Raw genomic sequence first — 230,686 nt, forward strand, 5'->3', positions numbered from 1 at the left:
TCGCCGACGTAATAAGCCGCTTCGAACAGCGGTGACTGCTCCGGCGTCAGGGTGATGTCCAGGCTGCGCCCCATGATGCCCAGCGGAATCGAGTTGGACGCCGAGGCTGCCTTGACGCCGGGCAGCGCGCGCAAGGCCGCCAGGTCGGTTTCGGTGAGCGCCGCGGCGCCCTCGACGGCCGCGGTCTTGTTCATCTGCAGGCGAACGACCTCGTTCTCCGCCAGCCCGGTCGGACGGTCCATCAGTTCGATGCGGGTGCGGATGAGGAAGACCGCGTTGCACAGGATCGCGCAGCTCAGTGCGATCTCGAGGACGATCAGTGACGCCGCGGTCTTGTGGCGACGCAGTGCGGAAAGAATGGGGCGAATGTCCATGGCGATCTCCGGGATTCTCGCGTCGGGCCCGCGGGGGCGCCCGCGATGACGTTGCGTCCGTGCGTGGTGGTGGGAAGGCGCGGACGGCGATGGCCATCCGCTGCCTCCGGGCAGCTGTGCGTTATTGCGACTTGAGCTGGATCGCCGGCGTGACCTGGCACGCGCGCCAGGCCGGCAGCATGCCCGCGACCAGCGTGGCGACGACGGCCAGCACGAAGGTGATCACCAGCATCGCCGGGTCCAGCTGCGCCAGGTCGGCGTAGCCGGCCGACCGCTGCCGTATCGCCCACAGGCCCAGCAGCGCGATGCCCAGTCCAAGCGCACCCCCGACGAAGCCGATGACGCCGGCTTCGACCAGGTGCTGGGTGAAGATCGCGCGCCGCGATGCGCCCAGTGCCCGGCGCACGCCAATCTCGCTGGAGCGGCGCAGGAACTTGGCGAGCAGCAGGCCACTGGTGTTGAGCAGGCAGACCACCAGGAAGCCGAAGGCCAGCCACATCTGCAGGCGCACGTCGCCGGGCACCACCTTGTTGTGGTCCAGCCACTCCATCAGGCCGCGCAGACGCACGTTGGTCGGACGCTGGAAACGTCCCGCGGCGCGCTGCTGGTCGGAATAGTTGGTCAGGTACTGCCGGTAGGCCTCGACCTTGGCCGGGGAATCCAGCTGCACCCAGTACTGCAGCCAGGCGCAGGGACTGTTGACGCTGGTCGGGCCTTCCGGGTCGTCCTCGAAATCGTTCTCGCCCCAGCAGTGCATGCGGCCGGCCACGTCGAGCTTGAGGTCGCGCGATGTCGAGAACGGAATGAACACCTGTTCCACCTCGCCGTACAGGCCGCCATAGAGGTCGTAGAACTTGGGCGTCGGCCGCCAGTCGTCGAGCACGCCGACGATGCGCAGGTCGTTCTGGTTGACCTGGACGGTCTTGCCGACGCTGTCCTGTCCGCCGAACAGCTTGTCGTTGAGGGTGCTGGAGATGACGGCGATGCGGCTGCGGGCATCGTCCTCGGCGGCGTCCCAGCCGTTGCCGTACTTGAAGGGAGCTGCGAACATCGGGAAGAAATCACTGGACGTATAGCGTGCATCGGCCGAGAACGCGCCCAGTTCGGCGCTCTGCGGCTTCACCAGCACGTTGCCGCGCTTCATGACGGCCTGCCGGTCGGCGCGCTTCTGCCGGAGCAGTTCCTCGGCGTCGTGCCGCGTCATCTGGTCCTCGGGTTCCTCGCCCGGCGTGAACTCCTCCATGTCGGCCGAGTCCAGCTGCGGGTAGAACAGCAACTGGCTTCGACCGGGTAGCGGGTCGCCGGACAGGATGTGGAACACGGTCAGCGTGGTCATGCTGGCGCCGATGCCCAGCGCGATGGCGATCACCATCAGCGCCGTGAGCATGCGGTTGCGCCGGAAGCTGCGCACCGCAAGGTTCAAATAGTATCCGTACATGATGGCTCTCTTTTCGCGTGGTCCGCGGCAGTAAGGACTGGCTTGCCGCACGGCGCCCGACGGGCACCGGCTGCGGCTGGGTCCGCCAGGGCTGCCTCAGGGTTCGGCGTGGGCCGGAGTGGGCGGCGCCACGGGCGCACGGCCCGTGATTTCGGTCAGGTCCGTCGCGACGCCGTCCACGATGTGCACGTTGCGGCGTGCGCGCGCGGCCAGTTCGGGATCGTGCGTCACCATCACGATGGTGGTGCCCTGTGCGTTGATCTCCTCGATCAGCTCCAGCACGCTGCGCGCCATCTGCGAATCCAGGTTGCCGGTCGGTTCGTCCGCCAGCAACAGGCGGGGGCTGCCCGCCAGGGCGCGTGCGATCGCGGCGCGCTGCTGCTGTCCGCCGGACAGTTCGGCCGGGTAATGGCGCATGCGCGACGCCAGGCCGACGCGGCCCAGCGCGTCCTCGATGCGCTGCTTGCGCTCGGCCGCCGGCATGCCGCGGTAGCGAAGGGGCACGTCGACGTTGTCGAACAGGTTGAGGTCCGGGATCAGGTTGAAGCCCTGGAAGATGAAACCGATCTTCAGGTTGCGCAGGCGCGAGCGGGCGTCGTCGGACAGGTTGCTGACGTCCTGGCCATCGAGGATGAACTGGCCGCCGGTGAAGGTCTCCAGCAGGCCCGCGATGTTGAGCAGGGTGGTCTTGCCCGAGCCCGACGGGCCGGTGATGGCGACGAACTCGCCTTCCCTGACGTGCAGGTCGAGCGAGCGCAGCGCGTGCGTCTCGACCAGTTCGGTGCGGTACACCTTGGCGATCTGGCGCATCTCTAGCATGGGAATGATCCTGCGATGGTGTGGAAGTTCGGGTGGCGGGCGATGCCGGCGGCACGTCGCCGCAGGCCCGGGAGGAAGGCCGGATGCGCAGGGCAGGAACGCGTCCGTGCGCGACGGGATGTCACTTGCGGTTGTGGCATGGAGCGGCGACCGGAATTCATGGGCGGGACCTTCAGTTGACGCGCACGCGCGGCGCGTTCTCGAACAGCTGCGTGCCCGAGACCACGATGCGGTCGCCCGCCTCCAGGCCACTGACGATCTCCACCGAATTCAGGCTGGTGGCGCCGGTGCGGATCGGCCGGCGCACCGCACTGCCGCCATCCATGACATAGGCCATGTTGCCGCCGTCCTGCTCCAGGAACGGGCCGCGTTCGACCATCAGGACGTTGCGGCGCGTGTCCATCACGATGCGTGCCGACAGGCGCTGGTTCTGGCGCAGTCCCGGCGGCTGCTTGCCCTGCGCGAAGCGCAGGCGGGAATTGACCTCGCCGTTGACCACCTCGGGCGACACCGCCGAGACTTCGGCGCCATACGGCTTGGCGTTGCTGGTGATCTGCGCCGGCATGCCGATGGCCAAGTCACGGGCAAAGCTTTCGGGCACCTTGATCTCGACCTCGAACACCGACAGGTCGACCACGCTCAGGATCGGCGCCTGCGCCACGACGTTGGTGCCCTGCGCGATCTGCACCTGGCCCACCTGGCCGTCGAAGGGCGCGCGCAGCGTCAATGCGTCGACCTGGCGGCGGATCTCGTCGGTGAGCGCGCGCTGCCGCTGTGCCTGCAGGCGCTTGTTGCGCGTATCCAGTCCCGCGCCCTGGGATTGCAGCGCGAATTCGCGGCGGGCGGCGCCAAGACCGAGGTCGGCCTTCTTGAGTTCGTCCTGTGCGCGGGCCAGGTCGACCTGCGGTACCGCGCCGCCATCGAAGGCGCGCTGGAAGCGCTGCAGGTCGCGATCGGCGGCGACGCGGGCGATCTGCGCCTGTTCCATCTGCTTGCGGGCCTCGGAGCGGGCCAGTTGTGCGTCGAGGGCGGCGCGATCGGCGTCGGCTTCCATGCTGGCCAGCGTGGATTCCTCCTGCACCAGCGTGCTGCGCAGTTCGGGGCTGTCGACCACCGCCAGCACCTGGCCCTTCTTCACCGGGTCGCCGGCGACCACCTTCAGCGCGACGGTGCCGGCCGCGATGGCGTACAGCGTCGGGCTGTTGGCGGCGATGACACGACCGTCGGCGCTGAGGTCGCGCACCAGGTCGCCGCGACGGACCTCGGCGATGCGTACGCGCGAAGCGTCGTAGGAACGCCCGCCGCCGGTCCAGCCGGCGATGACCCAGGCGGCCAGCCCGATCACGGCTGCACCGCCGACCGCGCCGATGATCCAGCTGCGCTGGCGACGCGCGCGCGCCGCGGGGGCGCCCAGCGTGGTGTCCTGGCCGGAGGTGTCCCGGATGGCAATGCGGACGTGTTCGTTCATGCGGATGTCGAGGCTTCGGAAGCAGTGGCGGAGATCAAGACAACGCAAGCGGCGTGCCAACGCCAAGTGCCTGATTTCGTGGATGGAACGAGGTGCCGGAGTGTCCGCCCGGACGGTGCCGGTGTCCGCGCGGACACCGGCGGACGCGGGCGCCGGGCAGGCGGCCCAGGGGCCTACAGCGCTTCCAGGACGGGCTCGTCGAAGATGTCGGCATCGCGCGGGTCGGACATCCACGTGCCATGCGCGATCGTCGCGTCGACACGGTCGGGGCGTTCGATGCGCGACACCAGCCCGTCGCCCAGCACGATGACCTGGTCGGCCAGATCGAAATAGCGGTCGTCATGGGTGATCACCACGACCGCCTTGCCCCTGGCGCGCAGGCCCGGAAGGATCTGGTTGTAGAACACGGCCTTGAAGGTCGGGTCCTGGTCGGCCGCCCATTCGTCGAACAGGTAAAGCTGCTTGTCGTCGATCATCGACGCCAGCAGCGCCAGCCGGCGGCGCTGGCCGTCGGACAGCGCGAGCGTGGAGAACCGGCCGTCGCGGAACTGCACTTTGGAGTCGAGCTGCAGGGCGCGCAGGTAATGGTCCACCATGGTCGACAGGCCCTCGTCCGCCACGCCGAGCAGCTGGTCGAACAGGTGGTAGTCGGAATAGATGGCGCTGATCGCCTGGCGGTAGGTGCCGATCGATTCGTCGGTGATGGCGTGGTCGCCGAAGTACACCGTGCCGCCGTGCGCGCGGTAGTGCAGGGTAAGCAGCTTGCCGAGGGTGGATTTCCCCGACCCGTTGCCACCCACGATGAAGGTGATTTCGCCCTTGTCGAAACGCAGGTCCAGCGGTCCCACATGGAAACCGCTGCCGCCGGCGTCGTAGCGGTAACCCACCGCCTCGAATCGGATGTGGTCCCACTCGCGGGCCGGCTCCTGCCGCGGCGCGATGGCCTCGGCCGGAATCTCCTGGAACAACGTGGCCACGCGCTGCATCGACACGCGCGAGATGGACAGCTGCGGAATGAAATTCAGGATCACGGCCACCGGTCCGGTGACGTAGAGCAGTGCCATGACCACGCCCACCAGCTCCTGGTTGCTGATCACCCGGTAGTTGACGAAGATGAAGATGATCGAGCCGATCACGAAGAAGCTCAGCAGGTCGCCGTAGTTGCTGGCCGAGCGGACGATCGTGTTGCCGGTCTTTTCCTGCCGCCGGACCTCGTTCTCGTGCGCCATGAGCACCGAGTCGAAGAAGGCTTGGCGCTTGGTGTCGTTGAGCTTGAGCTCCTTGATGCCGCGGATCAGGCCGTGGATCGACCCCTGCAGGCTGTCGAAGCTGCGGCGGGCGCCGATGAAGTAGCGCCGGCCGATCATCATCGGTACCTGGTAGCTCAGCGCGCCGAAGGCGATGCAGCCGAGCACGAACCAGAACACGTCGGAGTTGAGCACCAGCAGGAAGCCGAGCATGCCCACCAGCGTGACCATGCTGATGAGGATGTCTGGGAGCAGGCGGGCGCCCATCACGATGCGCGGCACGTCGGTGGTCAGCGCGGTGATCAGCCGGGCCTCGCCGATGGACTCCAGCGCCGACAGCGGCGCCGATGCGATCTGCTGGTACAGCCGTTCGCGGAACTGGGAGGCCACGTTGATCGCGACCCGGGTCAGCATCACCTGCGACAACGTCCGGCTGACAAGGATGAAGAGGCAGACGGCGATGAACACCATCGCGAACGGCGCGTTCGAGACCTCGAGGGACGCGATGCGCGTAGGCGCCTGGGCGATCTCGTCGAAGCGCATGTCGCCCGGCTTGAGCACGCTGAGGATCAGCGGGATCAGCAGCGAATAGCACACCCCCGAGACGCCTCCGAGCAGGATCGACAGGAACACCCGGTTGGGCGCCTTGCGGGAGAATTCAGCAAACATGTTCATGCCGCGGTTCCTGATGTGGCCTGCGTCCCTGCACCGGCGCCGGGCTAGTGGGCAGCGGGTTTCCCGGACGCAGCGGGTGCGTCGTCCAGGGTGAGAAAGCGGGCGTCGCGGAAGGGCACGACCATGTCGTCGTAGTGCGGACTCATGAAGTTCCCGGACTGCCCCGTCGAGTTCATGTAGTAGTGCGACGTGCGCGCGCCGCGCAGGGCGATGATCTGGCGGAAGCCCGGGCCGAACTTCTGCAGATAGCCGTCAGCGCCCTTGAAGTCCGAGGCGGCGACATTGATCGAACCGGCGGAGCCGCCGTTGCCGATGCGCCGCTGGAAGATCCGGTCGAGGGGCTTGAAGTCGCTGAAGGGCGTGTGGTCATAGGCGGTGCGCTGGACGCCGTCCCAGCGCCAGCTGGCCATGCTCCAGTCGCCCTTGAGCTTGTACAGCTCCCACAGCGCGCTCTTCTGCGAATCCGCCAGGGCTTCCTCGCAGGTCTCGGGCGCGGGCGTGCCGGCGTCGTCGCACCACGTCGATCCACCGTTCCTGGCCGAGGATTCACCGGCCAGTGTGCGCAGATAGTCCAGCGGCACGTCTTCCTGCAGGCCCCGCAGGATGCGGTTGGCGGGTTGCTGTTCCCAGGAGCCCTGCAGCGCTGCTCCGAACACGCGCTGACGGAAGTGCCGCATCCAGACGCTGAAGATCGCCGCGGCCTGGCTGTCGGCGCGCATGTCGCCATTCCAGTCCTTCAGGTACTCGGCGGCCTGCGAGGCGTGTTCGCCCCTGGGCAGGCGCTTGCGCAGCACGGACATCATCGCTGCGGCGTCCATGTCGACCGTGTCGGCCTGGATGTGCTGCATGTCCTGCGCCGTCAACCCCTTGCCCGATGCGATGCGCTGCCGGAGCAGGTACTCGATGCGACGCGCGCGCGACGTGGGCGCCCAGTCGTGCGAGATGAAGTAGGGATCGTCGTGGTTGGCGACCGGGTTGTTCGCGTTGACGATGAAGCCAGAGGGCGGGTTGTAGCTCTGCGGCCATTGCGAGGGCGACACCTGGCCCGACCAGCCCCAGGCGTCATCCCAGCCGGGCGAGGGCAGCGTGCCTTCGCCCTGCCTGCGCACCGGGATGCGCCCGGCGCCCAGGTAGCCGATGTTGCCCGCGCGATCGATGAAAAGCAGGTTCATCGCCGGGGCGACATGGCGTGCCAGCGCTGCCTTGAAGCCTTCCCAGTCGCGCGCCTGGTTGAGGCGGAAGAAGGCTTCATAGCTGGTGTCCCCGGCTTCCAGTGCCGTCCAGCGCAGGGTGACGGGCTGGCGGAAGACGCCGTGGTAATCGCTGATGACCGGCCCATTGCGGGTGGACCGGACCTTGAGCGTGACCGGAGCGTATCGGCGGCGCAGCTGCTCGGGAAAATCGGCACGCACGTCGATCGTCTCCACGCGCGTACTGAACGGCAGCCACTGGCCCTGCGCGAGATAGCGCTCCCCGGATGCATCGGTGCGCTCGAAAAACAGGTCCTGGACGTCGGCCATCATGTTGGTGCCGCCCCACGCGATGTGCGCGTTGCGCCCCAGCACCACGACCGGCAGGCCGACCAGACTCATGCCGGAGACCTTGAATGCCGGCGCATCCACGTTCATCGCGTACCACAGCGAAGGAATCTGCAGCCCCAGGTGCGGGTCGTTCGAAAGCAGGGCCGCGCCGTCGCGGGTGTGGCGCCCGGACACCACCCAGGCATTGCTGCCGACGTTGGTGCCGCCGATGGCATGCTCGGTTTCCAGTTGCTGCTGCAGTTGCGCCAAGGCTTCAAGCGGTGCGGACGGTCGCCCTGAAATCGCCGCGACGGTCGCCGGCGCATCGGCCGGATAGTTGGGGAAGAACGCCGTCAGCTGCGGTTCGCTCAATGCCTGCCGCGCCACGTAACGGTCGATCTCGCGACGGAAATTGCCGCCCAGGTCCAGCGCGAATACCTTCACCCACGCCAGCGAATCGAGCTCGGTCCAGGGCTCGGGCTTGATCCCGAGCACGCGGAACTCCGCGGGCAGGCTGTGCCCTTCGGCGATCCACGCATTGATGCCTGCCGCGTAGGCGGTGAGCGAGCGCTGCGCCTGCGGACTCAGTGCCGGCCACGCCGATCTGGCCGATTCGTAAAGGCCGAGCGTGCGGAACCAGACGTCGGTATCGATGCTCTTCTTTCCGAAGACCTCGCTCAGGCGACCGCTGGCGAGGCGACGCTGGAGTTCCAACTGCCACAACCGGTCCTGCGCATGCGCATACCCGACCGCATGGAAGGCGTCGATATCGGTGGTGGCGCGGATGTGCGGCACCCCGTTTTCGTCGCGGGTGATCGACACCGGCGCCGAGACTTCACGCGTGAGCTGGAAGGTGCCTTCCGGCGGAAGGCTGGCGCGCAACGAGTGGTGCAGCCATGCGGCGCCGCCAATCACGGGCAGCAGCACCAGCACGGCCAGGCGGGTGGCCAATGGATAAGGAATGGATTTCATTGCTGGTCAGCCGACGGCTGCAGGCCGGATGCATTCGCCGTGCGACCCGATGACGGGAGAGGCGATGCGGAAGGAAGAAATAGCTGGAAACAAGCCGTTTCGCGCGGTGTGCGCACGGGTATCGGGGACGGGCTTGGATCGCTTCAGAGCGGGCCGGAAGGGTTCCGGGCAGGTGCGTGACGGCACCGGTGCACGCATCCCGCGAGCGGTCAGACAGGGGGAGCAGGCGCGTCCCATGATTCCTTCATCCTTGAAATCCGGCCCGGAATATACATCACGGGCCGCACTTGACCAACGCCCCTGTCGGTGGAAGACTGCGCCGCGTCGAATAGTATTCGACACGCTGGCAGGGGGAAAACATCTTTTTGTCATCAGGGCGAAACCTCGGACGAGGTTGATTGCCCTGGATGAAGATGTCTGTCGGCACGGGTCGCGAATGGAAGTGCGCACTTGCAGTTTGCTAGGGGATTGGCGTGGAAAGTTTTCCTGAGATCGCGCTTCATCGCGCGCAATTGCAGCCCGATGGCATTGCATGCCGCTTCTTCAAAGGGGCCGGGCTGGCCCAGGAAGTGCTGACCTTCGCGTCGCTGTTCGAGCACGCCTCCGGCCTGGCCCGGCATCTGCAGGCGCAGGGGTTGTCGGGCCAGCGTGCCGTGCTGGTCTGCAAGTCGCAGAAGAATTTCGTCATCACCTTCTATGCCTGCCTGTTCGCGGGCGTGGTTGCGGTACCGGCCTCGCCGCCGAGGCGGCAGGCCCTGCAAAGCCGGCTCCAGCACATCGTCCGCGATGCGGACGCGCGGGCGATCCTTTTCGATTCCGACGACCTGGCCAACCCGGAGCTCGCCTTCGAGGACGACGCCCTGGTCGGCATCGACGTGCGTGACATCGCGCAGGACACGGGGCTCGCCTACGCTTCGTGGCGGCCGGTCATTCCCCAAGAATCCGCGCCCGCGTTCCTGCAGTACACCTCGGGCTCCACCGGGGATCCGAAGGGTGTCGTGGTGACCCACGGCAACCTCGTGCACAACTGCGCGACGATCCAGGACGCGATGGAGCTCTCGCCGGACTCCCGGCTGTTCACGGCGCTGCCGCTGTTCCATGACATGGGCCTGGTCGGCGGCGTGCTTCAGTTCATGTACTCGGGCTGCTCTGCCGGCTTCATGTCGCCGGCCGAATTCGTGCAGTACCCGGAGCGCTGGCTGCAGATCATTTCCAGGTTCGGCATCACCGTCAGCGGCGGGCCGAATTTCATGTACGACCTGGCTGCGCGCACGATCCAGCCCGGGTCGATCGAAGGCGTCGACCTGTCGACGTGGCGAGTGGCGTTCTGCGGCGCCGAACCCATACGCGCCGCGGTGATCGCCCGTTTCACCGAGCGTTTCGCCAGCCACGGTTTCAACGCGGGCGCGTTCTATCCCTGCTATGGCATGGCCGAATCGACGCTGCTGATCACCGGCGCGCGGGTCGGCATGGTGCCGTCGCTCCATCCGCACGAAGGCACCGACGTGGTCGGCTGCGGCCTGCCGCGCCGCGATGCGCGCGTGGAGATCGTGGACCCCGACACGTGCACGCGCATGCCGCCGGGCGGCTGCGGGGAGATCTGGGTCAGCGGACGCAGCGTCGCCGATGGTTACTGGATGCGGCCGGAACTCAACGAGCAGGTGTTCCGCGCACGGATCGCCGGCGTCGGGGATGGCGCGCCGTGGTTGCGCACGGGTGACCTGGGCTTCATGCAGGACGGACAGCTCTATGTCACCGGCCGTCTCAAGGACCTGATCATCGTCAACGGCCGCAAATACGTGCCGCAGGACATCGAAGACCGCTGCGAGCGCAGCCACGATGCCCTGCGTCAATCCGGTGGCGCGGCCTTCGGTGTGCGCGACGGCAACGGCGAGCGCCTCGTCGTGGTGTTCGAGCTCAAGCGTGAGTGGCTGCGGCGCCATCCGGAGTGGCCGGTCGTGCTCAGCGCGATGCGCACCTGCGTGAGCGCTGAATACGGCCTGCCGGTCTCGGACATCGTCCTGCTCCGACCTGGCGCGCTGCCACGGACGTCGAGCGGGAAGGTGCGCCGCAGGCAATGCGCGACGGATTACCTGACGGGAGCGCTCGAGCGCGTCGCGGCGGCCTGACCGCAAGAGGCAGCCGCGGTACCCGTTATTCGTGGTGAGTGCACGAGCCGCGCCTTATGGCGCGGCATCGCAATGGAATTGGTGTGGTCAGGGAGGAAGTGCGATGAGCAGGCACGAGCAGTGGCTGAGGGATGCGTTGTCGGAGCTGATGGAGGTCGACCGATCGCAGATCTGCGTGACGCAGCCATTCGCCGAACAGGGTGTGGACTCCCTGATCGGATTGCGGCTGACGCGCAAGCTGGAAGAGTTGCTCGGTGTCGAGGTCGAACTGGAATGGCTGTTCGACAACCCCAGCATCCGTGAGCTGTCGCAGTTCCTGGGTGAGCGGTTCGGCGAACTCGAAAGCAGCCAGTCCGTCCAACTCGAACTCGACTCCAGGATCCCCGCATGACGCACCCGATCCAGGCCGGCGAGTGGATGCCGTTGTCCGCCGCACAGCGCAGCCGCGGCTTTCTTTACCGCTTCGACCCGGCGGCCCAGGGCAGCCACAACAACGTCTTCACCGCGGTGGTCCACGGGGACCTCGCCCGCGGGACGCTGGCACGCGCCCTGCGCCAGTTGGCCGATCGTCATCCGATGCTGCGCGCCCGTTTGCGCGATCGAGATGGCGAGTTCGAGCAGTGCATCGGACCCTGCGTCGACGTGCCGTTGGCGTGGGTCGATGCGTCCACCATGGGCGAGAACGCCCTGCTGGAGCTGGTCCGGCGCGATGGCGCGCAGGCATTCGACCTGGATCGCGGGATGTTGATGCGCGCTGCCGTGTACGCGCGTGGAGCGGGCGAACATGTGTTGATGCTGGCTTTCGACCATATCGTGGTCGACGGCTGGTCGTACTGGCAGCTGCTGGAGGAACTGGGTGGCCTGCTTGCGCGCGACGACAGTCCGGGCAACCCTGTCGCCGACGGCCCCGGCTATCACGACTACGTGCGCTGGCAGCAGGACTGGCTCGCCAGCCCGGCCGCCGCCGCCCAGCGTTCGTACTGGGAGCGTTGCATCGGTGACGGCCCGCAGGTCCTGCAGCTGCCTACCGATCGTGCGCTGACCGCGGGCACGGGTGATCGCGATGAAGTCACGCTGACGATCGAGCCGGAACTCACCGCCCGACTGCACGCGCTCGCCCGCCGTCACTCGGGGACGCTGTTCACCACGCTGCTGGCGGCCTACCAGATGCTGCTGCACAGGCACGCCGGGCAGGACGACATCTGCGTGGGTGCGCCCATGCCGGGGCGCAGCCGCGCCGAATGGGACCGCGTGGTCGGCGATTTCGTCAATCCCATCGTGCTGCGGACGCAGTTCGATGCCGGCCTGCGCGTTGCGGACGTGCTGCGCAGCGTGCGTGGCACTGCACTGCGCGGCATGAGCAACCAGGACTATCCGTTCTCCCGCCTCGTCGAGGAACTGTCGTGGGACCGCGCGTCGTGCCAGCACGCCTTCTTCCAGACGATGTTCGTGTTCCAGAACGCGCGCCAGGGCGGCGGTCTGCCCGCCTTGTGGAATGACGGGGATGCAACCTGCCGGGTCCGCTGGGGCGGCATCGAACTCACGCCATACGCGGCCTGCCGCAGTGGCGGCGACGAGGGCATGGGGCTGATGCTGGAGACGATCGAACTGGAGGGCGGCATACGCTGCGCCTTCAAGTTCGACACCGCGCTGTACGACCGCGCCACCATCGACCGCCTGGCCGGGCACTGGTTGATGCTGGTCGAGGGCATGGTCGCCGATGACACGCAACTGGTCTCGCACCTGCCATTGCTCTCGCATGACGAGCGAACGCAGCTGCTGCTTGGATTCAACGACACGCACCTGGAGTACGCGCGGGACGGGCTGATCCATGGCCTGTTCGAGGCGCAGACCGCGGCGCGTCCCGATGCCATCGCACTGGAGCATGCGGGCCGGCACCTGAGCTATCGCGAGCTCAACGAACGAGCCAACCAGCTGGCCCATCATCTGATCGAACGCGGTGTCCGGCCGGACGACCGGGTGGCGATCTGCGCACAGCGCACGGTCGACTTGGTCGTGGGCATGCTGGGCATCCTCAAGGCCGGCGGCGCGTACCTGCCGCTGGATCCGAATTATCCGGCCGACCGCCTGGCCTACATGCTCGCCGATGGTGCGCCGCGCATCGTGCTGACGCAGACGGCGCTGCGCGACAGCCTGCCGATGCTCGGCACGGCCGGCGCGCCGCTGTTGTTGCTGGACCAGGAACTGACAGGCGGATCGAAATCCAACCCGCAGGTGCCGGGCCTGAGCGCGCGCCACCTGGCCTACATCATCTACACCTCGGGTTCGACCGGTCAGCCCAAGGGCGTGATGATCGAACACGTCAACACGGTCAATCTGCTGGCCTGGGCAAGGACCTGTTTCGACGACTCCCAGCTGGCGACCACGCTGCTGTCGACGTCGATCAACTTCGACCTGGCCGTGTTCGAGTTGTTCCTGCCGCTGAGCACCGGCGCCACCGTGCGCCTGGTGCAGGACCTGGTCGCGTCCGCGACGACGCTGGCGGGCACCACGCTGGTCAACACCGTGCCCTCCGCGATGGCCGCGATCATCGGCGAACCCGGGCTGGCGTCGACCGTGGGCACGGTCAACCTGGCCGGCGAGCCGCTGAAGCGCGAACTGGTGGAGCGGATCTTCGCGTCCAGCCACGCGCAGCGCGTGGTGAACCTGTATGGCCCGTCGGAGACGACGACCTATTCGACGTGGGTCGAGATGCCGCGCGCTGAAGGGTTCGCCGCGCACATCGGCCGTCCGATCGGCAACACGCAGGTCTACATCCTGGGCCGTGCGGGCGAGCCGGTGCCGGTGGGCGTGACGGGCGAGCTGTTCATCGGCGGCCATGGCGTGGCGCGCGGCTATCTCAACCGGCCCGACCTCACCGCCGAACGCTTCCTGCCCGATCCGTTCAGCGATGAGGTCGAGGCGCGCATGTACCGCACCGGCGACCTGGGTCGCTGGCGCGCGGACGGCACCATCGAGTATCTGGGCCGCAACGACTTCCAGGTCAAGATCCGCGGCTTCCGCATCGAACTGGGCGAGATCGAGTCGCGCTTGGCCGCCTGCGAGGGGGTGCGCGAAGCGGTCGTGGTCGCGCGCGAGGACGGCGCCGGCGACAAGCGGCTGGTGGCCTACGTCGTCGCCCACGACGATCAGGAGCTGCCGGTGGCGCCGCTGCGCGACCAGCTGGCGCGCGACCTGCCCGAGTACATGATTCCGGCGGCGTTTGTCCGCCTGGCGGCCCTGCCGCTGACCCCCAACGGCAAGCTCGATCGCCAGGCGCTGCCGGCGCCGGACGCGTCGGCCGTCATCACCCGCGCGTACGAGGCGCCGGTGGGCGAGCTGGAGACGCGCATCGCCGGCATCTGGCAGGACCTGCTGGGCCTGGCCCAGGGTCGGCCGCCACGATCACTTCTTCGAACTGGGCGGCCACTCGCTGCTCGCCGTGCGCCTGGTGACGCGCCTGCGCACCGTGCTGGGCGTGGAGGTCGCATTGCGCGACGTGTTCGCGCAGCCGACGCTGGCGCAGCTGGCCCAGCTGGCGGCCACCGCGTCGACCGCCGCGCAGGACGTGATCCTGCCCGTGGACCGCACGCAGCCCCTGCCGCTGTCGTGGGCGCAGCAGCGCCTGTGGTTCCTCGACCAGCTCGATCATGCCGCCGGCGCCGCGTATCACATCCCGGCCGCGCTGAACCTGCGCGGTGAACTGGACCAGGCCGCGCTGCGCGCGAGCCTGGACCGGATCGTGGCGCGCCACGAGAACCTGCGCACCACGTTTGTCAGCCACGACGACACACCGCAGCAGGTGATCGCACCGGCCGACATCGGCTTCATGCTGGTCGAGCACGACCTGCGCGGCCTGGACGCCGCCACGCAGCAGGCGCAACTGGCCGAACTGGGCGCCGCCGAAGCCGCCGCGCCGTTCGACCTGGCCACCGGCCCACTGATCCGTGGCCGGCTGCTGCGCCTTGGGCGAACACGAACACGTGCTGCTGGTGACCCAGCACCACATCGTCTCGGACGGCTGGTCCATCGGCGTGCTGGTGCGCGAAGTCAGCGCGCTGTACGCGGCCTTCTGCCAGGGTCACGCCGATCCGCTGCCGCCGCTGCCGATCCAGTACGCCGACTACGCGGCCTGGCAGCGCCAGTGGCTGCACGGCGAAGTGCTGGAAGAGCAGACCCACTACTGGCACCAGCAACTGGCCGGCGCGCCGGCGCTGCTGGAGCTGCCCACCGACCGCCCACGTCCGGCGGTGCAGAGCTATCGCGGCGACACGGTGTCGCTGACCCTGCCGCGCGCCCTGCGCGATGGCCTGCAGGCGCTGTCGCAGCGCCATGGCACGACGCTGTTCATGACCCTGCTGGCCGGCTGGTCGGCCCTGCTGTCGCGCGTGAGCGGGCAGGACGACATCGTGATCGGCAGCCCGGTGGCCAATCGCCAGCGCGCCGAGATCGAGCCGTTGATCGGCTTCTTCGTCAACACGCTGGCGCTGCGCGTGGACCTGGCGGGCGATCCGACCGTGGCCGACCTGCTCGCGCAGGTGAAGGCCACCACGCTGGGCGCCTGGCAGCACCAGGACCTGCCGTTCGAACAGGTCGTCGAAGCACTGCAGCCCTCCCGCAGCCTCAGCCACAGCCCGCTGTTCCAGGTGATGTTCGCGCTCGACAGCGCGCCGGCCGCAGCCGAGTTGCGTCTGCCGGGGCTCTCGCTGACGGCGAGCGAATCGGGCGAGCCGACGGCGAAGTTCGACCTGTTCGTATCGCTGACCGATACCGATGATGGCATCACTGGCCAGTTGGTGTTCGCGCAGGACCTGTTCGACCGCAGCACCATCGAACGCCTCGCGGGCCACTGGCTGACCCTGCTCGACGGCATGCTCGCCGATGACGCGCGGCGCATCGCGCGCGTGCCGCTGTTGTCGCGCGCGGAGCGCGACCAGCTCTTGCGCGACTTCAACCAGACGCAGGCGCAGTACCCGCACGACGGCCTGATCCACGAGCGTTTCGAGGCGTTCGCGGCCATGCAGCCGGACGTGACCGCGCTGGAGTGCGACGGCCAGACCCTGAGCTATGGCGAGCTCAATCGCCGCGCCAACCAGGTTGCGCATCGGCTGATCGCCCTGGGCGTCAAGGCCGATGACCGCGTGGCGATCTGCATGGAGCGCAGCGCCGGAATGATCGTCGGCGTGCTGGGTATCCTCAAGGCCGGCGGCGCCTACGTGCCGCTGGATCCGGCTTGTCCCGCCGAGCGCCTGGCGTACATGCTCGCCGACAGCGCGCCCCGGGTGGTGCTGACGCAGGCCGCATTGCGCGATCGATTGCCGGTCGCCGATGCATCGTCCGCGCCCACGCTGGCGCTGGACGAGGAGGTCTTCGACGGGCCGACCGCGAATCCGCGGGTGCCCGGCCTGGCCTCGCGCCACCTGGCTTACGTGCTTTACACCTCGGGCTCGACCGGCCAGCCCAAGGGCGTGATGGTCGAGCATCGCAGCGTGCTGCGGTTGGCCATCAACAGCGGATTCGCGTCGATCGGTCCGTCCGACTGCGTCGCCCACTGCGCCAATCCGGCCTTCGATGCCTCGACCTGGGAAATCTGGGCTGGCCTGCTCAATGGCGGCCGCGTGCTGGTAGTTCCGCAGGCGGCCGTGATGGATCCGGCTGCGCTGAACGAAACACTGCTGCGGGGCGGCGTCACCGCGCTGTGGCTGACCGCAGGCCTGTTCAACGAATACGCGGACGCATTGGCGCCGGCCTTCCGGCGACTGTCATTCCTGCTCAGCGGCGGCGACGTGATGGACCCGCGCACCGCGACGCGTGTGCTGCGCGGGGCGACGCCCCCGCGCGAGCTGATCAACGGCTACGGCCCCACGGAAACCACCACGTTCGCTGCGACCTTCCGGCTCACGCCGGCGGATGCGGCGCTGCGCGCCATTCCGATCGGCCGTCCGATCGGCAACACGCAGGTCTACATCCTGGGCCGTGCGGGCGAGCCGGTGCCGGTGGGCGTGACGGGCGAGCTGTTCATCGGCGGCCATGGCGTGGCGCGCGGCTATCTCAACCGTCCCGACCTCACCGCCGAGCGCTTCCTCCCCGATCCGTTCAGCGATGAGGTCGAGGCGCGCATGTACCGCACCGGCGACCTGGGTCGCTGGCGCGCGGACGGCACCATCGAGTACCTGGGCCGCAACGACTTCCAGGTCAAGATCCGCGGCTTCCGCATCGAACTGGGCGAGATCGAGTCGCGCCTGGCCGCCTGCGAGGGGGTGCGCGAAGCGGTCGTGGTCGCGCGCGAGGACGGCGCCGGCGACAAGCGGCTGGTGGCCTACGTCGTCGCCCACGACGATCAGGAGCTGCCGGGGGCGCCGCTGCGCGACCAGCTGGCCCGCGACCTGCCCGAGTACATGATTCCGGCGGCGTTCGTCCGCCTGGCGGCCCTGCCGCTGACCCCCAACGGCAAGCTCGATCGCCAGGCGCTGCCGGCGCCGGACGCGTCGGCCGTCATCACCCGCGCGTACGAGGCGCCGGTGGGCGAGCTGGAGACGCGCATCGCCGGCATCTGGCAGGACCTGCTGGGCCTGGACCAGGTCGGCCGCCACGATCACTTCTTCGAACTGGGCGGCCACTCGCTGCTCGCCGTGCGCCTGGTGACGCGCCTGCGCACCGTGCTGGGTGTGGAGGTCGCATTGCGCGACGTGTTCGCGCGGCCGACGCTGGCGCAGCTGGCCCAGCTGGCGGCCACCGCGTCGACCGCCGCGCAGGACGTGATCCTGCCCGTCGACCGCACGCAGCCCCTGCCGCTGTCGTGGGCGCAGCAGCGCCTGTGGTTCCTCGACCAGCTCGATCATGCCGCCGGCGCCGCGTATCACATCCCGGCCGCGCTGAACCTGCGCGGTGAACTGGGCCAGGCCGCGCTGCGCGCGAGCCTGGACCGGATCGTGGCGCGCCACGAGAACCTGCGCACCACGTTTGTCAGCCACGACGACACACCGCAGCAGGTGATCGCACCGGCCGACATCGGCTTCATGCTGGTCGAGCACGACCTGCGCGGCCTGGACGCCGCCACGCAGCAGGCGCAACTGGCCGAACTGGGCGCCGCCGAAGCCGCCGCGCCGTTCGACCTGGCCACCGGCCCACTGATCCGTGGCCGGCTGCTGCGCCTGGGCGAACACGAACACGTGCTGCTGGTGACCCAGCACCACATCGTCTCGGACGGCTGGTCCATCGGCGTGCTGGTGCGCGAAGTCAGCGCGCTGTACGCGGCCTTCTGCCAGGGTCACGCCGATCCGCTGCCGCCGCTGCCGATCCAGTACGCCGACTACGCGGCCTGGCAGCGCCAGTGGCTGCACGGCGAAGTGCTGGAAGAGCAGACCCACTACTGGCACCAGCAACTGGCCGGCGCGCCGGCGCTGCTGGAGCTGCCCACCGACCGCCCACGTCCGGCGGTGCAGAGCTATCGCGGCGACACGGTGTCGCTGACCCTGCCGCGCGCCCTGCGCGATGGCCTGCAGGCGCTGTCGCAGCGCCATGGCACGACGCTGTTCATGACCCTGCTGGCCGGCTGGTCGGCCCTGCTGTCGCGCGTGAGCGGGCAGGACGACATCGTGATCGGCAGCCCGGTGGCCAATCGCCAGCGCGCCGAGATCGAGCCGTTGATCGGCTTCTTCGTCAACACGCTGGCGCTGCGCGTGGACCTGGCGGGCGATCCGACCGTGGCCGACCTGCTCGCGCAGGTGAAGGCCACCACGCTGGGCGCCTGGCAGCACCAGGACCTGCCGTTCGAACAGGTCGTCGAAGCACTGCAGCCCTCCCGCAGCCTCAGCCACAGCCCGCTGTTCCAGGTGATGCTGGCGATGCATGACCTGGGCGACGACGCGCTCGCGTTGCCGGGCCTGGACCTTTCCCAGGCGCGCCCCGCGCAGCGGCACGCGCAGTTCGACGTGTCCCTGTCCATCTCCGATACGCGCGACGGTCTGGCCGTGGACCTGGTGTATGCGACCGACCTGTTCGACCACGCCACGATGGAGCGCGTGCTCGGGCACTGGGCCACCCTGCTGCAGGGCATGACGGCGGACGACGCACGGCGTGTCAGTCGACTGCCGCTGTTGTCGCCGGCGCAGCGCGAGCTGCTGCTCACGGGCTTCAACCCGGCGCCCAGCCACTTCCCCCAGGATCGCCTGGTCCACGAACTGTTCGAGGCACAGGCGGCGGCCTCGCCTGACGCGACCGCAGTGCAGTTCCATGGGGACGCACTCACCTACGACGCGCTGAACCGCCGTGCGAACCAGCTGGCTCACCATCTGGTCGCGATCGGTGTCGGCGCGGACGACCGTGTCGCCATCTGCATGGAGCGCGGCCTCGACATGATCGTGGCGGTGCTGGGCATCCTCAAGGCCGGCGGCGCCTACGTGCCGCTGGATCCGGCGTATCCCGCCGATCGCCTGGCGCACATGCTGGAGGACAGCGCACCGCTCGCGGTGCTGACGCAGGCGTCGCTGGAGCCGGTGCTGGCATCCCTGGCCGGAGTGCGCAGGATCCTGGTCGACGGCGAGACCGATGTCGCGCAGATCGCGCAGCATCCCGAGAGCCAGCCCGACCTGGCCACTCGAGGAGTGCGGCCGCAGCACCTGGCCTACGTCATCTACACCTCGGGGTCGACCGGGCGTCCGAAGGGCGTGATGGTCGAGCACAGGCACCTGGTGTCGTCCACGCTGGCGCGGATCGGGGAGTACGGCCGCTGCGAGAGCTTCCTGCTGCTGTCGTCGATCGCATTCGACAGCTCGGTCGCGGGCATCTTCGGCACCCTGTGCACCGGCGGCACGCTGCATGTGCTGGAGAAGCAGTCCACGCAGGACCTGGACGCGATCTGCGATGGCATCGCGACCGGCCGCGTCACCACGCTGCTGTGCGTGCCGACCCTGGCGCGACTGATCCTGGAGCAGCTGGCAGCGCAGCCCCGGACCGACGCGGGTCCGACGCACCTGAGGGAAGTGATCGTCGCGGGCGAAGCATGCCCGCCGGCCCTTCGCGAGATGGCCGCCGCATGCGAACCGCCGCTGGTGCTCTACAACGAATACGGCCCGACCGAGGGCACGGTGTGGGCCACGGTCTATCGTGCCGGCGATGCCCACCCGGGCACGCTTCCGATCGGGCGGCCGGTCGCGAACACGCGCACCTACATTCTGGACGGGGCCGGCGAGCCGGTGCCGATGGGCGTGGCCGGCGAAATCTTCGTCGGCGGCCAGGGCGTGGCGCGCGGCTATCTCAACCGGCCCGACCTCACCGCCGAGCGCTTCCTGCCCGATCCGTTCGGCGCTGGCGACGATGCGCGCATGTACCGCACCGGCGACCTGGCGCGCTGGCTGCCGGACGGCAATATCGAATACCTGGGCCGCAACGACTTCCAGGTGAAGATCCGCGGGTTCCGCATCGAACCGGGTGAAATCGAGGCCCGGCTGGCCGCGTGCCGCGGGGTGCGCGAGGCGGCCGTGATCGTTGGCGAAGATGCGGCGGGCGACCGTCGCCTGGTGGCGTATGTCGCCGGCCACGACGAGGCGCCGCTGTCGGTGGCGGACCTGCGCGACGAGCTGGCGCGTGAACTGCCCGACTACATGATCCCGAGCGCGTTCGTGCGCCTGGGGGCACTGCCGCTGACCCCGAATGGCAAGCTGGACCGCAAGGCACTGCCGGCTCCCGACCAGTCCGCCGTCGCCACGCGCGCGTATGAAGAGCCCGCCGACGAGACGGAACGCACGATCGCCGGCATCTGGCAGCAACTGCTCGGCCTGGACAGGGTCGGGCGCAACGACCACTTCTTCGAACTGGGCGGGCACTCGCTGCTGGCGGTGCGCCTGGTGACGCGCCTGCGGGCAGTGCTGTCCGTGGAAGTCGCGCTGCGCGACGTGTTCGCGCAGCCGACGCTGGCCCAGCTTGCGCGCGTGGTCGACGGTGCCGCTGGCACCACGCAGTCCCGGATCCTGCCGGTCGATCGCAGCCAGCCGTTGCCGCTGTCCTGGGCGCAGCAGCGCCTGTGGTTCCTGGATCAGCTGGACGACGCCGCGGGTGCGGCGTATCACATCCCCGCCGCGCTGAACCTGAGCGGCGACCTCGACCGTGACGCGCTGCGCGCCAGCCTGGACCGCATCGTGGCGCGCCACGAGAACCTGCGTACCAGCTTCGTCAACGTCGCCGGCGAGCCCCGGCAGCTGATCGCGCCGGAAGATATCGGCTTCGCGCTGGTCGAAGTCGACCTGCGCGGCCTCGATCCGGCCGCGCAACAGCAGCGCGTGCAAGCGCTCGGCGAGGCCGAGGCGCGGGCATCGTTCGATCTGTCGACTGGCCCGCTGATACGCGGCCAGCTGTTGCGACTGGCCGAGCGCGAACACGTGCTGCTGGTAACCCAGCACCACATCGTCTCCGATGGCTGGTCGACCGAGGTGCTGGTGGGCGAAGTCGGCGCCCTGTACGCGGCCTTCTGCCAGGCCGGCGCCGATCCGCTGCCGCCGCTGCCGATCCAGTACGCCGACTACGCGGCCTGGCAACGCCAGTGGCTGCAGGGCGAGGCGTTGCAGGCGCAGGTCGATTTCTGGCGCCAGCAACTCACCGGCGCGCCGGCGTTGCTGGAATTGCCGACCGATCGTCCGCGCCCGCCCGTGCAGAGCTACCGGGGTGACCGCGTCGAGGTGCGCCTGGACGCCGCGCTCAGTGCTTCCCTGCGCTGCCTGGCCCAGCGCCACGGTGTCACGCTGTTCATGACTTTGCTGGCGAGCTGGTCCGTCCTGCTCTCGCGCATGAGCGGGCAGGATGACATCGTGATCGGCAGCCCGGTGGCCAATCGCCAGCGTGCCGAAATCGAGCCGCTGATCGGCTTCTTCGTCAACACCCTGCCGCTGCGCGTCGACCTGGCTGCCGACCCTACGGTCGCCGGGCTGCTTGCGCAGATCAAGGCCACCACGCTGGGTGCCTACGCACACCAGGACCTGCCGTTCGAGCAGGTGGTCGAAGCGCTGCAGCCCACGCGCAGCCTGAGCCACGGCGCGGTGTTCCAGGTGATGCTGGCGCTCAACAACGCGTCTTCGGACGCGTCGCTGAGCCTGCCGGGCCTGGCGTTGTCCGTCGTCGAAACGCGGCAGCAGACCGCGCAGTTCGACCTCACGCTGTCCCTGGCCGAGGGTGCCGGGGGCCTGACCGGCAGCCTCAACTACGCAACCGACCTGTTCGATCGCAGCACCGTCGAACGGATGCTGGACCATTGGCGCACGCTCCTCGACGCGATGGTGAAGGACGACGCCATCCAGGTGAGCCGACTGCCGCTGCTGTCCCCGTCACAACGCGAGCAGATGCTCGTCGAATGTCGCGGTGCGTGCACCAGCTTCGCGCAGGACCGCCTGCTGCATGCCGGCTTCGAAGCGCAGGCACAGGAGCGCCCCGACGCCACCGCGGTCGTGTTCGATGGCCAGAGCCTCACTTACGGCGAGCTCAACCGGCGTGCGAACCAGGTGGCGCATCGCCTGATCGCGCTGGGTGTGAAGCCCGACGACCGTGTCGCGATCTGCGTTGAGCGCGGCCTGGGGATGCTGGTTGGCCTGCTGGGCGTCCTGAAGGCAGGTGGCGCGTACGTTCCGATGGATCCGGTGTATCCGGCCGATCGCCTGGCGTACATGCTCGAGGATGCCGCACCGCGCGTAGTGCTGACCCAGGCCTGCCTGCGCGAGCGGCTGCCGATGCTGGCTTCGGAGGGTCGGACCCTGTTGGTCCTGGATGAGCCGGCCGCGCAGGCCGGTCCAACGGCCAATCCGCAGGTCGACGGCCTGACGCCGCGCCACCTGGCGTACGTGATCTATACCTCCGGTTCCACCGGACGTCCCAAGGGCGTCATGGTCGAGCACGCGCACGTGACGCGCCTGTTCGACGCCACGCAGGGCTGGTTCGCGTTCGATCACCACGACGTGTGGACGCTGTTCCACTCGTTCGCCTTCGATTTCTCGGTCTGGGAGATCTGGGGTGCGCTGCTGCACGGCGGGCGGCTGGTAGTGGTGCCCGAACTGTGCGCGCGTGCGCCGGCAGAGTTCTACGGCCTGCTGGCACGCGAAGGCGTGACCGTGCTGAACCAGACCCCCAGCGCGTTCCGTTCGCTCATCGCGGCCCAGGCCGACAGTGAGGCTCCGCACGTGCTGCGCACCGTCATCTTCGGCGGCGAGGCGCTGGAACTGCACACGCTGGCACCGTGGATCGAGCGCAACGATGCCGAACGCACCCGCCTGATCAACATGTACGGCATCACCGAGATCACGGTGCATGCCACCTACCGTCGCATCACCGCAGCCGACGTGTACGAGGCACGCGGCAGCCTGATCGGCACGGCGATCCCGGACCTGGCCCTGTACGTGCTGGATGCCCACGGCGAACTGCTGCCGCCGGGCATCACCGGCGAGCTGTATGTCGGCGGACACGGCGTGGCGCGCGGGTACCTCAACCGCCCGGACCTGACCACCGAGCGTTTCATCGATGATGCGTTCTCCGGCGAAGCCGGCGCGCGGCTCTACCGGACCGGTGACCTCGGTCGCTGGCTGCCGGATGGCGAACTCGAATACCTGGGGCGCAACGATTTCCAGGTCAAGATCCGCGGCTTCCGCATCGAACTGGGCGAGATCGAGGCCAAGCTGTCGGCTTGCGCCGGCGTGCGCGAGGCCGTGGTCGTCGCGCGCGAGGACACGGCCGGCGACAAGCGCCTGGTGGCCTATGTGGTGCCACACGCGGATACCGTGCCATCGGCGACGGAGCTGCGCGCGCAACTACTCGAGCACCTGCCCGAATACATGGTCCCCAGCGCGTTCGTGCGCCTGGACGTCCTGCCGCTGACGCCCAACGGCAAGCTGGACCGCAAGGGCCTGCCCGCTCCGGACCTGGCGTCGGTGGCAAGCCGCGCCTACGACGCGCCGCAGGGCCCGGTGGAAGTCGCGATCGCCGAGGTCTGGCAGGAACTGCTGGGCCTGGACCGCGTCGGCCGCAACGACCACTTCTTCGAACTGGGCGGGCATTCGTCGCTCGTCATCCGTCTGATCGATCGCCTGCGCCAGCGCGGCCTGGTCGCGACCGTGCGCATGGTGTTCATGACGCCGGTGCTGAGCGCCCTGGCGACCCAGCTGGTGGAAGACACGGCGGCCAGCGCACACGCGCAGGTCGCGCCGAACCCGATCACCACCGCCACGACGGCCATCACTCCGGACCTGCTGCCGCTGGTGCAGCTGACCCAGGCCCAGATCGACGCCATCGTCGACCAGGTCCCCGGTGGCGTGGCGAACATCCAGGACATCTACCCGCTGTCGCCGATGCAGGAAGGCATCCTGTTCCACCACCTGCTGGGCGGCGAGGGCGATGCCTACCTGGTGCGCACCGTGGTGGCGCTGGAGGACCGCGACCGCCTCGACCGCTTCCTGGAGGCGATGCAGATCGTCATCGGGCGTCACGACATCCTGCGCACGGGCGTGTACTGGCAGGGCCTGGGCAAGCCGGTACAGGTGGTGCATCGCCACGCGCCGCTGCCGGTCCACGAGATCACGCTGTCGACCGCCGAGGCGGCGCTGCCGCAACTGATGGCGTGCACCGATCCGCGCCGGATGCGGCTGGACCTGCAGCGTGCACCGCTGCTGGCCGCGCACGTCGCCGCCGATCCCCAGTCGGGTGAATGGCTGCTGGCGCTGCTCAGCCACCACATCATCGACGACAACTACACCATGCAGCTGCTGCTGCAGGAGATCCAGCTGCTGGTCCAGGGCCGGGAAGCCGAATTGCCGACGCCGGTGGCGTATCGCACGTTCATCGCGCAGACGCTGGCGGTGACCGACGAGGAGCACGAGGCCTACTTCCGCCGGCAGCTGGGCGACGTGGACGAACCCACCGCGCCCTATGAACTGCTGAATGTCCAGGGCGATGGCGGTCACATCGACGAAGCCCGCGTCGCAATCGCCGACGCCCTGTCGCAACGCCTGCGCGAGAGCGCACGGCAGCATGGCGTGACCCCGGCGGTGCTGTTCCACCTGGCCTGGGCGCAGGTCCTGGGACGGTGCAGCAACCGCGACGACGTGGTCTTCGGCACGGTGCTGTCCGGCCGCATGCAGTCCACGGAGGGTGTGGGCCAGGTGATGGGTGTATTCATCAATACCCTGCCGATCCGCATCCGCCTGGGCACGGTCGGCGTAGCCGACGCGGTGCGCGATGCGCATCGCGGCCTGAGCGAACTGCTTGACCACGAGCAGGCCTCGCTGGCGCTGGCGCAGCGCTGCAGCGGCGTGCAAGCCCCGCTGCCGCTGTTCACGGCGCTGATGAACTATCGCCTGAGCGGTGCCGTGGCGCCGGTGGAAAGCGCGTCCTCGTCGACGCCTTTCGAAGGCATGCGGGTGATCGGCGTCGAGGAGCGGACGAACTATCCGCTCTCGATGTCCGTCGACGATCTTGGCCAGGCCTTCGCGCTGACCGCCCATTGCGTGGCGGGCGTGGATCCCAGGCGCCTGGTCGGCTACATGGAAATGGCGCTGGACGGACTGGTGGCGGCCCTCGAGCACGCGCCTACGCAGCCGGTCGGCCACCTGCCCGTGGTGCCGGACGCCGAACGCCAGCACCTGCTCGTCGGCCTGAACGACACGGACGTGGCCTATCCGCATGATCAACTGCTCCACGGGCTGTTCGAGGCGCAGGTCCTCCGGCAGCCCGATGCGACGGCGGTGGTCTGCGAGGGCCAACGCCTGAGCTATGACGAACTCAACCGCCGCGCCAACCAGGTCGCACACCGCCTGATCGCGCTGGGCGTGAAGCCGGACGATCCGGTGGCCCTGTGCGCCGAGCGCAACGCGGGCATGGTGGCCGGCCTGCTGGGCATCCTGAAGGCCGGCGGTGCGTGCGTGCCGCTGGACCCTGCGTACCCCGCCGACCGCCTTGGCCTACATGGTGGAGGACAGCCGCCCGGTCGCACTGCTGACGCAGTCGCTGCTGGCCGATGCCGTACCGCCGGCCTCGCTGATGCCCGGCGCCGGAAACGCCGTGCTGGTGCTGGATGCCGACACCTCGCTCGCCACGCTGCCGGATCACAACCCGGACGTTGCGGGCCTGACCTCGGCGCACCTGGCCTACCTGATCTACACCTCGGGTTCGACCGGCCAGCCCAAGGGCGTGATGGTCGAACACCGCGGCCTGGTCAACTACGTCATAGACGCCGCGCGCCTGTTCGGACTGGTGCCGGGCGACCTCGTGCTGCAGCAGAATTCGCTGAATTTCGACGTGTCGATCGAGGAGATGTTCCCGGCCTTCTGCGCCGGGGCAAGCGTGGCGCCCACCGGCGGCTTGTTTGGTACACCCAGCGCCGACGAAACGCTGCCACTGACCGTCGTGCACATCACCGCCGCGCATTGGCACACCCTGGTCACGCAATGGCAGCGGGATCCGGAGCAGGCCCACCGCCAGCTCGCGGGCATCCGGCTGTTCAACGTCACCGGCGACGCCGTCTCGACGCAGAAGCTGCAGGCCTGGGACGCGGTGCGTCCGCCGGCGCTGAAGCTGATCAACACCTATGGCCCCACTGAAACCACGGTGACCTGCACGGCCGCGTACGTCCAGCACGATGCGCTCAACCAGTCGATGTCCAGCGCCACCATCGGCCGGCCGCTGGCCAACACGCAGATCTACATCCTCGACGAGAACCTGCAGCCCACGCCGCTGGGCGTGGCGGGCGAGATCTACATTGGCGGCGACGGCGTCGCGCGTGGCTACCTCAATCGGGAGGACCTGACCGCTCATCGCTTCGTGCCTGATCCGTTCAGCGCGCGGCCGCACGCGCGCATGTATCGCAGCGGCGACCGCGCCCGCTATCGCCCGGACGGCAACATCGAGTTCCTTGGCCGCAACGATTTCCAGGTCAAGGTGCGCGGCTTCCGCATCGAGCTGGGCGAAATCGAGGCGAAGCTGGCCGCGTGCGAGCAGGTGCGCGAGGCCGTCGTGATCGCCTACACGGCGGCGCCCGGAGAGAAGCGGCTCGTGGCCTACGTGGTGCCGGAGGCGGGCGAGGAGCTCTCGGTGGCCAGTCTGCGCGACCGGTTGGCGCAGGAACTGCCCGAGTACATGATCCCCGGTGCGTTCGTGAGCTTGACCGCATTCCCGCTCACGCCCAACGGCAAGCTCGATCGCAAGGCGCTGCCCGTGCCCGACCAGGCAGCGGTAGCCAGCCGCGCGTACGAAGCGCCCGTCGGCAGCGTCGAGAAGGCCCTCGCGCAGATCTGGCAGCAGGTTCTGGGCCTGGAACGGGTGGGGCGACATGACCACTTCTTCGAACTGGGCGGCCACTCGCTGCTGATGATCAGCCTGATCGAACACCTGCGTCAGCGCGGTCTCAGTGCCGACGTGCGCACGGTATTCCAGGCACCGACCCTGAGCGCACTGGCGGCGCAGCTCGTGTGCGGGCCGAAGGCGGCACGCCGCCACGAAGTCCCGCCCAACCTGCTTGCGCCGGACACCGGCGCCATCACGCCGGAGCTGCTGCCGCTGGTGCGGTTGAGCCAGGACGAGATCGACCGGATCGTGGCGGAGGTCCCGGGTGGCGTGTCCAACGTGCAGGACATCTACCCGCTGGCGCCGCTGCAGGAAGGCATCCTGTTCCACCACCTGCTGGAAGCCGAAACAGGGGGTGACACCTACCTGTTGTGCACAGCGACGGCGTTCGACAACCGTCAGCGCCTGGACGGTTTCCTCCAGGCCCTGCAGCAGGTGGTCAACCGGCACGACATCCTGCGCAGTTCGATCCACTGGCAGGACCTCATCCGGCCCGTGCAGGTGGTCCACCGCCGCGTGACGATGCCGGTCACCGAACTGGCGCTGTCGGCGGACGCACCCGCGCTGCCGCAACTGATGGCCCGCACCGACCCGCGCTTCATGCGCATGGACCTGCGACGTGCACCGAACCTGGCGGCCTACATCGCGCCGGAGCCGGAAACCGGCCGCTGGCTGCTGGCGCTGATGAATCACCACATCGTCTGCGACCACATGGCCCAGGAACAGATCCTGGCCGAAATCCAGGCTTTGCTGCAGGGACACGGGGCGACGCTGCCACCGGCCACGCCCTACCGCGACTTCATCTCGCGGACCCTGGCGGTGCCCGAAGGCGAGCACGAGGCCTACTTCCGTGCGCAGCTGGGCGACCTGGACGAACCCACGGCGCCGTTCGGGATCCTGGACGTGCAGGCCGACAGCGCCGGCGAAGTGCGGGAAACGCGCATCCGCCTGGACGAGGCCCTGTCGCGGCGCATCCGCGAATGCGCACGCAGGCAGGCCGTCAATCCGGCCGTCCTCTTCCACGTGGCCTGGGCCCAGGTGCTGGCGCAGTGCAGCGGCCGCGACGACGTCGTGTTCGGCACCGTGCTGTCGGGTCGCCTGCAGGAGACGGAGAGTACCGTCCGCGTCGTCGGCATGTTCATCAACACGTTGCCGCTACGCATCCCGCTGGCGAACGTGGGCGTGCGCGACGCAGTGCGCGACACCTACCTGCGCATGAGCGAGCTGCTTTCGCACGAACAGACCCCGCTCGCCGTCGCGCAGCGGTGCAGCGGCATCCAGCCGCCGTTGCCGCTGTTCACCGCGCTGCTCAACTACCGCCACAACCCCGACGAATCGAGCACGCCGTCGCATGTCTGGGACGGCATCGAGGTGCTCAGCGACGCGGTGCGGACCAACTATCCGGTGACCATGTCGGTCGACGACTTCGACGTGGCCTTTGGCCTGGTCGTGCAGTGCGGGGCGGGGATCGAACCCGACCGGATGGTCGGCTACCTCGCCACCGCGGTCGGTGAACTGGTGGTCGCGCTCGACGAGCGGCCGGAACTGCCGGTGCGTCACCTCGCCACGATGCCCGCCAGCGAACGCGACGAGGTCGTGCACGGCTTCAACGCGACGCAGTCGCCGTACCCGCAGGACGCGCTGATCCACACGCTGTTCGAGGCGCAGGCCGCGCAGCAGCCGCAGGCCGATGCCGTCGAGTACGACGGCGTGCGCCTGTCCTATGACGAGCTCAACCGCCGCGCCAACCAGGTCGCCCATCGCCTGATCGCGCTGGGCGTCAAGCCCGACGACCGGGTGGCGATCTGCACCGAGCGCAGCCTGGACATGGTCGTGGGCCTGCTGGGCATCCTCAAGGCCGGCGGCGCCTACGTGCCGCTGGATCCGGCCTATCCCGTCGACCGCCTGGCCTACATGCTGGCCGACAGCGCGCCGATGGCGGTGCTGACCCAGGCCGTGCTGCGCGACGAGCTGCCGATGCTCACCGCAGCCGGATGCCCGCTGCTGGTGCTGGACCGCGACTTCGCCGACGCCGCCGAACCGGCGAACAACCCGGCGCTGCCGCTGAGCCCGCGCCAGCTGGCCTACGTGATCTACACCTCCGGTTCGACCGGCCAGCCCAAGGGCGTGATGGTCGAACACCGCAGCGCGGTGAACTTCTGGCAGGTGATGGGCCGCACCACGCACCGGACCTGCGCGCCGAACTCGCGGGTGGCGCTCAACGCCGCGTTCTCCTTCGACATGTCGCTCAAGGGCCTGCTGCAGCTGCTGTCCGGGCATTGCCTGGTGCTGATCCCGCAGGCGATCCGCGCCAGCGGCCCGGCGCTGCTGGGCTTCCTGGAACAGCAGCGCATCGATGCGCTGGACAGCACGCCCTCGCAGCTGGAAGGCCTGCTGGCCGCCGGCCTGCTGGAGCCGACCGGCTACCGGCCGCGCAACGTGCTGCTGGGCGGCGAGCCGATCGGACCGGCGATGTGGGAACGGCTGAAGGCCTCGCCGGTGGTGTGCTTCCACAACATGTACGGCCCGACCGAAGCGACGGTGGATGCGACGATCCAGTGCATCGCCGACAGCCGCGGCGGCCCGGTGATCGGCAAGCCGCTGGGCAACGCCCGCATCTACCTGCTCGACGGGCAGGGCCAGCCGGTGCCGGTGGGCGTGGCGGGCGAGATCCACATCGGGGGCGTGGGCGTGGCCCGCGGTTACCTGCATCGTGCCGAACTGACGGCCGAGCGCTTCCTGGCCGATCCGTTCGCCGGTACGCCGGACGCGCGTATGTACAAGACGGGCGACCTGGGTCGCTGGCTGCCCGATGGCAACCTGGAATACCTGGGCCGCAACGACTTCCAGGTGAAGATCCGCGGCTTCCGGATCGAGCTGGGCGAGATCGAGGCCAAGCTGCGGGCCTGCGCGGGGGTGCGCGAGGCGGTGGTGATCGCGCGCGAGGACACGCCGGGCGACCAGCGTCTGGTGGCCTACGCGGTGGCCGACGACGGCGTGGAGCTGTCGGTGCCGCAGCTGCGCGAGGCGCTCGCGCAGGAGCTGCCCGAGCACATGATCCCGAGCGCGTTCGTGAGCCTGGCGGCGATGCCGCTGACGCCGAACGGGAAGCTGGACCGGCGCGCGTTGCCGTCGCCGGACCAGAACGCGGTGGCCAGCCGTGCGTACGAAGCCCCGCTGGGCGAGGTCGAACAGGCGATGGCCGCGATCTGGCAGGAACTGCTGGGTCTGGACCGCGTCGGCCGCCACGACCACTTCTTCGAACTGGGCGGGCACTCGCTGCTGGTGATGCAGCTGGTGATCCGCATCCGCGAGCAGTTCCAGGTGGACATCGCGTTGCGGACCCTGTTCGAACGGCCCGGTTTGCTGGAGCTGTCCGAATCCATCCAGGCGCTGCAGGAAGAAAGCTTCCTCGGCGAGGACCTGGCAAGCATGCAGAGCGAGCTGGACTCGCTCTCCGAAGAAGAGTTGCGCCAGATGTTGGAGCGAGAGTCGATCAATGAGTGACAGGAACGAGGCGCTGGACGCGCTGAAGCGGACCATCCTGCAGAACCGGATGAAGCAGCGCATGGCGCAGCGCGCGGGCGAGGGATCGGGCCAGGGCATTCCGCTCGCGGACCGCAGCGCACCGATCCCGCTGTCGTGGGCGCAACAGCGCCTGTGGTTCCTGGACCAGCTTGACCAGGCCGCGGGCGCGGCCTACCACGTCTCGGCCGCGCTGCGGCTTTCGGGCAAGCTCGACCGCGCCGCGCTGCAGGCCAGCCTGGACCGCATCGTCGCGCGCCACGAAAACCTGCGCACGTGCTTCGCCAGCGTCGACGGCACGCCGCGCCAGGTGATCGCACCGGAAAACGTCGGTTTCACCATGGTCGAACAGGACGTGAGTGCACTCGATGCGCGCGCGCAGGCGGAGGCCCTGGCGGACATCACCGCGCGTGAGGCCGGCGCGCCTTTTGACCTGGCGACCGGACCGTTGATCCGCGGCCGTCTGCTGCGCCTGTCCGAACAAGAGCACGTGATGCTGGTGACCCAGCACCACATCATTTCCGATGGCTGGTCCAACGGCGTGCTGGTGCGTGAAGTCAGTGCGCTGTACACGGCTTTCAGCCAGGGCCAGCCGGATCCCTTGCCGCCGCTGCAGATCCAGTACGCCGACTATGCGGCCTGGCAGCGCCAGTGGCTGCAGGGCGACGTGCTGCGCAGGCAGCTGGATTTCTGGCGTGATCACCTCGGCGGCGCCCCGGCGCTGCTGGAACTGCCGATCGACCGGCCCCGGCCGCCGGTGCAGGGCTATGCGGGCGATTTCGTGGAAGTGGACCTGAGCGACGAGCTCAGCGCCGGGCTGCGCGCCCTGTCGCAGCGGCACGGCGTGACGATGTTCATGACCCTGCTGGCGGCCTGGTCGGTGCTGCTGTCGCGCCTGAGTGGACAGGACGACATCGTCGTCGGCAGTCCGGTCTCCAATCGCCCGCGCTCGGAAGTCGAGCCGCTGATCGGCTTCTTCGTCAACACGCTGGCGCTGCGTGTGGACCTGTCCGACCAGCCGACCGTGGCGGGACTGCTGGCGCGGATCAAAGCGACGCTGGTGGCCGCGTATGCGCACCAGGACCTGCCGTTCGAGCAGGTCGTCGAAGCGCTGCAGCCCGAGCGCAACCTCAGCTACAGCCCGGTGTTCCAGGTGTTGCTGAGCATGAACAGCACGGTCGGCGCCGATGCGCTCAAGCTGCCCGGTCTGGAACTGGCGCCGATTGCCACGCCGCAGGTGAGTTCCCATTTCGACCTCGACCTGGGCTTCGCCGATTCGGGCACCGGCCTGATCGGCAAGCTGACCTATTCGACCGAACTGTTCGATCGCGCGTCGGTGGTCCGCTTCACCGAATATCTCGTCGCCGTACTGCGGGAAATGGTCAGCGACGACACGCAACACGTCAGCCGCCTGTCGCTGTTGTCGACGGCCGAACGCGACCAGGTCGTGCACGGCTTCAACGCGACGCAGTCGCCGTACCCGCAGGACGCGCTGATCCACACGCTGTTCGAGGCGCAGGCCGCGCAGCAGCCGCAGGCCGATGCCGTCGAGTACGACGGCGTGCGCCTGTCCTATGGCGAACTCAACCGCCGCGCCAACCAGGTCGCCCATCGCCTGATCGCGCTGGGCGTCAAGCCCGATGACCGCGTGGCGATCTGCACCGAGCGCAGCCTGGACATGGTCGTGGGCCTGCTGGGTATCCTCAAGGCCGGCGGCGCCTACGTGCCGCTGGATCCGGCTTATCCGGTGGACCGCCTGGCCTACATGCTGGCCGACAGCGCGCCGATGGCGGTGCTGACCCAGGCCGTGCTGCGCGACGAGCTGCCGATGCTCACCGCGGCCGGATGCCCGCTGCTGGTGCTGGACCGCGACTTCGCCGACGCCGCCGAGCCGGCGAGCAACCCGGCGCTGCCGCTGAGCCCGCGCCAGCTGGCCTACGTGATCTACACCTCCGGTTCGACCGGCCAGCCCAAGGGCGTGATGGTCGAACACGGCAGCGCGGTGAACTTCTGGCAGGTGATGGGCCGCACCACGCACCGGACCTGCGCGCCGAACTCGCGGGTGGCGCTCAACGCCGCGTTCTCCTTCGACATGTCGCTCAAGGGCCTGCTGCAGCTGCTGTCCGGGCATTGCCTGGTGCTGATCCCGCAGGCGATCCGCGCCAGCGGCCCGGCGCTGCTGGGCTTCCTGGAACAGCAGCGCATCGATGCGCTGGACAGCACGCCCTCGCAGCTGGAGGGCCTGCTGGCCGCCGGGCTGCTGGAGCCGACCGGCTACCGGCCGCGCAACGTGCTGCTGGGCGGCGAGCCGATCGGCCCGGTGATGTGGGAACGGCTGAAGGCCTCGCCGGTGGTGTGCTTCCACAACATGTACGGCCCGACCGAAGCGACGGTGGATGCGACGATCCAGTGCATCGCCGACAGCCGCGGCGGCCCGGTGATCGGCAAGCCGCTGGGCAACGCCCGCATCTACCTGCTCGACGGGCAGGGCCAGCCGGTGCCGGTGGGCGTGGCGGGCGAGATCCACATCGGGGGCGTGGGCGTGGCCCGCGGTTACCTGCATCGTGCCGAACTGACGGCCGAGCGCTTCCTGGCCGATCCGTTCGCCGGTACGCCGGACGCGCGTATGTACAAGACGGGCGACCTGGGTCGCTGGCTGCCCGATGGCAACCTGGAATACCTGGGCCGCAACGACTTCCAGGTGAAGATCCGCGGCTTCCGGATCGAGCTGGGCGAGATCGAGGCCAAGCTGCGGGCCTGCGCGGGGGTGCGCGAGGCGGTGGTGATCGCGCGCGAGGACACGCCGGGCGACCAGCGTCTGGTGGCCTACGCGGTGGCCGACGACGGCGTGGAGCTGTCGGTGCCGCAGCTGCGCGAGGCGCTCGCGCAGGAGCTGCCCGAGCACATGATCCCGAGCGCGTTCGTGAGCCTGGCGGCGATGCCGCTGACGCCGAACGGGAAGCTGGACCGGCGCGCGTTGCCGTCGCCGGACCAGAACGCGGTGGCCAGCCGTGCGTACGAAGCCCCGCTGGGCGAGGTCGAACAGGCGATGGCCGCGATCTGGCAGGAACTGCTCGGCCTGGACCGCGTCGGCCGCCACGACCACTTCTTCGAACTGGGTGGGCACTCGCTGCTGGTGATCAGCCTGATCGAGCGCATGCGCCAACGCGACCTCGCGGTGGATGCGCGCACGGTGTTCATGACGCCCGTCCTGAGCGCGATCGCTGCCCAGCTGACGCCTGCGGGCCCGTCGGTCGCGCATGAGGTCGTGGTACCCAATCCGATCACACCCGACACCACCACCCTGACACCGGACATGCTCCCGCTGGTGAGGCTCACCCAGGGCGAGATCGACCGCATCGTCGCCGGCGTGCCCGGCGGCGTGGCCAATGTCCAGGACATCTACCCGCTGGCCCCGCTGCAGGAAGGCATCCTGTTCCACCACCTGCTCGATGGCGACAGCGAAGGCGACACCTACCTGCTGTCGTCGGTGCTGGCGTTCGACGAACGCCATCGCCTCGACGGCTTCCTCGCCGCCCTCCAGCAGGTGATCGACCGCCACGACCTGCTGCGCACCGCCGTGCACTGGCAGGACGTCGGCACGCCGGTGCAGGTGGTGTACCGCGATGCCGTGCTGCCCGTCACCGAACTGGCGCTGTCGGCGCAGGAGCCGGCGCTGCCGCAGCTGCTGGCGCGGACCAGTCCACGCCGCCTGCGCCTGGACCTGCAGCGCGCGCCGATCCTGGCCGCGTACACCGCGCAGGATCCGGATTCCGGGCAGTGGTTGCTGGCGCTGCTCAACCACCACATGGTCTGCGACCACATCGCGCAGGAAGTCCTGCTGTCGGAGATCCGCACGCTGTTGCAGGGGCAGGGCGCGACCCTGGGCGCGCCCGTGCCGTACCGCAACTTCGTCGCCCGCGGGCTGCAGGTTCCGCAAGCGGACCACGAGACCTACTTCCGCGAACAGCTGGGTGATGTCGACGAACCCACGGCCCCGTTCGGCTTGCTGGACGTACAGGGCGACGGCGGCGAGCTCGACGAGGCGCGCGTGCGCCTGGATGACCTACTTGCCCAGCGCATCCGCGACAGCGCGCGCCAGCACGGCGTCACTCCGGCAGTGCTGTTCCACGTGGCCTGGGCGCAGGTGCTGGCGCAGTGCAGCGGCCGCGACGACGTCGTTTTCGGCACGGTGCTGACCGGCCGCCTTCAGGATGCGGGATCGACCGACCAGGTCGTCGGCATGTTCATCAATACCCTGCCGATCCGCATTCCCCTGGCGCAGGTCCGGGTTGCCGACGCGGTGCGCGATACCGGCCGCCGCCTCGGCGAGCTGCTGGCGCACGAGCAGGCGCCGTTGGCGCTGGCGCAGCGCTGCAGCGGCATCCGGGCGCCGCTCCCGCTGTTCACCTCGCTGCTCAACTACCGACACAGCCACGAAGCCAGCAGCGCCGAAGAACGGGCGTACCTGCTCAGTGCCTGGGAGGGCGTGCAACTGCTGAGCGGGCAGGCGCGGAGCAACTTCCCGATCTCGGTGTCCATCGACGATCTGGGGCAGGGATTCGGCCTGAGCATCAGCGCGTTACCGGGTCCCGGTGCGGTGCGCCTGGCCGGCTACATGGAGCGCGTGCTGCGCGGGCTGGCAGACGACCTGCAGGGTCAGGGGCGACGCCAGCTGCGCAGCCTCGCGATGCTGCCGCACGCCGAGCGTGACCAGCTGCTGCGGGAATTCAACAGCGACCCTGTGGACTTCCCGCAGCAGGCCCTGCTGCAGGAAGTATTCGAGGCACTGGCGGCGCGGCAGCCCGAAGCGCCCGCGGTGGAGTCCGGTGGACAGTGCCTGGACTACGGCACGCTCAACCGCCATGCCAACGCCTTGGCGCATCGACTCATCGAGTGCGGCGTGAGGCCGCGCGACCGCGTCGCGATCTGCGCCGGACGCAGCCTGGACATGGTCGTCGCCATGCTCGCCACGCTGAAGGCCGGCGCGGCCTACGTGCCGATCGATCCGGAATATCCCGCCGAGCGCGTCGCCTGCATGCTGACCGACAGCGAGCCCGCGGTGTTGCTGGCGCCGCGCGACCTGCATGAACGGCTTGCGGTGCTGGCCTCGTCGTCGTGTCCCGTGCTCGCGCTGGACGAAGCCGACATGTCGTCGCAGACGACCTCCAACCCGCAGGTGGCGGGCCTGTGTTCGCGCGACCCGGCCTGCGTCATCTACACCTCCGGCTCGACCGGACAGCCCAAGGGCGTGCTGGTCGAGCACCGCGGCATCCTGCGGCTGGTCATCAACGGAACGGCGCAACTGCAATCGGGCGATGTCCTGGCCCATTGCTCCAATCCATCCTTCGACGCATCGACGTGGGAGATCTGGGGCGCACTGCTCAACGGTGCGCGTCTGGTGATCGTGCCGTCCGCGGTGGTGATGGACCCGGTGGCCTTCAACCGTGCGCTGGTCGAGGCGCGGGTGAACGTCGCGTTCCTGACGGTCGGCCTGTTCAACGAGTACGCCGACGCGCTGGTCGAGGCCTTCGCCGGCCTGCGCATGCTCCTCACCGGCGGCGACGTGATGGATCCGCGCAGTGCGCTCCGCGTGCTCGGACTGATGCAGCCAGCCGCGCGACTGCTCAACGTGTACGGCCCCACCGAAGCCACGACGTACGCAACCAGCTTCGACGTGGACACCGCCGTGGATCCGATTCGTCCCGTTCCGATCGGCCGCCCGGTGCCCAACACCCGCGTCTACATCCTCGGCAGCGGCGGTGAGCCGGTACCGGTGGGCGTGCCGGGTGAGATCCATATCGGTGGCCCTGGCGTGGCCGGCGGTTACCTGCATCGTCCTGTCCTGACGGCAGAGCGGTTCGTCATCGATCCGTTCACCGACGTGGCCGATGCCACGATGTACCGCACCGGTGACCTGGGGCGGTGGCGCACCGACGGCCAGATCGAGTTCATCGGCCGCAACGACGCCCAGGTGAAGATCCGGGGATTCCGCGTCGAACCGGGCGAGATCGAGGCCCTCGTGAGGACCTGCGAGGGCGTTCGCGAAGCGGTGGTCATCGCCTTGCCGGACGCCGGCGGCGACAAGCGCCTGGTCGGCTACGTGGTGTGGGAGGCCGATGCGGCCGAAAAGTCCACGTCACGGCTGCGCGAGCAGGTGGCGAAGATCCTGCCGGGCCACATGGTGCCCGCGGCTTTCGTCAGCCTCGCCGCCCTGCCGCTGACGCCGAACGGCAAGCTGGACCGCAAGGCCTTGCCGGCGCCCGACCAGGACAGCCTCGCCGACGGCGCATATGAAGCGCCGCGGGACGGCATCGAACAGGTCGTGGCCGGCATCTGGCAGGACCTGCTCGGGCTGGAGCGGGTGGGCCGCCACGACAACTTCTTCGAACTGGGCGGGCACTCGCTGCTGGCCGTGCGGCTGGTGACGCGCCTGCGCGCCACGCTGGGTGTCGAGATCACGCTGCGGGACCTGTTCGCGCGCCCATCGCTGTCGAGCCTGGCACTGGCCGTGGCACGCGCCTGCCCAAGCTCGCATGCGGCAATCGTGCCGGTCGATCGCGGCCAGCCGTTGCCGCTGTCGTGGGCGCAGCAGCGCCTGTGGTTCGTCGACCAGCTGGATCATGCTGCCGGTGGGACCTACCACATACCCGCGGCCCTTCGCTTGAGCGGTTCGCTTGACCGCGCCGCGTTGCAGGCCAGCCTGGACCGCATCGTCGCGCGGCACGAAAGCCTGCGCACGACCTTTGTCGCCGGGCTGGACGGTGAGCCGCAACAGGTCATCGCGCCGGCGGCCATGGGATTCACGCTGCTGGAACACGACCTGCGCGGGATCGACCACGCCACGCAGGACGTGGCGATCGCCGAGCTGACCGTCAGCGAATCGCGCGCGCCCTTCGACCTGGCAACGGGGCCGCTGATCCGCGGCCGCCTGCTGCGCCTGGCCGAACACGAGCACATCCTGCTCGTCACCCAGCACCACATCATTTCGGACGGGTGGTCGGTCAGCGTGATGGTGCGGGAACTCAGCACCCTCTACGCAGCATTCCAGCGAGGACAGCCAGACCCGCTAGCGCCCCTGCCCATCCAGTACGCCGACTTCGCCGCCTGGCAACGCGGCTGGCTGCAGGGCGAGCGGCTGCAGGCCCAGATCGACTTCTGGCGAGACCACCTGTCCGGCGCGCCGGCGCTGCTCGAGCTGCCCACCGATCGGCCTCGGCCGCCGGTGCAGAGCTATCGCGGCGACCGCGTCGACGTCTGCATCCCGCCGGACCTGGCGCAGGCCATGCGCGGGTTGGCGCAGCGTCATGGCGTCACGCTGTTCCTGGTCGTGCAGGCGGCGTGGGCGATATTGCTGTCGCGCCTGAGCGGCCAGAGCGAGGTCGTCATCGGCAGTCCGATGGCCAACCGCCAGCGCGCCGAACTCGAGCCCCTGATCGGCTTCTTCGTCAACACGCTGGCGCTACGCGTGGACGTCCCGGGAGACACCAGCGTCGGCCAGCTGCTGGCGCGCAGCAAGGCGGCGTTGCTGGGCGCCTTCGCCCACCAGGATCTGCCGTTCGAGCAGGTCGTCGAAGCGCTGCAGCCCGAGCGCAATCTCAGCCACAGCCCGGTTTTCCAGGTGTGGTTGAACCTCAATGCCGCGGCCGCCGCGGGTGACGGTCAATTGCATCTGCCCGGGTTGACGCTGTCGCCGGTCGACATCGAACAGCAGACCGCGCGCGTTGACCTGTCGCTGGCGCTGACGGACCTGGCGGGCGATGGCCTGGCGGGCAGCCTCGTCTATGCGGTCGACCTGTTCGACCGCACGACCGCGGAGCGCATCGCGGGACACCTGACGACCCTGCTGCAGGCGATGGTCAGCGACGACACGCAGCGGGTCAGCCGTTTGCCGCTGCTGTCGACGGCCGAACGCGACCAGGTCGTGCACGGCTTCAACGCGACGCAGTCGCCGTACCCGCAGGACGCGCTGATCCACACGCTGTTCGAGGCGCAGGCCGCGCAGCAGCCGCAGGCCGATGCCGTCGAGTACGACGGCGTGCGCCTGTCCTATGGCGAACTCAACCGCCGCGCCAACCAGGTCGCCCATCGCCTGATCGCGCTGGGCGTCAAGCCCGATGACCGCGTGGCGATCTGCACCGAGCGCAGCCTGGACATGGTCGTGGGCCTGCTGGGCATCCTCAAGGCCGGCGGCGCCTACGTGCCGCTGGATCCGGCCTATCCCGTCGACCGCCTGGCCTACATGCTGGCCGACAGCGCGCCGATGGCGGTGCTGACCCAGGCCGTGCTGCGCGACGAGCTGCCGATGCTCACCGCGGCCGGATGCCCGCTGCTGGTGCTGGACCGCGACTTCGCCGACGCCGCCGAGCCGGCGAGCAACCCGGCGCTGCCGCTGAGCCCGCGCCAGCTGGCCTACGTGATCTACACCTCCGGTTCGACCGGCCAGCCCAAGGGCGTGATGGTCGAACACCGCAGCGCGGTGAACTTCTGGCAGGTGATGGGCCGCACCACGCACCGGACCTGCGCGCCGAACTCGCGGGTGGCGCTCAACGCCGCGTTCTCCTTCGACATGTCGCTCAAGGGCCTGCTGCAGTTGCTGTCCGGCCATTGCCTGGTGCTGATCCCGCAGGCGATCCGCGCCAGCGGTCCGGCGCTGCTGGGCTTCCTGGAACAGCAGCGCATCGATGCGCTGGACAGCACGCCCTCGCAGCTGGAGGGCCTGCTGGCCGCCGGGCTGCTAGAGCCGACCGGCTACCGGCCGCGCAACGTGCTGCTGGGCGGCGAGCCGATCGGCCCGGTGATGTGGGAACGGCTGAAGGCCTCGCCGGTGGTGTGCTTCCACAACATGTACGGCCCGACCGAAGCGACGGTGGATGCGACGATCCAGTGCATCGCCGACAGCCGCGGCGGCCCGGTGATCGGCAAGCCGCTGGGCAACGCCCGCATCTACCTGCTCGACGGGCAGGGCCAGCCGGTGCCGGTGGGCGTGGCGGGCGAGATCCACATCGGCGGCGTGGGCGTGGCCCGCGGCTACCTGCATCGTGCCGAACTGACGGCCGAGCGCTTCCTGGCCGATCCGTTCGCCGGTACGCCGGACGCGCGTATGTACAAGACGGGCGACCTGGGTCGCTGGCTGCCCGATGGCAACCTGGAATACCTGGGCCGCAACGACTTCCAGGTGAAGATCCGCGGCTTCCGCATCGAGCTGGGCGAGATCGAGGCCAAGCTGCGGTCCTGCGCGGGGGTGCGCGAGGCGGTGGTGATCGCGCGCGAGGACACGCCGGGCGACCAGCGTCTGGTGGCCTACGCGGTGGCCGACGACGGCGTGGAGCTGTCGGTGCCGCAGCTGCGCGAAGCGCTGGCGCAGGAGCTGCCCGAGCACATGATCCCGAGCGCGTTCGTGAGCCTGGCGGCGATGCCGCTGACGCCGAACGGGAAGCTGGACCGGCGCGCGTTGCCGTCGCCGGACCAGAACGCGGTGGCCAGCCGCGCGTACGAAGCGCCGCTGGGCGAAGTCGAACAGGCGATGGCCGCGATCTGGCAGGAACTGCTCGGCCTGGACCGCGTCGGCCGCCACGACCACTTCTTCGAACTGGGTGGGCACTCGCTGCTGGTGATGCAGCTGGTGATCCGCATCCGCGAGCAGCTGCAGGTCGACGTGCCGCTGCGCGCCCTGTTCGAACAACCGGTGTTCAGCGCCCTGTGCGAAAGCGTCGTCGCCGAACAGCTGAAGCGGTTCGCGACATCGGACGTCGCCGCCGTCGAGGACGAATTGAGCGATCTAACTGAAGAGGAACTCCTCGCAATGCTTTCGGGTGCATCACATGAGCGCTGACCAGAACCAGGCCCTGCAGCAACTGCGTCGCGCCGTCGCGCTCCAGCGGCTGCAACAGCGCGGCGGCCCCCAGCAGGATGTGGCGATCGTGCCGACCATCCCGACGGTCGATCGTTCCGCTCCGCTGCCCGTGTCATGGGCGCAGCAGCGCCTGTGGTTCCTGGATCAGCTCGATCACGCCGCCGGCGCCGCCTATCACGTGTCGTCTGCGCTGCGGCTGACGGGCGAGCTCAACCGCGACGCACTGCAGGCCAGCCTGGACCGCATCGTCGCGCGCCACGAAACCCTACGTACGCGTTTCGTCATCGTCGATGGCGCGCCGCGGCAGGTGATCGGCGCCGAGGACAGCGGCTTCCTCCTGCTCGACCAGGACCTGCGTAGCCTCGATGCATCGGCGCAGGCCGCCGAGATGGCGGAGCTGAGCGCCAGCGAAGCCTGTGCACCCTTTGACCTTTCGACCGGTCCGCTGATCCGCGGCCGCCTGCTGCAGTTGGCACCGCGCGAACATGTCCTGCTCGTCACCCAGCATCACATCGTCTCCGACGGCTGGTCGACCGGCCTGCTGGTGAAGGAAGTCAGTGCGTTGTACACCGCGTACTGCAAAGGCCAGGACGATCCCCTGCCGCCGCTGCAGATCCAGTACGCCGACTATGCGGCGTGGCAGCGTCAGTGGCTGCAGGGCGACGTCCTGCAGGGACAGATCGACTTCTGGCGCACGCACCTGCAGGGCGCGCCGGCGCTGCTGGAGCTGCCGACCGACCGGCCGCGTCCGCCAGTGCAGAGCTACAACGGCGCGCGCGCCGAGGTGAGCCTGTCGGTCGAACTCAGCGCCGCGCTGCGCGCACTCTCGCAGCGTCATGGCGTCACCCTGTACATGACGCTCCTCGCCGGCTGGTCGACGCTGCTGTCGCGCCTGAGCGGCCAGTCCGACGTGGTGATCGGCAGTCCGGTCGCCAACCGGCAGCGCTCGGAAGTCGAGCCGTTGATCGGCTTCTTCGTCAACACCCTGGCCCTGCGGGTGGACCTGACCGGCGAGCCGACCGTCGCCGAGCTGCTGGCGCAGGTGAAGGCCACCACGCTGGGCGCGTACGCACACCAGGACCTGCCGTTCGAGCAGGTGGTGGAAGTCCTGCAGCCGGCACGCAGCCTGGCGCACAGCCCGGTCTTCCAGGTGTTGCTGGGCCTCAACAACACGCCCGGCGGCGGCGAACTGACCTTGCCGGGCCTCACGCTCGCGCAACTGCAGACGGCGCGGCACTCCGCGCAGTTCGACCTGGCCATGTCGCTGTCCGACAGCCCGGAAGGTCTCGCCGGCAGCGTGATCTACGCCAGCGACCTGTTCGATGCCGCCACGATCACCACGATGCTGCAGCGCTGGACCCGGCTGCTGGAGGCGATGGTGGCCGACGACACGCAGCGGGTCAGCCGCTTGCCGCTGCTGTCGGCGCCCGAACGCGAGCAGGTGCTGGGCGCGTTCAACGCCACCGACACCGCCTATCCCGATGCCACGCTGATCCATTCGCTGATCCAGGCGCAGGTGGCCCGCCAGCCCGACGCGATCGCGCTGGAGTTCGACGGCCAGCGGCTGGACTACGCCACCCTCAACCGCCGCGCCAACCGCCTCGCCCATCGCCTCATCGCTATGGGCGTGCAGCCCGACGACCGCGTGGCGATCTGTGTGGAGCGCGGCATCGGCATGGTGGTGGGCCTGCTGGGCGTGCTCAAGGCCGGCGGCGCCTATGTGCCGCTGGATCCGGCCTATCCGGACGACCGCCTGGCCTGGATGCTCGGCGACAGCGCGCCGGTGGCGCTGCTGACCCAGTCCAGCCTGCGCGATCGCCTGGCGGCGTGGGCGGCGGTACCGACGCTGGAGCTGGATGCGCCCGACGACGCGTCCGACGTCTCCGATCACAACCCCGAGCCGGCCGGGCACCACCCCGGCCAGCTGGCCTACGTCATCTACACCTCCGGTTCGACCGGCCGGCCCAAGGGCGTGATGGTCGAACACCGCGGCCTGTGCAACCTGGCCACGGCGCAGGTGCGCCTGTTCGATGTGCGGCCGGGCAGCCACGTGCTGCAGTTCGCCTCCTTCAGCTTCGACGCCAGCATCTCCGAGATCGTGATGGCCCTGTGCGCCGGCGCGTGCCTGCACCTGGCCCCGCGCGAGGCCCTGCGCCCGGGCGCGCCGCTGCTGGCGACCCTGCGCGAGCGGCACATCACCCACGTCACCCTGCCGTCCTCGGCGCTGCAGGGCTTCGCGGTCGAGGATCTGGCCGACACCGGCCTGACCCTGATCCTGGCCGGCGAGGCGCTGCCGCCGACCGCCCGCAAGTGGGCGCGCGGCCATCGCCTGATCAACGCCTACGGCCCGACCGAGACCACCGTGTGCGCGAGCGCGTACGTCGTGCCGGAACAAGACAGTGGCGTGATCCCGGCAGGCACGATCCCGCACAGCACCATCCCGCACAGCACGATCCCGATCGGCGCGCCGATCGCGAACACGCGCATCTACATCCTGGACCCCGCCGGCGAGCCGGTGCCCGTCGGCGTGGCGGGTGAGCTGTACATCGGCGGCGTGGGCGTGGCCCGTGGCTATCTCAACCGGCCGGAACTGACCGCCGAGCGCTTCGTGCGCGACCCGTTCGCGCGCGGGAATGCGCGCATGTACCGCACCGGCGACCTGGGTCGCTGGCGGGCGGACGGCAGCATCGAGTACCTGGGCCGCAACGACTTCCAGGTCAAGCTGCGCGGGTTCCGCATCGAACTGGGCGAGATCGAGGCGCAGCTGCTGGCCTGCGAAGGCGTCCGCGAGGCGGCCGTGATCGCACGCGAGGATGGCGGCGACCGCCGCCTGGTCGCGTACCTCGTTGCCGGGGGCGATGTCGAATTATCGGTGCCGATCTTGCGCGACCGCTTGGCGAGCGCGCTGCCCGAACACATGGTGCCCAGCGCGATCGTGCGCCTGGAGGCGCTGCCGCTCACGCCCAACGGCAAGCTGGACCGCCGGGCGCTGCCCGCGCCGGACCACGCCGCGGTCGCCAGCCGCCCGTACGAAGCACCGGTCGGTGCGACCGAACAGGCCATCGCCGCGATCTGGCAGGACCTGCTCGGCCTGGAACGCGTCGGCCGCCACGACCACTTCTTCGAACTGGGCGGGCACTCGCTGCTGGTCATCAGCCTGATCGAACGCATGCGCAACGCCGGCATGGACGTCGACGTGCGCGCGGTGTTTGCCGCGCCGGCGCTGAGCGCGCTGGCTGATCGCCTGCACAGCGGCGCAGCCACTGCCGCCCGCGCGCCGGTCCCGCCGAACCTGATCACCACCGATACCACCCATCTGACCCCCGACCTGCTGCCGCTGGTGCGGCTCACGCAGGAAGAAATCGACCGCATCGTGGCCGGCGTACCCACCGGGGCATCCGGCATCCAGGACATCTATCCGCTGGCGCCGCTCCAGGAAGGCATCCTGTTCCATCACCTGATGGGCGGGGAGGGCGACACCTACCTGCTGCGCATGGTGGTTGCGTTCGACAGCGGCGCGCGGATGCACGACTTCGTGAAGCTGGTGCAGACCGTGGTCGACCGCCACGACATCCTGCGCAGCACGGTGCACTGGGAAGACCTGCCGCAACCGGTGCAGGTCGTGCATCGCCAGGTCACACTGCCTTTGCACCAGATCACGGTGGCGTCCGGCGAAGCCGTGCTGCCGCAGTTCCTCGCCGCCACCGATCCCCGGCGCCTGCGCCTGGACCTCCGGCAGGCGCCCATGCTGGCGGCTTACACGGCCTTCGATCCGGACAGCGGTGAATCGCTGCTGGCCTTGCTGAGCCACCACATGGTCTGCGACCACGTCGCGATGGACCTGATCCTGTCGGAAATCCAGCTGCTGCTGGAAGGGCAGGGCGACCTGCTGCCGGAGCCGGTCCCGTACCGCAACTTCATCGCGCAGGCGCACGCGGTGCCCGACGCCGAGCACGAAGCCTATTTCCGCCAGCAACTGGCCGACATCGACGAGCCGACGGCGCCATTCGGCGTGCTGGCGCAGGAACATGGCACCTCGCACGAGGAAAGCAGGATCCAGTTCAGTGACACGCTGGCGCAGCAGATCCGCGACGCCGCACGCCAGCACGGCGTGAGCACGGCCGTGCTGTTCCACGTGGGCTGGGCGCAGGTGCTGGCGCAATGCAGTGGGCGCGACGACGTGGTGTTTGGCACCGTGCTCTCGGGGCGCATGCAGAGCTCGGATGCCGCCGACAAGATCGTCGGCATGTTCATCAACTCGCTGCCGATCCGGATGCCGCTGGCCGGCATGACCGTGACCGATGCGGTGCGTGAAGCCTATGCCCGCCTGGGCGAGCTGCTCGCCCACGAGCAGGCCCCGCTGGCGCTCGCGCAGCGCTGCAGTGGCGTACCGGCCGGCCTGCCGCTGTTCACGGCTTTGCTGAACTACCGGTTCAACAACGAACCGGGCCAGACCTCGGACGCGGCCGCGACGCAGGCGGCCTGGCAAGGCGTGCGCGTGCTGTCCCGCGGCCGCACGCACGGCAGCTATCCGATGACCATGTCGGTCGAGGACTGGGGCCAGGCCCTGGGCCTGTCCGTGCTGCACATGCCGGGGATCGATGGCGAACGCCTCGTGCGTTACCTGGAACAGGCGATGCAGTCTTTGGTGGACGCGCTGGCACATACGCCGGCGCTGCCCATGCGACAGCTGGCGGTGCTGCCGCCGCAGGAACGCGAACACCTGCTGCGCCTGTCCGGTGGCGACGAGCGTGCGTGGCGGGAAGACGTCCTGGTACACGAACTGTTTGAAGCACAGGCGCGGGACAATCCCGACGCGGTGGCGCTGGTGTGTGCCGGGCAGACACTGACCTACGGCGAACTGGACGGTCGCGCCAACCAGTTGGCCCGCTTCCTGCGGACGCTGGGCGTCAAGCCCGACCAGCGCGTCGCCATCTGCATGGAGCGCGGCATTGAAATGGTGGTCGCGCTGTTGGGCGTCATGAAGGCTGGTGGCGCCTACGTGCCGCTGGATCCGCATGCGCCCGCCGAACGCCTGGCGGGCATCCTGCGCACCGATCCTCCGCTGGCCCTGCTGACGGTGCTGGCGGTCGAGGAATCGCTGCCCGCGCTCAGCCTGCTGCGCGTGGTGGTCGTGGACGACGAGCCGGCCATCGCACGCCAATCCGCCCAGGCGCTGGATCGCGCCGATGGCCTGACGCCGGCGCACCTGGCGTACGTGATCTACACCTCGGGTTCGACCGGCATGCCCAAGGGCGTGATGGTGCCGCACCAGGGCGTGGTGAATTACCTGATGCATGCCAGCACCGGCTATCTGCGCGACGACATCCGCGGCGCGCTGGTCGCCACGCCGCTCGGCTTCGATGCCACGGTGACGACGCTGCTGGCGCCATGGCTGGCCGGCAAGCCGGTCGTCCTGCTGGCAGAAGAAAGCGAGCAATGCCTGGTGCAGCTGCTGGAATACTGCCGCCGGCCGGAACCGTGGTTGTTCAAGCTGACGCCCGCGCACCTGGATGTGCTGTCCAACCTCGCGCACGCCGCCCCGGTCGCCACCGCGCACCGCCTGGTCGTGGGTGGCGAGCAGCTGACCGCCCGCACCCTCCGGCGCTTCCGCGAAAACGTGCTGCCGCACGCGATTGTCGTCAACGAGTACGGCCCGACCGAGGCGGTGGTGGGTTGCACGACGTTCGTGAGCGACGGACGCGAGCCTGCCCTCGCCGGTGACATCGTTCCGATCGGCCGGCCCATCGCCAACACCCGCCTGCACATTCTGGGCAGCGCCGGCGAGCCGGTGCCCGTCGGCGTGGTGGGCGAGATCTTCATCGGCGGCGCTGGCGTCGTGCGCGGTTACCTCAACCGGCCGGCGCTGACGGAAGAGCGCTTCGTGCCTGATCCGTTCGCCGCGGACCCGGGCGCACGCTTGTACCGGACGGGCGATCTCGCCCGCTGGCGGCCGGACGGCAACATCGAATACCTGGGACGCAATGACTTCCAGGTCAAGATTCGTGGCTTCCGCATCGAGCTGGGCGAGATCGAGGCGCGCCTGGCGTCCTGCGCGGGCGTGCGCGACGCGGTCGTGCTGGCGCGTGACGACGCGGCGGGAGACCAGCGCCTGGTGGCCTATGTCGTGCCCGAAGACGAGCAGACCGCAGTGTCTGTCGTCGCGCTGCGCGATCGCATGCTGCGCGAGCTGCCCGACTACATGGTGCCCAATGCGTTCGTCACCCTGGCGGCATTGCCCCTGACTTCCAACGGCAAGGTCGATCGCAAGGCGCTGCCGGCGCCGGACCAGTCCGCCGTGGCGGCCCGCGAGTACGAGGCACCGACAGGCGAGCTGGAGTGCGTGATCGCCGGAATCTGGCAGGACCTGCTGAGCCTGGAACGCGTCGGCCGCCACGACCACTTCTTTGAACTGGGCGGCCATTCGCTGCTGGCGGTGCGCCTGGTGACACGCCTGCGCGCGGTGCTGGGCGTGGAAGTGCCCCTGAGCGAGATCTTCGCCCAACCGACCCTGGCGCAACTGGCGGCTTGCGTGTCCGGCGCGGCGGCATCGGCCCAGGGCGCGATCGTGCCCGTCGACCGCAGCCGGGCGCTGCCCCTGTCCTGGGCGCAGCAGCGCTTGTGGTTCCTCGACCAGCTCGACCACTCGGCCGGGGCGGCGTACCACATCCCGGCCGCGTTGCGCCTGAGCGGCGAACTGGACCGCGCGGCACTGCGTGCGAGCCTGGACCGGATCGTGGCCCGCCACGAAAGTCTGCGCACCCGGTTCGTCAGCGTCGACGGTTCTCCGCAACAGCTGATCGCCCCGGACGACGCCGGATTCGCGCTGTTCGAGCACGACCTGCGCAGCCTGGACGATGCCGCCCAGGAAGCGGCCGTCGCCGAACTCGGGGCAAGCGAGTCCCGTGCACTCTTCGACCTGGCCACGGGCCCGCTGATCCGCGGACGCCTGCTGCGCTTGGCCGAGCACGAACACGTGCTCCTGGTCACGCAGCACCACATCATCTCCGATGGCTGGTCGATCGGCGTCCTGGTGCGTGAGGTCTGCACGCTCTACACCGCCTTCAGTCAGGGCCAGCCGGACCCGCTGCTGCCCCTGCCGGTGCAGTACGCCGACTACGCCGCCTGGCAGCGGCAATGGCTGCAGGGTGACGTGCTTCAGCAGCAGATCGATTTCTGGCGCAACCACCTCACCGGTGCCCCGGAACTTCTGGAGCTGCCGACCGACCGGCCGCGGCCCGCGGCGATGAGCTACGCCGGCGCCAGCGTGCCCGTGCGTTTCTCCCGCGAACTCAGCGACGCGCTGCACGCACTGTCGCGCCGCCACGGCGCCACGCTCTTCATGACGCTGATGGCGGGCTGGTCTGCCCTGCTGTCGCGCTTGAGCGGGCAGGACGACATCGTGATCGGCAGCCCGGTCGCCAATCGCCAGCGCACCGAAATCGAGCCGTTGATCGGCTTCTTCGTCAACACGCTGGCCTTCCGGGTCAAGCTGGACTCCGACCCGAGCGTCGCGCAGCTGCTCGCCCAGGTGCGGGCCACCACGTTGAGCGGTTACGCCCACCAGGACCTGCCGATCGAGCAGGTCGTCGAAGCTCTGCAACCGGCGCGCAGCCTGAGCCACAACGCGCTCTTCCAGGTGTCGTTGAGCCTGAACAACACGCCGGGCGACGACGGCCTCTCGCGCCTGCCGGGCCTGACGCTCTCGGGCATCGATGGCCACCAGAAAACCACCCGCTTCGATCTGTCGCTGTCGATGGTCGACTCGGCCGACGGCCTGGTCGGCGCGGCGATCTACGCCACCGATCTGTTCGATCGGGACACGATGGAACGGATGCTGGGGCACTGGGTGTCGTTGCTGGCGGCCATGGCGGCCGATGACACGCAGGCCGTCAGCCGGCTGCCCCTGCTGACGCCGGAGGAGCGCGAACACCTGCTGGTCGGATTGAATGGTCCCGCGGTGGACTACCCCCGCGACGGGCTGGTGCATGCGATGTTCGAAGCGCAGGCGGCACGTCAACCCGAAGCCGTCGCGCTCGAGTTCGCCGGCCGGCAACTGAGTTACGGCGAACTCAACCACCGTGCCAACCAGGTCGCCCACAGGCTGATCGCGTCGGGCGTCAGGCCCGATGACCGCGTCGCGGTCTGTGCCGATCGCGGGCTGGCCATGATCGTGGGCGTGCTGGGCATTCTGAAAGCCGGCGGCGCATACGTCCCGCTGGATCCGCTGTATCCCGCCGATCGCCTGGCCTGGATGGTGGCCGACAGCGCGCCGGCCGTGGTGCTCGCGCCATCGGCGTTGCGCGAACGGCTGCCGATGCTCGCCGCAGCGGGCTGTCCGGTGCTGTCGCTCGAGGACATCGCGGCTTCCGCGCCGGACACGCCGCTCGCCAACCCCCATGTGCCCGGGCTCACCTCGCGCCACCTGGCCTACGTGATCTACACGTCGGGATCTACGGGTCAGCCGAAGGGCGTGATGGTCGAGCATGCGTCCGTGATGAACCTGCACACGGAGCTGGAGCGCACCATCTTCGGCGCGCTGGGCGCACACGACCGGGTGGGGCTCAACGCCGCACTGTCGTTCGACAGCTCGATCAAGTCGCTGCTGCAGTTGTTGTCCGGCCGCTGCGTCGTGGTCGTTCCGCAGGCGGCGCGTGCGGAAGGGACGGCATTGCTGGAGTTCCTGCGCTCGGGACGGATCGACGCGATCGACTGCACGCCGGCGCAGCTGGAATCGCTGCTGGCCGCGGGCCTGCTGCAGGAATCCACGAGCCACGCGCCCAAGGCCGTGCTCATCGGCGGCGAGGCCATCCCGGCGCCCACCTGGCAGCGGCTGGCGCGTTGCACTTCGACGCGGTTCTTCAACGTGTACGGCCCGACCGAATGCACGGTGGACAGTTCGATCGCGCTGATCAACGGCGCGGGCGAGCGCCCGCAGATCGGCCGGCCGATCGCCAATGCGCGGATCTACATCCTCGACGCACAGCGGCAGGCGGTGCCGATGGGCGCGTTCGGCGAGCTGTACATCGCCGGCGCCGGCGTGGCGCGCGGCTATCTCGGCCGCCCGGACCTGACCGCCGAACGCTTCGTCGAGGATCCCTTTGTCGATGGACCCATTGATGCGCGCATGTACCGAACGGGCGACGTCGGCCGATGGCTGCCGGACGGCACGATCGAGTTCACGGGCCGCAATGACTTCCAGGTCAAGATCCGCGGCTTCCGCATCGAGCTGGGCGAGATCGAAAGCCGGTTGCGCGCCTGCGCGGGCGTCCGCGAGGCGGTAGTGATCGCCCGCGAGGACGCGACCGGCGACAAGCGCCTGGTGTCCTACCTGGTGCCTCACGAGGGGGCGGCGCTGTCGGCCGCCGCACTGCGCGAGCAGCTGCTGCTGGAACTGCCTGACTACATGGTGCCGGGCGCCTTCGTCACGCTGGCGGCGCTGCCGCTGACGCCGAACGGAAAGCTGGACCGCAAGGCGTTGCCGGCCCCGGACCAGGCGGCGGTGGCCAGCCGCGCCTTCGAAGCACCGGTAGGCGAGGCCGAGGAAGCCATCGCCGCGATCTGGCAGGAACTGCTGGGCCTGGACCGCGTCGGGCGCCACGACCACTTCTTCGAACTGGGCGGCCATTCGCTGCTGGCGGTTCGCGTCGTGGTCCGGCTCAAGGACGTACTGCAGGTCCAGGTGGACCTGCGCGATGTATTCACCTCGCCGCAGCTGTCCACCCTGGCCGAGCTCATCGTCGAGCGGCAGATCGCGCAGTTCGATCCGGCCGAGCTGATGGCCGTGCTGGATTCGATGGAGGAAGCCGCGCCGGCGCAGTAAGGGTAAAGGCGGCGAACGGATCGGGAGACATCCCGGGCATCACGCGCCGGGCGCTGCGAGCGCACGCGGGATGGTGCAGGGGCGGCAGGCGGGTGCGACAGGAAATGGGCAGTACTGGCGCGGCAAGCGACTGGACTCGGATAGGACTGGCGGCGGTTACACGGAAGGCAGGCAAGGATGGAACACAAGGCGCTCAATACGCTCTCGATCGCGGACAAGCAGCGACTGCTTGCGCTGGCCCGGGCGAAGCTCACCCGGCAAGCGGCAACGGGAAATGTCATCCCGCGCGCCGACCGCACCGCGCCGTTGCCCTTGTCGTGGGCGCAGCAGCGACTGTGGTTCCTCGACCAGCTCGACCCCGCGGCAGGCGCGGCGCACCACATCCCGGCGGCGATGCGGCTGAGGGGTCCGCTGGATCGTGCCGCGCTGCGCGCCAGCCTGGACCGCATCGTGGCGCGCCACGAGAACCTGCGTACGCGATTCACCAGCGTCGACGGGGCGCCGCAGCAGGTGATCGCCGCGGAAGACACCGGATTCGCGCTGGTCGAACACGACCTGCGGGCGCTGGACGACGCGGCCCGGGCCGCCGCCGTCGCCGAGCTCAGCGTGCTTGAAGCGCGCGCCCCCTTCGATCTCGCGGCCGGACCGCTGGTCCGCGGCCGGCTGCTGTGGCTGTCCGAACACGAGCACGTGCTGCTGGCGACCCAGCACCACATCATTTCCGATGGCTGGTCGACCGGCGTGCTGGTGAAGGAAGTTGCCGCCCTGTACGCCGCCTTCAGTGAAGGGCGCGCCGACCCGCTGCCGCCGCTGCCGATCCAGTACGTGGACTACGCAGCCTGGCAGCGGCAGATGCTGCAGGGTGACGTGCTCGCGGCGCACCTGGATTTCTGGCGATCGCATCTGCAAGGTGCGCCGGCATTGCTGGAGGTTCCGACCGATCGGCCGCGTCCGCCAACGCAGAGCCATCGCGGCGCGCGCGAGGAAGTCCGGCTGTCGTCCGAGTTCGCTGCGGCGCTGCGGGCATTTTCGCAGCGCCATGGCGTGACCGTGTTCATGACGCTGCTGGCGAGCTGGTCGACGCTCCTGTCGCGGCTGAGCGGCCAGGGTGACGTGGTCATCGGCACCCCCGTCGCCAACCGGCAGAGTTCGCAGATCGAGCCGTTGATCGGCTTCTTCGTCAACACGCTCGCCCTGCGCGTGGGCTTTGACGCCGATCCCACCGTCGCCGAACTTCTGGCGCAGGTGAAGGCCACGACGCTGGGCGCGTACGCACACCAGGAGCTGCCGTTCGACCAGGTCGTCGACGCGTTGCAGCCGGTGCGCAGCCTGAGCCACAACGTCCTGTTCCAGGCGATGCTGGTGCTGAACAACACGCCCGATGACGGCGCGCTGGGCCAGTTGGCCGGCCTGTCGCTGTCGACCATCCAGGTCGAGAACTCGAGCGCGCAGTTCGACTTGTGCCTGTCGTTGGCCGAGGGCGCCAACGGGCTGAGCGGCGTGCTCATCTACGCCAGCGACCTGTTCGATGCCGCCACGATCACCACGATGCTGCAGCGCTGGACCCGGCTGCTGGAGGCGATGGTGGCCGACGACACGCAGCGGGTCAGCCGCTTGCCGCTGCTGTCGGCGCCCGAACGCGAGCAGGTGCTGGGCGCGTTCAACGCCACCGACACCACCTATCCCGATGCGACGCTGATCCATTCGCTGATCCAGGCGCAGGTGGCCCGGCAGCCCGACGCGATCGCGCTGGAGTTCGACGGCCAGCGGCTGGACTACGCCACCCTCAACCGCCGCGCCAACCGCCTGGCCCATCGCCTCATCGCTATGGGCGTGCAGCCCGACGACCGCGTCGCGATCTGCGTGGAGCGCGGCATCGGCATGGTGGTGGGCCTGCTGGGCGTGCTCAAGGCCGGCGGCGCCTATGTGCCGCTGGATCCGGCCTATCCGGACGACCGCCTGGCCTGGATGCTCGGCGACAGCGCGCCGGTGGCGCTGCTGACCCAGTCCAGCCTGCGCGATCGCCTGGCGGCGTGGGCCGCGGTGCCCACGCTGGAACTGGATGGGCCCGACGACGCGTCCGACGCCCCCGATCACAACCCCGAGCCGGCCGGGCACCATCCCGGCCAGCTGGCCTACGTCATCTACACCTCCGGTTCGACCGGCCGGCCCAAGGGCGTGATGGTCGAACACCGCGGCCTGTGCAACCTGGCCACGGCGCAGGTGCGCCTGTTCGAGGTGCGGCCGGGCAGCCACGTGCTGCAGTTCGCCTCCTTCAGCTTCGACGCCAGCATCTCCGAGATCGTGATGGCCCTGTGCGCCGGCGCGTGCCTGCACCTGGCCCCGCGCGAGGCCCTGCGCCCGGGCGCGCCGCTGCTGGCGACCCTGCGCGAGCGGCACATCACCCACGTCACCCTGCCGTCCTCGGCGCTGCAGGGCTTCGCGGTCGAGGATCTGGCCGACACCGGCCTGACCCTGATCCTGGCCGGCGAGGCGCTGCCGCCGACCGCCCGCAAGTGGGCGCGCGGCCACCGCCTGTTCAACGCCTACGGCCCGACCGAGGCCACCGTGTGCGCCACCGCGTACGTCGTGCCGGAAGAAGACACCGGCGCGATGTCTACAAGCACGATCCCGATCGGCGCGCCGATCGCGAACACGCGCATCTACATCCTGGACCCCGCCGGCGAGCCGGTGCCCGTAGGCGTGGCGGGTGAGCTGTACATCGGCGGCGCGGGCGTGGCCCGCGGCTATCTCAACCGGCCGGAACTGACCGCCGAGCGCTTCGTGCGCGACCCGTTCGCGCCCGGGAATGCGCGCATGTACCGCACCGGCGACCTGGGTCGCTGGCGGGCGGACGGCAGCATCGAGTACCTGGGCCGCAACGACTTCCAGGTCAAGCTGCGCGGGTTCCGCATCGAACTGGGGGAGATCGAGGCGCAGCTGCTGGCCTGCGAAGGCGTCCGCGAGGCGGCCGTGATCGCACGCGAGGATGGCGGCGACCGCCGCCTGGTCGCGTACCTCGTTGCCGGGGGCGATGTCGAACTATCGGTGCCGATCTTGCGCGACCGCTTGGCGAGCGCGCTGCCCGAACACATGGTGCCCAGCGCGTTCGTGCGCCTGGAGGCGCTGCCGCTCACGCCCAACGGCAAGCTGGACCGCCGGGCACTGCCCGCGCCGGACCACGCCGCGGTCGCCAGCCGTGCCTACGAAGCGCCGGTCGGCGCGATCGAGCAGGCCATCGCCGCGATCTGGCAGGACCTGCTCGGCCTGGACCGCGTCGGCCGCCATGACCACTTCTTCGAACTGGGCGGGCACTCGCTGCTGGTGGTGCGCCTGGTGACGCGCCTGCGCGCCACGCTGGGTGTCGAGATCGCGTTGCGCGACGTATTCGCGCAACCCGAACTGGCAGTGCTGGCACGCATGGTTTCCGACGCGCGCGTGGTATGCGAAAGCGCGATCGTACCGGTGGACCGGAGCCAGCCGCTGCCCCTTTCGTGGGCCCAGCAGCGCCTGTGGTTCCTGGACCAGCTCGACCACGCGGCCAGCGCCGCGTACCACATCCCGGCCGCGCTGCGCCTGCGCGGCACACTGGATCGCGTCGCGCTCGGGAAGAGCCTCGACCGGATCGTCGCGCGGCATGAAAACCTGCGCACGAGCTTCACCAGCGTCGAGGGCGAGCCGCGGCAGCTGATCGCACCGGCGGACTGCGGATTCACCCTGATCGAGCACGACTTGCGCGGGCTCGACGAGACACGTCAGCCGGCTGCTGTCGCCGAAATGGCGGCCAGTGAAGCGCGGGCGCCGTTCGACCTGTCGACGGGGCCGCTGTTCCGCGGCCGGCTGCTGCGCCTGGCCGAGCACGAACACGTGCTGCTGGTGACCCAGCACCACATCATTTCCGACGGCTGGTCGATCGGCGTGCTGACGCAGGAAGTCGGGGCGCTGTATTCCGCTTTCTGCCAGGGCCAGGACGATCCGCTTCCGCCGCTGCCGGTCCAGTACGCCGACTACGCCGCCTGGCAACGCCAGTGGCTGCAGGGCGACACGCTGCAGGGACAGATCGACTACTGGCGCGATCACCTGGAGGGTGCGCCCGCGCTGCTGGAACTGCCCACCGACCGGCCGCGACCCGCCGCGCGCAGCTACCGCGGCGACGGCGTGCCGATCCGCCTGTCGCGCGAACTCAGCGCCGGCCTGCAAGGGCTGTCGCAGCGTCATGGCACCACGCTCTTCATGACCCTGCTCGCCGGCTGGTCCACCCTGCTGTCGCGGCTGAGCGGACAGCACGATGTGGTCATCGGCAGCCCCGTGGCCAACCGCCAGCGTGCGGAGATCGAGCCGCTGATCGGCTTCTTCGTCAACACCCTGGCGCTGCGTGTCGACCTCGCCGACGACCCCACGGTTGGCGGGCTGCTGGCACAGGTCCGGGAGACGACCCTGGGCGCCTATGCGCACCAGGACCTGCCGTTCGAACAGGTCGTCGAGGCGCTGCAGCCTGAACGCAGCCTCAGCCACAGCCCGCTGTTCCAGGTGATGTTGACGCTCAACCACCTCACCGCCGCCGGCGAATCCAGCCTGCCGGACCTGTCGCTGTCGCCGATCGAGAACGCCAAGCACAGCGCGCAGTTCGATCTGTCGCTGTCGATGACCGAAACGCCCGACGGCCTCGTCGGCGGCCTGGTGTTCGCCACCGACCTGTTCGACCGCAGCACGGTCGAACGCATGGCGGGGCACTGGATGACCCTGCTCGCCGCCATGGTCGCGGACGACTCCCAGCAGCTGAGCCGACTGCCGCTGCTGTGCGCGGCGCAACGCGAGCAGGTCCTGCATGGCTTCAATGCGACGCAAACCGAGTTCGAACGCGACAGCACCCTGCACGCGCTGTTCGAGCGGCAGGTCGAACGCACGCCCGATGCAATCGCGCTGGAGTGCGACGGCCAACGCGTGCCCTACGGCGAACTCAACACCCGCGCCAACCAGGTCGCGCATCGACTGGTCGAGCTGGGCGTTCGCCCCGACGACCGCGTCGCAATCTGCGCCACCCGCGGCGTCGACATGGTCGTGGGCATGCTCGCCATCCTCAAGGCGGGCGGAGGCTACGTGCCGCTGGACCCGGGCTACCCGCTCGACCGGCTCGCCTACATGCTTGCCGACTGCACGCCGGTGGTGGTGCTGACGCAGGCCGCACTGCGCTCGGAGATGCCGATGCTCGGCGCGCTTTCCGTGCCCGTCGTCCTGCTCGACGCGGAATTCCCGTGCCGGGACGGCGAGGCCACGTCGAGCGCGGACGCGTCGATGAATCCCTGCATCGATGGCCTCACGTCGCGTCACCTGGCTTACGTGATCTACACGTCCGGTTCCACCGGCCAGCCCAAGGGCGTGATGATCGAGCACTTCAATGCGGCGAACCTGCTGGCGTGGGCGCACGCCAGCTTCACCCCGGAGCAGTTGGCGACGACCGTGATGGCGACGTCGATCAATTTCGACCTGGCCGTCTACGAACTGTTCGTCCCGCTGGCCATCGGTGCGACGGTGCGGCTGGTCAAGGACCTGGTCAGCGCGGGTCCCGCACTGGCCGGCGCGACGCTGGTGAACACCGTGCCCTCGGCGATCGCGGCGGTCCTCGCCACCGACGGAGTGCCGGCGTCGGTGAACACGGTCAACCTGGCGGGAGAACCGCTCAAGCGCGAGCTGGTGGAGCGCGTGTTCGCTTCCAGCCAGGCGCAGGCAGTTGTGAATCTGTACGGGCCGTCGGAAACGACGACCTACTCGACCTGGGTGTCGATGCCGCGTGCGCAGGGCTTCGTGCCGCACATCGGTCGGCCGATCGCCAACACGCAGGTCTACATCCTGGATGGCGCGGGCGCGCCGGTGCCGGTGGGCGTCGCCGGCGAGATCCACATCGGCGGCGCCGGCGTGGCCCGCGGCTATCTCAATCGTGCGGACCTGACCGCGCAGCGTTTCCTCGCCGACCCGTTCGCTGACGACGCGAACGCGCGCATGTACCGCACCGGCGACCTGGGCCGCTGGTTGGTCGACGGCAACATCGAGTACCTGGGACGCAACGATTTCCAGGTCAAGATCCGCGGCTTCCGCATCGAGCCGGGCGAGATCGAGGCACGCCTGGCGCGCTGCACCGACGTCGGTGAAGCGGTGGTCATCGCCCGCGACGACGCCAACGGCGACAAGCGCCTGGTGGCCTACGTCGTGCCCACGCCGGGTGCGGCCATGTCCGTCCCGGCGCTGCGCGGCGAACTGCTGCAGGTGCTTCCCGAATACATGGTGCCCAGCGCGTTCGTCAGCCTCGCGTCGCTGCCGCTGACCCCGAACGGCAAGCTGGATCGCAAGGCGCTGCCCGCGCCGGACCAGGACGCGGTGGTGAGCCGCGCGTACGAAGCGCCCGAGGGCCACGTCGAGCAGGCCCTTGCCGGAATCTGGCAGGAACTGCTTGGCCTGGAGCGCGTCGGCCGCCACGACCACTTCTTCGAACTCGGCGGCCACTCGCTGCTCGCCGTGCGCCTGGTGACGCGCGTGCGCAGCGCGCTTGGCGTCGACCTCGCCCTGCGCGATGTTTTCGCACAGCCGACGCTGGCCGCCCTCGCCCACGCCATCGTGGCCGGCGAGGCCAGCGTGCAGCAGGCGATCCCGACGGCGGATCGCAGCCAGCCGCTGCCCCTGTCCTCGGCGCAGCAGCGCCTGTGGTTCCTGGACCAGCTCGATCACGGCGCCGGCGCGGCGTACCACATCCCCGCGGCGCTGCGGCTGCGTGGCGTCCTGGATCGCCAGGCGCTGCAGGCGAGCCTGGACCGGATCGTGGCGCGGCACGAAAACCTTCGCACGCGCTTCGTCGGCATCGAAGGCGCGCCGCACCAGGTGATCGCGCCGGAGGATGCCGGATTCACGCTGCTGGAACACGACCTGCGCGGCCTCGACGATGTCGCACGGTCGGCGGCCGTCGCCGAGCTGGGTGCCAGCGAGTCCCGGGCGCCCTTCGACCTGGCCACCGGCCCGCTGGTCCGCGGCCGCCTGCTGCGCCTGGCCGAAGACGAGCACGTGCTGATGGTGACCCAGCATCACATCGTGTCCGATGGCTGGTCGACGAAGCTGCTGGTGCAGGAAGTCAGCGCGCTCTACACCGCTTTCAGCCAGGGGCGGGACGACCCGCTGCCGCCGCTGCCGATCCAGTACGCCGACTACGCGGCATGGCAGCGCCAGTGGGTGCAGGGCGACGTGCTCGGCGCGCAGCTCGAGTTCTGGCGCCGGCACCTGTCCGGCGCGCCGGCGCTGCTGGAGCTGCCCTCCGACCGTGCGCGGCCGCCGGTGCAGTCGCATCGTGGCGCGCGCGCGGAACTGCACGTGCCCACCGCACTCGCGCGCGGGCTGCGCGCACTATCGCAGCGCCATGGCGCCACCTTGTTCATGACCCTGCTCGCCGGCTGGTCCGCGCTGCTGTCACGGCTCAGCGGCCAGCTGGACGTCGTGATCGGCAGCCCGGTGGCCAACCGCCAGCGGGCGGAGATCGAGCCGCTGATCGGCCTGTTCGTCAACACGCTCGCACTGCGCGTCGACCTGCGCGATTCGCCGACCGTGGCCGAGCTGCTGGCACAGGTCAGGGCCACCACGCTGGCCGGCCAGGCCCACCAGGACGTGCCGTTCGAACAGGTGGTCGAAGCCCTGCAGCCACCTCGCAGCCTCAGCCACACGCCGGTGTTCCAGGTGATGCTGGCGGTCAACCATGGCGCGGCGGGCGCGGCGCTCGATCTTCCAGGCCTGGCGATGTCCGCCATCGAAAGCCCTGGCGTGTCGGCCAAGTTCGACCTTTCGCTGACCATGACCGACACCGGCGAAGACCTGGTCGGTGGCCTGGTCTACGCCACCGACCTGTTCGACCACGCGTCGGTGCAACGCATGCTGGGCCACTGGCTCGCGCTGCTGCAGGGCATGGTCGACGACGACACCCGCGCCGTCGCACGCCTGCCGCTACTGTCGGTTGCCGAACGCGGACAGCTGCTGGCGGATTTCAACGCCACGCATCTCGACGTGCCGCACGACGCGCTCATCCACGCGCGCTTCGAAGCCCAGGCCGCGCGAACGCCCGAAGCGATCGCCGTGGAGTACGCAGGGCAGCGGGTGAGCTATTGCGAGCTCAACCGGCGCGCCAATCGCGTCGCGCACCGCCTGATCGCCCTGGGCGTGAAGCCCGACGACCGCGTGGCGCTGTGCGTGGACCGCAGCATCGAGATGATCGTCGGCGTGATCGGCATCCTCAAGGCCGGCGGCGCGTACGTGCCGCTCGATCCCGCCTATCCGCTCAACCGTCTGGCCTACATGCTGGGCGACAGCCAGCCGGTCGCGATGCTGACCCGCGCGCACATGGGGCCGCTGGTGCAGCAGCTCCAGGACGCGGGGTCCGCTTCGCTGCCGGTGCTGGACCTGGACGAGGACGTCCTGCTCGCCGCGCACCCGGATACCGATCCCAACGTAGCGGCACTGACCGCGCACCACCTGGCGTACGTGATCTACACGTCCGGATCGACCGGTCAGCCCAAGGGCGTGATGGTCGAACACGCTTCGGTGCTGAACCTTTGGGCCGAACTGGAGCGATCCGTGTTCGGTGCGCTGGACGCGTCCGCGCGGATCGGTCTGAACGCATCGCTGGCCTTCGACGCCTCGGTGCAGTCGCTCACCCAGTTGCTGTCCGGACGGACCGTCGTGATCGTTCCCCAGGACGTGCGCGCCGACGCCGCCGCCTTCGTGGCGCTGGTGGCGCGCGCAGGCCTCGCCGCGCTCGACTGCACGCCCGCGCAACTGGCGCTGCTGCTGGCCGAAGGCCTGGCGGAACGCACGCCGGCGCTGAAGGCCGTCCTCGTCGGCGGCGAAGCCATCGCTCCCAGCCTGTGGCAGCGGCTGGCGGGCTCGCATTCGCCCGCCTTCTTCAACGTGTACGGTCCCACCGAATGCACGGTCGACAGCACGATCGCGGACCTGCGTGACGCGCGGCCGTCCGATCCGCCGCACATCGGGCGGCCGGTCGCCAACGCACGCGTGCACGTGCTCGATGTCGCCGGCGAGCCGGTGCCGATCGGCGTCACCGGCGAGATCCATATCGGCGGCGCCGGCCTGGCCCGCGGGTATCTCGGCCGTCCGGACCTGACCGCGGAGCGCTTCGTGCAGGATCCGTTCGGCACACGCCGCGATGCACGCATGTACCGGACGGGCGACCTGGCGCGCTGGCGTCCGGATGGCACGCTCGAGTACCTCGGCCGCAACGACTTCCAGGTGAAGATCCGCGGTTTCCGCATCGAGCTGGGGGAAATCGAGGCGAAGCTGGCGGCGTGTTCCGGCGTGGGCGAGGTAGCCGTCGTCGCGCGCGAAGACGCTGCAGGGGGCACGAGGCTGGTGGCGTACTTCACCACCGACGATGCCGATGCTGAGCCTTCCGTGGCGGCGCTGCGCGCGCACCTGCTGCGCGAACTTCCCGAGCACATGGTGCCGGGGGCGTTCGTGCGCCTGGAGAAGCTGCCGCTCACCGCCAATGCCAAGATCGACCGCAAGGCACTGCCCGCTCCCGACGAATCATCGGTGGCCAGCCGCGCCTACGAGGCCCCGGCGGGCGAAGTCGAGCAGGCCATCGCCGCGATCTGGCAGGACCTGCTGGGCCTGGAACGCATCGGCCGGCATGACGTGTTCTTCGAACTGGGCGGGCATTCGCTGCTCGCCATCAAGGTCATTCATGCGATCGGCACTCGACTGGGGGTTACGGTGCCCCTGTCGGCGCTGTTCTCCTCGCCCACCGTCGCCGGCCTGGCGACGGCGATCTCGGCCGACGACCGACGTGCTTCGCTGATCGTTCCGCTGCAGACGATGCCGCTGCAGGCACTGCCGACGGGCACGCCCTTGTTCTGCCTGCACCCGGTGGGTGGACAGGTCAACTTCTACAGGCCCCTGGCGCGACGCCTGGCCGGGTCGATGCCGGTCTACGGCGTGCAGGCACGCGAGGCCATGGGGGCTGCGGACGGCCTTACGGATCTCCAGGCCATGGCACTGGCCTACGCCGCCGCGATACGTGCCACCCAGCCGGAGGGGCCGTACCGGCTGCTGGGCTGGTCCACGGGCGGGCTGTTCGCCGCCGCCGTGGCGAACGTGCTGCGCGAGCAAGGCGAAGCCGTGCAGTACCTCGGGCTGGTGGACACGCGATCCAGCTTCGTCCAGATCCCGCCGACGGACGAGCAGGCCCTGCTCCGCGCGGCGATCGTGGAACTGCACGGCGCGGGCTTCAGCCTGCGCGACGGTGCGAGTCCCGCGGCGCCGGAGTTCGCGCCGCTGCTGCGCATGGACTTCGAGGAGGCATCGCCTCACCTGGCCCGCTGGCTGCAGCCGGCGCCCGACGCCGCGGCCTTCGAGCACCTCAAGCAGCAGTTGCCGGTCACCCGCCGGCACATGGGTGTGCTGGAGCGGTACGCGCCACAGCCAATGGACGTCCCGGTGCAGGTGTTCTGGGCCGGCGTGCGTCCTTCCGGTGGGCAGCCCGCGCGCGACGCTGCGGCCGATGGCTTTACCCCGGCCGCGGCCACCCACGTCATCCAGGCCGACCATTTCGGAATGCTCGCCGAGCCCCACGTGGGCGAGGTGGCGGCACTGATCGAGGTGTTCCTGCAGTCGGCGCACGCGCAGCCACCCGTGGCCGCGCGGCACGCGCCCGCCGGACATGCACGCCCACCGCAGGCAAGCCCGGAGCAGGCGGGCCTGGAACCCGCACACACGGAGGTGATCTGGTGAACCACGCCACCCAGCAGTGGAATCCCTGGCTGATCCGGGCGCCAGCCCCACACGCGCGCATGCGCCTGTTCTGCTTTCCCTACGCCGGAGGCAGCGCGTTCAATTTCAGTGCCTGGCGCGGCCGGCTCGATCCGGGCGTGGAGATCTGCGCCGTGCAACTGCCCGGTCGCGGAGCGCGCATCGGCGAGGCGCCGATCGCGACGATGCCGGCGTTGCTGCGGGCGATGGCGCCGGCGATCACGCAGCTCAATTCCCTGCCGTTCGCATTCTTCGGACACAGCGTCGGCGCGCTCATCGCGTTCGAGTTGGCCCGCTACCTGCGCCTGCATGGCGTGCAGGGACCGGAGCACCTGTTCATGTCGGGCTGCCAGGCGCCGCAGTTCCGCAGCCCCTCGGCCGGCCTGCACCGGCTGCCGGACGCGGCTTTCATCGAGGAACTGCGCGACTACAACGGCACGCCCGAGGAAGTGCTGGACAACCGCGAACTGATGGCGCTGATGCTGCCGACGATCCGCGCCGACTTCGCGCTGGCTGAGGAGTACAGCTATCGCTCCGGCCCGCTCCTGCAGGTGCCCGTCAGCGTCTATGCCGGTACCCAGGAAGACATCCGCGCGCCGGGCCAGGTGGACGGCTGGCAGAAGGAAACGACGGGGCCATGCGCGGTCACTTGGTTCGACGGCGGCCACTTCTTCATCAACTCCCAGCGCGACGCCGTGATCGGCCAGCTCAACGCCGACCTGGCGCCTGCGCCCGATGCGGCGAAGGAAGGCACGTCCTGACGCCGCGGCCGCGACACGGCTGGGCGGCGCCGCCCGTTCGGCCTTCGATTTCCTTCCCACCATCCACACCGTTTGAACCCTTGGCACGCACGCAATGGAGGCATCCGCCATGAAGATGAACCCGCTGTTCTCGACCTCGACCCACCATCCGGTCGTCATCACGCCAGGCGCCGACAGCAGCCTGGGCGCGCTCCATGAATACGTGTCCCAGAACCAGCCCGAGATCCAGCGCCTGCTGCTGCAGCACGGCGGCCTGCTGTTCCGCGGTTTCGGGCTCAACGGGGCGGAGGATTTCCACGCCTGCTCGCAGAGCCTGGGCGCGAGGCCGTTCGGCTACGTCGGCGGCGACTCGCCACGCAACCGCGTCGTGGCCGACGTGTTCACTTCGACCGAATACCCCGCCACCGAAGTGATCTCGCTGCACAACGAAATGTCCTACCTGCCCAGTTGGCCGACGCGCCTGTTCTTCTACAGCCACATTCCGGCCAGCACGGGCGGGCAGACCTCGCTGGCCAACAGCGGCGACGTGCTGCGCGCGCTTCCGCAGGAGATCGTCGACAAGTTCCGCGCGAAGAAGGTCAACTACATCCGCAACTTCCAGTCGAAGATCCCCTTCGGCAAGAGCTGGCAGGCGACCTACCAGACGCAGGACCGCGCCGAGGTCGAGCAGATCGCCGCCGAGCAGGGTTCGGTCTGCACCTGGACCGACGACGGCACGCTGCGCGTGAGCACGCGCTGCGACGCATTCGCGACGCACCCGCAGACCGGCGAGGAAGTCTGGTTCAACCAGGCCGAGCAGTGGCACGCCTCGTCGCTCAACCCCGCGATCCGCGGGATGTTCGAGCAGATGGTCGGCAAGGGCAACCTGCCGCACGAATGCGAGTACGGCGACGGCGAGCCGATGGACGAGCAGACCCTGGCGGAGGTCCGACGGATCCTCGACAGCAACAAACTGCTGTTCGACTGGCAGCGCGGCGACCTGCTGGTGATCGACAACATCCTGATGATGCACGGCCGCGAATCGTTCAAGGGCGAACGCAAGACGCTGGCCTATCTGTCGTCGACCTGACGAACCCGCGATCCGCCGGTGGCGTCGACCGCGGCCGGCATACCGCATTGCTGCATACCCACGGCCCCACGGCCTCCAAAGTCCCAATCCCGGAAATTCCCATGCATTCGAACAACGCGGTGTACCTCAAACCCCAGGCCAAGCTCGAGCCCCTGTCCTGCGGGTGGTACGCGTGGCCGTACCTCATCGCGCCCGCGCAGCTGGCGATGAACCTCAACTTCCGGCTCCTCCCGTTGCTGGAGTCGTTCGTTTCCAATCCCGCCACGCACGTGGCCGCCAACGCGGATCCGAAGATGTACGGCGGCCCCTTCGTGAGCCTGGCGATGGAGGACGTGGGCCGGGTCGAGCAGCTGATGGCCGACACGCGCCGGCGGTGCGCCCCGCTGCTGACCTTCGCGCAGGACTACAAGGAATTCTCCAGTCAGCTGGAGACCGAGGCGGGCGGCTACTCGCTCAATGGCTTCTACGCCAAGCTGCCGCCGTCGCTGCGCGGCCTGGTGGAATGCCTTTACGACACCAACGACCACGCGCACGTGCGCCTGTTCGAGGACCTGGTCTACGACGAAGCGATGACGGCCGGCACGCAGGAGATCCTCCTGCAGCTCACCGGCGAGCAGGACCGCCACTTCTTCATGAGCACGCCGCGCCTGGATGGTCCCGACAGCCTGCGGCTGCCGCTGGCCTTCGCCGATGGCCGCCTGGACGCCCTCGCCCGGATGCGCACGCAGCCGCGGCCGTTCCAGGAGATCGTCGACCTGCTTGGCGTGGCCGCGGAGGACGTCGCCACCTTCGCGCAGTTCTTCACCCCCGACGCGCCGGCGCGCAGCGGCGTGCCGCGCTACACGGGCGAAGGCGTGCGCATGCGCTACTTCGGCCATGCCTGCGTGCTGCTGGAAACGAAGGAGACGGCGGTGCTGTTCGACCCGATGGTCGCCTTCGAGACGAAGAACGATGGCCGCTACACCTTCTGCGACCTGCCCGAGTTCATCGACCATGTCGTGCTGACCCATTCGCACCAGGACCACTTCTGCGCGGAGATGCTGATCCAGCTGCGCCATCGCATCGGCCAGGTGATCGTCCCCTCCAACAACAGCGGCAATATCGCCGACCCGTCGATGAAGCTGCAGCTGCAGGCGCTCGGATTCGACGACATCCAGGTGCTGGATGCGTTCGAGCGCGTGGAGATTCCCGGCGGTGAGATCCTCAGCCTGCCATTTACCGGTGAACACGCCGACCTGAGCATCTTCAGCAAGCAGGCCATCGCGCTGACGCTCAAGGGCCGCAAGATCGCCTTCCTGATCGACTCCGACGGCGTCGACGGCATGCTTTACGAGCGGCTGATGCGCCGGATCGGGCCGGTGGATGCGCTGTTCCTGGGCATGGAATGCCACGGCGCGCCTTTGGCGTGGCTGTACGAGCCGTTGCTGGGCAAGCCGGTGAGCCGCCGCAACAACGAATCGCGCCGCCTGTCCGGCGCCGACTGCGAGCGCGCCTCGAACGTGCTCAGCCAGGTCAAGCCGCCGCGAGTGTTCGTGTATGCGATGGGGCAGGAGCCCTGGCTGCAATACATGATGGGACTGAAGTACGAGCCCGACAGCATCCAGCTCATCGAGTCCGACAAGCTGCTCGCCCAATGCCGGCAGTCGGGGATCGAAGCCGAGCGCCTGTACCTGAGCCGCGAGGTGGAGTTCGAGGCGGCGCAAGCGCCGCCGCGCGCGCGCGTGGTCGATCCGGTTGCAGGCAGCGCGGCCGCTTCGGCGCAGCTGGCGCCGGCCTGAGGAAACCAAACCATGCGACTGCGTCCCGGCACGGCGGCGCGGTCGCCGGTGCCGCGTGGCCTGACGGGGTGTTGAGCCCGCGAACTTCAATGCAATTCAAAAGGGGGAGCAGTGATGCGTAACGAGAACGGAATCCAGAAGAACGGCCAGCCTGACGACGCCTTCCAGGTGTTCCAGGACATCGAGTCGGCGGTTCGCAGCTACTGCCGGCGTTTCCCGGCGGTCTTCGCCACGGCACGCAACGCCGTGATCGAGGACGAGCAGGGCCGCCAGTACATCGACTTCCTGGCTGGCGCCGGCGCGTTGAACTACGGGCACAACAATCCCAAGGTCCGCGACCGGCTCGTCGAGTACCTGATGAGCGACGGGATCGCGCAGTCCCTGGACCTGCACACGTCGGCCAAGAAGGATTTCCTGCGCGCGTTCCAGGACGTGATCCTGGCCCCGCGCGGCTTCGACTATCGGGTGCAGTTCACCGGACCGACCGGCACCAACGCGGTCGAGGCGGCGCTCAAGCTCGCCCGCAAGGTGACCGGACGCCGCAACGTGGTGGCCTTCACCAACGCCTTCCACGGCATGACGCTGGCCTCGCTCGCCGCCACGGCGCGTGCGTCCAAGCGCGCGGCGGCCGGCGTGTCGCTGCACGACGTCATCCGCATGCCTTACGACGGCTTCCTTGGCGAGGACATGGACTCGATGGACGTGCTCGAGGCCATGCTGTTCGGCCCCGGTTCCGGCGTCGACCTGCCCGCGGCCATCATCCTCGAGACGGTGCAGGCCGAAGGCGGCATCAACGTCGCATCGCCGCAGTGGCTCGCCCGCGTCGCCGCGCTGGCGAGGAAGCACGAGGTGCTGCTGATCGTCGACGACATCCAGGCCGGGTGCGGCCGCACGGGCGCCTTCTTCAGCTTCGAACGGGCGGGCATCCAACCGGACCTCGTGTGCCTGTCCAAGTCGATCTCCGGCTACGGCCTGCCGATGTCGCTGGTGCTGATCCGTCCGCACCTGGACTGCTGGGAGCCGGGCGAGCACAACGGCACGTTCCGCGGCAACAACCTCGCCTTCGTCGCCGCCACCTCGGTGCTCGACTACTGGCGCGACCAGGCGTTCTCCGAGTCGATCGCGCGCAAGTCGCGGCTGGTCGGCGAGCGACTGAGGGCCATCCGTGACACGGCCCCGGCCCAGATCAGCGCCGTGCGCGGCCTGGGCCTGCTGCAGGGCCTGGTGTTCAACGATCCGCAACTGGCCAACGCGGTGTCCAAGGCGGCGTTCGAGCGCGGCCTGATCGTCGAGCTGTGCGGGCCGGCGGAGAATGTCGTCAAGCTGATGCCGCCGCTGCTCATCGAGGACGACGTGCTGGCAGACGGCCTGTCGCGCCTGGCCGAGGCGGTGCGGGCCTGCATGAATGCGGCGGCCGACCTGACCCTGCGCCTGGACCCCTTGCAGCCGGTCATGGGCTGAGTTCCCGCGGACGGACGGGCAACATCGGGCCCGGGGAAACATCGGAGCGGTCACCCGGGTGACCGCTCCGGCGCGGCGAGTGGATGCCCGCGACCGCGGCAGCGACGCTCATGCGCAGTCATCATGAGCCCGCCAGGAACCGTGTTCTATAGTGCCGGGCCGCCCTGGCCGAGGCAGCTGCCCGCATGGCGGGCCCGCGAACGGACCCAGCCGTCGCTGTGGGGTGGAAGCCCCCAGCGGGGTCCCGCACAATGGCGCTCCGCCGCCGGCCGGGGACCGTGGGTCCACGCACGGGCGCCGGTGCCCCCTGCGTGAATCGCGCCCCGGTGTGATGCAGGTGCTCAGGAAATCTACGGGTCGCGCTCCATGCTGCTGATGATCGACAACTACGACAGCTTCACCTTCAACCTCGTGCAGTACCTGCAGACGTTGGGGGCGGAGGTCGAGGTGGTGCGCAACGACGCGCTCAGCGTCGAGGAGATCCGGGCCATGGCGCCCGCGCAGATCATGATCTCGCCCGGCCCGGGCACGCCCGACCAGGCCGGCGTCTGCCTGGACGTGATCCGCGAACTGGGGCCGACCATTCCCCTGTTCGGCGTCTGCCTGGGCCACCAGGCGCTGGGCCAAGTGTATGGCGGCGATGTCGTCCGCGCGCGGACCATCATGCATGGCAAGACCTCTCGCATCCGCCACGAAGGGCAGGGCGTGTTCACCGGTTTGCCCGATGGCTACGAGGCCACGCGCTACCACTCGCTGGTAGTCGCCCGCGACACGCTGCCCGGGTGCCTGGAAGTCACCGCATGGACGGAGAACGAGGATGGGTCCTTCGAGGAGATCATGGGCCTGCGCCATCGCGAATTCCCCGTCGAAGGCGTGCAGTTCCATCCCGAATCGATCCTCACCGAGCACGGGCATGCCCTGCTGAAGAATTTCCTGGAACGGTGAGCCGGACATGAGGAGCGGGCAGGGGGCAGGGGGAACGACACGCGTTCGCCGCCTGGCTGCCGAGGCAGCCCCAAGGCTCCGCCCGGACTGCACGGCCGATGCCACCTGTGTGCGCTATTCCCGCGGCTCATTCCCGCTTTCCATCCCCGCAGCCGCCGCATCCCCATGCCCCTGACTCCCCAAGAAGCCCTCCAGCGCACCATCGAGCATCGCGAGATCTTCCACGACGAGATGGTCGACCTGATGCGGCAGATCATGCGCGGCGAGGTCTCGCCGACGATGGCCGCGGCGATCCTCACCGGCCTGCGGGTGAAGAAGGAAACCGTGGGCGAGATCGCCGGCGCGGCCACCGTGCTGCGCGAGTTCGCGCGCCCCGTGCACGTCGCCGACCGCACGCACCTGGTGGACATCGTCGGCACCGGCGGTGACGGCGCGCACACGTTCAACATCTCCACGGCGTCGATGTTCGTCGTCGCCGCGGCGGGCGCGAAGGTGGCCAAGCATGGCAACCGCAGCGTGTCGTCGAAGTCGGGCAGCGCCGACGTGCTCGAGGCGCTGGGCGCCAACATCGAGCTCGGGCCGGAGCAGGTGGCCACCTGCATCGAGCGTTGCGGCATCGGTTTCATGTTCGCGCCGGTCCACCATCCGGCGATGAAGGCGGTCGCCCCGGTCCGCCGCGAGATGGGCGTGCGCACCATCTTCAACATCCTCGGGCCGCTGACCAATCCCGCCGGCGCGCCGAGCATCCTGATGGGCGTGTTCCATCCCGACCTGGTGGGCATCCAGGTCCGTGTCCTGCAGGAACTGGGCGCGCAGCGTGCACTGGTGGTGTGGGGCCGCGACGGAATGGACGAGATCTCGCTGGGCGCCGCCACCCTGGTGGGAGAACTGCGCGACGGCGTGGTCCGCGAGTACGAGGTGCATCCGGAGGACTTCGGCATCGCGATGGCCGCCTCGCGCAACCTGCGCGTGGCCGACGCGCTCGAATCCCGGCAGATGCTGCTGCACGCGCTCGACAACACGCCCGGCCTGCCGCTGGAGATCGTGGCGCTCAACGCCGGCGCCGCGTTGTACGTGGCCGGCGTCGCCGACTCGATCGCGGACGGCATCGCCCGCGCGCGCCAGGCCGTGGCCTCCGGCGCCGCACGGGCGAAGCTGGACGAATTCGTCCGCACCACCCAGGCCCTGGCCGGCGCCTGACGCCAGCCTCGCCCCGAATTTTCCAGACGGTTCCCGATGACCAGTCCCTTCGCCCAGTTGCCCGAACCGCCGTACTACGCGGTGATCTTCTCGTCACTGCGCAACGGCGACGACGACGCCGGCTACCAGGCCGCCGCCGAGCGCATGGTGGCCCTGGCCTCGCAGCAGCCGGGATTTCTCGGCGTGGAAACCGTGCGCGGCGCCGACGGCTTCGGCATCACCGTGTCGTACTGGGAAAGCGAAGCCGCCATCCTGGCCTGGAAGCACCAGGCCGACCACGCCGCCACCCGCGCGCACGGCCGCAGGCACTGGTACGAGTACTACGAGTTGCGGGTGTCGAAGGTGACCCGGGCGTACGGAAAGCCCGCCCCCCGCGAAAATGAAGCCGTGTGAATGAAGAATGCCGCGCGTGCGGCCCGCGCAAATGAAGCCTCGACTTGAAGAATGCCGCGCAGGCGGCGCGTCCCCGCGGAAATGAAACCCCCTGATGGCAATGCCGCGCGGGCGGCCTGCGTCGACAAGCAGCGACGCTCGAAAAAATTCCCCGCCGCCGACCCAAACGAAGCCTCTCCACAGAACAATCCCGCACGGGCGGCCAACGCCGGCAAACAGCAGCGCTTCCCGCTTTCTCCGCAGATCGCGGCGACACCCGCTGCACCGGCCGCCGTCCGCCCCTAAAATCCCCACCATGACCGACATCCTCACCACCATCCTCGCGCGCAAGGCCGAGGAAATCGAACAGCGAAGCCGCGTGCGGCCCCTGTCGGAACTGCGTGACCGTGCGCGCAACCAGCCGGCCACGCGCGGGTTCGTGCGGTCGATGCGCGACCGGCTGGCTGCCGACCTGCCCGCGGTCATCGCCGAAGTGAAGAAGGCCAGCCCCTCCAAGGGCGTGATCCGGGCGGATTTCCGTCCCGCCGACATCGCCCGCAGCTACCAGGCCGGCGGCGCCGCCTGCCTGTCGGTGCTGACCGACGTCGACTTCTTCCAGGGCAGCAACCTGTTCCTCAGCGAGGCGCGCAACGCCTGCACGCTGCCGGTGATCCGCAAGGACTTCATCGTCGACCCCTACCAGGTCTACGAGGCGCGCATGATCGGCGCCGACTGCATCCTGCTCATCGTCGCGGCGCTGGAGGATGCCCAGATGATCGACCTGGCCAACCTGGCCGGCGAGCTGGGCATGGACGTGCTGGTCGAGGTCCACGACATCGACGAGCTCGAGCGCGCGCTGCAGACCGACTGCGAGCTGATCGGCATCAACAACCGCAACCTGCGCACGTTCCAGGTGTCGCTCGACACCACGCTGGAGATGCGCCAGGCCGTCCCGCCCGACCGCATTCTGGTAACCGAGAGCGGGATCACCTCGCGGCAGGACGTCATCCGCATGCGCGAGGCCGGCGTGCACGCCTTCCTCGTCGGCGAGAGCTTCATGCGCGAGCCCGACCCGGGCGCGGCCCTGCAGCGGATGTTCGGCGCGTGAGCGTCAAGGGCCGGCAGTATCCGAAGGCGCAGGCGGGCGCGCCGCTGGTCGTGTTCGATTTCGACCACACGCTGTACGACGGCGATTCGGGCTCGCACCTGTTCGCCTGGCTGATCCGGCGCTCCTGGTGGCGCCGCCTGCTGGCGCTGCTGATCGCCCCGGTGTTCGGGCCGATGGTGGCGTTCCTGCCGACCCGGCGCTTCGGCATCCGCGGCTTCATCTGGGTCGGCACGGTCGGTTTCCACCGTCCGCGCGACCTGGACGCACTGATCGACCGCTACGTCGCCCTGCACACCGAACAGATCCGCCAGCGCCTGCTGCCGCAGGCCATCGAGGTCCTGCACCGCCATCGCGAAGCCGGCGACCGCGTCGTCGTGGCCACCGGCGCGCCGCCGGAACTGGCGCGCGCGATCCTCGCCTTCGTCGCCCACGAGGACATGCCGGTGGTCGGCACGCAGGTCGGCCCCAGCCTGTTCGGCATCGGCGCCAAGCGCCACTGCCACCATGCGATGAAGATGACGATGCTGCGCGAGGCCGGCTTCTCCGACGAGATCGCCGTGGCCTATTCGGACAGCACCGCCGACCTGCCGCTGCTGCTGGCGGCACGGCGTGCGGTGGTCGTCAACCCGCAGCACCGCAACATCGAGATCTTCCGCCGCCGACTGCCGGCGGACACGGTGTACCTCAACTGGGGCTGCGCGAAGCGCGCCGGCGAGCCGGTCACCTGAGCGTCAGCGCCGTCGGCGCGGATCGCGGACACCATCACCGGAGACATTCATGCGGGTCAGTCGTGCATTGGCGGTGCTGTTGGCCGGCTCCGTCCTGGCGTTGGCGGGCGCCAACGCCGCTGCGCGGGACGTGGACGTTCGCCACGAGGCCTACGACGCCACGGCCAGGCCGCCCGTTGCGGACCCTGCCGTGGTGGCCCTCTTCGAGCCTGCCACGTTCGTGGGGTCGGAGGGCGTGCGACTGCCCTACCGCCTGATGGCGCCGGCGTCGGTGGCTCCGGGCCGGCGCTACCCGCTGGTGGTGCTGCTGCATGGCTCAGGTGCCATCGGCCAGGACAACGAACAGCAACTGGGCGCGGTCGCACGCGCGTGGGGCGAGCCGGCCCTGCGCAGGCGCTTTCCTGCCTACGTGCTCGCGCCCCAGGTGCCCGTGCGCAGTGCCGATTACCGCCCCGACCGCGACGGCTTGCCGGCGTCGATGCCCGGGGCATCGCTGCCGGCGGTGCTCGCGCTGATCGACCAGGTGGGCCAGCGCGCGGACGTCGACCCCGACCGAATCTACCTCGTCGGATTCTCCATGGGCGCCTCGGCCGCACTCGCTGCGCTGGTGGAAAGGCCGCGGCAGTTCGCCGCGGTGGTCGGCTTCGCGCCGGTGCCGCCGGCGCGCGAGCTCGCCGCGAGCGTGTCGCCGGTGCCGATGCTGCTGGTCCACGGCAGCGCCGACGAGGAAAACCCCTTCGCGGCCGACGAGGCGTGGGTGCGGGCCGTCACCGCCGCCGGCGGCCGCCCGCGGTTCATCGTGATCGACGGCATGGCGCACGAGTTTCCGCAGCAGATGCTGAGCAGGCGCGACTGGCGCACGTGGCTGTTTGGGCGGCGCAGGGCCGGTTCGCGCTAGGGCGGGGTGGTCGCGACGGAGCCCCCGCTGCTGGCATCGACCCGCCTAGGGGTTCGTAGCCCGGGGCTTTCAACAACGAAGCTGGTCAAGCGAAGCGCACCCGCGGGGTCTTGCGGGGCTACTGAATCTGGTCTCGTGGGCAAACCCGATTGTTTGCCATGCGCGGCGCGCGGCGGCGCGTTTGAGGGCTGCGCGGGAATTGCGTTCGCCCTGGCGCCCCTCAGTCGCCCAGCAGCTTGATGAAATGCCGCGAGCCTTCGATATACCCGCAGTCCAGGTAGAAGGCGTGGGCGCCTTCACGGCGCAGGTTGCTGGTCACTTCCAGGCGCACCGCGTGCGCCTTGCGCGCCACCGACTCGATCTCGCGCAGCAGCTGCCGGCCGATGCCGCGGCGCGCACAGTCGGGCGAGACCACCAGCGCCGTGATGCGGGCCAGGTCGGCGCCGCGGGTGATGGAGTAGCGCGAGTCCATGGCCACCAGGCCGCAGACCTTGCCGTCGATCTCGCCCAGCAGGAGCGAGGTGCGGGGGTCGTGCAGCACCCGGGAGATCCGCTCGGCCGCTTCCTCGCGCGTGCAGGGATAGCCCAGTTCGCCGAGCAGGGCGCCCACGTCGCTGGCGTCGCCCAGCTGCGCCGGGCGGATGCGCAGCGGCGTTTCGGGCGAACCGGCCAGCTGGGCCATGGGTCGGCTGGACCCTAGCGGGTGCCGTACAGGACGACGGTCTTGCCGCGGGCGTGCAGCTTGCCGTCCACCTGCAGCTTCTTCAGCACCCGGCCGGCCATTTCACGCGAGCAGCCCACCAGGCGCGAGAGCTCCTGGCGGGAGACGCGGATCTGCGTGCCCTGCGGATGGCTCATGGCCTCGGGTTCCTTCGCCAGGTCGTGCAGGGCGCGGACGATGCGGTCGGTGACGTCGAGGAAGGCCAGGCGGCCGGCCTTGCGGCTGGTGTCCAGCAGGCGGCGGGAGATCTGCGCGCCGATCTGGTACAGCAGCTTGGGGGCGTCGACCGACAGCCGGGTCAGCAGCAGGTCGTAGAAGCGCTCGTGGCCGATTTCCGCCAGTTCGCACGGGGTGCGGGTGCGCAGGACCACCTCGCGGTGGTCGCTTTCCACGAACAGGCCCAGCTCACCGATGAACTCGCCCGGGCCCAGGTAGCCCAGCACCAGCTCACGACCGTCGTCTTCCTCGGTGATGATGCTCACCGAACCGGAGATCAGGTAATAAATGGTGTTGGCCGGATCGCCGGGGCGGAAGACGTCGGTGCGCGAGGGGTAGCGGCGGCGGTGGCAATGCGCCAGGAAACGCTCGATGGTCGCGTTGTCGGGCATCAACGGGCTGTGGGTCTTGCGTAGTGCGATCACAGGGTCTACCAGGGATGCGGTCATCGACGGGACGGAAGTGCGGCAGGCGGCAGCATAGGGTCAAAGCCCGCGCATGGGCAAATAGTGCCGGATATTGCCCCGGTTCGTCAGGCGCTGACCTCCAGCGGCCAGCCGCGCCGCTTCACGGGGCCCTTCCCCGACCGCCCGCAGACTGGCCAGCGGGCCCCGGGGCCTGCGTTTGGCCCCCGGGGTCGATTGCCGCATAATCGCGGCCCTCCCGCCGCCCCACCTGGACACCGAAGTGGTCAAGCCGCTGCCGCGCCTGAAGCTCCAAGGTTTCAACAACCTCACCAAGGCGCTCTCGTTCAACATCTACGACGTGTGCTTCGCCGCCTCCGAGGATGAGCGCAAGCGCTACATCGAGTACATCGACGAGGCCTACAACGCTGATCGCCTGACCCAGATCCTGACCGATGTGGCGGACATCATCGGGGCGAACATCCTCAACATCGCCCGCCAGGACTACGACCCCCAGGGCGCCTCGGTGACGATCCTCATCTCCGAGCAGCCGGTGATCGACAAGGCCGACGCCAAGGGCGTGATCGCCGACGCGGTCGTGGCCCACATGGACAAGTCGCACATCACCGTCCACACCTACCCGGAAACCCATCCGGACAGCGGCATCGCCACCTTCCGCGCCGACATCGACGTGGCCACCTGCGGCGTGATTTCCCCGCTGAAGGCCCTGAACTACCTGATCGAGAGCCTGGAATCGGACATCGTGGTGATGGACTACCGGGTGCGCGGCTTCACCCGCGACATCAAGGGCCGCAAGCACTACATCGACCACAAGATCAACTCGATCCAGGACTACCTGGCCAAGAACATCAAGTCGCGCTACGAGATGCTCGACGTGAACGTCTACCAGGAAAACATCTTCCACACGAAGATGCACCTGAAGGAGTTCGACCTCGACACCTACCTGTTCGAGGAAAAGGCCAAGAACCTGTCGTTCAAGGAGCGCATGAAGATCGAAGCGCGCCTGAAGCGGGAGATCGAGGAGCTGTACCACGGGCGGAACCTGGTCGACTGACGCGCGCCAGGTGTATCGATGGCAGCCGCAGGCGTTCAACGCGCCGCGCTCTGATCGACCCCAAGGAAAAAGGCCGGCATAAGCCGGCCTTTTTTATGGCCGTCCCTCCGCCGCTTCCCGGGGCAGGGCAGGGCTGGGGTGGGGTGGGGTGGGGGAAGGAGGTCGCCCGGATTCCAATGTCCCTGCTACCTCCCCCGCTTCGCGGGGGGAGGGGCCAGATGCAGGCGGGGGAAGGATCCGGTCCGCCAAAAAGAGCCGCGGGCGCATGGCGACTGGTGCAACGGTTCGCCAAAAAGGCGCAACGGTTCGCCAAAAAGACCCGCGCGCGCATGCCGACTGGTGCAACGGTTCGCCAAAAAGACCCACGCGCGCATGCCGACGGGGGCGACGGTTCACCAAAAAGACCCACGCGAGGGTGCCGGCGGTGCGGCGGTCCACCAAAAGACCCAAGCGAGGTTGCCCACTGGTGCGGCGGTTCACCAAAAAGACCCGCGCGAGGGTGCCCACTGGTGCTGTAGTTCGCCAAAAAGACCCGGCGGAGGGCCGCGCGGGCGAACTGGAGGGCGCGCAATGCAGCCTGGCGAACGTGGATCCGGAAATCGCTGCGCGCTGCGGCGCGCTTGAATTTCGCCGCTACTACATCGTTGGCGGTGGCCTAGACCCGGTACGCCACCGTCTTCATCAGTTTCGACGCCAGGGCCATCACGGTCGGCACCGGCGGCGGCAGGCGGCGCGCGCCGCGGGCCCGGGCATGCTCGGCATGGCGGGCCTCGTCGGCCTTCATCACGCCCAGGATCGCGCGGCTGCGCATGTCGGCGGGGGGCAGGGTCTGCAGGTGCTCGTCCAGGTGCGCCTCGACCTGGCGCTCGGTCTCGACCACGAAACCCAGGTTCCAGCCGTCGCCGCGCAGTCCGGCGGCGAGGCCGATCGCGTAGCTGCCGGCGTACCACAGCGGGTTGAGCAGGCTGGGCCGGCTGTCGAGTTCGGCCAGGCGCTGCGCGCACCAGGCCAGGTGGTCGGTCTCTTCCTGCGCCGCCGCCATCAGGTGGGCACGGGTCTGCTCGTCGCGGGCCACGGCGGCCTGGCCGACGTAGAGCGCCTGGGCGCAGACCTCGCCGACATGGTTGATCCGCATCAGGCCCGCCGCGTGGCGACGCTCGGCGTCGTCGAGCACCACGTCGGGGGCGTCCGCGCCGGGGTTCGGGCGTTCCGCATGCGGTGCGCCGAAGACCGTGTCGAGGGCGTTCTGGATATCGGAGAGCCAGCGGTCGAGCGGGGTGAGGGTGCGGTTCGCGGTCATGGGGGGCAGTGTACGGAAGGGGTCGTTGCGGCGCGTCAGTGCGACGCGCCGGCGGCCAGCGCCGAGGCCAGGAATTCCAGCGGATGCAGCACGGGCGCAGCGCCTCCCCCGGCCAAGTGCAGGCGGCAGCCGATGTTCGCGCTGAGCAGCAACTGCGCGCCGCTGCGCGCGAACTGGTCCAGTAGCGGCGCCCGGTACTCCGCGGCGGTGGCCGGGTCGCGCAGCATCTGCAGGCCGGCGGCGCCGCAGCAGCCCAGGCCGGCGTCGAGTTCGACCACTTCCAGCTGCGGCACGTTCCGCAGCAGCCGGCGCAGGTCGTCGACCGAACCCACCACGTTGCGCTGCGTGCAGGGCAGGTGCAGCGCCACGCGCAGCGGGGTCGGCTGGAAGTCCAGGCGGTCCGCGCGGGCGGCAATCCAGGCGCTGGCGTCATGCACGCGCGGCGTCCCCGGCGTCGCCAGCGCCTGGGCGACCGCCTCGTGGCAGCCCGTCGCCAGGCTGAGGACCGTGGCCACGCCGTCGAAGGCCGCCCGGTTCGTTGCCTGCAGTGCCTGCGACGCGGGCACGTCGCCGGCATGCGCGTGCAGGCTGCCGCAGCAGGCCTGGCGGGGCACGCTGACCACGGCGACGTCCAGCGCCGCGCACAGCCGAGTGACCGCGCGCCGCAGGGGCGCTTCGTAGACGTCGGCGACGCAGCCGCTGAACAGGGCGACGCGCTCGCCGCCAGCCGGCGTCGGGTGCTGGTTCGAGGCCGGGGCGCGGTCCGCAGCCGGCGAACCGGGAGCCGGGGGCGGCCGGGCCAACAGGTGCAGCCGGGCCGGGAGCACGCCGTACAGCCGCTGGTAGGTCCGGAGCAGGCGGCGCAGCCACGCCGGCCGGGCAGCCAGGGCCAGGACGACGCGCTCGAGCCACCCCGGCGGCCGCCGGTCCCGCTGGCGCTGGCGCGCCAGGACCAGCAGGTGCCCGTATTCGACCCCGGCCGGGCAGACGGCCTCACAGCGGCGGCAGCCCAGGCACTGGTCCAGGTGGGTTTCGCCGGCGGGCGAGGGGGGGATGGTCTCCAGCGCCCAGGCCCGGGCCAAGGCGATCCGGCCCCGCGGGGACTCCGATTCCAGGGCGCTGCGGCCGTAGGTAGGGCAGCTGGGCAGGCATAATCCGCACTGCACGCAGCGGTCCGCCAGAGCCAGCAGGGCGTCCGGACGGCCCCCGTCGCGCGGTCCGGTGGAGCCGGCAGGGGCGGCGAGGGCGACCGGGGGCGACATGGCCGGCGATGCTAGCACGCGGGTTTTCCGGGCTTGCGCCGCTGAACGCAGCTGGCTATCATCCCGCTTCTTTCGTTCCACCTCCACAACGCGAGGCGAAGTTCCGCGGGCCGCCGGCCTGTGCAATCAGCCCGACCAGGTAACCCCAAGAACTCCGTCATGAATACTTTTACCGCCAAGAACGAGACCGTCCAGCGCGACTGGTACATCGTTGACGCCGAAGGCAAGACCCTCGGCCGCCTGTGCACCGAACTCGCGCGCCGTCTGCGCGGCAAGCACAAGCCCGTCTACACCCCTCACGTCGACACCGGCGATTACCTGGTGGTGATCAATGCCGAGAAGATCGTGGTCACCGGCAAGAAGCTGACGGACAAGATGTACTACCGGTTCACCGGTTACATCGGCAACCTGAAGTCCGAAACCCTGGGCCAGGCGCTTGAGCGCCACCCCGAGCGCGTCATCGAGATCGCCGTGAAGGGCATGCTGCCCAAGAACACGCTGGGTCGCGCGATGTACCGCAAGCTCAAGGTCTACAAGGGCTCCGAACATCCGCACGCCGCGCAGCAGCCGCAGCCGCTCGACTTCTAAGGCATCCAGCACATGGCACTCCAGCAGAATTACGGCACCGGCCGTCGCAAGTCCTCCACCGCCCGCGTGTTCCTGCGCAAGGGCGATGGCAAGATCACCATCAACCAGCGTCCGATCGACGAGTTCTTCGGTCGCGAGACCGCGCGCATGATCGTGCGCCAGCCGCTCGAGCTGACCAAGTCGACCGACAAGTTCGACGTCGTCGTCACCGTCGCCGGCGGCGGCATCACCGGCCAGGCCGGTGCGATCCGCCTGGGCATCTCGCGCGCGCTGGTCGAGTATGATGAAAGCCTGAAGAACGAGCTTCGCAAGGCCGGCTTCATGACCCGCGACGCCCGCGAAGTCGAGCGCAAGAAGGTCGGTCTGCACAAGGCACGTCGTGCCACCCAGTTCTCGAAGCGCTAATATTCGAGACTGTAGTTTCAAGCCAGTTTCCACAGCCCCGTCGCCAAGCGGTAAGGCACCTGACTCTGACTCAGGCATTCGGTGGTTCGAATCCATCCGGGGCTGCCAGCTTCAACAAGAAACCCGCCGAAAGGCGGGTTTTTTGTTGCCAGCGCCACGGCCGCGGCTGTGCGCCGGCGAGCCGGGCTGGGGGCGGCCGGTCGCGGCGGGCCCGACGCAAAGCCGTTCCGCGGCAGGTCCGCAACGCACCCCGACGCCGCGTCCCTTACATTTCCCCTTCCGCGACGGCGCCGCCGTTCCCCGTCTCCCTGCAATTAATTACAATTGCAACTATCGCGCCCCGGCGCTGGATCCCCTGGAGTTCCCATGAAGCTCGGTTCCCTGAAGGAAGGCGGCCGCGACGGCACCCTGATCGTGGTGTCGCGCGACCTGACCCGCGCGGTGCGGGCGACCGGCATCGCCGATACCCTGCAGCGCGCGCTGGAGGACTGGTCGAACGTCGCGCCCCGGCTCAACGCCCTGTCCGAATCGCTCAATGCCGGCCAGGCCGCCGATGCGTTCGACGTCGACATGGCCGCGCTCGCCGCGCCGCTGCCGCGCGCCTATGAGTTCGTCGACGGCAGCGCCTACCTGCCGCACGTCGAGCGAGTGCGCCGCGCCCGTGGCGCGGAAGTGCCCGAGAGCTTCTATGTCGATCCGCTGATGTACCAGGCGGTGAGCGCCGGCTTCTACGGCCCGCGCGACCCGGTGCGCGTGGTCAGCGAGGACTACGGCATCGACCTGGAGGCCGAAGTCGTCATCGTCACCGACGACGTGCCCATGGCCGTCACGCCCGAGGCCGCGGCCGCGCATATCCAGCTGGTCGGCCTGGTCAACGACGTGTCGCTGCGCAACCTGATCCCCAACGAGCTGGCCAAGGGCTTCGGCTTCCTGCAGTCCAAGCCGCGTTCGGCGCTCAGCCCGGTCTTCGTCACCCCCGACGAGCTGGGCGAGGCCTGGCAGGACAGCAAGGTGCACCTGCCGCTGGTGACGCACATCAACGGCGCCTGGTTCGGCGCGCCGGAGGCGGGCGTGGACATGCAGTTCAGCTTCGCCGACCTGGTCGCGCACGCGGCCAAGACCCGTCCGTTGTCGGCCGGCACGATCGTGGGATCGGGCACGGTGGCCAACGAGGACACCTCGCTCGGTGCTTCCTGCTTCGCCGAGCGCCGCACCGTGGAGACCCTGGAGACGGGCAAGCCGGTCACGCCCTTCATGTCCTTCGGCGACACCGTGCGCATCGAAATGCGGACCCGCGAGGGCCAGGACATCTTCGGCGCCATCGAGCAGCGCATCGTCCGCGAGGCCGCCGGCGCCTGACCGGCGGCGGCGCCACGCCGGCGAAGGGGATTCCCCCCGGAGCCCGCGGCCCGCTAAGGTGCGAGCAGCGCAATGCGGACCTGCCGCCGGCAGGTCCGGGAATGTTCGGTGGGGCACCATGACCGATCAAATCACGCTGTACTCCTACTGGCGGTCCAGCGCCGCCTACCGCGTGCGCATCGGCCTGAACCTGAAAGGCCTGCGCTACGAGATCCAGCCCGTGCACCTGCTGCGCGACGGCGGCGAGCAGCACACCCCGGCCTTCCGCAAGACCAACCCGCAGGGGCTGGTGCCGGTGCTGGAGCACGGCAACCGCCAGCTGCGGCAGTCCCTGGCGATCCTGGAATACCTCGACGAGACCTGGCCCGACCGGCCGCTGTTGCCGGCCACCGCGCGCGCACGCCAGCGCGCCCGCGCCATCGCGCAGGCGATCGCCTGCGACGTGCATCCGCTCAACAACCTGCGCGTGCTGAAGTACTTCGAGCACGAGTGGCACGTGCCCCAGCCCGAACGCGACACCTGGGTGAAGCACTGGATCAATGAAGGCTTCGCCGCGATCGAGGAAATGCTCGGCGGCCACCTGTCCACCGGCCAGTACTGCGAAGGCGAGGCCCCGACCATCGCCGACTGCTGCCTGGTGCCGCAGGTCTACAACGCACGCCGCTTCGGCGTGGACATCGCGGCCTATCCGACCATCGCGCGCATCGAGCAGGCCTGCCTGGCACTGGCGGCCTTCGACCTGGCGCGCCCGGAACGCCAGCCGGACCGGCCGGAGTAGACAGCTCCTTCCCCCGCTGGGCGGGGGAAGGTTGGGATGGGGGCCGACGGTCGCCGCGTCCTCAACCCAGCCACGGCCTGCTTGTTGGCCGCTGCACAAGATCAAATGCACTTGCCCGGGGAAGGTTGGGGGGCGGCACGCCAAGTCCCTCCCGCGACGCAGGCCAGGAAGCGGATGTCCAGAAAGCAGAACGCCCGGGTTTCCCCGGGCGTTCCCATAAGCAGGCTGCGAGATGCGCGGCGCTTCAGCCGCCCGAGCTGGCGAACACGTCCGCGTAGGGATCGTGCTCGCCGGTACCGCCCTCGGACAGGCGGAACTTGAGGTCCAGGCCGTCGCGCGAATCGGCCGCGCGCAGTGCTTCCTCGCGCTCGATGCGGCCTTCCTTGTACAGGCGGAACAGGCACTGGTCGAAGCTCTCCATGCCTTCCTGCAGCGAGCCTTCCATCGCCGGCTTGATCTCGTGGACCTGGCCGCGGCGCATGAGGTCGCGGATCATCGGCGTGTTGATCAGCACTTCGGTCGCCGGCAGGCGGCGGCCGTCGACGCCCACGACCAGGCGCTGGGAGATCACCGCGCGCAGGTTCAGCGCGAGGTTCATCAGCACGTTCTTGTGCGCCGACTCGTGGAAGAAGTTGAGGATGCGCTCGAGCGTCTGGTCGGCGTTGTTGGAGTGCAGCGTCGCCAGGCACAGGTGGCCGGTCTCGGCGAAGGCGATGGCTGCCTCCATCGTGGTGGCGTCGAGGATTTCGCCGATCAGGATGACGTCCGGCGCCTCGCGCATCGCGTTCTTGAGCGCGTTGTGGAAGGCGTGGGTATCCAGGCCGACTTCGCGCTGGTTGACGATCGACTTCTTGTGCTTGTGCAGGTACTCGATCGGATCCTCGATGGTGAGGATGTGGCCCGAGGTGTTCGAGTTGCGGTGGTCGATCATCGAGGCCAGCGTGGTCGACTTGCCCGAACCGGTGGAGCCGACGATCAGCACCAGGCCGCGCGGGGCCATGATGATGTCCTTGAGCACCTGCGGCAGCTGCAGCTCTTCGATGGACGGGATCACGCTGCGGATCGCGCGGATCACCATGCCCACTTCGCCGCGCTGCTTGAACACGTTGACGCGGAACCGGCCGGCCTCGGCCAGCGCCAGGGCCATGTTGAGCTCCAGGTCGCGTTCGAAGATCGGGACCTGGCCCTCGTCCATCAGCGAATAGGCGATCTTCTTGACCATGCCGGCCGGCAGGCCGGTGTTGCCCAGCGGATAAAGCTTGCCTTCCACCTTGATGTATACCGGCGCGCCCGTCGTCAGGAACATGTCCGACGCGTTCTTTTCCGTCATCAGCTTCAGAAAGTAGCCGATGTCCATATGCACAACCCCTTCATTCGACTTGGGCGCACCGTTGCAAGGGCGCCGCGAGCATGACGACAATGGCCGCGGACGAAGTTACACCCAACCCCGTCACCACGGCATCCCCCTAATGAATGCAAGCTTCGCACACTTCAGATACCTGTCGGTGGCACTGGTTCTCTGTTCGGCCCTGAGCGGCTGTGCGAGCCTGCCGCCTCCCACCGGCGAGATGGCGGCCGCCCAGCAGGCCGTCAGCCGCGCCGACAACGCCGACGCGGACCAGTACGCCCCGCAGCAACTGCAGGCCGCGCGCAACGAACTGGCCCAGGCCCAGGCGGCCATGGCGGCCGGGGACGACGACGAGGCGCGGCGGCTTGCCGCGCTTGCATCGGCCGATGCCGACCTGGCCCTCGCCCGCAGCCGCGCGGCGCAGACCCGTTCGGAGGCGGACCAGCGCCTGGACGAGATCGACCGGCTTCGCCAGCGCCTGCGGATGGAGGCCGAACCGCACCGTCCGATCGCCCTGGAGGCCGGCGCGGCCGGGGGCGACTACGCCGCCCGGCTGGCCGCCATCGGTGCCGACCCGCAACTGGCGAGCCATGCGGCCTACGAGCGCCTGCAGGCCCAGCAGGCCGTCGACGCCCTGGCCGTCGCCCGCAGCCGGCAACGCGCGGACGCCGACGCGCTGGCCGCCCGCCGGGTCGAGATCGCCGAACTGAGCGCCCGGGTGGAGGCGTCCCGGCGGGCGATCGACCAGCTCGATCGCGAGCGTTCCGAGCTGCTGGTCGAGGCGAGCCGGCGTGATGCCGAAGCGGCCCGCGCCGAGGCCGAGCGGCTGCGCGTCGAAGCGCAGATCCAGGCCGAGGAGGCGCAGCGCCTGCGCGAGCAGGCCGCCATGGATGCCGCCGCGATGCAGGACGTGGAAGCGGCCATCGCCGGTGCCAGCGACGCCCAGACGTCCAAGCTGCGCGCCGCCCGCGAACGCGAGGCCAAGCTGGCCCGCGAGGAAGCCGAGCTCGTCGCCGGCGGCAAGCTGCCGCCCTCGCGCTGGGACAACCGCGGCGAAGTCTTCACCCTGAGCGCGGACGCCTTCGCCGCAGGCACGGCCACGCTGAGCCAGCGCGGCCAGGCGAGCCTGCGCACGCTGGCGGCCTACCTGGCGGCCGGCGCCGGCAGCGCCGTCCGGATCGAGGGGGGTCGACAGCAGCGCCAGCCTGGCCCAGAAGCGCGTGGAGGCCGTGCGCGACGCCCTCGTGGCGGCCGGTGCGCAGCGCCAGCAGGTCCGCGCCGCGGTCGGCGCGGCCGGCAAATCCAAGCCGCGGGTCGAGGTCGTCCTTTCGGCGAAATAGGTTCATGAATCAATGAGTTACGGCTGGCTTCGCGGCCATCCGTGACGCACTTGCCACTTGTCTGCTGCCGCTTGTGATGCCCGGTAGGGAGGAGTAGGGTCAAATGACCGGCGGCCCGACCGCCCGGCCATGAGACCGGCCCATGACGTTGAGCGTCCCGTCCCAGGATCCCGCCGCCGCAAGCCAGGTTGCAGCGGGCCTGCGCGAAGCGGGTCCGCTGACGGTATCGCCGGTTGCATCCACCGCACACGCAACGCCCCGGTCTCGCGGCCGGGGCGTTTTTTGCGTCCGGGCCCACCCCAAGGGGCCCAACGTAGGTCGTAGGCAACACCCGCAGAAGACCCGCGGTACCAAGGCAATCGCTGAGGAGGCACACATGTTCGAAGAACAACCGCAGCAGCAGATCGAGGCGCTGATCCGTTCCAACCCGGAATTCCGTCAGCTCTATCAGCGCCACCGCGATCTGGACAAGAGGGTGATGGACGCAGAACTGGGCGTACTGCCGATCGACGATATGACCCTCGGCCAGATGAAGCGCGAGAAGCTTGCAGCGAAGGACCGTCTGATCCGCCTGTACGACTCGGAAACCCATTGATGCTGACCCGATGCGGGCGCGGCTGGCGGCATTGGCCGCGCCGCCCCGCAGCCCCGGGGCCGCTCCAGTAGAGCGGACCCGTCGCGCCGCCGCCGCAGGGCGGGGCGCTCCCGCCTCCTCGACGCGGGCGGCGGCGGCCTTCCTCGTCGGAACGCCGCCGCCCGCGCTGGAGGTTTTCCGCGGTCCCTGCCGCCGCGCCGGGTGCGACCGGGGCTTCGCGCCCGCCGTCAAGCCTGCCGCCACCCCGCGGCCCCCCGCTAGAATCCGGCGACCGCCACGACTGCGTGGCCCGAAGCCGATCCCATGCCCATCCATGACTCCGTACTGGAACTGATCGGCGCCACGCCGATCATCAAGGCCCGCCGACTCGATACCGGCCCCTGCGAGCTGTACTTCAAGCTCGAATCGCAGAACCCCGGCGGCTCGGTCAAGGACCGCATCGGGCTGTCGATGATCGAGGGCGCGGAGCGGGCCGGGAAGATCAAGCCGGGCGACACGCTGGTGGAAGGCACCGCCGGCAACACCGGCATCGGCCTGGCGCTGGTCGCGCAGCAGAAGGGTTACAAGCTGATCCTGGTGGTCCCGGACAAGATGAGCCGGGAAAAGATCTTCAACCTCAAGGCGATGGGCGCCCGCGTCGTGCTGACCCGGTCGGACGTGGCCAAGGGCCATCCGGACTACTACCAGGACATGGCCGAGCGCATCGCCCGCGAAACCCCGGGCGCGTACTTCATCAACCAGTTCGGCAATCCCGACAACCCGGCCGCCCACGAGTTCGGCACCGGGCCGGAGATCCTGGAGCAGATGGCGCAGGTCGGCGGCCTGGACGCGCTGGTGTTCGGCTGCGGCAGTTCCGGGACGATGACGGGCCTGTCGCGCTGCTTCGAGCAGCACTCGCCGCACACCGAACTGATCCTGGCCGACCCGGTCGGCTCGATCCTCGAGGAATACATCAACCGCGGCACGTTGAGCGACAAGTCGGCCAGCTGGATGGTCGAGGGCATCGGTGAGGACTTCCTGCCGCCGATCTCCGATTTCAGCCGGGTGAAGAAGGCCTACGCCATCCCGGACAAGGAGAGCTTCCTCACCGCGCGCCAGCTGCTGGAGAAGGAAGGCATCCTGGGCGGTTCTTCCACCGGCACGCTGCTGGCGGCCGCGCTGCGCTACTGCCGCGAGCAGACCACGCCGAAGAAGGTGCTGACGCTGGTGTGCGATACCGGCAACAAGTACATGTCCAAGATGTACAACGACTTCTGGATGCTGGACAACGGCTTCCTGGAGCGCGAACCCACCGGCGACCTGCGCGACCTGATCCTGCGCCCGTTCTCCAAGCGCGACACGGTGGTGGTGGGCCCGGCGGACCTGCTGATCACCGCCTGGCAGCGCATGAAGCTGTACGACGTCAGCCAGCTGCCGGTGATGGACGGCGAGCACATCGTCGGCATCGTCGACGAGAGCGACGTGCTGCTGCATGTCTACGGCGACGAGGCGCGCTTCCGCGACCCGGTGTCCACCGCCATGGTCAGCAAACTCGACAAGCTCGATGTGCACGCCCCGATCGAATCGCTGCTGCCCGTGTTCGACCGCGGCCACGTGGCGATCGTGATGGAAGCCGACCGGTTCGTGGGGCTGATCACCCGGATCGACCTGCTGAACTTCCTGCGCCGCCGCGTGCAGTAGGGCGGGCGGCCCCCGGGGCGCGGCCCCTCACACTCCTCCAACAGGCGCCCGGCGGGCGGGTGGTAGACTCCGCCGCCGTGCGTGAAATCAACCGGATGCAGGCAATGAGCGACGAAAAGATGGGCGCGAAGCCCGGACTGGGCACCCTGGCCATCCACGGCGGGCAGTCGCCCGATCCCAGCACCGGCGCGGTGATGACCCCCATCTACGCGACCTCGACCTACGCCCAGTCCAGCCCGGGCGAGCACCAGGGCTTCGAGTATTCGCGCAGCCACAACCCGACCCGGTTCGCCTACGAGCGCTGCGTCGCCGCGCTGGAAGGCGGCACGCAGGGCTACGCGTTCGCCTCCGGCCTGGCGGCCACCTCCACCGTGCTGGAGATGCTGGACAGCGGCAGCCACGTCATCGCGATGGACGACGTGTACGGCGGCACCTACCGCTTGTTCGAGCGCGTGCGCCGGCGTTCGGCGGGGCTGGACTTCAGCTGGGTCGACCTGAGCGACGAGGCCGCCTTCGAGGCCGCCATCCGGCCGAACACGAAGCTCGTCTGGATCGAAACCCCGACCAACCCGCTGCTCAAGCTGGTGGACATCGAAAAGATCGCGCAGATCGCCCGCAGGCATGGCCTGATCGTCGCGGTCGACAACACCTTCAGCTCGCCGATCCTGCAGCGCCCGCTGGAACTGGGTGCACACCTGGTGATGCACTCGGCGACCAAGTACCTCAACGGCCACTCCGACATGGTGGGCGGCATGGTGGTGGTGGGCGAGGACGCGCACATCGCCGAACAGATGACCTTCCTGCAGAACGCGATCGGCGGCGTGCAGGGCCCGTTCGACAGCTTCCTGGCCCTGCGCGGCCTGAAGACGCTGCACCTGCGCATGAAGGCGCACTGCGAGAACGCGCTGGCGCTGGCGCAGTGGCTGGAAAAGCACCCCTCGATCGAGAAGGTCATCTACCCCGGCCTCGCCTCGCATCCGCAGTACCAGCTCGCCCAGCGGCAGATGAGCGGCGGCGGCGGCATGATCAGCATCTTCGTCAAGGGCGGCCTGGAAGGCGCACGCCGGATGATGGAGCGCTGCCACCTGTTCACCATCGCCGAATCGCTCGGCGGCGTGGAGAGCCTGGTGAACCACCCCGCGATCATGACCCACGCCTCGATCCCGGCCGAGCGCCGCGCGCAGCTGGGCGTCACCGACAACCTGGTGCGCCTGAGCGTGGGCGTGGAAGCCCTGGACGACCTGCAGGCGGAACTGGCCGAGGCGCTGGCTTGATGCCCAGCGCCCGGCGCGGCCAGGCGACGGAGACCGACCGGTGAGATCGCTGCTGGCCGACCTGGTGGGCAGCCTGCGCAACCCGGAATTCTGGGCGCTGTCGACCTGGCTCGACATCGTCGTGCGCTACCGCCAGTCGCGCCTGGGCGTGGCCTGGCTGCTGGCGCCGCCGGCCATCTACGTCTGGGGCCTGGGCGCGTTCTTCGCCACCATGCAGGGCGCGCAGCTGAACCGTTTCGCCGCGCACGTGGGCCTGGGCTACGCGATGTTCCGCACCATCAACAGCGTCATCGTCGAATCGACGGTGGCCTTCGCCGCGTCCAGTGCGTTCATCCTGGACGGCCACCTGCGGCTGACCGACTTCGCCCTGCGCGTGGTGGCCAAGGCGCTGTTCTATTTCTGCATGGCGCTGCCGATCATCGGCATCGCGCTGGCGATCTTCCCCGACCTGCACTGGGACGGCATGGCGATGGCCCTGCTCTGGTTCCCGGTGATCGTGCTCAATGCGATGTGGATCGCGGTGGTGTTCGGGATGATCGGCGCGCGCTTCCCCGACCTCAGCCAGTTCATCAACAACATCTTCATCTTCGCGTTCCTGTTCACACCGATCATCTGGTACGCCGACTCCATGCCGGCCGGCAGCCTGCGCGGGGCGGTCATGCGCCTGAACCCGCTGTTCCACATGGTCGAAGTGGTGCGCGCGCCGATCCTGGGCGAGATGATCGAGCCGTTCACCTACTACTACCTGATCGCGATGACGGTCGCGGGCTGGGCGGTCGCCGCGCTGCTGTACCGCCGTTACGCGCGCTTCGTGCCGCTGTGGATCTGACCGGGACGGCATCGGCATGAACATCGATTCCAAGAGCTCCGCGTCCGGCGACATCGAGTCCACGACCCCCGCGTCGGGCGTCGTCCATTCCAGGAGCGGCGTCGGGTCCACCGGCCCGGTCTCGATCAAGGTCGAGCGGCTGGCGCTGTCGGTGCCCATCTACCTGCAGCGCGAGCGCAAGGCCCGTGGTTGGGCCGGCATGTTCCTGGGAGCGGCCCTCGACCCGCCCCGCCGCGAACTGGTGAAGCTGCTCGACAACGTCACCTTCCACGCCCACGAGGGCGACCGCGTCGCCATCCTGGGGCGCAACGGCGCCGGCAAGTCCACCCTGCTGCGCGTGCTCAACGGCGTCTACGCCCCCACCAGCGGCACGGTGCAGGTGCGCGGCAGCTGCCAGGCCCTGCTGAACATGTCGCTGGGGTTCAACGGCGAGGCGACGGTGCGCGAGAACATCTTCCTGCGCGGCACCGCGATGGGGATGAAGGGGGTCGACCTGCGCGACCACATCGACCCGATCCTGGAGTTCTCCGGCCTGCGCGAGAAGTCCAACCACCGCCTGCGCACGCTCTCCGCCGGCCAGAAGATGCGCCTGGGTTTCGCCATTTCCACCTCGTTCCAGCACGACGTGATCCTGATGGACGAATGGGTCGGCGCGGGCGACGCGGACTTCATGACCAAGGCCACCGAGCGCATGCAGAGCCGGGTGAACGGCAGCAAGATCGTGATGCTGGCCAGCCACAGCGCGCAGCTGCTGCGCGAGGTCTGCAACAAGGGCATCGTGCTCGAGCGCGGGCGGCTGGTGTACGGCGGCGACATCGTGTCGGCGCTGAAGTACTACCACGAGCTGCTGGCCGGACTGCGCGTGGCGCCGGAGGAGACGCCGGTCGAACTGGGCGAGGTCTCGGGCAACGCCTACGGGTTCGTCGACGAGATCCGGGTCGAGGACGGCGCCGTCCACGTGCGGGGCTGGAGCGTGAGCGCCATCGGCGAGCCGCTGACCGGCCTGGTGATGCTGGTCGCCGGCGCGCGCCACCCGGTCGCCGCGGTGGAACGTTACCGCCGGCCGGACGTGGTCGACCACATGGGCCTGACCGACGACGAGTGCGGGTTCCGGGCCCGCTTCGACCTGCCGCTGGTGCGCAGCCTGGCCGACCTCGGGCCGGACGTGCAGCTGATGGTGGGCGAGAACGTCCACCAGGCCTACGATCCCCTGCGGCTGGCCGACGATGTCATCGCCGCTTTACAGACCGCAGGCTAGTCTCCGGCGGTTTTGCCACGCCGCCGGACCGGTCGGGCTGACGGGCGCCCCGGCCCCGTGGCAAAGTCACCCATTGTCCCGCCTGCCTTTTTCCGCCCGACCCACCGCCAGAAGCCGCATGCCCCTCGCCTCCATCGCCATCGCCCTGGTCAGAACCGTCGAGGTCCACCGATGCAGTTGATCGTCCTGGGCATGCATCGTTCCGGCACCTCGGTGCTGGCCAGGCTGCTGAACCTGATGGGGGTGTACTTCGGTCCGGAGGGCATCAGTACCGGCGCGAACGAGGAAAACCCGAAGGGCTTCTGGGAGCGCAAGGACGTCCGGCAGCTCAATGACAACGTCCTGCATGCGGTCGGCTGCGACTGGAACCGGGTACTGGAGCTGGACGTGGCCGCCCTGCCCAAGGCGGTGTTGGACGATTTCAACAAGCGGGCTTCCAAGCTGGTCCTGGAGCTGGACGGGCACCGCCCATGGCTGCTGAAGGAACCGCGCCTGTGCCTGCTGCTGCCGCTGTGGCGCCGCTTCCTCGAAGTGCCCGTGGGCATCCACATCTACCGCAATCCGGTCGAAGTCGCCTCCAGCCTGCACAAGCGCAACAAGATCCCGGTCCCGGCCGGACTGGGCCTGTGGGAACGTTATGTCCGTTCGGCGCTGGACGCTTCGGCGGACATGCCCAGGGTCGTCGTGTCGCATCGGCAGCTGATGCAGGAGCCGCTCGACGCCGTCACCCGGCTGGCGCAGGACCTCGAGCTCGCCGGCGTGCCCGGACTGCGCATGCCCTCGCCGCGCGAGATCGAAGCGTTCGTGCAGACCGACCTGTACCGCGAACGCGATTCGCGACAGGACCTGCAGGTGTACGCCAAGGCGCCCCAGCTGGCGCTGTTCAGGACACTGGAAGCGGGCAAGCTGCCGGGTCCACGCAACAAGCCGGGCGCCTACACGGCGCTGGCCGAATACGAAGCGGCATTGCCGCCGCTGCAACCGCCATCCAACGAGGTCAAGGTGACGGAAACATCCCAGGGGACACTGCAGGGCCAACTGGCGCTGCGTGAGCAGGAAATCAAGTTCGTCCGCGAACTGTCGAGCAAGTACGAAGCCGACCTCAAGCAGCGCGATGCGTGGCTGGTGCGGATGGAGGAAAGCCAGAAGCAGGCGCAGCAGGAATTCCAGCAGGCGCGCGAGCGCATCAGCAGCCTGGAGCCGGGCATCCGCGCGCGCGACGAGCGGATCAAGGTGCTGGAGGCCGCCCACACCGCCGACCGCGATGAAGTCGCGAAGCTCCAGGCAGGCATCCGCGCGCGCGACGAGCGGATCAAGGTGCTGGAGGCCGCGCACAGCGCCGACCGCGAACAGATCGGCAAGCTCGAGCCCGGCATCCGCGCGCGCGACGAGCGGATCAAGGTGCTGGAGGCCGCGCACAGCGCCGACCGCGAACAGATCGGCAAGCTCGAGCCCGGCATCCGTGCGCGCGACGAGCGCATCAAGGTCCTGGAGGCGGCCCACGAACAGGACCGTGCCGAAGTCGCGCGCCTTACCGGTGAACTGCGCAGCGGCACCGCCGCGCTGGAGCGCGCGACCGGCGAACTGGCCGCCGCGCGGGCCGCGGCGCTGGAGCTTGAAGCAGAGATCCACAAGCGCGACGAACGCATCCACGCCGCGGGCTTCCAGGCCGAGGCCGCGCGCGAATCCGTGGCGCGGCTGGAGCTGGGGGTACAGAAGCGCACCGCACAGCTGGAAATCCTGGAGAAGGAAGCCACCGTCCTGCGCGCCCAGTACGCCAAGAGCGAACAGGCCGCCGCCGCCGCCCGCGTGCAGGCCGAACAGGCGCTCGAAGCCGCCCGCGTGCAGGCCGAACAGACGCTCGAAGCTGCCCGCGTGCAGGCCGAGCAGACGCTGCAAGCCGCCAAGCTCCGGCTCAAGGAAAAGAACGAGGCGCTCACGCGCCAGATCCAGGCCATCACCGGCGAACTGGGCGGCCTGCGCACCCAGCTCAAGGCCAAGGACACCGCGATGCGCGAGCTTCGCGAGCTGCTGCGCACCCGTGAGCACGAGAACGGCCTGGTGGCCGCCGCCCGCCTCAAGGTGGAACGCACGCTGGAAACGCGTTACGCCGAGATCGCCAAGCTCAGCGAGCTGGTGATCGCCCGCGACCAGGAGCTGGCGCGCAGCGCGCAGGAGCTGGAAGCATCGGAGCGCAAGCTGCAGAAGCAGCACCAGGTCAGCGTGCAGCTGGAGAACGAACTGGCCGGCATCCGGCGCAGCCGCGCCTTCCGTGTGCTCAACCGCGTCCAGTCGATGTCCGGACGCCTGGGCCTGTCGCGCAAGCCGCTCGCCCTGCTGTCGCATGACGCCACCCTGCTGCGCCAGTCGGACGTGTTCGATTCCGCGTGGTACCTGGCGCAGTACCGAGATGTCGCCGACAGCGGCATCGATCCGATCGAGCATTTCCTCCGCTTCGGCGCCTCCGAACTGCGCAATCCCGGCCCCGGTTTCGATACCGCCGGCTACCTCAAGCGCAATCCCGATGTGTCGGACTCCGGCCTGAACCCGCTCCTGCACTACATCACCCACGGCAAGTCCGAAGGCCGCAGTCCGAAATGAATGAGATGGAAGACAACGTCAAGCTGATCCGCGACTCGGGCATCTTCGACGAGCAGTGGTACCTGACCGAATACCCGGACGTGCTGGCGCTGGGCCTGAGCCCCGCGCAGCACTACCTCACCATCGGCGCGCAGCTGGGCCGCCATCCCGGGCCGGCGTTCGACGCCGCCTGGTACCTGTCGCACCACAAGGACGTCGCCCAGGCGCGGATGAATCCGCTGCTGCACTACCTGACCTACGGGCGTTTCGAAGGACGCGAGATCCGTGGCCTGGTTGTGGAAGGCAAGCCCGCGGCCCCGGCGAAGGCCGTCGTGGCGCAGGACGCCGCGGCATCCGACCCGGATGCCAGCTTCACCCTGCTGCCGGCCGCGGCCGGCCGCATGCCCGACCTGTTCCGCCTGCGCGCGATGGCGCCCGCCGCGCGCATCGCGATCGTGACCTACACCGCGTCGGCCGCCGCCGCCGCGAGCGTCGACGCGTTCCTGCAGCAGCAGGCCGAGCCGTTCGACCACATCGACATGTGCCCGACCAGCATGCCGCTGCGCAGCCGCCCGCCGGTGGCCGCGCGCTGCAAGCGCAAGGTCACCCTGGTGTATCCGGACCGGCATGGCCCGGCCGCACCGTTCGTGCACCTGGTGGACTCGGGCGTGCTGTCGCAGTACGACGCCGTGTGCTGGCTGGTCCGTCCGACCGCCGGCGAGCCCATCGTCATCCAGGGCGCCGACCGCATCGCCGGCCTGGTGCGCGACCAGGGCGACATCGGACTGGTCAGCGACCACATCTGGGCGCGCTCGGACTGGGGCGGACCGGAGGCCAGGCGCCTGCTGAGCACCTTCCTGCCGCGCCTGGGCCGCAAGCTGCCGGCGCAGGTCGTCAGCGGTCCGATCGGCGACGTCATCTGGATCAACCCGCTGCTGCTGCGCCAGCTGCGCGCGGTGCCGGTGCGCCCGGAGGAACTGCTCAACAAGGAGGGCAACGCCTCCGAAGCGGGCCGCCACGCCCTGCAGGCGCTGCTGGCCGTGTTCGCGGCCGAAGGCGACATGGCCGTGATCAACTGCGACGCCGCCGCCAAGCGCCTGCCGCCGGCCGCCGGCGCCGTGGTGCCCGCTCGCACGGCGGCAAAGCAGCGCAAGGTCAAGGCAATCGCCTTCTACCTGCCGCAGTACCACCCGATCCCGCAGAACGACCTGTGGTGGGGCAAGGGTTTCACCGAGTGGAACAACGTCGTGCGCGCGCGCCCGATGTTCCGCGGCCACTACCAGCCGCGCGTGCCCGCCGACCTGGGTTATTACGATCTGCGCCTGGATGCCGTCCGCGAGCACCAGGCCCGCCTGGCCCAAGCCAATGGCGTGCACGGCCTCTGCTATTACTACTACTGGTTCAACGGCCAGAAGCTGCTCAACCAGCCCATCGAACAGATGCTGGCCTCGGGCACGCCCAACCTGCCGTTCTGCGTGTGCTGGGCCAACGAGAACTGGTCGCGCAACTGGGACGGCCAGAACCGCCACGTGCTGCTGGAACAGCAGTACTCCATGGAAAGCAACCGCGCCTTCATCCGGGAAATGATCCCGATGATGAAGGACCCGCGCTACATCCGGCACCACGGCAAGCCGGTGCTCGTGGTCTACCGCATCCGCGTGATCCCCAACTGGCTGGAAACGGTGCAGATGTGGCGCGAGGAATGCCGCCGCGCCGGCATCGGCGAGATCCACCTGTGCGCCGTGCGCTTCGGCCTGGAACCGCTGGAGGGCCCGCCGGCGCAGTTCGGCGTGGATTCCTACGTGCTGTTCCCGCCTCACGAGACGCGCCGCGAGGACGTGCGCTCCGAGCAGGTCGACATGGCCCGCCACTTCAACGGCGAGCTCTTCAGCTACGACGCCGTGGTCGACGGCGACATCACCCGCTTCGCCGACGGCTACCCGTGGCCGGTGCACCGCGGCGCGATGATGGGCTGGGACAACACCGCCCGCCGCCTCAACGACTCGCGCATCTTCGCCGGCTCCACGCCGACGCGCTTCCGCTACTGGTTGAAGAACATCATCGACCAGGAGAACCAGCACAACCGCGACGACGAGAGCCTGCTGTTCATCAACGCCTGGAACGAATGGGCCGAGGGCACCTACCTGGAGCCCGACCAGCGCTTCGGCACCGGCTATCTCAGCGCAGTGAAGTCGGCGCTGGCTGGCTGCGACACCGGCCCGGTCACGGTCGCGCCCGAGGCCCCGGTGAAGGTGTCCGTGCCGGCGCCCAAGGCCGCGGTGCTGCAGCAGGTCGCGCCGCTTCCCGGCAACGTGAAGAAGGGCGTGGCGGTGAAGCCGGCCTGGCACGCTGGCGACAAGTCCCGCATCCCGGGCGCGCCGACCGTGCTGCTGTGCGCCCACATTTCCGGCCACCAGCTGTTCGGCGGCGAGCGCAGCTTCCTCGACGTGCTCGACGCGATGGGCCGCATGCAGCTCAACGTCGTGGTCACGCTGCCCAGTGGCAACAACACCGCCTACGTGGAGGAAGTGCGCAAGCGCAGCCTGGGCGTGCACGTCTTCGCCTACCCGCAGTGGGTCGCCGACCGTCCGGTCGACGAGGCGCTGACGCTGGTGTTCGCCGACATCATCGCCCGCCACGACGTCGACATCGTCCACGCCAACACCATCGTCCTGCTCGAACCGCTCGCCGCGGCGCGGCGGATGGGCCGCAAGGGCCTGGTGCACTCGCGCGAACTGATCACCCTGGACGAATCGCTGCGTGAGCGCATCGGCCTGTCCTCGCAGGAGATCATCCGCCGTGTGTTCGCGATCAGCGACTACGTGATCGGCAACTCGCTGGCCACCGTCGCCGCCTTCCGCCGTGAAGGCCGCACCTTCTACGTCAACAACGCCGTCCGTCCGGACGACCTGGACCTGGCCAACAAGGTCGGCAAGACGGTCCGGTTCGCCGTGGTGAGCAGCAACATCCCGAAGAAGGGCGTCGCCGATTTCCTGGAAGTCGCGCGCCTGTGCGAAGGCCGCGTCGACAACGCCCAGTTCCTGGTGATCGGCCCGGAAAACAAGCAGATCGAGGAGTGGCGCGAAGCGCAGCAGCGTGGCGAGATCCCGGCCAGCGTGAAGTTCATGGGCTACCGCGACACGCCGCGCCAGGCGATGGTCGAGGCGCACGTGGTGCTCAACCTGTCCAGCTTCGCCGAATCCTTCGGCCGCACCGTGGCCGAAGCGCTCGCCGCGCGCCGTCCGGTGATCGCCTACGAATGGGGCGCGCTGCCCGAACTGATCGAACACGGCGTCATCGGCTACCTCGCGCCGTACCGCGACACCCAGGCCGTCGCCGACCACGTGGTCGAGCTGTGCCGCGATCCCGCCCGCATCGTCGAAATGGGCGAGAAGGGCCGCGCGGCGATGCAGGCCGGCTTCACGCCCGACGCGCTGCACGACCGCCTGCTCGATGCGTACCAGTCGATCTTCGCCCGCCCGCTGGAAGGGGCGGCCGCGGCCGCCGCTCCGACGGACGCCGCGTCGACCGCCACCGTGGCCAGGGCGCGCAACACCACCATCGTCGTGCCGGTGTACAACGCCTGCGACGAAGTGCGCGCCTGCCTGGACTCGCTGGTCCGCAACACCGATCTCTCGCGCAACCGCGTCATCGTCATCAACGACGGCAGCACCGACCCGCGCGTGGCGCAGATGCTCGAGGAGTTCAACGGCAAGCCGGGCATCACCCTGCGCCCGAACCCGGGCAACCTCGGCTACACCCGCACGGTCAACATCGGCCTGCGCGAGGCGGGGGACGACGACGTGGTGCTGCTCAACAGCGACACCGTCGTGACCCCGCAGTGGCTCGAAGGCCTGCGCTCCACCGCCTACGCCGATGCCCACGCCGGCACCGTCACCGCGATGAGCGACAACGCCGGCGCGTTTTCCTTCCCGGTCATGGGCAAGGCCAACCCGAAGCCGGCGCAGGTCAGCCACGACGACTACGCGGCCACGATCGTGCAGAAGGCGGCGGCATGCGAACCGGTGGAGGTCCCGACCGGATCGGGCTTCTGCATGTTCATCCGCCGCGACCTGGTGGCGCAGATCGGCGAGTTCGACGAGCAGGCGTTCCCGCGCGGTTATGGCGAGGAGAACGATTTCTGCATGCGGGCGATGAAGGCCGGCTGGCGCAACCTGATCACGCCGCGGTCCTTCGTCTTCCACGTCCGCAGCGCGAGCTTCGGCGACGAGAAGGCCAAGCTGGTGCAGGCCGGCGTGGACGTGGTCACGCGCCGTTATCCCGAGTACTCCAGGCTCACCCGCGAAGCCTTTGCCTCGCCGCAGATCCGCGCGCTGCACAACGCCGTGGCCTCGGCCGTGGCCGCGATCGGCGATGGCGCCGAAACGGCCACCGCTTCCGCGCCGGCGGCCCAGTCCAGCACCGCGCCGCCGCCGCCCACCGCCGTGATGCGCGCGGCCGCGCAGGAGGAACGCTGGCTGAAGATCCTCACCGGCGAGCTGGTGACCGACGACGCTCCGGTGATGCCCGACGAGAAGTACCAGCGCATCACCTCCGGACGCGATGGGCGCCGGATCATGACCGACGCGCTGATGTTCCGGAACTTCATGAAGTCGCTGCTGGCCGAGCACGCCCGTCCCCTGGCCGCCGACACCCGGATCCTCGAGTTCGGCTGCGGCTGGGGTCGCATCCTGCGTACCTTCCTCGACGAGGTGTCACCGGAATACCTGGTCGGCATCGACGCGCAGGAATGGATGCTCGACGTCGCGCGCCAGACCACCCGCCGGCCCGGCTACGACATGTACTGGCGTACCGAGGCCCTGCCGCAGGGCGACCTGCCGGCCGAAAGCTTCGACCTGATCTACGCCTACTCGGTGTTCTCGCACCTGTCGGAGAAGGCGGCCAACGCCTGGATCGCCGAATTCGCCCGCATCCTCGCGCCAGGCGGCCTCGTCTGCGTGACCACCCGGCCGCGCAAGCACATGCAGGTGTGGGAGAACGCGCACGAGCACACCGAACACACCGACGGCTATGCCAAGGTGTTCGCCAACGCGCAGCGCGACCTGGAGCGCTATGACCGCGGCGAGTTCATCTTCCACCCCGGCGGCAGCCACGAGCTCAAGGATGAACTCTACGGCGAGGCGGTGGTGCCCGAGGCGTATGCCCGCAAGCACTGGACGAAGGACCTCGAATTCGTCGGCTACTTCGAGGACTACGCCAAGAGCTATCTGCAGCCGGCGATCGTGCTGCGGAAGAAGCGCTGAGATTCGGCGCTTAACGGACTGGAGACGAGATGTTCGGACTGCTGAAGCGCAAGCTTGAACCGGTGACGTCCCCCTCGCTCGAGGGGCCTGTCACCGTGGCCTGCAACATCTGTGGTTCGGTCGAGTTCGCCGACGTCAACGGCCGCAAGGGCGTGCTGTGCGCGCGCTGCGGCTCCTACGAGCGCACGCGGCTGATGAAGCTGTTCATCGAGGCGCTGCGGCTGGGCCCGAAGACCCGCGTGCTGCACCTGGCGCCCGAGCGTGGGCTGTCGGTGTGGTTGAGCCAGCAGTTCCGCGACTACGTGCCGGCCGACTACGACCTGCCGCGGTATTCGCACATCCCGGGCATCGTGAAGGTCGACCTGTGCCAGCGCGACTACGGACTGTCGGGCAAGTTCGACCTCATCCTGCATTCGCACGTCATCGAGCACCTGCCGATCAACTACGCGGTCGTGCTCATCCGGCTGCACAAGATGCTGGCGCGCGACGGCCGGCACATGTTCTCCGTGCCGATCTACGGCAAGAGCTACGAGGAATCGCTGGCCACGCTCAGTGCCGAGGAAGCGACCCGCCGGTTCGGGCAGTTCGACCACGTCCGGCGGTTCTCGCCGGTCGACATCGGATCCACGATCGGTTCGGTGTTCGACATCCCCGAGCAGTACGACCTGCTCGAGCACTTCAGCGAAGCCCAGCTGCGCGCCGCGTCGGTGCCCGAGGATGCCTGGAAGACCTACACCGGCAACTCGGTGTTCTGCCTCAAGCCAGGCGACCTGCTCGTGTGACTCCGGCGCGCCGGGCGTACGCCCGGTCCGCGCGACCCCAGATAACCCGATCCCGGAAACGCGATCCCAGCAACAGGCAGTTCGGAGCACGTCTTGAATACCCAAGCACCCGCCAGGCCGGAAGAAAAGTACCTGCTGGAGATCGACGGCTACTGCCCGATCTGCGAGCACGCGGCCCGGTTCGTGGCCAAGGACAAGTGGCTGCGCGGCGCGCTCTCCTGCGCCACCTGCGAGAACGGCTCGGTGCCGCGCGAGCGCGCGCTGGCGCACATGCTCAACCGCGTCGCGCCGGACTGGCGCAACCTGCGCATCCATGAGTCCTCGCCGGCCACCCGCGGCATCTCGGCCAAGATCCGCCGCCAGTGCGCGGGCTACATCGGCAGCCATTTCTTCCCCGACCAGCCGATGGGCACGATCGTCCAGGGCTACCGCAACGAGAACCTGGAAGCGCAGACCTTCGGCGACAACCAGTTCGACATCGTGATCTCGCTGGACGTGTTCGAGCACGTCTTCCAGCCGGGCCGGATGATCCAGGAGATCCACCGCACGCTGAAGCCGGGCGGGATGTACATCTGCACCTTCCCGATCCGCAAGCACCAGGTGGACTCGCACGTCCAGCGCGCGCGGCTCAACGCGGACGGCACGGTGGAGCACCTGGTGGAAAAGCCCGAGTACCACGGCAACCCGATCAACAGCGAAGGCGCCCTGGTGACCTTCGACTACGGCTACGCCATCCACCAGATGATCTCCACCTGGGCGGACTTCGACGTCGAGATCTCGCGCTTCTCCAAGCAGGACATGGGGGTGCTGGGTGAGTACACGGAAGTGATCGTCTGCACCAAGCGGCGGACCGCCAACGCCTTCCAGCGGCGCTGAACCGCCCCCCCGGCCCGGCCTGCCGCCAGGTGCGGTGAGCGTGGCGCCGACGGGCCCCCTGCTACAATTTTCCCAATTCATCGACACACTTCCCCAGGATCTACCCAATGCAAATCAAGCTGGGCAAGGCCGTTCTGCCGGCCGCTCTCCTCGTCACCGCGCTGACCGCCTGCAACCAGAAGGCCGACACCCCCGCCACCCCGTCGGCGACCCCCGGCCCCGTGGCGGTGGAACCGGCCCCCGTCGCCGCCAAGCCGATGTCCATGCGCGCCACCGACGTGCGCATCACCACCGGCGCCCACCAGAACAAGAGCTGCAACATCGAGCGCTCCAACGGCACGCTGTTCTGGCCGGACCAGCCCCGCGCCAGCCGCAGCCAGACCATCGAGATCGGTGGCTGGGTCGTGGACGAGGACACCAAGTCGGTCCCGCAGGGCGTCAAGCTGCGCCTGCAGACGGCCAATGGCATCTCGGCCTGGGAACAGGACATCAGCGAGCGCGTCGAGCGCAAGGACGTGGCCAACAACCTGAAGGAAGAGGCCTACCTGAAGGCCGGCTTCAAGGTGAGCCTCGACGTGCCGGACCTGGCGCCGGGCGACTACGTGGTCTACCTGGCCTTCGACGACGGCGGCACCGAAGCGATCTGCGGCATCGGTCGCCGTCTCACCCTGACGCCGTAACCGGCGCCGGAGAACGACGATGCGGCCTGCCCCCAACGCACGCCGCATCGATGTGGTCCGCCCGGCGACGCCGCGGTGTCGCGGGCGGGACCGCACCGTTCCTGACCGGTGCGACAGGGCTGCCGCCCTGACCGCCCGCCGGTCGTTCCAACCCCCGAGTCTCCTGCGTCCGTCCGGCCCCGATCGCGGGGCGCCGACGCTCCCCCGCATGCCCACGCCGCAATTCCCCCCCACCGCCGGCCTGCCGAGTCCGCCCGCAAGGGTCCGGGCAGGCGACGCCGTGCGCGCCGGCTGCGGGAGTCGCGCATGAACGGCCCGGCCCTGCTCGCGGCGCCCGAGGGCGGATGGGCCCCGGGCTGGTACCTGATCGAAGTCCGGCCGGCCGCGGCCCAGTCCGGGCAGCTACTGCAATGGCGGGCACTCAGCGCCGGCACGGACCTCGCGCTCCCGCTGGCCGCGCCCGACCCCGCGGGCCTCTCGCGCACCGTGCTGATGCTGCCGCAGGCGGCTTCCGGCGCGGTGGTCACGCCCGAGGCTGCGGACACGGCTCCCGTCGCGGGGCAGGGACAGGGCGTGGATGACGTGCGCGTGCGGCGGCTGGGTCGCCTGGCCGCGATGGCCCACATGCTGGGTGCGCTGCGCACGCCGCGTGGCGCGCTCGACTGGCGACGCGTGCTGGGCACCTTGTCCGACTTCCTGGCCTGGCCCGGCGACACGCGGGGCGCGGACCTGCTCTGGGCCCGCTACCAGCGCACCCTGAGGCAGGCCGACAGCAGCTTCGCGCCAGCCGTCCTGCGCCAGGGCTGGTGGTCGCGCCCGCGCCCGCTGGAACTGCAGCCCGCCGGCCAGCTGGAACCATTGGCGGCCGGCGAAGGCACGTCGGCCTGGCTGGCCACCGGGGAGGATCCCTGGTTCCGCCTCGGCCGCGAGGGCACGGTCGCGCGTCTGGCCGCAGGCTGGTACCGCGTGCGCATCGCGGTCGATCCCGACGATGGCCCGATCGCCAGTCCGTGCCTGTATCCCGACTTCGGCCACGGCTCGATGCAGAGCGAGATGATCCCGCTGCCCGAGCCCGCGGCCGACGGCACGATCGACGTACTGGTGATGCTCAAGCAGCGCGTGCGCATGCTGCGCTTCGACCCCAGCCTGCGGCGCGGCCGCTTCGGCCTGCGGCGTTTCGAGCTGCACCGCGTCGGCCGCTGCGCCGCCTTCCTGCGCATGCTCGCGGGACGTCGCCGTCCCGACGGCAGCCTCGACCTGGGCGGCGCGCTGGCCGACGTCGCCCGCTTCGTGCGCGTGTCCGGCCAGCGCGGCCTGTCCAACGCCGGGGCCGATCTGTTCGCCCGCTATTCGCGCGAGCTGCAGGGACGCACCAACGGCTACGCGGACTGGGTCAGCCGCTTCGACTCGATCGGCGCCGCCGACCTGCAGGCCATGGCCGCACGGGCGCAGCAGCTGCGCGACGGCCCGCTGATCTCGCTGATCGTGCCGGTGTACGAGACGCCGGAGCGCTGGCTGCGCCACTGCATCGAAAGCGTGCTGGCCCAGGCCTACCCGCGCTGGGAACTGTGCATCGCCGACGACGCCTCGCCTTCGCAGCGGGTGCGCGACGTGCTGGCCGAGTACCAGCGCCGCGACAGCCGCATCAAGGTCGCGCTGCGCACCACCAACGGCCACATCGCGCAGGCCTCCAACACCGCGCTCAAGCTGGCCACGGGCGACTACATCGGGCTGCTGGACCACGACGACGAACTGCGCCCGCACGCCCTGCTGGAAATGGCCGAGGCGATCGTCGCCCAGCCGGCGCTGCAGCTGCTGTATTCGGACGAGGACAAGATCGACGAGGAAGGCGCGCGCTTCCACCCGTATTTCAAGCCGGACTGGAACCCGGACCTGCTGCTGTCGCAGAACTACGTATGCCACTTCACCGTGATCGACACCGCGCTAGCGCGCGAGGTGGGCGGCTTCCGCGTCGGTTTCGAGGGCAGCCAGGACCACGACCTGATCCTGCGCTGCAGCGAGCGGCTGGACCCGTCGCGGATCCACCACGTGCCCAAGGTGCTCTACCACTGGCGCGCGATCGAAGGTTCCACCGCGCTGGAGCGCGACGCCAAGGACTACGCCGCCGACGCCGGCCTGCGCGCGGTCGACGAACACCTGCAGCGCATCGGCGCCGACGCCGCGGCCGAGCCGATGCCGCACGGCCACTACCGCGTGCGCTGGAACGTGCCGGAGCCGGCGCCGCGCGTGGCGATCCTCATCCCCACCCGCGACCGGGTCGAACTGCTGCGCACCTGCGTGGAAAGCGTGCTCGAACGCACGCGCTATCCGGCGCTGGAACTGATCGTGGTCGACAACCGGTCCAGCGACCCGGAAGCGCTGGCCTACCTGGACGAGCTGCGTGCGCGCGAAGGCGTGCGCGTGCTGGTCCACGACGCGCCGTTCAACTATTCGGCGATCAACAACATGGCCGCGGCGGCGACCGACGCGCCGGTGCTGTGCCTGCTCAACAACGACATCGAAGTCATCGGCGAGGGCTGGCTGGCCGAGATGGTGGGCCACGCCATGCGCGCCGACGTCGGTGCGGTCGGGGCGATGCTCTACTACCCCGACAACAGCATCCAGCACGCCGGCGTGATCCTGGGCGTGGGCGGCGTGGCGAACCACGCCTACGTCGGCCAGCAGCGCGGACACGCGGGCCACGGCGCGCGCGCGAAAGTCACCCAGAACCTGTCGGCCGTTACCGGCGCGTGCCTAGTGGTGCGTCGCGCGGTGTACGAACAGGTCGGCGGCCTGGACGAACAGCTGCAGGTGGCCTTCAATGACATCGACTTCTGCCTGCGCGTGCGCGAGGCGGGCTACCGCAATGTCTGGACGCCCTTCGCCGAGCTCTACCACCACGAATCGGCCTCGCGCGGCACGGACGCATCGCCGGAACAGGCTCAGCGGTTCCTGGGCGAGGTCCGGCACATGGAGACCCGCTGGCGCGCGCTGCTGCAGCGCGACCCGGCCTACAACCTCAACCTGAGCCTGGACGACCTCAATTTCGGCCTGGCCTTCCCGCCGCGCACCTCGACCACCGATGGCCGGCAGTGGCCCGCCGACATCGCCTGATCGCGGCGACGCGGGCGACCGCGAGCCCGTGGCCACGCGCTCCCCGCTGCGCGATGTTCCCTTTTCTGCCGGCCATGAGCCGGGCCGGCCATGACGCACGGTAGGACGGACACCCTGGCCCGTCGTCGGCTGCCGGCCATCGTCGCGCGCGTGGCGCTCGCCGTCGTGGCGATCGTGCTGCTCGCGCTGGCCCTGCCGCGGCGCAGCGTCGAGCTGACCTTCCAGGCGCAGGCGTCCACCGCCGGCCGGCTGCAGCTGTTCCATGACGCCGACGGCGCCTACTCGGAATACGCCTCGCAGTGGTTCGCGCTGTCGCCTGGCGCGCCCCGGCCGCAGGCGCTGGCCATCGCGGGCGACGACGCGCGCCACCTGCGCGTGGATCCGCCCGCCACCGCCGCCACGCGCCTGTGCGCCCTGCGCGTGGACGGGCAGGCGGCGCAGTTCACCCAGGTCCATGCGGGCGAACTCGATGTGCGTCGCGAGGGCGACTGCCTGGTGCTGGCGCCGCACGCGCAGGCGCGCGATCCGCAACTGATCCTGCGCCTGGAGGGCGCCAGCGCGGCGCAGGTGAAGCGGGCCGCGCGCTGGCAGCGCATCTTCGTCGCGGGCAGCCTGCTGCTCGTGCTGGCCGTCGTGTTCGCGCTCTGGCGTCGCCGCGCCGCCCTGGGTGCACGCCTGCGCGCGTGGCCGGCCGTGCCCGCGCTCGCCGTGCTCGACCGCCGGGCGCACTGGCTGTGCGCCGCGCTCATGCTGGCCTTCGGCCTGGGCCATGCGGTGCTCACGCCGCCCGGCGCGGTCGCCGACGAGGAAGCGCACCTGGCCAAGGTGATCCGCATCGCCGGGGGCTTTGCCTTTGGCGATTCGGGCGATGCCCCGATGCCCGATCCGCGGCGCATGTACGGACCGTTCAAGGACTACACGGTCAACAAGGCGCCGTTCACCGCGGCGCAGCTCGCGGCGCAGCGTGCGCAGCCGCTGCAATGCACGGCTGTCGCGGGCACGCGTTTGGCCAAGGGCGCCAACGGCTATTTCCCCCACCACTACGCGCTGCCGACGCTCGCCTGGGTCGGCGGCTGCGCGGCGGGCCTGTCCTTCGGCGGTTTCCTGCTGCTCGCGCGCCTGCTCAACCTGTTGCTGGCGGTCGCGCTGGTGGCCTGGGGCGTGGCGCGCGCACGGCGCGGCAAGTGGGCGCTGGTGCTGGTGGCGCTGCTGCCGATGTCGCTGTTCCAGATGGCCTCGCTGTCGGCCGACGCGCTGACCCTGTCGCTGACCCTGGCGTGGCTGGGGCTGGTGTCGGGGCTCGCCGGCGGCGGCATCAGCGTGGCGCGCGCGCAGGGCCCGCTGTGGCTGCTCAGCCTGTCGATCGCGCTGCTCAAGCCCGGCGCCGCCTGGATCCTGGCGGCGCTGCTGTTCTGCCGGCCCGCGTACGCGCGCGAGCCGCGTGCGTTCGCCCTCGACCTGGTCAAGTTCGTCGCGTTGCCCTGGGTGATCCACGCAGCCTGGATCCTGGCGGCGGTGGGCGATGCGCCGGTGCTGGCGGGCGTGGATCCGAAGGCCAATCTCGCCCTGTTGACCGCGCACCCGTTCGCGTTCCCGCGCCAGCTTCTGAACGCCTTCAGCGGCGGCGAGGGCCTGCTGCTGTGGCAGCGCCTGATCGGCGTGCTGGGCTGGCTGGACGTGCGTCTGTCCCCTTGGGCCTACTGGGCCGGCACCGGCGCGGTGCTGGCCGCCGTGTGGTCGCATCCGGCCGACGCTCCGCCGCGCCCGCGCGAGGTGGCGCCGCTGGCCTGCTTGTTCGCGCTGGGCGCCACCGCGGTGCTGGCGCTGCCGCTGTTCCTGTACTGGACGCCGACCGGCGCACCGGCCGTGCTCGGCCTGCAGGGCCGCTACTTCCTGCCGACGCTCGCCTTCCTGCTGACCTGGTGCGGCCTGCGTTCGCCCGACCGGCTGCGTGCGGCCTGCATCGCGCTGATCCTGCTCGCGGTGGTGGCGCTCAACGTGGACGCGCTGCTGCGCCTGCACGACGCCTATTTCGTGACCGGTCGCGTGCCCTAGCGGCGAGTCGCCGCGCTAACCGAAGAGCCGGCGCTGCAGCGGGCGCCGTGCCGGCGCGGCCATGTCGTAGGCGAGGAAGGCCAGCAGCAGCTGCAGGCCCGCCAGCAGCGACAAAGCGGCGATGATGATCGTGCCCAGCGGATTGGCCACGCCGGTGCTCACCGAACGCCACCAGTGGTAGCCGCCGTGCACCGCGCCGAAGCCCAGCAGCGCCACGCCGAGCACCAGCTGCAGCGAGGCCAGCGAGAAATCGCGCAGGAAATAGTTGTAGACGATCCGCTTGCCCAGGTTGCGCAGGTGGCCGGCCAGGAACGGCCCGATGATGCGGCCGATGCGCAGGTTGCTGGATTCATCGCCGTAGACGGCCGGCATCGGCACGTCCTCGACCACCGCGCCGACCGTGTTGAGGCGGAACAGCAGGTCGGTCTCGAAGAAATAGCGCGGGCTGAGCTTGTCCAGCGGCAGCCGGCGCAGCGCGGCGGCGTGGATGGCGGTGTAGCCGTTGGTGGGGTCGAACAGGGTCCAGTAACCGCTGGACGCCTTGCTCATGAACGACAGGATCGCGTTGCCGACCAGCCGCTGCACCGGCATGCGGCCGACGACTTCGACGTCGAAGAAGCGGTTGCCCTTGGTGTAGTCGGCTTCGCCCTGCAGCAAGGGGGCGAGCAGGTCCGGCAGCAGCGACGGGTCCATCTGGCCATCGCCGTCGAGCTTGACCACGATCGTCGCGCCACGGGCCAGCGCTTCGCGATAGCCGGTGACCACCGCCGCGCCGACGCCGGCATTGCGGTCGTGGCGCAGCACCACCACGCGCGGGTCGTGGCAATGCTGGCGGACCTGGTCGCCGGACCCTTCCGGGCAGGCGTCGTCGACCACCAGCACCAGGTCGACGGGCGCGCCCTCGACCTGCGCCGGCAGGCCCGCGATGACCTCCAGGATGTGGCGGCGCACCCGGAAGCACGGGATCACGATCGCGACCGAATCCAACCCGGGGCTGCGCCCCGTGGTCGTCACGCCCGCGGTCTGGACCTGCATGCCTGCCGTCCTGCTGCCGCCGCGTGGCCGGTCAGGCCAGCGCCTGGTGCAGCTCGGGCAGGATGGTGAACAGGTCGCCCACCAGACCGATGTCCGCGATCTCGAAGATCGGCGCGTCGCCGTCCTTGTTGATCGCCACGATCGTGCCCGCGTCCTTGATGCCGGTCAGGTGCTGGATCGCGCCGGAGATGCCGACGGCGACGTAGAGCTCGGGCGCGATGATCTTGCCGGTCTGGCCGACCTGCAGTTCATTGGGCACATAGCCGGCATCGACCGCGGCGCGCGATGCGCCCACCGCCGCGCCGAGCTTGTCGGCGAACTCGTAGATGACCTTGAAGTTCTCGGCCGAACCCACGCCGCGGCCGCCGGACACCACGCGACGCGCGCTCTGCAGGTCGGGACGGTCGGACTTGCCGGCCGCCAGGCCGACGAAGCGGGTGTGCGTGGGCAGGGTCGCGGTGACGCTGGCCGCTTCCACCGCGGCGCTGCCGCCGCGCGCGGCTTCCGGCCACGAGGCCGTGCGCACCGTGGCGACGACCGTCTGCCCGGCGGGCGCCTCGACGGTGATGATCGCGTTGCCCGCATAGATCGGACGCTTGAAGACGTGGCTGGCTTCCACCGCCATGACGTCGGAGACCTGCGGCACGCCCAGCAGCGCGGCCACGCAGGGCATCAGGTCCTTGCCGAATGTGGTGGAGGGGCCGAACACGTGCGTGTACCCGGCGGCCAGCGCGGCCACCTGCGGGGCCAGCACCTGCGCGATGGCGTGCGCGTTGGCCTCGTTGGCCACGGTGAGCACGCGGGCGACGCCGGCGATCTGCGCGGCCTGCGCGGCGACGGCGGCCGGGTCGGCGGCCAGCACCGCGATGTCGATCGCGTCGGGCTTGAGGGCCTGCGCGGCGGACACGCACTTGGCGGTGGCGGCGTTGAGCTTGCCGTCGAGGTGTTCGGCGATGATCAGGACTTTGGACATGTTCGTTTCCTTGTTCCGTCGTTCCCGGGGGCTTCAACTGAGGAGCGGGCGGGAACCCAGTGTCTTTGGTGGTTGCGACAAAGTCGCTGGCCCCCCGCGTGCGCGGGGGTGACGAGCGTCAGAGCAGACCCTTGGCCTTGAGCGCGGCAACCAGTTCGGCCGCGTCCTTCACCATCACGCCCTTGCCGCGCTTGGTCGGCGCGGCGTGGTGCGTGGTCTTGAGGCCTTCGGCGGCATCGACGGCCAGGTCGGCCAGCGCGATGGTCTCCATCGGCTTGCTCTTGGCCTTCATGATGTCGGGCAGCTTGATGAAGCGCGGCTCGTTCAGGCGCAGGTCGGTGGTGATCACCGCGGGCAGGTCGACTTCCAGCGTTTCCAGGCCGGCGTCGACTTCGCGCGTCACCGTAGCCTTGCCGCCGGCAACTTCCAGCTTGCTGGCGAAGGTCGCCTGCGGGCGGCCCCACAGCGTGGCCAGCATCTGGCCCGTCTGGCTGGCGTCGTCGTCGATCGCCTGCTTGCCCAGGATCACCAGGTCGGGCTGTTCCTTCTCGATCAGCTTGAGCAGGATGCGCGCCGCGGTCAGCGACTGTACCGGCTGGTCGCTGACCACGTGGATGGCGCGGTTGGCGCCCATCGCCAGGCCGTTGCGCAGGTGGGCCTGGGCGTCGGCCGGGGCGATCGTGGCCACGATCACTTCGGTCGCGATGCCCTTGTCGCGCAGGCGCAGGGCCTCTTCCAGCGCGATCTCGTCGAAGGGGTTGGCCGACAGCTTGACGCCATCGGTGATCACGCCGGAACCGTCGGGCTTGACCTGGATGCGGACGTTGTAGTCCACCACGCGCTTGTAACCGACGAGGATCTTCATCGTGCGGGAATTCCTGTGGGATTGGCCCTGTGGGGGAGCCCGGTGGGAGTGGGACGCGACCTGCCGGTCGAGCCCGCGATTCTATCAGGGCCGCCCACCGGCACCGCTAACGACACCGCCCGGGCGCCGGCCCCGGGGCGGCGGGGAAGGGGTCCCGGTCCGGCGGCCGCGCTTGGCCGCGCGCGGGCACTGTGGTAACCAGCAGGACCGGCATCGAAGGAGGCGAGGGTGGGCATCGGGTCATTGAGCGACACGCTGGCGCAGGACGCGGAGGGCATCTGGCGCACGGGGGCCACCCACCAGGTCTCCTATGCGCAGCACGGCCATGGCGAGTGCTTCCAGGTCGAGGACCGCTCGTTCTGGTTCCGCCACCGCAACGACTGCATCGCCAGCCTGGTCGCGAACCACCCGTTCCGCGGCGCATTGCTCGACATCGGCGGCGGCAACGGCTACGTGGCCCGCCGGCTGGCCGACGAGGGCCACGAGGTGGTGCTGGTCGAGCCGGGCGAAGTCGGCGCCCGCAACGCGCGCAAGGGCCGGGGGCTGGAGCACGTGGTCTGCGCGACGGTCCAGGACGCCGCCTTTCGGCCGGGCAGCTTCGGTGCGCTCGGCCTGTTCGACGTGATCGAACACATCGAGGACGACCGCGGCTTCCTGCAGGCCAGCACGCCGCTGCTGGCCCCGGGCGGGCGCCTGTACCTGACCGTGCCCTGCCATGCCTGGCTGTGGTCGGGGGCGGACGTCGAGGCCGGGCATTTCCGCCGCCACACGCGCGCCAGCCTGGAGCGGCTGCTCGACGGGCTGTACCGCATCGACTACCTGGGCGGCTTCTTCCGCCCGCTGGTGGCCCCGCAGTACCTGCTGCGCGCGCTGCCGTACCGGCTCGGCCTGGGCCGACGGCAGAGCCTGCTGTCGGCGGAGGCCGAACACGGCGCCGGCGACGGCCTGGCCACGCGCGCCATCACCGCCCTGCTGCACCGCGAACACGCGCGCATCGCGCGCAACCAGGTGCTGGGCATGGCGCTGGCGCCCAGCGCGCTGGTGGCCGCCACCCGGCGCTAGCGTTCAAGGGCCGGCCGGTCGCGGTCGGCTATGCTTTGCGGCCCTGTCAGCGGCGAGACGGCGATGCTCCATCCGGTGGTCCTGAGCGGCGGCAGCGGCACCCGGCTGTGGCCCCTGTCCAGGCAGAACCAGCCCAAACAGTTCCTCTCGCTGATCGGCGACCACTCGCTGTTCCAGGAGACCGTCCTGCGCGCCAGCCGGCTGCCCGGCGTGCAGCCGCCGGTGACGGTGTGCAGCGACGACCACCGCTTCATGGTGGGCGAGCAGCTGCAGGGCGTGGGCATCGGCAACGGCGGCATCCTGCTCGAACCCATGGCCCGCAACACCGCGCCCGCCATCGCGCTGGCCGCCCTGCACGTGGCCGCCGGCGACCCCGACGGCCTGATGCTGGTGATGCCGGCCGACCACCTCATCGAGGACGAGGCCGCCTTCCGCGAGGCCGTGGCCAGCGCACGCCGTTTGGCCGAGGCCGGCTGGCTGGTCACCTTCGGCATCCGCCCCGACTACGCCGAGACCGGCTACGGCTACATCCTGCGTGGCGAACCGCTGGACGAGGCCGGCTTCCGCGTCGCCCGCTTCGTCGAGAAGCCCGACCTGCCCACCGCGGAGCGCTACCTGGCCGAAGGCACCTACGCCTGGAATTCGGGCATGTTCCTGTTCCAGGCCCGCCGTTACCTGGAAGAACTGGCCACGCACGCCCCGGCGATCGCCGCCGCCGCGCGCGAGGCCCATGCCCGCGCGCACACCGACCTGGACTTCACCCGCGTCGATGCGCAGGCCTTCGCCGCCAGCCCCAGCGACTCGATCGACTACGCGGTGATGGAGAAAACCGACCGCGCCGCGGTCGTGCCCGTCAGTTGCGGCTGGAGCGACATCGGCTCGTGGTCCTCGCTGTGGTCGGTCGCGCAACGCGACGAGGACGGCAACCGCCACGAGGGCGACGTCATCTCCGTCGACACGCGCGGCAGCCTGGTGCGCGCCTCCGAGCGCCGCATGATCGCCACCATCGGCGTCGAGGACCTGGTCATCATCGACACCGCCGACGCCACGCTGGTCGCGCGCAAGGACCGCGTGCAGGACGTCAAGACGATCGTCGACCGCCTCAAGGCCGACGGCCGCACCGAGCACCTGTTCCACCGCAAGGTCTACCGCCCGTGGGGCAGCTACGACTCCATCGGCGTGGGCGAGCGCTTCCAGGTCAAGAAGATCGTGGTCAAGCCCGGCGCCGCCCTGAGCCTGCAGAAGCACGCGCACCGCGCCGAACACTGGATCGTGGTCTCCGGCGTCGCCGAGGTGACCTGCGACGAGCGCGTGTTCGACCTGCACGAGAACGAAAGCACCTACATCCCGCAGGGCAGCACCCACCGCCTGCGCAACAACGGCGCCGACCCGGTGGTGCTGATCGAAGTGCAGTCCGGCGGCTACCTGGGCGAGGACGACATCGTCCGGCTGGAGGATGTTTACGGGCGGTCGTGAGCAGTCTGGTGGCCTGATGCGCGTCATTCCCGCGCCACTTCCCGTCATCCCCGCGAACGCGGGGATCCAGGGCCTTTCGCGGGTTGAGCTCGTCATCCCCGCGAAGGCGGGGATCCATGGACGTTGACGCCATCAACCAACGACGCTGGATCGCCCGCTTCGCTGTTGACCTACTCACTTGCGCGGTTTCGCCACGCCACCTTCAAGTCGTCATCCCCGCGAAGGCGGGGATCCAGGGACTTTGGCTCGCCCCGCCACCAGCAGCTCGTCATCCCCGCGAAGGCGGGGATCCATGGACGTTGGCGCCCCATCAGCTCGCCATCATCCCCACGAACGCGCGAAGTGCCCTTCAACAGCGCAACTGGTCATCCATGTTCGTCGATGACGCAAAAGTCCATGGATCCCCGCCTTCGCGGGGATGACGAGCCGGGGAAGCCCGGAACGGAATGTTGACCCGCGGATCGCCCTACCGCCCCAACGCCACCAACCGCCCCGCAAACCGCTCCACACTCCCCGGCGCCTGGTCGAAGAACAACGACGGCTCGCACAACTCCAGCTCCAGCAGGCACGGCGCGCCCGCATCGTCGCGCACCACGTCGACGCGTGCGTAAAGCAGTGGTTCCTTCAATCTCAACTGTTCCGCCGCGGCCACCAGCACCTGCTGCGCGAGCGCGCGTTCGTCATCGGCAGGCACGCGCGCGGTGACCGCCTCCGGCTCGAATTCCCCGGCGTCGTGCGCGGGCAGCCGCAGGCCCTTGCCGATGGCATGGCTGAACTCGCCGCCGAAATACAGCAGCCCGGTCTCGCCGTCGCGCTCGACCGACGGCAGGAAGGGTTGCAGCATCGCGCTGCGGCCGGACTCGAGCAGCCGCGCCAGGTGGTTGGACGCCGCGAACTCCTGCGCCGCCGTATAGCGCTGTGCATCACGCGAGCCCGCGCCGACGGCGGGCTTGATCACGAACTGTGCGGCGTCGACGCCTGCCTCCAGTCCGTGGTCGCCGAGGAACGCCTGCAACGCCGGCAGCGGCTCCTCATCCGGCTCGACGAAGCGCGTCGGCACCACCGGCACGCCCCGCGCCGCGAGGTCGCGCAGGTAGTGCTTGTCGGTATTCCACGCCAGCACGTCCAGCGGATTGAGCAGCCGCGCGACCGCGTCGACGCGCCGGCACCAGCGCAGGAACTCCGGCAGGCGCCGGGTGTAATCCCAGGTCGAACGCACCAGCACCACGTCGAAGCGCGCCCAGTCGACACTGGCGTCGTCCCACGCCCGCGCCACCACGTCGATGCCGGCGGCGGCGCACGCATCCAGCAGCGGCGCGAGGTCCGCATCCCGGCGGACGTGGTCGATGGCGGTGGCCAGGGCGAGTCGCATGCGGGCGGGGAGGGGAACGTGGAAACCGGAGTATGTCGCGGTCCCGGAAGAATTGGTGGGCGGATCGGCCCGCTCCCCCGCTATGCGGGGGAGGGTTGGGGTTGGGGCGGCAGATCGCGGTGAAACCCGAAGCCAGATTGCTACTGCATTTCAAACTCGAGACAAAGGGCTCTGATCTCGCTCCTCCCGGCACCCCTTCTTCGAAAAAAGAAGGCCCCGCAACGCGAGGCCTCCATGCCGCACCCGCCGCCGTGGCGATCAGGCCTCGCGCGGCTCCGGCTCCTCATCCCGCGCACGCCGCCCCTTCGGTCCGAAGCGCTTGCCCAGCTCATTGTTCGTGCCGTCCAGGCCCTGTCCCTTGCCCGCCAGGCGCAACACCTGGAAGCCCAGCACCGCGGCCACCATCACGTCGCTGCCCAAAGCCGTGTCGGTATCGCGCATGCGCTCGACCAGCTGGAGCGCGCGGGTCAGGCGCGCGTTGAGGGCGTCATGGTCGGCCAGGTCGCGCGCCATCTCCTCCAGGTCCAGATTGTCCGGCAGCAGGCCCCTGTTCTCGCGCATCGCATCGAGCGCCTTGCGGCAGAACGCCTCGGACCCGTCGCCCATCTTCAACAGCTTCCGCCGCCCCCGCGCGCCATCCAGGCTGACCAGGATCGGTGCGCTGGCCTGCTCGAGCGCGGTCAGGGCCTGGTCCATGGCGGCCCACTGGGTGTCGTCGAAGTGCACCGCGGCAATGTTCTGACTCATATCCATTTCTCCATGTCGTTGAGGAACTTCCCTTGCACCGGCCCTCATGGCCGACTAACCGAATTCTCACGCACAACGCGGGCGGGTCCGGCCACGTCGGGCGGTGCGGGGCAGATGATCTGATGGCATGAGGCGGGTGGCCGCGGAGGGGCCGCCGTATGCGGGCAGGTAACGGAAGCGATCGCAGAACCCTGCGGAGTCATGCGGCCATGCGCCGGGCGCGCTTCCGGAAGTGTCGGGCCATATGCGGCCATATGTCCGGAGAGTCTCCGGGAGTGTCGCGACATATGCGGGCATATGTCCGGACAGTCTCTGGGAGTGTCGCGATATATGCGGGCATATGTGCGGAGAGTTTCCGGGAGTGTCGGGACATATGCGGCCATATGTCCGGACAGTCTCCGCAAGTGTCGCGACATATGCGGGCATATGTCCGGACAGTTTCCGCGAGTGTCGCGACATATGCGGGCATATGTCCGGGGAGTTTTTCGGAGTGTCGCGACATATGCGGGCATATGTCCGGACAGTTTTCCGGAGTGTCGCGACATATGCGGGCATATGTCCGGAGAGACTCCGGGTGTGTCTCGATATAGCGGGCATATGCCGGGAGGGGTTGCGGGAACTGTCCGGATGTATGCGCGGGTGTGGCGGACACTCCTGGGAACAGTCCGGAGACAGGCGGACATGTCCGCCCGTCGCACCTGCTCCCTCCCCCGCTTGCGGGGGAGGGTTGGGGTTGGGGCCGCCGGTCGCGGGGATCTCACCTAATCTAGGGCTTGGCTGCTTCGGCGCACGCCGCATCGACTGCAACAACCGGCCTGGAGCCCTGATGCCACGAGTCCTTGCAAAGATTGGGGTCGGGTTTGCCCTCGCTTGCTCGGCGGGATGCGCGACTGGAGCTCAAACCCAGGTCGTCACTCGTAGAGGCTCGCAAGAGTTTCTCGCGGCTGCCTTGGTGACTCGCCGCGCAATATTCGGCAGCTTCGCCGTGCTGGCAATGTGCCTCGCCAGTTCGTGCAAGACGCAGGAGCCGCTAAGCAGCTTGCCTCCATCGATAGCATCGCAGGCGGATTGCGCCCGGCTCTGGGGTGGGCTTTTCGCCGAGTGGACGGAGGCCGGAGGCGGGCTGAAGGCATCAGTTCGCGCAACACGCGCACAGATCCAAGCCGATAAGCGCTCAAGGCTTGCACAGATCGTGAGGGTGACGTGGCAGCTTCAAATGGAAACACCCCATCCAGCTTTCGGCTCCTGGCCAGTGGGCCGAGCCGAGATCACGGGAGTAGCATTTGCCTTTGGCGATGCCATTCACCAGGACCAGGCGCTGGTCGCAGATGCTCCCGAAGGTTGCCTTAGCGTTGCATGGTTCCAAAAGGCACTAGCAAAGGAACTAGAGAATGAAGGCCTTGGCGAACCGGGCCTTAGGCGGCTGGAAGAAGCCCCCGCTTCGTTGGATTGGACACGTCCGGACGCAATAGTGTGGGCCAGGCACTGGCTCCTGGTTCGATCTGCAAGCCCAGACGGCCAATGAGAAAGCTGGCGCTGTCGTGGTGGCCGGCCAACGTCTCGGCACTGCCGCAATCAAGTCGAATCTTGTCGGTGGCTTTGAGTGGTCGCCGTGGAAGTCGGCTGCCGCGCGCAGGCTCGACGGGCAAAGTCCATGGATCCCCGCCTTCGCGGGGATGACGAAACGATGGTGTGGCTCGATGGGTTGCCAGTTGTTGCGCGCTTCACGCCGGACGACAAGTCACTGGATCCCCGCGTTCGCGGGGATGACGAGGGTGGGTTATGCGCGTCCGGCTCCGAGTGCAACGTCCATGGATCCCCGCCTTCGCGGGGATGACGGACTGTTGAGATGGCGTCCTTGGTGACGCCCCCGGGTACAGCGTCGGCAGCCGTCCCTCAAACCCCCGCCAACACCTCATCCGCCTTCTGCAGCACCTCGTCCATGTGCTCCTCCAGCCCCGCCCACAGCGGCATCCGCACCAGCCGGTCGCTGACCGAATCGGTCACCGGGAGCGCGTCGCCGTGGGTGCGCGCGTAGCGCTGGCCGGCGGGGGACGAGTGCAGCGGGATGTAGTGGAACACGCTGCCGACGCCGCGGGCCTTGAGCTGGGCGATGTAGTCCGTGCGCGCTTCCAGCGAGGGCAGCAGCAGGTAGTACATGTGGGCGTTGTGGGTGCAGTGGGCCGGCACGATGGGGCGGCGCAGGCGGCCGGCGGTTTCGTGGGGGGCGGCCCAGGCGTGGTAGCGGTCCCACAGGGCCAGGCGGCGGTCGGTGATTTCCTGGGCGGCGTCGGTCTGCGCGGCCAGGAAGGCGGCGGTGACTTCGCCGGGGAGGAAGGAGGAGCCCACGTCGACCCAGGTGTACTTGTCGACCTGGCCGCGGAAGAAACGGCTGCGGTTGGTGCCTTTCTCGCGGATGATCTCGGCCCGTTCGCCCATCTCCGCGTCGCGGCACAGCAGGGCGCCGCCTTCGCCGGAGATGATGTTCTTGGTCTCGTGGAAGCTCAGCGCGCCCAGTTCGCCGATCGCGCCCAGCGGGCGGCCGCGATAGGTGGACATGATCGCCTGCGCGGCGTCCTCGATCACGGCCAGGCCGTGGCGGCGCGCGATGTCGCAGATGGCGTCCATCTCGCAGCCCACGCCGGCGTAATGCACGACGCAGATCGCCTTCGTGCGCGGCGTGATCGCGGCCTCGATGAGGGTCTCGTCGATGTTGAGCGTGTCGGGACGGATGTCGACGAACACCGGCACCGCGCCGCGCAGCACGAACGCGTTGGCGGTGGAGACGAAGGTGTACGAGGGCATGATCACTTCATCGCCCGGCGCCATGTCCAGCAGCAGCGCCGACATCTCCAGCGCCGCGGTGCAGCTGTGCGTGAGCAGCGCGCGGCTGGCGCCGGTGTTGGCTTCCAGCCAGGCGTGGCAGCGCTTGGTGAACGGGCCGTCGCCCGACAGGTGGCCGTTGGCGTGGGCCTGGGCGATGAGGGTGAGTTCCTGGCCGGTCATGTACGGCCGGTTGAACGGGATCACTTGGTGCACTCCAGGATGACGTGCGAATACGGCACCAGCAGCAGGTCCTCGCGGCGGATGACTTCGACCCGCGAGAAACGGGCGTCGACGAGCGCGGCGTAGCCTTCGGCGGTGCGCACGTGCTGGCCGCGGTCGCGGCGGGCCAGGGCGCGGCCAATGCGCGACTGGCCGGGCCAGTAGCCGCCGTCGAGGGTGACCAGGCGGCCACCCGGCGCCAGCCGCTCGTACAGGCTGCTGATCAGGCCCATGGCGGCGGGGTCGTCCAGGTGGTGGAGCAGGCCGATGGCGATGGCGAGCTGGCAGGGCGGCAGGGCTTCGCCGACCAGGTCCTGCACGTCGGCGCAGTGGAAGATGCCGCGGTCGCCGTAGCGGTCGCGCGCGGCGTCGATGTAACGCTGCGACAGGTCGAAGCCGTGGTACTCGATGTCGCGTGGCAGGCATTCCAGGATGTCGGCCGGGCCGCAGCCGACGTCGACCACGACGTCGCCCGGCTGCACGCGCAGGTGCTCCTGGCTCAGCTTCCGGCGCGAGCGCTCGGCGCCCAGCAGCTTCTGGAAACCGCTGTAGACGGCCGGGTGCGAGAGGATCGCGCGCAGCCCGTCGGTGACCTGGGCCGGCCCGCTCACGCGGTCACCGCCAGGACGGTGATGCCGCCGACGATCATGACCGTGCCCACGATCTTGCCCATGCTCAGCGGCTCGTGCAGCACCAGCGTGGCGAACAGCAGGATCAGCAGGAAGCTGGTGGCGGTGAGCGGGTAGGCGGTGCTCAGCGGCAGCTTCTTCAGCGCGAGCATCCAGAACAGCGAGGCGGCGAACGCGGCCGCCAGGCCGCTGATCACCCAGGGGTTGACCAGCATGTGGAACAGGAACGACAGCTTGGGCGCCACGCCGTGCGGCAGCGGCCCCGAAAGCGAGGCCTGCCATTTCAGGACCAGTTGCCCGTAGACCGACAGCAGCACGGTCAGGGCGATGAATGCGTAACCCGTCATGGAGGCGATGGTTTCCAGCAGTGAGGGCGCCGGAGTCGGCCGGCACGGCCGTGCGCGGAACGGTCCGGCGCGGGATGAAAGCGGGCCCGCGAAAAGGGCCTGGATCGGCGCCCGCTCAACGGCGCCGCAGGATATCCGATCGGGCCAGCATGCACGTTTGCCCGTCTTCATCCAGGACCTGGGCCACCGCCTGCATGGGTCCGGACTCGCGCAGGCCGCCGGGAATGCGCACGACCAGCCGGTAGGCGACGTCCGCCAGCAGGGGCCGCAGGAAGGCCTGCTCGAGGTGGCGGATGATCGTGCCGGGGCCGGGCGCGTCCGTGCCCAGCACGCGCGACAGTTCGGTCGCCGCCAGCACGCCATGGGCGATGCAGCCGGGGAAACCGGCCGCGCGGGCGGCCGCGGCGTCCACGTGCAGCGGGTTGGCGTCGCCGGAGACCTCGGCGAAGCGGCGGATCTGCTCGGCGCTGAAGGTGAGCGGGCGGTCGACGATGGTCTGGCCGGCGCTGAGCAGCGCGTTCACGTGCCAGGTGTCGAGCGCCTCGAACAGGTGGAAGCCCTCGCGCGCCCAGACCTTCTGCACGGCGTAGTTGTGCACCTGGGTGGAGACCTTCATCTCGCGCGCGCCCCGCGAGCGGGCGACCGCCTGCGTGTGGCGGATCAGGTCGCCGTAAAGCCCGCCGCCGGCGGCATCGGGCGCGACGCCGTAGAGCACGCCTTCGAACACCGGCGCGGCGTCGTGACCTTCGCCGGCGTGCTCGTGGCCGGCGTGCTCGTGACAAGCGGCGAACGCGACGATGCGGCCTTCGCGCCGCGCGACCCACAGCGTGGAGCCCGCGTCGGTGACGTGGTTCTCCGCCCACTGCTGGTAGCCGGCCAGGATCTGCTCGCGGCCGAACAGCGGGTTGGCGTGATAGTGCGCAACGTACTGGCTGAAGGTGTGCGCGATCAGCACGCGCAGTTCGGGCAGGTCGTCCGGCGTGCCCAGCGAGAACGCGAGGTCGGCGTTGCGCAGCGGCGCGGGCGCGTATCGATCGAGATCGCATCGGTAGTACACGAGCGTGTCGGCGTGCAGCACCGGCAGCGCCCAGCGGGCCAGGCCGGCGATGCCGGAGGCCGCGCCCGCCGGCGTGCGCAGGATCGCCACGTCGCAGCGCGCCTGCAGGATCTGCGCGGCCAGGGTCTTGGCGTCGACCTGCGGCGCGCGGCCGCGCCACACCTGGAGGTCGAAGCGCGCCGAGTCCAGCGGCGAGGGCTGCAGCACCGGCGGCGCCTCGCTCATGCCTGGACTCCGTGCGCGGGCTCGCGCGGCGCGGCGGGCGTGCGGTCGGCGACCAGGTAGTAGGGGCGCGCCTTGGCATCGACGAACAGCCGGCCCAGGTAGAGCCCGATGATGCCGATGCAGAAGATGGCCATGCCGCCGACCAGCCAGATCGAGGCGATCACGCTGGTGAAGCCGGCCACCTGCACGTCGCCCTTCAGATAGCGCAGCACGCTCCAGGCCACCATCGCGAAGGCGATCGCGGCGAAGGCCAGGCCCAGCCGCACCACCAGCCGCAGCGGCTTGTCGGAGTAGGACAGGATGATGCCGGTGGCCAGGCGGCGCAGGCGCTTGAAGGTGTAGGTGCTGCGGCCCTCGTTGCGGCTGGCGTGTTCGACCGGCAGGGCAAGGTGGTGGTAGCCCGTCCACTTCACCATCAGCGGGAAGCAGCGCTCGCGCTCGGGCATGGCGTTCACCGCGTCGATGACCTTGCGCGAATAGGCGCCGAAGTTGGCGGTGGTGTGGTCCTGCGCCACGCCCGTCATCCACGACAGCAGGCGGAAGAACAGCCAGGACATCAGGCGCTTGAACGCGCCATCCTGGCGCTGCGTGCGCTGGGCGAACACCACTTCGACCTCGCCCTGCAGCGCTTCGAGCAGGCGCGGGATCTCCTCGGGCACGTCCTGCAGGTCGCAGTCCATGACCACCACCTTGCCGCCGCGGGCGTGTTCGATGCCCGCGCTGATCGCGTAGTGCTGGCCGAAGTTGCGCGCCAGCCGCAGGCCGCGCAGCCATGGGCGCGTGGCGGCCAGTTCGACGATGCGGGCCCAGGCGCCATCGGGGCTGCGGTCATCGACGAGGATCACCTCGAAGGCCTCGCCACGCGGCGCCAGGCTGGCCGCGATGCGGTCGACCAGATCCTCCAGGCACCCCTTGCAGCCGTATACGGGCGAGACGACTGAGATGGCGGGATGCGGAGTTTCGGGCATGGGCTCGGGCAGGGGGAGGGGAGGGAGGTTCGGCAAGGCGACGGCGTGGGGCGCGTGGCGGGGTGCGCTGTACGGGTTCGCGGGCACGGGCGCGTCCCATGGTGCGCGGCGACGGGCCCTTGGGCCCAAGGATAGACTGTAGCCGTCATGGGATCGATCCGGTACGGTCGGCGCCCTTCGATCCCGCAACCGCCAGGCCCCGTGCAGATGCAGCCCACCGACCGCGACACACGCCCCCTTCGTGCCGCCGATCCGGCCGTGGCCGATGGCCCGGTGGCCGATGGCGCGTTCTCCCGCTGGACCGGGCTGCTGGCCGCCCTGGCCGCGGTGCTCGCGGGTGCGGTGCTGATCTTCGGTGGCCTGGGCGGCGATCGCCTCAACGGCGACGAGCACAACGCGATCGTGTTCCTCACCGACGGCCTGTGGGAGTACCTGCGCAGCTTCCATTACGGGCACGTGATCAAGCTGCACGTGTGGCTGCTGCACGAAGCCTTCGGCAACTCCTTCTTCTGGTACCGCATGCCGGCCGCGCTTGCGGCGACGGCCGTGCTGGTCTGGCTGGCGCTGTACCGCGCGCCGGGGCTGGCGGGGCGCGGGATCGGCCAGGCGCTGGTGGTGCTGCTGCTCGGGGCCAATGCCTCGTTCCTGAATTTCGCGCGCTGGGGCATGCCGGGCTACGCCGAGACGCTGCTGGCCGGGTCGGTGCTGCTCGGCCTGGTGCTGGCGGATGTGATGAGCGCGAATGTGATGAGCGCGAATGTGATGAGCGCGAATGTGATGCGTCCGGCCGTCGCCTCGGCGGACGGCCTCCCGCGCTGGACCTGGCCGCGCCTGCTGCTCATCGCGCTGCTGCCGTGGCTGTACCCGGCGGCGGTCATCCTGCTGGGTGGCATCACCGCGTACCTGGTGCTCGACCTGATGCTGCGCTACGCGCGCGGCGTGCGTACCGGCGCGCTGCGCGCGCTGGCGCACGCCCTCGTGCCGGTCGTGCTGGGCCTGCTGTCGTTCGTGGCCTACCGGCTGAGCGTGCCCGACGCGCACTGGGAGCGCGCCCGCGCGCACCACAAGGCGTTCTCCTCGTGGCAGGCGCAGGGCGGTGACGGCGCGGCCGGGTTCGTGTGGGAATCGCTGCGGGCGGTCGGGCGCGACCTGGCGCGCATGACCACGCTGTCGAGCGACTCGCCCTTCGCCGCGCTGACGCCGCTGTACGCGCAGCTGGTGATGCTGGTCGGGGCGCTGTGCGTGCTCGCACTCGCGCTTGCGCTGTGGCGGGCCTGGCGCCTGCGCGCGGCCCGGCCGGCCGCGGACGTCGCCTTCCTGCGCGGGGCCGCGCTGCTGTGGACGGTGCTGCTGTCGGGGCTGGCCGTCACCAACGCCGCGGCCCTGGTCGACGCCTTCCCGGTCGGCAGCCTGCGTCACCTGTTCTTCCTGCTCGGCGTCCCGGCCCTGCTGGCCGTGCTGTCGCTGGGTTACCTCGGCCAGCGCCTGGGCGCCGTCGCCCGCGCCGTCGCGGGCCCGTGGCCGGTGCGGGCCGCCCGCGTGGCCGGCCTGCTCGCGCTGGTCGCGCTGGGTGTCGGCCTGGCCCAGGCCGGCTCGACGCAGCGCCGGGTGGAGGCCGACAAATACGCGCGCCTGCTGGAGATCCTGCATGCGCCGGACAACAACGTCGTCTATGTCTGGTCGCCGGGCTTCTACTTCGCCGGCGCCACGCTGCCCGGCCAGGCGCGCTTCCTCGACCTGGGCCGCGGTGGGTCGCAGGACCAGCTGCGGCAGGCCCTCAAGGCGCTGCAGGACCAGGGCGGCGGACGGCTGGCGGTCTTCACCAGCGAGGCCACGGTCGGCGATCCCGCGCTGGCGCGCCTGGTGGGGGACTTCGGCCTGCGGATCGAGCGCCAGGCCGACTACGGCAGCTACGAGGCGATTTCCTTCCGGGTCCCCGATCGCGCGCAGCGCGCGGCCACGGTCTCGCGCACCGTCGAACTGACCGTCCCGCTGCCCGCCAGCCCGATCGTGTCGGTCCGGCTGGATCCCTCGCAGCGCACCCAGGCCTCGGTGACCATCGAGCAGCTCGTCTTCACCGACGCCAGCGGCCCGCACCCCGTCGACGTCTGCGGCGACCGCGGCATGGCCTCGATGCGCACCACGCGCCTGGGCAGCGGCCCCGGCTGCACCTTCGTCTTCGGCAACGGGGCCAACGCCGGCTGGATCGGGCCCAGCGCCCTGAAGAACCTTGGGCACCTCGACCGCCCCGCGCTCGCTGCGGGTGCGCCTGACCGGCGAACTCACCGATGAGGTCCATGTCTACCTGGACCAAGGTACGGGGTACAGCTCGCCGATCCGGCTGAAGGTCCAGCCCGCGGTTACGCGATAATCACGCCGGTCGGCCGTCCTGGTTTCCACCGGGACGGCCGCACCCCCACACGCACAGTCGAAGGAATCCCTGCATGGCCGTGAGCCCCCCCTCCGCGCGACGCGACGCGGGCAAGCTGTACCCCAGTGCGCAGGCAGCGCTGCAAGGCCTGGTGGCCGATGGCCAGACCCTGGCCGTGGGCGGTTTCGGCCTGTGCGGCATCCCCGAGGCGCTGATCGCCGCGCTGCGCGACTCGGGCGTGACCGGCCTGACCGCGATCTCCAACAACGCCGGCGTCGACGGCTTCGGCCTGGGCCAGCTGCTGGCCACGCGCCAGATCAAGAAGATGATTTCGTCCTACGTGGGCGAGAACAAGGAATTCGAGCGCCAGTACCTGGCCGGCGAGCTGGAGCTGGAGTTCAACCCGCAGGGCACGCTGGCCGAGCGCCTGCGCGCCGGCGGCGCGGGCATTCCCGGCTTCTACACACGCACCGGCTACGGCACGATCGTGGCCGAGGGCAAGGAGACGCGGCAGTTCGACGATGGCCACTGGTACGTGCTGGAAACCGCGCTGAAGGCCGACGTGTCGCTGGTCAAGGCCTGGAAGGCCGACCGCGCCGGCAACCTGGTCTTCCGCAAGACCGCGCGCAACTTCAATCCCGCCTGCGCGATGGCCGGCAAGGTCTGCGTGGCCGAGGTGGAGGAAGTGGTGGAGGTCGGCCAGATCGACCCCGACCACGTGCACCTGCCCGGCATCTACGTGGACCGCATCGTCCACAACCCCACGCCGGAAAAGCGCATCGAACAGCGCACCGTGCGCGCCTGACCGAACCTGCAGACAAAGGAACCCACCATGGCCTGGACCCGTGACCAGATGGCGCAACGCGCCGCGCAGGAACTCACCGACGGCGCTTACGTCAACCTTGGCATCGGCCTGCCCACGCTGGTGGCCAACTTCATCCCGGAAGGCATGGATGTCTGGCTGCAGAGCGAGAACGGCCTGCTGGGCATCGGCCCGTTCCCGAGCGAGGCCGAGGTCGACGCCGACCTGATCAACGCCGGCAAGCAGACCGTCACCGCGCGCGAAGGCGCGAGCTACTTCGGCAGCCACGACTCCTTCGCGATGATCCGCGGCGGCCACATCGACCTGGCGATCCTCGGCGCGATGCAGGTGACCGACCGCGGCGACCTGGCCAACTGGATGGTCCCGGGCAAGATGGTCAAGGGCATGGGCGGGGCCATGGACCTGGTCGCGGGCGTCAAGCGCGTGGTGGTCCTGATGGAGCACAGCGCCAAGAGCGGCGAGCACAAGATCCTGCCGGAATGCACCCTGCCGCTGACCGGCGTGGGCGTGGTCAACCGCATCATCACCGAGCTGGGCGTGATGGACGTCACGCAGGACGGCCTGGTGCTGCGGGAACTGGCCCCGGGCGTCAGCGAAGCTGAACTAGTCGAAAAAACGGGTGTGCCGGTCAAGGCCGCTTAGCCCGGGTTTCTGGATTCCCGGACCGCTTGCCGGTCCAATCGGGGTGCCTGTCGCGCGCGTGTCCATGAATGGGCCGCGCGTGCGCGATCGCGCGCGGCGGGTGTGGTATTCATGGCGGGCGATGAGGGGGTCGTCGCCGGCATTGGCCGTCAGTTCTGTGGGGCATATTCCATGCGTATTGGTCTTCCCGTAATTCTCCTGGCCGGCCTGGTGGCCGGCTGCACCGCGGAGCGTGCTCCGCAGCAGGCGGCCAACGAGGCCGCTGCGTCGGCCACGTCGGCCATCGCCGCGATGAGTGGTGGCGTGTCGCTGATGGCGCCGCGCGTGGACCGCGTCGCCGGCAGCTTCGCGTCGCTGCCCGATCACGGCGCGCTGCTGGCCTACGACGGCAAGCGCAAGGTCACCCGCTCCGGCGCCTACACCTGGCACCCGGTCAAGCTGAGCGAGACGCACGCGCTCCATGCCATCGGCCCCGGGCACGAGCTGGCGCTCACCGCGCCCAATGGCCAGCCGATCCGACTGCAATACCTGCGCCATGTGGAGCACGAGAACGGCAACTGGAGCTGGGTCGGCCGCGCGGAAGGCGCGCAGCCCGGCAGCGAGGCGATCCTGACCTTCGGCGACAAGGCCGCGTTCGGCGTCATCCCGCAACGCCAGGGCGGCACGCTCCGCCTGAACATCGGCGGCGGCCAGGCCTGGATGATCGAGGCCGACCCGACGATGCTCGCCAGCCTGGAGAGCGCGCGCACCGGTCCGCGCGCGCCCGATCATCTGGTCCCGCCGCGTGAGCTGCTGCGCAAGCGCATGGGCAACGCTGGTATCGCGGATGCACTCGCGGCCAAGCTCGAAGCCGCCCCGCTGTCCACCAAGGCCGACGCCACCAACACGGTCGACGTCCTGCTGGGCTATACCAACGGCTTCGCCGCCCGGCTGGGGGGCCAGTCGCAGGCCAACACCCGGCTGACCTTCATGGTGCAGGTCGCCAACGAAGCCATGGCCGCCAGCCTGATGCCCGGCCGCATCCGCCTGGTGCACACGCTGCAGGTGACCTACCCGGACAACACCAGCAACCAGGACGCGCTGTACGCCCTGAGCGGCGTGTCGTGCACCGAGAACTCCAACGGCAGCCTCACCTGTACCGATGTCGCGGTGCCGGCCGCCCTGCAACCGCTGCACACGGCCCGCAACACCTACGGCGCCGACCTGGTCTCGCTGGTACGCGTGTTCAACGAGCCGGAGAACCAGAGCTGCGGCATTGCCTGGCTCAATGGCGCCGGCCGCACCCCGATCACGTCCTCGGACGCGCCCGGCGGCATGTCGGTGGTGAGCGATTCGAGCGGTTATATCTTCCCGGACAACCAGCGCTATTGCCGCGAGGCCACCCTCGCCCATGAGCTGGGCCACAACATGGGCTCGGCGCACGACCGCGACACCTCCGACGGCGACGACAACATCCTGCAGAGCAACGAATACGGTCGCTACGACTATTCGTTCGGGTACCGGACGTCGGCGGCGGGCAACTTCTTCACCGTCATGGCCTACGGCGACACCGGCCAGGATGAACTGAACAAGTTCTCCAATCCGCGCCTCAACAACTGCAAGGGCTCCTACGCCTGCGGCGTGACCAACCAGGCCGACAACGCGCAGAGCCTGACCAACACGATGCCGATCATCGTCACCTTCCGCTCGGCGGTGCAGGAAGCCAACGTGGCCCTGATGCCGCAGGTCGACGCCAACGCCGACGGGCGCTCGGACCTGTTCTGGCACAACCCGACGGCGGAGCGGATCCAGCCCTGGCTGATGAATGGCACCACCTTCGCCTACGGCGTGGCCAGCACGATCGGCAACATCTACCGCGTGGCCGCGGTGGGCGACTTCAACGGCGACGGCCGCGCCGACCTCATCTGGCGCGACATCAACCGCACCGTGCTGTGGGAGTGGCAGGCCAAGGCGACCGGTGGCTACAACGTCGTGCAGCTGCGCACGTTCCCGGCCGGCTGGGATATCGGCGGCGTGGGCGACGTGAACCGCGACGGGCGCAGCGACCTGATCTGGCACAGCCCCACCCAGGAGAAGTTCCAGGCCTTGGCTGATGAACGGCACCACGTGGACGTATGGCGCGGTGCAGTCGCGTCCGGGCGCGTTCGTGATGATCGGCGCGGGTGACTTCAACGGCGACGGCTACGCCGACCTGCTGTGGCGCGACGGAGCCCGCACCGCGGTCTCGGCCTCGATCGGCACGGCCAGCGGCACCTTCGGGTCGGCGGTGACCATCCGCTCCTATCCCACCGGCTACGAGGTCGTGGGCCTGCGCCGGGCCAATGCCGACGCCCGCAGCGACATCTACTGGCACAGCACGACGGCCGGCAAGATGCAGGCGTGGCTGATGAACGGCACCGCCTTGACCTACGGCGTCGCCAATACGGTCGGCAGCATCTACCGCGTGACCAGCATGGGCGACTACAACGGCGACGGCCTGTCCGACGTGATCTGGCACGACACCGCCAAGACGCGCCTGTACGAATGGCAGGCCAAGCCGGACGGCACCTACACGGTGGTGTCGCTGCGCACCTATCCGGCGGGCTGGACGGTGGTGCACTGACGCCCACCGTCGCGATTGGCAACAAGAAGACAGCCGCCGAAAGGCGGCTGTCTTCATTGGGCGGGTAGAAGAACAGCCGCCGAAAGGCGGCCGTCTTCATTGGGCGGTAAAAACAGCCGCCGAAGGGCGGCCGTCTTTATTGGGCGGAAAAAACAGCCGTCGAAGGGCGGCCGTCTTTATCGGGCGGCAAAAAACGGCTGCCGAAGGGCGGCCGTCTTTATTGGGCGGTAAAAAAACAGCCGCCGAAAGGCGGCTGTTTCATTTGGGAAAGCGCGACGTCATCCGCGACGGGCCTGCATGCCCCTGGCGCATCCGCCCGACCGACTAGAGGTTCTGGTAGTTCGGTCCCGCGCCACCCTCGGGCGTGACCCAGGTGATGATCTCGTACGGGTCCTTGATGTCGCAGGTCTTGCAGTGCACGCAGTTGGCGGCATTGATCTGCAGGCGCTTGGCGCTGCCGCCGCCGGCCTGCGCTTCCTCGACGATCTCGTAGACGCCGGCGGGGCAGAAGCGGGTGCAGGGATTGTTGTATTCCTCCACGCAGCGCGTCACGCAGATGCTGGTGTCGGCCACCTTGAGGTGCACCGGCTGGTCTTCGTCGTGTTCGGTGGCGGCGTAGTACACGCCGGCCAGGCGATCGCGCGGCTCGAGCGTGCGGTCGGTGTAGTCGCGCCGGGGCGATTCGTGCTCGCCGACCTTGTCCAGCGAGGACCAGTCGGGCTTGTTCTTCAGCGTCCAGGGCGAGTGGCCGCCGGTGAGCGTTTCCCATGCGGCGTTCAACATGCCCCACCACAGCCCGCGCTTGAAGCCGGGCTTGATGTTGCGGACCTTCTTCAGTTCGGCCATCGCGTCCGACGCGCGCAGTTTCGCGTCGAAACCGGCGGGCGACAGCTGCGCGGCGTGCAGGTGTTCGGCGGCGAGCATGCCCGAGCGGATGGCCTGGTGGGTGCCCTTGATCTTGGGCACGTTGAGCAGGCCGGCGGTGTCGCCGATCAGCAGGGCGCCGGGCATTTCCACCTTCGGCAGCGACTGCCAGCCGCCGGTCACGATGGCGCGCGCGCCCGCGGACACGATGGTGCCGCCTTCGAGCAGCGGCTTGACCAGCGGGTGGTTCTTCCACTGCTGGAAGGCCTCCCACGGCTTGTACTGCGGGTCGCGGTAGTCCAGGCCACTGACGTAGCCCAGCGCGATGCGGCCCTTGTCCAGGTGGTAGAGGAAACTGCCGCCGTAGGTGTGGGTGTCCGCCGGCCAGCCGAAGCTGTGGACGATCTTGCCGGGCTGCACGCGCTCGGCGGGCACCTGCCACAGTTCCTTGATGCCGATCGAGTAGCCCTGCGGGTCGCTGCCGGCGTCCAACTGGAAACGCTTGACCAGGCGCTTGGTGAGATGGCCGCGCGCGCCTTCGGCGAGCACGGTGACCTTGGCGCGGATGTCGATGCCGGCGGTGTAGCCGGGCTTGTGGCTGCCGTCCTTCGCCACGCCCATGTCGCCGATGCGCACGCCGATGACGGTCCCGTCGTCGGCGTGCAGCGTTTCGGACGCGGCGAAGCCCGGATAGATCTCCACGCCCAGCGCCTCGGCCTGCGGGGCGAGCCAGGCGCACATCGCGCCCAGGCTGACGATGACGTTGCCGTGGTTGTTCATGCCCGGCGGCACCGGCAGCTTGCGGCCGCCGTCGCGGGTGAGCAGCCAGAATTCGTCTTCCGTGGCGGGCACGCAGATCGGCGGCGGGTTGTCGCGCCACTGCGGCAGCAGGGCGTCGAGCGGACCGGTTTCGATCACCGCGCCCGACAGGATGTGCGCGCCGATGGTCGAGGCCTTCTCGATCACGCAGACCGAGAGCTCGGGGTTGAGCTGCTTGAGCCGGATCGCGAAGGAAAGCCCGGCCGGGCCCGCGCCGACGGTGACGACGTCGTACTCCATCACGTCGCGTTCGATATCGGGGGCGGTTCCGGGTACGTCGGTCATTGCGTGGCTCCGCTGGCGCTGCGTGGCTGGTGGTGGGAGGACCTGGGAGGACCTGGTCAGCGATTTTCGCGGCTTGGGGCAGCCCGGGGCAAATCGCGGGCGCCGGGCCGCGCGGCACGGACCCCGCGTTCCGGCGAAAATCGCCCCATGACCGCGCCTTTGCAGCCGCTGGCCCTGGAAGACGCAGAGGTCGCCCTGGCCCAGGGCTGGCTGGCGCCCGCGGCCGCCGACGCCCTGTTGGGTGCGTTGCGCGCGCAGGTGCCCTGGGAAGTCCACCGCATCCGCCTGTTCGGGCGCGAGCATGCCTCGCCACGGCTGAGCTGCTGGATTGGCGACCCCGAGGCGGTCTACCGGTATTCGGGCACGGTGTTTGTCCCGCATGCGTGGCCGCCGGTGCTCGACGCACTGCGGCGGGCGTTGCAGGACGACCTGGGCAGCCCGTTCAACAGCGTGCTGGCCAACCGCTACCGCGACGGGCGCGATGCGATGGGCTGGCACAGCGACAATGAGCCCGAACTGGGGCCGGTGCCCGTCATCGCCTCGGTGAGCCTGGGAGCGACGCGCCGCTTCCTGCTGCGCCATCGGGTGCGGCGCGACCAGCGCTGCGCGCTGGAGCTGCCGCATGGCAGCCTGCTGGTGATGCGCGGGGGCACCCAGCGCCACTGGCAGCACGCCCTGCCACGCACGGCGCGACCGGTGGGCGAACGGATCAACCTGACGTTCCGCTGGGTGCTGCCTGCAGGCGGGTGATCGCCCGGCGGAGACGGTCGTCAGCAGTCAGCGGTTGCCTGCAGCTGCGGTTGTGGCCGCGCTACGTGGCCGCGCTGCAGGCGCCGTGGCGGTGCGAGACACCGCGCTGCGGGCCGACGCGCTCAGCGCGCGTCGGCGGATGCGCCCCGGCCGCTGCGCTCGAAGGCTTCGCCGGTGGTCAGCGTCCAGCCCGCCAGGTCGTTGCTGATCTGCGACAGCGACCGTTCGAACGCGTCGACGACATCGGGTACCGCCGTCGAGCCGGCGGGTTGTGCCTGCAGGAACGTCTGCGACCCGGCCAGCTGCAGGCTTTTCACGTGCAGCAGCTTGGCGGTGACTTCGACGGTGGCCGACGGCACGGCGGCGCCGGCGTAGTCGGCCTCGAAGCGACGCACGTCCAGCAGCAGCCGGTAGTGGGCGCCCACGCCGCTGCCCTGGCGCGTGACGCCGGGGAGGCGGCCGGAATCCTCCAGCGCGTGCAGCACCGCGTCCTCGATCATCTCGCTGGGTGTCTTCGCCCACTCGGCGCCCTTGTAGACCTGCAGCTCGTTGGGCGTGGGCCGTACGGCGATGCGCAGGCTGTCGGCATTGCGCGCGCCAAGGGCGCGGCCGATCGACAGCTGCCAGCGCACCTGCGGCCAGCTCTGCGTTTGAGCCGCGCGCACGACCGGCGCATAGCTGGTCGAGGGCTCCTTCTTGCCGCCCAGCAGCGAGCCGCAGCCGGCCAGCGACGCGGCCACGAGCGCCAGGGCGCTCCACCGCACCAGGGGCGCCGCCACGGCGGCGCGTACGAGGGTTGCCATGCTCATTCGGGTTCGAACTCCTTGGGTGCGTCTTTGCCCAGCAGGTATTGCGCGGGACCGCCATCGAGGCGGTCGCTGATGCGGCGCAGGTCGCGGACCAGGGCGCGCAGTTCGCCCAGCGTCGGACCGAGCTGGCCCAGGCCGTCATTGGCGAAGCTGGTGATCGCGGCGCGGTTGTCGTTGACCAGGCCATCGACGCCACCGGCCGCGGAATCCAGCTTGCCCAGCGTGCTGTCGAGACGGTTCACCAGCCCCGGCAGTTTCTTGACCAGTTCGCGGTCGATATCGCTCACGGCCTTGTCGGTGGTGGCCAGGGTCTTCTCCAGCTGCTCGCTGGAGCGGCGCGCGGAGACGATCATGGTGCGCAGGTCCTCGCGCTGGTCGCCGATCGCGCCGGTCATGGCTTCGATGCTGGCCAGCGAATTGGAAATGCGCTTCACGTTCTCGTCGCTGAGCAGTTCGTCGACGCGGGCGACCAGCTTGTTGGCTGTGTCGGCGATGTTCTGCAGGGCGGAGGCCTCGGTCTGGATGACCGGGATCTCGTTGGGGTCGACGTCGGCCAGGCGCGGCGCGTTGGGGCTGCCGCCGGTGAGCTGGATGACGGGCGGCGCGGTCAGGCTGGGCGTGGAGATCTTCGCGCGGGTATCGGTCTTGACCGGGGTGCTGGCCTGGATGCGGATCGTGGCCAGCACGCGCCGCGGGTCGTCCGGGGCCAGGCGCAGGGCGTCGATCGTGCCCACCGAGATGCCGTTGTAGAGCACCGGGCTGCCTTCGGTGAGCCCGGTGACCGGCTCGTTGAACACCACCGCGTAATGGCGCCAGTCCTTCTCCGAGGAGTACTTGGCCGCCCACAACGCGAACAACAGCAGGAAGAGCGTCACCACGAGGGTGAACACACCGATGAGGACGTAGTTGGCCTTGGTTTCCATATGTCAGTTGCTCTCGCCGGGGGCGGTCTGGAGGGAGGTTCCTTCCAGGGTCCGCCTGGCCGCGCGCGCACGCGGGCCGTGGAAATATTCCTGCACCCAGGGGTGGTCGAAGGTTTCGATCTGCGCCATCGGCGCGCAGGCGACCACCTTGCGGTCGGCCAGCACGGCGATGCGGTCGCAGATCGCGTACAGCGTGTCCAGATCGTGCGTGATCAGGAACACGGTCAGGCCCAGGGCCTGCTGCAGCGTCCGGATCAGGTTGTCGAAGGCGGCCGCCCCGATCGGGTCCAGGCCGGCAGTCGGCTCGTCCAGGAACAGCAGCGGCGGGTCCAGCGCCAGCGCGCGCGCCAGGCCGGCGCGCTTGCGCATGCCGCCCGACAGCTGCGAGGGCAGCTTGTTGATCGCATCGGCCGGCAGGCCCGCCAGTTTCACCTTCAGCAGCGCCAGTTCGTAGCGCAGCGAGTCCGGCAGGTTGCGGTGGTACTCCTTCAGCGGCACCTGCACGTTCTCGCCGACGGTGAGCGAGGAAAACAGCGCGCCGTCCTGGAACAGCACGCCGGTGTTCTGCTCGATCAGCCGGCGGTTGTTCTGGTCCTCGCTGCGCGCGTCCACGCCCAGCACTTCGATCTCGCCGGCGTCGGGCCGGCGCAGGCCCAGGATCGAACGCATCAGCACCGACTTGCCGGTGCCCGAGCCGCCGACCACGCCGATGATCTCGCCGGGGCGCACGTCCAGGTCCAGGCCTTCGTGCACGACCTGTTCCCCGAAGCGGTTTACCAGACCCCGGACGCGGATGATCGGCGCGGTCTGATCCACGTCGGGGGGCATGTTGCTGGCCAGGACTGCGCCCATCAGTACCCCATCTTCATGAACCAGATCGCGGCGGCGGCGTCGAGGATGATCACCAGCGAGATCGCCTGCACCACGGACGAAGTGGTGCGCTCACCGACCGACTCGGCGGTGCCTTCCACCTGCAGGCCTTCCAGGCAGCCGATCAGCGAGATGATCAGCGCGAAGAACGGCGCCTTGATCAGCCCCACCACGAAATGCCGGAGTTCCATCGTGTCGTGCATGCGCGCCAGGTACTGCGTGGGCGGGATGTCCAGGCCATAGGCGCCGACCGTCAGGCCACCCAGCAGGCCGAACACCATCGCGACGAAGGACAGCAGCGGCAGCATCACCAGCAGGGCCAGCACGCGGGGGATGACCAGCAGATCGATCGGATCCAGGCCCAGCGTGCGGATCGCGTCGACCTCCTCGCGCGCCTTCATCGCGCCGATCTGCGCGGTGAATGCGCTGGCGGTGCGGCCGGCCAGGATGATCGCGGTCAGCAGGACGCCGAATTCGCGCAGGAACGCGATGCTGACCAGCTCCACCACGTAGATCACCGCGCCGAAGTCGCGCAGGATGTTCGCGCCCAGGAAAGCCACCACCGCACCGACCAGGAAGCACAGCAGCGCGACCAGCGGGACGGCGTCCAGGCCGACCTGTTCCATGTGGTGCACGGTGGCGATCGGACGGAACCGGCTGGGTTCCTTGAAGGTGCGCGCCAGCTTGACCAGGGTCTCGCCGAAGAAGCCGACCAGCGCGCGCACTTCCTTGAAGTTGTCCGCCATCGCGAAGCCCAGGCGGGCCAGCGCCGCGGCGACGCCGTACTCGCGCTTCCTGCGCGGACGATCGTCGGCGATGTCCTCGATGGCGCTGACCAGGGCCCGGTGGTCGTCGTGGAACTGGATCTCGCCGAAGTCCAGGTCGCGCCGGCGCGCGAATCGCAGCAGCTGCAGGACACCCAGCGTGTCGAGTCGCTCGATGCCGGTGGCGTCGACGGCGGTGGCCTCGCGGGGGGCGAGCGACAGCGCCTGGCTGATGTGTTCGGCGTTGGCCAGCGTCCATTGGCCACTCAGCCGCAGGCGCAGCGGAGTGCCTTCGGAGACCAGCTGTGGGAGGGACACGGTAGGCGCAGTCATCTTGTCGGTGCAGGATACAGGCGCGGACGTGGATGTGGTTCACACGGCGGGCACGGACGCGGCGGGCGCGCGATGGACCGACCGCGTCTATGGGGCCGGCGGCGGGCCATGCGATGCTGTGCGGCATGGCTCCCTTGCCCTACGCCCCCCGCCCCCCCGTCATCGGCGCGGACGTCCCCCCGAATGACGTCAGCGGAGTGTCGGCGAGTTTCACCGAGCGCGTCGCCTTCCTGGTCGAACTGGCCGGTCGCCTGCATACCTACGGCACGACCGCACAGCGCCTGGAAGGGGCGGTCACCGCGGTGGCCCACCGGCTGAAGCTGGCCTGCGAACCCTGGTCCAATCCCACCGGCCTGATCCTGACCTTCAGCGAACCAGACCGCAGGGAAGGCGAGGTCGATGTCACCCGCGTGCTGCGGCTGCCGCCCGGCGACACCGACCTGCACCGGCTGAGCGAAACCGACCGCATCGCCGACGACGTCCTCGTCGGCACGCTGAACCTGGAGCAGGCGCACGCCGCGATGGCGGCGCTCGATCGCCCCCGCAGCTCGCGCACGCGGGCGGTGGAAGTAGTCGCCTTCGGCCTGGCGGCGATGGGCATCGCCGGCCTGCTGCGGCTGCCCTGGCTGGATATCGGCGTGGCCGGGGTCAACGGCCTGCTGATCGGCCTGCTGATCGAACTGGCCGCGTCGCGCCCGCGCCTGAAGGAAGCGTCGGACGCGATCGCCGGCATGCTCGCGGCCTTCGCCACCGTGCTGGTGGCCAGCGTGACGCCGCTCAACCAGAACACGGTGATCATCGCCTCGCTGATCGTGCTGTTGCCCGGCCTGGGCCTGACCAACGCGATCAACGAGCTCACCAGCCAGCATCTGGTCTCCGGCACCGCGCGCTTCGCCGGGGCGGTGACGACGGTGGCCAAGCTGACGGTCGGGGCGGTGATCGCGCTGTACATCGCCCAGATCATCGGGCTGACGCCCCAGGTGCGGGCGCTGCGCCCGCAGCCGGCCTGGGTCGAAGGATGTTCGCTGGTGGTGGCGACATTCGCCTTCGCCGTGCTGTTCCGCGCCAGCCGCCGCGACTACCTGCGGGTGATGCTGGCCGCGGCCAGCGGCTACCTGATCGCGCGCTTCGCCGGCGAGGCCTTCGGCCCGACGGCGGGCATCTTCCTGGCGGCGCTGGTGCTGACCGCCGCCGGCAACGGCTTCGCGCGCTGGTGCCACCGGCCGGGCGCGATCATCCGGGTCCCCGGCATCATCACCCTGGTCCCCGGCAGCAACAGCCTGCGGGGCCTGCTGACGCTGGTGCAGCAGCAGGACGTGGTGGTCGGACAGGACGCGCTGCTGGGCGTGATGAATGTCCTGCTCGCGCTGCTGGCCGGCCTGCTGTTCGGCAACCTGCTGCTGCCGCCGACGCGGAACCTTTAGCTGGCGCATTGTCGGCACGTCAGCGTCGTCAGCACCGGCCCGTCCGCGCTGGCGCCGGCGAAGCGACGGACGCGAAAGGGCGACGGCCAGGCGCACCAGCAAAAACGCCGGGCGCGGCCCGGCGTTCGTGGAGCGTGGCGACCAGGATCGGCGACCAGGATCGGCGCGGCCAGGATCAGCCGACGACGATCAGCCGATCAGGTAATCCTCGATCCGGCCGCCCTGTTCGAGCTTGATGGCCAGCCAGCGCGGCGGCTTGCCGCGGCCGGCCCAGGTCTCGGCGGTGTTGTCGGGATTGCGGTACTTCGGCGCCACCTTGCCCAGCTTGTAACCCTTGGTGCTCTTGCGGCCCTTCGGCGCTGCGGTGACGGCGGCCGGCGTGCGGGCCGCGCGCGCGGAGCCGGTGCCGAACAGTTCGGCGATCGTGTAGCCCTCGGCCTTGGCCAGTGCGGTCAGGCGGCTGCGCACGGTGGCCAGTGGCTTGCGCTTGGCCAGCGTCGTCTTGCGCTTCTTCGCCTGGTTGATCAGCAGGTCGAGTTCCTTGGCCGACAGGCCATTGATGTCGATGGACATGGAAGCTCCGGATGGCAGGGGATGAGAGCGGCGCGCGGCCGATGCATCGATGGTAGCAGGCCGCGTCCGCGCACCGGGCCGCCCGATCGGCGTGCCGCGGCGGCGCGGACGGGCCGCGCCTCAGGCGACGCCCAGGCGGGCCAGCAACGCGGCGCGGTCCAGGTTTTCCGCTTCGCTCGCGCGCCGGTGGCGGTACTCGAAACTGCCCGACGCCAATCCACGCTCGGACACGACCACGCGGTGCGGGATGCCGATCAGCTCGATGTCGGCGAACATCGCGCCCGGGCGCAGTCCCCGGTCGTCGAGCACGGCCTCGATGCCGGCGGCGTTGAGCTCGTCGTACAGCGCCTGGGCGGCGTCGCTGACGGCCGGGTCGTTCTTCGGATTGATCATGCACACGGCGACGTGCCACGGCGCCATGGCTTCGGGCCAGACGATGCCGTTGGCGTCGAAGTTCTGCTCGATCGCGGCGGCCACGATCCGCGACACGCCGATGCCGTAGCAGCCCATCAGCGGGACCGAAGCGCGGCCGGTCTCGTCCAGCACCGTGCACTGCATGGCCTCGGCGTATTTGCGACCCAGCTGGAAGACATGGCCGACCTCGATGCCGCGGGCGATGGACAGCGTGCCCTGGCCATCGGGCGAGGCGTCGCCTTCGACGACGTTGCGGATGTCGGCGACCTCGTCCGGCTCGGGCAGGTCGCGGCCCCAGTTAACGCCGGCCAGGTGGAAGCCCTTTTCGTTGGCGCCGACCACGAAGTCGGCCATCGCCGCGACGCTGCGGTCGGCCACCACGCGGATCGGCGCGCGCGGCGCGACCGGTCCCAGGAAGCCGGGCTCGCTGCCCAGGTGCGCGTCGATCTCGCCCTCCGTGGCCAGCCGGTAGTTGCCCAGGCCGGCCAGCTTGGCCAGCTTGATCTCGTTGACGACGTGGTCGCCGCGCACCAGCGCCAGCACGAACTGCGGCTGGCCATCGGCGTCCTCGCCCGTCAGCGCGACCGACTTGACCGTACGCGCCAGGTCGATGCCCATCAGCGCCGCGACGTCCTCGCAGGTCTTCTGCACCGGCGTGTCGATGCGGCGCATCTGCTCGCTGGCCGCCGCGCGCGCGCCCGGCGCGAGGGCCTGCGCCAGTTCGACGTTGGCCGCGTAGTCCGAGCCGCTGGAGAACGCGATCGCGTCCTCGCCCGAATCGGCCAGCACGTGGAATTCGTGCGACGCGCTGCCGCCGATCGCGCCGGTGTCGGCGAACACCGCGCGGAACTTCAGGCCCAGGCGCTGGAAGATGCGTCCGTAGGTGTCGTACATGTTGCGGTATTCGCGGCCGAGGTCTTCCTCGGTCAGGTGGAACGAATAGGCATCCTTCATCAGGAATTCGCGCGCGCGCATCACGCCGAAGCGCGGGCGGATCTCGTCGCGGAACTTGGTCTGGATGTTGTAGAAATTGACCGGCAGCTGCTTGTAGCTGGCCAGTTCGCTGCGGGCGAAGTCGGTGATGACTTCCTCGGCGGTGGGGCCGTAGCAGTAGCCGGCCTCCTTGCGGTCCTTGATCTTGAGCAGCTGGCCGCCGAACTTCTCCCAGCGCCCGGTTTCCTCCCACAGCTCCTGCGGCTGGATGGTCGGCATCAGCAGTTCGATCGCGCCGGCCGCGTCCATTTCCTCGCGCACCGCGCGCTCGACCTTGCGCAACACGCGCAGGCCCAGCGGCGACCAGGTGTACAGGCCGGCGGCGAGCTTGCGGATCATGCCGGCCTTGAGCATCAGCTTGTGGCTGATGATCTCGGCTTCGGCGGGGGTTTCCTTGCTGGTATGGAGGTGGAACCGCGACAGGCGCATCGGGAGACTTCGGACGAGGGGAAGCGGCATTTTGCCATCGATTCCGCCACGTACCGCCCGATGGAGGCCGTCCTGCGCGGCCCCGCCGGGCTCAGTCGACCTCGGGCAGGTCCGCGTCGCGGTTGCCGTGGACCTCGATGCCGGCCCTGGGTTCCATGTCGACCCGCTCGTACTTGCGCCCCTTGGGCGGCTGCGCACTCACCTGCAGGTGGCCCTGCGCGTCACGCCAGCGGTACAGCACCGGGCGCGCGGCTTCCGCGGCGGCGGCCGCCTGCCGTTCCTGTTCGATGCGCTCGAGCTCACGCTCCTCGCGTGTACTCCACCACCACCCGCCCACGCCCAGTCCGGCACCGAGCAGGAGGGCCACCGACAGGCGCACGCGCGGGCCTCAGGTGGCGCCGGCGGCGCAGGTGTTCTTGAGCGTGGTCTCGGCCAGGTGGACCTGCGCGGCCGTTTCCTCGGCCGTCATTTCCTTGTCCGGCTTGCCATCGCCGTCGGCATCCAGGCCCACGGGCCCCTTGGCGTCCTTGAGGCGCTGCAGGTTCATCCGGGCGATGGCGCAGCGCGGATCCTCCGTCTTCGCCGCGGCGGCGGCGGGCGGGGCATCGTCGACGTTGCGGTTCTTGTAGGCCGTTTCCGGGGGCGGAGAGTCGGAGTAGTGGGTCACGCCCTTGGCGTCCTTCCACTGGTAGACCTGCCCCGCCAGGACGGGCAGGGCGGCGAGCAGGGCCACCAGGCCCAGACCGATGCGGATCGTGCGAACAGACATGGGGCACTCCGGAACGCGGTGGCGAGGGTCCGATTGCAGCACCGTGGGCGCGGCCAGGCAAGCGACGGGGCCGGTTCTGTTGACGGTGCGCGCGGTTTCAGGCCCCTAGGGCTGTCGGGTTCAGCTGGCCGGACCGGGTGGACCGGGGTCCCCGGGGGAGGGCGGCGCAGTTCGGGGCGGATACACTGGCGCGATGGAATCACCGCCCTCTGCCCGACCCCGCAACCGCGGCATCTACCTGCTGCCGAACCTGTTCACCAGCGGCGGGCTGTTCGCGGGCTTCTACGCCATCATCGCCGCCACCCAGGGGCAGTTCGAGAATGCCTGCGTGGCCATCTTCATCGCGGCGATCCTGGACGGCGTGGACGGGCGCGTGGCGCGCCTGACCAACACGCAGAGCGAGTTCGGCATGCAGTACGACTCGCTCGCCGACCTGATCAGCTTCGGGCTCGCGCCGGCGCTGGTGATGTACCACTGGGCGCTGTCGGCCACCCGCATGGACGGCGTCGTGCCGGGCAAGATCGGCTGGATCGGCGCCTTCCTGTACGCCGCCTGCGCGGCGGTGCGGCTGGCGCGCTTCAATGCGCAGGTCGGCCAGGTCGACAAGCGCTGGTTCATCGGCCTCGCCAGCCCGGCGGCGGCGGGACTGGTCGCCGCGTTCGTATGGACCTGCGTGGATTTCGGGTTCGTCGGCGAAGAACTGCGCTATCTCGCGCTGGCGGTGACGGTCACCGCGGCGGTGCTGATGGTGAGCCGCCTGCGTTATTTCAGTTTCAAGGGCAGCGGCCCACGCAGTGACCGCGTGCCGTTCGGCTCGATCGTCGTGGTGCTGGCCGCGGTGGTGGCCATCGCGATCGATCCGCCCTCGGTGCTGCTCACCATCGGCGTGGCGTATGCATTGTCGGGCCCCGGCTACTGGCTGTGGCGCAAGCTGCGGCGCGTGCCCTCCGACGCAGTGCCTCCGGACGCGCCGCGATGACCGCAGCCGCCGCGCCCATGCCGTGGGACGCGCAGCAGCGCGAGTGGCTGCAGGCGCTGGGGTACGACGTGTTGGGCCTGGCGTCGTCGGCCGCGGCGGCCGAGCCGGCGCCGGAGCGCGACCTGGCCGGGCCCGCGTCGCAGCCGCGGGCTACGCGCGAGATGCCGGAGGCCAGGGCCGCCGAGGCGTCGCGTTCGCACCATCCCGTGTCCGCCGCCCGCGTGCCGGCCGACGCCGCCCTGCTGCGTGCCCTGGCGCGCGCGGCAGGGCGCGCCCCCGATGACGGCGAACTGCTGCGAGCGCTGCCGACCCTGTCCAGCCTGCGGGGCAGCCCGGCGGCGCGTCGCGCCCTGTGGCCGCGGCTGCGTGCGCTGAGGCGCGGAGCGCCCCGGTGAACGCCTGGAGCAAGCAGACCCCCGCGATGGGCCTGCGCCCGATGCGCGAGGACGACCTCGTCGCGGTGCACGCGATCGAAGCGCGGGCCTACGAGTTTCCCTGGTCGGTCGGGATCTTCCGCGACTGCCTGCGCGCGGATTACCCGTGCTGGGTCATGCACGACCAGGGCCGGATCGAAGGCTATTTCCTGATGTCCATCGCGGCCGGCGAGGCGCACGTGCTCAACGTGTGCGTGGCGCCGGAACTGCAGGGCCAGGGCCACGGTCGCCGCCTGCTGCAGGCGCTGGTGCAGATCGCCCGCGGCCGCGGCGCGGCGCGCATCTTCCTGGAAGTGCGCCCGTCCAACATCGGCGCGATCGGCCTGTACCACCGCGAGGGTTTCAACGAAATCGGCCGCCGTCCGCGCTATTACCCGGCCCGCGACGGACGCGAGGACGCGCTGGTGATGGCGATGGAGCTGTTCCCCGAGGACTGAGGCACGTCCCCCGGTTTCGCCGGGAACGCGGCAACCCACGCCCCCACCCCAATCCTCCCCCGCTGGCGGGGGAGGGTGTGGTCAACCCAGCTTGGCGCGCTGCTGCTGCAAGGCTTCCCGCTGCGTGCGCCAGTCGACCAGGCGCTGGCGCTCCTGTTCCACCACGGCTGCGGGTGCGTTGTTGACGAAGGTCTCGCTGGCCAGCTTGCCCTGGCACTTGGCGATCTCGCCCTCCACGCGCTTGATCTCCTTGTCCAGGCGCGTGCGTTCGGCCGACAGGTCCACCAGACCTTCCAGCGGCACCAGCAGCTTCATGTCACCCACCACGGCGGTGGCCGAGGCCGGTGCGTCGGCGACATCGGCCAGCAGTTCGATGCCCTGCAGTTTGTTGAGGAAGCGCAGCTGGGAGTCGAAGCGCGCCAGGCGTTCGCGGTCGGCCGGGTTGGCGTCGGCGACCAGCAGCGGCACCGCCGCCGACGGCTTCACGTTCAGTTCGCTGCGCACGCGGCGCAGTTCCGAGACCATGGTCTTGAGCCACTCGACGTCGGCTTCGGCCTGCGCGAAGGCGGCGGTGTCGAGGTCGCCGGCCTGCGGATAGGGCTGGTGCATGATCGTCGTGCCGGTGATGCCCAGGCGCGGGGCCACCGCCTGCCACAGCTCTTCGGTCACGAAGGGCACCAGCGGATGCAGCAGCGCCAGCAGGCGTTCCAGGACATGGAGCAGGGTGTGGCGCGTGCTCTGCGCCGCGTCGGCGTCATCGCCGTTGAGGGCCGGCTTGGCCAGCTCGACGAACCAGTCGCAGAAGTTGTTCCAGGCGAATTCGTACAGTGTCTGCGCCAGCAGGTCGAAGCGGTAGGCGGCGAAATGCTCGGCGGCCTGCGCGGCGGCGCGATCGAGCTGGGTGAGGATCCAGCGCTCGGCATCGGTGCGCGGCTGCGGTGCGCCGGCAAACTGCGCGCCCTCGGTGTTCATCAGCACGAAGCGGGTGGCGTTCCACAGCTTGTTGCAGAAATTCTTGTAGCCCTCGGCGCGGCCCATGTCGAACTTGATGTCGCGCCCATGGCCGGCCAGTGCGGCGATGGTGAAGCGCAGCGCGTCAGCGCCGAAGGCGGGAATGCCCTCGGGGAACTCCTTGCGCGTGGCCTTCTCGATCTTCGGCGCGTCGGTCGGCTTCATCAGGCCGGTGGTGCGCTTGGCCACCAGGTCCTCGATGGTGATGCCATCGACGATGTCGATCGGATCGAGCACGTTGCCCTTCGACTTGGACATCTTCTGCCCGTGCGAATCGCGGATCAGGCCGGTGATGTAGACGTCCTTGAACGGCACGCGGCCGGTGAAGTGGTCGGTCATGAAGATCATGCGCGCCACCCAGAAGAAGATGATGTCGAAGCCGGTGACCAGCACCGAGGACGGCACGTAGCGGTCGAACCCGCGCGCATCCATGGCGGTCGCGTCGGGCCAGCCCATCGTGCTGAAGGGCCACAGCGCGGAGGAGAACCAGGTCTCGAGCACGTCGTTGTCCTGGCGCAGCACGGGCGCCTGCCCGCCGTGGGCCGCCGCGGCCTTGCCCCGGGCTTCCTGCTCGTCGCGCCCGACGTAGATGTTGCCGGCCTCGTCGTACCACGCCGGAATGCGGTGGCCCCACCAGAGCTGGCGGCTGATGCACCAGTCCTGGATGTTCTCCATCCAGTGGCGGTAGGTGCTGATCCAGTTGGGCGGCACGAACTGGATCTTGCCGGTCTCGACCAGCTCCAGGCCGCGCTGTGCGAAGCCGTCCATCTTCACGAACCACTGGTCGGTCAGGTAGGGCTCGATCACCTGGCCGGTGCGGTCGCCGCGCGGCACCTGCAGCTTGTGCGGCTTGGTTTCGACCAGCAGGCCGGCCGCTTCCAGGTCGGCGAGCACCGCCTTGCGCGCGACATAGCGGTCCAGGCCGCGGTAGCGCTCGGGCACCGAATCGTTCGTCACCGCGTCGGGGGTGAAGATGTTGATCATCGGCAGCTTGTGGCGCTGGCCGACCTGGTAGTCGTTGAAGTCATGCGCCGGCGTCACCTTGACCACGCCGGTGCCGAACTCGCGGTCGACATAGGCATCGGCGATCACCGGGATCTCGCGATCGGTCAGCGGCAGCTTCACCGTCCTGCCGATCAGGTGCGCGTAGCGCTCGTCGTCGGGGTGGACCATGACCGCGGTGTCGCCCAGCATGGTTTCCGGACGCGTGGTGGCGACGGTGAGGAACGCACTGCCGTCGGCGAGCGCGCCGTCGACCAGTGGATAGGAAATCGACCACAGGTGGCCGTCTTCTTCCTCGTTGACGACCTCCAGGTCGGAGATCGCGGTCTTCAGGACCGGATCCCAGTTGACCAGGCGCTGGCCGCGGTAGATCAGGCCCTGTTCGTGCAGCTTCACGAAGGCCTCGATGACGGCCTGCGCCGCCATCGGGTCCATCGTGAACACGCTGCGGCTCCAGTCGCCCGACGTGCCCAGGCGGCGCATCTGGCGTTCGATGGTGTCGCCGGACTGCTGCTTCCACTCCCAGACCTTGCCGATGAAGCCCTCGCGCCCCAAGCCGTCGCGGGTCAGGCCTTCCTGGCCGAGGTTGCGCGCCACCACCATTTCGGTCGCGATGCCGGCGTGGTCGGTGCCCATCTGCCAGAGCGCATCGAAACCGCGCATGCGGTGGTAGCGGACCAGCGCGTCCTGCAGGGTGTGCTGGAAGGCGTGGCCCATGTGCAGCGTGCCGGTGACGTTCGGCGGCGGCAGCAGGATGGTGTACGGCTCGCCCTCGCCGCGCGGCTTGAACGCGCCGCTGCTCTCCCACTGCTGGTACAGGCGGGTTTCGAACTGGGTGGGGTCGTAGCTGGAGGACAGGCTGGTCATGGGATGCAGTTGCTCGTGCTCGTCATCCCCGCGTGCGCGGGGATCCGGTGACTTTTGGCGGACGCGACCGCGACCGCTTCGATGGATACGACGCCGGTAGCGCGGGTCGCGCCTGGCGCCGGGTGCGGGCCGCGCGGCTTGCGCTGCGCGGTCGCGGGTTCAGGCTGCAGGCTTGAGTCCGCTGTACAGCGTCCACGCGCCGATGATCAGGAAGCCGGCCCCGGCCACGATCTTCAGCGCCGTCGGGCTGACGAACTTCGCCAGCGCCTGGCCGGCGATCACGCCGATCGCGGTGGCGACCAGCAGCGCCGCGCCTGCCGCGAAGAACACCTTCCACGGGCTGACCTTGCCTTCGGCGGAGAACAGCAGCGTCGCCAGCTGCGTCTTGTCGCCGAGTTCGGCCAGGGAACACCACGGCGAAGATGCCGGCGAGTACCTTCAGTTCCTGCATTGCGCACCTCGTCTTGCCGGCAGTCTGCCTGCCGCGCCTACATGTCGTGCTTGTTCACGTCCAGGCCGCGGGCCTGGTACTGCTTCCAGCGTTCGCGCAGCGGGCCGCGCGCCTCCGGATCGGCCGGGACCACTTCCAGCACGCGCTCGAAGCTGCCTTCGACCGCCGCGTCGCGCAGGTTGATCACCAGTGGCCGCAGCGGTGCGTCGACGTCCGGTGCCGCGATCAGCACGGCCGCTTCTTCCTCGTCGATGTCCGCGCCGGCGATCTGGTGCGGGATGTAGACCTCGTCGCCCATGTCCCACAGCAGGTCGTCGATCTGCTCGGCCTGCGCGGCGTCGCGCGCCAGCACCAGCGTCCACAACCCGGCGTCGTGCGCCTTGCGCGCGAGTTCGCACACCAGGCGCAGCGGCTGCGCGCGGAAGCGATCCTTGGCGATCAGGTAGAAGTCGGCGCGAGGCATGGGTTGGGAATCGGGAAGCGGGAAATGGGGGGCATGGAATGGGGAACGGGGGAAGCAGCAGGTCGGGCTGCGAGGCCCGGCGGGGAGCGCTGTGGCTCCCCTGTTTCCCGTTACCCGTTCAAGGATTGCCGTCAGACGCGATCCAGCAGCCACTGGCTCAGCATGCCTACCGGCCGGCCCGTGGCCAGTCCGCGCTTGCCTTCGTCATTGGCGACGCCGGCGATGTCCAAGTGCGCCCAGCGCTGGCCTTCGGTGAAACGGGCCAGGAAGCAGCCGGCGGTGATGGCGCCGGCCCAGCGGCCGCCGATGTTGTAGACGTCGGCGAAGGTCGAATCCAGCAGCGACTGGTACTCGTCCCACAGCGGCAGGCGCCAGCCGCGATCGAACACGTGCTCGCCGGCGGCGATCAGTTCGGCGGCCAGGTCGTCGTCCTTGGTCATCAGGCCGCTGGCGTACTTGCCCAGCGCGATGACGCAGGCGCCGGTCAGGGTGGCCACGTCGACCAGTGCGGCCGGCTCGAAGCGCTGCGCATAGGTGAGCGCGTCGCACAGGATCAGGCGGCCTTCGGCGTCGGTGTTGCCCACTTCGATCGTCTTGCCCGACATCGAGGTGATCACGTCGGACGGACGGTAGCTGTCGGCGTCGGGCATGTTCTCCACGGCCGGCACGATCACCACCAGGTTGATCGGCAACTGCATGCCGACCGCGGCGACGAAAGCGCCCATCACGCTGGCGGCGCCGCACATGTCGTACTTCATTTCCTCGATGCCGCCCTGGGTCTTCAGGTTGATGCCGCCGGTATCGAAGGTGATGCCCTTGCCGACCAGGACATAGGGCTTGGCGTCGCCGCCGTTGTTCCACTTGAGGACCACCAGCTTGGGCGGATTGGCCGAGCCGCGGGCGACGGCCAGCAGCGAGCCCATGCCCAGTTCCTGCATCTGGGCGCGATCGAGCACCTCGCATTCGGCCTTGTCGAAGCGGCCGGCGAACTCCTGCGCCTGCTGGGCCAGGTAGGCCGGATTGCAGATGTTGGGCGGCAGGTTGCCCAGCTCGCGGGTGAAGGCCACGCCGGCGGCGATGGCCTTGCCATGGGCCAGGGCGGCGGCGTCGTGGCCGAGCACGGTGACCGACTTCAGCCCGGTCTCGTCGCGCTTCTTGTTCTTTGCCCCGAGCGTGGCGACGTAGGCATAGCAGGCGTGGTCGGACACGATCACCGCCTGGCGCACATTCCACGCCTGGTCGCGGCCCTTGACCTCGACCTCGCTCAGTGTGAGCAGCGCGTGAGTGACCGGCCCCACCTTCAGCGCGCGCGCGGCGTCACCGATGGCCTTGATGTACTGCGGCACGCCGAACTTGGCCGAATCCCCCAGTCCGACCACCAGCACGCGCGGCGCGGTGACCCCGGCCAGATCGTGCAGCAGGGCCGTCTTGCCGGTCTTCCCGCTGACGTCGCCGCGTTCCAGCAGCGCGGTGAGGCGGCCACCGGAGGCGGTGTCCAGGGCCTGCGCGGAGGGCGTGAGGCTGCGGTCGGCGAAGGCGCCGACGATGATGCAATCGGTCTGGGCGGTCGCGGGCGCAAGGTGGTTCAGGTCGAATTCGAGGGACATCCAACAGATTCCGGGGGCAGGGTTAGGGAGGTCCGTACGGAATGACGCACGGAACTCCGTACAATCATCCGGCTCCGGGCGCTGGCACTTCCGCGGCCGGACCAAACTCCAAGTCTAGCAAAGCCCCCCGATGCCCAAGCTTGATCGGTACCTGTTCGGCGAATTTCTCCAGGCCACCATCGCCGCGGGCGTGGTCCTGATGATCGTGGCCTTCGGTGGGGTCTTCACCAAGGTCCTGGGCGACATGGCATCGGGCCGGGTCCCGGTGGGCATGCTGGTGCCCCAGCTGGGCCTGGTGATGCTCAACTGGCTGCCCCTGATCCTCCCCCTGGCGCTGATGATCGGGCTGATGCTCGCCATGGGGCGCCTGTACCGGGATTCGGAAATGCCGGTCATCGCGGCCGTGGGCGTGGGCCCGCGCCGCCTGCTCAAGCCCCTGATGCTGCTGGTCCTGCCCCTGGTGGCGGTCGTCGCCGCCTGCTCGCTGTGGCTGGGGCCGCTGGCCGAGCGGGTCTCCAAGGAGATGGTGAATTCGGCCAGCCGCAACCTGATCGTGGCCGGGCTGCAGCCGGGCGCCTTCACCGAGATCCCCGGCGGCGGCGGCGTGATCTTCGTCGGCAACATGTCGCCCGACGGCAGCAAGTTCAGCCGGATCTTCGTTTACCGGCAGAAGAAGGACCGCCTGGACGTCACCACCTCCAACGACGGCGAGGTCTCGGTGGACGCCAAGGGCGAGCGCTACCTCACCCTCAACAACGGATTCGAGGTCGAAGGCCCGCTCGACGGCGGCCTGGCCTACCGCCTGATGAGCTACAAGCGCAACGAGATCGCCATGCCGGCGGGCGGGCGCAAGTACGACCCCAACGACCCGGAGATGCTCTCCACCCTGCGCCTGATCGGGGACAAGCGCATCGACGCCAACGCGCAGCTGCACCGCCGCATCGCACCGCCGCTGCTCACGCTCGCCTTCGCACTGATGGCCATCCCGCTGGCGCGCAGCACGCCCCGGCAGGCGCGCTACGGGCGTGTCATGACCGGCTTCCTGGGCTACATGATCGGCATGAACCTGATGCTGCTGGGCACCAAGTGGCTCGAGCAGGGCAAGATCGCCGCTCCGCTCGGCCTGTGGTGGCTGGTGCTGCCGCTGCTGGCCGTGGCGCTGTGGCTGTATTTCACCGACGGCCGCATGCGCCGTCCGCGCGCGGCGCGCGCCTGAGGCACGACGGATGAGACCTTTCCCCAAGATCCACGATCTCTACGTCGGTCGCATCGTCTTCGGCACCGTCGTGCTGACCTGGGCGGTGCTGCTGGGCCTGGACCTGATGCTGAGCTTCATCGAGGAGTTCAGCGACGTCGGCAAGGGCACCTACGGCACCGTGCAGGCGATGTCCTACATGGCCTTCACGCTGCCGCGGCGCGCCTATGAGCTGTTTCCGTACGCCGCGGTGGTCGGCGCCCTGATGGCGCTGGGCCAGCTGGCTGCGTCGTCCGAACTCACCGCGCTGCGTGCCGTCGGCCTGTCGCGCCGGCGCCTGAGCATCGCCGTGGCGGGGTCGCTGGCGGTGCTGACCCTGCTCATGGTCGTCAGCGGCGAAACCGCCGGCCCCTAGGGCGAGCGCCGCGCCAACGCGCTCAAGGCCAGTTCCAAGAGCCGCGACATGATCGTCGCCCAGTACTCGGGCCTGTGGGCCCGCGAAGGCGACATCATCCTCAACGCCAATGGCGGCGAGGAGCGCGACAACGGCACCGACCGCTGGCTCGAGCTGCGCGATGTGCGCCTCTATGAATTCCAGGAGGACGGCCGGCTGAAGTCGATGGCCGTGGTGAAGCGCGCCGAGCACCGGCCCGGCGGCTGGCTGCTGCGCGACGTCACGCGCACGAATTTCTCGGCCCGTTCGGTGACCCAGACCAAGATCCCCGAGGAGCGCTGGGCCTCCAAGCTCGACGCCGTCGCCCTGACCGCCGGCACCGACAAGCCCCGCTACCTGGCCGGCCGCGAGCTGAGCAGCGCCATCGACTACCGCAAGCGCAACGACCTGGATGCCAGCGAGTTCGAGGTCATCTACTGGGGCCGCTGGTTCTACCCGCTCAACGTGCTGGCCTTGTGCCTGGCCGCGGTCCCGTTTGCCTTCGGCACGCTGCGCAGCGGCGGCGCGGGCAAGCGCCTGTTCATTGGCATCGTCTTTTCGCTGGGTTTCTGGCTGCTGCAGCAGCAGAGCGTGCGGCTGGCGCAGGTCTACCACTTCGATTACCGCGTGGCCTATCTGCTGCCGACCATCGTCATGCTCGGCGTATCGGCCATGCTGTTCCGGCGGCGCTCGGGCTGACCGCCCGCCGGGCGATACCCGTCAGCTCGCCACGCGACGGGTATCGCGGGATCACGGGACTACGCGTTGGCCGGCGGCTTGATCTTGACGTCGGGATCGCACTGGATCGTGCAGTTGCCGTTGACGGTGTCGGTGACCAGGATGCTGTACTCCGCGTCTTCGACCTGCACGTTGGCATCGACGATCGTGCCGGACCGGTTGCCGCCGTTCCAGCTGAGCTGGTTCTGCGTGTCGTTGCTGAAGGTGCAGCTGGTGATCTGGTAGCGCTGGTCCGCAATCAGCTGGAGCGGCGCGGTGTCCCGACCCTCGCCCGCGGTGGAAATCAGTCCGCCGACACTGTCATCGCCGCCGGTATAGCAATAGCTGTAAGGCTGGCCATTGGACGCGTTGACGTTGTGCCAGCCCGGATCGCCGGACGAGAAATTGCGCACGTCGAGATTGATGTTGGGGGTGTTGTTGGGCATGGTCGTGTTCCTTTCGAGGGCAGGCCCTGCGGGGCCGGGGGGAGGCGGGCGCTAGGCCCGTCGTGCACGTCCGATGCGGGCTGCCGTTCATTGCGCGGCGACGCGCGCCGCCGGTGGAAACGGTTGCATCGGGATGTAGCCGGCGGCGTCGAGGCGTTGCCGGTGTGGCGTGGCCTCGACGTCCTCGCCCAGGTGATGCAGGACGCGCACCAGCGGATCGAGCCGGCTGAAGGGAACCCCGGTGGCGGCATCGTCTTCAAGCAGTTTCCTGGCGCGGGTCCACCTGGCCGCGGCGTCGGCGCCCTGGCGCTGCTGCTGCGCCACCTCGCCCTCCAGCAGCCAGGTCCGGGCCAGCCACAGGCGCAGCGCTTCGTTGTGCCCGGCCCGCCATGCCGGGTCGATCAGCGTGCGCGCGGCGGCCAAGTGCCTGCCGGCCGAGGCGGCGTCGCCCTGGGCCAGCGCAAGCTGGGCCTGCAGGTTGCGCGCGCGCACCAGCCAGCTGAGCACGCGTTCGTTCCTGGGTTCGGCACGGTGCGCGCGGGTGAGGATCGCGGTGGCTTCCGTCGCGAGTGTTCCGGCCGCCGGTGCATCCGCCGTCATCGCCAGCTGCGCTTGCCACCAGCGGCAGATCGCGGGTGACACCTGCCAGCCGTTGTTGGCCGGATCCTGCCGTGCCAGGGCAAACGCCAGCGGCGTCGCGGTTGCGATGCTGGCGCGCGCCTGGTCCAGGCGACCGCGCTGGGCCTGCACATCCGTGAGCAGGATCAGCGCATCGATCCGCACTTCCTTCCACTCGGCATTGGCCGGATCCTCGGCGGCGTTGCGGCTCATGCCGGCCACCTGCTGCGCATAGAAGCCCTCCGCGTCCGCGAGCTTTCCCTGTCTTGCCGACATCAGGCCCAGCCACGCCGCGGTATTGGCGTCCTCGTAGCGCAGCTTCAGGTCGCGCGGGCGCTGCCGCAGCCATTTGCGGTACAGCTCGCGCTTGGCGCGCATCTCGCGTTCGGCGTCCGCGAACCGGCCCAGGCGCTCGTCGAGCACGGCCAGGTTGTGGTGGCCATAGGCCACTTCGCGTTGCCAGTCGAAGTTGTCCGGATCCATCGCCGCCAGCTTCAGCGCGCTGTCCTTGTACTTGCGGAACCAGACGCCGGTGTCGTCGTGGCGGCCCTGCTCCAGGGCCACGAAGCCGATCCAGTATTCGGCCTGCGCCAGGTCGAACAGGCGCTGCCCGTTGTCCGGCGCGCGCTGGTACAGCGCGGTGCTGCGTGCGTGCGCCTCGCGGAAGGCGGACATGGCGGCGTCGTGGTTGCCTTCTCCCAGCCGCACTTCGCCGATGCCGGTGAGCGAACGGGCCTGCTCTTCCAGCGCGCGGTCGCTGAGGTCGCGGGGATCGAGCGTGGCGAAGTAGCCGGTGGCCTTGTCATCGACCGAACGCATGAGGTCGAGCCGGCCCACGGTCGTCAACTTCTCGCGCAGGTCGCCCAGCATGAAACCCAGGATGTCCTCGGCCTGCGCCTGCCGGCGCTGGGCGTCGTTGCGCGCGACCCAGGCCGTGGCGGCCAGGGCCAGGGCCATGGCCATGCCCGCCAGGGACGCGGCGGCGACCATCGACCACTTGCGCTGCCGCCGTTGCGCCTCGCGACGGGCAAGGCTGTCGTAGCCGATGCCGAGCAGGCCGGCGACGAGCTTGAGGAAGGCGCGTTCGCGGCCGTCGCCCTCGCGGCGGGCATCGGCGGCCAGCGGTTCGACCGGACGACCATCGCTGCCGGGCGCCAGCGCCGCGGGCGGGAAGCACTGCTGCGCGGGGTCGGCGCTGCCGGGTTCACCGGCCACGACGAAGCACAGCACGCGATCGTCGCGGCCGCCGGCGCGGAAGGCTTCGACCTCCGCGTTGACCCAGCGCGATTGCGCCGCCGAGGGCGAACACACGACGATCAGCGCCGCCGAATCGTCCAGCGCGCCGCGGATGCTGCTGCCCAGGTCGCCGGAGCTGGGCAGCTCGTCGCGATCGCGGAAGAAGGTGCCCAGCCGGGCCGTGATCTGGCCGTGCGCGCCTTGCGTGCCCACCAGCCGCGATGGCACGCGATAGGTTTCCAGCCGGCGCAGCAGCCAGCGCGCCCATTCGGCATCGGCGTGGCTGTAGCTGAGGAAGGCGCGGAAACGCGTGGGCATGTGAGCTCCGGTCCATCCGGAACAACGCCCGCGGGTCCGGGGGGCGGTCAGGCGAAGGCCACACCCGGATGGGGGTCGGAGCGATTCGTCCGTGCAGAACGGCCGAGCCGGTCGATCAGGGCCGGTCTATCAAAGCCGGTCGATCAAGGCCGATCGATCAAGGCCGACCGATCAAGGCCGTCGTCCACAGCGGATCGGTCAAAGCCGCGAATGTTCCAGCGGCCGCTCGCGGTGCATGAGCGTCCATTCGGCGTGTTCGGCCAGCGCCGCCTCGCCGAGGGTGCGCAGGACCTGCTGCTGCTCGCCCACCCCCCGACTGCTGTTGAGCCGGCGCCGGGCCGCGCCGAAGATGCGCAGCATGTAGCGGTACTGCTTGATCAGTTCCTTGTCCGCCTTCTTGTAGGCATAGGCCTCGTGCACCGCCGCCGCCACCGACACGATGCCCATGGTCGACACCAGGATGTGCTGCAGGTGCGGGTCGAACCAGCGCGAGAAGAACGCCAGCACGGCGCTGAGGCCCACGCCGATCCACAGGCACCACAGGCCGGCGAGCTCCGCCCGGCGATGCAGTCCGGCGCGCCGCGCCGCCGCGACCTCGAAGTAGCGCAGCTGGCCATCGGATTGCGTGGTGCCGATCCACTCGCGCACCACGGCCGCCACCTCGGGTTCGCCCGCGGGTCGCAGGAGGCCTTCGAGGCTGCCGCTGCGCATGACGTTGCGGATCCAGCCCAGCTCCGCGTCCTGCTTGTGCATGAAGTTGTCGTGCGCGAAGGACGGCGAATGCAGGTCGGCGATGCCCGCGCGCCGCCAGAACGACTGCACGCGCAGCCCTTCGGCCAATGCGCGGTAGTCCAGGTACTTGCGCTGCCATTCGCGGCGCCGCGACACCGACACCACGCCCATGCCCGCCAGGAAGAAGACCAGGAACAGGTTGATGATCAGCTGGTGCGTCGCGACGTGCGTGTACAGGAAGAACGCGAAGCCCATCGCCGCGGCCAGCAGGTAGACGACCTTCAGCACCCGGTTGACGCGGCGCTGGTAGGTACGCGCCAGCCAGTCGGCGGTGACGAACATCGCGTGGATCGGGCAGTCCGGGCCATCGGCCACGCCGGGGCGTTCCGCGGCAATCGCGTCGGCGTATTTGCGGCAATCGGCATTGAAGGCGGCCTGGCGGCTGTACATCCGGTCGAACGTCGCCGGCATGGCCGCCTGCGCCACCACGGCGTCCTCGGCGGTGAGCCACAGCCCCTGGGTGGACGCGGGTTCGACGTCCCCGTCGCGTCGCGTGGGCAGGTGGTAGACCACGGTTTCCTCGTCCAGCCCAAGCAGGGCCAGGGTGGTCCCGCGCCGACGCTCGATCGCGCCCGGCAGTTCGCCGTGCAGGTGGAAGCGCACGATCTGCGCGGTGCCGCCGAGACGGTCGGATTCCAGGCCATCCCAGAGCGCGAGCAGCACGTGGCAATGGCTGGAGATGAAGATGCCGGCCTGTGCGTACTGGCGGTCCCGCGCCGGACCGCGCACCGCCACGTCCGCCAGCGTCACGCCCGAGCGCAGGGGCAGCGGAACCAGTTCGGCCTGCTGCAGTTGCCGTTCGAACAACGCCAGGTTGTCGGCGGATGCGAAATCCTCGCGGTACAGCTCGACCGGCAACGGCAGCGGCGCGACCACGCGCAGGCCCAGCTCGAACGCGACCTGCGCGACCAACTGGTCGCTGCCCTCGGCGAGCGAGGACAACAGCATCACGGGCAGCTGCGGATAGCGGGCCGCCAGGTCGAGGAAGAAGGCCCGTACCTGCGCCTGGAGCGGGGCGATCGCGGAGGGATGCAGGTGCCGATGCCCGGTGATGCCGACCAGCAGGTGGGTCGCGTCGAGAGCAGGCATGCGGTGTCCAACGCCGACGGCACGCACGCCGCGGGTACTCAGTGGCGAACGCGAGAGCGCTGGGGCTCAGGCCATGAGGCGGGGGAGGGGCGATCGCGGACAGCGATCGCGCCAGGCAGGCAGGGGCCGCGTCAGCGCCTGGGCAGGCGGACCAGGCGCGTGCGGGAGGCCAAGTCGTGCCAGGTCGACTTCGCAGGCGTGAACCAGGCCCACCAGAAGCCGAGGCCACCCAGCAGCAATGACAACGTGCCCACGGCGTAACGGGTCCACAACTGGGACCACGCCGGCACCCCCGCATCGCGCGAGACCAGCCGCAGCCGCCACGGACGCATGCCCAGGGTCTGGCCGCCGCGGCGCCAGCTCACCGTCGCGTACAGGCCGGCGATGACCCAGCACGCCAGCCACAGCAGCCATGCCAGTAGCGAGAACGGCGGGATGTTCTGGCGCGGGTCGTGATGCCCGAGGAAGGTGAAGCCCACGGTGAACACCACCGAGACCAGCATCCACAGCGCCAGCGCGGGCCACAGATCGTAGAAGAGCGCGAGCAGGCGCCACGCGATGAGCGGCTCGGGCGGGGTATCGGCGGCGGCGGCGGGCGCGGCGGGCGGGGCGTCGGAGGTCATCGCGCCAGCATATAAGCTTTGGCACGATGAGCCCGCGCACTGCTGCCGACCGCCGCCAGAGCACCATGACCCTGCCGCCCGTGCCGGATGCGGACGCGCGCGACATCGGCCAGTTCCTGGATGCGATCTGGGCCCACCAGGGCCTGGCGCGGCAGAGCCTGGACAGCTACCGGCGCGACCTGGAAGGCTTCGCGCGCTGGCGCGAGGGCCGCGGCGGCGGGCTGGCCGGCGCCGACCGGGCCGCCCTGTTCGACTACCTGGCCTGGCGCAGCCAGCAGGGCTATGCGCCCCGCAGCACCGCGCGCCTGCTGTCGGCGCTGCGGGCCTTCTTCGCCCATCGCATCCGCACCGGCGCGCGCGCCGACGATCCGACCGCACTGCTCGACCCGCCACGGCTGCCGCGCAGCCTGCCCAAGGCGCTGGCCGAGAGCGAAATCGAGGCCCTGCTGGCGGCTCCCGACACTGACAGCCCGCTGGGCCTGCGTGACCGGGCGATGCTGGAGCTGATGTACGCCTGCGGCCTGCGCGTGAGCGAGCTGGTGAACCTGCCCTCGACTGCCGTGAACCTGCGCCAGGGCGCCCTGCGCGTCACCGGCAAGGGCAGCAAGGAACGCCTGGTGCCCTTGGGCGAGGAGGCCCAGCACTGGCTGGAGCGCTACCTGTCCACCGCCCGTCCCCAGTTGGCCGGCGCACGCGCCCTGGCGCCGCTGTTCCTGAATGCGACCGGGGAGGCGCCTACCCGGCAGCAGTTCTGGCGCCTGGTCAAGCGCTACGCGGGCGCGGCGGGGATCGAGCCGGCCCGGATCAGCCCTCACGGGCTGCGCCACAGCTTCGCCACCCACCTGCTCAACCACGGTGCCGACCTGCGCGCGCTGCAGTTGCTGCTCGGCCACGGGTCCCTGTCCACGACGCAGATCTACACACTGGTCGCGCGCGAGCACCTCAAGCAGTTGCACGCCCGCCACCATCCGAGAGGGTGAGACGGCCCTTCGTGCGCCGGGTCGCTTCCCGGTGTCGCCCTGCGTGCCACAATCGGGAACCTGCCGAACCTTCCGGCACTCCAATTTCCGGACTTCCACGCTAGGACCCCCATGAAGCGCATCGTCTTCGCCCTGCTGGGCGCCATCAGTATTTCCGCCTGCGCCCAGGCCCCGCAGCCCAATGCGGCGGCACAGGCGCCCGGCGCCCAGGCCGCATCGGCCAAGGGCCCCATGGTCAGCGCCGCGTCCGCGACGGGCGCGAAGGCGACGGCCGGCACGCCCGAAGCCCGGGCCATCGAGGCCGTGCGCCGGCTGAATCCCAAGATCGTCGTCGACCGCGTCGGCCCCTCGCCGATGAAGGGCTTCCAGGAAGTGGTGGTGCAGGGCCAGATGGCCTACGTCAGCGATGACGGCCGCTACCTGTTCCTGCCTGGCCCGCAGGGCGCGCTGTACGACACGGTCGAACAGACCAACGTCAGCGAGCTGTCGATGGCCAGGACGCGCAAGGAACTGCTCAAGACGGTGCCGGTCAGCGAACGCATCGTGTTCGCGCCGGCCAACCCGAAGCACACCGTGGCGGTGTTCACCGACGTGGAATGCGGCTACTGCAAGAAGTTCCACAGCGAGATCGCCGAGTACAACCGCCAGGGCATCGCCGTGCAGTACCTCGCCTTCCCGCGCATGGGCCTGGGCAGCGAAGACCACAAGAAGATGATTTCGGTGTGGTGCTCGTCCGACCGCCGCAAGGCGCTCACCAACGCCAAGGCCGAAGTCGCCATTCCGTCGAAGGACTGCAAGAACAGCGTGACGATGCAGTACGACGTCGGCCAGCGCGCCGGCCTCACCGGCACGCCGATGATCATCGCCGAGGACGGCACCACGGTCGGCGGCTACCTGCCCCCGGCCGAACTGCGCCAGGCGCTGGACAAGCTGGCCACCGGCAAGCAGGCCCCGGCCGCGTCCACCGCCGCCGACCCGGTAGCCGCCACGGGCGGCTGAAGCCGGGGCCGGGCGCACGGCGCCCGGGGTCCACCGCGAAAGGCCGCGCCCAGCGCGGCCTTTTTCATGGCGCGATCGTTCGGCGAACCCGCCTGCGTACGCCCCGGGCGGCTGCGGTCCGCCCGCCCGCCCGGACCTCCATGGGCGTCCGGCCGGCAGGGGCGGCTACAATAGCCGGCCCGTACCCCACGGTTCCCCGGACATGATGGTCCTCGAGGGCGCTGCCGCCCTGTCTTCGTTCCGCCGCGAACGCCTGCAATCCCGTCTCCAAGCCGTCCATCCCGACCTGCGCCTGCTCGGCGCGTGGTGGACCTACTGGGTGCTCCCCGACACCGACGCCGCTCCCGACCGCGCGACCCTCGCCCGGATCCTGCAGGGCGGCTTCGAGGAGGCCCCGCGCGAAACCGGCGCCGTCTCCCGCTACGTCACGCCGCGCCTGGGCACGCTGTCGCCCTGGGCCAGCAAGGCCACCGAGCTGCTGCGTGGCGCCGGACAGCCGGTCCGGCGCGTCGAGCGCGGCCTGCGCTACGACCTGGCGGGCTGGCCCACCGACGCGGCGACCCAGGGCGCCCTGGCGCGCCTGCTGCACGACCCGATGACCCAGTCGCTGCTGGATGCCCGCGACGACGCGGCGCTGCTGTTCGCCACGCCCGCGCGCGGCGAGCTCGAGCGGATCGCGCTGGCGGATCTGGAGCAGGCCAACGCGCGGCTGGGCCTGGCGCTGGCACAGGACGAAATCGCCTATCTGCGCGAGCGATACGGCGCGTTGGGCCGGCAGCCGTCGGACGTGGAGCTGATGATGTTCGCGCAGGCGAACTCCGAGCACTGCCGGCACAAGATCTTCAACGCCAGCTGGACGATCGACGGACGCGAGCAGCCGAACTCGTTGTTCAAGATGATCAAGAACACCCACGCCACGACGCCGCAGCACACGCTTTCGGCCTACAGCGACAACGCCGCGGTGGTGGAAGGCTATCCGGCGCGCCGCTTCCGTCCGGCGCCGGACTCGCACGCCTACCGCAGCGAGTCCGAAGTGCCTTCGGCGTTCTGCATCAAGGTCGAGACGCACAACCACCCCACCGCGATCGCACCGTTCCCTGGCGCGAGCACCGGCAACGGCGGCGAGATCCGCGACGAAGGCGCCACCGGCCGCGGCGGTCGTCCGAAGGCCGGCCTGTGCGGGTTCTCCGTGTCGCACCTGCGCATCCCCACGCTGCCCCAGCCCTGGGAGACCGACCGCGCGCTCAACCCGCGCATGGCGCCCGCGCTGGAGATCATGCTGGACGGCCCGCTGGGCGGCGCCGCGTTCAACAACGAATTCGGCCGTCCGAACCTGGTGGGCTACTTCCGCAGCTTCGAGCTGGGCGAGGGTGCCCACGCGCGTGCGTACGACAAGCCGATCATGCTCGCCGGCGGCCTGGGCGCGATCGACCGCGTGCAGGTCGACAAGCACCCGCTGCGTCCGGGCGATGCGGTGATCGTGCTCGGCGGCCCGGCGATGCTGATCGGCTTGGGCGGCGGCGCCGCCAGCTCGGTGGCCTCCGGCGAGAGCGCCGAGGAGCTCGACTTCGCCAGCGTGCAGCGCGACAACCCGGAGATGGAGCGCCGCTGCCAGGAAGTGCTCGACCGCTGCGTCGCACTGGGCGAGGACAATCCCATCGCCAGCGCCCATGACGTCGGCGCGGGCGGCCTGTCCAACGCCATTCCGGAGCTGCTGCACGACTCCAGCGTCGGCGGCGTGATCGACCTGGCACGCGTGCCCAGCGACGACCCCTCGCTGTCGCCGATGCAGCTGTGGTGCAATGAATCCCAGGAGCGCTACGTGCTGGGCCTGCCGGCCGAGCGCGTCGCGCAGTTCGCCGCGCTGTGCGAGCGCGAGCGTTGCCCGTTCGCGGTGGTGGGTTACGCCACGGCCGAGGAACACCTGGTCGTCGGCTACGGCGCCACCGTGGCCAACGCCCGCGAGAGCGGTCGCGACTGGCCGATCGACCTGCCGATGGACCTGCTGTTCGGCAAGGCGCCGAAGATGCACCGCGACACCCGCCGTCCGCCCGCGGCCCCGTGGCCCGCGCTGGACTGGCAGGGACTGGACCTGCACGAGGCCGCGCTGCGCGTGCTGGCCCATCCGACCGTCGCGGCCAAGCAGTTCCTGGTCACCATCGGCGACCGCACCGTCGGCGGACTCACCGCGCGCGACCAGCTGGTCGGTCCGTGGCAGATGCCGGTGGCCGACTGCGCGATCACGCTCTCGGGTTTCGAGGGTTTCGTCGGCGAGGCGATGGCGATCGGCGAACGCACGCCGCTGGCCCTGCTCGACGCCGCCGCCGCCGCGCGCATGGCCGTGGGCGAGGCGATCACCAACCTGGTCGCCGCGCCCATCGACGCGCTGGACCGCATCAAGCTGTCGGCCAACTGGATGGCCGCGGCCGGGCACCCGGGCGAGGACGCCCGCCTGTTCGACGCGGTCAAGGCGGTCGGCATGGAACTGTGCCCGCAGCTGGAGCTGAGCATTCCGGTGGGCAAGGATTCGCTGTCGATGCAGGCGCAGTGGCACGCCGACGGCGAGGCCCACAAGTCGGTGTCGCCGGTATCGCTGATCGTCACCGCATTCGCGCCGGTCACCGACGTGCGCGAACAGCTCACGCCGCAGCTGGAGCGGGAAGAGGAATCGGAGCTGTGGCTGATCGGACTGGGCGCGGGCAAGCAGCGCCTGGGTGGTTCGGTGCTGGCGCAGGTGTATCCGCAGGCTGGCGCCACCATGACCAGCGAAGGCGTCATGCCGGCCTTCGCCGGCCGTTCCGCCGACCCCGACGACGCGGCCGTGCCGGACCTGGACGACCCGCAACGCCTGCGTGCGTTCTTCGAACTGATCCGCGACGCGCGGGTGCACGGCCTGTTGCGCGCGTACCACGACCGCAGCGACGGCGGCGCGCTGGCCGCGCTGTGCGAGATGGCCTTTGCCTCGCACGTGGGCCTGGACATCGATCTGGACGGCTGGGGCGATGACCGCAGCGCCGACGCGCTGCGCACCCTGTTCAACGAGGAACTGGGCGCGGTGGTGCAGGTCGCCTCGGAGGACCGTGCCGAGTTCGCCGACCTGGTCGCGCGCCACGGGTTGATCGATTGCGCGCAGCGCATCGCCCGGCCGACCAGCGCCCCGGTGATCCGGGTGCGGCAGGAAGGCCAAGTGCTGGCGCAGTGGCGATGGGACGAGCTGTTCGACGCGTGGTGGTCCACCACCCACGCGATGCAGAAGCTGCGCGACAACCCCGAATGCGCCGACGAGGAACGCGCCGCCGCGCGTGATTTCGGCGCTCCGGGCCTGCGTCCCAAGCTGGGTTTCGACGCGACGCAGGACGTGGCCGCGCCGTACCTCAACCTCGCGGTGCGTCCGAAGGTGGCGATCCTGCGCGAGCAGGGCGTCAACAGCCAGATCGAAACCGCGTTCGCATTCGACCGCGCCGGCTTCCAGGCGTTCGACGTGCACATGAGCGACCTCATCCACGGGCGCTTCAAGCTCGATGACTTCACCGGCTTCGTGGCGTGTGGCGGCTTCAGCTACGGCGACGTGCTGGGCGCCGGGCGCGGCTGGGCGACGTCCGTGCTGGAACGCAGCGCCCTGCGCGAGGCGTTCGCCGCGTTCTTCCAGCGCAGCGACAGCTTCGCGCTGGGCGTGTGCAACGGTTGCCAGATGCTGTCGCAGCTCAAGGACCTGATCCCGGGCGCGGAGCACTTCCCGCAGTTCCTGCGCAATCGCAGCGAGCAGTACGAAGGCCGCCTGGCGCTGCTGGAAGTCGCCGACTCGCCGTCGCTGTTCCTGCGCGGCATGGCCGGATCGCGCATTCCGGTGGCGGTGGCCCACGGCGAAGGCCGTGCGAGCTTCGATGCCACCGGCGATGCCTCGCGCGTGGCGATCGCCCTGCGCTACATCGAAGGCGATGGCACGCCCGCGACCCGGTACCCCGCCAATCCGAACGGCTCGTCGCATTCGATCGCAGGCCTGAGCAGCGACGACGGCCGCGTGACCATCCTGATGCCGCATCCCGAGCGCACGCTGCGCAATGCGAACTTCAGCTGGGCGCCGCGCGACTGGCGGCAGGCCACCGGCACGGATGAATCCCCGTGGCAGCGGATGTTCGCCAACGCGCGGGCCTGGGTGGACTGATCCTCACCGCGCGCCTGGCCCGGCAGGGCGGCGCGCCGTCGGGCGATCCGCCGGCGACAGTGCCTACCGGGCGCAGGGGGACAACACGTCCGCCTGCCACCCGGTTTCAAAACAACGACGGCCCGCGCTGGCGGGCCGTCGCTTTTACAGTCGGTGACCGGCGCCGATCAGGGAATCTCGACGTTGGCCTCGCCGTAGCAGTTGGCCACAGCCGTGTCGAATCCGCTGACCACGTTGCGCACCGCCGCGCCCACGGACGTGCCGCAGAGCACGCCGGTCGACCCGGCGCGACCGCTGCCGTTGAGCGTGTTCTCCACCACCGTGACGCGGCCGCTGGCCTGGTTGCGGATCGCCTGCTCGACGCCGGTGCCGGTGGCCGCGACGCCGCGCACGCGGTTGCCGCTGACGGTGCCGGCCTGGTTGAGATAGGTGTAGATGCCCGAGGCATTGCCATTGCCGCCCGCGTCGCCGGTCGGGACCACGCCGTTGACCGTGTTGTCGATGACGTCCACGTCGTAGGCCGTCGCGATGCCCACCGCGTAGGTCAGGTAAGTCGGATGGGTGGAACCGCCGGTGGTGAGCACGGTGTTGCCGCGGGCGACGGACCCGTCGCCGACCAGGTTGATGCCCTGGAAGGTCATGCCGTTGAGCGTGTTGTCCTCCACCACGTGGCCGCCGCCGGTGAGGTTGATGCCCACGCGGAAGCCGCGGATGTTGCACCGGCGCACCGTCACGCCCTGGCGGTCGGCGGAGGTGCTCACGCCGTGGCTGTCGGTGCCGGTGCCGGCCTGCAGGCCGCCCAGCTTGAAGCCGTTGCAGTCGATGGTGATGTTGTTGTTCGCCACCGTGATGGCCGCCACGTCGGTCAGTCCGGTCGACAGGTCCTTGCGCAGGCACCACACGCCCTGGGTCGAGATCGTCGCCGGGACCGAGTCGATGAAGCCGGTGCAGTTGTCGTAGCTCTCGGCAGCCTGGGCGGCGTGGGGAGCGAGCAGGACGGCCAGGCCGAGCATGGCCAGAAAGCGGTGGGTCATTCGTGTTCTCCCGGTGGCGCGAGGGTCGCGCAGCCTGCGGACCGCAACGGCCCGCGCTCGGCGCCCCGCGCCGGTGCAGTGGCCGGTCGCGGGTCGCCATAGGGCTTATCGGCCCGGGAACGGGAGTCTTGATGGGGGCGGGCGGGATCGCAGGGGCACTGGCCGTGATCGCACCCGCCTGGCCGTCACTTCATGACGTTGCCGCCCTCGTCGGCGCAACCGGCGATCGACGTTTCGAAGGCGTAGACCGTGTTGCCGATGGCGCCATCGGTGGTCCCCGGACACGCCAGCCCGGTGCTGCCCGGGCCGACGACGTGGTTGTTCCGCACGCTGTTGTAGTTGCCCGTGGCCAGCAGGATCGCGTAGGCCCCGCCCGTCGGGCCCACCGAAACCAGGCCGCGCACGCGGTTGTGCTCGACCGTGCCGCCGGTGGAATTATCGGCGCGGATGCCGAAGGCGTTGCCGTTGCCCGAGCCATCGACGCCGGGCAGCACGCCGACGACGGTGTTGTCGACGATGTCGATGTCGCCGGTGGTGATGATCGCGTTCGCGCTGCCGACGGTCACCGTGGTGCCGCCGGTGTCGCGCACCAGGTTGCGGCGCACGACCGAGCCGTCGCCGTCGACGCGGATGCCGGTGCGCGTGTTGTTGTCCAGGCGGTTGTCCTCGACCACGTGGCCGCCGGGGCCGCTGACCAGGTAGATCCCGCGATAGAAGCCGCGCACGCTGCAGTGGCGTACCACGACGTTGGAGCGCCCGACCGCGTGGATGCCGATGGCCATCGTGGCCGTGCCGGCGGACAGGCCGCCCAGCTTGAAATCGTTGCAGTCGATGGTGACGTTGTTGGTGTTGATGGTGATCGCGGCGCCGGAGGTCAGCGCGGTCGACGCGTCGTGGCGCAGGCACCACGTGCCCTGGCTGGAGATTTCCACCGGCAGCGAGTCGATGAAGCCGGTGCAGTTCTCGTAGCTCTCGGCGGCGGTCACGGGTGCCGCCCACGCCAGGGCCAGCGCCGCCAGGGCGAATGGGCGCAGGGCGCGCGGGAACGGCAGGCGATTGCGGATCATGGAGTTTCCCGGGCTGATGACGGACCGGCGCAGCTTAGCCGGAAGACGGCTTCGGCGTTGCCCCGGGCGAGCGTTTACGATAGGCACGCCCGCAGGTGCGGCGCGACGGGGAAGACAGCGACTTGACCGGTCCATTGCTATCGATCGTGGTGATCTGCCACAACATGCGCCGGGAAGCGCCGCGGACGCTGCATTCGCTGTCGCGTGGCTACCAGTTGGGCGTCGAGGAGCTGGACTACGAAGTGCTGGTGGTCGACAACGGCTCCGACCAGCCGCTCCAGGCCGACCAGGTGCGCGCCTTCGGCCCGCAGTTCGACTACCTGTTCCATCCCACCACCTCGCCCTCGCCGGTGCCGGCCATCAACGCGGCCGTGCGCCGCACGCGCGGCCAGTTCGTGGTGATCTGCATCGATGGCGCGCGCATCCTCTCGCCGGGCATGCTGCGTTTCATCGCCCTGGGCACGCGGCTGGCGCCGCAGCCGGTGGTCGGTGCGCTGGCCTGGCACCTGGGCCAGAAGATCCAGAAGGTGGCCATGCTCGAGGGCTACGACCGCGACGTCGAGGACGCGCTGCTGGCCGGCTCGGGCTGGGAGACCGATGGCTACCGCCTGTTCGAGGTGTCGTGCCCTGGCCAACTCGTCGGGCAACGGCTGGTTCCAGCCGATCTCCGAATGCAACTGCGTGACCGTATCGCGCGCGATGTTCGACGCGCTGGAGGGCTTCGACGAACGTTTCGTCCTCCCCGGCGGCGGCCTGGCCAACCTGGATTTCTACAAGCGCGCCTGCGAAGCGCCGGGCGCCCAGCTGGTCACCCTGCTGGGCGAGGGCACGTTCCACCAGTTCCACGGCGGCGCCGCGACCAACGCGCGGCCCGAGGTCCATCCGGGCGAGCGTTTCCGCCAGGAGTACGAACAGCTGCGCGGCCGGCCCTACGCCAAGCCGACCGTGCGTCCCATCTACCTGGGCAGCCTGCCGCGCCAGGCGCTGCCCTTCCTGCGCCTGTCCGCCGAGCGCGCCTGACCCTCTCCTTTTCCGCTAGCCATGACCCAATCGATTCCTTCCGATCCCGCTCCCCGGCGTTCCGCCGACAATCCCGACGTCGCCGGCGCGGCCCCACCGCTGGCCGATATCACCGCCCCCATCGTGATCGCCGGCCGCGGCGGCAGCGGTACGCGCCTGTTCTCCGTCGTCCTGCAGCAGCTGGGGGTGTTCCTCGGCAACCGGCTCAACCGCAGCGACGACTCGGTCGAATGGGTGGAAACCATCTACCGCCTCGGCGTGCATCGCCTGGCGACCGGCGCCAGCGCGGCCGATGCCGTCGACGCACTGCGTGCGTGCGCGGCTGGCGTGCTCGCGCAGGCGCCGGACGAGGTCTCGCTGTGGGGCTGGAAACTGCCCGAGACCATGCTGATCCTGCCGGACGCCGCGCAGGCCTTCGCGGCGGCGCGCTTCGTGCACGTCGTGCGCCACCCGCTCGACACGTGCCTGCGGCGCACCCACATGACCTCGCGCATCGACAATCCGATCGGCGAGGCCACGCTGCGCGCGGCCTATCGCCAGCTGGGCTGGGAGCGCGATCCGGCGGCCGATCCCGACCACATCCGCAACGCCGCCTCCTGGGCCTACCAGCTGGCCGATGCCCAGGCCTTCTTCGCCCGTCTGCCTCCCGGCCGTGGCCTGACGCTGCGCTACGAATCGCTCTGCGACGAGCCCGACGCGACCGCCGCGCAGATGGCCGCGTTCGTGGGCGTCGCACCCAGGCCGGTGGCGCTGCGGGTGGACGACGCGCGCCGGCGCCTGTGGTCGCCGGGCGACGAACGCATCGATGAGGTCTGGGCCGTGTGCGGCGCACTGGCCGAGGCGCACGGCTATACACGGGACGGCGGCGCATGAGCAGTGGCCCGCGTTACGTCCTGGTGCTGGGTTGCCAGCGCAGCGGCACGACGCTGATGGGACAGATGCTCGGCGCCCATCCCGACGCCTTGCTGATCGACGAGGACGAGGGCGCTTACAAGCTGGTCAATGCGCTGGTGCAGGGCGATCCCGTCGAGCCCGTGTTCGACGAGTTCGCCCCGCGCGCCCTGCGCAAGTACGCCGATGCCCGCCAGCGCGAGGGCCGCGCGCCGACGCACGTGGTGCTCAAGGCGCCCAATGCCACCTTCCATCCGCAGGCGCTGGCCCGCAGCGCGCAGCCACTGGCCTGCGTGTTCGCGCTGCGCGACGTGCGCGAAGTGGCGCACTCGATGGCGAGCCTGCAGGCGGTGCCCTTCCTCGAGAACCAGCGCCGCAAGCTCGAGCAGGCGCCGGAGATGGCGGACCGCTTCGCGTCGCAGATCCGGCGCCTGGCCGATCCGACGCTGCCCGCTTCGCTCGGCCACGCGATCATCTGGACGCTGAAGTCGGGCCTCTACCGTGACTTCTGCACCCCGCCGCTGGACGCGCTGCCGGTGCGCTACGACCGCCTCGTGGAAGACCCCGCCGGCTGGCTGGCGCGGATGCAGGCCCATGTCGGCCTGCCGCAGGCGCCGCATGCCCACCACGAAGTGATGCAGGGCCTGGCCGTGGGCGACACACAGCGCGGCCGGGCAGTGGACGGCGACTCGCGCGGAAAGTGGAAGGACGCCTTCACCGCGCAGGAACTGGACGCGATCCAAGCCGAGGCGGGGCCGCTGATGGCCGAACTGGGCCTGCCCTGGTAAGGCTGCGGCGCGCGCCGCACTGCCCGTTCCCATCTCGCGAAGGCTCGTGACGCGCGCCGGCCACGGCGACGCGGGTTACAGCATCGCGACGATTTCGCCCGCCGCACGCAGCGGCCCGGACTGCAGGTCGAACGCGTGGGCCCGGGCGCATTCGCCCATGGCCTGCGCCCGGCGTTCGAACGCCTGCAACTGCGCGGCACCGCCCTGCGGGTCCAGCAGCAGGCCCAAGCCCGCGGCCTGGATGCGTTCCCCGAGCAGCCGATGATTGTGGTGGCCCGGCCACACCAGCACCGGCACGCCCTGCGCGAGCGCCAGCCAGGTCGATCCCGCACCGCCGTGGGTCAGCGCGACGCGGCAATGGGCGAGCAGGGCGGGCAGGGGCACCACGCCGACGTCGAGCGTCCGGCCATCGAGGCGTACGCCCTGGCTGTCCACCTGCACGACGTGGCGCGCGCCGCAGGCACGGGCCAGCGCCTGGGGAAACCCCGCCGGCAACGGTGTGCCGGTGGAGCCGGTGGCGATCAGCGCCACGTCGCGCAGGCCGGCCAGGGCGTCGGGCAGCGGTCCATCCGGTGCCCAGGCGCAGGCGCCGGTCAGGCGATGGTGGACCGGCAGCGCGGCGTCGACGTCCAGGATCCAGTCCGGATCGGCCAGCAGGACGCGGTCGGCCTCGAACAGCGCGGCGGCGTTCGCCAGCGGTGGCAGCCCGCGCGCCTGGCGCCGCGCATTCCACGACGCGCCGTGCTCACGCCACTGCAGGTCCTGGTGCGTGGCCTGCGTGGCGTGGGCGAGAAAGGCGTTGGTCAGGTACACGCTGGGCAGGCCCGGCTCGCCGATGGCCAGCCGCCAGGGAACGCTGGCGCAATCCAGGCACAGGGCGTCGTAACGGTGTTCGACCAGCTGCGCCGCGACCGCGTCCGCGAACGCCTCGAACTGCGCCGGTGTGTGGCCGGTATCGATCGTGTCGAATTCGGGGGCCAGCAGCCGTGCGTGGAAGCCGTGCCGGTCGGCGCCGATGAAGCGGCTGCCAACGCCGTGCGCGTCGCGCAGGGCGCGCGCCACCACCAGCGCACGCGCGGCATGTCCCAGTGCCGGCCCGACCACCCACAGCACCCGGCGCCCGCGCGGGGCGACGCTCAAGGCGCTGACGCTCGGGGGTCGGCCGGTCCGGGGCTTTCCCCCGGGGCCGCCGGGTCATGCACGGCGTAGCCGAGCGAACTGACGAAGTCCAGGTCGTCCGGATCGAACTCGGCCAGGCACTGGCCGGCGTGGCGCGAGCGAGGGGGGTGCTGCACTTCGTCCAGCACCGCGGCCATCGCGGTCGGATCGCACTCCAGGAAGCGGCACAGCGCCTGCGTCTGCCCGACGGGGTCGTGGCACAGCAGGTCGTAGTCGAGCCAGTACATGCGCTGCGGGTTCGCCGCGTGTAGGGCACGCATGTGGGCGTGCACGCGGCACCAGTAGGCAAGCGAACGCGCGGGGGTGACGGGGCCCGGCCCGCCGAGCACGTGCTTCCCCCACAACTGGAGCTGGTTCTGGTTGGCGCTGAAGGCCATGTCGATGCCGTGCCGCACCACGTGCACGTAGCGCAGCGTCGGCAGCCGCCGCCACAGGCGCTCGATCACGACGTGGGTATTGGGTTCCTTCCAGCCCCAGCGGCGCGGCGCGACGGGCTTCGCGTGCATCGTGCCCGCGGCGATCAGGGTACGCGCGCGGGCTTCCATCCATTGCGCGCTGTGCTGCGGCGAGCGGTCGATGCGCGCCAGGGCCTGCAGCCATTCGACGGTGTCCGCATCGAAGCGGGCCACCCCCGACAGGACGTCGGCGAGCACGCGGACGAGGGCGTCGAACTCGGCGTCGTCGCACTGCAGGATGTCCGCGCGCTTGAACAGCAGCGTGAACCACAGCGTGTCGGACGCATCGTTGAGGTCTTCGCCGGTATGGATCCCGGCGGCCTGCAACAGGCGCGCGACGATGCGGGTGCCGCTGCCCCCGACACCGCCGACCGCCACCGGCGGCGCGAGCGCCGCCGGGATTTGCGTCATGACATTCACTGAACCTCGAAGGTCACCGTGCGCTCGGTCTTGCCGTTCACCGCCAGCTCGATCGAGTTCTTGCCGGACGGCCAGCCATCGGGCTTGCTCAGGCTGATCACCGTGCGCTTGGTGCCGGGCTGGTCCACGCGCATGCCGTAGTCGGCCAGCACGGTGCCGTCGGCCGTCATCCACTTGGCGTAGATGGTGTATTCCTTGGCCGAACCGCTGGTTTCCACTTCGGCGTAGACGGTGTCCTTGGGACCGAACTTTTCGGTCGGGGCGCCGAGGGTGTGCTTCTCGGTGTCACCCGAGCTGCTCAGGCGCACGTTGACGACCTTGGCGTCCACCGGCGTCTTGTCGCGCTCGGGCATGGCCAGGTCCGGGCGCTCGGGGCCGCCCTCGGTGGCCATCGGATCGGCGGGCTGGGCGGGCGGCTGCTCGGCGGTCGGCGTGGCGGCGGCGTCGGGCTTGGCGGTTTCGGGGGCCGTGGGCTTGCAGGCGGCCAGCGCCAGGGCCAGGGCGGTGATGCAGATAAGGCGAGAAGTCAAGGTGGTTCCCTCAGGTCGTTCGAAAGGAGTCGGTCCAGGATGGGCCCGCCGCGCAATGCACTGCGGACCGGCGCGGTGAAGGATATCCGGGAGGCGGGTGCGACGCAGCATGGCGTTTCAGTCGGCGAAATTGCCGCCTCCATCCACGCAGGTGTCGTAGGCGCTGGTGGAATAGTTGCGCACCCGGTTGGACAGGCAGACCGGGCGATGGGGGTCGGCATTGACGTCGATGCCGATACCGGCGGTCGGGACCGGATTGACCAGCACGTTGCCCTCGACCACGGTCAGGAAGCCCACGTCGCTCTTGATCCCCACCGCGCCGCCGCCATTGGGCAGCACGCCGGTGATGAAGTTCCCCCGCACCAGTCCCGACGTGCCGTTGAACAGCAGGCCCTGGGCGAAGCCTTCCGCGTCCGGGCTGCCGGCCACGCCGTTGACCATGTTGTCGACGACCTGGATGGCGTCGCCCTGCACGATCAGGCCGGTCACGTCGCCCTGCGCGGCGCCGCCGGTCTCGCTGATGCGGTTGTTGCGGACGATGCTGCCGTCGCCATCCACCCAGAGGCCGACCGCGCTGGAGTTGTCGATGCGGTTGTCCTCGACCACGTGCCCGACGCCGCCGGACACATGGATGCCGGCCCAGAAGCCGCGCAGCATGCAGTTGCGCACGGTCAGGTTGCTGCGCAGCTTGGCGGAAATGCCCTTGGTCTGCGTTGCCGGTCCGGCCGACATGCCGCCCAGCTTGAAGTCGTTGCAGTCGATGGTGATGTTGTTGGCCTCCACCGTGATCAGCGCTCCACTGGCCACCGACGAGCCCAGGTCCTTGCGCAGGCACCACGTCCCGCGCGAGGAGATCGAGGTGGGTACCGAATCGATGAAGCCGGTGCAGTTGTCGTAACTCTCGGCCGCCTGCGCCGTCGCCGCGGGCAGCGCCAGGGCAAGGAGCATGCAGGCGAGCAGGCCGCGGGAGGGCAGGTGTGCGGACGGGACGGGCGTGCGGTTCATGGCGGACTCTCCGGCGGGATATGGCCGCTTCCATGCGCAGGCGCGATGCGGCAGGCCATCCGGGCGCCACCGCAGTCAGGGCATTGGAAGCCCGCGGCGGTAGCGGCTGCGTGAGAGTTGCCGGGTCGCCGGCGGGCCACCGCGCCCCGGGCGCGCCGTGCGTGGAAACGAAAACGGCAGCCCGGAGGCTGCCGTCGTCGCGTGCCGCTGAACCGGTCAGCTGCCCGGTCGGTCAGCTGCCGGGCGGTCAGTTGCCCAGCACGTTGCCGCCGTCGTCGTCGCAGCCGGACAGGCCGGTGGCGAAGGCCGCGATGGTGTTGTCCTTGGCGGTACTGGCGGTGTCGTCGCAGCTGATCGCGATGCCGTCGCCCACGCCAATGACCTGGTTGTCGGTGACGATCAGGCGGCTGATGTCCTCGCCGGCGATGCCGTGGGACTCGCCGGAGCCGTCGCTCAGCACATTGCGGATGCGGTTGCCGGTGATGCTGGCGCCGGTCGCGCCGTTGGCACGGATGCCGAAGCCGCTGCCGTTGGAACCCGCGCGCGGCGCCACGGTATCGATCGTGTTGTCGATGACGTCGGTGTCCAGGCTGGTCTCGATGCCGAGCACGTCGCCGGTCTGGGTCGAGCCGCCGGTGCTGAGCACCAGGTTGCGGCGCACCACGCCACCGGCCCCGGAAACCTGGATGCCGATCGAGGTGTTGCCCTCGAAGCGGTTGTCCTCGACCAGCGGGGCGCCTTCGCCGACCTTGGCGCCGATGAGGAAGCCGCGGATGTTGCAGTTGCGGACGACCGCATTGGGCTTGTCGAGCACGTTGATGCCCACGGCCTGCGTGCCGTCGCCGGCCGCCAGGCCGCCGATCTTGTAGCCGTTGCAGTCGATGGTGACGTTCGCGGTGTTGACGGCGATGGCGTCGCCGCTGGTCATGGCGGTGCTCAGGTCCTTGCGCAGGCACCAGGTGCCCTGCGAGGAAATGTTGGTCGGGATGGAGTCGATGAAGCCGGTGCAGTTGTCGAAGGCCTCGGCGGCCAGCGCCGAATGGCTCAGGGGCAGCAGGCCGGCCAGCGCCAGCAGGGCGCGGAAGGTGCGGGTGTTCATGGTCATGTGGTCCTGATCGTGTGCGATGCCGGCGGCGCGGGTTGCGCGGCTGCGCGGCGGGCGGAAACGTGCCTGTTGGGATCTGGCCTGGGCCTTAGAGCTTGACGACGTCGCTGCCGTCGTCCGAGCACTGGGAGACACCGGTCTGGAACCCGTTGATCACGTTGTCGCGCGTGATGCCGGCATCGTCCGCGCAGGCGATGCCGAACAGGCTGCTGCCGGTGCCGTCGCCGATGACGTGGTTGGCCTTCATCACCACCCGGGAGGACACCGCGTTGAAGATGCCGAAGGTGCTGCCCGCACCCAGGACGGTCAGATTGCGGATGCGGTTGCCGCGGATGCTGCCACTGGTGTTGTCCGAGGCGGAGATGCCGTAGGCCTCGCGGTCGGCACCGCTGGCCACGAACACCGAGGACACCGTGTTGTCGATCACGTCCACGTCCATGGCGGTGACGATGCCGGCCGCCGTGGTGGAGATCGTGGAGCCGCCGGTGTCGGCGATCAGGTTGCGGCGGATCACCGAGCCGTCGCCTTCCAGGTACACGCCGGTGCCGGTGTTGCTGTTGAAGCGGTTGTCCTCGATCACGTGGCCGCCGCCGGACAGGGCCGCGCCGATGTAGAAGCCACGCACGTTGCAGTTGCGGACCACCGCGTTGAGGCGGCCGTCGGCCAGGATGCCCGTGGTCTTGGTCGCCGCGCCGGCCGACAGGCCGCCCACCTTGAAGTGGTTGCAGTCGATGGTGACGTTGTTGGTGGCGATGGTGATCGCCGCGCCGCTGGTCAACGCGGTGCTGACGTCCTGCCGAAGGCACCAGACCCCCTAGGTGCCGATCGAGACGGGCAGCGCGTCGATGAAGCCGGCGCAGTTGTCATAGCTTTCGGCGGCCGAGGCCTTGCCGGCCAGGCCGCAGGACAACAGCAGTGCAGTTGCAAACAGATGGTGCAGTTTCATGGTGGTGGCGTCCCCACGCCGGGAAAGATCCACAAGCATACCGCCGTCACAGTCCGTTGCGTTCGTCGGTCGCTTATAACCGTTCGTCGGTCCCGGCCCGGTCGGTCCATACGCGTTGGAATGGAAGGAGACCGCTGGCGACGGAGAGATGGCGCCCGGGCCGGGCGCCCTCCCGGGGAAGAACTGCAGGCGAATCAGGGACCGGTTGCCCGGGCCGATGACGCTCCGCCCGGCCGGACCAGCGCACCGCCGAGCGCCAGCCTGCTGCATCGCGGACAGTCGCGATCGCGCGCCTGCAGCAGGCGCACGCGCGGTCCGCGGATCACGGCTCCAGCGTGTTCCCGCCGGCGTCGGTGCAAGCCACCAGCGGGTCGGCGAAGCCATCGATCACGTTGTCCCGGGCCCGTCCGGTCCCTTCCTCGCAGCTGATGCCGACGCCCGTCCCGGCGCCGACCAGCTGGTTGTCGACGAAGCTCACGCGCCAGGCGTCGCGGCTGTGGATCCCGTAACTGACGCCCGCGCCAGCGTGGACCAGGCCGCGGACGCGGTTGCCGCGCACGCTGGCGCCTGTGCTGTCGTGCACCACGATGCCGTACGCGCTCGCCTCGCCCTCGGTCCCGGGCGTCGGCTCCACGCCGCTGACCGCGTTGTCGAGGATGTCGACCGTGCCCCAGGTCGAGATGCCCACGGCCGAGGCCAGCAGGCTGGTCGAGCCGCCGGTGTCGCGCACGATGTTCCGCCGCACGATCGATTCGTCGACCAGCGCCAGGGAGATGCCGCTGTAGGTGTTGGCCTCCAGCCGGTTGTCCTCGAACAGGTGGCCGCCGCCGCCGATGAAGGAAATGCCGTCGCGGAACCCGCGGATGTTGCAGCGGCGCACCGTGGTGTTGAGCTTGCCCTGGGCTTCGATGCCACGCATGTTGGTGCCGGCGCCCCCGCCGAGCCCACCGAGCTTGAAGTCGTTGCAGTCGATGGTGACGTTGTTGGCGGTGATGTTGATCGCCACGCCGGACGTCATCGCGGTGGACAGGTCCTTGCGCAGGCACCACACGCCCTGGCTGGACACGGTGGTCGGCACCGAATCGATGAAGCCGGCGCAGTTGTCGTAGCTTTCGGCGGCGCCTGCAGTGGGCGCGGCGAGGGCCAGGCAGGCAAGGGCGAGCAGGGTCGTGGCGTGGCGGGTGTTGATCATCGTGGCGCCTCCAGGGCGCGGCGGGGTCGAAGGATCCGGGTCGTGCGGCCCGGCCAGGAGTTGCTCATCCCGGCAGGGCGCCGACGCGCGCGCCCCACCTACGCGCAGGCGGGGCGCGGCGATCCTACATGAACGCCGCGCGGGTTCCGGGTCGGTCCGGCGCCGCCGCCGCGGCCGTCAACTCACCACCAGTCGTTGCCGCCGGAGTTGCGGCAGGCGTTCATGCCCGTCCCGAAGCCGGTGATCGTGTTGCCGGCGCAGAAGGTATCGGTGGCGCCGAAGCCCATGATCCCGATGCCCGCCTGGGCCGGTTGATTGGCGATGCGGTTGTCCGCCACCGCCACGCGGGTCACGTTGACGAAGATGCCGTAGGTGAGGCCGCCGCTGCCCGGCACCAGTTCGCGCACCTGGTTGCCGCGCACCTCGGTGCCGGCGCCGAACGCGGAGATGCCCGTCGTGGTGCCGCCGGCGACCGCGGAGAACGCGCCCACCACGGTGTTGTCGATGATGTCGCCCTCCGCGACGATCGCCGCGGTGGAATAGGGTCCGCCGCCGGTGTCGAACACGCGGTTGCGCTGCACCAGGTTGGCCGTGTTGGTGCCGTAGCGGATCGCCAGCGCGGTGCCCAGGTTCTGGTCGAAGCGGTTGTCCTCGACCACGTGCCCGCCGCCGCCCGACAGGAACAGGCCGATGAAGAAGCCGCGGATGTTGCAGTGACGCACCGTGGCATTGAGGCGATCGCTGGCATACACGCCCCATGCGGTGGACGCCGGGCCCGCGGCCAGTCCGCCCAGCTTGAACCCGTTGCAGTCGAGGGTGACGTTGTTGGCCGCGATGACGACGGCATTGCCACTGGTCATCGCCGTGCTCAGGTCCCTGCGCATGCACCACACCCTGCTGGGAGATGTAGGCCGGCAGCGATTCGATGAAGCCGGTGCAGTTGTCGTAGCTCTCGGCGGCGGCTGCGGGACGCGCGTGCAGCGCGAGGAGCAGGCCCAGGGCGGCGAGCAGGTGGCGGATCGTCATGGAAGCTCCGGAGAGAAGAAGGGACTCGGCGCGGAATGTGGCCGCGCCTCCCGCTCTTTTACGCGCTTGCGCCCCCATTCCGGCCGCGGCGTGCCGGTGGCGCGCGCCCCGGAGGCGTTCGTCCGGCTGGACGGTCGCCGCCCCGGCGGGGAAGCACGGGCCCATCGTCAACGCGAGCCCTGCGACGCTACGGCGGGCCCGACACGCGCCCGATACCGCTCAGGGCACCGCCACGTTGCCGAAACTCTGCGTGCACCCGCTGTACGACGTCGCGTAGCCGCTGACCACGTTGCGGCTGCACGCCATCTCCACCCCGGACGCGCGGATGCCGATGCCCGCGCTGCCGCCGGTGCCGGCGACCGTGTTGTCCACCACGGTGGCCGGCCAAGACGGCACGAACGCGACGGCCGCGATGCCGGACGCGTTGGCGTCGCCCATCACGCCGAGCACGCTGTTGCCGCGGGCCTCCAGGGCGTAGGCCCTCAGCTTGATGCCGACGACCTCCACCGGCGAGGGGCCGGCCACGAACACGTTGTCCACCCGGTTGCCGCTGATGTCCGCTTCGGCCGTGATCCCGTAGGCGACGGCCTCGCGCGCGTGTCCGCCCGTGTCGAACACGTCGTTCCGGCGGACGCGGTGGTCCGCCCCCGTGGTGGCGATGCCGGCCACCAGGTTCTGGTCGAGCCGGTTGTCCTCGACCAGGTGCCGCTGCCCGCTCAGGTTGATCCCGGTGTGGAAGCCGCGCAGGCTGCAATGGCGCACGGTGATGTTGCTGGTGCGTTCGTTGGCGAAGATGCCGACCGCCATCGAAGCCGGCCCGGCGGCCATGCCGCCGATCTTCAGGTCGTTGCAGTCGATCACGACGTCGTTGGCCGCCACCGTGACCGCGGCCCCGCTCGTGATCGCGGTGGACAGGTTGGACCGCAGGCACCAGATGCCGGGTGCGCTGATGGTGGCCGGCAGCGCGTCGACGAAGCCGGTGCACGAATCCAGGGACTCGGCTGCGGCCGCGGCGAGAGGCAGGGTCGCGCATGCGAACAGGGCAATGCTGCGGGCAAACGCATTCGTTCTGGCGTCTGTGGTTTTCATTGCAGCAGGTTCTCCGGCGCGTAAGCGCAACCTTCCAGGGGGATCCGCCATCGGGTCAGCGTATTGCCACGGCACAGCGCGCCGGGTTCGGCCCGGATGCCGTGGATATTCCACGACGATCCCATAAGGCGGTTGTCCATGGCGATCTGGTTGGCAGCACCCAGCCAGAGGCCGACGCTGTATCCGTCAGCAGACTGGCTGACCCTCCGCACCAGGTTGCCCCGCGCTTTCGAGCCAACCCCCAGGAGCTCGATCCCGATGCCGGCATAGTCTTCGTAACCTGCCCACACTCCGGACACGGTGTTGTCGACGGCGTCGCCCGCCACCAGGATGCCAACGGCGTTCGTGACGTCATCGCCGGATCCGGTATCGGTCACCAGGTTGCGCTGCACGAGGTTGTGCGCACCGTCGACACCGATGCCGAGGACGCCGGAACGCTCGATCCGGTTGTCTTCCACGCGGTGGGCGCCGCCGTCGATGCCGGTGGCCAGGACGCCGATATAGAACCCTCGCACGGTGCAGTGGCGCACCGTTGCGTTAAGGCGGTCGGTAATGCGCACGCCGTAAATGGCCCGGTCGGTCGAGATGACCGCGTGGTCGTTGCAGTCGAGGGTCACGTTGTTGGCCGCGATGGTGATGGCGGCGCCGGACGTGAGCGCCGTGGACAGGTTGCGGTCCAGGCACCACACGCCCTGCGTGGCGATCGTGGCCGGCAGCGAAGTGACGAAGCCGGTGCAGCCGCTGCGGCTTTCGGCCGCATGGGCGGACGGCCAGGGCGACACCAGGCCACCGAGTACCAGCAGCACAAGTACGGGTCGGTTCATTGCGCCCCCTGACGCGGATCCGGACTGGCGAATCTATCGGGTCGGTGGCGGGCTGTCGCGGTCCGGACCATTCAGCAAAGTCAGCGGCCCAAGTGCCGTGACCCGCGGCTGGGACGATCTGACCATGACGCATACGGCGGTCACCCCGGCCGCCGGCCTGCCGCCCCCGCACCCGGGCTGATAAAGTCCCGGTCTTGCCGAATCGGGCGTGCTGCCGGGCTGGATCGCGTGAACGCAGTAGTCAACGACACCACCATCGACCCCGGCGCGGACGAGCGCATCGTCAACGCGCTGCTGGAAAAGGGCCGCCTCAAGGAGGCCGACCTCGGCCGCGCGCGCCGCCTGCAGGAAGAGTCCGGCGGCAGCCTGCTGGGCCTGCTGTCGCGGCTGGGCCTGGTCTCCGAGCGCGACCACGCCGAGACCGTCGCCGCCGTGCTCGACCTGCCGCTGGTCAGCGCCAAGGACGCCCCCGAGCTGCCGCCCGAAGGCGTCAGCCTCACCCTGCGCTTCATGAAACAGTTCCATGTCTGCCCGGTCGCCGAGACCGAGCGCAGCGTGGACGTGCTGATGGCCGACCCGCAGGACAGCTACACCCTCGACGCCGTGCGCCTGGCCACCGGCCGCGAGGTCCACCCACGGGTGGCCCTGCGCTCGGAGATCGAGGACCTGATCGAACGCTGGTTCGGCCAGGGCCGCAGCGCGATGGGCGCGATCGTGGAGACCGCCGAAGGCGAGGGCAGCGGCGAGTTCGAGGACGTCGAGCACCTGCGCGACCTGGCCTCCGAGGCGCCGGTCATCCGCCTGGTCAACCTGGTCATCCAGCGCGCGGTCGAACTGCGCGCCTCCGACATCCACATCGAGCCCTTCGAGAACCGCCTGAAGGTGCGCTACCGCATCGACGGCGTGCTGGAAGAAGGCGAGAGCCCGCCGGCCAACCTCACCGCGGCGGTGATCTCGCGCATCAAGATCATGGCCAAGCTCAACATCGCCGAGCGCCGCCTGCCGCAGGACGGCCGCATCATGCTGCGCGTGCAGGGCAAGGAACTGGACTTGCGCGTGTCCACCGTGCCCACCTCGCACGGCGAATCGGTGGTGATGCGCCTGCTCGACCGCGAGACGGTCGTGTTCGATTTCCACAAGCTGGGCTTCACCGACAACTTCCTGCCGCAGTTCCAGCACGTGCTCGACCAGCCGCACGGCATCCTGCTGGTTACCGGCCCTACCGGTTCGGGCAAGACCACCACGCTCTACACCGCGCTGTCCAAGCTCAACACCCCCGACGTCAAGATCATCACCGTCGAGGATCCGGTCGAATACCAGATCGAAGGCATCAACCAGATCCAGGCCAAGCCGCAGATCGGCCTGGACTTCACGCACGCGCTGCGGTCGATCGTCCGCCAGGACCCGGACATCATCATGATCGGCGAAATGCGCGACCTGGAGACCTGCCGCATCGCGATCCAGTCCGCGCTCACCGGCCACCTGGTGCTGTCCACGCTGCACACCAACAACGCCGCTGGCGGCATCACCCGCCTGCTCGACATGGGCGTGGAGGACTACCTGCTGACCTCCACCATCAACGGCATCCTCGCCCAGCGCCTGGTGCGCCGCCTGGAGCCGACGCACGCCGAGCAGTACCCGGCCTCGCCGGAGGAGATCGAGAAATTCGGCCTGCGCCGCTACCAGCCCGAGGGCGAGATCTTCCTCTACCGCCCGCGCGGCTCGGCCCTCGCCCCGACCGGCTACCTGGGCCGCACCACGATCATGGAATTCCTCGTCATGAACGACGAACTGCGCCGCGCCGTCATGCGCCACGCCGGCATGGGCGAGATCGAACAGATCGCCCGCCAGGGCGGCATGCGCACCATGTACGAGGACGGCATCATCAAGGCGATGATGGGCGAGACGACCATCGAGGAAGTGCTGCGGGTGACGGAGGATGCGTAAGGACGGGCTTCGTCATTCCTCCTTGATCGCGAGGCTCTGAAGCAGGAAATCCAAATAATGAATCGTCATTCCCGCGAAGGCGGGAATCCAGCGCCTTGGAGCCCACTGTGTCGCGAGGTTCTGAAACTCGGATCAAGTAACAAATCGTCATTCCCGCGAACGCGGGAAGCCAGCGCCTTGGAGCCTTGTCATGGAACGACAGCCCGCGGTGTACGTCCTGGCCAATGGCCGGAACGGCACCCTGTACATCGGAGTCACAAGCGACCTGGTCGCCAGGGTCTGGCAACATCGCAACCACGTGGTTGACGGCTTCACGAAGCAGCACGGCATCGGTGCGCTGGTGTGGTACGAACTGCACGCTACGATGGATTCAGCCATAACGCGGGAAAAAAGGCTCAAGAAGTGGCGCCGGGCGTGGAAGATTGACCTGGTTGAACAGACCAATCCATATTGGCGCGATCTTTGGCCGGACATCGTTGGTTAGACGGAAGTCGCTGGATTCCCGCGTTCGCGGGAATGACGAGCAAAGAGGAAGGGCATTCGTGCCGGAGCAGTCCCGAGCTGAAGAACTCCCGAGCCAAGTCACTCCGAGCCAGACGCCAAGCCAGCACAACCCCACCCCGGACCCCCATGCCCCTCTACCACTACCAGGCCCTCAACTCCCGCGGTGAACTGCTCGACGGCCAGATGGAGGCCGCCAGCAACGCCGAGGTGGTCGCGCGGCTGCAGGAACAGGGGCATCTGCCGGTCGAGGCGCGGCTGGCAAGCGAGGGTGGGGGGGCGCCGTTCTGGAAGAGCCTGTTCAAGCCCAAGCCCTTCGCCGGCGCGCGGCTGGTGCAGTTCACCCAGCAGCTGGCGACCCTGCTCGGCGCCGGACAGCCGCTGGACCGCGCGCTGGGCATCCTGCTCGAGCTGCCCGAGGACGAAGCCTCCAAGCGCACCATCACCGACGTGCGCGACGCCGTGCGCGGCGGCAGCGCGCTGTCGACGGCGCTGGAGCGCCAGCACGGGATGTTCTCGCGGCTCTACATCAACATGATCCGCGCCGGCGAGGCCGGCGGCACGCTGCACGAGACACTCTCGCGCCTGGCCGAGTACCTCGAGCGCGCCCGCGCGCTGCAGGGCAAGGTCGTCAACGCGCTGATCTACCCGATCATCCTGCTGGTGATGGTCGGCCTGAGCCTGCTGTTCCTGCTGGGCTACGTGGTGCCGCAGTTCGCCGGCATGTACGAAAGCCTGGACGCCGAGCTGCCCCTGTTCACCAGCCTGGTGCTGGGCGTGGGCCTGTTCGTGCGCGATTTCTGGATCATCCTGCTGGTGATCCCGGCCCTGCTGGCGTGGTGGTTCGACCGCAAGCGCCGCGACCCGGTGTTCCGCGAGAAGTTCGACGCCTGGCTGCTGCAGCGCAAGCTGGTCGGCCCGCTGGTGGCCAAGGTCGAGACCGCCCGCCTGGCCCGCACCCTGGGCACGCTGGTCCGCAACGGCGTGCCGCTGCTGACCGCCCTGGGCATCGGCCGCAACGTGCTGGGGAACCGGGTGCTGGCGGCCGATGTCGAAACCGCTGCCACCGAGGTCAAGAACGGCGTCGCGCTGTCCACGGCGCTGGCCCGGGGCAAGCGGTTCCCGCGCCTGGCCCTGCAGATGATCTCGGTGGGCGAGGAGTCGGGCGCCATGGATACCATGCTGCTCAAGACCGCCGACACCTTCGATGCGGAAACCAGTCAGGCGCTGGACCGCATGCTGGCCGCGATGGTGCCCGTGATCACCCTGATCCTGGCCAGCGTCGTCGGCATGGTCATCCTGGCTGTGCTGTCCCCGATCTACGACCTCACCAATTCGATAGGTTGATCCCATGAAAGCAATGAAGTTCAAGCGTTCGTTCAAGCCCGTGGCCGCCCGCGCCGCGCAGCGTGGTTTCAGCCTGATCGAGATCATCATCGTGGTGGTGCTGATCGGCGGCATCGTGGCCTTCGCCGCATCCAAGATCATGGGCGGCAAGGACAGCGCCAACGTCAAGCTCGCCCGGAGCCAAGTGCAGACCATCGCGCAGAAGATCGAGCAGTTCGAGATGGACACCGGCCGCATCCCGAACACGCTGGAGGAACTGGTCACCGCGCCCGGCGACGCCTCCGGCTGGCTCGGCCCGTACTACAAGGCCGGCGACCTCAAGGATCCGTGGGGCACGCCGTTCGAGTACCGCACGCCCGGCACCAATGGCCCCTTCGACCTGAAGAGCCTGGGCGCCGACAAGAAGTCCGGCGGCACCAGCGTCGACGCCGACATCGTCTTCGAATGACCGCACCCGCGCCGGCGCGGGCCGCCGGCGCCGATGCGATCGCACGTCCCGCCATGAAGCACCGCCACCACGGGTTCACGCTGCTGGAGATGCTCGTGGTGATCACGCTGATCGCCGCGGCGACGCTGCTCGCCACGGGCATCGTCACCGGCGGGCTGTCCGGCATCCAGCTGCGCAGCCAGGCCAAGACCCTGGTCGCGCAGCTGCGCTACACCCGCGCGCAGGCCATCGCCACCGGCCGCCCGCAGCGCTTCACCATCGATCCGCAGGCGCGCACGTGGACCGCTCCCAACGACCGCGACGGCGAGATCCCCGAGAAGATGACCATCGTCTTCACCGGCGCGCGCGAAGTGCAGCCGCGCCGCGGCGAGGGCGCGATCATGTTCTTCGCCGACGGCGCCTCCACCGGCGGCCGCGTGCAGCTGAGCGTCGAGAAGCAGGCCTGGAACATCGACGTCACCTGGCTCACCGGCGAAGTGAAGCTGCGCCGCGGCGAGGTGACCCGATGACCGCGCGCCGCCCCATGTCCCACCGCCACGCGCCGGGCCCGGTCCCGCGCCAGCGCGGCTTCACCCTGCTCGAGGTGATCGTCGCCTTCGCGCTGCTGGCCGCCGCGCTGACGCTGCTGCTGGGAACGCTGTCCGGCGCCGCCCGGCAGGTGCGCTACGCCGCCGACTCCGGCACCGCCGCGCTGCACGCGCAGTCGCTGCTGGCGCAGCTGGGCGTGGGCGAAACGCTGGGCACCGGCCGCGACAACGGCGACTTCGACAACGGCCGCTACCGCTGGGAACTGGACGTCCATCCGTGGAAGGACCCGACCCAGCCGGCCAACACCCCGCAGGACCTGTCCGCGCCGCGCATCGTCGAGGTCCAGCTGCTGGTGACCTGGGGCGACGCCCGCCCCAGCCAGCGCCTGCTGCTGCGCTCGCTGCGCATGCTGCCGCCCAACGTGGACGCCGAACTGTGAGCGCGCGCGTCCACCGCCGCACCGCCGCACGCACCGCGCGCGGCTTCACCCTGATCGAGATCGTGCTGGCCACGATGCTGCTGGCGATGGGCCTGGCGCTGGCCTTCGCCACCATCGGCGCGGCCACCAAGACCACGCAGCGCGGCGAGGCCATCGCCTCCAACAACGAGCGCGTGCGGGCGGTGGAAAGTTTCCTGCGCCGCCGGCTCGTCGGCGCGCGCCCCGTGCCCTACACCTTCGACCAGACCTCCGGCCTGGCCAAGCGTTTCGAGGGCGAGCCCGACCGCATGAAGTTCGTCGCCGACCTGCCCGACTACCTGGGACGCGGCGGCCCCTACCTGCATGAATTCATCATCGAGCGCGACGGCGAGCACCTGCGCCTGAGCCTGTCACTGAGCATGGTGCTGGCCGGACAGGTGGTCGAGGAAACCGACCCGCGTCCGCCGGAAATGCTGGCCGGCAACCTGCAGTCGGCACGCTTCCGCTACCGCGCGCTGTCCGCCGAAGGCGGGCTGGGCGAGTGGCAGGAACGCTGGGAGAACGTCGACCAGATGCCGCTGCTGGTGGAAGTCACCCTGACCGACGTCGGCGGCCGCCCGTGGCCGCCGATGGTCGTCGCGCTGCCGCTGGCCACCAGCGTCGTGGGCACCGCGCCCCCGGACATGCTGTGAGCGGCGCCGTCGCCACCGCAGGTCGCTTCCGCCGCCGCGCCCGCGCGCGCGGCGCCGCGCTGCTGCTGGTGCTGTGGCTGATCGCGCTGCTGGCCGCGCTGGTCGGCGCGTTCGCCCTGATCGCCGGCACCGAGCACCTGCAGGGCCGCGTGCTGGTGCGCGGCATGGTGGCCGAGAACGCCGCCCGCGCCGGTCTGGAATACGCGCTCACCCGCGTGGCCGCCAGCGACCCGCGCCGCCAGTGGCTGCCTGACGGCCGCGCCCATCCGTGGCGTTACGGCGGCGCCGACATCCAGGTCAAGCTGGTCGACGAGAACGGCAAGATCGACCTCAACCAGGCCGACATGACCCTGCTGACGACCTTCCTGCAGGGGTTCGAGATCGAACAGCAGCAGGCGATGCAGCTGGCCGCCGCGATCATGGACTGGCGCGACCCGGACAACCTCAGCCAGCCCGCCGGTGGCGGCGAGGACGACGACTACGCCGCCGCGGGGCTGCCCTACGGCGCCAAGGACGCCGAGTTCGAGAGCGTCGCCGAGCTCGAGCAGGTGATCGGCTTCACCCCCAAGCTCTATGCCCGCATCGAGCCCTACCTGACGGTGTTCAGCGGCCGCGCGCGCCCGGACCCCGCCTTCGCGGCGGCCCCGGTGCTGAACGCGATGGGTTTGGACGGCCGGCAGGTCGTCGCCCTGCGCGAGCGCTGGAATCCGGCCTCCGGCCAGCCGCCGCCGGCCTTGCCCGACGGCGGTTCGCTCGTGGGCGGCAGTAGCGGCACGTATAGTATTGAGAGCCGCGCACGGCTGCCCGACCGCCGCGAAGCGGTGCTCAGGGCGGTGGTGCGTGCAGGCGGCACGGTGCCGGGCACGTCCTACACACCGTTGCGGTGGCAAGCCGGTGACTGACCGGTCCACCGGCGCGGCCACGGACGGCACGATGGCGAAGGGATGCGCAGGCGCGAGGCGCGGGTGCATGATCCGCCAGGGGCTGATCCAGCAAAGGATGTACCGGCCGGCCGCCGTCGTGGCGACCACGGGGCACGCCACGGCCTTCGGGTCCGGCGCCCGGCGTCATGGCGGGGCAGGGTGCGGCGGACACGCGTGCCGGAAGGCGGCGTGCCGCGAACAGGCAGGCGGTGAAAACGCGTGCGGCAGGCATGCACGCGGCGGGAGTGCACGCGGTACCGGTGCATGCGGTAGAAGGGCATGCGGTAGAAGGGCATGCGGTAGAAGTGCATGCGGTAGAAGTGCATGCAGCACAAATGCACGGACCCGACGGGCATCGCAGGATGCGCGCGGTCCGGGAATCATCCGACCGGTCCGCACCCGCGGCCCGGCCAGCCAGGAGAAGCCAGCATCGCCACCGTGAATCCCACTGCCCCCACGCGGCTGCAGGACCGGCTCGGCCGGTTCCGCTCGCGCCTGGGAGGCACCTCACGCGGGCCGGGCGGCTTCCTGGCGTGGTGGGGGCGCGCGCTGGCCGCGTGGCTGCCGCCGCAGGTGCGCCAGCTGCTGGGCATGGACCGCGGCCGCCTGCTGCTGCAGGTGGAAGGCGACAGCCTGCTGCTGCGCCTGCAACGCGGCGACGAGATCGCCGACCTGGGCACCGTGCCCACCCTGTCCGAACTGGTGGGCACCGACGCCGACGCCAACGGCCGCGACCTGCTCGCCCCCGTCCTGGGCCCGCGCCTGTCCGACCTGCCGCGCTGGCTGCTGCTGCCCGCCGCCACCTCGCTGCGCCGCCGGATGCCGCTGCCAGCCGCCGCCGCCGAGCGCCTGCGCGACGTGGTCGGCTTCGAGATCGAACGCCAGACCCCCTTCACCATCGACGCCGTCGCCTTCGACGCCCGCGTCGTCAACCGGCGCGAGGCCGACGGCCCGATCGACGCCGAGCTCGTCGCCGTGCCGCGCACCGCCCTGGCCCCGCAGCTGGCCGCCCTCGGCCCGCTCGCCCCGCACCTTGCCGGCATCGACGTGGCCGCCACCGACGGCACGCCGCTGCAGGTCAACCTGCTCGATCCCGCCCTGCGCCGCCGCACGCGCGACCCCTGGGCGCTGTGGAATTTCGTCCTGGCCGCCGTGGCCGTGCTCGCCATCGCGCTGGCGCTCTACCAGGTCCTGCTCAACCGCCGCTTCGCCGCCGAGATGCTCGAGGCCAAGGTGAAGGAACAGACCGCCCCGGCCCAGGCCGCCGCGGCGCAGTACCAGGAACTCACGGCCCTCATCGAGGGACAGAAGTTCCTGCAGCGCAAGCGCAGCGAGACGCCGACCGCGGTGGAAGTCATCGACGAGCTCAGCCGCCGCCTGCCCGACGGCACCTTCCTGGAGAAACTGGCCATCGAGGAGAACCGCCTCACCCTGATCGGCCTGAGCAACGAGGCGCCGGCGCTGATCGGCCGCCTGCAGGACTCGCCGCTGTGGCGCAACCCGGCCCTGGCCGGCGCGCTGCAGACCGATCCGACCACGCACAAGGACCGCTTCACGCTCACCGCCGAAGTCGGCCCGGAACCGAAGGAGGGCGCCCGTGCAGGTTCCGGTCAGTAAGCGCGATCGCTGGCTCGCCCTGGGCCTGCTGCTGGGTTTGGTGCTGCTCGGTTATTTCATGCTGGTCCACCCGTGGTGGACGGTGCCGATGCAGGAAACCGACGCCCAGATCGAGAACCTGCAGGAGCGCGAACTGCGCCTGCGCATGCAGGTCCGGCAGGCGCCGCAGGTGCGCCAGCGCCTGGAGGCCGCGCGCGCCCAGCTGCAGAACACCCCCGGCTTCCTGCCCGAGCGCAGCGCCGAACTGGCCACCGCCTCGCTGGTGCAGCGCCTGGAGACCGTCGTCGCCCAGGCCAGCCCCGGCAAGCGCAGCTGCGAGATCTCCAACCGCTCGCCGCTGCAGGAGTCCGGTCGCGAGACCGTCTACGAGAAGGTCACCGTGCAGGTCCGCCTGCGCTGCGGCACGCCCGAACTCACCAGCGTGCTGCACGCACTGGAAGGCGGCACCCCGCGCCTGTTCGTCAACAACCTCAACGTGCTCGGCCAGCGCGTCTTCTTCAACCCGGGCGAAGGCTCCTCGCAGGGCGGGCTGGACATCAGCTTCGACCTGTCCGGCTACCTGCAGCCCGCGGCCGGCAGCGCCGCCGCCGCGCGTCCGGCGGGCGCCCGCGCGCCGGCCGGCATGACGACCGACACCAGCATGCCCGAGGTCGACAATGCGCTTTGACAGTGCCGGCCCCCGCACCTGGCTGCTGGCGGCCACCGCCTTGTGGGCGGTCGTCGTGCTCCTGCTCGCGCTGGCCGGCATGGGCCAGAAATACCCGCTGCTGCCCGACGACGACAGCCTGCTGCGCCGCCTGCCCACGCTGCCCAAGCCGGTGCCCGAGCGCCTGGGCCCGCTGGGCCAGTACGCCGAAACCGCCAGCCGCCCGCTGTTCGCCGACGACCGCCGCCCGCATCCGTTCTCGCTGCAGCCCGAAGGCACCGAGACCCAGGCCAAGGCCTTCGACTACGTGCTGACCAGCGTGCTGATCACGCCGGCCTTCAAGATGGCCATCCTGAAGGCGCCCGACGGCAACACCGCGCCGCTGCGCGTGCGCCTGGGCGAGGCGCACGAGTCGCTGCCCGGCTGGATGCTGCAGACGCTCAACCCGCGCAGCGCCGTGTTCGTCGGCCCCGAAGGCGAGCGCACCCTGGAGCTGGGCGTGTTCGACGGCGTCGGCGGCGAAGCGCCGACCGTGGCCAGCACCGGCCCGGGACCGAACAGCAGCACCGTCCCCACCGACGCGATGACCGAACCGCCGGCGCCGCCGATCCCGGCCGTGGCCGAGGCCAACGCCCCGATCACGACCCCGGCCGATCCCGCCGCCCCGCGTCCCTCGCCGCCGCAGAGCGAGCAGGCGCAGATGGACGCCATCCGCAAACGCATCGAGGCCCGCCGCGCGCAACTGCGGCAGGAAGCCCTGCAGGAGCAGCAGCAGCTGCGCCGGCAGAACCAGAAACCGCCGGTCAAGTAGAGTCCCTGCATGAATTCCCACCCGATCCCTCCGACCGGTAGCGTCTCCATGGCTTCGCGTACCACCCTTTCGCGTCCCGCCTCGCGCCGCATCGATCTCAACACCCTGGCCCAGCGCGCGATCGCCAGCGCCGTCCTGCTCGCGCTTGCCGCCTGCAGCACCGCGCCGGTGGCCGACATCCGCCGCGACGCCAATCCCCAGGCCCTCAAGACCCAGGCCGGCACCTCCTCGGCCGATGAAGTCGTGCTGCCGGCCCGCGACGGCGTCCAACCCCTGCCCGACACCGAGCAGGGCCCCCGCCCGCAGATCCGCCGCGGCACCGGCCAGGTGATCAACCAGCAGGCCGCCTCCGCGCCGCCGCCCGCGCTGCCCACCACCGGCGGCGGCGCCACCTTCAACTTCGAAGGCGAATCGCTGCACGCCGTGGTCAAGGCCATCCTGGGCGACATGCTCGGCCAGAACTACGTCATCGCCCCGGGCGTGCAGGGCACCGTCACCCTGGGCACGCCCAAGCCGGTCAGCCCGGCCGAGGCGCTCAACCTGCTGGAGATGGTCCTGGGCTGGAACAACGCCCGCCTGATCTACACCGGCGGCCGCTACAACGTCGTGCCCGCCGACCAGGCCCTGGCCAGCGGCGCCGTCGCCCCGCGCACCGGCGCGCCGTCGCTGGCGCGCGGCTACGAAGTCCGCGCCGTCCCGCTGCGCTACATCTCGGCCACCGAGATGGAGAAGGTGCTCAAGCCTTACGCGCGTCCCAACGCCGTGGTCAGCGTCGACAACGCCCGCAACATCATCAACCTGGCCGGCACCCGCGCCGAGCTCGAGAACTACCTGCGCACCGTCGAGATCTTCGACGTCGACTGGCTCTCGGGCATGTCGGTGGGCGTGTTCCCCCTGACCACGGGCAAGGCCAACAAGGTCGTCGCCGACCTGGAAAAGGTCTTCGGCGAATCGTCCAAGTCGCCCGTCGCCGGCATGTTCCGCTTCATGCCGCTGGACGGCGCCAACGCCGTGCTGGTGATCACACCGCAGGCCGCCTACCTGGACGACATCCAGGAATGGCTCGAGCGCATCGACGGGGCCGGCGGCGACGTCCAGCTGTACTCCTACGAGCTCAAGTACATCAAGGCCAAGGACCTGGCCGATCGCCTGGCCGAAGTGTTCGGTGGCAGCCGCAGCGGCGGCAGCAGCAGCGGCAATGGCCAGGTGTCGATGATGCCGGGCCTGGAGTCGGTGGAACTGCGCGACACCGGCAACGGCAGCGCGGCCGACATCAAGGGCGGCAGCGGCGACAGCGGCAGCGGCGACAGCGGCATGTCGGGCACCGGCGAAGGCATGTCGCTGGGTGGCGGCAACGGCAACGCGGGCTCCGGCAACGGCACGGTCACGCTGGAAGTGAACGGCGACCGCGTCGGCGTGTCCGCCGTGCAGGAAACCAACTCGATCCTCGTGCGCAGCTCGCCCGGCGCTTGGAAGTCGATCAAGGATGTGATCGCCAAGCTCGACGTCATGCCCTTGCAGGTGCAGATCGAAGCGCAGGTCGTCGAGGTCACTCTGTCGGGTCACTTGAAATACGGCGTCAGCTGGTTCTTCGAGAACGCGGTGGACGCCACGCGCGTCAATGGCGGCGCGGGACTTCCCGACGCCACCGCGCGGTCGTTCTGGGGAGACATCGCCGGCTCCATTACCAACAACGGCATCGGCTGGACCTTCCTGGGTCGGAATGCAGCCGCCATCGTGAGCGCACTGGACCAGGTCGGGGACCTGCAGACGCTGCAGGCGCCTTCGGTCCTGGTACGCAACAACGTCGAAGCGACGTTGAATGTCGGCGCCAGGATTCCAATCTCGTCGGTGACCTTCAATCCCAACCAGGGCACCGAGGGCACGGTCAGCCAGGTGCAATACCTGGATACCGGTACGATCCTGAAAGTCCGTCCCCGCGTAAGTCGCGACGGGATGGTCTTCATGGAAATCGTCCAGGAGATCAGTACCCCGGGCATCGTCCCGGACGTCAACGGCAACGTCCGCATCGACTCGAGCAAGCTCAAGACCGAGGCCGCCGTGCAGAGCGGTGACACGATCATGCTGGCCGGCCTCATCAACGACTCCGCCAGCAAGGACGCCGACGGCGTGCCCGGGCTGAGCCGGATCCCGGTGATCGGCGCGCTGTTCGGCACCCAGGAAACCAATACGATCCGCAAGGAAACGGTCATCCTGATCACGCCCACCGTCGTGCGCAATCCGCAGGAAGCGCGCGACCTCACCGACGAATACGGCCAGCGCTTCCGCGCGATGCAGCCGCTGCAGCAGAAGCCGCGGGATCCGCGCAAGCAATAGTGCCGCGAGGCCGGACACTCCCGCGAGTGTCCGGCCATCGGCGCGCGTGTGCGCTGGCCTGGCTGGCTCTCCGGTGCTGCGCGCAGCATCGACAATCGCCAAGGGGCGCGGCATAACGGCGGTGGATTGTGGAAAAACTGGCGATCTTCTTGAGTGCTGTCGTTGTCTTGAGTGGCTGCACGTCCACCGCCCTGCGACGGTGCGACGAGTTGGCACTCGATTCCGGCTGGTCTCGCTCGCAACCGCCGGTCAATAGCCGGGAATTGCTTGGCCTGACGAAACCGCTAGCTCCAGAGTCTCGGCAAGCTTGGTACTCCAGCGGGGCTCAGTTTCGCGTGTGCAATTACCATGAGTGGAGCGATGTCGTGTATGACTTCACAAAAGTCGATGGAGCTTGGCGAGCTGAGGTCCATGCTTTTGGCTGGCGTGAGTAGTTCGCCACGCTTGGCTCAGGCGTCAGCTGGCACGTGAAGTATCCACTCACCATTGGTGCTCTTGTTCTCATTGGCCTCTATGTCATTGGCAGTGCCGCCTATCAGGTGGCGAACAATGAGCAGTGCCCGGTCGCTGTTGAGTACACACTCCAGAAAGCGGACGAATCCAGTGCCGCCAGGCTCAAGCGAGAGACGGAGCGCTTCGCCAAGAAATCTGGTTACAGGTTCATGGGCTCGAGTTTGGAAGGGACGCTGACCACCTACGCAATAACCGACGAAGACCGCGCTATCGTTAACTTCAATGACGCAACAGAACAGAACATAACGGTATCGTTCTACGACTGTAGGACGGGTGGGGATGGCTCGGCGACTGGCTATGCATGGCTTCAAGAAGTCGGAAGGAAGTACTTGTGACACCTATGCCACCTAACAATTCTTTCAAGCCCAAGCCGCTTCGCGGCTCGGCTTGATTCAGCCGTCAGGCCCTAGATGAGCGATATCTTGATTCCAATCGTAGGCATTCTCGCCACCCTGCTGGGCCTGATGTTCCTCGTCGGCTGTTTCGTGCGGGTGGATTCGCAGCGCTTCCTGGAGCGCGCGGGCGGTGATCCAAGCAAGATCCACAGGCTGGAGACGCTCCAGGACGCGTGGTCCACGATTGGCAAGCTGCGGCAATTCGTCGCCTCGTCAGCTGCGCTTCTGATATTTGGCGTCGGCCTTCTTGCTGTCTGGGGTAATCCTGCTCTCGGTAAGTACTACTGGGTCGTCCCAGCCATACTGCTCGCCAACTTGGGTTTGATTCTGCTGGTTCGTAGGGATGCTGTGCGTTCGCTTAATCCACTCCTGCCCGGACACGCCGAAGTGCTAAAGGTCCTCAAGCAGAGCATCCGCATGTGCATTTCCTTCAGTGTCGTGTTCCTGGTGCTCGTAGCCAGGGGCTGACAATTCATTCGAGCCGAAGCCGCTTCGCGACTCGGCTGATTCGTTAGCGATTTCAGGGTTTGCCATGTCTTCTGCCGAGTTCACGCGACTGCTGGCGCATCACCTTGGCGAGTACCCCTACATGCTGATTGTCACCGCAGGCCTGGTCCTTGCAGCTTTTCGCTGGAAACGTACCTGGCCAATGCGATTTGCAACCTTCGGTCTTGGGTTGGTGCTCGTGCACTCCTTGTTGCAAATGGGTTTGCGCCACCTTGGCAACACAAGCACTTATGGCCGCTACTTGGACGCCGACGCTCACGCTTGGCTTGCGCATTACGGTGGCCCAGGCGTTGAGTTCGTCGGCTGGTTGCTCGTTGTAGTGGCACTGCATCAGTTGCTTCGACCTGGCTCCTCGGCAGTGGCCAACAATTCATTCAAGTCAAAGCAGCTTCGTGGCTCAGCTTGATTCAGGCACTAGCGCCAAGGACCGATCCCATGCAGTCAAAATTGAATCTGATGTTGCTTGTGTTGGCCGGTGCCATGACCACCGGATGCGCGTCGAGCCTGGTAACGAACGTAGGCACGCCGGTGTCGGCGTCCGCCTACAACAAGGCAATGGCAGACCAAGGGCGGGCGTACTACTGCGGGAATGGAAAATGCGACGTGCCGCCTTCGCTGATCAGGGCAACCGCGCCTCACTATCCGGCAGGGGCGTTGGCAGCGGGCCGCACCGGGTGGGCGTCCGTGCTGTTTGACATAGAAGCCACCGGCGACATCTCGAACGTCCGACTGGAATCGGCGAGCGCCCCCGAGTTTGGCGAGGCGGCACTCGCGGCGATCCACACATGGAAGTACAAGCCAGCCAGGCTCAAGGGCAAGCCCGTCAAGATCGGCTCGGTGCGGCAGCCGATACCGTTCACGCTCTGAAGTCCGGCTCTAGAACGCATGTCAGTTTATTCAGTTGTGATGATCTCCAGCGCGGTGATCTGCTTTGCGTTTGTAGCGCTCGGCAGCTGGTTGCTGCGGTCCCTCGTGCGCATACGTGCAAGCAGGGCCTTGTTCGCGGCAGTTGTCGCGTTTCCGCTGTGGATTCCTTGCTCGGCAGCAATAGGCCAGCTTCTCGATGCCTATTACCATCCGCCCAGCGCCCTGGAAATCATCAGTGCCTTCGCCACCATAAACGCCGTCGCGGTATCTGTGTTTGCAGTAGTCGCAGCCGTTTCCTTCTGGCTGGTGGTTCGCCAAATGAATCAGCGGGCCAACAATTCATTCAAGCCGGATCCGCTTGGCGGCCGGGCATAGTTCAGGCGTTAGAGGATGGAAATGGCCGCACCGCAGATCAAGCGACCCATGCGTCTCTGGGTAGCTTCCCTGATGAATATCCTGGTCGGCTGCCTCAGCCTGGCCATGCTTGTCTTCCTCAAGACCTCGTCGCGCGTCCCAGCGGAGATACACCTCTCAGCGATTGCCACCGCAACGGCAGCAACCACCGCTGGCTTCCTCGTCTTCGCATCGGTAATGGCCCTGCTCGGCAAGCCACGCTGGCGCCGCCTGATGCTTCTGGCGGCCGTGAGCTTCTACGGCAGCATCATGGTTCAGAATGCACTTCTTCTCGCTCAGGCGGAGGACAGCCTGGTTCCCGCTAGCAAGCTGACATCCCATCTAATCCGCAGTGGTCTCGAGGTCGCTATCAACCTCTGGGCGTTACTCAGCCCAAGAACGCGGCAGTACTTTGATCGTGAGTTGGCTGCGCCATGAAAAACAGTTCATGCCAAGGACGCTGTGCGGCTCGGCTCAACTCAGGCATTGGACCTAACAAGAAGCCTCATCGGAAGTGACGTGACTCGATCAACGGTACTCATTGCAATGGTGGTCTGCCTGGGATGTGCGCACACGGCTGCCGAGGATCACACCCAGACAAGTGACGTCTCCGAAATCTATGCGCAGTTCCTTGGCGACTGGACAGGCAAGGACAAGGACCCGCTGAGTGTTTCGCTTTCGGCCGACGCCCCCTCCGCGGACGAAATGAAGGAAATCGCCGAGTGCGTGGACAACGGCGCAAGCACGCATTGGGTGCGCCCCGAGCCAATTGCCGACCTCAGTGGCCTCGTTGGGAAGCTTCCCTATGTGCGTATGGTTGATCCCAGCCAATGGAGTCCGCAGGATCCAGGTGAGCTCATCGCGAGAGGGCAGTCCATTGAGTCAGCCGTCGAGAGTGGCTACGCCCACGGGTTGATGACATTTTCTGCCATAACTTTCGATCAGTCTGGCCAGAAGGCCGCCTTTGCTTATTCATTTGATTGCGGCCGCCTGTGCGGGCATGGCGGTACGGTCATCTTTGTTCGGACGCAAGGCGGTTGGGTCGAGAGCGCTAAGCAGTGCGGCGCTTGGATCTCGCACCATCCCGATGTCAGGCCCGGCAATTCATTCAAGACGTCGCCGCTTCGCAACTCGGCTTGACCCCTCGAAGCTCCCCCATCAAGGAAAGGAATCCCACATGGCTCGACTCTTGCTGCTTGCCCTGCTAGCCGTGTCATTCAATGCGAGCGCCATCGTCATTCGGGACGACGTGGACGACTCGAAGTATCGGGTTGCGGCATCTGATTTTCCCGCGCTCGTTGATCTGCCTGGCGAGGGGCATGGCGTGCTGATTGCCCCGCAGTGGGTGATCACCGCCGCCCACGCCGTCACGTGGCAACCCGGGATCAAGCAGGTCACCATCAATGGAACACCCAGGGACGTTGAGCGGCTCGAGATCCATCCAGGCTACAAAAAGCCGCCGCAGGACCTGCTTGACCAGGCGCTCGCCACTTGGGATTGGACGCTTTTCAGGGTGCTGCTCTCGTCATCGGATGACGTGGCGCTTCTCAAGCTGGCGCAACCGGTGGCTGACGTTTCCCCTGTCGCGATCCGCAACGGCGAAGACGAGTTCGGCCAGGTCGTCATGTTCCTTGGAAAAGGCGCTACGGGCACCGGCGTGACCGGGTACGACTTCAGTGACCCTCACCGCATCGAGCTTCGCCGGGCGTACAACCGGATCACCAGCGCCCATGGCCGCTGGCTCTGCTACATGTTCGATCAGCCGTCGGAAGCGCTGCCGCTCGAGGGCGGGTCGGGGAGCGGCGACAGCGGCGGGCCCATCCTTGTCCAGGCGGGCCAGGACTGGTTGTTGACCGGACTGACGTCGTGGGCCGATCCTCAAAGCACCCTAAGGACGCCCGGGCGGTATGGCCAGGTCAGTTGCAATGTCCGCCTGAGCCACTACAGGGATTGGATTGAAAGCGTCAGCGCCGCGCAGCCATGAGCGGGGCTGACCAAGCCGCTTCCTGGCCCGGCTTGATTCCAAGAACGGGGTCAGAGACCCTTATCTACGCTAGTCCCCACGACTTGGGCCCTCGCACATCGCGGCGCCTGAATTTCAGGAGTTCAGGTGTCAGCCCGAATGGACAGTCGACAGGAATTTCTAACCGAGTTTCTTTCCGCGCTCGGCGCGAGGGAGATCCGGAACCTGTGTGTCACACCAGCGTCCGTTTCCGGCACGGTGGTCTACGATCCGAGCGATCCGGAAGAGCAGCAGGACTTCCGTTGGCCTGTTCCGGAGAACGCAGCACCTTCGCCGGCAGTGGTCCGCCTGGCCGGCCTCATTCGCCGGGCTCGCCTGCTCCACGGTGACAGGTTGACGCCATCGCGCCAGGAGCTTCTTGCACGCTTCAACGCTGGCCAGGATTGGGTGTGCCCGCCCGATCAGTTCACGGCTATCCTTGAGGAGCTTCTGCAAGTCCAGGTGCCGATGCTTGATGAGGGCGTCGAGAGTGACTACTACTTCATGCACGAGTAGTGGCATGGGATTTTCGAAACCCAATGGCTGCGCGACCGGCTGCGGGCTAATCAGGCGTAAGGCGACATGACACATTCCCGGACTCTGACGTGCGTTCTACTCGCCATCTCCCTGGCCGCCACCTCCCTTGCCTCCGCCGAAGACCTCGCCGGAAGCCGTCTCACCTATTCCGGGCTGGGGCCGCTGAGGATTGGCATGACCCTCCAGGACGCAAAGCGAGTCGGCCTGGAAATTGCCGTCATTGAGCAGTTCTCGGATCTCGAGACGTGCGGTTTGGCCAGGGTGGTCGGCGGCGACGACATCCTGCTGCTGTTTGAAGACAATCGCATCGCCAGGATCGAGTCGCATCGCGACAGGTTCTCGACCTTCAGTGGCGCCAAGGTGGGTGATTCCGAGGCTCGGATCAGTGAGATCTATGGCGCCAGGCTCAAGGTCGAGCCGCACCAGTACGACCCGGATGGTCACTATCTGATCGTCACTTCGAGTGATGGGAAATCCGCGATGGTTTTTGAGACGGACGGGAATCGGGTGACTGACATGAGGGCTGGCCTGCTGCCGGCGGTGCGGTATGTCGAGCACTGCCTGTGACCCACCGTCAGGTGCCGGAGCCTTCATTCAAGCCCAGGCCGCTTCGGCGTCCGGGCTGATCCAGGTCCTTGTTCGGATGTTGAGAGTCCTCGCGATATCGGTATCGTTCTGTTGACCGGCTGCTCCCGGCAAGCTGATGGCTTTCCGATCTCCAAAGCCAGTGGACCTTGCGAGAGCGAGGTGTCCAAGCCCCAGCGGATCTCCATAAGTGCCTTGCTCGCCCACCCGGAGCGCCATGAGGGCAAGCCGGTGACGGTCGTTGGCTTCTACCATGGCTCGTTCGAGCACTCCGCAATCTACCTGGCGCAGGCGGACTTTCAGCACCATGTGCGCGCCCATGGAATCTGGGTGGCCAACCGCATTCCGGACTCGCTGAGTGATCGGTACGTCGAGCTCGACGGAATCTTTACGTCCTCACGAGGCCATCTTGGCCAGTGGCCGGGCACCATTTGCGGCATCAGCAGGGCAGTTGCCGCGGGGGCAGATGCGCCCTGACACTTCATTCAAATCGAAGCCGCTTCCAGACTCGGCCAATCGGGGCGTCTGTCGCCGGGATTGCGGCCGAACTATTCAATAAGCTGAGCGGCTTCGCGACGCCGCTTGGTTGAGGTGTTCCAAGGAGACGTCATGACGGTCAAGCGCATGGATAACGTAGGCATCGTGGTGGAAGACATCGGTGCCGCCATCGAGTTCTTCGTGGAGCTCGGCCTGACCCTCGAAGGCCGCATGCCCATCGAAGGCGAATGGGCCGGCCGGGTCACCGGACTGCGCGGCCAGCGCGTGGAAATCGCCATGACGCGCACCCCCGACGTTCACAGCCGTCTCGAACTCTCGCGCTTCGACGCGCCCGCCATTGCTTCGGATCACCGCACGGACCCAGTGAACGCACTGGGCTACCTGCGCGCCATGTTCGCCGTCGAGGACATCGACGACACTCTCGCCCGGCTCACGAAGCTCGGTGCGTCGCTGGTCGGTGAAGTCGTCGATTACGAAGGGATCTATCGGCTCTGCTACATCCGTGGTCCGGAGGGAGTGCTGATCGGTCTTGCCCAAGAGATTGCGCAGCAGACTTCCCGATGAGCACGGAACAAAACGGGATGGAGATCAGCTCCGTCCCTCTATTCCCCAGGCTCGTAGGAAGGGCATCTGATCGACCGGGACATACCGGTCTCTCACCCGGTTCCTATTGCTCACGATCACCGATCACTGTCGAGATCTGCCGCCGCCAGGGTTGGGCCTGCCAAATGAACTGGCCAGCAGCCGGTGCGGCTGCAAATATCTGAAGTGCATCCCAAACCCAGAAGGCCCTGTAACATGGGCGAGCGGGGCGGCAGGGGGCCGCCCGAGTTGGGGAATTCATGAAGTTCTTGTCCGGCGCGGCTAACCGCGGCCGCGTGCTGTGCACGCTTTTCGCAATCTCGGCCACCTTGGCCTTAGCTCCCAAGCCCGCTCAGGCCCAGATGAGTTGGGGTGAGGAGTACGCCCGTCGAGTACGCGCGACGGAACAGGTCTCCCCATTGGGCGATGACGCCTTCGGCGACAGCATCAGCTTGTATAACGGCACCGTCTCTTTCAAGGCGACCGACATCTCCCTGCCGGGCAACAACGCCCTGCCGGTTCGGCTGAGCCGCTACTACGATCCGCAAGACGTGTCGCTGCCGCATTTTCTGGGCACCTGGGACCTGGATATTCCGCACATCAGCGCAGTGGCGCCGAGCGGACACAACGGCGGCTTTCCTGTGCCGCAAAGCTATACGTCGTCAGGTGTGGAATGGCAGAACGAGACGTACTGGAGCGGCAATCGCTTGAACATGGGCGGGAGTGGCAGTGATCTGCTGACCGGCGCGCTGAACGACCCGAAGCGTTCATTCCCCAGCTTCCTGACCAGCGATGCAGTGCACACCAAAGACGGCTGGTATTTCTCGGCCATCCCGGTCCGTAACGGCGCGGGCTACGGATACAAGGGATACGCGCCCGACGGCACCATCTATACGTTCGACTGGATGCTCGAACGCGACTATTCGGCGATCAGCCATCCCACGCGCACCATCAATGGCTCCGCGCCCATCCTGTACCGCAAGAAGATCGTGGTGTTCGTCAGCAAGATCGAGGACCGCTTCGGTAATTGGGTCAAGTACGAGTGGGACGAGGATCAAGGTGAAGAGGGCCGCCTCAACCGCATCCATTCCAGCGACGGGCGCGAGATCGTGCTCACCATGGTGCTCAAGGGCACGACCAACTACGACCGCAAGATCTGGGGCCTGACGTCGGCAACGGCTGCAGGACGCACCTGGTCGTATGACGGCGAGAACGTCACGAATCCTGATCTCACAAGGTGGACGTACAGGCGAGAGGGGCATCGCCTCGACACGATTTCGTACGAGCGGATCGATCCGCCCGTGGGCACGGGCGGCACTGGCGGCTACATCATCGAGGAGGAGGTCGCCTGCTCGCCGGCCCAGAAGTTCGAAGCGGGGCAACTGACGAAGTACTTCGTGACGCATCCCTCCGGCGCACAGGCCGAATACACCCTTAAACCCATGCGACACGGGCGGACGAATGTCCCCTTCTTCTGCGACGGTGGAAATCCGCAGGCCGAGCAGATCGGCGGGCGCAACGGGTACGCGACCTACCACGACGTGTGGTCGCTGCAGAGCAAGAAGGTCACGGGCGTGGGCCTGGACTCGATGGACTATGCCTATTCCTACGAGGGTCTGGCTCAAGGGTATGAGCCGCCGGAAAACCCTAATTGGTTTCCGTACAACGAGCCGGGCTGGATCGCGGCGAACGTCCGACCCCTTCCCAATCGCAAAACCGTCACGGTTGTCCAGCCTGACGGAACCAAGCAGATTCATACCTTTGGCAAGGACTACGGCGTCGACGATGGGTTCCTGCTCCAGGTGCAGACCCTCAAGGACAACGTGGTCTACCGGACGGTGACCCATGGCTACGTCACCGAGGCCGAAGCACTGGCGCTGCCGTTTCCCGAGAACATGGGCTTCAGCGGTGTGCGCTTCGCCGACAAATTGCCGTACGCCAACCGGCCGATGAAGTCCACTACGATCGTCCAGGACTCCCAGAGCTGGACGTCGGCAGTTGCGTCCACCTGCAACGGCAACAACACCCTCTGCTTTGACCGCCTCGCTCGATCCACCGTCGAGATGAAGTACAACTCGATGGGCTCGACCCGAAGCGACGCGACCGAGTACTACGACCGCACAGACCTGTGGGTGCTGGGGCAGGTGCTACGCACTTTGAGTGTGGCCGGCGGAAAGACCATCGAGAATGTGCAGACCGACTACGACACCGGCAATGCACTGCCGTTGGCTACGTACGGGCCTTGCCTTTTTCCCGATGGCGCTTCTTCCTGCGCAGGCAAGCGGACCGGCCAGATGACCTATCGGTTCGATCCCAAGGGCGTCGAAGGTAGCCAGAATGCGACGCTGGCCACCGTGGCCGACGGCCGCGGAAACGTCACCACACTCACGGAATGGATGCGCGGTATCCCGCAGAAAATTCAGCACCCGGCGACACCGGGCGCGAGCGCCATCGATTCCATCGAGCAGGCCCTCGTGAATGCCGATGGCACATTGGCCTGGGTGGAAGACGAGCTGGATAACCGCACCTGCTACACGTACGTCGCCGGACGCCTGGACAAGGTGACCTACCCGTCGGAAGCCACGGCCGGGACGTGTGACGAGAGCAAGTGGCTGTCCACGACATTCAAGCTCGAGCTGTCGACAACGGCGGCCTATGGGCTGCCCGCCGGACACTGGCGCGCCATACGATCAGCACGGGCAATGCGCGCAAGATCGTCTATCTGGATACGTTCTGGCGCCCCGTCGTCGAGGAGGCCTTCGACAACGCCACCGCGTCGACCACGCGCAGCGTCAGCGCAAAGCGCTACGACCTCGGCGGCCAGCCGGTTTTCCAGTCCTACCCGCAGCGCACCCTATCGAATTATTCGACGGTCACGACGGGCACACGCACCACTTACGACGCCCTGGACCGCGTGGTCCGAGTGGACATGGATTCGGAGCTTCCGCCGGAACCGCCCGCCACGCAAGGCGCCGTCCTGACCACGCTCACCGACTACTCCAACGGTGAAGTGAAGGTCACCAATCCGCGCAACGTCGTCACCACCACGCGGTTCATGAGCTTCGACAAGCCGTCCACCGAGATGCCGGTCGAGATCCAACATGCGGAAGGCGTGGTCACCGTCATCGGGCGCGATCCCTTCGGCCTGCCCACGTCCCTTACCCGCAAGAACGCAGCCGGCACCGTGTCGTCGACCCGTTGGTATTCCTACGACAGTTACCGGCGCCTTTGCCGCACTCTGGAGCCGGAAACCGGGTCCACGCTGACGGGATGGGATGACAATGGCAACCCGGCCTGGAGTGCGTCCGGACTGTCGTCCTCCACGCCCTGCGATTTCACCGGCACGGCTGCCACAACGCTCGCGCGCAAGGTCAGCCGCGAGTACGACGCCCGTAACCGCGTGATCGGCCTCAGCTTCCCCGACGGCCGCGGCAACCAGGCCTGGACCTATACCGCCGATGGCCTGCCGGCCACGATCACCACCTACAACGGGCAGGGCAACACCGAGCCGGTGATCAACGCCTACGCCTACAACGGCCGTCGGCAGTTGGCCGGCGAGAGCGTCAGCCAGCCCGGCCGCTACACCTGGAACCTGGGCTACGGCTACAACAGCTACGGCTATCAGTCGGTCAGCCTGACCCAGCCCAGCGGAGAAGTGATCAGCTTCGCGCCCAATGCGCTGGGCCAGACCATGCAGGTGACCGGGTTGGTGAACTACGCCACCGGCGTGAGTTACCACCCCAACGGCGCGATCGCACAGTTCACGTATGGCAACGGCATCGTGCACACGATGACGCAGAACGTCCGCGGGCTGCCGTCCCTCAGTGCCGACCAGCGGCCATCGGACAGCAAGTGGGTGCACCGCGATGCGTATGAATATGACCAAGTCGGCAATGTCATGGCCATCATGGATTCGGCCACCGATCGCATCGATGCGATGGGCAGCGGCGACCGCAGCATGTCCTACGACGGACTGGATCGCCTGCTGACGGCGACTTCGTCGTGGTTCAACGGCGCCAGCACCGGGAACACTGCGCGCTACACCTACGATGTCCTGGACAATCTGACTCGGGCGACCCTTCGGGGCCGGGACGAGTACTACTGCTACGACGGGCGCCAACAACTGACCAGCGTCCGTACCGGGGGGTGCCCGGGCGGTGGTGCCATGACCCATGTCTTGGAGTACGGCATCCAAGGCAACTTGTCGAACAAGGATGGCGTGGCTTACATGTTCGATTTCGGAAACCGACTCCGTTCGGTGTCGGGCAAGGAGAGCTACCGCTACGACGGCCACGGCCGGCGCGTTCAGGCCACCTCGACCGCGGGCCTGGGTGACATCCTGTCTCAGTACGGACAGGACGGCGTGCTGCGCTATCAGCAGGATTTCCGGCGTGATGTGGTGTTCAACCACGTTTACCTGGCCGGCAGCCTGATCGCCACGCGCGAGACGGTGATGGGCACTTCGACTAACATCATCAAGTACCAGCACACCGATGCGCTGGGGAGCCCCGTGGTGATCACCGATGCGGGCGGAAACATTATCGAACGCAGCAAATTTGAGCCGTACGGGTTGCTGATTAACCGGCCGCTGCAGAATGGGCCGGGGTATACGGGGCATGTGAGCGACAAGGAGACAGGGCTCTCGTACATGCAGCAGCGGTATTACGACCCGGGCATCGGAAGGATGCTCTCGGTCGATCCTGTTACCGCAAATCCGAATACAGGCGCGAAGTTCAATCGCTATGCGTACGGACTCAACAACCCTTATCGGTTTACTGATCCGGATGGGCGAGACGATCTCGACATGTTCGCTCTAACCGACCCGCTTCGCGTTCCAGCGCTGCGCTTTAGCATGCCTGGTTGGTTTACCGTAATGGGTCACGGTGGTTATGCGGGCACTACTGAATATGCCTTAAGGAATGACGCGGGCAAGCTGGTTCCGTTTACGGGACCGCGACTCAATGCCGAATATACTGCCAATGCCATTAAGCAGGCGGGGTTTGAAAATTGGAAGTATGGCGGCGTGTTTTTTGGGGCACTGCCAAGGCGGAACTATTGCAACTGAGGTAGCGCAAAGACTGAATGCTCCTGTAATGGCTACAACCGGATTTGTTTATACCCAAGGCAACAACAAGGGCGGGGACATCACTTACCGGGCATACAACGCGGAGAATAGCGATGGCAGCCCCGCTGGTGGTCGAACTACCTTCAATGTCTATAGTCCCAATGGTGCTGTGAGCGCCAGGTACTCTGAAATTGTTCAGAAGAAGGATGGTTCGGTTTGGGGTAGACAGGCAGTGGCTGGGACAGGTTCTCGAATTCCAAAGATGGAGAAACTCAAGTGAAGGCGAAGTTGCTCCTATTTTTTTTGCTTGTTTTGCCGGGCACTCCAGCTTTTTCCTCGCCGACGGTTCCGGCGAGGAAGTGCCATATCGACGATAGCGCCAACTACCAAATTGGCGGCGATGTTGCCAAATACGTAAAGGCCGCTATAGAGGGAGATCTTCGCGCAGCCCAGGCGATCGTGTCTTACTTCCGTTCGGTGTCCGAACACGCGAAGGCTGATTCAACGGTCGGCTGTCAATTTAGAGTTTGGAAAGAGATTGCTGCGGCGAATGGGGATGGTCAGTCGGCCTACGAATTGGCAATTGGGGCCGATCGTAATGATTGGTATTCCTGCGGGCGATCAAAGTATTGGGCGTCGTTTTTTTATCAGGCGATTTACCGTGCTGCCAAAGAATGATCGCTCCGCCGATTTGGATTTCAAGCTTGCGCAAATGAAGCGTGTTTTGGATAAGGGTTGTCCAGGCCTTTGAAGGCGCGAACCAAAGAGACAGATTTAAGGGGGATCTAAGGAGGCGGAGGCAGTTGATCCGATCCCAGAAGGCATAAGGCCCGCAGCGATGCGGGCCTTGTACTTTGTGCATGAGTTGAAGGATTCGCGATCGGCTTGCGCCAGCACCGCTCGATGACTTGCATGTCGAACTGCTGGCGTGCGCGCGGTAGTTGGGTGATGCGATCCATCTGCGTTGCCGAAGAACGGGGTCAGAGACCGTTATCTATGGCCCCGCGATGACCTGCCTTGCAGGGCCTATGGGCCGGCCGAACCTGGAGTGGTCGTCCAAGGATCGCTTCAATCCGCGCTTGGAACCGCGCAGTGCCTAGCGCCTTCTGCTGTTGGGTGTATTGCCGGATCTCTTCGGCCCGCCCCGAGGCGAGCTCGCTGTCGAACAGCGCGCGGTAGGCTTCGTGCAGTCCGGGTCCCTGGGGCCCGAGTGCGAGATATTCGGGATGTGGCCTGATCAGGCGATCGGGCTCGCCCCAGGCGTTGCAGCGATGACTGGACCAGCGGTAGTCCGCGGGACTTTGCACCATGCCCGCGCGCACTGGATTTAGCTCGATGTAGCGATAGCACGCCAGCGCGTATTCCTGGCTATCCACCAGGCAGGATTTGTACCGTCCTTCCCAGAGCGCGCCGCTTCGCCGGTACCGCGCGTTGATATAGGTCACGTAGTTGCGACCGAGCGTCTGCATCACCCGACTGCCGGCTTTTTCTGCGGCAGGTGTCAGCAGCAGATGCACATGGTTGGTCATCAGCACGTAGGCATGCACGGCGCACGGATGTTTCAGGCACGCCTCGTGGAGCAGCGCCAGGTATGCCAGGTAGTCATCGTCGCGGTAGAAGCAGGGTTGACGATCATTGCCGCGCTGCACGATGTGCTGTGGAATGCCGGCGATGTCCGGGCGAGGTGGTCGTGGCATGCTGAAGCCCCAGGGATGGAGTCGTCAGCCTGCAGCTACTCATGCAGTGAATCGTCGGGTGCCGGCTCCCAGGATCGTAGGAATGGCACCTGTTCAACTGTGAGATAACGGTCTCTGACCCCGTTTTTCAGACAACGAGGCATTAGCTGACCAGTGGGTAGGCGAAGTATGGCCAGGAGTGAGCTTCTAATGATCAAGCGCGCGTCTTTAGTTGCACTGTTGCTCTGCAGCAATTCATCGATTGCGGCGCTCCCGCAGTATGCCCGACTAACGATTCTAGATCGTGGTTTTGAAGACCGATGGCCCGTCGCAACTTCCTTCTATGTAGATGAAAGCAAACACGAAATCATCTTCGGCGATTCCGCGATCATTCTGGAGCCATGCGACTCTTCTTGGCGATGCCTTGAGACGCCGTTCATGACCTTTGCTGTTCCGACGAATTGCTCAATGATCTCCAGTTCGGGACGGTGGGTTTATAAAGACCTCAGCTATCGCATTTCGACCGTACTGAACCCCGACGAAACAGATGTGGCCAGCTTGCGCTATGCCGTAGAAGTTCGGAACGCGGATGATGAGCGTGTCGCCACCGCCATTTACTCCAGCGGCCGAGGGCTGCTGCTGATTGGAATGATAAGAAGCGACCACGGGACCAGCAGATTGGACCACTATTCGCTCGTGTCCGAGCATGGCGCGCTCTCCGGTGGGTGTCCCATTAAGTGGGGGCCTAGATCAAAGGAGATCAAAGGGGACGGAGGTAATTAAGCCAGCCCCGCAATGACAGGTGGTGGGCCTGCCCCGTGCGCCCCACACCCCATCTAAGTCAAACTCCGGCCACATGGCCGAATCCGAACCACCCATCATCATCATCCCCGTGGGCGTCGACGACGACGCCCTCGACGCCTGTCTCGCCGCCCTCGACGCCCACACGCCCGCCGGTACGCGGGTGTGGCTGGCCGACGACGCGCAGGCCGGGCCGCGCGGGCAGGAGCTGATCCGCCGCTGGCTGGCGGCCACCGCGCTGCACGCTGACTGCACCCGCCGCCAGCGCCCGGTGGGGGAGGTGGCCCACCTGGACGAAGTGCTGCGCGCCTGCGCCGACTGCGACGTGATCGTGCTGGCCAGCGACGCCCAGCCGCTGCCCGGCTGGTACGCGCGCCTGACCCACAGCCTGCGCGCCGACGGCGCCATCGCCTCGGTCACCCCGTGGTGCAACGCCGGCGAGACCGTCTCGTGGCCGCGCATCGGCGAGATCAACGCCGTCCCCGCCGACCCCGCGCAGCTGGCCCGCGCCGCCGCCGCCATGCCCGGCCACCACGCCGAACTGCCCAACGCGCTGACCCACGCCGTCGTCCTGCGAGGCAGCGCCCGCCAGCGCGCCGGCGGCCTGGACACCACCAGCTACCAGTCCTGGTACGCCGCCCTGATCGACCTGTCCCTGCGCCTGTCCGGCCTGGGCTGGCGCAACGTGCTGTGCGAAACCGCCTTCGTCGCCCGCCAGGGTGAAGGCGGCCCCGCCGACGGCGACCTCGACGCCCTGGCCGCCCGCTGGCCCGCCTGGCACGCCCGCGTCGCCCACTTCCTGATGGACGACCCCCTGCACGCCACCCGCGCCCAGCTGGCCACGCTGCAGTCCACCCTCGGCCCCCCGGAGGCGCAGGGTGATCTGTTCGCCTGAGGCGTCTTCCCCCGCCCGCGCATCCGCCCCTTCCCCCGCTCGCGGATCCGCCCCTTCCCCCGCTGGCGGGGGAAGGCCGGGATGGGGGCCGCAGATCGCCGCGCACCAATCCGCCCCTTCCCCCGCTCGCGGGAGAAGGCCGGGATGGGGGCCGCCGGTCGCCGCGAACCCCACCCCGCCGATCGCCAGATACTCTCCTCCATCACCCCTGACCACCCCGCGTCGCCCTACATGACCACCCCCCCGACGCCCGCCGCGCCCACCACCCCCGCGCCCCCCCACGCGCCCGCGCACGATATCGCCGTCCTCATCGTCACCCACCACAGCGCCGAGACCATCGAGGACTGCCTCACCCGCGTCTGCGCCGCCGACGGCGTCGCCGCCATCCGCGTGGTCGACAACGGCTCCGAAGACGGCACCCTGGAAATCATCCAGCGCGTCGCCGCCCGCGACGCCCGCCTGCGCTTCATCGCCAACCCCGACAACCCCGGCTTCGCCGTCGCCTGCAACCAGGGCGCCGCCGACCTGCCCACCGACGGCCCCGCCGCCCACGCCACGCCCTGGCTGGCCTTCGTCAACCCCGACTGCCTGATCGAGCCCGACACCCTGGCGCGCCTGCGCAACCACGCCCTGCGCACCGGCGGCGACGCCCTGGTCGGCGCCGACCTGGTCGGCGAGGACGGCCAGCGCGACGCCGCCGCCCGCCGCCGCGACCCCGACTTCGGCGCCATGCTGCACGGCCTGCTGCGCGCCCGCCCCGCCGCCACCCGCCTGGGCCTGCCGGTCGACGACCACCGCGCCCTGCAACCGGTCGAAGCGATCTCCGGCGCCCTGATGCTGCTGCCGCGCGCGCTGTTCCAGACACTCGACGGCTTCGACCCCGGCTACCGCCTGCACGCCGAGGACCTCGACCTGTGCCGCCGCGCCCGCGCCACCGGCGCCACCGTCGCGGTGGCCAACGACGTGCGCGTGCTGCACGTGCGCGGCGTCTCCAGCCGCGTCCGCCCGGTGTTCGTGGAATGGCACAAGCACCGCGGCCTGTGGCGCTACTTCCGCAAGTTCGAAGCCGCCCGCCGCGGCGTGCTCACGCGCCTGGGGGTGTGGGCGCTGGTGTGGGGGCGGTTTCCGGTGGCGGTGGTGAGGGCTTGGGGGCGGGGGTAGGGGTTAGGCCTTTCGGGCGCTGCGAGTGCAGGCGCTTTGGGCGTCGGGAATCCGCGTTTGCCGGCGGTAGGAAAACGCCTCGGGTATCGGTAGGAAAGCGCGCCGGGCTGGGTGGGAATTCCACTGTGTATCAGGGGCGGGGTCTGACACATTTCGATACAAAAATCTGATGGACACGCGCAGCGGCCGGCACCTAGCATCAAGGTGAACCCCAAGGAAATGGGGCCCGGAAAATCACGATAGAAAAGGATTTCTATGAATATTCGGACGCGCAGTCTGTTGGTGCAGTGTGGTGCGTGGTTGGTCTTGATGTTGGCGGCGGCATTGCTGTCAAAGCCTGCAAAGGCGCAAATGAACTGGGGCGAGGAATACGCGCGACGGGTCAGGGCTACCGAACTCGCCGCTCCCTTGGGGGATGACGCCTTCGGGGACAAGATCAACCTCTACAACGGTACGGTGTCCTTCCGCGCTACCGACATCTCCATTCCAGGCAACAACGCGCTTCCGGTGCGACTGGAACGACATTACGAGCCCCAAGACGTCTCGCTTCCACGATTCCTGGGCGTCTGGGATCTGGACATTCCCCACATCGCCGATGTTGCCCCCGCCAACTACCACGGAGGGTTTCCCGTCCCGGCCACCTGGAGTAACGGCTCCATGGAGTTTCGCCGGGACTGGTATTCCAGCGGGGCTCGATTGTCCGCCAACGGCGGAGGCGGCGACATCCTCCAAGGCGCGGAAGATCCCAAGCGCGTATTTCCGGCAGCAATGTCCATCAATACGCCCCGTACAAAGGACGGCTGGTACATCGCGACAATTCCGCACGCCCGAAACGGAGAGGGATTCGGCTACATCGCGCATGCTCCGGACGGTACGAAATACACCTTCGACTGGCTGATCGAGCGCGATTACTCCGCCATCGCTCACCCGTGGCGGACAGTAAACCTGCCGCAAACCAACATCCTCTATCGCAAGAAGATCCTGCTTTTTGTCAGCAAGATCGAGGATCGTTTCGGCAACTGGGTGAAATACGACTGGGAGGGCGAACGACTAACTCGTATCCATTCTAATGACGGCCGTGAGATCACGCTGCGCATGGAGATCACCAACCAGACCAATTACGGGCGAAATGTCTGGAGCCTGATGTCGGCAACCGCAGCCGGAAGGACCTGGACCTACAACGGAGGTCCGGACGTCATCAATCCTGATGGCAGTCGCTGGAAGTATTTGCGCGAGGGTCATCGACTCGATGTGATCAGCTACGAGCGAATTCCCACGTCGCCCGTGGGCAGTTCCGGGCTTCGTCGAAACGATGAGGTTCCATGCTCTCCCGCGAATGTCATGGTCCAAAGCACCGTGAAGTACACGGTTAGTCATCCATCCGGTGCCATTGCGGAATTTGAGTTCCAACCGATGCGGCATGGGCGAACCCAAGTTCGTTACCAGTGCCTTAGCAACGGGGCGCCGGACAATGAGACCTCGGACTCCTACCGAAACGATTACGCGACCTTTCACGATGTCTGGTCGGTGGTAAAGAAGCGAATCACTGGTCCCGCGTTGCCCGAGGCAGTCTACCGATACGACTACGCAGGACTCAGGCAGGGATATCAGGCTCAAGATGAAAGTCAGTTTCCCTTCGAACCTGGCTGGAACGCGCGGTTCGCGCCGGCATCGCCCAACCGAAAGGTCGTTACAGTTCATCAGCCCGACGGGACCGAACAGATCCATACGTTCGGGAAGGACTGGGACATCGATGAAGGCCAGTTGCTGAAAGTGGAGACGCGCAAGGACGGAGTCTCCGTTCGAGCCATCACTAACACTTACGTGTCGGCAAGCGAAGCAGCCGCGCTTCCATTTCCGGCTACGTATGGCCGTACCTTGATCCGAAATGGAGACCTGCTGCCGCACGCCAGTCGCCCGCTGAAATCCAAGATTACAGCTCAGGACGGGGCCACATTCAGTTGGACAGTTGCCAATACGTGCGGCGGCCTGCTCTGCTTCGATCGCCTCGGTCGCCCGACCGTCGTGGTGAAGGATAGCTCGCTCAACGCAGCGAGGGTCGATTCGACGACCTTCTACGACGACACTACTCTGTGGGTGCTCGGACAGGTCGCGCGCACTCACGTCTCGGGCGCTGGACTATCTGTTGAGACCGGACGGACGGATTACAGCAGCCAAACGGCGCTCCCGGTCGCATCCTATGGCATGTGCACGTCTCCATGCCCCGGACTACTCCAGAACCTGCTTGCATACAGGTTGGATCTGCCGCTCGGAGACCCGCAGCGAGGAACACTAAAGTCCGTTACCGATGCGGCCGGGTCTGCCACCGAGCTCAATAGCTGGTTTCGTGGAACGCCCCAGGAGATCCACCATCCTCCAACCGGCGAATCTCCTGGTGGTGCCTTCGAGCGCGCGCTCGTTAACTCTGACGGTTCGTTGGCTTGGATAGAAGACGAGAACGACTACCGCACTTGCTACACCTACGATGCCATCGGCCGGTTGGCATCAATTACCTACCCGTCGGAATCGGCCACGGGCACGTGTTCTGAGGGCAAATGGCTTCCAACCACCATGGAGTTCAAACCCATCCCGGCCTCCGAATACGGAATTCCCGGGGGGCATTGGCGGCGAACGGTCAGGACTGGAAACGCTACCGCCGTAACTTATTTTGACGGGCTCTGGCGCCCCGTGGTTACGGAGGAGTTCGACGCAGCGATGCCGGAAATGACCCGGACAGTCAGAACAAAGCGGTACGACAGTTTCGGGCAGCTTGCCTTCGAATCAAATCCAGTCCGCGAAATCAATGCGGTCACCGATCCAATTCCGGGAATTCGTCGCAGATACGACTCGTTGCAGAGACTCCTTAGATCAGAGCAAGACTCAGAGCTCGGGGAGTTGGTGACGACAACCGAATATCTCGAAGGATATGTCGCGCGTCGAACGGACCCGAGGGGTGTAGTTAGCACTACGCGCTATCTGGCCTTCGACAATCCTGCAACTGATTGGCCTGTCGAGATTATCCAGGCGAACTCGAGGCTTGAGCAGGCCAATACAATCATCTCGAGGGATGTATTGGGGGCAACCAAGGCAATTACCCGTCGCGATCCCCGGGGTGGCCCGAGCGCAACACGAACCTACGCGCTGGACAGCTTCCGGCGAATCTGTGGCGTAAGTCAGCCCGAAAGCGGAGTGGCACTAACAGGCTATGACCAGGTCGGAAACCCCGTCTGGAGCGCATCAGGCCTGCCTAACGGAACGCCGTGTGATCCAGAGGGTGACTCTGCAGAGATTCTAGAACGGAAGGTCAAAAAGACATTTGACAGGCGCGGACGGGCAACCCAGCTGCGCTTCCCGGACGGCAGGGGCGATCAGCGGTGGACGTACTCCCCAGACGGCCTAGTAACCCAGATAACAACCTTCAACTCGGCGGCATCCGGACAGCCCGTCGTCAACGCCTACTCGTACAACCGACGCCGCCAGCTCACAGGCGAATCTGTCAGCCAGCCAGATCGGTACACCTGGAGCCTGGGTTACGGCTACAACGCGCTGGGTCACGCGTCGGTGAGCCTGACTCAGCCCAATGGAGAAGTGATTGATTACTCGCCCAATGCCTTGGGTCAGCCTACAAGGGTGCGTAGCGAGGAAGCTCTTTATGCGCGCGGAGTCGAATACCACCCCGGCGGCACGGTGAAGTCATTCACCTATGGCAACGGCATTTACTTTCAGGCTGACCTCAACGAACGCGGGCTGTTAGGACGGCTGGCATACACGCGAGTGGACGATGGCGTCGAAGTCGTAAACAACCGGTTGGTCTACGATTCCAACGGAAACACCGCCTTGATATCGGACGAGGCCTCGGTAGGGTACCAGCGTGGAACCCGCGTGATGACCTACGATGCATTGGGTCGCCTGATGTCAGGGCAGTCTCCAAGATTCACTGGAGTACCTGGAGGTCAGATCAAATATACGTACGACTCGCTAGATAATCTCGTTCGAGTCGTAGCGCCTGGCAGGGACCATCACTACTGCTACGACACTGCTACATGGAAGCTCACCAATGTCCGCAGCGTCGGATGCGCACCAGGTTCCGGGTCGACTGTGATCGGAATGGACTATGACGTACAGGGCAATCTGAAGAACAAGAATGGTCAATTGCTTGATTTCGACTATGGAAACCGGCTGAGAGCCTTTGCTAGCAAAGAGTTCTACCGGTACGACGGATACGGTAGGCGCGTGCAGGCAACGTCAGGCGCAGGAGAAATTCTCTCTCAATATGGGAACGATGGTGTGCTGCGTTACCAGCAGAACTTTCGTCTCGGTCAAGTGAGCAATTACATCTATTTGGGCTCTAGGCTAATTGCAGAGCGGCGTGTGGGCATGGGCGGCACAGCATCAGTGACCTATTTTCAGCATACGGATCACTTAGGTAGCCCTGTGCTGATCACAAACCGGTTTGCGCAGCCTGTTCGCTGGAATGACTACGAACCATATGGGCTACCTGTTGGTCGAGATCATGCTGATACTCCAGGCTTCACTGGGCATGTGGAAGACAGTGCATCTGAACTTCTCTATATGCAGCAGCGCTATTACGACCCGGCCATTGGGCGATTCTTAAGCCTCGATCCGGTGACGGCCAACGGCAACACCGGAGGCAACTTCAATCGGTACTGGTATGCCAATGACAATCCGTACCGATTCAAGGACCCGGATGGGCGAGAGGTATGCAAGATTGGCGGGCAATGCTTCGGCAATCCCTTCGAAAAGGATATGGAACGAAAGTATTCGTTGCAAGCAGCAGCAGGAACTGCCGCTGCGCACGCATCGAAAGTGCAAAATCGACGCCTACCAAACGGGGAGCCTCCGGCAGGTCCATTTGAACCTTCCGAAACCAAGGGGGAAGTTGTCGAAAATGGGATGGTGCAGAGAAATGAGGCCGTCAAATCAAACATCGCAACCCTGCGCGCAGCTATGGATATCAAAGGCCTTAAGGCGGTTCCCTTGATCGTGACAGGTGGTGAAAGCTATGTCGCCAAAGACGGAAGGGTTAGGTCCGTCACCGATGGCAGCCTTATACCTAATCGACTATCAACCTCAGCTCACAACGTCGAAAATGGGTCGCGCGCGATAGACTTGAGGGCGCCTTCAATGCCTCATGGCCAATTTATTCACATTGTCACCGAGTTTACTGAGTTTACAAACAATACCAACGATTACGCGGACATGCATGATCACTTGGGGTTGCCAAACCGGCCTGAGTTCAATTGTTCTTCTAGTGTCTGCACTGAACCATAGGGGGCATCTTGTGAAGATGTTACTGGCACTGCTGATTCTATTAGCTGTAAAGCCCGCGATTGCTGAAGGCGTGCACACTGTTCCTGTCGATATTCGAGACCACTTCAAGAGTAGTGGCTGCTCAGAAATTACGGATTATTACTCGGAAAGCAGGGTGATTGAGAAGCCCTACATGTATCGTGTTAAATCAGTTATAGCGGGCAGGGAGGTCGATAATGACTATTCCTTTATTGCATGGTGCAGATCAAACAAGAAGGACAATGAAACGCAGTACATCCTCGTGGGTCAGCTAGGAGGCGGGACGTGGCCTGGCGGATGCAAGTTGCCAATCCGCGAGTTTGATTATGCGGGTGGCTTGAGCGTCAAAGTAAGGAGTGTGGATTTGAGTGCGTTTACGGATCTTGCGCGCAGGAGTGTTGGTAAGAACTCAGCGCGTGGGCCTGTGATTCGCTCGGAAAGAGATGGCCTTGTCTACGAGGTTTTCTGTCATCGTAAATCATGGGTAAGGCGCAGTACTGATTGAGGACTATTAGTGGCGTTGACATTTCAGTATTTGGCGATTCTTGCATCGGTGGTAGCCGGGCCAGTGCGCTCTGAGGATTTGATCGCGACTCTGGCCGCCTACGCTGAATAGAAGTTTCGGTGGCCATTCCCGCGACCCCCGGTGGCCGGACGATCTCTGAAGTTGACGATGTCGGCCGTTTCATCGGACTAGCCGACGTGTGCTCCTCTCGAAGGATTCCGGTCGACGACGCGACCACCCGCCTGACGGGCAAGTCTGAACCGCGGCCGCGCGCTCGTGAAGTTTACGATCCAGAAGGCATCGCTATGCCCGCACAAAGCGCGTCCGAGGATTCGCCAGTAGGGTCTTCCCTGAGTGCAATGATGCAGGCCTCGAGTTTCTGTCGCTGCAGCTCGTTCAGTACTTTTTGCGTGTCTGACTGCGCTTCCTTCAATTCTGTGGACTTGAATGCTTCGAAGAATGAGCCCAGGGCCGACACATAGGCGCGCAACAAATCTGCAGGAATCTTTAAGGCGGCGATGAGTTCACTGTCCGTTTGCTGCTTGTGCTTGGTTAATACGCCATCAGTGAATGTTGTGGTGTTGTCGGTCGAGGCAAACAGGGCGCGGGGAAGCTCAATGAAATACGTCGGAGATTCATCTGGCAACATCACGACCGCTTCCTTTACGACTCCTTCAAGCTCGGCGCGCACCACGTAGGGCATGTTCACCCTGTAGAAGTAGCCAGCCACCTTGGTGGGCACAGGGACTGCACCGGAGTCACCAGGCGGCGGCCTCCAACCAGCCCTTTGCAAGCTCACTTTGACATTGCAGTTCAGGGCGACCTGCAATTCGACGGTGCGCTCGCCAGACGGGTCAAGTTGAAACCTTCCTGCCTTGCCCATGTACGCGGTCAAGTTTGCCGTGCCGGTTGTGGGGCAGCGCTGCGGCTCCTCCTCAGTGGTTTCTCCGTCATCCGACGTGGCTATGGACGCCGCGTCCGCCGCAAGCGCCTTGATGAAGTCGTCGATCTGGCTGGTGTACTTCGCGGTTGTTGCCGACAACAGACCCTGTTCGGTGACGTTGATCTCCGCGTCGGTTTGGCCGACGCCGTTGCGCCCGATCCGGGCGACATAGATGGGGCCGGCGGCATCTGCGAACGACGTGCCTTCTGTCACCGTCAGCACCGGCGACTTGCCCTCCTCGAAGGCGACACCAACGTTGATTCCGCGTTTGGGCAATCGGTACACCAGGCCATCATCCGAATAGGTGGGCGGATTGCCGGCCTGATGCGAGCGGACGCTGGCGCATCCCGGCAATGCGATCGTGACGATAAGGCTGCACACCAGGTACGCCCATTCACTGCGCTTCATGTCGAGTCCTCTCAACGTTCCTTGGAAGCGAAAACTACGTTCGCGATGTCCCCCATGGGGATGGTGACCTCCACAGGGCCGTGCCAGTCTTCGATTCCTGTTGCGGTCAACTTGTGCCTCGGCCGCATGACAACCTCTGCATTGGCTGCCACGATTGCCTTGCAAGGCGACTTCAGCTTGTCGTTATGCTGCTTACCTGAGAAAAGAAAGAATGGCGCGCCAGAACGCTTGATCGACCATAGCGTATCGGCGGATTGGTAGTCGGCCCCGCCGAACTTCGGCGGACACTGAAGCCCTTCGACACGGACGACATCCCCAAGCAAGGGGGATTGGCCGAGCCTCTGCACGTAGTCGTCAAATACATACATCGCGATTACCGGATTTACCTTGACTCCGAAAGCGGTTGCGCCTCGATCTTCCGGCGCGAGCAGGTCGCCGCTCGCGACCAGGCGTGCCTTGAGGTCAAAGGGCATCGCGCGCGGCAACAAATGGCGGACCATTGAAGACACGAAAGTCACCAGAGGCGCCGCTTGCGAAGTTCCACTCAGTCGCGTGAGGGACATCGTGTTGTCCGTCCAGGACTCGATCATGCAGCCAGGCGCGGCGATGTCGACCTTGTCCCCGCGATTGCTGAAGCTTGCGATCCGCCCATTGCCATCCAACGCGGCGACGGTCACTACATTGACCACCGACTCGCCACCAAGTATCGCCGGATAGATGCTTCGAAGTTCGACATCTCCACTGTCATTGCCTGCCGCGACGACGAAGAGCGACAGCTGATGAGATTGAAACAGGGGTGGGAATGCCGTCCGCACGCCATCTGCGCGCGGATCGGATCCCACGCCATCGTAGGCCAAGCTCATGTTGACGATCCATGGTGTGGTCTCGATGATTTCAGTGCCCAGGGCCTTTGGTGCGCCATCAAACGGAACGTTCGTCGCGTCTGCGACATTGAGGACGGTCAAGCGCAGTGAATCCTGCAAGAGAGGAACCTTGCTTCGGTCGCGCGCCGGGAAGTCGGGACCACCCAGGATGATGCCCGCAACGTGCGTGCCGTGGCCATAGATGGCAGGATCCTGCGATGTACCTCTCACAGTAATGGGCAAGCGCGTTTCGACTAGGTCGTAGGCCTTGGCAATGTTTCCATTCGGACTGCTACGGAAGAAGCTGGGGTCGAACGGACTGTTTGCAAAACTACCGCTGGGATCGGCGCCCATGAAGCCGTTGTCCACGATCATTACATCCACTTCCATGGTGGGCTTGGCATGGCTCTTGCTGTGCAGCAGCGCCCGCTCAATGCTTGGGCCGTCCAGGGCAGCGCTGGCCTGTGTGCACTTCAGATCCGCGTTGCTCGCCAGGCGTGCCTCAATCGGTACGATGAGACGGCCCCTGGAGGCCTCAACCGCCTCTACCCCTTTCGCAGCCTCAATGTCGCTTGCGAGCTGCACCGCGAGGTTCGCCGCGTCAGGTCCTGAGATCGTGAACTTCACAGGCTGGGTGATGTATTTCGGGCGGAGGACGTCCCCGCGGTGCAGGTCCGCGAGTTTGTCCAGCGGCATGCCGAAATATTCCACCAGTTGCTTGTCGTCGGGCTTTTTCCCCGTCAAGCGTTCGAATAGAGCCGCCGCGTTATCGCTTTCCCGTACGACGATCTCAACGGGCTTCCCGCTGCTCGTAGCGTCGTACACATACAGGCACGCCGGAAACATGGTGGGCGCCATCGGATCATCTAGCGGCATGTCCAGACTTAGGCCGGACATCCCGTTGGCTTTCTCGAGCGCGGGGAGGTAGCCGTCCTGCACCGATCCGCAAACCCGCTCGATGACCTGTCTGATCGTGGCGCCGGAGGCTTTTTCATCGGGCGAGACTTCCCGTGCGTTGGCGCTCTCGGCGATTGCTTTGACCAAGTCCCGATCGATGCTTTTCTTCACCGCCCTGACCATGATTTTGTGAAAATCGAAGGGGCCGCCTGCGCTTGCATTTGGCGCGGTGCAGAGGGTAAGCACTAGGACCCATACGGAGCAGGATTTCATGGCTAGCTCCTACACGGAAACGTGCCCGCATCGCGGGTCACGCCGCAAACAATCTTGGCGTGGTTCGCATTGCGACCCTGCCAATCCTTGACCCACTGGCGGAACGCGGCCGTGCCCGTTGCGGATATCTTGGACACGATGTGATCGGAGCGTCCGGTGGCGCCAGGCGCGATAGCGGAGTTGACGCCCACGATGCGTCGTGCCCCCTTCTGGTCGAGCTGCGAAGCGCCCACGAACATGGGTCCGCCTGAGTCCCCGGGACAAAGTGCCGGCGTCGGTTTTCCCCGGGAATCGATCAGGACATAAGCGCCGTCGCTCAGGCGGCGTGTCGGTGCTCGTGCGATGCTGGCGTCGCCGATTCGCAGGATGTTGGCCGATGCGGTGGAGACGACCTTGCGATTGACGATACGGGTGTCTATGCACCCATAGCCGGTCAACAATACGCGGTCTTTGCGCGCCAGCGTGCTGGTTGTATCAAGCACTTCGACGCGCAAAGCGGCGATCGCTTGTGGTGCGTCTCCACGATAGTCGATGACGCACAACGCGTAGTCTTCTGCCCCACGTGGCGCCGACGCATCCTTGGCAGGTGGCCGCCTGACATACGCTGGATGCCGTTCGCAGGCCATCGGATAGCGACTGCCGAATCTTTTGAGCGCGGCCTCTCGCAGCTTGCCGCGCTTGTCTTCCACGCAATGGGCTGCTGTTAGCAGGATGTTCGGTCCAATCAACGCGCCCGAGCAGGAGGCCTCGCCAAACTTCGCGAAGACCAATGCGGGCCAATCGCTGCGAGTGACCTTGATCCCGTTGGAAAGCGTGAACCTGCCGGAAGGGAGGCGCTCGTCCGCGAGTACGAAAGAGATGTCCTCGGCTGTTTCGGCGGTCGGCGCCGCGGCTGGAGCTAAGGTCAGTGCTTGATTGGTTCGACTAGCGGCCTGGCTACAAGCTACGCAGCCGGCGAGGAGCGCCGAACCAAAAGCCCGCTTCGCTGTTGCGATCGACCCGAACGCATTCGCCCGGCGCATGGCATGCCTCCATTCTGCTTGGCCGAAGTCCCTGTCTACCGCGGCATGCTGCTAGCAATGAGAAGAACGCGCCTTGCACTGACCTATCGGCCACCTTGCTTGGCTCATCCCCCGCATGGGGGAGTGAGCGCCGCGAGCATCGGAGCCTGTCTCGTTCGTAGAGATCTTTGCCGCAATCGGCGTTACCTCGGATGAGGTAAGACCTCATTTGCCGCGCGAACGTCGCGGTCGCTGGCCAGTGCGCAGCCCCTTGAGTATCGCAATTCAGAAGCAGCTTGCCTTCTCAATCCTTCCCCAACCTCCGATACACCCGCACCACCACCTCCTCCGCCACCAGCATCACCACCACCACGATGATCAGCGGGATGATCCCGTGCCAGCGGCCGTCGAAGTGGACGTTCTCGCCGAACAGGAAGGTGATCGCGTCGAGGATCACGAACTTCGAGCCGAACAGCACCAGCCAGGCGAAGAAGAAGCGCAGGAACTTGTTGAAACCGCCGGGCCGCTTCTTGAAGAACACGGCGACCTGGTGTTCGACGGCGATGGTGGCCTTGAGCAGCACCTGCAGCACGATGGCCGCGAGCAGGCAGGTGCTGAAGCTGTCGACGTGCACCCGGTCCCAGTACTGGGCGAACAGGCCCAGCACCACCAGGTCCATGAAGACGCCGGTGTAGTAGCGCACGAAGGTGCGCTGGGCGGTGGAGGGGGCCTCGGCCGTGACCGGCATCAGCGTTTCGGTGCTCATGGAGCGGCCTCCTTCGGCGTGGGCAGCGCGCCCGCGGCCCGCCGTCATGGCCGTCGGGCCCCAGGGGGGCTCCTGCACTGTGGCCTCGGCTTCGCCGGCGGCGCAATCGGCCCAAGGGGCTATGCGGGGGCGGGGCGGCGATGCGGTGAGGCGGGTATGCGTCGCCGCGGGGCCCGATACAGCCGCTCGCCGTCGGCCGCAGCCGAGCCTCTCGACGCTGGCGGCGTGCCGCGAGCTCCTGGCGGGCCGGGCAATCGCCGCCCCGCGCACCCACGCACGCCCGGATGGGCGCGGCCCCTCAGCCCTTGATAAACCTCGCCACCGCCTCGCGCACCGCGTCGTCGTTGTCCAGCGCGCCGTGGGTGGTCGCGCGGGTCGCCGCGGCGCCCTGCATCCAGCTGAAGCCCGGCGTGCGCAGCTGGCGCACGTTGACGCCCCAGGGGTGGGCGGGCAGGGCGGGGACGAGGTGCTTCTCCATGCCCAGCAGGGGCGTCTCCTCGTGGTCCTCGAAGGAGCGGCTGACCAGGTACAGCAGCGAGTGGCCGTAGGGCTTGCAGGTGCTGTCGGCGCGTTCGGCCGCGTCGGTGAGGTTGCTGATCAGCACCGGGATGTTCTTCGCGGTGATCAGGCCGCCCAGCTGCTCGTGGAACAGGTCCAGGCGCACGGCCGGGGCCAGCATGCTGATCGAGGCCACTTCCAGGTGCTGCTTGATCGCGCGCGGGCCCAGGTAGCTGTGCACGATGGCGCCGGCCGAATGCCCGATCAGGTGCAGGCGCAGCTTGGGCAGGCCGGCGGCGGCCTGGAACTGCTCGAACAGCTGCACCACGCCGGAGGCCTTCTGCTCCGCGCCCTTGGCCTTGGCCTTGGGCCGCGGGCGGCTGAGCGCGTCGGCGTTTTCCTTCATCTCGCCCCACATCTTCTGGCCGGGCCGGCGCGCCAGGCCTTCCATGCGCTCGTTGAGCCAGTCCTTGATCTCGCGGCGGAAGCGGCTCCAGCGTTCGCCACCGGTCTTTTCCGCCTCGCCGGCCACCGCGTCCTCGAAGATGTTGCCCAGGGTGTCGAAGGCGCCGGTCTCCCACATCAGGAAGATCGGGAAGATGCGGTGGCTGTACAGGTGCGGGATCCACGCGCGCGCGGTGGCGGCCGCGGCGTCCTCGGTGGTCAGGCCGCCGTGGGCGTAGATGGCCACGTCGAGGTGGCCGTCGGCGGGGATCGCCCACTTGTTGGCGGCGTAGCGCATGTGGTGCTCGACCAGCAGGCGCAGGTCGCCTTCGTCGGTGCGGAAGCGCCCGCGGTCGCTGAGCTTGCCTTCGTTCTCCATGTTGACCACGAAGGGCGAGATCTCGTGGTCGGCCAGGGTGGTGTGGCGCGAGATCACCGCGCGGCCGGCGCGGTCGGTGCGCAGCGAGGGCGCGCGCGCCACTTCGTCGTGCTCGGCGGTCACCACGCCCAGCTGCACCACCCAGCAGTCCATCGCGTTGGCCAGCCAGTCCTCGTAGCGCAGCACCGCGAAACCGCCGCGGCCCCACTTGGCGCTCCAGGAGTTCTGCACGATGAAGCCGTCGTTGGTGTAGCCGACGATGGCGAAGGCGTGGCCGAGGTCGCGCGAGCCCTGGCCGGCGGGGATGATCGGCACGTCGTCGGGGCCGGCGGGCGCGGGCGTGTTGCGCGTGCCCAGCATCGTGTCCCAGCCGGTGTGGGTGAAGGCGCTGGCGTAGATCGCGCGCACTTCGTGCAGGGCCACGTGCATGTCGCGGATGTTGGCCGGCTCGATGCGGTAGTAGGCGCCCATCGGCCGCTTCACCGCGTCCAGCCACCAGTCGGAGTCGTCGTTGGTGGCCGCGGGCATCTCCATCGTGTCCCACAGCCGTTCGGCGCTGGCGCCGTGCTTGCTCCAGCCCTTGAGCGCGCCGCGCAGCGAGGAGCCGGTGTCCACGCCTTCGCCGTCCAGCGCCCACTCGTCGTAGCGGCGGGCCATCGAATAGAGCATGTAGCCGCTCATGCCTTCGACGGCGCGGTCCTCGGTCTCGGCGAGCAGGTACTCGATCACCGTCGACAGCGCGAAGCCGGTGCAGGCGTTGGTCTCGCCCTGCTGCTTGGTCGGCCGCGGGTTGTTGGGCAGGCGCGTGGCCGGCGGGGCGACGGCAATGGCGGGGCGGTATTCCCAGTCGCGCAGGTCGACCGGGTCGGGGCGCACGTTGCGCACGCGGTCGTTCTCGCGGCGCATCGCGGGCACGGGGGCGAAGTCCTCGCGCCCCGGCGGCAGCGTGTCCGGCGCCGGCGGCACCGACAGCCCGGCCCTCGCGGCGCGCACCGGCGCCTTGGTGACGGTGGCCTTGGTCTCCGGTTCGGGCGGATCGCCGGGCGCGGTGTCGGCGGGCGGCGGGCCGGCGGGGACGACGCCGGCCAGTTCGTCGGTCCAGCGCTTGTGCGCGTCCGCGAGGCGGGTGTCGTAGTGGTTGGCGGCGTAGCCCGGGCCGTTGTAGGCCTCGGCGAAGGCGGCCCAGTTCTTGGTCTTCAGCGCGTCGAGGAAGGGCGGGCGCGAGACGAACTTCACGAACAACGCCAGCTGCTGCGTGCCGCTCTCGTGCTGCGCGGCGACGAAGGCCTCGACGTCGGCGCTGCCGCAGTAGGGGTAGTTGAAACCCATGATCTGGAACAGGCCCCAGCTGGCTGCCTGCAACGCCGCGGTGCGATCGAGCTGGCTGGCGGCGTCGAGGCGCGCCCACTCGCCGGCCAGCGTGCCCGAGTACTTCTTCGGGTCCCAGTGGCGATGGCTGATGGCGGGGTGGGAGTCGCTGTAGCGGCCGCCGGTGAGGCGGTGGAAGGCGTGGCCTTCGAACAGGATCTTGGGACGCAGATCCGGCGCGGGCAGGAAGCCGCTGCCGGCGGCCTCGACCTCGGCGACGGCGCGCAGGGTGGCTTCCTCCACCTGCAGGGCGCGGGCCAGGTCCTCCCAGACCTTCTTCTCCACCGTGGTGCGGATCGTGGGTTCCATGCGCGCCTCCGTGCTCCGGTCCAGGGGTGATCCTAGCAATGGCGGGACGCGCCACTTGAGACGGGCCCATGGGAGGCAACGCGGGTGGGGGTGGGGGTGGGACAAGGGGGGACGCTTGAGCAGAGCGACGCTTCTGCTCCCTCCCCCGCTGCGCGGGGGAGGGTTGGGGTGGGGGCCGACGATCGCGTCGCATCCAGGGAGGAGCGGGATTGCTTTCCCCGCGCTGCGGGAAGACCTGATTCGCGGCGATCGGTGGCCCCCATCCCAACCTTCCCCCGCAAAGCGGGGGAAGGGGCAGATTCGACGCGATCGGTGGCCCCCATCCCAACCGTCCCGGCCAGCAGGCACAGCCTGCTGGCGTTCGATGACGCGCGGACCAGTGGTCCGCAAACGCGTCCTTTCACCCCCCGCGGAGCGGGGGAAGGGGCAGATTCGCGGCGATCGTTGGCCCCCATCCCAACCTTCCCCCGCGGAGCGGGGGAAGGGGCTGATCCGCAGCGGGGGAAGGGACGATCGCAGCGGGAGAAGGAGGCGCGGCTCAGTCGCCGAAGCGCGAGCGCACCTGGGCGTCCTGCGGCATCGACGTCGCCGCGCCCACCTGTTCCGTCGACAACGCGGCATAGCGGTTGGCATAACGCACGTGGGTTTCGAACGCGGCATCGGGACTGCGGGCCAGCGACGCGGCCAGCGCACCATTGAACGCGTCGCCGGCGCCGGTGGTGTCGACCGGGGTGACGGGTTCGGCGGGCACGCGGTAATGCAGGTGCACGTCGCCGCGGCGCTGGTCGGAGGCGTGCGAGACGAAGCAGCCGGCGGCGCCGAGGGTGACCACGACGGTGCCGTCGCGCAGCAGGTCACGGCACAGCGAATGCAGCGTGGACTCGTCCTGCGTGGCCAGGTGCGCGGGGTCGATGGTCTGGCCGGTGTGCGCCAGCAGCTGCGCGGCGAACTCGGATTCGTTCGGGGTGAGGATGTCGGCCATGCGCAGCAGGCTGGCGGGGATCTCGGCGTCAGCGGGCGCGGGGTTGAGCACGGTGACGGCGCCGCTCTGGCGCGCCAGGGAGAAACCGCGGGCGACGGCGGCCGTCGGGGATTCCAGTTGCGCCAGCACGACCTGCGCGCGGCCGATCGCCTCGCCCTGGGTCTGCACGAAGTCCTCGTCGAGCTCGGCGTTGGCGCCGGGGGCGACGACGATGATGTTGCGGCCCTGCGCGTCGACGAAGATGCCGGCGGTGCCGGTGGGGCGCGTGGCGCGCAGGTCGCGCAGGTCGATGTCGTCGGCGGTGGCCAGCGCGCGCGCCAACTGCGCGCCCACGTCCTCGCCCAGCGCGCAAACGAAGTGCGTCCGCGCACCGGCCCGCGCCACGGCGGTGGCCTGGTTGAAACCCTTGCCGCCGGGACCGGCCAGGTACTCGCCCAGCCCCAGTGTCTCGCCCGGCCGCGGGAGCGCCGCCACGCGCCAGACGTGGTCGACGTTGAAGGAACCGATGACGAGAACGGTGGGCATGGCAGGGCCTGCAGGGAGCGGTGTGGCGATTGTGGCGCGTCGGGGTGGGGTTGTGCGGAAAGCCACGCCCGGGTAAGCGGGGTGCACCCGGGCTCTTTCGGACAGGGCGTCGGCGCCTCACCCGGGTGCGCTGCGCTTACCCGCGCTACTTCGCTGGTTCCTGCTGCCGGGGGCGCGCCCTGAACCGGGTGACAAGCCATGCGCCCGTGCCGAACATCGGCAGGGCGACGAACACGGTCATGAACATGGCGGACATGATCGCGTAGACCCCACCGTGACGCGTGTCGTAGCGCACGCCGTCCCACGCCATTACGGCCGATGCGATCAACAGCAGCAGTGCGACGATCAGCAGCACGCAGCCGACCGCGTGGGCCACGCGGGCGGCGCGCGAGCGGCCCGTGGAGGCCGGAAAGGTGAGCGTTGTGGGTGCGACGTAGGGGTCGTGCGTGGTCATTTCGAATTCGACTCCCGGACCGGAACGCTACGGGGCGGGCGCGGCGCGCGAAACGATATCCAGCGCCACGGCTTCCGCGGTGCGGATGCCATCGACGCCGGCCGACAGGATGCCGCCCGCGTAGCCGGCGCCTTCGCCGGCCGGGAAAAGGTGGGTGACGCGGGTGGGATGTAGGGATCGTGCTCGCTCATTTCGAATTTCGGCCCTGTCAGAGTCAGCGACGCCCGCGGAGCATAGCGTGCCGCCACTGGCCACATTCGACGGCGCGAGCATCGCAACGCAACGGCCGCTGGTTCAGGGCCGCTCCACTGCGCGCGGGTGTCCGCCGGGCGCGGCCTTCGCGCCGTCGTCCACATCCACGAAGTTGTCCCGCGGTTTCACGTCCACCAGCAGGGAGCGGGGATCGACGCCGACGTGGCCCGGTTCGCGTAGCTCGGCCACCTGTGTCCTCTTTCCTTTGGATGAGCCAGCGGACCGGTCGCACAGCGGCAACGACCGCTTACGGTCGAAAGCGGACTCCCGTAGCTCCACTCTGCGATGCAACGCAAGTCCGGTTCCAGCACGTTAAAGCGCGGCAAGGGGCTGATTGAACTGCAGACTCGCCAACTTCGACTGTCAATCGTTGGCGCTGCTCGTAGCGAAGCCCGACAGCACCTGCGACGCAAAAGCTTCAGCATCCATTGGCCTGCCGAGCAGAAACCCCTGGAGGGTGTCGCAACGTAGCAACTGGAGCATCCGAACCTGTTCCTCGGTCTCCACGCCTTCCCCAGTCACTCGCATGCCCAGCGCATGCGCAAGCTCAATGATCGCGCCGGAGATCGCGGCGGCTTGCGGACCCTGTGTAAGAGCGCTGACAAAGCTGCGATCGATCTTGATCGCATCGATTGGGAGCCTCACGAGGTAGTTGAGAGAGGAATAGCCGGTTCCAAAATCGTCGATTTCGATTCGGCAGCCTAATGTGCGCAAGCCCTCCAGCGTTGAAATACTCCGAGTGATGTCCTCCATCAGGACGCTTTCCGTCACCTCGATGTCCAACGGCTGGTTACCGGCAAAGGGCTCCAGCAGGCGTTTGGCTTCCTCCAGAAAATCCTTGTGGCGCAGTTCGCGTACCGACACGTTGACGGCGACGCGAAGCGCTGGACGGTACGTGCGCCGCCAATGCAGGGCGGTCCGGAGAGCTTGCGCCATGACCCACGCGCCAACCGGCACGATCAATCCGCTCTCTTCCAGAGCTGGAATGAAATCCTGCGGGGAGACCAGGCCCTCTCGGGGATGACGCCAGCGCAGAAGGGCCTCGGCACCTGCAAGCCGCCGGGTCGTTGCATCGAACTTGGGCTGATAGTGAAGCTCGAGTTCCTCGTGCTCCAAGGCTCGGCGTAGGTCTCGCTCCAAATCCAGTGCTCGGGCTATCCGCCCTTGGAGCACCTTGTCGAACTCAGCGACGCGCTGACCTGCCTTGATCGCTGATGCCAGGGCGGAATTGGCGTTACGTTCAAGCTCTTCTGAATTACCGGCAACTCCGGGCGCGATACCCGCCCGAAGTGTTATGTGAATCAGCTCATCGCCAACGATAAAGCCGCTCGCTTCCAGATCTTCCAGGCGCGCATCAAGGTTGGCCGCCTCCGTCTGGAGGGTGTCGCCCTGCTCCCAGGTCAGGAGAAATATAGAGCCTTCAACATGGGCGGCGAAACCGCCCAGGGCGCCGAGACTCGCGCCCGCCCGTGCAAGGAGCTCATCTGCGAAAGCGCGGCCACGTGCGCTCGCAATACTGCCCAGGCGAGCGATCTTGACGGCCGCGACGACGATGGCCGTATTGGCGGGACGGCTGCCAAGATGGTCCAGGAACGCGTGCCGGTTCGGCAGGCCGGATACTGGATGATGGAATGCGAGGTACCCCAACTGTTCGCGCTTCTCGAGAAATCGCAAGCCGAAGTCAATTTCATCAGCCAAGCGATGCAGCAATCCAATCTCGTCGATGTCGTACTCGAGCTCCTTGTCGGAGTACAGGTTCAAGAATCCCCATGGTCTTTCGCCAAGGGGTAACGCCACCTGCGAGCGAATGCCGCGCTCAATCATGTCCCTGGCAACGGCAAGATGACGTTCGCAATTGGCAAAATCGAAGACTCTCACTTCCCTGCACTCATTGGCAGCAACCTCGTCCGGGTGGTCTTTACCGCGCCCGTTCAAGTGCAGCTCGAAGATGGGACTCGAAGCAATCGCATCAAGCAGCTCGTGTGAACCACTACGTGCGACGATCGTAAACGAGTTGCTGTCGCCGACGCGTTCTGCGAGCAGGGCCGCCTTGAATCCTGCCTCCCTGACGGCCGTGTCGCAGGCGCCAGCCAGGAGTTCCTGACGGCTGTTGGCTCTAAGCGCGATGTTGCTGATCGCGCTCAAAACAGCGTGGATTCGGTTGACATGCTCAATCTTCTGGATGTTCTTGAGCTTTTCAGTCAGGTCTGGGCTGACGCCGCGGTATCCCGCAACCTTGCCGTGCTCGTCATAGGTGGCGACGCCAGTGCTCTCGAGCGTTTTCCAGTATTTGTCACGATGCAGCCACTGAAGGCGCCAGTTGGTGAAGGTGCCCCCAGTCCCGGCAATTTTCGGGAATTCCGCTTCAACTTCCTTCCGGCTGCCCTCGCTCAGCAATTCCGGCACATAGGCGCCGATCAAGCACGCGGGGTCATACCCCAGAATGGCTTTGACTGCCTGATTGGAATACATCAGTTTGATGTTTCGATCGATTTCCCAGACCCAGTCCTTACTGGTCTCTGCGAACATCTGGAAGCGTTCCTTGCTTGCCGCAAGTTGATTCTGAAGAACTTCAATGTGCCTGCGCCGTTCGCATTCGGTTCGGACGGCGCGTTCAATCGTCCACGACAAGCGCACGAGATTCTGCTGCGCAACATAGTCCGCGGCCCCCTCATCCAATGCGCGGATAGCATCGTCTACGTCAGCCGAACGGCCAATGACGACCAGGGGCGTGCCGGCGCAAAACTCCGCGACGAGTTCCATCGCACGCTTGCGATCCATGACCGGCGCTGCATCATCGAACAATACGGCGACCGGATCCGCCTCGCTCAACTGTTGCCGCATATCGCGTTCGCTGCCCGCGCTCAGCAGCCGGAAGTGTTGCGGTGCGCCACTGAGCGCATACGAGATCGCGGCCCTGGACTGGGGGTTGGCGACAATGAGAATGTCCGCGGACATTTGCGATGCGGCCTTCCTGGGTTATGTCAGAATTGTGCGGCGCACATGAAACGTTCGTTATTGAGGAAAGCTATGCTGGCCGCTCCAATGCGTCCAGGCGGTCGACACAGTCTCTCCCGGCATCACTACAGCACCGTGCGCAATGTCCGCTTCGGGTCGGAAGCAGTCGTTCGATCAGGCCACGTTAACCCCGGCATAGTCCGCTTTCGGCCGGAAGCGGAGCCCGCAGCCCGCGTAAGCGTGCGCACTTGTTTTGCCGTGGACGAAGTCACTCGCCCAGATAAAGTGGCCAGGTATCACGAGGCATCGCGATCTTTGCGGCCTCGTCAGCCCGCCGCCTCGATCGTTGTCACTCGCGGTGAAGCAACAAGCTCACCTCGTCATTGCCAGCATCGCGTCTTCGATGTTGGCGGCGAGGTCGGTGAATGAGTAATCGGCGTCGTGGCGGACACCGTTGATGAAGAATGTGGGCGTGCCGTTCACTCCGCTGCGCACACCACCCATGAAATCGGCCTGCACCTTGGGTGCGTGCAACCCCGAAGCCAGAGCTTCCTGGAATTCCTGGGCGGGCAGCTCAAGCGCGCTGACCAGCGTCAATAGCAACTCGGGACTGAGACGTGGCTGGTTGGCGAAGATGGCGTCATGCAACTCCCAGAAACGCCCATATCCTCCTGCGAATTCGGCCGTCTCCGCAGCCATGCCCGCCATCGGATGGACCTCGGTCAGTGGAAAATGCCGGAATACCTGAAAGCGGCTCCGGTTGCCGACTCTTGTAAGGCGGTCCTCAGCGCTCCCTAGCCCGGCAGCTTTGCTGCAAGCACGTCGACTTTCTCAATGGTCGGCGGCTCGGAAAATAGGTCTCCGGCCTTTTCCATCAAGGCCGCCGCAACCTTGCCGGAGAGATGCGCTTGCCGACCCGCGTCGTCGGGGAACGCATCAAAAATCCCGAAGCTTGTTGGCCCGAGACGAATCCCAAACCAGGCGATCGTCGCGGGCTCCTCCATGACGAGTGGGAGACCGCTCTTCAGGAAGCCCTCGACCTCACTCTCTTTCCCGGCTTTCGCTTCCAGGCGAACGAATAACGCGACCTTGACCATGAGCTGGCTCCCTGTTCTTGCAACGAGATCCCCAACCTACGCTCATTTGCAATCTCGCACGTGATGGCTCATGTCCGCTTTGGGTCGAAAGCGAACACTCGAGCGTGAGTCCCGCCCGCGCCGTCAACGTCCGCTTTCGGCCAGAAGCGGACTCACGCGCACGACCAACACCTGCCCAAGCGCTTCCAGTCCGAGTCACGCTCCGGACGCGCCCATTCGGATCAGGTGGATCGCCTCGCGATAGGGCAGGACCTGGAACCCCGGGAATCGGCGCTCGAACCTGCAAGTGTTGCCGCCCGGGCGGAGCCCTATCCCCCATTCGGGTGCGTTGGACAGTATGAGTAGCCCTCCCGGGCCACCGCGCGCCGGCCTCGTCGGCCGCGGCCGGTATTCGGAATCGGGCGCGACAGAGGGGGTGTGGGCCTATGTCGACAGCAACCGGCGAGATGGAACTTGCGCTTGCAGTTCGAACAGCAACTTGCCGGGATCTGGCGCTCGCTGCTGGGTCTGGAGCGGGTAGGCCGCGACGATCGCTTCTTTGAACTCGGTGGCGATTCCTTGACGGCGATGCGGACCGTCACCCGGATCGAAGCGCTGACCGGCGTCAGGCTCACGCTGCGGCAACTGGTCTCCGGCAGCCTGGGTACGCTGGCAGAACACGTGGTCGAGAGTTGCCGGCCTCGCGCGGCATGGGATTCCTGACCGCTCCGGGGTGAGCGGCTACGACCCCCAGGACGTATCACCCAGGCCGAAGTTTCGCCTGCGGCCGGATGCGGACGGCCAGCGCTACGCGGCGCGCGCCACGCGGGAAACGATATCGAGCGCGACCGCTTCGGCCGTGCGGATGCCATCGACGCCGGCGGACAGGATGCCGCCCGCGTAGCCCGCGCCTTCGCCGGCCGGAAACAGGCCGCGCGTGTTGAGGCTGTGGCCGTCCTCGCCACGGGTGATGCGCACCGGCGAGGACGTGCGGGTCTCCACGCCGGTCAGCACCGCGTCGTGCATCGCGAAACCGCGGATCTGTTTTTCGAACGCCGGCAGCGCCTCGCGGATCGCGGCGATCGCGTACTCGGGCAGCGAGGGCGCCAGGTCGCCCAGGCGCACGCCGGGCTTGTAGGAGGGCAGCACCGTGCCGAAATCGCTCGACGCCCGACCCTTGAGGAAATCGCCCACCAGCTGGCCCGGCGCTTCGTATTCGCCGCCGCCCAGCTCGAACGCACGCGCTTCCCAGTGCCGCTGCAGCTCGATGCCGGCGAGCGGGCCCTGCCCGTAGGGCGCGAAGTCCTCCGGCGTGATGCCGCAGACGATCGCCGCGTTCGCGTTGCGCTCGTTGCGCGAGTACTGGCTCATGCCATTGGTGACCACGCGCCCGGGCTCGCTGGCCGCGGCGACCACGGTGCCGCCCGGGCACATGCAGAAGCTGTACACCGAGCGGCCGTTGCGGCAGTGGTGCACCAGCTTGTAATCGGCCGCCCCGAGCAGCGGATGGCCGGCCTGCGCGCCGAAGCGGGCGGTGTCGATCAGCGATTGCGGATGCTCGATGCGGAAACCGATCGAAAAGGGTTTGGCTTCGACGAACACGCCGCGCCCGTGCAGCATGGCGAAGGTGTCGCGCGCGCTGTGGCCCAGCGCCAGCACGACGTGGTCGGCGCGCAGCTGCTCGCCGCCCTCCAGCGTCACGCCGCGCACGTGGCGCGTGCCGGCGCTGTCGGTCTCGACCAGCAGGTCGTCGACGCGCTGGCTGAAGCGGATCTCGCCGCCCAGCGATTCGATGGTGGCGCGCATCTGCTCCACCATCGACACCAGGCGGAACGTGCCGATGTGCGGCTTGCTGACGTAGGCGATCTCCTCCGGCGCGCCGGCCTTGACGAACTCGTCGATCACCTTGCGCCCGTAGTGTTTCGGGTCGCTGATCTGGCTCCACAGCTTGCCGTCGGAGAACGTGCCCGCGCCGCCTTCGCCGAACTGCACGTTGGATTCGGGGTTGAGCACCTTCTTGCGCCACAGGCCCCAGGTGTCCTTGGTGCGCTCGCGCACGGCCTTGCCGCGCTCCAGCACGATCGGGCGGAAGCCCATCTGCGCGAGCACGAGGGCGGCGAACAGGCCGCACGGTCCCATGCCGATGACCAGAGGACGCAGCGGCAGCTTTTCCGGCGCGCGCGCCACGAACTTGTAGTTCGTGTCCGGCGTGATCATCACCTTGCCGCCGTCGCCGGCGCGCGCGAACTCCGCGGCTTCGCCGTCCAGCTGCAGCCGCCGCAGGATGTCGGCTTCGCGCGGGGTGTCCACGTCGACCGAATAGATCAGCACGATCGCGCCGCGCCGGCGCGCGTCGTAGCTGCGCTTGGCGACGGTGTAGCCGGCCAGCTCGTCGGCGGCGATGCCCAGCCGCGCCAGGATCGCCTCGCGCAGCGCCGCCTCGGGGTGGTCCAGGGGCAGCTTGAGGTCGGTCAGTCGAAGCATGCGGTGCGTCCGGTGGCGGGGGTCATCGCCGTCATTGGGGGCAGGGGTACCGCGCATTGAGCGCGGTGAAGCGCCGATGGCGGTGAGCCGATGGGCGGGAAGCCGTTGGCCGGCGGGCCGACGGCCGGGGATGTCCGCGCGGGGGCACCAATTTACTGGATGAGCCGGGACCTGTGTCCGCGGCGCCGGCTACCAGCGCGCGGCCTGGAACGCGTCAACCAGGAAATCCACCAGGTGCCGCGTCTTGAGCGGCAGGTGCTTGCGCGTGGGGAAGACCGCGAAGATGCCCAGCTCGATGGAGTGGTAGTCCGGCATCAGCTGGACCAGCGCGCCGCTCCGCAGGTCCGCGCCGACCAGGAAGTCGGGCTGCAGGATGATGCCCTGGTCCTCGAGCGCGGCGGCGCGGCAGGTGTCGCCGCTGTTGGTGCGGATGCGCGGCCTGACCCGCACGCCGGCTTCACCGTCCGGGCCCGTGAAGCGCCAGTCGTCGCCGCCCGACCAGTAGCTGTAGGCGAACACCTGGTGGTCCGCGAGCTCGCGCGGGTGGGTCGGGGTGCCGTGCTGTTCCAGATAGCCTGGTGACGCGCACAGGACGATCCGCGTCGTCGCCAGGCGCCGGCTGACCAGTTGCGAGTCGGGCAGGCGGGTGATGCGGATGGCGACGTCGTAGCCCTCGTCGACCAGGTCCACCACGCGGTCGTTGAGGGTGAGGTCGAGCGACACCTTCGGGTGGGCGGCGATGAAGCGCGGCCACAGCGGCGCCAGGTGCAGGTTGCCGAAACTCACCGGCGCGTTGATGCGCAGCAGGCCGGCGGCCTCGCCGCCGCTGGCCGTCGTGGCCGCTTCCAGCTCCTCGAACGCGGCGACCAGTTCGGCGGCCTGGGCGTGGAAGCGCTGGCCGTCGTCGGTCAGCGAGAGCCGGCGGGTCGTGCGGTGCAGCAGGCGCACGCCCAAGTGCTCCTCCAGTTCGGCCACGTGCCGGGAGATGGCCGCCTTTGACAGGGAGGTGGCGTCGGCCGCGCCGACGAAGCTGCCGGCCCGCACGACGGCCAGGAAGCTGGAGAGCTGCTGCAGGTCGAGCATCTGATTGTCTCCCATGCAGGAACAATCATTCACTCTAATCGATGTTTATCCCGCCGTGGTGGGTCAATACAGTGTGTCCAACCCACCCCACCAGGACATTCACCATGAACGCATCGCTCTCGCTGCTCGGCCGTATCGGCCTCTCGCTGATCTTCATCATTTCCGGCTGGGGCAAGATCGCCGGCTTCGACGCCACCCAGGGCTACATGGAATCGGTCGGGGTCCCCGGCGCGCTGCTGCCGCTGGTCATCGCGCTGGAACTCGGTGGCGGCCTGGCGATCGCCGCCGGCGCCTTCACCCGCTGGGTCGCGCTGGGCCTGGCCGCGTTCTCGCTCGTCGCGGCGCTGATCTTCCACGCCAATCTGGGCGACCAGATGCAGGCGATCATGTTCTGGAAGAACTTCGCCATCGCCGGCGGCTTCCTGCTGCTGGCGGCGAACGGCCCGGGCCCGCTGAGCGTGGACGCCCGCTTCCCGCGCCGGCGCGCGCTCGCGGCGCGCTGATCCGGCACCCCGCGACGCCACCGGACGCAGCACGGTCTTCGAGTGGAGACCGTGCCTGCCCACTGCATTGATCGACACCGCCGCGGACGCGAGGTCCGCGGCATCGGAGCCTGCCATGTCACGTCCCCCTGCCTTGTTCGTCTCCCACGGCTCGCCGATGTTCGCCATCGAGCCCGGCCTGGCCGGCCCCGAGCTGGCGCGCCTGGGCCGCACGCTGGACCCGATCACGGCCATCGTCGTGGTGTCCCCGCACTGGCAGACGCGCGGCGTGCGCGTGACGGGCGCAGCCTCGCTCGACACCATCCACGACTTCGGCGGCTTCCCGGCCGCGCTGTACGAACTGCGCTATCCCGCCCATGGCGCCCCGCAGCTGGCCGATGCCGTGGTCGGCCTGCTGGCCCGCCACGGCTTCGACGCGGCGGCCGACCTCACCCGCGGGCTCGACCACGGCGCCTGGGTGCCGCTGCGCTACCTGCGGCCGCAGGCGGACGTGCCCGTGCTGCAGGTGTCGCTGCCGCACGACCTGGATGCCGCCGGCGCGCTGCGACTGGGCCGGGCGCTGGCGCCGCTGCGCGAGCAGGGCGTGCTGGTGATCGGCTCGGGCAGCCTTACCCACAACCTCTACGAGTTCCGGCAGCGCATCGACGATCCGGAATACGCGCAGGCCTTCGTCGACTGGATCGCCGATGCGGTGGCGCGCGGCGACGTGGAGGCGCTCGTGGATTACCGCGAACGCGCCCCGCACGCCGCCCGCGCGCACCCGACGCAGGAGCACTTCCTGCCGCTGCTGGTCGCGCTCGGGGCCAGCGACGCGACGGACCGTCGCCGACGCATCGAAGGCGGCATGACCCATGCGGTGCTGTCGATGGATGCCTTCGCGTTCGGGGTGGCGGAGGAAGCGGCGTGACTGCCGCACTGCGAACCGATCGCGAGCTGCCGTACCGGTACCTGGGCGCCACCGCGACGCCCCGCCGCCTGCTGGTGCTGGCCCACGGCGTGGGTGGCAACGAGACCAACCTCGCCGGCCTGGCGACGCGGGCCGCCGACGATGTCGGCGTCGTCCTGGTCCGGGCGCCGCTGACACTCGGGCCCGGCCAGCACGCGTGGTTCCCGGTCGAGTTCGGACCGCAGGGCCCGCGCCCGGACCTGGCGGCGGCGGAAACCAGCCGCCAGCGCCTGGCCCGGTTCGTGGGCGAGCTGCAGGCGGACCATGGCATCGCGCCGGCCGGCACGGTGCTGGCCGGTTTCAGCCAGGGCGGCATCATGAGCGCGAGCGTCGCGCTGACGCGGCCGGAGCTGCTGGCGGGGTTCGGCATCCTGGCCGGCCGCATCCTGCCCGAGCTGGCGCCGATGATCGCGGCGCCCGACGCGCTGCGCGGCCTGCAGGGCTTCGTCGGGCACGGGCGCGACGACACGAAGCTGACCCTCGACTGGGCCCAACGCGCCGACGCCTGGTTGACGCAGCTCGGGATCACCCACGAGACCCGGGTCTACCCCGGTGACCACGGGCTGCCCGACGACATGCAGGCCGACTTCATGCGGTGGTTCGACGGGCTGACCCGCGCCTAGCCGCGCTGGCAATTACTGCCTGCCGTCGTCGGCCCGGTGCGAGGCCGTGACTGCGCGGGAATCACGGGGCTGCGCCCGCTGGATCAGGGGCGCGCCACCGCGCGCGGGTGTCCGCCCGGCGCCGCCTGGGCGCCGTTTTCCACCTCGACGAAGTTGTCGCGCGGTTTCACATCCACCAGCAGGGCGCGCGGATCGACACCGACGTGCCCCGGTTCGCGCGGCACCACGACGGTGATCGCCTGCTGCCGGCTGTCCAGGCGGTGCCTGGCCAGGTACAGCGGCTTGCCGGGGATGACCTCGCCGTTCTCGCGGCGCACGGCGCCGGGGTACACGCCGATCTCCACCCATTCGTCGAGCGGCCGGTCGATCTCGGCGCCGGCGTCGTCGACCAGCAGCTTGCGGGCGCGCAGGTCGAGGGTGACCTGCCAGCGGCCGTCGTCGAGCTGGCGCGACCGTGCCTGCGAGGCGGAGAACTCCCAGTAGGTGTTGGCGGCGAACAGGTCGTGCAGCACGGGCCGGTACTGCGCGGGGGTGACCGCCTGCAGTTCGCGGTACAGGTCGCGCGAAGTCGCCAGCGGCGTGCTGCCGGGCGGGTGGGCGTCGAGCAGGCGGCGCAGTGCGAGGTTGACCTGGTCGCGGCCGATGTACTGGCTCAGCGCGTACAGCGCCAGCGGACCCTTGCGGTAATTGAGGAACTGCCCGGCGGCACGCAGCAGCGGTTTTTCGGCGCGCGAGCGCGGCACCTGGTATTCGCGGCGCATCATGTCCAGGTAGGCCTGCAGCTGCTCCGGGCCCAGCGCCTGTTCCAGTACCTGGGTGGCCGAATACGTGGCCATGCTCTCGGTCAGCAGGCCGGCGCCCTCCACGCGCGCCGGCGTCAGGCGCAGGCCGCCCCACCACTGGTGCGCGACTTCGTGCGCGGTGACGGCGAACACCAGGTCCAGGCCCCCGGGTGCGCGCGCCGGGTCCAGCAGGGCGAAGCCGTCGCCATAGTCGACCAGGCTGGGCTCGGCATGGGCGCCCATGTCGCCCTGCACGTTCTCGACGATGCGCAGCGTGCGATGCGCGTACGGGCCGTACAGACGGCTGTAGAGCGCCAGCGACGCGCAGGCGCTGCGCGCCATGCCGGCGACGGTGTTGTCGTGCGCGGGGTGGTGCAGCACTTCGACGAGCACGCCGTGGCAGGCCTGGCGGTGGACCGCGTAACGGGCCGAGAAGAACTGCACCTTCTCGCGGATCGGGGTGTCGCTGACGTAATGGAAGTAGCGGCGGCCGTGCTCGCTCCAGCTGCGGCGCAGCACGCCGGGCGCGATCGCGAGCTGGCCGGGCGTCGTGCCGACGATGGCGTCGAAGGCGATGCCGGCATCGCCCGCGCCCTGGCGTGCCTTGACGTCATCCAGCAGCGGGATCACGGGCCGCGCGGGCAGGCCTTGCGTGAGCCGCTCACCGGGCTCGCGCAGTTCGCGCGCGGGCTGGTAGCCGATCGCCGGCAGCAGGTTCGCCGCGGTGAGCCAGCTGCCATTGCCGCCGACGCGCTCGTCGGCGCCGTCGTTGCCGAAGCCGCGTGGCGCGAAGTCGACCTCGTAATGCAGCTGCATCGACTCGCCCGGCCGCAGCGGCGTGGCGAGGCGGTAGATGCGGTGGCCCAGGCGGGCGTCGTCCAGCACGCGCCTGGCCGGCCGGTCGAAGCGCAGCAGGCGGGTGTCGACGCCGTCGCCGGTGGCGGTGGCCACGTGCAGCGTGTCGATCGCCTGCGCGGTGGGATTGACCAGCCGGTAGTGGCCGCGGAACTGCGCGGCGCGCCGTTCCGGATGAATCTCGACATGCACCGTCGAGGCCGCCACGCGCGGCTGCGGCACGTCGGCGTAGCGGGCGTACAGGCGTTCGTAGGCGGCCCAGCGTCCGAGCCGTTCGGCCTGCGGCTGGTACTGGTTGAGCACGTTGGTGTTGTAGAAGATGCCCGCGCCCAGCCCCAGCACGGCGGTGCCCGCCAGCGCGGCGGTGAGCCGCGTGGGACGGCTCAGGCGCGAGCGCGCCAGCTGCCAGCGTGCCCGCGGATGCCATTCGCGGCCACGCACCCACGCCAGCCGCGCGAGCACCGCCAGCAGCACCGCCCAGGCGGCCCACCAGGCCTTGAACGCCAGCCACGGCAGCAGCGAGTCGCCGAAGCCGCGGATGTCCGAGTACGACCAGTCCGGGCTGGCGCCGAACACCAGCAGCTTGTGCTCGATGCCCAGCAGCGGTGCGAAGGCGATCAGCGCGTAGACCGCCAGGGCGGCGAGCGCGCCCAAGTGCTTGTGGTTCACCACCGTGTGCACGGTGAGTGCGAGCAGGGCGAACAGCAGGTGGTCGGGCAGCTGCAGGCCCAGCAGCACCTGGGCGTACACCGCGATCTCCAGGTGCGGATAGCCCAGCGCGGCCTGGCCGATCACCCCGCACAGGCCCAGCACCAGCATCCAGACGACCAGCAGCGCCGCCAGCGCCAGGAACCTGCCGACGAAGAGCACCCAGTCCGGCACCGGCGCGGCGCCGCTGATCTCGCCGATGCGCAGCTCGCGGTCGCTCCACACCAGCTCGCCGGCGTAGAAGATGATCAGCAGGGGGATGATCATCCACAGACGGTTGCCGGGATTGGCGAGCGCGGCGGTCAGGTAGGTGAGCACGTGCTCGGTGCGCGGCTCCAGGGGCACGCCCAGCCACTGCATGTGCGTGGGCACCGCGACGCACACCACCAGGGCGACCACGGCCAGCGGGCCGAACACGATCCAGCCCCTGGCCAGCGTGCGCAGCGACCGTGCCGTCACGGCGCACAGCTGGCGCCAGGGCGTGGCGCCGTCGAAGCGACGGGCGGCCAGTGCCGCGGTCACCGAGGCCGGCCGCGCCGCGGGCGCTTCGGGCTGCAGGTGGTCTTGCATGTGATCCTGCATGTGATCCTGCAGCTGCGCCTGCGCCTGCATCTCGGCGCGGGCCGCCAGGCGCCGCGCGCGGCGCCCGCGTTCGGCCGGATGCGCCAGCCGGAAGCGCCGCCAGGTGAGCGCGAGCAGCGCGGCGCCGACCACCAGCCACAGCGCGCGATTGGCCAGCAGTGCCGGCTGCAGGCCGACCAGGTTGGTGTTGTGCTCGGCCGGCGTCCACGTGTCGGCCAGGTGGCTGACGACGCCGATCATGCCGACCGGGTCGAGCAGCCGTGCCAGCTCCTGCTGGTGCAGCACGCTGGAAACGAACGTCGCCAGGCCCATCGAGGCGAAGAACAGCACCACGCTGCCGAAGTAGCCGAGGATGGCGCGGCGGCCCAGGGCCGCGAAGGCGAACTGCACCGCCGTGGCGATGAAGGCGCTGGGCAGTGCGACGATCGTGTAGGCGAGCACGAAGGCCACCGGGCGCCAGGGGCCGAGGATCTCCGGCTCCACGTCCGGCCAGTGCATGCCCACCAGCATGCCCGCCGGCGCCGCCAGCAGGATCAGCGCGTTGAGCGCATACGCGGCCAGGAAGCGCCCGGACAGGTACTGCCAGCGCGTCACCGGCGCGGTGTACCCCAGCGGATGCATGCCGGTCTCGATGTCGCGCGCGGCCGCGTCGCCGGCGACCGAGGCGCCGACGAACAGCCACAGCATGCCGGCGACGACGGTGGTGGAGGCGATCACCAGCGGCGCATTGAGCAGCATCCAGCCGTTGCGCGCGTCGTCGACGTAGTTGCCCTGGATGATGCTCCAGGCCACGACGAACACCGCGGCGAAATACAGCCAGGTGGAAGGACGGCGGGCCTGGTAGGCGAATTCGTACCGGAAGATCCTGCCGGCCTTCATGCCGCGACCGCCGGCGCCGGCTGCGCGCGCTGCGCGCCGATGTGTCCGGCCATGGTGCTGAAGTACACGTCGGTCAGGTCGGGCTGCGTGGCTTCGAAGCCGGGGCCTGGCAAGTCTTCGGCGTACACGTGCACGACGGTGCGACCGCCCAGCAGCGTGGTCGAGATCACGCCGTGGTCGCGCTGCACGGCGGGCAGTTCATCGCGTGCGATCACCCGGCGCCAGATGCGGCCGCGCAGGTTGGCCATCGCCTGCGGCGGTTCGGCCTCGAGCAGGATCCGGCCGCGGTTGATGATCGCCATGCGCGTGCACAGCTCGGAGACGTCCTCGACGATGTGCGTGGACAGGATCACCACGCTGGTCTCGCCGAGCACGCTGAGCAGGTTGAGGAAGCGCACGCGCTCGGCCGGGTCGAGGCCGGCGGTGGGCTCGTCGACGATCAGCAGCTTCGGATCGCCCAGCAGCGCCACGGCCACGCCGAAGCGCTGGCGCATGCCGCCGGAAAAGCCGCCCAGCTTCTGGTGGCGCACGTCCCACAGGTTCACCTGGCGCAGCAGCGACTCGACCACGTCGCGGCGCGCGCCCTTGCCGGCGATGCCCTCCAGCACGGCGAAGTAGTCCAGCAGGTCGGCGGCGGTGGCGTGCGGATGCACGCCGAATTCCTGCGGCAGGTAACCCAGGGTGCGGCGTACTTCGTCCTTCTGGTTCAGCACGTCGAGCCCGCCGAGCATCGCGCTGCCGCTGTCGGCTTCCTGCAGCGTCGCCAGGATGCGCATCAGCGTCGACTTGCCGGCGCCGTTGGGCCCGAGCAGGCCATACATGCCGACCGGGATCGTCAGGCTCACCTTGTCCAGTGCCCGCACGCCGTTGGGATAGGTCTTGCAGATCTCGCGCAGGGTCAGTTGCATGGCGGCTCGTCGGATGCGGGATCCCAACGAGCCTCGCCCGACGGGTGACGTAGGGTGGAGTGGCCGCGTGGAAAGCGCGAAGTGACGGACGTCACCGTGACCATCGACGCGCAAACCGCTCGGACAGCGCTGGCAGGTGCCGCGTGGTTTCCCGCGCCGGGATTCGTGAACGAGTCACGTCGGCGGTCGGCGCTTGTGCCGGGCGGGGGGAGGGCGGACCGTGCGGAGGGCCGGGCCGTCGTCAACGACCTGCGCGTGTGCTTCCAGGCCGGGTCATGCTTCGGACGCGCCCTTTCGGATCAGGTTGATCCCCTCGCGATAGGTCATGACCTCGAACTCCGGGAATCGGTGCTTGAACTTGCTGGAGTCAAACAAATTGTCCTGCTCGTAGCGTGGAAGCAGTTCCTGGATTTCCCTCACCTGCGACGAGAAGATTCCCGCAACGGCGAATGCCCACTTGCCGATGACCTTGTATGACACGGGTCGACCGAAAGCTTCGCAGGCCATGGTGACGAACTCTCGGTACGTCGGCCGGTCGTCGCAGCACGGCAAGTGCCAGGTCTGTCCGTACGCGTCAGGGGTATTGCCGAGCAGGGCCAATCCGCGGCTCGCGTCAGGGGTCCAGATCAGCGTGCGGCGGGTGTCGTCGCGCACCGGGACACGCGGCGACTTGCCCGCCTCCAGTTTGTCGGTGACGAGTGCGTTGGTGAAACTGCGGGTCTTGCCGGGGCCGTAGAACTCCGGAGCACGAGCGATGAGCACCGGGATGTCGCCGCGCGCCATCTCCTCCAGGACCATGGTGGCCATGCGCGCCCGCACACGGCCCTTGCGCCCGACCGGCGCGAAGGGAGCCTGCTCGGTGAGCAGCCGGGCGTCCTGCGGGTACATGTAGGTGTTGTCGAAGTAGGCGAACTTCGCGCCCGCCGCCCGGCAAGCGTCGAGGGCGTTCTTCAGCATCGTTGGAAACTGCTCCTCCCACAGCGCGGTGTCCAGCGGCAGACCGGCGGTGAAGTAGACGATGCTGCTGCCCTCGACCGCCTTTGCGGTCCGCCTGGCATCGAGCAGATCAGCGGACACGACGACGTCGGTATCGTTGACCTTGCGCGGATTGCGACTGACCAGTCGCAAGTCGCGGGTGTGATTGCGTTGCAGCTCGTGCGCCAGTTCCACTGCGATCTGGCCGTTCGCGCCCAGTATGGTCTGCATCATGGTCTCTTTCGTTTCGGCGCACGCCCGACACCCGGTGCGGGGCGCGCTCGTTCGTATCGGCTTGGATCATTCCTGTGGCAGGAACGCCAGCAGGTCGGCGTTCACCTGGTCGGCATGCGTGGTCGGGATGCCATGCGGTGCGCCTTTGCAGGTCAGCAGCTTGCCGCTCTTGACGCGCTTCGCCGACAGCACGCCCGAATGACCATAAGGCACCACCTGATCGTCATCGCCGTGGATATCCAGGACCGGAATGGAAATTCCTTCAGTCCTCGGTGAACCTGTGCGCGTCAAGAAGAGGTGAATCGCACGGATTCTGTCCAGTGGTTGCCCGGGCGATCGGCGCGGCAGTGTTAGCGCCATTACGGTTTCGGTCGGTGACGGTTTTGTGATTGCCGACCGGGCTTGCGGGCGAAAGCAGAGCGCGGCGAACTTCGGCTCTCAGCGCACCGGCAGCGGTCCGCAAGTCTGCC

Annotated in this window: 159 protein-coding genes, 1 tRNA gene and 8 pseudogenes (1 of these 168 running past the window's edge); 98 read left to right on the forward strand and 70 right to left on the reverse strand. The window is 68.5% G+C overall.

The genetic code is table 11. From position 1 onward, the window contains the following. From I8J32_RS07100 to I8J32_RS07125, 6 genes are all read right to left on the reverse strand, one after another. Positions 1–374 carry the 5' portion of an ABC transporter permease gene (locus I8J32_RS07100; RefSeq protein ID WP_200616275.1) on the reverse strand. The gene continues 844 nt to the left of window position 1, outside the view, so the window shows 374 of its 1,218 coding nt (coding positions 1–374); the start codon lies at positions 372–374; the stop codon falls past the left edge of the window. Between the two features lie 121 nt (positions 375–495). After that, positions 496–1,812, reverse strand: coding sequence for an ABC transporter permease (locus I8J32_RS07105; protein ID WP_200616274.1), 1,317 nt, complete (start codon positions 1,810–1,812; stop codon positions 496–498). 96 nt (positions 1,813–1,908) lie between these two features. Next, positions 1,909–2,631: an ABC transporter ATP-binding protein gene (locus I8J32_RS07110; protein ID WP_200616273.1), complete on the reverse strand. Its 723-nt coding sequence runs from the start codon at positions 2,629–2,631 to the stop codon at positions 1,909–1,911. A gap of 172 nt (positions 2,632–2,803) precedes the next feature. Continuing rightward, entirely contained in the window at positions 2,804–4,099 is a 1,296-nt protein-coding gene (locus I8J32_RS07115) for an efflux RND transporter periplasmic adaptor subunit (RefSeq protein WP_200616272.1), read from the reverse strand. A gap of 173 nt (positions 4,100–4,272) precedes the next feature. After that, positions 4,273–6,021 (reverse strand): cyclic peptide export ABC transporter, encoded by a 1,749-nt coding sequence (locus I8J32_RS07120; protein ID WP_200616271.1) that lies wholly within the window; start codon positions 6,019–6,021, stop codon positions 4,273–4,275. A gap of 44 nt (positions 6,022–6,065) precedes the next feature. Further along, positions 6,066–8,513 carry a penicillin acylase family protein gene (locus tag I8J32_RS07125; protein ID WP_200616270.1) on the reverse strand — a complete coding sequence of 816 codons (2,448 nt, stop codon included), beginning with the start codon at positions 8,511–8,513 and terminating at the stop codon, positions 6,066–6,068. A gap of 473 nt (positions 8,514–8,986) precedes the next feature. On the opposite strand from I8J32_RS07125, the gene I8J32_RS07130 reads away from it, so the two are divergent. From I8J32_RS07130 to I8J32_RS07240, 22 genes and pseudogenes are all read left to right on the forward strand, one after another. Then, positions 8,987–10,642, forward strand: coding sequence for a fatty acyl-AMP ligase (locus tag I8J32_RS07130; RefSeq protein WP_200616269.1), 1,656 nt, complete (start codon positions 8,987–8,989; stop codon positions 10,640–10,642). Between the two features lie 103 nt (positions 10,643–10,745). Beyond that, on the forward strand, positions 10,746–11,033 hold the full coding sequence (locus tag I8J32_RS07135; RefSeq protein ID WP_200616268.1) for an acyl carrier protein: 288 nt from the start codon (positions 10,746–10,748) through the stop codon (positions 11,031–11,033). A 26-nt stretch (positions 11,034–11,059) separates the two neighbouring features. Further along, positions 11,060–13,846 (forward strand): annotated as a pseudogene (locus I8J32_RS17855) (non-ribosomal peptide synthetase); the annotation flags it as partial. A 247-nt stretch (positions 13,847–14,093) separates the two neighbouring features. Further along, positions 14,094–14,543 (forward strand): annotated as a pseudogene (locus I8J32_RS18070) (condensation domain-containing protein); the annotation flags it as partial. Between the two features lie 91 nt (positions 14,544–14,634). Next, a pseudogene (locus I8J32_RS17590) lies at positions 14,635–25,512 on the forward strand (amino acid adenylation domain-containing protein); the annotation flags it as partial. 67 nt (positions 25,513–25,579) lie between these two features. Continuing rightward, entirely contained in the window at positions 25,580–30,463 is a 4,884-nt protein-coding gene (locus tag I8J32_RS17815) for a non-ribosomal peptide synthetase (RefSeq protein WP_250646369.1), read from the forward strand. Then, positions 30,456–40,316 carry a non-ribosomal peptide synthetase gene (locus tag I8J32_RS07175; protein ID WP_207526841.1) on the forward strand — a complete coding sequence of 3,287 codons (9,861 nt, stop codon included), beginning with the start codon at positions 30,456–30,458 and terminating at the stop codon, positions 40,314–40,316. Before I8J32_RS17815 ends, I8J32_RS07175 begins: the two co-directional genes overlap by 8 nt. Then, positions 40,306–48,216 (forward strand): annotated as a pseudogene (locus I8J32_RS07180) (amino acid adenylation domain-containing protein); the annotation flags it as partial. The gene I8J32_RS07175 and the pseudogene I8J32_RS07180, both read left to right, overlap by 11 nt. 177 nt (positions 48,217–48,393) lie before the next feature. Further along, a pseudogene (locus I8J32_RS18190) lies at positions 48,394–49,758 on the forward strand (non-ribosomal peptide synthetase); the annotation flags it as partial. Between the two features lie 186 nt (positions 49,759–49,944). Continuing rightward, positions 49,945–50,160, forward strand: a pseudogene (locus tag I8J32_RS18195) (phosphopantetheine-binding protein); the annotation flags it as partial. A 177-nt stretch (positions 50,161–50,337) separates the two neighbouring features. Then, positions 50,338–60,939 carry a non-ribosomal peptide synthetase gene (locus I8J32_RS07185; protein WP_207526843.1) on the forward strand — a complete coding sequence of 3,534 codons (10,602 nt, stop codon included), beginning with the start codon at positions 50,338–50,340 and terminating at the stop codon, positions 60,937–60,939. Then, a complete protein-coding gene (locus tag I8J32_RS07190) occupies positions 60,936–61,718 on the forward strand; it encodes a thioesterase II family protein (RefSeq protein WP_245156443.1) in 783 nt (260 codons plus the stop codon). The genes I8J32_RS07185 and I8J32_RS07190 overlap by 4 nt, the downstream gene beginning before the upstream one ends. Before the next feature lie 109 nt (positions 61,719–61,827). Continuing rightward, entirely contained in the window at positions 61,828–62,787 is a 960-nt protein-coding gene (locus I8J32_RS07195; protein ID WP_200610161.1) for a TauD/TfdA family dioxygenase, read from the forward strand. Positions 62,788–62,888: 101 nt separating this feature from the next. After that, on the forward strand, positions 62,889–64,565 hold the full coding sequence (locus I8J32_RS07200) for an MBL fold metallo-hydrolase (protein ID WP_207526844.1): 1,677 nt from the start codon (positions 62,889–62,891) through the stop codon (positions 64,563–64,565). 114 nt (positions 64,566–64,679) lie between these two features. Continuing rightward, a complete protein-coding gene (gene ectB, locus I8J32_RS07205) occupies positions 64,680–66,026 on the forward strand; it encodes a diaminobutyrate--2-oxoglutarate transaminase (RefSeq protein ID WP_200610163.1) in 1,347 nt (448 codons plus the stop codon). A gap of 366 nt (positions 66,027–66,392) precedes the next feature. Continuing rightward, complete coding sequence (locus I8J32_RS07210; RefSeq protein ID WP_200610164.1) at positions 66,393–66,971, forward strand: anthranilate synthase component II; 579 nt, start codon at positions 66,393–66,395, stop codon at positions 66,969–66,971. Positions 66,972–67,136: 165 nt separating this feature from the next. Next, the gene (trpD, locus tag I8J32_RS07215; RefSeq protein ID WP_200610165.1) at positions 67,137–68,171 is read left to right on the forward strand and encodes an anthranilate phosphoribosyltransferase; all 1,035 of its coding nucleotides are present in this window, start codon (positions 67,137–67,139) and stop codon (positions 68,169–68,171) included. A gap of 36 nt (positions 68,172–68,207) precedes the next feature. Further along, complete coding sequence (locus tag I8J32_RS07220; RefSeq protein WP_200610167.1) at positions 68,208–68,564, forward strand: antibiotic biosynthesis monooxygenase family protein; 357 nt, start codon at positions 68,208–68,210, stop codon at positions 68,562–68,564. 81 nt (positions 68,565–68,645) lie between these two features. Continuing rightward, positions 68,646–68,849 carry a hypothetical protein gene (locus tag I8J32_RS07225; protein WP_207526845.1) on the forward strand — a complete coding sequence of 68 codons (204 nt, stop codon included), beginning with the start codon at positions 68,646–68,648 and terminating at the stop codon, positions 68,847–68,849. A gap of 10 nt (positions 68,850–68,859) precedes the next feature. Continuing rightward, positions 68,860–69,651: an indole-3-glycerol phosphate synthase TrpC gene (trpC, locus tag I8J32_RS07230; RefSeq protein ID WP_200610171.1), complete on the forward strand. Its 792-nt coding sequence runs from the start codon at positions 68,860–68,862 to the stop codon at positions 69,649–69,651. Next, the gene (locus tag I8J32_RS07235) at positions 69,648–70,379 is read left to right on the forward strand and encodes a haloacid dehalogenase-like hydrolase (RefSeq protein WP_200610173.1); all 732 of its coding nucleotides are present in this window, start codon (positions 69,648–69,650) and stop codon (positions 70,377–70,379) included. The genes trpC and I8J32_RS07235 overlap by 4 nt, the downstream gene beginning before the upstream one ends. A 49-nt stretch (positions 70,380–70,428) precedes the next feature. Then, positions 70,429–71,277, forward strand: a complete 849-nt coding sequence (locus tag I8J32_RS07240) for a carboxylesterase family protein (protein ID WP_200610174.1) — start codon at positions 70,429–70,431, stop codon at positions 71,275–71,277. A gap of 220 nt (positions 71,278–71,497) precedes the next feature. On the opposite strand, the gene I8J32_RS07245 is transcribed toward I8J32_RS07240, so the two are convergent. Both I8J32_RS07245 and crp read right to left on the reverse strand, forming a co-directional pair. Then, positions 71,498–71,959: a GNAT family N-acetyltransferase gene (locus I8J32_RS07245; protein WP_200610175.1), complete on the reverse strand. Its 462-nt coding sequence runs from the start codon at positions 71,957–71,959 to the stop codon at positions 71,498–71,500. A gap of 14 nt (positions 71,960–71,973) precedes the next feature. Then, positions 71,974–72,606, reverse strand: a complete 633-nt coding sequence (gene crp / locus I8J32_RS07250) for a cAMP-activated global transcriptional regulator CRP (RefSeq protein ID WP_245156495.1) — start codon at positions 72,604–72,606, stop codon at positions 71,974–71,976. Between the two features lie 295 nt (positions 72,607–72,901). Between crp and speD the strand changes: the two genes are divergently transcribed. Then, the gene (gene speD, locus I8J32_RS07255) at positions 72,902–73,693 is read left to right on the forward strand and encodes an adenosylmethionine decarboxylase (RefSeq protein ID WP_200610180.1); all 792 of its coding nucleotides are present in this window, start codon (positions 72,902–72,904) and stop codon (positions 73,691–73,693) included. Between the two features lie 655 nt (positions 73,694–74,348). Here speD and coq7 read toward each other — a convergent pair. Together coq7 and I8J32_RS17860 are read right to left on the reverse strand one after the other, a co-directional pair. Further along, on the reverse strand, positions 74,349–74,993 hold the full coding sequence (gene coq7 / locus I8J32_RS07260; protein WP_200610182.1) for a 2-polyprenyl-3-methyl-6-methoxy-1,4-benzoquinone monooxygenase: 645 nt from the start codon (positions 74,991–74,993) through the stop codon (positions 74,349–74,351). Positions 74,994–75,028: 35 nt separating this feature from the next. After that, the gene (locus tag I8J32_RS17860; RefSeq protein WP_200610184.1) at positions 75,029–76,255 is read right to left on the reverse strand and encodes a (Fe-S)-binding protein; all 1,227 of its coding nucleotides are present in this window, start codon (positions 76,253–76,255) and stop codon (positions 75,029–75,031) included. A gap of 159 nt (positions 76,256–76,414) precedes the next feature. Between I8J32_RS17860 and rplM the strand changes: the two genes are divergently transcribed. From rplM to maiA, 5 genes are all read left to right on the forward strand, one after another. Next, on the forward strand, positions 76,415–76,843 hold the full coding sequence (gene rplM, locus I8J32_RS07270) for a 50S ribosomal protein L13 (RefSeq protein WP_200610186.1): 429 nt from the start codon (positions 76,415–76,417) through the stop codon (positions 76,841–76,843). A 12-nt stretch (positions 76,844–76,855) separates the two neighbouring features. Then, positions 76,856–77,248, forward strand: coding sequence for a 30S ribosomal protein S9 (gene rpsI, locus I8J32_RS07275; RefSeq protein WP_200610188.1), 393 nt, complete (start codon positions 76,856–76,858; stop codon positions 77,246–77,248). Positions 77,249–77,281: 33 nt separating this feature from the next. Next, positions 77,282–77,356 (forward strand) — tRNA-Gln (locus I8J32_RS07280). Positions 77,357–77,614: 258 nt separating this feature from the next. Continuing rightward, positions 77,615–78,607, forward strand: a complete 993-nt coding sequence (locus I8J32_RS07285) for a fumarylacetoacetate hydrolase family protein (protein WP_200610192.1) — start codon at positions 77,615–77,617, stop codon at positions 78,605–78,607. A 118-nt stretch (positions 78,608–78,725) separates the two neighbouring features. After that, the gene (gene maiA, locus I8J32_RS07290; RefSeq protein WP_200610193.1) at positions 78,726–79,385 is read left to right on the forward strand and encodes a maleylacetoacetate isomerase; all 660 of its coding nucleotides are present in this window, start codon (positions 78,726–78,728) and stop codon (positions 79,383–79,385) included. Positions 79,386–79,629: 244 nt separating this feature from the next. Here maiA and I8J32_RS07295 read toward each other — a convergent pair whose 3' ends face one another. Further along, entirely contained in the window at positions 79,630–80,742 is a 1,113-nt protein-coding gene (locus tag I8J32_RS07295; RefSeq protein WP_200610195.1) for a PilT/PilU family type 4a pilus ATPase, read from the reverse strand. A 148-nt stretch (positions 80,743–80,890) separates the two neighbouring features. Between I8J32_RS07295 and I8J32_RS07300 the strand changes: the two genes are divergently transcribed. From I8J32_RS07300 to I8J32_RS07360, 13 genes are all read left to right on the forward strand, one after another. Then, positions 80,891–82,081, forward strand: a complete 1,191-nt coding sequence (locus tag I8J32_RS07300) for a DUF4398 domain-containing protein (protein ID WP_207526847.1) — start codon at positions 80,891–80,893, stop codon at positions 82,079–82,081. A gap of 368 nt (positions 82,082–82,449) precedes the next feature. Then, positions 82,450–82,668 carry a YdcH family protein gene (locus tag I8J32_RS07305; RefSeq protein ID WP_200610199.1) on the forward strand — a complete coding sequence of 73 codons (219 nt, stop codon included), beginning with the start codon at positions 82,450–82,452 and terminating at the stop codon, positions 82,666–82,668. A gap of 303 nt (positions 82,669–82,971) precedes the next feature. Beyond that, positions 82,972–84,348 carry a pyridoxal-phosphate dependent enzyme gene (locus tag I8J32_RS07310; RefSeq protein ID WP_200610201.1) on the forward strand — a complete coding sequence of 459 codons (1,377 nt, stop codon included), beginning with the start codon at positions 82,972–82,974 and terminating at the stop codon, positions 84,346–84,348. A 104-nt stretch (positions 84,349–84,452) separates the two neighbouring features. Next, a complete protein-coding gene (locus I8J32_RS07315; RefSeq protein WP_200610203.1) occupies positions 84,453–85,622 on the forward strand; it encodes a trans-sulfuration enzyme family protein in 1,170 nt (389 codons plus the stop codon). Between the two features lie 40 nt (positions 85,623–85,662). Then, positions 85,663–86,451, forward strand: coding sequence for an ABC transporter permease (locus tag I8J32_RS07320; RefSeq protein ID WP_200610205.1), 789 nt, complete (start codon positions 85,663–85,665; stop codon positions 86,449–86,451). Between the two features lie 16 nt (positions 86,452–86,467). After that, positions 86,468–87,709, forward strand: coding sequence for an ABC transporter ATP-binding protein (locus tag I8J32_RS07325; protein ID WP_200610207.1), 1,242 nt, complete (start codon positions 86,468–86,470; stop codon positions 87,707–87,709). A gap of 171 nt (positions 87,710–87,880) precedes the next feature. Continuing rightward, complete coding sequence (locus I8J32_RS07330; protein ID WP_207526848.1) at positions 87,881–90,310, forward strand: sulfotransferase; 2,430 nt, start codon at positions 87,881–87,883, stop codon at positions 90,308–90,310. Next, positions 90,307–95,553: a glycoside hydrolase family 99-like domain-containing protein gene (locus I8J32_RS07335; protein ID WP_207526849.1), complete on the forward strand. Its 5,247-nt coding sequence runs from the start codon at positions 90,307–90,309 to the stop codon at positions 95,551–95,553. The genes I8J32_RS07330 and I8J32_RS07335 overlap by 4 nt, the downstream gene beginning before the upstream one ends. A gap of 29 nt (positions 95,554–95,582) precedes the next feature. After that, positions 95,583–96,335 carry an SAM-dependent methyltransferase gene (locus I8J32_RS07340; RefSeq protein ID WP_200610214.1) on the forward strand — a complete coding sequence of 251 codons (753 nt, stop codon included), beginning with the start codon at positions 95,583–95,585 and terminating at the stop codon, positions 96,333–96,335. Positions 96,336–96,428: 93 nt separating this feature from the next. After that, positions 96,429–97,211, forward strand: a complete 783-nt coding sequence (locus I8J32_RS07345; RefSeq protein WP_200610216.1) for a class I SAM-dependent methyltransferase — start codon at positions 96,429–96,431, stop codon at positions 97,209–97,211. Between the two features lie 107 nt (positions 97,212–97,318). Beyond that, positions 97,319–97,891, forward strand: coding sequence for a hypothetical protein (locus I8J32_RS07350; RefSeq protein WP_207526850.1), 573 nt, complete (start codon positions 97,319–97,321; stop codon positions 97,889–97,891). Between the two features lie 306 nt (positions 97,892–98,197). Next, entirely contained in the window at positions 98,198–101,005 is a 2,808-nt protein-coding gene (locus I8J32_RS07355) for a glycosyltransferase family 2 protein (protein WP_200610220.1), read from the forward strand. Between the two features lie 90 nt (positions 101,006–101,095). Then, on the forward strand, positions 101,096–103,060 hold the full coding sequence (locus tag I8J32_RS07360) for a DUF2142 domain-containing protein (protein WP_200610222.1): 1,965 nt from the start codon (positions 101,096–101,098) through the stop codon (positions 103,058–103,060). 15 nt (positions 103,061–103,075) lie between these two features. Here I8J32_RS07360 and I8J32_RS07365 read toward each other — a convergent pair whose 3' ends face one another. From I8J32_RS07365 to I8J32_RS07375, 3 genes are all read right to left on the reverse strand, one after another. Continuing rightward, the gene (locus I8J32_RS07365; RefSeq protein WP_200610224.1) at positions 103,076–104,095 is read right to left on the reverse strand and encodes a glycosyltransferase family 2 protein; all 1,020 of its coding nucleotides are present in this window, start codon (positions 104,093–104,095) and stop codon (positions 103,076–103,078) included. A 31-nt stretch (positions 104,096–104,126) separates the two neighbouring features. Next, on the reverse strand, positions 104,127–105,068 hold the full coding sequence (locus I8J32_RS07370) for an electron transfer flavoprotein subunit alpha/FixB family protein (protein ID WP_200610226.1): 942 nt from the start codon (positions 105,066–105,068) through the stop codon (positions 104,127–104,129). Positions 105,069–105,186: 118 nt separating this feature from the next. Continuing rightward, entirely contained in the window at positions 105,187–105,933 is a 747-nt protein-coding gene (locus I8J32_RS07375; protein WP_200610228.1) for an electron transfer flavoprotein subunit beta/FixA family protein, read from the reverse strand. Positions 105,934–106,161: 228 nt separating this feature from the next. On the opposite strand from I8J32_RS07375, the gene I8J32_RS07380 reads away from it, so the two are divergent. Continuing rightward, complete coding sequence (locus tag I8J32_RS07380) at positions 106,162–106,995, forward strand: class I SAM-dependent methyltransferase (RefSeq protein WP_200610229.1); 834 nt, start codon at positions 106,162–106,164, stop codon at positions 106,993–106,995. Between the two features lie 63 nt (positions 106,996–107,058). Beyond that, complete coding sequence (locus I8J32_RS07385) at positions 107,059–108,471, forward strand: mannose-1-phosphate guanylyltransferase/mannose-6-phosphate isomerase (protein WP_200610230.1); 1,413 nt, start codon at positions 107,059–107,061, stop codon at positions 108,469–108,471. Between the two features lie 466 nt (positions 108,472–108,937). On the opposite strand, the gene I8J32_RS07390 is transcribed toward I8J32_RS07385, so the two are convergent. The 7 genes from I8J32_RS07390 to I8J32_RS07420 all read right to left on the reverse strand — a co-directional run bounded on the left by I8J32_RS07390 (position 108,938) and on the right by I8J32_RS07420 (position 116,861). Further along, positions 108,938–109,843, reverse strand: coding sequence for an ATP-grasp domain-containing protein (locus I8J32_RS07390; RefSeq protein WP_200610231.1), 906 nt, complete (start codon positions 109,841–109,843; stop codon positions 108,938–108,940). A gap of 258 nt (positions 109,844–110,101) precedes the next feature. Continuing rightward, a complete protein-coding gene (locus tag I8J32_RS07395) occupies positions 110,102–110,590 on the reverse strand; it encodes a hypothetical protein (protein WP_200610232.1) in 489 nt (162 codons plus the stop codon). 1,896 nt (positions 110,591–112,486) lie between these two features. After that, on the reverse strand, positions 112,487–113,620 hold the full coding sequence (rffA, locus tag I8J32_RS07400; protein ID WP_200610233.1) for a dTDP-4-amino-4,6-dideoxygalactose transaminase: 1,134 nt from the start codon (positions 113,618–113,620) through the stop codon (positions 112,487–112,489). Beyond that, on the reverse strand, positions 113,617–114,246 hold the full coding sequence (locus I8J32_RS07405) for a class I SAM-dependent methyltransferase (RefSeq protein WP_200610234.1): 630 nt from the start codon (positions 114,244–114,246) through the stop codon (positions 113,617–113,619). The genes rffA and I8J32_RS07405 overlap by 4 nt, the downstream gene beginning before the upstream one ends. Beyond that, positions 114,243–114,611: an EamA family transporter gene (locus tag I8J32_RS07410; RefSeq protein ID WP_200610235.1), complete on the reverse strand. Its 369-nt coding sequence runs from the start codon at positions 114,609–114,611 to the stop codon at positions 114,243–114,245. The genes I8J32_RS07405 and I8J32_RS07410 overlap by 4 nt, the downstream gene beginning before the upstream one ends. 115 nt (positions 114,612–114,726) lie before the next feature. Beyond that, the gene (locus I8J32_RS07415) at positions 114,727–115,893 is read right to left on the reverse strand and encodes a bifunctional GNAT family N-acetyltransferase/hotdog fold thioesterase (protein WP_200610236.1); all 1,167 of its coding nucleotides are present in this window, start codon (positions 115,891–115,893) and stop codon (positions 114,727–114,729) included. Continuing rightward, complete coding sequence (locus I8J32_RS07420) at positions 115,890–116,861, reverse strand: glycosyltransferase family 2 protein (RefSeq protein ID WP_200610238.1); 972 nt, start codon at positions 116,859–116,861, stop codon at positions 115,890–115,892. Before I8J32_RS07420 ends, I8J32_RS07415 begins: the two co-directional genes overlap by 4 nt. Before the next feature lie 207 nt (positions 116,862–117,068). Here I8J32_RS07420 and I8J32_RS07425 point away from each other — a divergent pair, with 207 nt between their 5' ends. The 5 genes from I8J32_RS07425 to I8J32_RS07445 all read left to right on the forward strand — a co-directional run bounded on the left by I8J32_RS07425 (position 117,069) and on the right by I8J32_RS07445 (position 123,299). Continuing rightward, entirely contained in the window at positions 117,069–119,153 is a 2,085-nt protein-coding gene (locus tag I8J32_RS07425; protein ID WP_207526851.1) for a hypothetical protein, read from the forward strand. Between the two features lie 152 nt (positions 119,154–119,305). Further along, complete coding sequence (locus I8J32_RS07430; protein WP_200610242.1) at positions 119,306–120,037, forward strand: CoA transferase subunit A; 732 nt, start codon at positions 119,306–119,308, stop codon at positions 120,035–120,037. 27 nt (positions 120,038–120,064) lie between these two features. After that, positions 120,065–120,697 carry a CoA transferase subunit B gene (locus I8J32_RS07435; protein WP_200610244.1) on the forward strand — a complete coding sequence of 211 codons (633 nt, stop codon included), beginning with the start codon at positions 120,065–120,067 and terminating at the stop codon, positions 120,695–120,697. 171 nt (positions 120,698–120,868) lie between these two features. After that, a complete protein-coding gene (locus I8J32_RS07440; RefSeq protein ID WP_207526852.1) occupies positions 120,869–122,863 on the forward strand; it encodes a reprolysin-like metallopeptidase in 1,995 nt (664 codons plus the stop codon). Further along, positions 122,790–123,299, forward strand: a complete 510-nt coding sequence (locus I8J32_RS07445) for an FG-GAP repeat domain-containing protein (protein ID WP_207526853.1) — start codon at positions 122,790–122,792, stop codon at positions 123,297–123,299. Before I8J32_RS07440 ends, I8J32_RS07445 begins: the two co-directional genes overlap by 74 nt. 324 nt (positions 123,300–123,623) lie before the next feature. Here I8J32_RS07445 and I8J32_RS07450 read toward each other — a convergent pair whose 3' ends face one another. After that, positions 123,624–125,267 carry an electron transfer flavoprotein-ubiquinone oxidoreductase gene (locus I8J32_RS07450; protein WP_200610246.1) on the reverse strand — a complete coding sequence of 548 codons (1,644 nt, stop codon included), beginning with the start codon at positions 125,265–125,267 and terminating at the stop codon, positions 123,624–123,626. Between the two features lie 147 nt (positions 125,268–125,414). Between I8J32_RS07450 and I8J32_RS07455 the strand changes: the two genes are divergently transcribed. Then, the gene (locus I8J32_RS07455; protein WP_200610247.1) at positions 125,415–126,017 is read left to right on the forward strand and encodes an alpha-ketoglutarate-dependent dioxygenase AlkB family protein; all 603 of its coding nucleotides are present in this window, start codon (positions 125,415–125,417) and stop codon (positions 126,015–126,017) included. Positions 126,018–126,139: 122 nt separating this feature from the next. On the opposite strand, the gene I8J32_RS07460 is transcribed toward I8J32_RS07455, so the two are convergent. The 4 genes from I8J32_RS07460 to I8J32_RS07475 are packed head-to-tail and all read right to left on the reverse strand — an operon-like array spanning position 126,140 to position 129,716. Further along, a complete protein-coding gene (locus tag I8J32_RS07460) occupies positions 126,140–126,826 on the reverse strand; it encodes an ABC-type transport auxiliary lipoprotein family protein (RefSeq protein WP_245156444.1) in 687 nt (228 codons plus the stop codon). Then, a complete protein-coding gene (locus I8J32_RS07465) occupies positions 126,823–127,749 on the reverse strand; it encodes an MlaD family protein (protein ID WP_200610248.1) in 927 nt (308 codons plus the stop codon). The genes I8J32_RS07460 and I8J32_RS07465 overlap by 4 nt, the downstream gene beginning before the upstream one ends. 3 nt (positions 127,750–127,752) lie before the next feature. Continuing rightward, positions 127,753–128,601, reverse strand: coding sequence for an ABC transporter ATP-binding protein (locus tag I8J32_RS07470; RefSeq protein ID WP_200610249.1), 849 nt, complete (start codon positions 128,599–128,601; stop codon positions 127,753–127,755). Beyond that, a complete protein-coding gene (locus I8J32_RS07475; protein WP_200610250.1) occupies positions 128,601–129,716 on the reverse strand; it encodes an ABC transporter permease in 1,116 nt (371 codons plus the stop codon). The genes I8J32_RS07470 and I8J32_RS07475 overlap by 1 nt, the downstream gene beginning before the upstream one ends. Before the next feature lie 125 nt (positions 129,717–129,841). Here I8J32_RS07475 and I8J32_RS07480 point away from each other — a divergent pair, with 125 nt between their 5' ends. Then, entirely contained in the window at positions 129,842–131,140 is a 1,299-nt protein-coding gene (locus I8J32_RS07480) for a threonine/serine exporter family protein (RefSeq protein ID WP_200610251.1), read from the forward strand. Positions 131,141–131,329: 189 nt separating this feature from the next. Here the strand turns inward: I8J32_RS07480 and I8J32_RS07485 are convergent, their stop codons facing one another. The 4 genes from I8J32_RS07485 to I8J32_RS07500 all read right to left on the reverse strand — a co-directional run bounded on the left by I8J32_RS07485 (position 131,330) and on the right by I8J32_RS07500 (position 134,318). Then, positions 131,330–131,713: an H-NS histone family protein gene (locus I8J32_RS07485; protein ID WP_200610253.1), complete on the reverse strand. Its 384-nt coding sequence runs from the start codon at positions 131,711–131,713 to the stop codon at positions 131,330–131,332. Positions 131,714–131,833: 120 nt separating this feature from the next. After that, complete coding sequence (locus I8J32_RS07490; RefSeq protein ID WP_200610255.1) at positions 131,834–133,549, reverse strand: proline--tRNA ligase; 1,716 nt, start codon at positions 133,547–133,549, stop codon at positions 131,834–131,836. A gap of 91 nt (positions 133,550–133,640) precedes the next feature. Then, on the reverse strand, positions 133,641–133,928 hold the full coding sequence (locus tag I8J32_RS07495) for a DUF4124 domain-containing protein (RefSeq protein WP_200610257.1): 288 nt from the start codon (positions 133,926–133,928) through the stop codon (positions 133,641–133,643). A gap of 9 nt (positions 133,929–133,937) precedes the next feature. Next, complete coding sequence (locus I8J32_RS07500; protein ID WP_200610259.1) at positions 133,938–134,318, reverse strand: DUF4124 domain-containing protein; 381 nt, start codon at positions 134,316–134,318, stop codon at positions 133,938–133,940. 193 nt (positions 134,319–134,511) lie between these two features. Between I8J32_RS07500 and pssA the strand changes: the two genes are divergently transcribed. Genes pssA through rimI form a run of 3 tightly spaced genes read left to right on the forward strand, consistent with a single transcriptional unit; the run spans position 134,512 to position 136,168 of the window. After that, the gene (gene pssA / locus I8J32_RS07505; RefSeq protein ID WP_200610261.1) at positions 134,512–135,297 is read left to right on the forward strand and encodes a CDP-diacylglycerol--serine O-phosphatidyltransferase; all 786 of its coding nucleotides are present in this window, start codon (positions 134,512–134,514) and stop codon (positions 135,295–135,297) included. Beyond that, complete coding sequence (locus tag I8J32_RS07510; RefSeq protein ID WP_200610263.1) at positions 135,294–135,692, forward strand: alanine acetyltransferase; 399 nt, start codon at positions 135,294–135,296, stop codon at positions 135,690–135,692. The genes pssA and I8J32_RS07510 overlap by 4 nt, the downstream gene beginning before the upstream one ends. Continuing rightward, positions 135,689–136,168, forward strand: a complete 480-nt coding sequence (gene rimI / locus I8J32_RS07515; protein ID WP_407060997.1) for a ribosomal protein S18-alanine N-acetyltransferase — start codon at positions 135,689–135,691, stop codon at positions 136,166–136,168. Before I8J32_RS07510 ends, rimI begins: the two co-directional genes overlap by 4 nt. Before the next feature lie 81 nt (positions 136,169–136,249). Here rimI and I8J32_RS07520 read toward each other — a convergent pair whose 3' ends face one another. The 4 genes from I8J32_RS07520 to I8J32_RS07535 all read right to left on the reverse strand — a co-directional run bounded on the left by I8J32_RS07520 (position 136,250) and on the right by I8J32_RS07535 (position 141,569). After that, positions 136,250–139,048 carry a valine--tRNA ligase gene (locus tag I8J32_RS07520; protein WP_200610273.1) on the reverse strand — a complete coding sequence of 933 codons (2,799 nt, stop codon included), beginning with the start codon at positions 139,046–139,048 and terminating at the stop codon, positions 136,250–136,252. 159 nt (positions 139,049–139,207) lie between these two features. Next, entirely contained in the window at positions 139,208–139,453 is a 246-nt protein-coding gene (locus tag I8J32_RS07525; protein WP_207526881.1) for a TMEM165/GDT1 family protein, read from the reverse strand. Positions 139,454–139,536: 83 nt separating this feature from the next. Continuing rightward, a complete protein-coding gene (locus I8J32_RS07530) occupies positions 139,537–139,962 on the reverse strand; it encodes a DNA polymerase III subunit chi (protein WP_200610277.1) in 426 nt (141 codons plus the stop codon). 131 nt (positions 139,963–140,093) lie between these two features. Next, a complete protein-coding gene (locus I8J32_RS07535) occupies positions 140,094–141,569 on the reverse strand; it encodes a leucyl aminopeptidase (RefSeq protein WP_200610278.1) in 1,476 nt (491 codons plus the stop codon). 130 nt (positions 141,570–141,699) lie between these two features. Between I8J32_RS07535 and lptF the strand changes: the two genes are divergently transcribed. Next, positions 141,700–142,785: an LPS export ABC transporter permease LptF gene (gene lptF / locus I8J32_RS07540; protein ID WP_200610280.1), complete on the forward strand. Its 1,086-nt coding sequence runs from the start codon at positions 141,700–141,702 to the stop codon at positions 142,783–142,785. A gap of 10 nt (positions 142,786–142,795) precedes the next feature. Continuing rightward, a pseudogene (gene lptG / locus I8J32_RS07545) lies at positions 142,796–143,896 on the forward strand (LPS export ABC transporter permease LptG). Between the two features lie 59 nt (positions 143,897–143,955). Here the strand turns inward: lptG and I8J32_RS07550 are convergent. From I8J32_RS07550 to I8J32_RS07565, 4 genes are all read right to left on the reverse strand, one after another. Beyond that, positions 143,956–144,360 carry a hypothetical protein gene (locus I8J32_RS07550; protein WP_207526854.1) on the reverse strand — a complete coding sequence of 135 codons (405 nt, stop codon included), beginning with the start codon at positions 144,358–144,360 and terminating at the stop codon, positions 143,956–143,958. Between the two features lie 87 nt (positions 144,361–144,447). Continuing rightward, on the reverse strand, positions 144,448–146,532 hold the full coding sequence (locus tag I8J32_RS07555; protein ID WP_200610286.1) for a toll/interleukin-1 receptor domain-containing protein: 2,085 nt from the start codon (positions 146,530–146,532) through the stop codon (positions 144,448–144,450). Positions 146,533–146,730: 198 nt separating this feature from the next. Continuing rightward, complete coding sequence (locus tag I8J32_RS07560) at positions 146,731–148,413, reverse strand: hypothetical protein (protein ID WP_200610288.1); 1,683 nt, start codon at positions 148,411–148,413, stop codon at positions 146,731–146,733. A gap of 131 nt (positions 148,414–148,544) precedes the next feature. Then, positions 148,545–149,036, reverse strand: a complete 492-nt coding sequence (locus tag I8J32_RS07565; RefSeq protein WP_200610290.1) for an RDD family protein — start codon at positions 149,034–149,036, stop codon at positions 148,545–148,547. 26 nt (positions 149,037–149,062) lie between these two features. Between I8J32_RS07565 and xerD the strand changes: the two genes are divergently transcribed. From xerD to purL, 3 genes are all read left to right on the forward strand, one after another. After that, a complete protein-coding gene (xerD, locus tag I8J32_RS07570; RefSeq protein ID WP_200610292.1) occupies positions 149,063–150,016 on the forward strand; it encodes a site-specific tyrosine recombinase XerD in 954 nt (317 codons plus the stop codon). Between the two features lie 111 nt (positions 150,017–150,127). Next, positions 150,128–151,015: a DsbC family protein gene (locus I8J32_RS07575; RefSeq protein WP_200610294.1), complete on the forward strand. Its 888-nt coding sequence runs from the start codon at positions 150,128–150,130 to the stop codon at positions 151,013–151,015. A 202-nt stretch (positions 151,016–151,217) separates the two neighbouring features. Next, positions 151,218–155,180 (forward strand): phosphoribosylformylglycinamidine synthase, encoded by a 3,963-nt coding sequence (gene purL, locus I8J32_RS07580; protein WP_200610296.1) that lies wholly within the window; start codon positions 151,218–151,220, stop codon positions 155,178–155,180. A 167-nt stretch (positions 155,181–155,347) separates the two neighbouring features. On the opposite strand, the gene I8J32_RS07585 is transcribed toward purL, so the two are convergent. After that, positions 155,348–156,214, reverse strand: a complete 867-nt coding sequence (locus I8J32_RS07585; RefSeq protein WP_200610298.1) for a NosD domain-containing protein — start codon at positions 156,212–156,214, stop codon at positions 155,348–155,350. Positions 156,215–156,399: 185 nt separating this feature from the next. Then, entirely contained in the window at positions 156,400–157,281 is an 882-nt protein-coding gene (locus tag I8J32_RS07590; RefSeq protein ID WP_200610300.1) for a right-handed parallel beta-helix repeat-containing protein, read from the reverse strand. Positions 157,282–157,445: 164 nt separating this feature from the next. On the opposite strand from I8J32_RS07590, the pseudogene I8J32_RS18075 reads away from it, so the two are divergent. From I8J32_RS18075 to I8J32_RS07610, 4 genes and pseudogenes are all read left to right on the forward strand, one after another. Continuing rightward, a pseudogene (locus tag I8J32_RS18075) lies at positions 157,446–157,637 on the forward strand (hypothetical protein); the annotation flags it as partial. Between the two features lie 325 nt (positions 157,638–157,962). Continuing rightward, positions 157,963–158,301 carry a hypothetical protein gene (locus I8J32_RS07600; protein WP_207526855.1) on the forward strand — a complete coding sequence of 113 codons (339 nt, stop codon included), beginning with the start codon at positions 157,963–157,965 and terminating at the stop codon, positions 158,299–158,301. Positions 158,302–158,322: 21 nt separating this feature from the next. Beyond that, positions 158,323–159,174 (forward strand): sulfotransferase family protein, encoded by an 852-nt coding sequence (locus I8J32_RS07605; protein WP_200610304.1) that lies wholly within the window; start codon positions 158,323–158,325, stop codon positions 159,172–159,174. Continuing rightward, positions 159,171–159,980 (forward strand): sulfotransferase family protein, encoded by an 810-nt coding sequence (locus I8J32_RS07610; RefSeq protein ID WP_200610306.1) that lies wholly within the window; start codon positions 159,171–159,173, stop codon positions 159,978–159,980. Before I8J32_RS07605 ends, I8J32_RS07610 begins: the two co-directional genes overlap by 4 nt. Positions 159,981–160,055: 75 nt before the next feature. Here I8J32_RS07610 and I8J32_RS07615 read toward each other — a convergent pair whose 3' ends face one another. The 11 genes from I8J32_RS07615 to I8J32_RS07660 all read right to left on the reverse strand — a co-directional run bounded on the left by I8J32_RS07615 (position 160,056) and on the right by I8J32_RS07660 (position 169,751). Continuing rightward, positions 160,056–161,120: a glycosyltransferase gene (locus tag I8J32_RS07615; RefSeq protein ID WP_200610307.1), complete on the reverse strand. Its 1,065-nt coding sequence runs from the start codon at positions 161,118–161,120 to the stop codon at positions 160,056–160,058. Then, a complete protein-coding gene (locus I8J32_RS07620; RefSeq protein ID WP_200610309.1) occupies positions 161,117–162,025 on the reverse strand; it encodes a sulfotransferase in 909 nt (302 codons plus the stop codon). The genes I8J32_RS07615 and I8J32_RS07620 overlap by 4 nt, the downstream gene beginning before the upstream one ends. A 5-nt stretch (positions 162,026–162,030) precedes the next feature. Continuing rightward, positions 162,031–162,564 (reverse strand): hypothetical protein, encoded by a 534-nt coding sequence (locus I8J32_RS07625; protein ID WP_200610311.1) that lies wholly within the window; start codon positions 162,562–162,564, stop codon positions 162,031–162,033. A gap of 117 nt (positions 162,565–162,681) precedes the next feature. After that, entirely contained in the window at positions 162,682–163,569 is an 888-nt protein-coding gene (locus I8J32_RS07630; RefSeq protein WP_200610313.1) for a right-handed parallel beta-helix repeat-containing protein, read from the reverse strand. 247 nt (positions 163,570–163,816) lie between these two features. Then, entirely contained in the window at positions 163,817–164,668 is an 852-nt protein-coding gene (locus I8J32_RS07635; protein ID WP_200610315.1) for a right-handed parallel beta-helix repeat-containing protein, read from the reverse strand. A 94-nt stretch (positions 164,669–164,762) separates the two neighbouring features. Then, a complete protein-coding gene (locus tag I8J32_RS07640; protein ID WP_207526856.1) occupies positions 164,763–165,452 on the reverse strand; it encodes a right-handed parallel beta-helix repeat-containing protein in 690 nt (229 codons plus the stop codon). A gap of 36 nt (positions 165,453–165,488) precedes the next feature. After that, positions 165,489–165,620 carry a hypothetical protein gene (locus I8J32_RS17865; protein WP_284691300.1) on the reverse strand — a complete coding sequence of 44 codons (132 nt, stop codon included), beginning with the start codon at positions 165,618–165,620 and terminating at the stop codon, positions 165,489–165,491. 322 nt (positions 165,621–165,942) lie between these two features. Continuing rightward, on the reverse strand, positions 165,943–166,812 hold the full coding sequence (locus I8J32_RS07645; protein WP_200610319.1) for a right-handed parallel beta-helix repeat-containing protein: 870 nt from the start codon (positions 166,810–166,812) through the stop codon (positions 165,943–165,945). Between the two features lie 182 nt (positions 166,813–166,994). Continuing rightward, on the reverse strand, positions 166,995–167,696 hold the full coding sequence (locus I8J32_RS07650) for a right-handed parallel beta-helix repeat-containing protein (RefSeq protein ID WP_207526857.1): 702 nt from the start codon (positions 167,694–167,696) through the stop codon (positions 166,995–166,997). A 361-nt stretch (positions 167,697–168,057) separates the two neighbouring features. Next, positions 168,058–168,927, reverse strand: a complete 870-nt coding sequence (locus tag I8J32_RS07655) for a right-handed parallel beta-helix repeat-containing protein (protein WP_200610328.1) — start codon at positions 168,925–168,927, stop codon at positions 168,058–168,060. Further along, a complete protein-coding gene (locus I8J32_RS07660; RefSeq protein WP_200610329.1) occupies positions 168,924–169,751 on the reverse strand; it encodes a right-handed parallel beta-helix repeat-containing protein in 828 nt (275 codons plus the stop codon). The genes I8J32_RS07655 and I8J32_RS07660 overlap by 4 nt, the downstream gene beginning before the upstream one ends. 228 nt (positions 169,752–169,979) lie before the next feature. On the opposite strand from I8J32_RS07660, the gene gspE reads away from it, so the two are divergent. The 27 genes from gspE (at position 169,980) to I8J32_RS07795 (ending at position 194,588) form a co-directional block, all read left to right on the forward strand. After that, complete coding sequence (gspE, locus tag I8J32_RS07665) at positions 169,980–171,698, forward strand: type II secretion system ATPase GspE (protein WP_200610331.1); 1,719 nt, start codon at positions 169,980–169,982, stop codon at positions 171,696–171,698. Between the two features lie 190 nt (positions 171,699–171,888). Beyond that, positions 171,889–172,182, forward strand: coding sequence for a GIY-YIG nuclease family protein (locus I8J32_RS07670; protein WP_200610333.1), 294 nt, complete (start codon positions 171,889–171,891; stop codon positions 172,180–172,182). 146 nt (positions 172,183–172,328) lie between these two features. Then, entirely contained in the window at positions 172,329–173,546 is a 1,218-nt protein-coding gene (xpsF, locus tag I8J32_RS07675; RefSeq protein ID WP_200610335.1) for a type II secretion system protein XpsF, read from the forward strand. Positions 173,547–173,559: 13 nt separating this feature from the next. Beyond that, entirely contained in the window at positions 173,560–173,994 is a 435-nt protein-coding gene (gspG, locus tag I8J32_RS07680) for a type II secretion system major pseudopilin GspG (RefSeq protein WP_200612991.1), read from the forward strand. Further along, complete coding sequence (gene xpsH, locus I8J32_RS07685; RefSeq protein WP_407060998.1) at positions 173,991–174,503, forward strand: type II secretion system protein XpsH; 513 nt, start codon at positions 173,991–173,993, stop codon at positions 174,501–174,503. The genes gspG and xpsH overlap by 4 nt, the downstream gene beginning before the upstream one ends. Next, positions 174,500–174,961, forward strand: a complete 462-nt coding sequence (gene xpsI / locus I8J32_RS07690) for a type II secretion system protein XpsI (protein ID WP_245156447.1) — start codon at positions 174,500–174,502, stop codon at positions 174,959–174,961. Before xpsH ends, xpsI begins: the two co-directional genes overlap by 4 nt. Positions 174,962–175,035: 74 nt before the next feature. Beyond that, a complete protein-coding gene (locus I8J32_RS07695) occupies positions 175,036–175,632 on the forward strand; it encodes a general secretion pathway protein GspJ (RefSeq protein ID WP_200612999.1) in 597 nt (198 codons plus the stop codon). Further along, a complete protein-coding gene (locus I8J32_RS07700; RefSeq protein ID WP_200610338.1) occupies positions 175,629–176,534 on the forward strand; it encodes a type II secretion system minor pseudopilin in 906 nt (301 codons plus the stop codon). The genes I8J32_RS07695 and I8J32_RS07700 overlap by 4 nt, the downstream gene beginning before the upstream one ends. A gap of 459 nt (positions 176,535–176,993) precedes the next feature. Continuing rightward, entirely contained in the window at positions 176,994–178,172 is a 1,179-nt protein-coding gene (locus I8J32_RS07705) for a PilN domain-containing protein (RefSeq protein WP_245156448.1), read from the forward strand. Continuing rightward, positions 178,153–178,839: a type II secretion system protein GspM gene (gene gspM / locus I8J32_RS07710; protein WP_245156449.1), complete on the forward strand. Its 687-nt coding sequence runs from the start codon at positions 178,153–178,155 to the stop codon at positions 178,837–178,839. Before I8J32_RS07705 ends, gspM begins: the two co-directional genes overlap by 20 nt. After that, a complete protein-coding gene (locus I8J32_RS07715) occupies positions 178,829–179,629 on the forward strand; it encodes a general secretion pathway protein GspN (protein WP_200610342.1) in 801 nt (266 codons plus the stop codon). Before gspM ends, I8J32_RS07715 begins: the two co-directional genes overlap by 11 nt. Positions 179,630–179,677: 48 nt before the next feature. After that, the gene (gspD, locus tag I8J32_RS07720; RefSeq protein WP_200610344.1) at positions 179,678–181,966 is read left to right on the forward strand and encodes a type II secretion system secretin GspD; all 2,289 of its coding nucleotides are present in this window, start codon (positions 179,678–179,680) and stop codon (positions 181,964–181,966) included. A gap of 467 nt (positions 181,967–182,433) precedes the next feature. After that, the gene (locus I8J32_RS07725; protein ID WP_200610346.1) at positions 182,434–182,814 is read left to right on the forward strand and encodes a hypothetical protein; all 381 of its coding nucleotides are present in this window, start codon (positions 182,434–182,436) and stop codon (positions 182,812–182,814) included. A gap of 75 nt (positions 182,815–182,889) precedes the next feature. Beyond that, positions 182,890–183,342 (forward strand): hypothetical protein, encoded by a 453-nt coding sequence (locus I8J32_RS07730; RefSeq protein ID WP_200610348.1) that lies wholly within the window; start codon positions 182,890–182,892, stop codon positions 183,340–183,342. A gap of 64 nt (positions 183,343–183,406) precedes the next feature. Then, positions 183,407–183,787, forward strand: coding sequence for a hypothetical protein (locus tag I8J32_RS07735; RefSeq protein ID WP_200610350.1), 381 nt, complete (start codon positions 183,407–183,409; stop codon positions 183,785–183,787). A gap of 29 nt (positions 183,788–183,816) precedes the next feature. Continuing rightward, positions 183,817–184,248 carry an energy transducer TonB gene (locus tag I8J32_RS07740; RefSeq protein ID WP_200610352.1) on the forward strand — a complete coding sequence of 144 codons (432 nt, stop codon included), beginning with the start codon at positions 183,817–183,819 and terminating at the stop codon, positions 184,246–184,248. Between the two features lie 18 nt (positions 184,249–184,266). Then, positions 184,267–184,623: a hypothetical protein gene (locus I8J32_RS07745; protein WP_200610354.1), complete on the forward strand. Its 357-nt coding sequence runs from the start codon at positions 184,267–184,269 to the stop codon at positions 184,621–184,623. A gap of 72 nt (positions 184,624–184,695) precedes the next feature. Next, a complete protein-coding gene (locus tag I8J32_RS07750; protein WP_200610356.1) occupies positions 184,696–185,079 on the forward strand; it encodes a hypothetical protein in 384 nt (127 codons plus the stop codon). An 81-nt stretch (positions 185,080–185,160) separates the two neighbouring features. Continuing rightward, on the forward strand, positions 185,161–185,781 hold the full coding sequence (locus tag I8J32_RS07755; protein WP_200610358.1) for a hypothetical protein: 621 nt from the start codon (positions 185,161–185,163) through the stop codon (positions 185,779–185,781). Between the two features lie 37 nt (positions 185,782–185,818). Further along, positions 185,819–186,625, forward strand: a complete 807-nt coding sequence (locus tag I8J32_RS07760; protein WP_200610367.1) for a trypsin-like serine protease — start codon at positions 185,819–185,821, stop codon at positions 186,623–186,625. Positions 186,626–186,763: 138 nt separating this feature from the next. Continuing rightward, on the forward strand, positions 186,764–187,159 hold the full coding sequence (locus I8J32_RS07765; protein ID WP_200610370.1) for a hypothetical protein: 396 nt from the start codon (positions 186,764–186,766) through the stop codon (positions 187,157–187,159). Positions 187,160–187,354: 195 nt separating this feature from the next. Continuing rightward, entirely contained in the window at positions 187,355–187,747 is a 393-nt protein-coding gene (locus I8J32_RS07770; protein ID WP_200610371.1) for a hypothetical protein, read from the forward strand. A gap of 180 nt (positions 187,748–187,927) precedes the next feature. Then, positions 187,928–188,242, forward strand: a complete 315-nt coding sequence (locus I8J32_RS07775; RefSeq protein ID WP_207526858.1) for a hypothetical protein — start codon at positions 187,928–187,930, stop codon at positions 188,240–188,242. Between the two features lie 132 nt (positions 188,243–188,374). Further along, on the forward strand, positions 188,375–188,827 hold the full coding sequence (locus I8J32_RS07780) for a VOC family protein (protein ID WP_200610376.1): 453 nt from the start codon (positions 188,375–188,377) through the stop codon (positions 188,825–188,827). A gap of 278 nt (positions 188,828–189,105) precedes the next feature. Next, positions 189,106–191,826 carry a hypothetical protein gene (locus tag I8J32_RS07785; RefSeq protein WP_200610378.1) on the forward strand — a complete coding sequence of 907 codons (2,721 nt, stop codon included), beginning with the start codon at positions 189,106–189,108 and terminating at the stop codon, positions 191,824–191,826. After that, entirely contained in the window at positions 191,775–193,910 is a 2,136-nt protein-coding gene (locus I8J32_RS17615; protein ID WP_245156450.1) for an RHS repeat domain-containing protein, read from the forward strand. Before I8J32_RS07785 ends, I8J32_RS17615 begins: the two co-directional genes overlap by 52 nt. 276 nt (positions 193,911–194,186) lie before the next feature. Continuing rightward, positions 194,187–194,588 (forward strand): hypothetical protein, encoded by a 402-nt coding sequence (locus I8J32_RS07795; protein WP_207526859.1) that lies wholly within the window; start codon positions 194,187–194,189, stop codon positions 194,586–194,588. A gap of 302 nt (positions 194,589–194,890) precedes the next feature. On the opposite strand, the gene I8J32_RS07800 is transcribed toward I8J32_RS07795, so the two are convergent. Continuing rightward, positions 194,891–195,607: a transposase gene (locus tag I8J32_RS07800; RefSeq protein WP_200610383.1), complete on the reverse strand. Its 717-nt coding sequence runs from the start codon at positions 195,605–195,607 to the stop codon at positions 194,891–194,893. Between the two features lie 189 nt (positions 195,608–195,796). Here I8J32_RS07800 and I8J32_RS07805 point away from each other — a divergent pair, with 189 nt between their 5' ends. The 5 genes from I8J32_RS07805 to I8J32_RS07825 all read left to right on the forward strand — a co-directional run bounded on the left by I8J32_RS07805 (position 195,797) and on the right by I8J32_RS07825 (position 204,258). After that, positions 195,797–196,369 (forward strand): hypothetical protein, encoded by a 573-nt coding sequence (locus I8J32_RS07805; RefSeq protein WP_200610384.1) that lies wholly within the window; start codon positions 195,797–195,799, stop codon positions 196,367–196,369. Between the two features lie 73 nt (positions 196,370–196,442). Beyond that, entirely contained in the window at positions 196,443–197,282 is an 840-nt protein-coding gene (locus I8J32_RS07810) for a glycosyltransferase family 2 protein (RefSeq protein WP_200610385.1), read from the forward strand. Between the two features lie 231 nt (positions 197,283–197,513). After that, positions 197,514–198,443, forward strand: a complete 930-nt coding sequence (locus I8J32_RS07815) for a glycosyltransferase family 2 protein (protein ID WP_200610386.1) — start codon at positions 197,514–197,516, stop codon at positions 198,441–198,443. A gap of 255 nt (positions 198,444–198,698) precedes the next feature. Next, complete coding sequence (locus tag I8J32_RS17620; protein WP_245156451.1) at positions 198,699–203,735, forward strand: RHS repeat domain-containing protein; 5,037 nt, start codon at positions 198,699–198,701, stop codon at positions 203,733–203,735. A gap of 16 nt (positions 203,736–203,751) precedes the next feature. Beyond that, positions 203,752–204,258, forward strand: coding sequence for a hypothetical protein (locus I8J32_RS07825; RefSeq protein ID WP_200610387.1), 507 nt, complete (start codon positions 203,752–203,754; stop codon positions 204,256–204,258). Between the two features lie 283 nt (positions 204,259–204,541). Here I8J32_RS07825 and I8J32_RS07830 read toward each other — a convergent pair whose 3' ends face one another. The 12 genes from I8J32_RS07830 to I8J32_RS07885 form a co-directional block, all read right to left on the reverse strand. After that, a complete protein-coding gene (locus I8J32_RS07830) occupies positions 204,542–205,609 on the reverse strand; it encodes a hypothetical protein (RefSeq protein WP_200610388.1) in 1,068 nt (355 codons plus the stop codon). Between the two features lie 11 nt (positions 205,610–205,620). Beyond that, complete coding sequence (locus I8J32_RS07835) at positions 205,621–207,642, reverse strand: S8 family peptidase (protein WP_200610389.1); 2,022 nt, start codon at positions 207,640–207,642, stop codon at positions 205,621–205,623. A gap of 2 nt (positions 207,643–207,644) precedes the next feature. Then, the gene (locus tag I8J32_RS07840; protein ID WP_200610391.1) at positions 207,645–208,664 is read right to left on the reverse strand and encodes a trypsin-like serine peptidase; all 1,020 of its coding nucleotides are present in this window, start codon (positions 208,662–208,664) and stop codon (positions 207,645–207,647) included. 283 nt (positions 208,665–208,947) lie between these two features. Continuing rightward, on the reverse strand, positions 208,948–209,409 hold the full coding sequence (locus I8J32_RS07845) for a hypothetical protein (protein ID WP_200610393.1): 462 nt from the start codon (positions 209,407–209,409) through the stop codon (positions 208,948–208,950). Positions 209,410–209,707: 298 nt separating this feature from the next. Beyond that, a complete protein-coding gene (locus tag I8J32_RS07850; protein ID WP_200610403.1) occupies positions 209,708–212,407 on the reverse strand; it encodes an N-acetylmuramidase domain-containing protein in 2,700 nt (899 codons plus the stop codon). A gap of 538 nt (positions 212,408–212,945) precedes the next feature. Further along, positions 212,946–213,914 (reverse strand): ribokinase, encoded by a 969-nt coding sequence (locus I8J32_RS07855; protein ID WP_207526860.1) that lies wholly within the window; start codon positions 213,912–213,914, stop codon positions 212,946–212,948. 145 nt (positions 213,915–214,059) lie between these two features. Continuing rightward, positions 214,060–214,368 carry a hypothetical protein gene (locus tag I8J32_RS07860; protein ID WP_200610413.1) on the reverse strand — a complete coding sequence of 103 codons (309 nt, stop codon included), beginning with the start codon at positions 214,366–214,368 and terminating at the stop codon, positions 214,060–214,062. A 27-nt stretch (positions 214,369–214,395) separates the two neighbouring features. Beyond that, complete coding sequence (locus tag I8J32_RS07865) at positions 214,396–214,641, reverse strand: hypothetical protein (protein ID WP_200613204.1); 246 nt, start codon at positions 214,639–214,641, stop codon at positions 214,396–214,398. Between the two features lie 21 nt (positions 214,642–214,662). Further along, positions 214,663–214,809 carry a hypothetical protein gene (locus I8J32_RS07870; protein WP_200610415.1) on the reverse strand — a complete coding sequence of 49 codons (147 nt, stop codon included), beginning with the start codon at positions 214,807–214,809 and terminating at the stop codon, positions 214,663–214,665. Positions 214,810–214,983: 174 nt separating this feature from the next. Next, the gene (locus tag I8J32_RS07875; RefSeq protein WP_200610423.1) at positions 214,984–217,578 is read right to left on the reverse strand and encodes an EAL domain-containing protein; all 2,595 of its coding nucleotides are present in this window, start codon (positions 217,576–217,578) and stop codon (positions 214,984–214,986) included. Positions 217,579–217,950: 372 nt separating this feature from the next. Beyond that, positions 217,951–218,277, reverse strand: coding sequence for a DsbA family protein (locus I8J32_RS07880; RefSeq protein ID WP_245156452.1), 327 nt, complete (start codon positions 218,275–218,277; stop codon positions 217,951–217,953). 95 nt (positions 218,278–218,372) lie between these two features. Continuing rightward, positions 218,373–218,675: a putative quinol monooxygenase gene (locus tag I8J32_RS07885; protein ID WP_200610428.1), complete on the reverse strand. Its 303-nt coding sequence runs from the start codon at positions 218,673–218,675 to the stop codon at positions 218,373–218,375. A gap of 459 nt (positions 218,676–219,134) precedes the next feature. Here I8J32_RS07885 and I8J32_RS07890 point away from each other — a divergent pair, with 459 nt between their 5' ends. Next, a complete protein-coding gene (locus tag I8J32_RS07890; protein WP_245156453.1) occupies positions 219,135–219,377 on the forward strand; it encodes a phosphopantetheine-binding protein in 243 nt (80 codons plus the stop codon). An 84-nt stretch (positions 219,378–219,461) separates the two neighbouring features. Here I8J32_RS07890 and I8J32_RS07895 read toward each other — a convergent pair whose 3' ends face one another. Then, a complete protein-coding gene (locus I8J32_RS07895; RefSeq protein ID WP_200610430.1) occupies positions 219,462–221,138 on the reverse strand; it encodes an NAD(P)/FAD-dependent oxidoreductase in 1,677 nt (558 codons plus the stop codon). 189 nt (positions 221,139–221,327) lie between these two features. Continuing rightward, positions 221,328–222,236 carry a LysR family transcriptional regulator gene (locus I8J32_RS07900; RefSeq protein ID WP_245156454.1) on the reverse strand — a complete coding sequence of 303 codons (909 nt, stop codon included), beginning with the start codon at positions 222,234–222,236 and terminating at the stop codon, positions 221,328–221,330. Between the two features lie 89 nt (positions 222,237–222,325). On the opposite strand from I8J32_RS07900, the gene I8J32_RS07905 reads away from it, so the two are divergent. The 3 genes from I8J32_RS07905 (at position 222,326) to I8J32_RS07915 (ending at position 224,293) form a co-directional block, all read left to right on the forward strand. After that, positions 222,326–222,724: a DoxX family protein gene (locus I8J32_RS07905; RefSeq protein WP_200610432.1), complete on the forward strand. Its 399-nt coding sequence runs from the start codon at positions 222,326–222,328 to the stop codon at positions 222,722–222,724. Positions 222,725–222,839: 115 nt separating this feature from the next. Next, on the forward strand, positions 222,840–223,631 hold the full coding sequence (locus I8J32_RS07910; protein WP_200610434.1) for a dioxygenase family protein: 792 nt from the start codon (positions 222,840–222,842) through the stop codon (positions 223,629–223,631). After that, positions 223,628–224,293, forward strand: coding sequence for an alpha/beta hydrolase (locus I8J32_RS07915; RefSeq protein WP_200610436.1), 666 nt, complete (start codon positions 223,628–223,630; stop codon positions 224,291–224,293). Before I8J32_RS07910 ends, I8J32_RS07915 begins: the two co-directional genes overlap by 4 nt. A gap of 83 nt (positions 224,294–224,376) precedes the next feature. On the opposite strand, the gene I8J32_RS07920 is transcribed toward I8J32_RS07915, so the two are convergent. From I8J32_RS07920 to I8J32_RS07935, 4 genes are all read right to left on the reverse strand, one after another. Further along, the gene (locus tag I8J32_RS07920; RefSeq protein WP_207526861.1) at positions 224,377–228,099 is read right to left on the reverse strand and encodes an ABC transporter permease/M1 family aminopeptidase; all 3,723 of its coding nucleotides are present in this window, start codon (positions 228,097–228,099) and stop codon (positions 224,377–224,379) included. Further along, on the reverse strand, positions 228,096–229,007 hold the full coding sequence (locus I8J32_RS07925) for an ABC transporter ATP-binding protein (RefSeq protein ID WP_200610439.1): 912 nt from the start codon (positions 229,005–229,007) through the stop codon (positions 228,096–228,098). Before I8J32_RS07925 ends, I8J32_RS07920 begins: the two co-directional genes overlap by 4 nt. Before the next feature lie 273 nt (positions 229,008–229,280). Beyond that, positions 229,281–230,216, reverse strand: coding sequence for an NAD-dependent epimerase/dehydratase family protein (locus I8J32_RS07930; protein WP_200610440.1), 936 nt, complete (start codon positions 230,214–230,216; stop codon positions 229,281–229,283). 66 nt (positions 230,217–230,282) lie between these two features. Next, positions 230,283–230,576: an alpha/beta fold hydrolase gene (locus tag I8J32_RS07935; protein ID WP_245156455.1), complete on the reverse strand. Its 294-nt coding sequence runs from the start codon at positions 230,574–230,576 to the stop codon at positions 230,283–230,285. Positions 230,577–230,686: the final 110 nt, after the last annotated feature.

The organism is Lysobacter solisilvae, assembly GCF_016613535.2.
Taxonomy (GTDB): domain Bacteria; phylum Pseudomonadota; class Gammaproteobacteria; order Xanthomonadales; family Xanthomonadaceae; genus Agrilutibacter; species Agrilutibacter solisilvae.

Coding starts and splice junctions, on each gene's coding strand:
- I8J32_RS07350 (WP_207526850.1), top strand. CDS start 97,319: ATGCAAATCAAGCTGGGCAAGGCCGTTCTGCCGGCCGCTCTCCTCGTC.
- I8J32_RS07575 (WP_200610294.1), top strand. CDS start 150,128: ATGAAGCGCATCGTCTTCGCCCTGCTGGGCGCCATCAGTATTTCCGCC.
- pssA (WP_200610261.1), top strand. CDS start 134,512: ATGGAATCACCGCCCTCTGCCCGACCCCGCAACCGCGGCATCTACCTG.
- I8J32_RS17620 (WP_245156451.1), top strand. CDS start 198,699: ATGAATATTCGGACGCGCAGTCTGTTGGTGCAGTGTGGTGCGTGGTTG.
- I8J32_RS07935 (WP_245156455.1), bottom strand. CDS start 230,576: ATGGCGCTAACACTGCCGCGCCGATCGCCCGGGCAACCACTGGACAGA.
- I8J32_RS07355 (WP_200610220.1), top strand. CDS start 98,198: ATGAACGGCCCGGCCCTGCTCGCGGCGCCCGAGGGCGGATGGGCCCCG.
- I8J32_RS07905 (WP_200610432.1), top strand. CDS start 222,326: ATGAACGCATCGCTCTCGCTGCTCGGCCGTATCGGCCTCTCGCTGATC.
- I8J32_RS07125 (WP_200616270.1), bottom strand. CDS start 8,513: ATGAAATCCATTCCTTATCCATTGGCCACCCGCCTGGCCGTGCTGGTG.
- I8J32_RS07735 (WP_200610350.1), top strand. CDS start 183,407: ATGTCTTCTGCCGAGTTCACGCGACTGCTGGCGCATCACCTTGGCGAG.
- I8J32_RS07520 (WP_200610273.1), bottom strand. CDS start 139,048: ATGACCAGCCTGTCCTCCAGCTACGACCCCACCCAGTTCGAAACCCGC.
- I8J32_RS07880 (WP_245156452.1), bottom strand. CDS start 218,277: ATGGCTGCGGAGACGGCCGAATTCGCAGGAGGATATGGGCGTTTCTGG.
- I8J32_RS07210 (WP_200610164.1), top strand. CDS start 66,393: ATGCTGCTGATGATCGACAACTACGACAGCTTCACCTTCAACCTCGTG.
- I8J32_RS07630 (WP_200610313.1), bottom strand. CDS start 163,569: ATGAACCGCACGCCCGTCCCGTCCGCACACCTGCCCTCCCGCGGCCTG.
- I8J32_RS07375 (WP_200610228.1), bottom strand. CDS start 105,933: ATGAAGATCCTCGTCGGTTACAAGCGCGTGGTGGACTACAACGTCCGC.
- I8J32_RS07195 (WP_200610161.1), top strand. CDS start 61,828: ATGAAGATGAACCCGCTGTTCTCGACCTCGACCCACCATCCGGTCGTC.
- I8J32_RS07435 (WP_200610244.1), top strand. CDS start 120,065: ATGGCCTGGACCCGTGACCAGATGGCGCAACGCGCCGCGCAGGAACTC.
- I8J32_RS07805 (WP_200610384.1), top strand. CDS start 195,797: ATGATCAAGCGCGCGTCTTTAGTTGCACTGTTGCTCTGCAGCAATTCA.
- I8J32_RS07830 (WP_200610388.1), bottom strand. CDS start 205,609: ATGAAGCGCAGTGAATGGGCGTACCTGGTGTGCAGCCTTATCGTCACG.
- xerD (WP_200610292.1), top strand. CDS start 149,063: ATGAGCCCGCGCACTGCTGCCGACCGCCGCCAGAGCACCATGACCCTG.
- ectB (WP_200610163.1), top strand. CDS start 64,680: ATGCGTAACGAGAACGGAATCCAGAAGAACGGCCAGCCTGACGACGCC.
- I8J32_RS07560 (WP_200610288.1), bottom strand. CDS start 148,413: ATGCCTGCTCTCGACGCGACCCACCTGCTGGTCGGCATCACCGGGCAT.
- I8J32_RS07760 (WP_200610367.1), top strand. CDS start 185,819: ATGGCTCGACTCTTGCTGCTTGCCCTGCTAGCCGTGTCATTCAATGCG.
- I8J32_RS07110 (WP_200616273.1), bottom strand. CDS start 2,631: ATGCTAGAGATGCGCCAGATCGCCAAGGTGTACCGCACCGAACTGGTC.
- I8J32_RS07910 (WP_200610434.1), top strand. CDS start 222,840: ATGTCACGTCCCCCTGCCTTGTTCGTCTCCCACGGCTCGCCGATGTTC.
- gspG (WP_200612991.1), top strand. CDS start 173,560: ATGAAGTTCAAGCGTTCGTTCAAGCCCGTGGCCGCCCGCGCCGCGCAG.
- I8J32_RS07395 (WP_200610232.1), bottom strand. CDS start 110,590: ATGAGTCAGAACATTGCCGCGGTGCACTTCGACGACACCCAGTGGGCC.
- I8J32_RS17815 (WP_250646369.1), top strand. CDS start 25,580: ATGGTGGAGGACAGCCGCCCGGTCGCACTGCTGACGCAGTCGCTGCTG.
- I8J32_RS07485 (WP_200610253.1), bottom strand. CDS start 131,713: ATGTCCATCGACATCAATGGCCTGTCGGCCAAGGAACTCGACCTGCTG.
- I8J32_RS07590 (WP_200610300.1), bottom strand. CDS start 157,281: ATGATCCGCAATCGCCTGCCGTTCCCGCGCGCCCTGCGCCCATTCGCC.
- I8J32_RS07765 (WP_200610370.1), top strand. CDS start 186,764: ATGGACAGTCGACAGGAATTTCTAACCGAGTTTCTTTCCGCGCTCGGC.
- I8J32_RS07360 (WP_200610222.1), top strand. CDS start 101,096: ATGACGCACGGTAGGACGGACACCCTGGCCCGTCGTCGGCTGCCGGCC.
- I8J32_RS07815 (WP_200610386.1), top strand. CDS start 197,514: ATGACCACCCCCCCGACGCCCGCCGCGCCCACCACCCCCGCGCCCCCC.
- trpC (WP_200610171.1), top strand. CDS start 68,860: ATGACCGACATCCTCACCACCATCCTCGCGCGCAAGGCCGAGGAAATC.
- I8J32_RS07620 (WP_200610309.1), bottom strand. CDS start 162,025: ATGACGCAAATCCCGGCGGCGCTCGCGCCGCCGGTGGCGGTCGGCGGT.
- coq7 (WP_200610182.1), bottom strand. CDS start 74,993: ATGACCGCGAACCGCACCCTCACCCCGCTCGACCGCTGGCTCTCCGAT.
- I8J32_RS07810 (WP_200610385.1), top strand. CDS start 196,443: ATGGCCGAATCCGAACCACCCATCATCATCATCCCCGTGGGCGTCGAC.
- I8J32_RS07295 (WP_200610195.1), bottom strand. CDS start 80,742: ATGGACATCGGCTACTTTCTGAAGCTGATGACGGAAAAGAACGCGTCG.
- I8J32_RS07840 (WP_200610391.1), bottom strand. CDS start 208,664: ATGCGCCGGGCGAATGCGTTCGGGTCGATCGCAACAGCGAAGCGGGCT.
- I8J32_RS17615 (WP_245156450.1), top strand. CDS start 191,775: ATGGATTCGGAGCTTCCGCCGGAACCGCCCGCCACGCAAGGCGCCGTC.
- I8J32_RS07895 (WP_200610430.1), bottom strand. CDS start 221,138: ATGCTTCGACTGACCGACCTCAAGCTGCCCCTGGACCACCCCGAGGCG.
- I8J32_RS07390 (WP_200610231.1), bottom strand. CDS start 109,843: ATGCGACTCGCCCTGGCCACCGCCATCGACCACGTCCGCCGGGATGCG.
- I8J32_RS07695 (WP_200612999.1), top strand. CDS start 175,036: ATGCTGCTGGCGATGGGCCTGGCGCTGGCCTTCGCCACCATCGGCGCG.
- I8J32_RS07635 (WP_200610315.1), bottom strand. CDS start 164,668: ATGAACACCCGCACCTTCCGCGCCCTGCTGGCGCTGGCCGGCCTGCTG.
- I8J32_RS07900 (WP_245156454.1), bottom strand. CDS start 222,236: ATGGGAGACAATCAGATGCTCGACCTGCAGCAGCTCTCCAGCTTCCTG.
- I8J32_RS07650 (WP_207526857.1), bottom strand. CDS start 167,696: ATGCGCAGGGACCTGAGCACGGCGATGACCAGTGGCAATGCCGTCGTC.
- I8J32_RS07875 (WP_200610423.1), bottom strand. CDS start 217,578: ATGTCCGCGGACATTCTCATTGTCGCCAACCCCCAGTCCAGGGCCGCG.
- I8J32_RS07850 (WP_200610403.1), bottom strand. CDS start 212,407: ATGGAACCCACGATCCGCACCACGGTGGAGAAGAAGGTCTGGGAGGAC.
- I8J32_RS07645 (WP_200610319.1), bottom strand. CDS start 166,812: ATGATCAACACCCGCCACGCCACGACCCTGCTCGCCCTTGCCTGCCTG.
- I8J32_RS07385 (WP_200610230.1), top strand. CDS start 107,059: ATGCTCCATCCGGTGGTCCTGAGCGGCGGCAGCGGCACCCGGCTGTGG.
- I8J32_RS07610 (WP_200610306.1), top strand. CDS start 159,171: ATGAGCAGTGGCCCGCGTTACGTCCTGGTGCTGGGTTGCCAGCGCAGC.
- I8J32_RS07565 (WP_200610290.1), bottom strand. CDS start 149,036: ATGACCTCCGACGCCCCGCCCGCCGCGCCCGCCGCCGCCGCCGATACC.
- I8J32_RS07185 (WP_207526843.1), top strand. CDS start 50,338: ATGGAACACAAGGCGCTCAATACGCTCTCGATCGCGGACAAGCAGCGA.
- I8J32_RS07730 (WP_200610348.1), top strand. CDS start 182,890: ATGAGCGATATCTTGATTCCAATCGTAGGCATTCTCGCCACCCTGCTG.
- I8J32_RS07605 (WP_200610304.1), top strand. CDS start 158,323: ATGACCCAATCGATTCCTTCCGATCCCGCTCCCCGGCGTTCCGCCGAC.
- I8J32_RS07855 (WP_207526860.1), bottom strand. CDS start 213,914: ATGCCCACCGTTCTCGTCATCGGTTCCTTCAACGTCGACCACGTCTGG.
- I8J32_RS07425 (WP_207526851.1), top strand. CDS start 117,069: ATGCAGCCCACCGACCGCGACACACGCCCCCTTCGTGCCGCCGATCCG.
- I8J32_RS07115 (WP_200616272.1), bottom strand. CDS start 4,099: ATGAACGAACACGTCCGCATTGCCATCCGGGACACCTCCGGCCAGGAC.
- rpsI (WP_200610188.1), top strand. CDS start 76,856: ATGGCACTCCAGCAGAATTACGGCACCGGCCGTCGCAAGTCCTCCACC.
- I8J32_RS07835 (WP_200610389.1), bottom strand. CDS start 207,642: ATGAAATCCTGCTCCGTATGGGTCCTAGTGCTTACCCTCTGCACCGCG.
- xpsF (WP_200610335.1), top strand. CDS start 172,329: ATGCCCCTCTACCACTACCAGGCCCTCAACTCCCGCGGTGAACTGCTC.
- I8J32_RS07845 (WP_200610393.1), bottom strand. CDS start 209,409: ATGAGCACCGAAACGCTGATGCCGGTCACGGCCGAGGCCCCCTCCACC.
- I8J32_RS07500 (WP_200610259.1), bottom strand. CDS start 134,318: ATGTCTGTTCGCACGATCCGCATCGGTCTGGGCCTGGTGGCCCTGCTC.
- I8J32_RS07200 (WP_207526844.1), top strand. CDS start 62,889: ATGCATTCGAACAACGCGGTGTACCTCAAACCCCAGGCCAAGCTCGAG.
- I8J32_RS07800 (WP_200610383.1), bottom strand. CDS start 195,607: ATGCCACGACCACCTCGCCCGGACATCGCCGGCATTCCACAGCACATC.
- I8J32_RS07430 (WP_200610242.1), top strand. CDS start 119,306: ATGGCCGTGAGCCCCCCCTCCGCGCGACGCGACGCGGGCAAGCTGTAC.
- I8J32_RS17865 (WP_284691300.1), bottom strand. CDS start 165,620: ATGAAACTGCACCATCTGTTTGCAACTGCACTGCTGTTGTCCTGCGGC.
- I8J32_RS07550 (WP_207526854.1), bottom strand. CDS start 144,360: ATGCCCAACAACACCCCCAACATCAATCTCGACGTGCGCAATTTCTCG.
- I8J32_RS07470 (WP_200610249.1), bottom strand. CDS start 128,601: ATGGGCGCAGTCCTGGCCAGCAACATGCCCCCCGACGTGGATCAGACC.
- purL (WP_200610296.1), top strand. CDS start 151,218: ATGATGGTCCTCGAGGGCGCTGCCGCCCTGTCTTCGTTCCGCCGCGAA.
- I8J32_RS07175 (WP_207526841.1), top strand. CDS start 30,456: ATGAGTGACAGGAACGAGGCGCTGGACGCGCTGAAGCGGACCATCCTG.
- I8J32_RS07860 (WP_200610413.1), bottom strand. CDS start 214,368: ATGACCACGCACGACCCCTACGTCGCACCCACAACGCTCACCTTTCCG.
- I8J32_RS07330 (WP_207526848.1), top strand. CDS start 87,881: ATGCAGTTGATCGTCCTGGGCATGCATCGTTCCGGCACCTCGGTGCTG.
- I8J32_RS07305 (WP_200610199.1), top strand. CDS start 82,450: ATGTTCGAAGAACAACCGCAGCAGCAGATCGAGGCGCTGATCCGTTCC.
- I8J32_RS07920 (WP_207526861.1), bottom strand. CDS start 228,099: ATGAAGGCCGGCAGGATCTTCCGGTACGAATTCGCCTACCAGGCCCGC.
- I8J32_RS07925 (WP_200610439.1), bottom strand. CDS start 229,007: ATGCAACTGACCCTGCGCGAGATCTGCAAGACCTATCCCAACGGCGTG.
- lptF (WP_200610280.1), top strand. CDS start 141,700: ATGCCCAAGCTTGATCGGTACCTGTTCGGCGAATTTCTCCAGGCCACC.
- I8J32_RS07510 (WP_200610263.1), top strand. CDS start 135,294: ATGACCGCAGCCGCCGCGCCCATGCCGTGGGACGCGCAGCAGCGCGAG.
- I8J32_RS07120 (WP_200616271.1), bottom strand. CDS start 6,021: ATGAACATGTTTGCTGAATTCTCCCGCAAGGCGCCCAACCGGGTGTTC.
- trpD (WP_200610165.1), top strand. CDS start 67,137: ATGCCCCTGACTCCCCAAGAAGCCCTCCAGCGCACCATCGAGCATCGC.
- I8J32_RS07770 (WP_200610371.1), top strand. CDS start 187,355: ATGACCCTCCAGGACGCAAAGCGAGTCGGCCTGGAAATTGCCGTCATT.
- I8J32_RS07370 (WP_200610226.1), bottom strand. CDS start 105,068: ATGTCCAAAGTCCTGATCATCGCCGAACACCTCGACGGCAAGCTCAAC.
- I8J32_RS07220 (WP_200610167.1), top strand. CDS start 68,208: ATGACCAGTCCCTTCGCCCAGTTGCCCGAACCGCCGTACTACGCGGTG.
- I8J32_RS07535 (WP_200610278.1), bottom strand. CDS start 141,569: ATGTCCCTCGAATTCGACCTGAACCACCTTGCGCCCGCGACCGCCCAG.
- I8J32_RS07460 (WP_245156444.1), bottom strand. CDS start 126,826: ATGAGCATGGCAACCCTCGTACGCGCCGCCGTGGCGGCGCCCCTGGTG.
- I8J32_RS07340 (WP_200610214.1), top strand. CDS start 95,583: ATGTTCGGACTGCTGAAGCGCAAGCTTGAACCGGTGACGTCCCCCTCG.
- I8J32_RS07750 (WP_200610356.1), top strand. CDS start 184,696: ATGAATATCCTGGTCGGCTGCCTCAGCCTGGCCATGCTTGTCTTCCTC.
- I8J32_RS07420 (WP_200610238.1), bottom strand. CDS start 116,861: ATGCCCGAAACTCCGCATCCCGCCATCTCAGTCGTCTCGCCCGTATAC.
- I8J32_RS07225 (WP_207526845.1), top strand. CDS start 68,646: ATGAAACCCCCTGATGGCAATGCCGCGCGGGCGGCCTGCGTCGACAAG.
- I8J32_RS07135 (WP_200616268.1), top strand. CDS start 10,746: ATGAGCAGGCACGAGCAGTGGCTGAGGGATGCGTTGTCGGAGCTGATG.
- xpsI (WP_245156447.1), top strand. CDS start 174,500: ATGACCGCGCGCCGCCCCATGTCCCACCGCCACGCGCCGGGCCCGGTC.
- I8J32_RS07310 (WP_200610201.1), top strand. CDS start 82,972: ATGCCCATCCATGACTCCGTACTGGAACTGATCGGCGCCACGCCGATC.
- I8J32_RS07930 (WP_200610440.1), bottom strand. CDS start 230,216: ATGATGCAGACCATACTGGGCGCGAACGGCCAGATCGCAGTGGAACTG.
- I8J32_RS07315 (WP_200610203.1), top strand. CDS start 84,453: ATGAGCGACGAAAAGATGGGCGCGAAGCCCGGACTGGGCACCCTGGCC.
- I8J32_RS07660 (WP_200610329.1), bottom strand. CDS start 169,751: ATGAACCGACCCGTACTTGTGCTGCTGGTACTCGGTGGCCTGGTGTCG.
- I8J32_RS07325 (WP_200610207.1), top strand. CDS start 86,468: ATGAACATCGATTCCAAGAGCTCCGCGTCCGGCGACATCGAGTCCACG.
- I8J32_RS07530 (WP_200610277.1), bottom strand. CDS start 139,962: ATGCCTCGCGCCGACTTCTACCTGATCGCCAAGGATCGCTTCCGCGCG.
- I8J32_RS07245 (WP_200610175.1), bottom strand. CDS start 71,959: ATGGCCCAGCTGGCCGGTTCGCCCGAAACGCCGCTGCGCATCCGCCCG.
- I8J32_RS07780 (WP_200610376.1), top strand. CDS start 188,375: ATGACGGTCAAGCGCATGGATAACGTAGGCATCGTGGTGGAAGACATC.
- I8J32_RS07585 (WP_200610298.1), bottom strand. CDS start 156,214: ATGACCCACCGCTTTCTGGCCATGCTCGGCCTGGCCGTCCTGCTCGCT.
- gspD (WP_200610344.1), top strand. CDS start 179,678: ATGGCTTCGCGTACCACCCTTTCGCGTCCCGCCTCGCGCCGCATCGAT.
- I8J32_RS07445 (WP_207526853.1), top strand. CDS start 122,790: ATGAACGGCACCACGTGGACGTATGGCGCGGTGCAGTCGCGTCCGGGC.
- xpsH (WP_407060998.1), top strand. CDS start 173,991: ATGACCGCACCCGCGCCGGCGCGGGCCGCCGGCGCCGATGCGATCGCA.
- I8J32_RS17860 (WP_200610184.1), bottom strand. CDS start 76,255: ATGTCGCCCCCGGTCGCCCTCGCCGCCCCTGCCGGCTCCACCGGACCG.
- I8J32_RS07670 (WP_200610333.1), top strand. CDS start 171,889: ATGGAACGACAGCCCGCGGTGTACGTCCTGGCCAATGGCCGGAACGGC.
- I8J32_RS07745 (WP_200610354.1), top strand. CDS start 184,267: ATGTCAGTTTATTCAGTTGTGATGATCTCCAGCGCGGTGATCTGCTTT.
- I8J32_RS07285 (WP_200610192.1), top strand. CDS start 77,615: ATGAAGCTCGGTTCCCTGAAGGAAGGCGGCCGCGACGGCACCCTGATC.
- crp (WP_245156495.1), bottom strand. CDS start 72,606: ATGCCCGACAACGCGACCATCGAGCGTTTCCTGGCGCATTGCCACCGC.
- I8J32_RS07440 (WP_207526852.1), top strand. CDS start 120,869: ATGCGTATTGGTCTTCCCGTAATTCTCCTGGCCGGCCTGGTGGCCGGC.
- rplM (WP_200610186.1), top strand. CDS start 76,415: ATGAATACTTTTACCGCCAAGAACGAGACCGTCCAGCGCGACTGGTAC.
- I8J32_RS07555 (WP_200610286.1), bottom strand. CDS start 146,532: ATGCCCACGCGTTTCCGCGCCTTCCTCAGCTACAGCCACGCCGATGCC.
- I8J32_RS07455 (WP_200610247.1), top strand. CDS start 125,415: ATGACCGCGCCTTTGCAGCCGCTGGCCCTGGAAGACGCAGAGGTCGCC.
- I8J32_RS07475 (WP_200610250.1), bottom strand. CDS start 129,716: ATGACTGCGCCTACCGTGTCCCTCCCACAGCTGGTCTCCGAAGGCACT.
- maiA (WP_200610193.1), top strand. CDS start 78,726: ATGACCGATCAAATCACGCTGTACTCCTACTGGCGGTCCAGCGCCGCC.
- I8J32_RS07490 (WP_200610255.1), bottom strand. CDS start 133,549: ATGCGCCTGTCGCGGTTCCACCTCCATACCAGCAAGGAAACCCCCGCC.
- I8J32_RS07450 (WP_200610246.1), bottom strand. CDS start 125,267: ATGACCGACGTACCCGGAACCGCCCCCGATATCGAACGCGACGTGATG.
- I8J32_RS07335 (WP_207526849.1), top strand. CDS start 90,307: ATGAATGAGATGGAAGACAACGTCAAGCTGATCCGCGACTCGGGCATC.
- I8J32_RS07365 (WP_200610224.1), bottom strand. CDS start 104,095: ATGCAGGTCCAGACCGCGGGCGTGACGACCACGGGGCGCAGCCCCGGG.
- I8J32_RS07885 (WP_200610428.1), bottom strand. CDS start 218,675: ATGGTCAAGGTCGCGTTATTCGTTCGCCTGGAAGCGAAAGCCGGGAAA.
- I8J32_RS07410 (WP_200610235.1), bottom strand. CDS start 114,611: ATGACGGGTTACGCATTCATCGCCCTGACCGTGCTGCTGTCGGTCTAC.
- I8J32_RS07415 (WP_200610236.1), bottom strand. CDS start 115,893: ATGAGCGAGGCGCCGCCGGTGCTGCAGCCCTCGCCGCTGGACTCGGCG.
- I8J32_RS07105 (WP_200616274.1), bottom strand. CDS start 1,812: ATGTACGGATACTATTTGAACCTTGCGGTGCGCAGCTTCCGGCGCAAC.
- I8J32_RS07785 (WP_200610378.1), top strand. CDS start 189,106: ATGAAGTTCTTGTCCGGCGCGGCTAACCGCGGCCGCGTGCTGTGCACG.
- I8J32_RS07715 (WP_200610342.1), top strand. CDS start 178,829: ATGCGCTTTGACAGTGCCGGCCCCCGCACCTGGCTGCTGGCGGCCACC.
- I8J32_RS07480 (WP_200610251.1), top strand. CDS start 129,842: ATGGCTCCCTTGCCCTACGCCCCCCGCCCCCCCGTCATCGGCGCGGAC.
- I8J32_RS07825 (WP_200610387.1), top strand. CDS start 203,752: ATGTTACTGGCACTGCTGATTCTATTAGCTGTAAAGCCCGCGATTGCT.
- I8J32_RS07465 (WP_200610248.1), bottom strand. CDS start 127,749: ATGGAAACCAAGGCCAACTACGTCCTCATCGGTGTGTTCACCCTCGTG.
- I8J32_RS07865 (WP_200613204.1), bottom strand. CDS start 214,641: ATGCTCGCGCCGTCGAATGTGGCCAGTGGCGGCACGCTATGCTCCGCG.
- I8J32_RS07655 (WP_200610328.1), bottom strand. CDS start 168,927: ATGAAAACCACAGACGCCAGAACGAATGCGTTTGCCCGCAGCATTGCC.
- I8J32_RS07240 (WP_200610174.1), top strand. CDS start 70,429: ATGCGGGTCAGTCGTGCATTGGCGGTGCTGTTGGCCGGCTCCGTCCTG.
- I8J32_RS07740 (WP_200610352.1), top strand. CDS start 183,817: ATGCAGTCAAAATTGAATCTGATGTTGCTTGTGTTGGCCGGTGCCATG.